At 46.9% G+C, this 217,908-nt stretch carries 167 protein-coding genes and 2 tRNA genes; 62 read left to right on the forward strand and 107 right to left on the reverse strand.

Annotation, left to right across the window (positions count from 1 at the left end; all coding sequences use genetic code 11):
- Nucleotides 1-114: 114 nt before the first annotated feature.
- Nucleotides 115-630 (forward strand): hypothetical protein, encoded by a 516-nt coding sequence (locus J7623_RS29035; RefSeq protein ID WP_291927939.1) that lies wholly within the window; start codon nt 115-117, stop codon nt 628-630.
- Nucleotides 631-733: 103 nt separating this feature from the next.
- Here the strand turns inward: J7623_RS29035 and J7623_RS29040 are convergent, their stop codons facing one another.
- Nucleotides 734-1,603 (reverse strand): aldose 1-epimerase family protein, encoded by an 870-nt coding sequence (locus J7623_RS29040; RefSeq protein WP_291927942.1) that lies wholly within the window; start codon nt 1,601-1,603, stop codon nt 734-736.
- Nucleotides 1,604-1,709: 106 nt separating this feature from the next.
- On the opposite strand from J7623_RS29040, the gene J7623_RS29045 reads away from it, so the two are divergent.
- Nucleotides 1,710-2,426 carry a 3-ketoacyl-ACP reductase gene (locus J7623_RS29045; RefSeq protein ID WP_291927944.1) on the forward strand — a complete coding sequence of 239 codons (717 nt, stop codon included), beginning with the start codon at nt 1,710-1,712 and terminating at the stop codon, nt 2,424-2,426.
- A gap of 125 nt (nt 2,427-2,551) precedes the next feature.
- Here the strand turns inward: J7623_RS29045 and J7623_RS29050 are convergent, their stop codons facing one another.
- The gene (locus J7623_RS29050) at nt 2,552-3,325 is read right to left on the reverse strand and encodes a porin family protein (protein WP_291927947.1); all 774 of its coding nucleotides are present in this window, start codon (nt 3,323-3,325) and stop codon (nt 2,552-2,554) included.
- Between the two features lie 28 nt (nt 3,326-3,353).
- Nucleotides 3,354-4,175 (reverse strand): alpha/beta hydrolase, encoded by an 822-nt coding sequence (locus tag J7623_RS29055; RefSeq protein WP_291927949.1) that lies wholly within the window; start codon nt 4,173-4,175, stop codon nt 3,354-3,356.
- An 85-nt stretch (nt 4,176-4,260) separates the two neighbouring features.
- Here J7623_RS29055 and J7623_RS29060 point away from each other — a divergent pair, with 85 nt between their 5' ends.
- Nucleotides 4,261-4,674 (forward strand): hypothetical protein, encoded by a 414-nt coding sequence (locus tag J7623_RS29060; protein ID WP_291927951.1) that lies wholly within the window; start codon nt 4,261-4,263, stop codon nt 4,672-4,674.
- On the opposite strand, the gene xrtN is transcribed toward J7623_RS29060, so the two are convergent.
- From xrtN to J7623_RS29105, 9 genes are all read right to left on the reverse strand, one after another.
- Nucleotides 4,664-6,004, reverse strand: coding sequence for an exosortase N (gene xrtN / locus J7623_RS29065; protein WP_291927954.1), 1,341 nt, complete (start codon nt 6,002-6,004; stop codon nt 4,664-4,666). The genes J7623_RS29060 and xrtN overlap by 11 nt on opposite strands.
- Nucleotides 5,998-8,514, reverse strand: coding sequence for an XrtN system VIT domain-containing protein (locus J7623_RS29070; RefSeq protein ID WP_291927957.1), 2,517 nt, complete (start codon nt 8,512-8,514; stop codon nt 5,998-6,000). Before J7623_RS29070 ends, xrtN begins: the two co-directional genes overlap by 7 nt.
- Before the next feature lie 178 nt (nt 8,515-8,692).
- Nucleotides 8,693-11,122: a beta-L-arabinofuranosidase domain-containing protein gene (locus J7623_RS29075; protein WP_291927960.1), complete on the reverse strand. Its 2,430-nt coding sequence runs from the start codon at nt 11,120-11,122 to the stop codon at nt 8,693-8,695.
- Nucleotides 11,123-11,285: 163 nt separating this feature from the next.
- On the reverse strand, nt 11,286-12,245 hold the full coding sequence (locus J7623_RS29080; protein WP_291927963.1) for a hypothetical protein: 960 nt from the start codon (nt 12,243-12,245) through the stop codon (nt 11,286-11,288).
- A gap of 11 nt (nt 12,246-12,256) precedes the next feature.
- Nucleotides 12,257-12,928, reverse strand: a complete 672-nt coding sequence (locus J7623_RS29085; protein ID WP_291927966.1) for a hypothetical protein — start codon at nt 12,926-12,928, stop codon at nt 12,257-12,259.
- Nucleotides 12,929-12,948: 20 nt separating this feature from the next.
- On the reverse strand, nt 12,949-14,517 hold the full coding sequence (locus tag J7623_RS29090; protein ID WP_291927968.1) for a RagB/SusD family nutrient uptake outer membrane protein: 1,569 nt from the start codon (nt 14,515-14,517) through the stop codon (nt 12,949-12,951).
- A 19-nt stretch (nt 14,518-14,536) separates the two neighbouring features.
- Nucleotides 14,537-17,725, reverse strand: coding sequence for a SusC/RagA family TonB-linked outer membrane protein (locus J7623_RS29095; protein ID WP_291927972.1), 3,189 nt, complete (start codon nt 17,723-17,725; stop codon nt 14,537-14,539).
- 253 nt (nt 17,726-17,978) lie between these two features.
- Complete coding sequence (locus J7623_RS29100; protein ID WP_291927975.1) at nt 17,979-19,700, reverse strand: DUF885 family protein; 1,722 nt, start codon at nt 19,698-19,700, stop codon at nt 17,979-17,981.
- An 11-nt stretch (nt 19,701-19,711) separates the two neighbouring features.
- Complete coding sequence (locus tag J7623_RS29105) at nt 19,712-21,850, reverse strand: S9 family peptidase (RefSeq protein ID WP_291927977.1); 2,139 nt, start codon at nt 21,848-21,850, stop codon at nt 19,712-19,714.
- Nucleotides 21,851-22,043: 193 nt separating this feature from the next.
- On the opposite strand from J7623_RS29105, the gene J7623_RS29110 reads away from it, so the two are divergent.
- From J7623_RS29110 to J7623_RS29125, 4 genes are all read left to right on the forward strand, one after another.
- The gene (locus J7623_RS29110) at nt 22,044-22,952 is read left to right on the forward strand and encodes an AraC family transcriptional regulator (protein ID WP_291927982.1); all 909 of its coding nucleotides are present in this window, start codon (nt 22,044-22,046) and stop codon (nt 22,950-22,952) included.
- 80 nt (nt 22,953-23,032) lie between these two features.
- Nucleotides 23,033-24,481 carry an amino acid permease gene (locus tag J7623_RS29115; RefSeq protein ID WP_291927985.1) on the forward strand — a complete coding sequence of 483 codons (1,449 nt, stop codon included), beginning with the start codon at nt 23,033-23,035 and terminating at the stop codon, nt 24,479-24,481.
- Between the two features lie 430 nt (nt 24,482-24,911).
- Complete coding sequence (locus J7623_RS29120) at nt 24,912-27,944, forward strand: TonB-dependent receptor (RefSeq protein WP_291927988.1); 3,033 nt, start codon at nt 24,912-24,914, stop codon at nt 27,942-27,944.
- Nucleotides 27,945-27,980: 36 nt separating this feature from the next.
- Complete coding sequence (locus tag J7623_RS29125; RefSeq protein ID WP_291927990.1) at nt 27,981-29,441, forward strand: RagB/SusD family nutrient uptake outer membrane protein; 1,461 nt, start codon at nt 27,981-27,983, stop codon at nt 29,439-29,441.
- A gap of 116 nt (nt 29,442-29,557) precedes the next feature.
- On the opposite strand, the gene J7623_RS29130 is transcribed toward J7623_RS29125, so the two are convergent.
- A complete protein-coding gene (locus J7623_RS29130; RefSeq protein WP_291927993.1) occupies nt 29,558-30,694 on the reverse strand; it encodes an aldose epimerase family protein in 1,137 nt (378 codons plus the stop codon).
- A gap of 218 nt (nt 30,695-30,912) precedes the next feature.
- On the opposite strand from J7623_RS29130, the gene J7623_RS29135 reads away from it, so the two are divergent.
- On the forward strand, nt 30,913-33,267 hold the full coding sequence (locus J7623_RS29135) for a glycoside hydrolase family 127 protein (protein WP_291927997.1): 2,355 nt from the start codon (nt 30,913-30,915) through the stop codon (nt 33,265-33,267).
- A 122-nt stretch (nt 33,268-33,389) separates the two neighbouring features.
- On the opposite strand, the gene J7623_RS29140 is transcribed toward J7623_RS29135, so the two are convergent.
- The 6 genes from J7623_RS29140 to J7623_RS29165 all read right to left on the reverse strand — a co-directional run bounded on the left by J7623_RS29140 (nt 33,390) and on the right by J7623_RS29165 (nt 42,763).
- Nucleotides 33,390-35,369 carry an alpha-L-arabinofuranosidase C-terminal domain-containing protein gene (locus tag J7623_RS29140; protein ID WP_291928000.1) on the reverse strand — a complete coding sequence of 660 codons (1,980 nt, stop codon included), beginning with the start codon at nt 35,367-35,369 and terminating at the stop codon, nt 33,390-33,392.
- Between the two features lie 77 nt (nt 35,370-35,446).
- Nucleotides 35,447-37,129 (reverse strand): sodium/solute symporter, encoded by a 1,683-nt coding sequence (locus J7623_RS29145; protein WP_291928003.1) that lies wholly within the window; start codon nt 37,127-37,129, stop codon nt 35,447-35,449.
- A gap of 88 nt (nt 37,130-37,217) precedes the next feature.
- Entirely contained in the window at nt 37,218-38,693 is a 1,476-nt protein-coding gene (gene araA, locus J7623_RS29150; protein WP_291928004.1) for an L-arabinose isomerase, read from the reverse strand.
- Between the two features lie 10 nt (nt 38,694-38,703).
- A complete protein-coding gene (locus J7623_RS29155) occupies nt 38,704-39,402 on the reverse strand; it encodes an L-ribulose-5-phosphate 4-epimerase (protein WP_291928006.1) in 699 nt (232 codons plus the stop codon).
- A 6-nt stretch (nt 39,403-39,408) separates the two neighbouring features.
- Nucleotides 39,409-41,082, reverse strand: a complete 1,674-nt coding sequence (locus J7623_RS29160; RefSeq protein WP_291928009.1) for a ribulokinase — start codon at nt 41,080-41,082, stop codon at nt 39,409-39,411.
- Between the two features lie 145 nt (nt 41,083-41,227).
- Complete coding sequence (locus tag J7623_RS29165; RefSeq protein ID WP_291928012.1) at nt 41,228-42,763, reverse strand: alpha-N-arabinofuranosidase; 1,536 nt, start codon at nt 42,761-42,763, stop codon at nt 41,228-41,230.
- 255 nt (nt 42,764-43,018) lie between these two features.
- Here J7623_RS29165 and pepE point away from each other — a divergent pair, with 255 nt between their 5' ends.
- The 6 genes from pepE to J7623_RS29195 all read left to right on the forward strand — a co-directional run bounded on the left by pepE (nt 43,019) and on the right by J7623_RS29195 (nt 47,414).
- Nucleotides 43,019-43,726, forward strand: a complete 708-nt coding sequence (gene pepE, locus J7623_RS29170) for a dipeptidase PepE (RefSeq protein ID WP_291928015.1) — start codon at nt 43,019-43,021, stop codon at nt 43,724-43,726.
- A gap of 50 nt (nt 43,727-43,776) precedes the next feature.
- Nucleotides 43,777-44,367: a TetR/AcrR family transcriptional regulator gene (locus J7623_RS29175; protein ID WP_291928018.1), complete on the forward strand. Its 591-nt coding sequence runs from the start codon at nt 43,777-43,779 to the stop codon at nt 44,365-44,367.
- 38 nt (nt 44,368-44,405) lie between these two features.
- Nucleotides 44,406-44,481, forward strand: a tRNA-Ala gene (locus J7623_RS29180).
- 62 nt (nt 44,482-44,543) lie between these two features.
- Nucleotides 44,544-44,618: transfer RNA gene (locus J7623_RS29185), tRNA-OTHER, on the forward strand.
- An 83-nt stretch (nt 44,619-44,701) separates the two neighbouring features.
- Nucleotides 44,702-45,907, forward strand: coding sequence for a cytochrome c peroxidase (locus J7623_RS29190; protein WP_291928020.1), 1,206 nt, complete (start codon nt 44,702-44,704; stop codon nt 45,905-45,907).
- A 160-nt stretch (nt 45,908-46,067) separates the two neighbouring features.
- Nucleotides 46,068-47,414 carry an SDR family oxidoreductase gene (locus tag J7623_RS29195; protein WP_291928021.1) on the forward strand — a complete coding sequence of 449 codons (1,347 nt, stop codon included), beginning with the start codon at nt 46,068-46,070 and terminating at the stop codon, nt 47,412-47,414.
- Nucleotides 47,415-47,416: 2 nt separating this feature from the next.
- On the opposite strand, the gene J7623_RS29200 is transcribed toward J7623_RS29195, so the two are convergent.
- The gene (locus tag J7623_RS29200) at nt 47,417-48,136 is read right to left on the reverse strand and encodes an SDR family oxidoreductase (RefSeq protein WP_291928024.1); all 720 of its coding nucleotides are present in this window, start codon (nt 48,134-48,136) and stop codon (nt 47,417-47,419) included.
- A gap of 80 nt (nt 48,137-48,216) precedes the next feature.
- Nucleotides 48,217-49,149, reverse strand: coding sequence for a helix-turn-helix domain-containing protein (locus J7623_RS29205; RefSeq protein ID WP_291928027.1), 933 nt, complete (start codon nt 49,147-49,149; stop codon nt 48,217-48,219).
- A 39-nt stretch (nt 49,150-49,188) separates the two neighbouring features.
- On the opposite strand from J7623_RS29205, the gene J7623_RS29210 reads away from it, so the two are divergent.
- Complete coding sequence (locus tag J7623_RS29210) at nt 49,189-49,545, forward strand: ADP-ribosylation/crystallin J1 (protein WP_291928030.1); 357 nt, start codon at nt 49,189-49,191, stop codon at nt 49,543-49,545.
- A 139-nt stretch (nt 49,546-49,684) separates the two neighbouring features.
- Here the strand turns inward: J7623_RS29210 and J7623_RS29215 are convergent, their stop codons facing one another.
- Nucleotides 49,685-51,016 carry a DEAD/DEAH box helicase gene (locus J7623_RS29215; RefSeq protein ID WP_291928033.1) on the reverse strand — a complete coding sequence of 444 codons (1,332 nt, stop codon included), beginning with the start codon at nt 51,014-51,016 and terminating at the stop codon, nt 49,685-49,687.
- 139 nt (nt 51,017-51,155) lie between these two features.
- On the reverse strand, nt 51,156-52,124 hold the full coding sequence (locus J7623_RS29220) for a DUF6528 family protein (protein WP_291928038.1): 969 nt from the start codon (nt 52,122-52,124) through the stop codon (nt 51,156-51,158).
- 121 nt (nt 52,125-52,245) lie between these two features.
- On the opposite strand from J7623_RS29220, the gene J7623_RS29225 reads away from it, so the two are divergent.
- Nucleotides 52,246-52,707, forward strand: coding sequence for a hypothetical protein (locus tag J7623_RS29225; protein ID WP_291928041.1), 462 nt, complete (start codon nt 52,246-52,248; stop codon nt 52,705-52,707).
- 150 nt (nt 52,708-52,857) lie between these two features.
- On the opposite strand, the gene J7623_RS29230 is transcribed toward J7623_RS29225, so the two are convergent.
- The 9 genes from J7623_RS29230 to J7623_RS29270 form a co-directional block, all read right to left on the reverse strand.
- On the reverse strand, nt 52,858-55,257 hold the full coding sequence (locus tag J7623_RS29230) for a TonB-dependent receptor (protein ID WP_291928044.1): 2,400 nt from the start codon (nt 55,255-55,257) through the stop codon (nt 52,858-52,860).
- A 231-nt stretch (nt 55,258-55,488) separates the two neighbouring features.
- Nucleotides 55,489-56,544 carry an SO2930 family diheme c-type cytochrome gene (locus J7623_RS29235; protein ID WP_291928047.1) on the reverse strand — a complete coding sequence of 352 codons (1,056 nt, stop codon included), beginning with the start codon at nt 56,542-56,544 and terminating at the stop codon, nt 55,489-55,491.
- 23 nt (nt 56,545-56,567) lie between these two features.
- Entirely contained in the window at nt 56,568-57,845 is a 1,278-nt protein-coding gene (locus J7623_RS29240; protein ID WP_291928050.1) for a parallel beta-helix domain-containing protein, read from the reverse strand.
- A 21-nt stretch (nt 57,846-57,866) separates the two neighbouring features.
- Entirely contained in the window at nt 57,867-60,617 is a 2,751-nt protein-coding gene (locus J7623_RS29245; protein ID WP_291928053.1) for a carboxypeptidase-like regulatory domain-containing protein, read from the reverse strand.
- A 142-nt stretch (nt 60,618-60,759) separates the two neighbouring features.
- Nucleotides 60,760-61,656 carry a LytTR family DNA-binding domain-containing protein gene (locus J7623_RS29250; protein WP_291928056.1) on the reverse strand — a complete coding sequence of 299 codons (897 nt, stop codon included), beginning with the start codon at nt 61,654-61,656 and terminating at the stop codon, nt 60,760-60,762.
- 56 nt (nt 61,657-61,712) lie between these two features.
- Nucleotides 61,713-62,099: a hypothetical protein gene (locus J7623_RS29255; protein WP_291928060.1), complete on the reverse strand. Its 387-nt coding sequence runs from the start codon at nt 62,097-62,099 to the stop codon at nt 61,713-61,715.
- A gap of 46 nt (nt 62,100-62,145) precedes the next feature.
- A complete protein-coding gene (locus J7623_RS29260; RefSeq protein ID WP_291928062.1) occupies nt 62,146-62,964 on the reverse strand; it encodes a hypothetical protein in 819 nt (272 codons plus the stop codon).
- A 7-nt stretch (nt 62,965-62,971) separates the two neighbouring features.
- Nucleotides 62,972-63,490 (reverse strand): hypothetical protein, encoded by a 519-nt coding sequence (locus tag J7623_RS29265; protein ID WP_291928064.1) that lies wholly within the window; start codon nt 63,488-63,490, stop codon nt 62,972-62,974.
- Nucleotides 63,491-63,517: 27 nt separating this feature from the next.
- Nucleotides 63,518-65,110, reverse strand: coding sequence for a Na+/H+ antiporter (locus tag J7623_RS29270; protein ID WP_291928067.1), 1,593 nt, complete (start codon nt 65,108-65,110; stop codon nt 63,518-63,520).
- Nucleotides 65,111-65,277: 167 nt separating this feature from the next.
- Between J7623_RS29270 and J7623_RS29275 the strand changes: the two genes are divergently transcribed.
- Nucleotides 65,278-66,549 (forward strand): thioredoxin family protein, encoded by a 1,272-nt coding sequence (locus J7623_RS29275; protein ID WP_291928070.1) that lies wholly within the window; start codon nt 65,278-65,280, stop codon nt 66,547-66,549.
- A 100-nt stretch (nt 66,550-66,649) separates the two neighbouring features.
- Here J7623_RS29275 and J7623_RS29280 read toward each other — a convergent pair whose 3' ends face one another.
- Nucleotides 66,650-67,489, reverse strand: coding sequence for an NAD(P)H-binding protein (locus tag J7623_RS29280; RefSeq protein WP_291928073.1), 840 nt, complete (start codon nt 67,487-67,489; stop codon nt 66,650-66,652).
- A 121-nt stretch (nt 67,490-67,610) separates the two neighbouring features.
- On the opposite strand from J7623_RS29280, the gene J7623_RS29285 reads away from it, so the two are divergent.
- The 3 genes from J7623_RS29285 (at nt 67,611) to J7623_RS29295 (ending at nt 69,473) form a co-directional block, all read left to right on the forward strand.
- The gene (locus J7623_RS29285) at nt 67,611-68,228 is read left to right on the forward strand and encodes a DNA-3-methyladenine glycosylase (RefSeq protein ID WP_291928075.1); all 618 of its coding nucleotides are present in this window, start codon (nt 67,611-67,613) and stop codon (nt 68,226-68,228) included.
- Nucleotides 68,229-68,316: 88 nt separating this feature from the next.
- A complete protein-coding gene (locus J7623_RS29290) occupies nt 68,317-68,826 on the forward strand; it encodes a sigma-70 family RNA polymerase sigma factor (protein ID WP_291928078.1) in 510 nt (169 codons plus the stop codon).
- 5 nt (nt 68,827-68,831) lie between these two features.
- Nucleotides 68,832-69,473, forward strand: coding sequence for a hypothetical protein (locus tag J7623_RS29295; RefSeq protein ID WP_291928080.1), 642 nt, complete (start codon nt 68,832-68,834; stop codon nt 69,471-69,473).
- A gap of 88 nt (nt 69,474-69,561) precedes the next feature.
- Here the strand turns inward: J7623_RS29295 and J7623_RS29300 are convergent, their stop codons facing one another.
- Complete coding sequence (locus tag J7623_RS29300; protein WP_291928084.1) at nt 69,562-70,251, reverse strand: hypothetical protein; 690 nt, start codon at nt 70,249-70,251, stop codon at nt 69,562-69,564.
- Nucleotides 70,252-70,494: 243 nt separating this feature from the next.
- Between J7623_RS29300 and J7623_RS29305 the strand changes: the two genes are divergently transcribed.
- Together J7623_RS29305 and J7623_RS29310 are read left to right on the forward strand one after the other, a co-directional pair.
- Nucleotides 70,495-71,151, forward strand: a complete 657-nt coding sequence (locus J7623_RS29305) for a GNAT family N-acetyltransferase (RefSeq protein ID WP_291928087.1) — start codon at nt 70,495-70,497, stop codon at nt 71,149-71,151.
- A gap of 88 nt (nt 71,152-71,239) precedes the next feature.
- A complete protein-coding gene (locus J7623_RS29310; RefSeq protein ID WP_291928089.1) occupies nt 71,240-72,283 on the forward strand; it encodes a bifunctional transcriptional activator/DNA repair enzyme AdaA in 1,044 nt (347 codons plus the stop codon).
- 1 nt (nt 72,284) lies between these two features.
- On the opposite strand, the gene J7623_RS29315 is transcribed toward J7623_RS29310, so the two are convergent.
- From J7623_RS29315 to J7623_RS29335, 5 genes are all read right to left on the reverse strand, one after another.
- Entirely contained in the window at nt 72,285-72,743 is a 459-nt protein-coding gene (locus tag J7623_RS29315) for a DUF2147 domain-containing protein (RefSeq protein ID WP_291928092.1), read from the reverse strand.
- A gap of 150 nt (nt 72,744-72,893) precedes the next feature.
- A complete protein-coding gene (locus tag J7623_RS29320) occupies nt 72,894-74,186 on the reverse strand; it encodes a sigma-70 family RNA polymerase sigma factor (protein ID WP_366840032.1) in 1,293 nt (430 codons plus the stop codon).
- Between the two features lie 7 nt (nt 74,187-74,193).
- Nucleotides 74,194-74,547, reverse strand: coding sequence for a YciI family protein (locus J7623_RS29325; protein ID WP_291928094.1), 354 nt, complete (start codon nt 74,545-74,547; stop codon nt 74,194-74,196).
- Between the two features lie 89 nt (nt 74,548-74,636).
- The gene (locus tag J7623_RS29330; RefSeq protein ID WP_291928096.1) at nt 74,637-75,092 is read right to left on the reverse strand and encodes an SRPBCC family protein; all 456 of its coding nucleotides are present in this window, start codon (nt 75,090-75,092) and stop codon (nt 74,637-74,639) included.
- 226 nt (nt 75,093-75,318) lie between these two features.
- Nucleotides 75,319-76,434, reverse strand: a complete 1,116-nt coding sequence (locus J7623_RS29335) for an epoxide hydrolase family protein (protein WP_291928099.1) — start codon at nt 76,432-76,434, stop codon at nt 75,319-75,321.
- A gap of 287 nt (nt 76,435-76,721) precedes the next feature.
- On the opposite strand from J7623_RS29335, the gene J7623_RS29340 reads away from it, so the two are divergent.
- The 8 genes from J7623_RS29340 (at nt 76,722) to fucP (ending at nt 86,710) form a co-directional block, all read left to right on the forward strand.
- A complete protein-coding gene (locus J7623_RS29340) occupies nt 76,722-77,741 on the forward strand; it encodes a substrate-binding domain-containing protein (protein ID WP_291928103.1) in 1,020 nt (339 codons plus the stop codon).
- Between the two features lie 92 nt (nt 77,742-77,833).
- Nucleotides 77,834-78,970 carry a glycoside hydrolase family 172 protein gene (locus J7623_RS29345; protein WP_291928105.1) on the forward strand — a complete coding sequence of 379 codons (1,137 nt, stop codon included), beginning with the start codon at nt 77,834-77,836 and terminating at the stop codon, nt 78,968-78,970.
- Between the two features lie 25 nt (nt 78,971-78,995).
- The gene (locus J7623_RS29350; RefSeq protein WP_291928108.1) at nt 78,996-80,558 is read left to right on the forward strand and encodes an aldehyde dehydrogenase (NADP(+)); all 1,563 of its coding nucleotides are present in this window, start codon (nt 78,996-78,998) and stop codon (nt 80,556-80,558) included.
- A 171-nt stretch (nt 80,559-80,729) separates the two neighbouring features.
- Entirely contained in the window at nt 80,730-81,503 is a 774-nt protein-coding gene (locus tag J7623_RS29355) for an SDR family oxidoreductase (protein WP_291928111.1), read from the forward strand.
- A 12-nt stretch (nt 81,504-81,515) separates the two neighbouring features.
- A complete protein-coding gene (locus J7623_RS29360; RefSeq protein ID WP_291928113.1) occupies nt 81,516-83,165 on the forward strand; it encodes a UxaA family hydrolase in 1,650 nt (549 codons plus the stop codon).
- Nucleotides 83,166-83,302: 137 nt separating this feature from the next.
- On the forward strand, nt 83,303-84,535 hold the full coding sequence (locus J7623_RS29365; protein ID WP_291928116.1) for a DUF6786 family protein: 1,233 nt from the start codon (nt 83,303-83,305) through the stop codon (nt 84,533-84,535).
- A 25-nt stretch (nt 84,536-84,560) separates the two neighbouring features.
- Nucleotides 84,561-85,421 (forward strand): fumarylacetoacetate hydrolase family protein, encoded by an 861-nt coding sequence (locus tag J7623_RS29370; RefSeq protein ID WP_291928120.1) that lies wholly within the window; start codon nt 84,561-84,563, stop codon nt 85,419-85,421.
- 20 nt (nt 85,422-85,441) lie between these two features.
- Nucleotides 85,442-86,710 carry an L-fucose:H+ symporter permease gene (gene fucP, locus J7623_RS29375; RefSeq protein WP_291928122.1) on the forward strand — a complete coding sequence of 423 codons (1,269 nt, stop codon included), beginning with the start codon at nt 85,442-85,444 and terminating at the stop codon, nt 86,708-86,710.
- Between the two features lie 130 nt (nt 86,711-86,840).
- Here fucP and J7623_RS29380 read toward each other — a convergent pair whose 3' ends face one another.
- The 6 genes from J7623_RS29380 to J7623_RS29405 all read right to left on the reverse strand — a co-directional run bounded on the left by J7623_RS29380 (nt 86,841) and on the right by J7623_RS29405 (nt 97,471).
- Entirely contained in the window at nt 86,841-87,983 is a 1,143-nt protein-coding gene (locus tag J7623_RS29380; RefSeq protein ID WP_291928124.1) for a hypothetical protein, read from the reverse strand.
- Between the two features lie 19 nt (nt 87,984-88,002).
- Nucleotides 88,003-89,802, reverse strand: coding sequence for a RagB/SusD family nutrient uptake outer membrane protein (locus J7623_RS29385; protein WP_291928127.1), 1,800 nt, complete (start codon nt 89,800-89,802; stop codon nt 88,003-88,005).
- 10 nt (nt 89,803-89,812) lie between these two features.
- Nucleotides 89,813-92,896 (reverse strand): TonB-dependent receptor, encoded by a 3,084-nt coding sequence (locus J7623_RS29390; RefSeq protein ID WP_291928130.1) that lies wholly within the window; start codon nt 92,894-92,896, stop codon nt 89,813-89,815.
- A gap of 108 nt (nt 92,897-93,004) precedes the next feature.
- On the reverse strand, nt 93,005-95,554 hold the full coding sequence (locus J7623_RS29395) for a GH116 family glycosyl hydrolase (RefSeq protein WP_291928133.1): 2,550 nt from the start codon (nt 95,552-95,554) through the stop codon (nt 93,005-93,007).
- Between the two features lie 221 nt (nt 95,555-95,775).
- Nucleotides 95,776-96,498, reverse strand: coding sequence for a metallophosphoesterase (locus J7623_RS29400; protein WP_291928137.1), 723 nt, complete (start codon nt 96,496-96,498; stop codon nt 95,776-95,778).
- A gap of 100 nt (nt 96,499-96,598) precedes the next feature.
- The gene (locus J7623_RS29405; protein WP_291928140.1) at nt 96,599-97,471 is read right to left on the reverse strand and encodes an NmrA family NAD(P)-binding protein; all 873 of its coding nucleotides are present in this window, start codon (nt 97,469-97,471) and stop codon (nt 96,599-96,601) included.
- 93 nt (nt 97,472-97,564) lie between these two features.
- Here J7623_RS29405 and J7623_RS29410 point away from each other — a divergent pair, with 93 nt between their 5' ends.
- Complete coding sequence (locus tag J7623_RS29410) at nt 97,565-98,488, forward strand: AraC family transcriptional regulator (protein WP_291928142.1); 924 nt, start codon at nt 97,565-97,567, stop codon at nt 98,486-98,488.
- Between the two features lie 47 nt (nt 98,489-98,535).
- Here the strand turns inward: J7623_RS29410 and J7623_RS29415 are convergent, their stop codons facing one another.
- The 8 genes from J7623_RS29415 to J7623_RS29450 all read right to left on the reverse strand — a co-directional run bounded on the left by J7623_RS29415 (nt 98,536) and on the right by J7623_RS29450 (nt 109,929).
- Nucleotides 98,536-99,162 (reverse strand): hypothetical protein, encoded by a 627-nt coding sequence (locus J7623_RS29415; protein ID WP_291928145.1) that lies wholly within the window; start codon nt 99,160-99,162, stop codon nt 98,536-98,538.
- Between the two features lie 214 nt (nt 99,163-99,376).
- Nucleotides 99,377-99,817 carry a hypothetical protein gene (locus J7623_RS29420; RefSeq protein ID WP_291928147.1) on the reverse strand — a complete coding sequence of 147 codons (441 nt, stop codon included), beginning with the start codon at nt 99,815-99,817 and terminating at the stop codon, nt 99,377-99,379.
- Nucleotides 99,818-100,233: 416 nt separating this feature from the next.
- Complete coding sequence (locus J7623_RS29425) at nt 100,234-100,617, reverse strand: DUF5071 domain-containing protein (RefSeq protein WP_291928151.1); 384 nt, start codon at nt 100,615-100,617, stop codon at nt 100,234-100,236.
- A gap of 198 nt (nt 100,618-100,815) precedes the next feature.
- A complete protein-coding gene (locus J7623_RS29430; protein ID WP_291928154.1) occupies nt 100,816-102,507 on the reverse strand; it encodes a RagB/SusD family nutrient uptake outer membrane protein in 1,692 nt (563 codons plus the stop codon).
- A gap of 10 nt (nt 102,508-102,517) precedes the next feature.
- Nucleotides 102,518-105,838, reverse strand: coding sequence for a TonB-dependent receptor (locus tag J7623_RS29435; protein WP_291928157.1), 3,321 nt, complete (start codon nt 105,836-105,838; stop codon nt 102,518-102,520).
- 70 nt (nt 105,839-105,908) lie between these two features.
- Nucleotides 105,909-107,129 (reverse strand): FecR family protein, encoded by a 1,221-nt coding sequence (locus tag J7623_RS29440; RefSeq protein WP_291928160.1) that lies wholly within the window; start codon nt 107,127-107,129, stop codon nt 105,909-105,911.
- A gap of 93 nt (nt 107,130-107,222) precedes the next feature.
- Nucleotides 107,223-107,819, reverse strand: a complete 597-nt coding sequence (locus J7623_RS29445) for a sigma-70 family RNA polymerase sigma factor (RefSeq protein ID WP_291928161.1) — start codon at nt 107,817-107,819, stop codon at nt 107,223-107,225.
- A 106-nt stretch (nt 107,820-107,925) separates the two neighbouring features.
- Nucleotides 107,926-109,929, reverse strand: a complete 2,004-nt coding sequence (locus tag J7623_RS29450; protein ID WP_291928164.1) for an FAD-dependent oxidoreductase — start codon at nt 109,927-109,929, stop codon at nt 107,926-107,928.
- 186 nt (nt 109,930-110,115) lie between these two features.
- Between J7623_RS29450 and folD the strand changes: the two genes are divergently transcribed.
- The gene (gene folD / locus J7623_RS29455) at nt 110,116-110,967 is read left to right on the forward strand and encodes a bifunctional methylenetetrahydrofolate dehydrogenase/methenyltetrahydrofolate cyclohydrolase FolD (protein WP_291928167.1); all 852 of its coding nucleotides are present in this window, start codon (nt 110,116-110,118) and stop codon (nt 110,965-110,967) included.
- A 227-nt stretch (nt 110,968-111,194) separates the two neighbouring features.
- Nucleotides 111,195-111,698, forward strand: coding sequence for a DinB family protein (locus J7623_RS29460; RefSeq protein ID WP_291928170.1), 504 nt, complete (start codon nt 111,195-111,197; stop codon nt 111,696-111,698).
- Here J7623_RS29460 and J7623_RS29465 read toward each other — a convergent pair.
- The 5 genes from J7623_RS29465 to J7623_RS29485 all read right to left on the reverse strand — a co-directional run bounded on the left by J7623_RS29465 (nt 111,687) and on the right by J7623_RS29485 (nt 115,286).
- Nucleotides 111,687-112,184 (reverse strand): DinB family protein, encoded by a 498-nt coding sequence (locus tag J7623_RS29465; protein WP_291928171.1) that lies wholly within the window; start codon nt 112,182-112,184, stop codon nt 111,687-111,689. The two genes, J7623_RS29460 and J7623_RS29465, sit on opposite strands and share 12 nt — an antisense overlap.
- A 37-nt stretch (nt 112,185-112,221) precedes the next feature.
- The gene (locus J7623_RS29470; protein WP_291928174.1) at nt 112,222-112,815 is read right to left on the reverse strand and encodes a porin family protein; all 594 of its coding nucleotides are present in this window, start codon (nt 112,813-112,815) and stop codon (nt 112,222-112,224) included.
- A gap of 125 nt (nt 112,816-112,940) precedes the next feature.
- The gene (locus J7623_RS29475; RefSeq protein ID WP_291928176.1) at nt 112,941-114,047 is read right to left on the reverse strand and encodes a Gfo/Idh/MocA family oxidoreductase; all 1,107 of its coding nucleotides are present in this window, start codon (nt 114,045-114,047) and stop codon (nt 112,941-112,943) included.
- A gap of 153 nt (nt 114,048-114,200) precedes the next feature.
- Complete coding sequence (locus J7623_RS29480) at nt 114,201-114,731, reverse strand: OmpA family protein (RefSeq protein WP_291928179.1); 531 nt, start codon at nt 114,729-114,731, stop codon at nt 114,201-114,203.
- A gap of 123 nt (nt 114,732-114,854) precedes the next feature.
- Complete coding sequence (locus J7623_RS29485) at nt 114,855-115,286, reverse strand: hypothetical protein (protein WP_291928182.1); 432 nt, start codon at nt 115,284-115,286, stop codon at nt 114,855-114,857.
- A gap of 194 nt (nt 115,287-115,480) precedes the next feature.
- Here J7623_RS29485 and J7623_RS29490 point away from each other — a divergent pair, with 194 nt between their 5' ends.
- The 3 genes from J7623_RS29490 to J7623_RS29500 all read left to right on the forward strand — a co-directional run bounded on the left by J7623_RS29490 (nt 115,481) and on the right by J7623_RS29500 (nt 120,601).
- Entirely contained in the window at nt 115,481-118,624 is a 3,144-nt protein-coding gene (locus J7623_RS29490) for a TIM-barrel domain-containing protein (RefSeq protein ID WP_291928185.1), read from the forward strand.
- A gap of 142 nt (nt 118,625-118,766) precedes the next feature.
- Nucleotides 118,767-119,249 carry a YdcF family protein gene (locus tag J7623_RS29495; RefSeq protein ID WP_291928188.1) on the forward strand — a complete coding sequence of 161 codons (483 nt, stop codon included), beginning with the start codon at nt 118,767-118,769 and terminating at the stop codon, nt 119,247-119,249.
- Nucleotides 119,250-119,281: 32 nt separating this feature from the next.
- A complete protein-coding gene (locus J7623_RS29500; RefSeq protein WP_291928190.1) occupies nt 119,282-120,601 on the forward strand; it encodes a GntP family permease in 1,320 nt (439 codons plus the stop codon).
- Here the strand turns inward: J7623_RS29500 and J7623_RS29505 are convergent.
- Complete coding sequence (locus J7623_RS29505) at nt 120,593-121,813, reverse strand: aminotransferase class I/II-fold pyridoxal phosphate-dependent enzyme (RefSeq protein ID WP_291928193.1); 1,221 nt, start codon at nt 121,811-121,813, stop codon at nt 120,593-120,595. The two genes, J7623_RS29500 and J7623_RS29505, sit on opposite strands and share 9 nt — an antisense overlap.
- Before the next feature lie 118 nt (nt 121,814-121,931).
- On the opposite strand from J7623_RS29505, the gene J7623_RS29510 reads away from it, so the two are divergent.
- The 7 genes from J7623_RS29510 to J7623_RS29540 all read left to right on the forward strand — a co-directional run bounded on the left by J7623_RS29510 (nt 121,932) and on the right by J7623_RS29540 (nt 133,450).
- A complete protein-coding gene (locus tag J7623_RS29510) occupies nt 121,932-122,519 on the forward strand; it encodes an RNA polymerase sigma-70 factor (protein WP_291928196.1) in 588 nt (195 codons plus the stop codon).
- A 44-nt stretch (nt 122,520-122,563) separates the two neighbouring features.
- Nucleotides 122,564-123,745 (forward strand): FecR family protein, encoded by a 1,182-nt coding sequence (locus J7623_RS29515; protein WP_291928198.1) that lies wholly within the window; start codon nt 122,564-122,566, stop codon nt 123,743-123,745.
- Nucleotides 123,746-123,936: 191 nt separating this feature from the next.
- On the forward strand, nt 123,937-127,287 hold the full coding sequence (locus J7623_RS29520) for a TonB-dependent receptor (protein ID WP_291928201.1): 3,351 nt from the start codon (nt 123,937-123,939) through the stop codon (nt 127,285-127,287).
- 17 nt (nt 127,288-127,304) lie between these two features.
- On the forward strand, nt 127,305-128,888 hold the full coding sequence (locus tag J7623_RS29525) for a RagB/SusD family nutrient uptake outer membrane protein (RefSeq protein WP_291928204.1): 1,584 nt from the start codon (nt 127,305-127,307) through the stop codon (nt 128,886-128,888).
- A gap of 13 nt (nt 128,889-128,901) precedes the next feature.
- On the forward strand, nt 128,902-130,950 hold the full coding sequence (locus J7623_RS29530) for a glycoside hydrolase family 2 TIM barrel-domain containing protein (protein WP_291928207.1): 2,049 nt from the start codon (nt 128,902-128,904) through the stop codon (nt 130,948-130,950).
- 9 nt (nt 130,951-130,959) lie between these two features.
- On the forward strand, nt 130,960-132,402 hold the full coding sequence (locus J7623_RS29535; protein WP_291928210.1) for an alpha-L-fucosidase: 1,443 nt from the start codon (nt 130,960-130,962) through the stop codon (nt 132,400-132,402).
- A 199-nt stretch (nt 132,403-132,601) separates the two neighbouring features.
- On the forward strand, nt 132,602-133,450 hold the full coding sequence (locus J7623_RS29540; RefSeq protein ID WP_291928213.1) for an NAD(P)-dependent oxidoreductase: 849 nt from the start codon (nt 132,602-132,604) through the stop codon (nt 133,448-133,450).
- A 79-nt stretch (nt 133,451-133,529) separates the two neighbouring features.
- On the opposite strand, the gene J7623_RS29545 is transcribed toward J7623_RS29540, so the two are convergent.
- The 6 genes from J7623_RS29545 to J7623_RS29570 all read right to left on the reverse strand — a co-directional run bounded on the left by J7623_RS29545 (nt 133,530) and on the right by J7623_RS29570 (nt 143,182).
- Nucleotides 133,530-135,038 carry a redoxin domain-containing protein gene (locus J7623_RS29545; RefSeq protein WP_291928217.1) on the reverse strand — a complete coding sequence of 503 codons (1,509 nt, stop codon included), beginning with the start codon at nt 135,036-135,038 and terminating at the stop codon, nt 133,530-133,532.
- 36 nt (nt 135,039-135,074) lie between these two features.
- Nucleotides 135,075-136,649: a RagB/SusD family nutrient uptake outer membrane protein gene (locus tag J7623_RS29550; protein ID WP_291928221.1), complete on the reverse strand. Its 1,575-nt coding sequence runs from the start codon at nt 136,647-136,649 to the stop codon at nt 135,075-135,077.
- An 11-nt stretch (nt 136,650-136,660) separates the two neighbouring features.
- Entirely contained in the window at nt 136,661-139,984 is a 3,324-nt protein-coding gene (locus J7623_RS29555) for a TonB-dependent receptor (RefSeq protein ID WP_291928224.1), read from the reverse strand.
- A gap of 310 nt (nt 139,985-140,294) precedes the next feature.
- Entirely contained in the window at nt 140,295-141,461 is a 1,167-nt protein-coding gene (locus tag J7623_RS29560; RefSeq protein ID WP_291928227.1) for a FecR family protein, read from the reverse strand.
- 173 nt (nt 141,462-141,634) lie between these two features.
- Complete coding sequence (locus J7623_RS29565) at nt 141,635-142,207, reverse strand: RNA polymerase sigma factor (RefSeq protein ID WP_291928230.1); 573 nt, start codon at nt 142,205-142,207, stop codon at nt 141,635-141,637.
- 126 nt (nt 142,208-142,333) lie between these two features.
- The gene (locus tag J7623_RS29570; RefSeq protein ID WP_291928233.1) at nt 142,334-143,182 is read right to left on the reverse strand and encodes a protease complex subunit PrcB family protein; all 849 of its coding nucleotides are present in this window, start codon (nt 143,180-143,182) and stop codon (nt 142,334-142,336) included.
- A 159-nt stretch (nt 143,183-143,341) separates the two neighbouring features.
- Here J7623_RS29570 and J7623_RS29575 point away from each other — a divergent pair, with 159 nt between their 5' ends.
- Nucleotides 143,342-143,803, forward strand: coding sequence for a carboxypeptidase-like regulatory domain-containing protein (locus tag J7623_RS29575; RefSeq protein WP_291928236.1), 462 nt, complete (start codon nt 143,342-143,344; stop codon nt 143,801-143,803).
- Between the two features lie 3 nt (nt 143,804-143,806).
- Here J7623_RS29575 and J7623_RS29580 read toward each other — a convergent pair whose 3' ends face one another.
- Nucleotides 143,807-144,592 carry an alpha/beta hydrolase-fold protein gene (locus J7623_RS29580; protein ID WP_291928239.1) on the reverse strand — a complete coding sequence of 262 codons (786 nt, stop codon included), beginning with the start codon at nt 144,590-144,592 and terminating at the stop codon, nt 143,807-143,809.
- A 217-nt stretch (nt 144,593-144,809) separates the two neighbouring features.
- Here J7623_RS29580 and J7623_RS29585 point away from each other — a divergent pair, with 217 nt between their 5' ends.
- Nucleotides 144,810-146,825 carry a beta-L-arabinofuranosidase domain-containing protein gene (locus tag J7623_RS29585; RefSeq protein ID WP_291928242.1) on the forward strand — a complete coding sequence of 672 codons (2,016 nt, stop codon included), beginning with the start codon at nt 144,810-144,812 and terminating at the stop codon, nt 146,823-146,825.
- Between the two features lie 49 nt (nt 146,826-146,874).
- Here the strand turns inward: J7623_RS29585 and J7623_RS29590 are convergent, their stop codons facing one another.
- Nucleotides 146,875-147,375, reverse strand: a complete 501-nt coding sequence (locus J7623_RS29590; RefSeq protein WP_291928245.1) for an Lrp/AsnC family transcriptional regulator — start codon at nt 147,373-147,375, stop codon at nt 146,875-146,877.
- 238 nt (nt 147,376-147,613) lie between these two features.
- Here J7623_RS29590 and ppsA point away from each other — a divergent pair, with 238 nt between their 5' ends.
- Complete coding sequence (gene ppsA, locus J7623_RS29595; RefSeq protein WP_291928249.1) at nt 147,614-150,025, forward strand: phosphoenolpyruvate synthase; 2,412 nt, start codon at nt 147,614-147,616, stop codon at nt 150,023-150,025.
- Nucleotides 150,026-150,091: 66 nt separating this feature from the next.
- Here the strand turns inward: ppsA and J7623_RS29600 are convergent, their stop codons facing one another.
- Nucleotides 150,092-150,718, reverse strand: a complete 627-nt coding sequence (locus tag J7623_RS29600) for a hypothetical protein (protein WP_291928254.1) — start codon at nt 150,716-150,718, stop codon at nt 150,092-150,094.
- Nucleotides 150,719-151,095: 377 nt separating this feature from the next.
- On the opposite strand from J7623_RS29600, the gene J7623_RS29605 reads away from it, so the two are divergent.
- Nucleotides 151,096-152,391, forward strand: coding sequence for a hypothetical protein (locus J7623_RS29605; RefSeq protein ID WP_291928258.1), 1,296 nt, complete (start codon nt 151,096-151,098; stop codon nt 152,389-152,391).
- A gap of 92 nt (nt 152,392-152,483) precedes the next feature.
- Here the strand turns inward: J7623_RS29605 and J7623_RS29610 are convergent, their stop codons facing one another.
- The 3 genes from J7623_RS29610 to J7623_RS29620 are packed head-to-tail and all read right to left on the reverse strand — an operon-like array spanning nt 152,484 to nt 155,236.
- Nucleotides 152,484-153,179 (reverse strand): LytTR family DNA-binding domain-containing protein, encoded by a 696-nt coding sequence (locus J7623_RS29610; protein WP_291928260.1) that lies wholly within the window; start codon nt 153,177-153,179, stop codon nt 152,484-152,486.
- Between the two features lie 4 nt (nt 153,180-153,183).
- On the reverse strand, nt 153,184-154,245 hold the full coding sequence (locus tag J7623_RS29615; protein WP_291928264.1) for a histidine kinase: 1,062 nt from the start codon (nt 154,243-154,245) through the stop codon (nt 153,184-153,186).
- Complete coding sequence (locus tag J7623_RS29620) at nt 154,238-155,236, reverse strand: hypothetical protein (RefSeq protein WP_291928267.1); 999 nt, start codon at nt 155,234-155,236, stop codon at nt 154,238-154,240. The genes J7623_RS29615 and J7623_RS29620 overlap by 8 nt, the downstream gene beginning before the upstream one ends.
- Before the next feature lie 308 nt (nt 155,237-155,544).
- Between J7623_RS29620 and J7623_RS29625 the strand changes: the two genes are divergently transcribed.
- The 4 genes from J7623_RS29625 to J7623_RS29640 are packed head-to-tail and all read left to right on the forward strand — an operon-like array spanning nt 155,545 to nt 162,401.
- On the forward strand, nt 155,545-158,601 hold the full coding sequence (locus tag J7623_RS29625; protein WP_291928271.1) for a SusC/RagA family TonB-linked outer membrane protein: 3,057 nt from the start codon (nt 155,545-155,547) through the stop codon (nt 158,599-158,601).
- Nucleotides 158,602-158,612: 11 nt separating this feature from the next.
- Nucleotides 158,613-159,947, forward strand: a complete 1,335-nt coding sequence (locus tag J7623_RS29630; protein ID WP_291928274.1) for a RagB/SusD family nutrient uptake outer membrane protein — start codon at nt 158,613-158,615, stop codon at nt 159,945-159,947.
- A gap of 33 nt (nt 159,948-159,980) precedes the next feature.
- A complete protein-coding gene (locus J7623_RS29635; RefSeq protein WP_291928277.1) occupies nt 159,981-161,213 on the forward strand; it encodes a TlpA disulfide reductase family protein in 1,233 nt (410 codons plus the stop codon).
- Between the two features lie 15 nt (nt 161,214-161,228).
- Nucleotides 161,229-162,401: an AhpC/TSA family protein gene (locus tag J7623_RS29640; RefSeq protein ID WP_291928280.1), complete on the forward strand. Its 1,173-nt coding sequence runs from the start codon at nt 161,229-161,231 to the stop codon at nt 162,399-162,401.
- Between the two features lie 69 nt (nt 162,402-162,470).
- Here J7623_RS29640 and J7623_RS29645 read toward each other — a convergent pair whose 3' ends face one another.
- A complete protein-coding gene (locus J7623_RS29645; RefSeq protein WP_291928282.1) occupies nt 162,471-164,489 on the reverse strand; it encodes a hypothetical protein in 2,019 nt (672 codons plus the stop codon).
- 166 nt (nt 164,490-164,655) lie between these two features.
- Between J7623_RS29645 and J7623_RS29650 the strand changes: the two genes are divergently transcribed.
- Entirely contained in the window at nt 164,656-165,063 is a 408-nt protein-coding gene (locus J7623_RS29650) for a hypothetical protein (RefSeq protein WP_291928285.1), read from the forward strand.
- 14 nt (nt 165,064-165,077) lie between these two features.
- Here the strand turns inward: J7623_RS29650 and J7623_RS29655 are convergent, their stop codons facing one another.
- The 11 genes from J7623_RS29655 to J7623_RS29705 form a co-directional block, all read right to left on the reverse strand.
- Entirely contained in the window at nt 165,078-166,325 is a 1,248-nt protein-coding gene (locus J7623_RS29655; RefSeq protein WP_291928287.1) for an amidohydrolase family protein, read from the reverse strand.
- Between the two features lie 9 nt (nt 166,326-166,334).
- Nucleotides 166,335-167,390 (reverse strand): TlpA disulfide reductase family protein, encoded by a 1,056-nt coding sequence (locus tag J7623_RS29660; RefSeq protein ID WP_291928290.1) that lies wholly within the window; start codon nt 167,388-167,390, stop codon nt 166,335-166,337.
- A 59-nt stretch (nt 167,391-167,449) separates the two neighbouring features.
- The gene (locus tag J7623_RS29665; protein ID WP_291928292.1) at nt 167,450-168,835 is read right to left on the reverse strand and encodes a RagB/SusD family nutrient uptake outer membrane protein; all 1,386 of its coding nucleotides are present in this window, start codon (nt 168,833-168,835) and stop codon (nt 167,450-167,452) included.
- An 11-nt stretch (nt 168,836-168,846) separates the two neighbouring features.
- Nucleotides 168,847-172,371, reverse strand: a complete 3,525-nt coding sequence (locus J7623_RS29670; protein ID WP_291928294.1) for a SusC/RagA family TonB-linked outer membrane protein — start codon at nt 172,369-172,371, stop codon at nt 168,847-168,849.
- A 24-nt stretch (nt 172,372-172,395) separates the two neighbouring features.
- A complete protein-coding gene (locus J7623_RS29675) occupies nt 172,396-173,409 on the reverse strand; it encodes a FecR domain-containing protein (RefSeq protein WP_291928296.1) in 1,014 nt (337 codons plus the stop codon).
- 42 nt (nt 173,410-173,451) lie between these two features.
- Complete coding sequence (locus J7623_RS29680; RefSeq protein WP_291928299.1) at nt 173,452-174,069, reverse strand: sigma-70 family RNA polymerase sigma factor; 618 nt, start codon at nt 174,067-174,069, stop codon at nt 173,452-173,454.
- 161 nt (nt 174,070-174,230) lie between these two features.
- The gene (locus J7623_RS29685) at nt 174,231-175,364 is read right to left on the reverse strand and encodes a family 20 glycosylhydrolase (RefSeq protein WP_291928302.1); all 1,134 of its coding nucleotides are present in this window, start codon (nt 175,362-175,364) and stop codon (nt 174,231-174,233) included.
- Between the two features lie 2 nt (nt 175,365-175,366).
- Nucleotides 175,367-176,647, reverse strand: coding sequence for an IPT/TIG domain-containing protein (locus tag J7623_RS29690; protein WP_291928307.1), 1,281 nt, complete (start codon nt 176,645-176,647; stop codon nt 175,367-175,369).
- Nucleotides 176,648-176,676: 29 nt separating this feature from the next.
- On the reverse strand, nt 176,677-178,326 hold the full coding sequence (locus tag J7623_RS29695; protein ID WP_291928310.1) for a RagB/SusD family nutrient uptake outer membrane protein: 1,650 nt from the start codon (nt 178,324-178,326) through the stop codon (nt 176,677-176,679).
- A 22-nt stretch (nt 178,327-178,348) separates the two neighbouring features.
- Nucleotides 178,349-181,606, reverse strand: coding sequence for a TonB-dependent receptor (locus J7623_RS29700; protein ID WP_291928314.1), 3,258 nt, complete (start codon nt 181,604-181,606; stop codon nt 178,349-178,351).
- 261 nt (nt 181,607-181,867) lie between these two features.
- Nucleotides 181,868-182,890, reverse strand: a complete 1,023-nt coding sequence (locus J7623_RS29705; protein ID WP_291928317.1) for a FecR domain-containing protein — start codon at nt 182,888-182,890, stop codon at nt 181,868-181,870.
- 161 nt (nt 182,891-183,051) lie between these two features.
- Here J7623_RS29705 and J7623_RS29710 point away from each other — a divergent pair, with 161 nt between their 5' ends.
- Nucleotides 183,052-183,633, forward strand: a complete 582-nt coding sequence (locus tag J7623_RS29710) for a sigma-70 family RNA polymerase sigma factor (RefSeq protein ID WP_291928321.1) — start codon at nt 183,052-183,054, stop codon at nt 183,631-183,633.
- Between the two features lie 45 nt (nt 183,634-183,678).
- Here the strand turns inward: J7623_RS29710 and J7623_RS29715 are convergent, their stop codons facing one another.
- The 3 genes from J7623_RS29715 to J7623_RS29725 form a co-directional block, all read right to left on the reverse strand.
- The gene (locus tag J7623_RS29715; RefSeq protein WP_291928323.1) at nt 183,679-184,551 is read right to left on the reverse strand and encodes a DMT family transporter; all 873 of its coding nucleotides are present in this window, start codon (nt 184,549-184,551) and stop codon (nt 183,679-183,681) included.
- Between the two features lie 298 nt (nt 184,552-184,849).
- Nucleotides 184,850-185,680 carry a hypothetical protein gene (locus J7623_RS29720; protein WP_291928324.1) on the reverse strand — a complete coding sequence of 277 codons (831 nt, stop codon included), beginning with the start codon at nt 185,678-185,680 and terminating at the stop codon, nt 184,850-184,852.
- Between the two features lie 128 nt (nt 185,681-185,808).
- The gene (locus J7623_RS29725) at nt 185,809-186,156 is read right to left on the reverse strand and encodes a nuclear transport factor 2 family protein (RefSeq protein ID WP_291928326.1); all 348 of its coding nucleotides are present in this window, start codon (nt 186,154-186,156) and stop codon (nt 185,809-185,811) included.
- Nucleotides 186,157-186,687: 531 nt separating this feature from the next.
- Between J7623_RS29725 and J7623_RS29730 the strand changes: the two genes are divergently transcribed.
- Nucleotides 186,688-188,406, forward strand: coding sequence for an ATP-binding protein (locus J7623_RS29730; protein ID WP_291928328.1), 1,719 nt, complete (start codon nt 186,688-186,690; stop codon nt 188,404-188,406).
- Nucleotides 188,407-188,409: 3 nt separating this feature from the next.
- Here the strand turns inward: J7623_RS29730 and J7623_RS29735 are convergent, their stop codons facing one another.
- Nucleotides 188,410-189,135, reverse strand: coding sequence for a metallophosphoesterase family protein (locus J7623_RS29735; protein WP_291928331.1), 726 nt, complete (start codon nt 189,133-189,135; stop codon nt 188,410-188,412).
- Between the two features lie 181 nt (nt 189,136-189,316).
- Between J7623_RS29735 and J7623_RS29740 the strand changes: the two genes are divergently transcribed.
- Complete coding sequence (locus tag J7623_RS29740) at nt 189,317-190,030, forward strand: 2OG-Fe(II) oxygenase (protein WP_291928333.1); 714 nt, start codon at nt 189,317-189,319, stop codon at nt 190,028-190,030.
- Nucleotides 190,031-190,043: 13 nt separating this feature from the next.
- Nucleotides 190,044-190,283 (forward strand): Ada metal-binding domain-containing protein, encoded by a 240-nt coding sequence (locus J7623_RS29745; protein WP_291928336.1) that lies wholly within the window; start codon nt 190,044-190,046, stop codon nt 190,281-190,283.
- 2 nt (nt 190,284-190,285) lie between these two features.
- On the opposite strand, the gene J7623_RS29750 is transcribed toward J7623_RS29745, so the two are convergent.
- A complete protein-coding gene (locus tag J7623_RS29750; RefSeq protein ID WP_291928339.1) occupies nt 190,286-190,708 on the reverse strand; it encodes a secondary thiamine-phosphate synthase enzyme YjbQ in 423 nt (140 codons plus the stop codon).
- A 186-nt stretch (nt 190,709-190,894) separates the two neighbouring features.
- On the opposite strand from J7623_RS29750, the gene J7623_RS29755 reads away from it, so the two are divergent.
- Entirely contained in the window at nt 190,895-191,332 is a 438-nt protein-coding gene (locus tag J7623_RS29755; protein WP_291928342.1) for a response regulator, read from the forward strand.
- Here the strand turns inward: J7623_RS29755 and J7623_RS29760 are convergent.
- Nucleotides 191,329-192,315, reverse strand: a complete 987-nt coding sequence (locus tag J7623_RS29760) for a helix-turn-helix domain-containing protein (protein ID WP_291928344.1) — start codon at nt 192,313-192,315, stop codon at nt 191,329-191,331. The two genes, J7623_RS29755 and J7623_RS29760, sit on opposite strands and share 4 nt — an antisense overlap.
- 127 nt (nt 192,316-192,442) lie before the next feature.
- On the opposite strand from J7623_RS29760, the gene J7623_RS29765 reads away from it, so the two are divergent.
- Together J7623_RS29765 and J7623_RS29770 are read left to right on the forward strand one after the other, a co-directional pair.
- A complete protein-coding gene (locus J7623_RS29765) occupies nt 192,443-192,850 on the forward strand; it encodes a DoxX family protein (protein ID WP_291928347.1) in 408 nt (135 codons plus the stop codon).
- A gap of 105 nt (nt 192,851-192,955) precedes the next feature.
- Complete coding sequence (locus J7623_RS29770) at nt 192,956-193,576, forward strand: dihydrofolate reductase family protein (RefSeq protein ID WP_291928350.1); 621 nt, start codon at nt 192,956-192,958, stop codon at nt 193,574-193,576.
- 73 nt (nt 193,577-193,649) lie between these two features.
- Here J7623_RS29770 and J7623_RS29775 read toward each other — a convergent pair whose 3' ends face one another.
- The 5 genes from J7623_RS29775 to J7623_RS29795 all read right to left on the reverse strand — a co-directional run bounded on the left by J7623_RS29775 (nt 193,650) and on the right by J7623_RS29795 (nt 197,359).
- Entirely contained in the window at nt 193,650-194,327 is a 678-nt protein-coding gene (locus tag J7623_RS29775; RefSeq protein WP_291928353.1) for a class I SAM-dependent methyltransferase, read from the reverse strand.
- 170 nt (nt 194,328-194,497) lie between these two features.
- Nucleotides 194,498-194,887: a hypothetical protein gene (locus J7623_RS29780; RefSeq protein ID WP_291928355.1), complete on the reverse strand. Its 390-nt coding sequence runs from the start codon at nt 194,885-194,887 to the stop codon at nt 194,498-194,500.
- Nucleotides 194,888-195,210: 323 nt separating this feature from the next.
- Complete coding sequence (locus J7623_RS29785; protein ID WP_291928359.1) at nt 195,211-196,479, reverse strand: MFS transporter; 1,269 nt, start codon at nt 196,477-196,479, stop codon at nt 195,211-195,213.
- Nucleotides 196,480-196,499: 20 nt separating this feature from the next.
- Complete coding sequence (locus J7623_RS29790; RefSeq protein ID WP_291928362.1) at nt 196,500-196,724, reverse strand: hypothetical protein; 225 nt, start codon at nt 196,722-196,724, stop codon at nt 196,500-196,502.
- A 44-nt stretch (nt 196,725-196,768) separates the two neighbouring features.
- Nucleotides 196,769-197,359: a TetR/AcrR family transcriptional regulator gene (locus J7623_RS29795; RefSeq protein WP_291928364.1), complete on the reverse strand. Its 591-nt coding sequence runs from the start codon at nt 197,357-197,359 to the stop codon at nt 196,769-196,771.
- 167 nt (nt 197,360-197,526) lie between these two features.
- On the opposite strand from J7623_RS29795, the gene J7623_RS29800 reads away from it, so the two are divergent.
- On the forward strand, nt 197,527-198,204 hold the full coding sequence (locus J7623_RS29800) for an SDR family NAD(P)-dependent oxidoreductase (protein ID WP_291928367.1): 678 nt from the start codon (nt 197,527-197,529) through the stop codon (nt 198,202-198,204).
- Nucleotides 198,205-198,313: 109 nt separating this feature from the next.
- Here J7623_RS29800 and J7623_RS29805 read toward each other — a convergent pair whose 3' ends face one another.
- The 3 genes from J7623_RS29805 to nudK all read right to left on the reverse strand — a co-directional run bounded on the left by J7623_RS29805 (nt 198,314) and on the right by nudK (nt 200,627).
- Nucleotides 198,314-199,090, reverse strand: coding sequence for an SDR family oxidoreductase (locus J7623_RS29805; RefSeq protein ID WP_291928370.1), 777 nt, complete (start codon nt 199,088-199,090; stop codon nt 198,314-198,316).
- 118 nt (nt 199,091-199,208) lie between these two features.
- The gene (locus J7623_RS29810; RefSeq protein ID WP_291928373.1) at nt 199,209-199,982 is read right to left on the reverse strand and encodes a helix-turn-helix transcriptional regulator; all 774 of its coding nucleotides are present in this window, start codon (nt 199,980-199,982) and stop codon (nt 199,209-199,211) included.
- A gap of 66 nt (nt 199,983-200,048) precedes the next feature.
- On the reverse strand, nt 200,049-200,627 hold the full coding sequence (gene nudK / locus J7623_RS29815; protein ID WP_291928376.1) for a GDP-mannose pyrophosphatase NudK: 579 nt from the start codon (nt 200,625-200,627) through the stop codon (nt 200,049-200,051).
- A gap of 58 nt (nt 200,628-200,685) precedes the next feature.
- On the opposite strand from nudK, the gene J7623_RS29820 reads away from it, so the two are divergent.
- Nucleotides 200,686-201,432, forward strand: a complete 747-nt coding sequence (locus J7623_RS29820) for a DeoR/GlpR family DNA-binding transcription regulator (protein ID WP_291928378.1) — start codon at nt 200,686-200,688, stop codon at nt 201,430-201,432.
- Between the two features lie 16 nt (nt 201,433-201,448).
- Here J7623_RS29820 and J7623_RS29825 read toward each other — a convergent pair whose 3' ends face one another.
- The 8 genes from J7623_RS29825 to J7623_RS29860 form a co-directional block, all read right to left on the reverse strand.
- The gene (locus tag J7623_RS29825) at nt 201,449-202,246 is read right to left on the reverse strand and encodes an alpha/beta fold hydrolase (RefSeq protein WP_291928381.1); all 798 of its coding nucleotides are present in this window, start codon (nt 202,244-202,246) and stop codon (nt 201,449-201,451) included.
- Between the two features lie 25 nt (nt 202,247-202,271).
- Entirely contained in the window at nt 202,272-204,224 is a 1,953-nt protein-coding gene (mrdA, locus tag J7623_RS29830) for a penicillin-binding protein 2 (protein ID WP_291928384.1), read from the reverse strand.
- A 170-nt stretch (nt 204,225-204,394) separates the two neighbouring features.
- Nucleotides 204,395-205,300, reverse strand: a complete 906-nt coding sequence (locus tag J7623_RS29835; RefSeq protein ID WP_291928388.1) for a hypothetical protein — start codon at nt 205,298-205,300, stop codon at nt 204,395-204,397.
- A gap of 60 nt (nt 205,301-205,360) precedes the next feature.
- Entirely contained in the window at nt 205,361-206,431 is a 1,071-nt protein-coding gene (locus J7623_RS29840; protein ID WP_291928393.1) for a glycoside hydrolase family 76 protein, read from the reverse strand.
- A gap of 129 nt (nt 206,432-206,560) precedes the next feature.
- A complete protein-coding gene (locus J7623_RS29845; protein WP_291928396.1) occupies nt 206,561-208,009 on the reverse strand; it encodes a SusD/RagB family nutrient-binding outer membrane lipoprotein in 1,449 nt (482 codons plus the stop codon).
- A gap of 17 nt (nt 208,010-208,026) precedes the next feature.
- Complete coding sequence (locus J7623_RS29850; protein ID WP_291928399.1) at nt 208,027-211,545, reverse strand: SusC/RagA family TonB-linked outer membrane protein; 3,519 nt, start codon at nt 211,543-211,545, stop codon at nt 208,027-208,029.
- A gap of 55 nt (nt 211,546-211,600) precedes the next feature.
- The gene (locus J7623_RS29855) at nt 211,601-212,515 is read right to left on the reverse strand and encodes a FecR family protein (protein ID WP_291928403.1); all 915 of its coding nucleotides are present in this window, start codon (nt 212,513-212,515) and stop codon (nt 211,601-211,603) included.
- Nucleotides 212,516-212,603: 88 nt separating this feature from the next.
- Nucleotides 212,604-213,134 carry a sigma-70 family RNA polymerase sigma factor gene (locus tag J7623_RS29860; protein WP_291928405.1) on the reverse strand — a complete coding sequence of 177 codons (531 nt, stop codon included), beginning with the start codon at nt 213,132-213,134 and terminating at the stop codon, nt 212,604-212,606.
- A gap of 328 nt (nt 213,135-213,462) precedes the next feature.
- Here J7623_RS29860 and J7623_RS29865 point away from each other — a divergent pair, with 328 nt between their 5' ends.
- Nucleotides 213,463-214,737, forward strand: a complete 1,275-nt coding sequence (locus J7623_RS29865; protein ID WP_291928409.1) for a HAMP domain-containing sensor histidine kinase — start codon at nt 213,463-213,465, stop codon at nt 214,735-214,737.
- Here J7623_RS29865 and J7623_RS29870 read toward each other — a convergent pair whose 3' ends face one another.
- Together J7623_RS29870 and J7623_RS29875 are read right to left on the reverse strand one after the other, a co-directional pair.
- On the reverse strand, nt 214,738-217,155 hold the full coding sequence (locus J7623_RS29870; RefSeq protein WP_291928412.1) for an ABC transporter permease: 2,418 nt from the start codon (nt 217,153-217,155) through the stop codon (nt 214,738-214,740).
- A 288-nt stretch (nt 217,156-217,443) separates the two neighbouring features.
- Nucleotides 217,444-217,833, reverse strand: a complete 390-nt coding sequence (locus tag J7623_RS29875) for a hypothetical protein (RefSeq protein ID WP_291928415.1) — start codon at nt 217,831-217,833, stop codon at nt 217,444-217,446.
- Between the last annotated feature and the right edge of the window lie 75 nt (nt 217,834-217,908).

The following is a 217,908-nucleotide window of genomic DNA, read 5'->3' on the forward strand; positions in this document are numbered from 1 at the left end:
GCTCTGGTCATCCGCTTTAATAGCTTTTTGCTTTCTGCTTTCAGCTTTCTGCTCCCCATTTGAGTTTAGTTTCTTACTTTTACAATCAACCATTCCTTTGAAAATTAGTTTCTTATGAAAAAAATCTTCCTGTCATTTGCAACCATGCTATTGGTGATCTGTATCAGCACGCAATCATCACAGGCACAATTGAAGCGTTTCAGCATCGGTCCTTTTGTAGAAGCAGGCTTCCCAACAGGCGACTTCAGCAACACTCATAACACCGGCTATGGTATTGGTTTGGGAGCTGACGTAAAACTGGTAGCAGGTTTAACTGCCGTAGGTTCCGTAAGCTACTTCCATTTTGGTGGTAAAAGCGGTACTACTAACGGTGTAGGCTATGACTACAAAGATTTAAATACCGTGCCTATTCGCCTGGGCTTACGTTATAAGCTGATTTCGCTGTTGTATGTAAAAGTAGAAGGTGGTACTGTACAGTATACCGGAAAGAATTACAATGGTGTAGGCGGACTGGTAGCACCAGGTTTGGGTATCCGTTTACTCGGTCTGGATGTGGAAGCCAAGTATGAAGCATGGTTCAAAGATGGTACCCGTGGCTTCTTTGGCCTGAAAGCCGGATATAACTTTTAGAGCATTTAGCTGTTAGCTGTTAGCTATTGGCTATTGGCTATTAGCAAATGCAGCGAAGATCAACATAACATCATCTTCACTGCATTTGCTAACAGCTAAAGGCTTAAAATATCGTCGCTGTCCAGGTTCTTTCAAAGCTGTTACCGGGCGCCAGCTGATTAATCCCCTCCTTCTCTTCCAAAGCGCCTGTAGCCGCCACATTATCGGCAATACCGCACCAGGGTTCAATACATACAAAGTCGCCGTCTTTTGCTGCCCAGATGCCCATGTACGGGAATCCTTCAAACTCCATGGTTAGGCCATGCGGTGTGGCTTTGCTTTTAATACTGATAGCCGTAGATGCCAGGTTTTTAAATACCAGTGCATCGTGGTAAAACAATGATTTCTTAAGGGCCAGTTCATGGGTATGTTCCAGCATGGGCACGGGGGCCATTTCTATTTGTCCGCCGGCAGACAGGGGCCATACACCAGTGGTTTCTTCTTTATTGAAATAGAGGTAGTAGTCGTTGTAGCCGGTACCTTCCACCAATGGGATTTTAAATGCCGGGTGGGCGCCTACAGAGAAAAGCAATGTTTTATTGTCTTTGTTAACTACGCGGTAGGTTACCTGTAGCTGATCGTCCTGCAGGAGGTATTCGATGATAAAATCGAAATGAAAAGGGTATACGGCAAGGGTAGCCGGATGATCTGTGAGATGGAGACTGACATGATCCGTTCCCTGCGTCATGATGCTGAACAGTTGTTCCCTGGCAAAGCCATGGCGACCGAGGGTATACGACTGACCATTATAGTGGTAGGTATTGTCTTTCAGTCCGCCTACAATAGGAAAAAGAACAGGACTTTTCTTGCCCCATACGGCAGGGTCTCCGCTCCATAAATATTCGAGTCCGTTGTCGTTGCGGATAATGCTTTGCAATTCTGCGCCCTGTGGATTTATTACCACAGTAAGTTTTTCATTGGAGATTGTGATCATTGTTGGGTACTGTTATATAGTGGATATAATGCGAAGATAATCTGTAAATGTAACAAAGGGTTGTACCTTTGCCAGGTATTTTTTGTCATTAAGAAATGAATGCATTATGGAATCTTTAAAAGGAAAGAAGGCCCTGATCACCGGTGGTGGTAAAGGCATTGGCCGTGCGCTGGCAGTGGCGCTGGCACAGGAAGGTGTAGATATCGCCCTGATGGGACGTAGTGCAGGTTCACTGGAAGAGGTGGCTGGAGAGCTCAAAGGCACGGGCGTAAAAGTGGCATATGCTACCGCAGACGTGAGCGATATGAACGCGGTAAATACCGCGGTTGCTCATCTCACAAAAGAAATAGGAGCAATAGATATCCTGATCAATAACGCCGGTATTGCAGCATTTGGCGGATTCCTGGAACTGGAGCCTGCCCAATGGGAACAAATCATCCAGGTAAACCTGATGGGCGTTTATTATGTTACCCGTGCAGTGTTGCCGGATATGATCAACAGGAAAACAGGTGATATCATCAATATTTCCTCTACTGCCGGACAACGGGGTGCACCATTAACCAGCGCCTATAGCGCTTCTAAGTTCGGACTGCTGGGGTTAACAGAGTCCCTGATGCTGGAAGTAAGGAAACACAATATCCGGGTAAGTGCGTTAACACCGAGTACTATTGCTACTGATATGGCGAAAGACCTGAAATTAACGGATGGCAACCCTGATAAGGTATTACAACCAGAAGACTTAGCTGAATTTGTAGTAGCGCAACTGAAGCTGAATAGAAGAGTGCTGGTGAAGTCAGCGGGGTTGTGGTCGACAAATCCGTAGAGCAGAAAGCTGAAAGCATAAAGCAAAAAGCTATTGTAGCGAATGATCAGAGCGAAGGATTAAATATCTATTCGCTCTGATCATTCGCTACAATAGCTTTTTGCTTTATGCTTTCAGCTTTCTGCTTACTTCTTAATGCGATAAGCATAACCGATAGATGCAGTAGCAGCACCGGTATTGTTTTTACCGTTAGCGGATCCTTTCTGGATGTTGAGGAAGCCATAGTTTCCACCGCCTTCAACAAATACCTGGTTACGTCCGAAGATATATGCCAGTCCAACGTTTCCACTTACACCAAAGTTGAAAGTATTCAGTTGATCTTTGATATCAACGGTTTGGTCGAAATTGCTGGAAGCACCCAACGGCGCTTTACCATTTTCATCCATGTAAAGTGGTTGATTACCGCCGCTCATCACTTGTTTGCCGCTTAACAAAAATCCGAAGAACGGACCTGCATCAACGTACAGGCGTAATGGAGATGTAGGCCCCAGGTTCCATCCAAATTTAGCGAGGATAGGCACCATCAGGTAGTTCAGTTTCGCCTGGCTTTTAAAATCAGCATATAGATATTTCGTTCCCGGAGGAAGTGATGTCGCATATGCCGCCGGAACAGGAAACGCTTGCATTCCGTCTTTTTTACCTCCCTGGGAAGAATAGCTGATCATCGCTTCCACAGAAAAGAGTTTGCTAAAATGGTATTCTCCGAAGATACCGAAATCGGGTCCCTGGCGTGATTTGTAACCTTTATTGAGGGGATTTTCTTCACTGCCGCCGCCAGTGAGATTTGGAATACTGATGCCTCCTCTGGCACCGAGATCAATTTGCTGCGCACTGGCTTTTGTTGCACAAAACAGGACAATAGCAGGCAACAGCCATTTCATAGAACGTTGGATTTTCATAATTGATAGAATTGTAACATCGAAATTACTAATTTCTAACATTACTCAGCCAACCAGCTATAAACAATAAAACATCACGGCTATCCGGTTCATTATGCATTTCGTGGTACATCCCATCCCATTCGCGGTAGGTAAGCAGTGTAGCAGGCGCTCTGCCGGCAAAAAGACGGGAACCTTCCACGGCAGTAAATTCATCGGCGTTGCCATGGATTAATAAGGCGGGCACTTTGAGTTCATCGGCGTGTAACAGGCACCAGGCCCCATTTTGAATCATATCATTCGCCAGGCGTAAGCTCAGTTTTTCGTGTCGCAATGGATCTGCCCTGAACTTTTCTACGGCCTGCTTATCATGTGAAATTTTATTGATGTCCAGTCCCTGGTTTATCCGAAGATCAGGTACTAATGTACTGGCTACCTTCAGTATACCTTTGAGGAATGCACCGGGGCGCATGCCTATAATCAATGCTGGTGCAGAAACTACGGCTGCCTGGATATCCGGATGCCGCTTCAGTAAGAAGCCGGTTAACACCCCTCCTCCCATACTATGGCCATACATTACAACCGGTTGTTGCCAGGTGTCTTTTACATATTGTAAAAACGCCTGCAGGTAGTCGAACATAAAGGCAAAGCCTTTGGAACCACCTTTAGGGCCATCGCTTTTACCGTGGCCGTAGTGATCGATGCCTACTACGGCAAAGCCTTCTTTCATAAAAAATCCGGCCACGTGGTCATAACGTCCCACATGCTCGCCAATTCCGTGTACGATGATCATGACACGGTGATGCTGTGGGGGGATCCACTCAATACCATGAAACCTGGTTTGCTGATAATTCCAGTAAAATTCATTCATCGCCGGAGTTTTGCTGGTACAAAACGAAGATAAAGAATATCTTTATCCCCTATTTCAACCAGGTAAAATTAACCGAACTACGCACATGAGCAAGCAAGCCACCACATCATCGGTATACAGTATTCCTTTGAGTTATCGTAAAATGGAAAACCTGCATATTGTTTTCTGGCTATTGAAAGATATCAGCTGGTGTATGATCTGGAAGCCTTTGGGCATTGCCATGATTTTTCCTACCCTCATTATTTCTATTGTGATTGCCTGGCGCACCCGCCAGTACATGTCGGAATTATGCCATAATGTGGCTATTACCGTCTGGATTACGGCCAATTCCTATTGGATGATCAGTGAGTTCTTTCACTTTGATACGCAGGTGATCATGGGTGAAATAACCTATAAGCACCTGGCCCTGATTCCTTTTGTAACGGGTATCTTAATACTGGCATTTTACTATTTGTATTATCAACCCCGTCATAAAGAAGAGTCAGAAATTACTGAATAAGCCGCGCCGCTAATAATTCGCGGACTTTTTGTTCCAGTAAAGCCGGTTTTTCTACGGTGATATTCACGAGGTAATAGTGGCTCCCGTTGCGGAGAGCATCCCATCGCCATGCCAGTTGGCTGCTGCTGCGACAGGTACTGCTTTCATACCACCAGGCCGTATACAGGCGATCATTGCCTTTTTGCAAAGTAGCGGTATACATTTTTACGCCCTGTATGGTCCGTTCCTGTGCATTGGAAAATTCGAAACCACTGCCCTTCCAGCAAATCATCGGCTGATGATCTGTAAAGTAAAAACCCCGGATAGGTTTTACGTATAACAATGCATCGGTAGTCGTTTGCTTAATGACGTGATCATCTTCATTGGTGCGCACATATCCGGGCAGGGTTTTCACCGACGAATCCATAGCATTGCCAGTCATCGCAGGATGCCATAGCCATACCTGGGCGGCAATAACGCCTACTAGTAACACACCCTGTAATACCGGCGCGTAGCGGCGGGGCGGCGGCGGAGAGGATACAACGACTGTTTTTCCATAACGTTGCAGTAACCACCTGGTACCTGGTATCATGGGTAGTACTACATACGCCAGCAACGACAAAATACCAACACCATCATGCGCCGGTGTACCCGGTGGCAGCGCAAATTGCACCAGCAAAATAATACGAAACAGGTTGGCGATGATGTTCAGTCCTGCAATCGTTAGCAGCACGCATATCCCCCATATCACGGGCAATGCTTTCTGGTAGCGGCGCTGATAAAAGGCGATCAGCATCACGCCACAAAGCAGCGATGTTAACATCATTTGCAACCCCATACAGGCCACATCTACTGTAAATGCCTGCTGCCCCAGTTGAATCATATTGCCGCTGGTGGTCACCGCCGGATTCACCGCTGCCAGTATATTCCCCGCAATACCGGTCAGCCACAGGCGTAGCGGAAAGCTAAATACATTCACTACATAGTCGATGACCGGGGTAATCAACAGGGCGGTGATAAAAGTGAGCCATTGTATACGGCCATAAAAATATTCTACCACAAAAAAAGCGGCGGACACTAATACCAGGTAACGTAATGTGAGCACCGGCATGCTATAGGAGAGCAACAAAAACAGCAACGCGGCCCAGCCACAGCGGGTACTTCCTTTTAATGCGGCATTTACCCGGAAGGTCATACCCATGGCCAATACCGACAATCCAAAAAAAGCGCTCCGCCACGCGAAATAAGTTTGTAATTCGTAGATGGCTACACAGCAATAGACTGCCAGCAACCAGGTTGCCGGCAGTTTTGCCCCTCTATTTGTACACCGTGTATACAATAACGTTAGCATGCCTTTCCTTTTTTGCGGAACAGCAGTTTTTCAAATCTGACATAGAAAAGTAAACTTACTGCCACTATAAACAAGGCCCATTCATGCGGTTCCGGCACGGCACCATGGCCATTCAGGGAAGCGTTCTTCAACGCATTGTTATCGTCTTTAATGCCAAACTGATCGTAGTCGGCCTGCGTTTCCAGTACAATCAAACTGGATAGCGGCGATACCACATAAGCTTCCTTTGCTACCTGCACCAGGAGACTATCTTTGCCGGCGTCCGCAGCAGCTACCCGCGGACCCAGCTCCTGTAAAATGTAGTTGTAGGCAAACAGGCGGGCCAGGTGATCCGGACCTTGTGTTGGGGTGCTGTCCGCGCTACGGGCAATGCGGATACCAGATGACGCCATGATCAACTGACTGCTGCTTTCTTCCGGTTTCAGGAAACTGTTTTTGCTGATTTGAGACAACAACTGCTCCAGGCTTCCCTTTTCGTAGATCAGTGACCGTGACTCCTTCAACGTGGCAAGGTAAGGTGATAAGGTTTGGCCTATATCGTATAGTCGTATCCGTTGTTTATTAAAACAGCTGCGCAGGCTATTCTGAAATGTAGTTTCTCCTAAATCGCTTAGCTGTGGCGAGGTTTGACCGGAAGCCGTGATTACCATGGCAGTAGCGGGCTGTGGAATCAGATGAAAAGGAAACAGGGAGAAGTTGAGTTCCAGCAGATCTTCGAATAAGTTTTTCTTATTCAGTGCGTTTACGGCTGTCCATCCTTTTTGGGGATGAAATACCCACACTGGTTTATCTTTCAGCTTTGAGATTATTTCCAGGTAGTCGTTGTAATGCCAGCTTTGATTAACATCGAGATAATAATTGGCAGGCGTAAAGAATTCATAGGCTGGTGTATACGGCAGCAGCGTATATCGTTGCCCGTTAAAATTAAAAGCGGCGTTGTCGATCGTTTCATTGGGAATTTTTAATTCCCAGTTGGGATGATAGTTACCCAGGTACGCCAGGCGGTTGTCATCGTGGAAGAACCCGGAAGGCGTGGCCATTTCTTTGGGCCATTGTTGCATGTTCAACGATACCTTATAGTCGGCATGCTCTGCGGACGGACCTTCAAACCAGGTGGGTTGGTAGAGCAACTGTCCATCCTGTACTTTCAAAGGCGCCGTGATACCAATTTTGAATTGCCGTTTACCATGCGGCGGCACAGGGAATACGCGCACCACTACCCGGTTACCTTCCTGCCAGTGAACAACAGAAGGATCCCGGTATTGGTGACCAACAATTTCCTTATAGGCGCTATCTGCTTTTTGTTTGGTGGTTAATATTCCTTTTTCTTCCCTGTTGTTGATCCAAAGCGATAATGAAGTCACGACGCCTCCTTCCGGCAGGTGGAAAGTATAAATGGCTTCTTCATTCCATAGCCGCCAGTCTTCCTCACCTTCATTGTTGACAACAATTGTATTCTCGGTATAAGCCAGGTGGTAATGTGGCCAGAGGTCCGCGCGGGTGTTCACATTAGTGGTCGCTAAATGTCGCCCGCCCCAAAGACGTTCTTCTGCAAAGTGGCGTTTATCATACGCCACGCTGAGGATTTTTACTCTATCTTCTTCCGGGATAGAGGTGCGACCAAAGATAAAAGCCGACAGGACGAACAATGGGTCGTGTTTTACTTCGCTGTCATACTCGCGCTGCGATGGCATATCGAAAAAACCAAATGCATCCATTTCCGGGGCCCTGTAAGTAATGCCGGTTCTTAAGATCATCTCTGTAACCGGTCCAAACATGGGCTCCTGTGCAACTCTTATCCAGCCGGGCATATCCGTTGTACCGGGTGTGGTTTGACCATAAATACGATCCATGGCATTTACTTTCGTCGCATACAAAAAAGCATAGGCAGCGATTATCATTACTGCCAACCCCATAGCACACAGGTAGATAAAGCGGTAACGATATATGGGCCATACCAGCTTGCGTACCATCCTGGTATGGAACCAGATCACGAATATGGGAGAAAAGGTAACCAGGGATATACCTATGGCGATCAATCCAATGATGCTGATGATATACATATTCAGCAGGTAACACGCCAAATACACCGGCGCCAGGAAAGTAAAACCCAGCAAAGCACACTGCAAACACTTCACCCATTCCGGGGACTCTTCAAACCAGGAGAATGCCAGGATGTTGGCGCCCATGAGCACCAAAATAATGGCAAACCAGGGAGTAGTAGCATCGAATACGGCCATGGAAGTGTTGACTGTATAAGCGTCTACCAGTAGTAATAATACAAATATGGCTACCAGCTTTCGCCGGTGTGGATTGCGTTTTAGGTGACCACTTAACCAGATGACAAAAAAATAAAGTAATAACATGAAATGTGTCAGCACAAAGCCGGTTTCTCTAATGCTGCGAGGCCCCATGTAAACGGCGAACGTTAGCACAATCAATGCAAGACATAGGCATGCCAGGCCGAATACAAAAATGCCCGGCAGGCGTTTGGAAATTCCAGTTTCCATAAATAGGTTTTGAATACAATGTAAAGTTATAAAATAAAAAGCACTTTGCAATACAAAGTATTATTTAAATATTCTTCACTTGTAAAGTTTGGCGGACACGGAAAAGCGCAAAGAAGGTCATTTTCTTTGCGCTTTTCCGTGTGCAGGCCGGCGATAGCTTATGATATGGACAACAGCATTACTCCACTATCCACTCATGTATGCCACTGGCATTTTCTACCGGTTGTTGCACTTCGAGTTTCAGTGCAGTGGTGGTGACTGGTTCAAAAGATACCAGGTTGTATTTATCTTTCTCCGTGGGATACGGGGTGGTATTCTTTACCGGCACCCAATTGTCGCCTTGCCGGTAATATATTTTCCAGGCGGCAGGAACGCGGCAACCACCAAAAGGACCATCATCATACCAGTATACTTTAGCGGCATGCACCGTGTAGCTGCTGTCAAAGTCATACTGCACCCATTCTTTACTGCCTTTTGCAGGCCACCAGTGCAGGTAAAGTGCACTGTTATCTTTGGAGTCTTTGGGTTCATATTGGTCATTCAGTGCCAGGTACATCCGTTTATTTTTGATAGAAGCGCTGACCTTACTTTTAGAAGCAATGGTGGGTGCCGGCTTAGGCTTGGCCACGGAGGCTTCAAACGGTATCCAGACGGTCATTTCAGATGGTCCGCGGTTAGCCCAGGCATAATACGGTATAGCCGTTACCGTTTGATGGCTGGTGAGCAGGGAATCTGAATGCAGTTGCCTGCTGGCGGCAGTACCTTGCATTTGCAGTGTCATTACGCCATTGAGCAGGTCAGGTTGGAAAACAGTACGCACGGCGGCCTGTTTATCCACTACAATATTTTGCACAGTGGCCTCTTTATTATCGGGACCTTCGAGGCAAAACATCATAGGGCCGCGTTCCAGGGCAAAGCGGTATTGATCATCTTTTACGGGAGCAGCGGCCATTACTTTTTTCACCGGCATAGGAAAGTCTACCGTGATTTTGTCGTTCGCCTTCCAGGTACGTGTTATCACGGCATATCCCTTATCCATGGTATATGTAACCGGCGCTCCATTCAACAGCACGGGAATATTCACAGTGGCGCTGTCGTCTTCAAAATACAGGTTGCCCGGTACAGGACGATTTTGCGCCCATCCGGGGATACGTATCCTGAGGCTGAAAGTCATTGGTTTAGCCGGACGGATGGTAATGTCATCCTTACCGTTCCAGGGATACATGGTTTGCTGTACAATATTCACTTTACCTGCTTTCAACTGTATAGTAGCTGAATCGCCTACAAACAGGTTTACGTATACATCATTGTCTTTTTGTGCATACACATATCCAGGCATTGAAGGCAGGAAGCGGGTCATGTTGGAGATACAACATGCACAACCAAACCAGGCACTCCGCTGATGTTGTCCCATAGAAGCCAGTGGGTTGGGATAGAAAAAACGGTCGCCGCTTAACGACACCCCGGATAGTAATCCGTTATACAGCGTACGTTCCAGTACATCTATATATTTGGCGTCGCCATGGAGCAAAAACATCCGGTTGTTCCAATACACATTGGCAATAGCAGCACAGGTTTCGGCGTAGGCCGACATATTAGGCAGTTCATACGCTGCTCCAAATGCTTCTCCTGCACCGGTAGCGCCAATACCTCCGGTAATATATAATTTACGGTTTACCACATCTTCCCAAATATCATCAATGGCTTTCAGGTATTGACGATCACCCGTCAATGCCGCCACATCTGCCATACCTGTATACATGTAGGTGGCACGCACGGCATGTCCTACTGCTTCGTGCTGATCAGTCACTTTCTTATAAGCCTGGTTATATTCGCTGCTATACTCCGATCCGGGCCCGCGTACATCCAGAAAAAATTTAGCCAGGTCCAGGTAAGCTTTGTTTCCGGTTACACGGTACAAGCGGGTCAGACCTGTTTCCACGATCTGGTGACCGGGATACTTTTCTTCCTTCCCCCAGCCAAACACACGTACCAGCAGGTCTGCATTTTTGATGGCAATATTGAGCAATGTTTTCTTACCTGTAGCCTGGTAATGCGCTACCGCAGCTTCAAAGAGATGACCGGCATTATATAGTTCATGGCTGAGATCTTCTTCTTTCTCCCAACGCCTGCTCCCCATCCATTCGTGAGGTTTGGCTGCTTTCACGGTACGGAAGGTATAGAGATAGCCATCCTGCTCCTGGGCATCCCCGATAATAGCAATGAGGGTGTCCAGGTATTTCTCCAAACCGGGATTGGGCTGCATTTGCAGCCCGTAGGAAGCACCCTCTATTATTTTATAGAGGTCGGTGTCATCAAAGGTATATTCCGTTAATTTATCTCCCGGCAGCTTACCAGCAGCCCGAAGGAAGTTATCTATTCTGCCCGTCTTCCTGCATTGATCCAATGTATATGGTATGGTTACGCTGGCATTGGTTTTAATTTTCGGCGCCCAGAAAAGATCGTTTACCCTGACCTGCGTAAATGCTACAGGCTTTATAGGATAATCCTGCTTTAATTGTGCTTTCAGGGTGCTATTGGTGAACAATAGTCCGGCAGCCGCCACTGTTATCTTTCCAAAAAATGAAGTCATACCTGTTGTATTCATACGCATCTAATATAATAACTTATAATTGTCTTTATTACAATTATCAAAACTGCCGTCATTCTGCACGAGCAACGGGTTTTCACTCATTTCACCTCCCGCAATATATAACATCATTTAAAGCTGCACTCCCGGCGCAGGCCGAACGCGGTATGCGTTCCGCCTGTTACAACTTAGTTACATTGGGCAACCTCACGGTTACTTCATAAGTACCTTCAAATAATATCTGGAATCCAAAGCGGGGATTGGCCGCCCAGCCTTTGATGGGTCCTCCGTCCATTTTTATAAACCGGGCAGGAATACGATAATAGATCAGGTAGTTCACATACCCGGGAATTAGCTTAGCCGGGTATGGCGCAATAGCGAAATCGGTGATCAGCGCAGTATCGGTTACCACCACGGGGTTAAACCTCGCATAAGAAGCAAAAGATGGGCGGTCGCCCCGCACAATCACCTCTCCATTCCGCGGGTTAAAAAGCTTTCCATTTTTATCCACGATCTTCAACGATACCTTGGTGCCCTGTGCAGAAATGCGCTTTAACTCCATAGTACCTTTAGCCTCGCCGGGAAAAGTATTCGTAACAGAGTCGTAACCAGGAATGACGGGGACCTCCGTCATGCGGATATATTCCGGATCCTGGATATGCAGACGTGCCAGATTTTTGTATATCCTGCTCCCATTTACGTTGGTCGCTTTCACATCAAACTCGTATACCCCATTCGGTAAATTGGTGGCAGGAGCCTTAAATAAAAATCCACCGTTCACCGGGTTAAACTCAAAAGGTAATTCCTGCGAGCTATCCTGTTTGGCACGCAACAACGCAATAGTAGTATCCTTATCGGGATCGAAAGACATTTTATCTTTAAATGTCCATACCGGGTATTTGGTACTGAAAGCGGCGGGTAGCTTACCACCCTCTACCGGGCGCATATCCAATAATTCAAAATGTACAGGCGGTGTGGAACCATCAAATAAAATACCCGGGTAGCGGGCTGTGATCCCTTTAGGAATATAAATTTCCGGGCTTTTATAACGCATGCCTTCACTCAAAAAACCATTCTCTACTTTGGTACAGGCTATGATGAGTACAGTAAAGGCGAGGGCGGTGAACAAAATATATTTCATAGCTGCTTATTTTAGTTTTCTCTATAAATATAAAATCCAAGATTAGCGTTGGCTTCCAACACATGCACCATACCGGTGGCCGTACGTACCTCCGATGTTTGCACATAGGCATAGAAGTCCGGCGCTTTATTCTGTACGCCATCGGGCACGTCTTCATCTGCCTGACCAAAAATGCGACGTAGCAATATCCGGTTAGTAGTAGACCGGATACCACTTACATCTATATAGTATTTTTCGAGATTCAGGTAATAGCTGCCTTCTCCGCTCTTATTCTGAAAAAGTTTCTTTGTATAACCCAGCGCCTTCTTGTCTATTACCCCGGCGAAGATGTGCCTGCGCAGGTAAAATTTAATGCTGTCGGTAACCAGGCTATCTAATGTAAACTTGATGTTTTCGTTATTATACTTTCTTTGCAGTGCTTTTGTTTGTTGCGCCAGGAAACTGTTAACACCGAAAGTGGTAGGAGAAAAAAAAGTGATATCGCCGTTTATCTCTTCTTTCATCCCGGCTTTGTCTATCAGGAGTACCACCGTGTCCAGGACCTTACTTTCCTTCAGGAAATCGTAGGTAGACATCTTCCTGATCCTTTCCAGGTTAGTACCTCCGTCATCTACCAGGTATTTATCTTTCTTACATCCGGTAATAAGAAGTATTAGCAGGATGCATGCTTGTAATATTTTCATGAAGATTATTTTTAGAGATCTTAAATTTTACCAGCCCAGTATTTGTTTTGCACCAGCATCCGGTTGTTATTGAACAGCGCAGGATCCAGCGGCATCAGGTATCCTTCCTGGTTATACCTGGCAGGTGTAAGCCAGGGAACAAACGTGCGTTTCATACGCACATCATCGAAATACAACTGTCCTTCCATAAACAATTCACACGCGCGTTCCGTCATAATTTCGTCCAGCATACGATTGTAGGAAAGCGGTGCATCGCTGACAAAAGCGGCGGAGTCTTGCTGCGGGCGGTTACGGGAACGGCGGAAGCTGCGCAGCTGTGAATAGGCATCGCCCAATTGTCCATTGTATACTGCTATCTCCATACGGGTTAACAGCAAATCTGCATAGCGGATTAACGGCACATTGTTGTCGAGATAAGGATCCGCCTGCTGATTAGGATTGTTGTAAACGACATTGCTGAATTTTACAAAGATGGGACTGGCACCATCTGCATCATATAAAAAAACTCTTCTTCGTATATCTGTATTCGTTACAGTATCTTCTTCCTCCGGCCCGGTTTGAATAACGCGTGGAAACAGGTTGTTCACATAACTGTTGCCTAACAATAAATTGCTGCGGGTTACTTTGGCCAGCACGGGTATGCGAAGAAATTTTTCAGGCATCAAATTACTGGACCCTTCGTTATTGATAAAGCGGGTATATAATTCAAAGAGGCTTTCACGGCTGTTGCCTGTAAATATCTTTGCATATTGCAGGCTGTCTACTTTTTCGCCGGCAGCAGCCACTCCATATAAACCACTGCTTACTACCTGTTCTACCAGTGCGGCAGCTTTATTAACATCTGCAAGGTCCGGTGTACCTTCAAAGGCCGGTTGTTTGATCACACAGGCACGCCACATATACACCTGTGCCTGTAGCGCCATGGCAGCTGCTTTGTTGGGTACTACGCCTCTATTGGATTCTACGTCATATGCCATATCGAGACAATTAATAGCGGAGTCCAGGTCATTTAATATTTGCTGCGCCACTACTTTTTTATCGGTACGGGCCAATGGTGTATTGGCAATAGGATTGGGATCCGGCGTAGTAATGAGGGGTACATCACCGAAGGTACGCAGCAGCTGAAAATATACATAGGAGCGGATAAACAGGGTTTGTCCTGCTATATTTTTTCGTCCTTTTTCCGGATCATCCAGGAAAGTATTATCAGGTACCAACGGTAGTTTTTCCAGTATCAGGTTAGTTTGCAGGATCGTGCTGTAAAACCTTGACCAGTTACGGAATACGCCCAGGTAATTCATCTCAAATTTCCCCACCTGTATGTTCCAGTCGGCTCCGTAAAAATAAGGGGCATCCTGGATAACAATATACTGATCTCCCAGGGTAAGATCGCCGAGGTTATGCAGGTAATCCTGATCCAGCAAATTGGCCCGCAGCGAAGCATAGGCGCCTGCCAGCGCTTTTCTCATATCGGTTTCTGACTTCCAGAATTTCTCTTCGTAGGTGGTATCTTTCGGCGCCTGGTTGAGCATCTTTTTGCATCCGGATAAACAGGTTCCTATGAAGAGAATAAAAAGCAATCGTTTCATAAAATGTGTTTAGCTGTTTTTAAAATCCTACGTCAATACCCAGGGTGTACTTATGCGGACTAGGGTATCCTACTCCATTATATTCTCCGTAGGGATTCACATTTTCCGCATCCGGCAATCTTTTCGATGCCTGGAAAATATAGACATTGTCCATTAGCCCGTAGAAGCGAAGCCTGCTCAAATGCAGTGGCTTCAGTGCTTTTTCTTTCAATGTATATCCGAAGGATACATTTTTAATGCGGAAGTAATCTCCCTTCTCCAGGAAAAAGGTTTGATCGGCCCGATAATAGTAGCGGTAAGTGCCGATATCCATGCGGGCATATTGTGCCTTGTCGCCGGGCTTTCTCCAGATATTCATCCCGGAAAGATCTGATACCGCATATTTCGAGAACTCATTACCTGACTGGTCCCAGCCGTAACGGCCGTAGGTATCAGATTCATAGAGGTTCAGCACATCTCTTTTAAAGGTGAAGGTGCAGAGGAAACCAAAAGTGAAATTCTTCCAGTAGAAATTTTGTGTAATACCACCGGTTAAAAAGGGATTAGGATTGCCATAAGGAATCTTGTCGCCGGTAATACCACCGTTGAAAGCATCTATGATGCCATCACCATCCAGGTCTGCGAAAATAAACTCGCCTGCGCGGAAGGGGTTATTGGCGGAGGGATCATTAACGGCGCCCACCTGGAATTTTTTGCCGGTATATCTATCGGTAGGAATATCTGCATCGGTAGCGTATACACCTAATGTTTTCAGCAAATAGAAGGTATTCACTGCCTGGCCACGGGAGAGGATATGGGTGGTATTGAACAGGTTGCCAAAAGTAATATCCCTGTTGTCGTTTGGCAGGCTTACCACCATATTTTTGTTCATGCTCACATTCCATAGTATTTCCCAGCGAAGCGCGCTTTTTGCCGGCAATACATTACGAACCTGGAAATTAATATCTACGCCTGCGTTACGCAGTTGTGCACCGTTTGTTTTAGCTGTAGCTATACCGGTGGTGCTTTGCAGGTCCATATTGATCAAACCGGCTTTGCTGTTTTTCACATATACATCAGCGCTGAAATAATACTTACCGTTCATCAATTCTGCTTCTATCCCACCATTCCAGCTGGTTGTTTTTTCCCAGCTGATATCCTTCTGCGCCACGCCACCGGAGCCGAATTGCGGAGTGATGGTTACCGTTCCATTGTAAGTAGTAGGATTCAGGTTACTACCATTATACCAGGCACCGCCCACGTTGTACAAACTATATTGCAGGTAGTAGTCGCCAGGTAAATTTCCCAGCACTCCATAGCTACCGCGGAGTTTAAGCATAGACAACCAGTTGGAGTAGCGCCGCATAAAGGGTTCATTGCTGATGATCCACCCTGCCGAGATAGCGGGGAAATATCCCCATTTATTATTGGGACCAAAACTGGAGGCGGCATCACCACGCAGGGATGCGGAAAGCAGGTAGGTGCTTTTATAATCGTAGTTAACGCGTGAAAACAGTGAAAGGATACCGAAGGCAGAATAGGAAGAGCTACCGGTCAGATATGGCCCCTGCGGGAAACCATTGACCACCTGTATCTGGTCGCTGGCGCCACGGTCACCACGTGCATAGGTATTCTGATAGGTACTGTATTGTACTTCCTGTCCTACAATGGCATTAATCGTATGTTCTTTCTGTTTGCCAAATACGGCGTTCCAGTTCAGGTCGTTGGAGGTGGTATAACTTTGTTGCAGGCCACTGTTGGATGCAGCACTGTTGCCCAGGTCTGCATTCAGTTCTCCGGGTACGGATATATCACGGCGGCTCATCACCATGGCTACAGAGTTACGGGAGCGGAACGACAGTTGCCTGGATAAACGCAATTGGAAGGAAATATCTCCATTTACCTGGTTATCGGTATTAATATCCATATTGCTGGAGTATCTGCCGAGTACTCTTTGCAGGCTATTCTCATCGGGTGCAAAGAGGGAGGATGGCATGCTCTGGCCAAGTGCACCGAACAGGTCGGTGCTGCTACCGGAGCCGCGCCCGCGCTCCATACGCGCCAGCCGGATATTGGGGATAACCTCCAGCGCACCATTTTTAGTACGTATAGAAGATGAATAATTGAGTGTATACCGTTTAAACCCGGAAGCTTTCACGATCCCGTCTTCCATATAAAAACCAGCGGATAAGCGGTAAGTATTATACTCCGATCCCCCGTATACGTTAAGATCAGCGTTGCGGATCATACCATTCCGGTAAAACAAACGTTGCCAGTCGGTGGCTTTGTTTAAGTCAGGATTCAGGCTATCGGTCATGATCAGGTTCTTGTGGACTAAGCGGTCCAGGTTACCTTCGAAGGCATCGTCATACAGGCGGATTTTTTCCCGGCGTTCAGCGGCGCCTACCAATACGGTACGGAGTTTAGGGATCTCCGTTAGTCCGGCGTAGGCGGAAAGGCTGAAGCGGGGAGCTCCTGTTTTGGCGCGTTTGGTTTTGATAATGATCACACCATTGGCGCCACGGGAGCCGTATACTGCTGCTGCGGCGGCGTCCTTCAATACGTCTACCGATTCTATTTCATTGGGATTCAGTCCTGCAATACTATTGGTACCGGTGCCGATGTTGGGCCCTATCATATCATCATTAAACTGTGGCACATCGTCAATAACATACAATGGCTTGTTTAATATCTTGTACTGATTATCCTGGTAGGAGGTACTGATGGCCGTATTTCCTCTTACAGAAATGGTGGGTGCAGCACCGGGTTCGCCTGTAAAGTTCTGCACATTTACGCCCGACATGCGGCCCTGCAGCAACTGTTCGAAACTGCCGGCAGGAATGTTTTCAATGTCTTTCCCCCGGATGCTGGAAACGGCGGCCGTGGCTTTTCTACGACTAACGGTCTGGTAACCGATAACCACCACATCTTCCAGTGCGCCATTTTTCTGTGTCAGCACGATGTTTAAATGTGTGCGGCCTTTCAGCTTTTGTTCCTGCTTGAGATAGCCAATAAAACTGATTTCCAGTGTGGCGTCAGGCAGGGCAGTAATCACGAATGTTCCTTTTTCATCTGTGACTACTCCCTGGGAATTTCCTTTGATTTTAACGGAGGCTCCGGGCAATGGCCCGTTTCTTTCATCTGTGATGGTGCCCGTCACTCTTACGTTTTGGGCAACAGATGGTAAGACCGCCCACAGGGCGATAAAAGCCATGACAATTACTCGCATGGGATAATGATTTAAGCGATGTTAAAAATTCTGGTTGATCTACATTGTTACAGGTTTACACAATACGTTAAACAACGCAATGGACGCGAATTGGCTGATTTTTAATTGTTAATTTGACAATTATTACAACAAAACTATTTGAAAAGAGTGGATATTACTTCCCGGAAATTAACTGATAGATTGCTGATTTTAACTGAATGGAAAGTCTGGGGCAATAAAAAGCCGGTGCTGGAAAGCACCGGCGTATTCTCCGTTATAGCTTGTAAAAACGCCAATTGGTGGCAAAATCTTTCGGTATCGGTTTATTAAGCAGAATGGCCCTGAGCATTTCAACAGGCATCATGTTCTCTCTTAATACGGCATCGTGGTATTGTTTGAATGTCATTTTCCCGCTGTCTACCAGCTCTTTTTTCAGCGCTTCGAACTGCAGGCCACCGATCATATAGGCGATCTGGTATAAGGGGCTATAACCGCCGGCAAAAGAGCGTCTTACTTCTCCTTCTGCATTGGCCCGTTCATGGCCAACCCGGTCTACCAGGAAGTCGATACATTGTTGCGGTGTCCATTTGCCGGTATGATAATTAATAGAGAAGATAATTCTTGCGCAGCGATGTTTACGCCAGAACAGCATACCTATTTTATCTTCCGGTGTTTTGGCAAAGCCCTGATCCCACAGCAGCCGTTCCCAATAGAGGGCCCAGCCCTCAATCCAGAAAGGCGTTTCAAAATGGCGGTATGTTTTGTAGCGGTTCTGCATAAATTCCTGTAAAGCATGACCGGCCAGGAGTTCATGGTGTACTGTGGCACGGGAGAAATGCGGGTTATTACCGCGCATACTCATCATTTTATCTTCCTGGCTCATACTGCTAACGGGGTAGGATACACTAAATTCTTCCCCGCCGGTAAAGAATGGGTTGACGAGTTGCCGTTCCGGCGTCATCATGATCATGCGCCAGGTTTCATCAGCAAGTGGTGGCAGCGTAATCAGGTTGTGCTCGCGGAGGAAGCCAACAGATTCCTCATACAACTTCATCATGGCGGCGGGCTGGTCTGCCGGCGGCACGTAGCTGTTTTTAACTTTTTCCAGTGCCGCCCGCCAATCGGTGCCCAATCCCATTTCGCGGGTGGCCTTCTCCATTTCCGCATCACACCAGGCAAATTCTTTGTTGGCGATCGCCAGTAATTCTTCCGGCGTATAAGGAATCATTTCTTCCTGCAGGCCCCGCACCAGTGCAGCGCGGCCAATAGGATGCCCTGCAATGCCGCTGCCATCGTCCGGTAGTTGTACCTTCTTCGTTTCCTGCCTGGCGAAAGCGGCACTGTAGTTTTTCAGGAGACTATCCAGTTGTTTATAAGGCGCGGGAATCCACCAGGAAAAAAGTGGGTCGTAGCCATTATAGAAAGTAAATACGCTGTTCAGCGCACTCCGCAGGTCTTTCACGGTAGCCATACCACAGCGCGTTTGTGCAAAAGAGAGGCTACTGTCCGTTGCCAGTTGCTGTTGTTGCCTGGCAACTTCTTTCGCTATTTCGCTGAGTTGTGCAGCCAGGGCGGGGGCATCCGGTTTGTCACCGCGACGGCGGTGCTGTTCGGCCTCATAAATTTTTTCGGCAAACGGAAACCAGCGCTTCACAGAGCTATACGTTTGCTGCGCCTCCTGCAGTTCTTCCGCAGCCGATTGCAGACGGCGTTTGAACAACGTATAGTCCACCTGCGCACCAACATTCAGGCGGTCATAATTCAACTGTTGTAACCGTTGCTGATAGCTCTTTATCAGCGTATTAAAGCGGGCAAAGTGCTCTGGTGAATTTTCTATAAAATAGAAGCGGTGAAGACTACCGGCATCTGCTTCATATTGCACCATAATATTATTGACCTCACTGGTTTGTGCATAGAGGTCATTGTCGGTTGATTGTGCGGATACGCTGGCATAGTGCAGTAGTATCCCGGTAAGCAGGGGGAATATTTTTTTCACGGGAACAGGTTTTATTCGTTAATATTTCTATCCGGTGGTGTTGCCTTCAGCAGGTGCTGCACAAAAAAATCGCGGCGCTTTATACGGCCATAAGGGCCGCCATCACTATGTCCCATCCCGGGTACCGGTAAAAACTCAAAGGTTTTTCCTTTTTTGATGAGTGCGTCAATCACCCGGTAAGTAGATTCCGGCGGCACATTGGTATCCGCTTCTCCTACTATGAGTAGCAGGTTTCCCTGTAGCTTACCGGCATTGGTGATGTTGGATTGTTCTTCATAATGTTTGTCTAACGGGTATCCCATCCATTGTTCATTCCACCATTGTTTATCTACCCGGTTATCATGACAGCCACAGGAGGCCACTGCAGCTTTATAAAACTCCGGATGAAAGAGGAGTCCGCCGAGGGCATTTTGTCCACCTGCAGAAGTGCCGTATAGCCCTACCCTGCTGGTATCCACGAAGGAGTACTGGCGGGCCAGGGCTTTGATCCATAGCATACGATCCGGGAAGCCGGCGTCCACCAGGTTTTTCCAGCATACATCATGAAATGCTTTAGAGCGGTTGGCAGTGCCCATACCATCTATTTGCACCACAATAAAGCCCAGATCCGCGAGCGCCTGCATATCAGAATAATAGCTCATAAAGCTTTTGGGTACATAGGCATCCTGCGGACCTGCATAAATATTTTCTACTACCGGGTATTGCTTGTTGGGATCCATGTTGGAAGGGCGGCACATGATGCCCCAGATATCTGTTTTGCCATCGCGCCCCTTTGCTGCAAATGGTACCGGGAAAGGTACGCCGGTGGCCTGCCACGCGCTGACATCTGCTTTTTCCAACGTGGTAATCAGTTTTCCGTCGCCGGTACGGCGCAACTCATTTACCGGAGGCACATTTACCTGCGAATATTTATCTATATAAAATTTTTTATCGGGAGAAAAGAAAACGAGGTGATTACCGGTGGCCGGAGTAAGATCCAGCAGCTTACTGCCATCGAAGCGGATACGATAATAGTGGATGAAATAAGGATCTTCTCCATTGTTTCTGCCACTGCCACGGAACCATATTTCTCTTTTCACAGCATCTACGCTATCGATGTCCCGCACAACCCAATCACCTTTGGTCACTTCATTTTTTATTTCGCCGGTGAGCGTATTTACCAAGTAGAGATGCTGCCAGCCGTCTTTTTCAGAGGTCCATAGCAGTTCGTTGGTTTCGGGAAGATAGTGTGTATATATCCGTGACTCATAAATAAAGGTGGTTGTTTTTTCCTCCAATACCGTACGGGTGTTACCGTTAGTAGCGTCCACTTCTATAATGCGGAAGCGCTGATGGCCGCGGTCTGGTTTCTCGTAAAGAAAATAACGGTTATCGGCATGGCGCCAGTGTAACACCGGGGTATCAAAGAAATCGATGATAGGCGTATTGACTTTGATGGTGGTTTTGGCGACCGGGTTAAACACGTACATTTCGTAGGTGGTAAACGGGTCTCCTGGCTGCTTGTACGGTTGTGAGCGGAGTTGTCCGCGGGAGGTACCCGGCACACTTGTTAACACATAATATACAGCGGAATCTTCTACGGGGTGAATACGATAGCCTACCAGGTGTTTGCTGTCGGGCGCCCAGGCGAGGGCGCCATAATAGTCTTTCGCTGTATCGCCATCATGTGTAAAAGGTGTCAGGCTGCCATCTTTCAGCGACCTTATATATACATTCCCCTGGATGCTGGTGGCAACCCACTGCTTGTCGGGCGAAATACTGTCGGTGGCGAAGCTTTCCCAGCGACTGGGTTCCCGGTGCTGGAAAGGTCGGGGGCCGGTTGTTTTTCCTGATAAATTTGCAATTTTTGCAGTATCCGTTATTACCTCTTTTTTCCCGGTCAGGGCATTCACAAGATAATAAGTTTTTGTGCTGTCTTTGTTATCGGCCCTATACCAAAATGCGTTACCATCCGGTAACCAGTTGGCATCTACGTTATGCCGGAACACCGTTCTACGGGTAATGGTATCCAGTCGCTGCATATTACGATAGCGCTGCAATATTTCCGCATGTGCAGGTAGGTAGGGAGTTGGCTGGCTTTGTTGCGCAGTAAGCATTACCGGTGCAAGACCTGGTAGTGCCAGAAAGAAAAGGAATTTCAGGTACCTCATATGTGATGCGGATCTGCTGTAAATAAATGTATTATAGACAATTATAAAAAACAGGTGCTGGTCTGTTTTTTTTTAAAAGTACTACGCACAAATCGGAGTTTTTAAACGATTTTTAATAACTTGTTCTCATATCTTCACCTAATTTCGGCGATAAATCCCTGAAAGGTGTTAAAAAAAGAATAATGTAAAGTACATGAAAGTATTACAGTTTACAATACCTGTAGCGCACGACAAAACCATTATCACACAAAAAGATTCGCTGCCGGCTTTCTATCCGCACCTGCACCGGCATGAAGAAATCCAGCTCACCTGGATACAGCATGGCCATGGAACGTTAATAGTAGAGAACAATATGCATGCATTCTGGTCAAATGAAATTTACTGGATAGGCAGTAATCAGCCCCATGTATTAAAGAGCGAGGAATTGCCGTTTGGAAGTAAGAACAAGAAGAATGTGCAGGCATTGACATTATTTTTTAACCCGGAGGGTAAACTGTCGCCGTTATTTGAATTACCGGAATTTAAGAAGATCAGGACGTTTGTAGAGCAGTCGCGCAACGGGTTTAAAGTTCCGGAAGCGCATATACTGGATATTTCCAGCCGTATGCTGAAGATTCACCAGTCGCAGGGCATTGCGCAGTTCCTGGCATTTGTGGAGCTGATGAATTTCTTTCTGACCATCAAAGGGCTGGAGCCATTGATTACGGGGTCCCGCTTATCGGCGGTGAATGAGCAGGAAGGTATCCGCATCGGGTATATCTATAATTATATTATGCAGCACTATGATACTGAAATAAAGCTGGAAGATATTGCCCGCGAGGCGCATATGACGCCACAGGCATTTTGCCGTTATTTCAAAAAACATACCCGCTTAACGTTCGTATCTTTCTTAAACGAGGTACGCATCAATGAAGCCTGCAAAAAGCTGGCGGGTGGCTCATTCGACAGCATCGCCACGGTTGCTTACAATTGTGGCTTCAATAGTATCGCCAACTTCAACCGGGTATTTAAAAGTATTACCGGGAAATCACCCCGTAGTTATTTGCGGGAATATGAACAATTGGATCATACTCCGGACGGAGCAACTACAAAATCTGCATAGTATTGGTCAATAAGCGAATAGAATTGCCAGCAAAGTAACAGTAGATTTAAGGTGATATCAACCAAACTACTATCGTTACTATGTCAGACATTCCTTCGTTCAAGCCGTCTATCAAGCTGCTGGATGCCACGATGATCGTGGCGGGCAGTATGATAGGCTCCGGAATTTTTATTGTTAGTGCCGACATTACCCGTCACACCGGCAGTGCCGGCTGGTTGCTGCTGGTATGGGCTATCACCGGCTTTATGACACTCACCGCAGCATTAAGCTATGGTGAACTGAGCAGCATGTTTCCCCGTGCCGGCGGACAATATGTATACCTGAAAGAGGCATATAACCCTATGACGGCATTCTTATATGGCTGGAGCTTTTTCACCGTTATACAAACGGCCACCATAGCCGCCGTAGGTGTAGCCTTTGCCAAATTCACCGCTTATCTGCTACCGGTATTCAGTGAAGAACATATATTAATGGACCTGGGATTTATCCAGGTAAGTGCTGCACAGTTACTTTCCATTATGGTGATTGTGCTGCTAACCTATATGAATACACGGGGTATTGAAGGAGGCAAAACGATTCAAACTACTTTTACGCTAACGAAGCTGGTAAGCCTGGCAGCATTAATCATTTGCGGATTGGTGGCATTAAAGCCGGCTGTATGGGCGGCCAACTGGGAGCATGCCTGGCACCTGCATCCGCTGATTGCCGGCGCCAGTGGTCCCTCCTATTCCCTTATGGCGGCATTGGGCGCTATCGCAGCAGCCATGGTAGGATCTGTATTCAGCAGTGACTCCTGGCATAATGTGGCTTTCGTAGCCGGTGAAATAAAAAATCCGCGACGTAACATCGGGTTGAGTCTTTTCCTGGGAACAGCCATTGTGACCTTGATTTACCTGCTCACCAATATCACCTATCTCGCGGTATTACCATTACCAGATATTGCCCAGGCGCCGAAAGACCGGGTAGCAGTGTCCGTATCACAGGCTGTACTCGGAAATGCCGGCACCGTTGTTATCGCTGCCATGATTATGATATCCACCTTTGGGTGCAACAACGGACTGATACTGGCGGGAGCGCGGGTGTATCATACGATGGCGAACGACGGTGTATTTTTCAAAAAAGCAGGCACGTTAAATAAGGCGGCCGTACCGGCATTTGCATTGTGGATTCAATGTGTGCTGGCCTGTGTGTGGTGTTTAAGCGGCAGGTATGGCGACTTACTCGATATGATTTCTTTTGTAGTAGTGGCATTCTACATGCTAACGATTGCCGGAATTTTTGTGCTTCGCCGGCAACGTCCGGACGCAGACCGACCGTATAAAGCGGTTGGATATCCTGTATTGCCTGTGTTGTATATTTTGATGGGGCTGGCTTTTTGTAGTTTATTATTTATTTATAAACCACGGTTTACCTGGCCGGGAATGATTATTACGCTGGCAGGTATCCCGGTGTATTACCTGGCTAACAGGCGGCAACAGCATCAGGGGACACGGGTCTCCCCTCCAAAAGAAAAAGTACCTTCCAACTAATCTACCTACGTTTTTCAAGGGGCTGATAAATCAGCCCCTTTTTTATTTTGCCCGCCATAAGCGTCTGCCATACGCCTTCTCAACTGTTAATACATAATTAATCCACTATCAGTACCAGTTAAAAAACTATACTGCTACATTTGTAAAATTCATTACCTTTCTGGCCAAGTACGGTGTATGTAGTCATGTGAGTGAGCCAACCATTTTTTCATCATCATTTTTGCAGCCCAGTGAAAAACTAAAAAACAAACCTACAACAGGCAATATTGAAAAAACGATTTAGCAAAAATTATTCATTCACAACCAAAACCAGTAATTCAGTAAACAATCAACAGACAGGCCGTAATCTGTACAAATTCACGTTTATCTAATTCACTTCTTTATTCATCAAATTATGAGGTATTCATTCACTGGAAAATTATGCTTTCTAATGGTCTTCCTATTGGCAGTCACCAGCGCTGCAATAGCCCAGAAGACCATTACCGGAAAAGTTACCGGAGCGGCAGACGGCGCAGGTCTGCCTGGTGTAAATGTATTAGTGCCGGGCACCAGCAATGGCACCAGTACAGATGCAAAAGGGAACTATAGCCTTTCTTTACCGTCAGGTGCTAAATCGGTTTTGTTCTCGTTTATCGGCTACGAGCCGCAAACAATCACGGTCGGCGACAAGAGCGTGATTAACGTATCTCTGAATGCTACCACAAAAGGATTGGGAGAAGTTGTAGTAGTAGGTTACGGTACCCAAACCCGTCGCGACGTTACCGGAACCATCGCTTCCGTTAAAGGTTCCGACATCAAAAACCTGCCGGTACCCGACGCTGCTTCTGCCATACAGGGCCGCGTAACCGGCGTAGACATCGTTCGCTCTGATGGAGCACCCGGCAGCACCCCGTCTATTCGTATACGCGGTACCGGTACCATCAACAACGCCGATCCACTCGTGATTATCGATGGTATCCCCGCCACCGGCCTGAATGATGTAAACCCTAACGACATCGCCTCCATGGAAATCCTGAAAGATGCCTCTTCCTCTGCGATATATGGTACCCGTGCCGCCAATGGCGTGGTGATCATCACCACTAAAAAAGGCAACTACGGCGAAAAATTAAAAGCATCTGTCAATGTATACCGCGGTATTTCCAATACCATCCGCTATATTCCATTGCTCACCGCTCCTGACCTGGCTATGCTGAAACAGGAACGCGCTACCAACGATGGCGGCGCTGTAGACCCGATCTGGAAAGATCCTTACTACGCTACCCAACGGACCGACTGGCAACGCGCCCTCCTCCGCTCCGGTAACGTTACAAATGCAGACGTTAGCTTACGCGGTGGTAACGCCAGCTCCAACTACATGCTGAGCGCAGGTTACTACGATGAAAACGGTCTCATTGTTAACTCCTATTTCAAACGCTACTCTGTACGCATCAACTCAGAACACAAGCTGGGCAAACGTTTCAAAGTAGGTGAAAATATGCAGTTGACCTATAAACAAAACTCCGGCCCGGATACTTATTCTTCCCAGACTGGTCTTATCTTCAGCGCACTCCGCTTCAACCCTGCTATCCCGGTACACAACCCTGATGGCAGCTACGGTAGCTCCAAAGCCAGCAATGAACTGGGTGATATCAACAACCCCGTATATACCGCTGAAACCACCGACCAGTGGGGTAAAACCTACCGCATGCTGGCCAGCGTATACGGAGAACTGGAAATTACCGATGGTCTTACCCTCCGCGCCAACTACGGCTTCGATGGTAATATCTACAACGAGTATAACTTCGCTCCTAAAGTACTGGATCAAACCCGTGCCCGTGACCATGCCGAATTATTCAACCGCAGCACTACGGAAAATAACCAGCTGAGCGAAATCTTCATGACGTATAACAAGTTCTTTAACCAGGTACACCACATCACGTTTACCGGTGGTTATTCCCAGCAAACCTACAATGGCTCTTTCTTCCGCGCTGACCGCTGGGGCTTCAACGACGAATCTCCTGATCAACGTGTACTGAGCAATGGTAACGATATCCACGATGCACAAGGTAACTTCAAACCTGCCAACGCTATCGCTTCCGGCTTTGTAAGAGGCTTCTATGGCTATAAAGAAAAATACCTGCTGACCGTTACCTTCCGCGCAGATGGTTCCTCCCGGTTTGCACCTGATCAACGCTGGGGTTACTTCCCAGCTTTCTCTGCAGGATGGCGCGTTTCAGACGAAACCTTCTTCAAGGAAAACGTGAAAGTGGTCAGCAACCTGAAAATCACCGGTGGCTGGGGACAACTGGGTAACCAAAACGTGGCCGACTTCCAATACCTCGCACCTGTTCTCAAAGACAGACGATATAACTTCGGCGATATGCCGTTCACCGGTATCTGGAATGCCAGTCTCGCTAACCCTAACATCACCTGGGAAAAAGCGGCTATGACCAACATCAGCCTGGAAGCCGGTTTCTTCGACAACAAACTGAATACCACCATTACCTGGTTTAACAAGAACACCCGCGACATGCTGGTACCCGCACCGGAAATGGATCTCCACGGTACTGCCACTATCCCCGATCGTAACATCGGTCAGTTGAACAACAAAGGCTGGGAAGTAGAAGTAGGCTACCAGGGCGGTAACCACGGTTTCCGCTACAATGTGAGCGCTAACGCTTCCTTCATCAAAAATGAAGTCACCAAATTATACGATCCTTCTTCTTACATCGGCTCTACACCGTATGGCAGACAAGGAGTAGAAATTTCCCGCACTTATGTAGGTCAGCCGCTGGCATCTTACTATGGCTGGAAAACTGATGGTATCTATCAAACTGCCGCCGACATCCAGAACGATGCTAACGTGGCACATGATCCTAATAAAGATAAAATCAAACCAGGTGATGTTCGTTTCCTCGACATCAACGGCGATGGTATTGTAGACGACAAAGACCGTGTAAACCTGGGCAGCCCGAATCCTAAAATGGTATACGGTATCCAGGCCAGCGGCAGCTACAAAGGCTTTGACCTGAGCCTCTCCTTTGCCGGTGTAAGCGGTGTTAAACTGTACAACGCAGACAAAATGCAAGGCATGGACCCTACCTATTCCTACAACATGTATGCAGAAGCGTTAAACCGCTGGCATGGTGCAGGTACCAGCAACAGCGTACCACGTATGTCTAAAAACGATGACAATCGCAACGCCCGCGTATCTGACCGCTTTGTAGAAAATGGTAGTTACTTCTCCCTGAAAAATGTTTCCCTGGGATATACTATTCCGTCTAAATTATGGGGTCGCAGCGGTATCTCCGATATCCATGTATACGTAGCCGCACAAAACCTGTTTATCCTGACGCCTTATACAGGTTTGACTCCGCAGCTGGGATACAATGGTACACCGGATGGTAACAGACAACGTGGTGTAGACGTAGCCGCGTATCCACAGGCACGGACTTATACTTTCGGTGCTACCCTTAACTTTTAATTCACGGGAACTTTAAATTAAATGACTATGCAACGGATGAAACATATATTTTTAGCAAGTGCCTTCCTGTTGGCAGGTTGTAAGAGTGTGCTGGATGTACAGCCCAAAGGTAACTACACCACCGGTAACTACTGGCGTAACCAGAGTGATGCCTTAGACGGCGTTACAGGTATGTATAATGTGCTGCTGGAAGAAGATTATACCGGCTTTAACGAGTTTGTATTCGATAACTGCTCCGATGACCAGGTACGCGGTGGTGACCACGGCTATGACGGTGCTATTGAAGATTTCTCCTACGATGCTACCACCTATAGTGTAAGAGTTGGCTGGAGATGGAAATATGAAACCATTAACCGCGCTAACAACGTATTGATCTACGTTCCCAAAATCACGGACATAGACCCGGCTATCAAAGCCCGTTGCCTCGGTGAAGCGCATTTCTTCCGAGCCTTTGCCTACTGGCGTTTGCTGCTCATCTATGGAGATGCCCCCATGGTAACCGAAGATGATGTACTGAAATCCAACTACAAAAAACCTAAAGTAAGCGCCGACGAACTGCGCAAACAAATTGAAACAGACCTGCTGGCTGCGGCTGATCAACTGCCTGAATCTTACGGCGATGCCGACAAAGGCCGTGTAAGCAAAGGTACTGCCTGGGGGCTGCTGTGCAAGCTGTACATGAACTGGGAAAAGCTGGACAAAGCGATTGAAGTGGGTAGCAAAGTAGTTAGCAATGCAAACTATGCGTTAGCACCTAACTATGCCGACAATTTCAGCGTAGCTACCGGTAATAATTCAGAAATGCTGATGGCAGTTCAAACCGTAGATGGTAACGGCTACTCCGATTTCATTACCTACCATGCTCCACGTAACTGGAATGGATGGAGCTTCTTCTATCCTACCAAAGGACTGGTAGATGAATTTGAAGCAGGTGACCCCCGCAAAAATATCTGCATCATGCAACCCGGCGATAAAGTAAACATCGGTACCGGTATTGCTACTTACAATGCAGATGCTTCCTGGAGCGGTTATCACTATAAAAAATTCTGTTCCTGGAAACCTTCCGGTGGCCTGGATTATTCCCTGAAAACGCCGTTAATGCGTTCTTCAGATATCTACCTGCTGGTGGCGGAAGCCAAGATCCGCCTGAATGGTGCGGGTGCCGGTGATGTTGAAATCAATAAAGTACGCAGACGCGCCTCTGCTGCATTAAAGCCAGTTATTGGCGGTGGCATGAAAGAACTGATGCATGAGCGCCGCGTAGAATTATGTGGCGAAAACGAGCGTCACCAGGATTTAATCCGTTGGGATAAAGCGAAACTGGTAGATATTGTATCGCTATACAAACAACCTAAGCTGGCATATGATAATACTCAAATTATCAATGGAGGTGCTCCAAGAACGTTTGCACGTCCTAAGAACTACTACTTCCCAATGCCACAGCAGGAAATAGACAGAAGCCAGGGCTTGCTGATACAGAATCCGAATTTCAAGTAAGCATAAAGCAGAAAGCTTAAAGCAAAAAGCTATTGAGGCGATTGACCATTGCGAATATTATATACGCTTTGATCAATCGCCTCAATAGCTTTTTGCTTTAAGCTTTCTGCTTTATGCTATTTAGTAGAGAATTTGTACACTGTAGTCTGCGAAAACGTTTCTCCCGGTTTCAGGATTACATTCGGGAAAGATGGCTGATTAGGTGAATCAGGGAAATGTTGTGTTTCGAGGCAGAGCGCTGCATGTTGCACATATTTCTGGCCATTGCGTGTATTTGTCAGTTTACCATCCAGGAAATTGCCGGTATAAAACTGCATACCTGGCTGGGTGGTAGCAACTTCCATATAACGGCCGCTGGCAGGGTCATACAGTGTAGCCACTGTTTCCAGCACACCTTCTTTCTTATCCAATACCCAGTTGTGGTCATAGCCACCTTTTACCTTGTCGATATCCGCACCAATTTTCTTTGGAGAAGTAAAATCCATCGGGGTTCCTTTCACTGCCTCCAGTTTACCGGTAGGAATCAGCTTATCAGTTACAGGGGTATACTGATTGGCTTTCAACGATAACTCATGTCCCAGGATGGTGCTGTCTTTACCGGCTGACAGGTTAAAGTAAGCGTGGTTGGTGAGGTTCACCGGGGTTGGTTTATCGGTGGTAGCTTTATAAGTAATCTGCAGTGCATTGTCTGGTGTGAGTGTATACACTACGGTTGCCTGTAAATTACCGGGATATCCTTCTTCCCCGTCTTTACTGTTATACACCAGTTGCAGGCTGCTATCACCGGCTTGTGTAGCGGCCCATACCACTTTATCAAATCCTTTCAATCCACCATGGAGACTATTACCATTGTTGTTAGGTGCCAGGGTATATTCCTTACCATCCAGTTTAAATTTGGCATTGGCAATCCTGTTGGCATAGCGGCCAATCAGTGCGCCGAAGTATGGTTGTCCTTTTTGCTGGTAGCCGGACAGGGAGTCGTAAGATAATACCACGTTTCCTTTTTGTCCCTGTTTATCAGCGGTAATGATATCTGTGATGGTACCACCATAGTTCAGAATTTTCACTTCCATGCCATTGGCATTCTTCAGGGTATATTGCAACACATCCTGACCATCCACCTGGCCGAAGTGAACAGCGCCTGATGCAGGCGTAGTAGTTACAGCAGTGGAGTCCTTACCTTCTTCATTCTTAGCAGCATTGTTGTTACAGGAAGCCAGCAGGGTTCCACCGGAAATTATTAGAGCAGTCATAGCCTTTAAATTCATGTCCATAACGTATTTTGATAGTTAAGTGAAAAGAGTTACTAAATATCGGGATAATCTTGTTAAAGTCAAATAATTTTATTTACTTTTTAGTGTCATTTAAACATTTAAAACAGCGATTGATTAAAATACGTTTACTATCTGTCAAAAAATAGAAAGTGACTATACCCGATGCCGGCTAGTTTTACCTCGTCAAATTTTTACAAATGAAAAAATTAATTATCGCTTGTCTCGCACTGGCAGGGCACAGTAGCATCTATGCCCAATCCTATGTTCCAGGTTGGAAAGAGCCAAAAATGAAAGTGCAGCCGGCAGTGGATATAAAAGCATATCCCTTTCCGCAGGGTGCAGTCACCCTGTTGGATGGTCCTTTCAAAACAGCCATGCTGGCGGATGCGCGCTATCTCTTAAAAATAGATCCTGACAGGTTGTTAGCTGCCTTTCGAAGCAATGCAGGATTAGTCCCTAAAGGCAAACAATATGGTGGCTGGGAAACCGGCGGTCTTGCCGGTCATACCATGGGCCATTATTTATCTGCCTGTGCGTTGCAATATGCCGCCACGAAGGACACCGCCTATCTCAACCGCGTAAATTATCTCGTAAGCGAACTGGCAGTTTGCCAGCAAAAACGCGGCAGTGGATATATTGGCGCCTTCCCCAACGATGATAAACTATGGACAGAAGTAGCTGCCGGTAATATCCGTTCCCGTGGCTTTGATCTCAACGGCGCCTGGTCTCCCTGGTACACTGTACACAAAATAATGGCCGGCCTGCTCGACGCCTGGTTGTACTGTAATAATGCACAGGCGCTGCAGGTCAATAAAGGCATCGCCGACTGGACCGGCAATGTGATTAAAAACCTGACGGAACAACAGATGCAGCAAATGTTGATTTGTGAGTACGGCGGCATGGCGGAAACACTCGTCAACACCTATGCGCTAAGCGGCAACAAAAAGTACCTGGACCTCTCCTATCGCTTCTATGATAAACGTATTCTCGATTCATTGGCAATCGGGAAAGATATACTTCCCGGTAAGCATTCCAATACGCAAATCCCAAAAGTCATTGCCAGCATACGGAGATATGAACTGAATAAAGACAGCAACGATGCTGCTATTGCAAAACACTTCTGGGAAATAGTTACCAGCGACCACTCCTATGCAAACGGCGGCAATAGCAACTACGAATATTTTGGTCCTGCCCGGCAACTCAACGATGCGCTGACAGATAATACCACTGAATCCTGCAATACCTATAATATGCTGAAGCTGACAAGGCACCTGTTTGCATTGTCTCCCCAGGCAAGATTGATGGACTATTACGAAAAAGCCCTGTACAACCATATCCTGGCTTCTCAAAATCATGAAACCGGTATGATGTGCTACTTCATTCCCCTTCGTATGGGTGGCCGTAAAGAATACAGCAATGAGTTTGAAACCTTCACCTGTTGCCTTGGTTCAGGTATGGAAAACCATGTGAAATATGGTGAAAGTATTTATTACAAAGGAGAAGACGGCAGCCTGTATGTCAACCTCTTCATTCCTTCTATACTCCAATGGCAGGAAAAAGGTACTATCATCAAACAGGAAAATAATTTGCCGGCCGACAATCGCACGACCCTCACCGTTAGTACCCGTCAACCCGTTTCCCTTACCATCCGCATCCGTAAGCCTGCCTGGGCAAGAGCAGGTATTACCTTACGGGTAAATGGTACCACACAACCGCTTACAACAGATGCCGGCGGCTATTTCGTTATCCGCCGCAACTGGAAAAATAACGACAAAATTGAGTTAACACTTCCGGCAGATGTTTACACAGAAGCCATACCCGATAATCAAAACCGGCAAGCGCTTTTTTACGGCCCGGTATTATTATCCGGTGTTCTGGGGGAGAAAGAACCCGATCCTGTTAGCGGTGTTCCCGTATTGGTAACAGCCAACCCTGCTCCGGATACCTGGATCAGGCGGACAGATGCCAGCACGCTCCAATTCCGCTCTGCCGGCACCGCGCAGCCACACGATGTTACACTGATACCTTTCTATCAAACTAAAAACGAATACTATACCGTTTACTGGGACGTATTTTCACCGGAAAGCTGGCAACAGCAACAGGTAGTATATGCAGCAGAAAAAAAGAAACAACAGGAACTGGATGCCCGCACTACCGACATCTTCCGCCCGGGTGAAATGCAACCGGAACGTGACCATGATTTCAGTGGTGAAAAAACCGGTACAGAAGAAGAACACGGCCGCAAATGGCGCATAGCATGGCCGGAAGGCTACTTTACTTTCCGGATGAAAGTAGCCCCTGATAGCAAACACTCCCTGCAATGTACCTACTGGGGCATGGATAACCGTGGCCGGGCCTTCGATATTGTGGTAGAGGGAACCACCATTGCTACAGAAGATCTCAACAAATTCAAAGAGAGCAGGTTCTATCACATCTCCTATGCTATACCGGAACATCTCACCAAAGGAAAAGAACACGTTAACATACGGTTTGTACCTAAAGCTAATAACAGCGCAGGTCCCCTGTATGGTTGCCGGATGATAAAAGAATAATACCGGCGTACTGCTGTATCATTGACCAGGTGCAGCAGCACGCTTCTGAACTAAAATAAAAAACCGTTGACAGCTACTATGCCGGCAACGGTTTTTATTTTATATAGAGACAGTTTGCTGATTTACTTATTTATCTTCGCCCGGATCACATAAAAAGACCAGGGCGCCATATTGGTTTGTATGGTTTTACCTTTTATATCGATATTTTGCGTTACCGGGGAAATATTGGTAGGCTGATCCAATGAATTAAGTCCCTGTAGCTGGTGATGCTGCAATGTTACCAACTGCCCTTTAGCTCCCGGTTTCACGCCCTGCACCGCTAATGTAACCGGCTTGGTAGCAGCAGATGTATTTACCAGTTTTACGACCAGTTCCCCCATCACCTGGTCAAGTACCGCAGACGCATATACGCTGTCCTGCCCACTGATGATACTATTGTCTTTCAGTATAGGTACTACCTCGCTTCCTTTGTTGTTGGCATACAGTTTTTGTACATAATAGTTAGGAGTGCCATAAGCGCGGAGATTATCGAACCAGATCAGGTCCGGCGCCCATTGCCATCCATCCACATGCGCCAGCAGCGGTGCGTACGAGGCCATGGCCACTACATCTGCATTGCGTTCCAGCCCGGTCATGAAAGCAGCTTCTGCGAGGGCGCATTGCCAGGTATTTTTATTAGCGCCTTCCACTGCTTCCCTGGTATGGGCGGCATATTCGCCGGCGAAAATTTTAGGACCGTGGCGATCGTAGGTATCATAACGGGCTGCATTTTTCAGGAACCATTCCGGCGAGCTGTAATAGTGCTCATCCAGGATATCTGCATGCAGTTTCCGCAGCGTATCGTTCAGGAAATTAAACTGATCTCCACTGGGGCCCGGCCCCAGGCTGTTCACCAGTTGTATGGCCGGATACCGCGACTTAATAGCTTTCGCAAAAATGGTGTAGCGTTCTACGTATTGCGGTCCCCACTGTTCATTGCCTACACCCAGCATTTGCAGGTTAAAAGGCGCCGGGTGACCCATTTTAGCACGAAGCGCGCCCCAGGTAGTGTGTACATCTCCGTTAGCAAATTCTATCAAATCCAATGCATCCTGGATGTAAGGATCCAGTTCATCCACGGCTACCACTTCGCCGCTGTTATACTGGCAGGCCATGCCGCAATTGAGAATTGGCAGCGGCGTGGCACCGATATCTTCTGCCAGCTGGAAGTATTCAAAGAAGCCAAGCCCGAACGACTGGAAGTAGTCCGGTGTGGCACGGTGGGCGAACTCATTATTCCAGCGGTTCATGATCAGCGTCCGTTCATTCACATCTCCAACCGTTTTCTTCCACTGGTAACGATTGCTTAGCTCTTTCCCTTCAACAATGCAGCCGCCGGGAAAGCGAAGGAACCCGGGATGCAGATCTGCCAGCAGTTGCACCAGGTCAGCGCGCAGGCCATTGGGGCGCTCTTTCCAGGTATGTTGTGGGAAAAGGGAGATCATGTCTGCGTCGATGATGCCAGGGCCGCTGTATTGTACCTGCAGCTTCGCTTTAGGAACGGTTGCAGTAGCAGTGAAACTGCCTTTGTATTGCTGCCAGCTACTGCCTTCCGGCGTAAGCGTGGTGCTGCCAATAGCATTTCCGTTTTCATCCAGCAGGGTGGCTGTTACTTTCACCGCGGTGCTTCCCTGCTGACGGGCATACAGGGAGAAGTTGTATTGCTCTCCTGCTTTGATGCCCATGCCCCGAAAGCCCTCATTGACCAGTGCAAAACTACGTGTACCCGGCACTGTTATCCTCGCGAAGCGCGGATTAGCCGGATGATCGGCCTGGCGATTGACGATCAGTACCCGCCCGTTGCCTGCCACATCTTTCGGAATACTCCAACCCATCAACGGGCTACTGAATTCAAAAGAACGGTTCTTCACCAGCTCCGCGTAAATACCACCATCTGCGCTGAGGTTGATATCTTCAAAAAAGATCCCCCACATATGAGGTGATACCCTCGCCTTTATTTCGTTGGCTTTAATGGTAAAATTCAATGGCTGTTGTGCTGCTAACGGCGAGGCATATACGCCGGTTAACAACAGGAAAGCTGTTACAATACGGTATGTTTTCATTTTGTTATTCGTCTTTTTACAACGGGTAACCGTTTCATAAATTGTGTTATTGCTGTGCTAAGATAACTTGCTATACGTTACCAAAAGCGTATATACAGCGCAGATAACAGCAACAGGGTAATAACGATTATCACCAGAGTAGCCGGGCTGATGCGGAACATACCTTTATCCAGGATGAATGCCTTTGGATTTACCTTAGGACCGGCCAGGCTAATGGCAATCATTACTATCATGGTAAACATAAACGCCAGTCCCATACAGATAAGGAAGGGAATTTCATAACCTCCTTTCCCATTGGGATAAGCGGTATAGAACAGCGTTTCATGACCTAATACCACCGGCGCAAACTGGTTAAAGAATACGCAGAGCGTGAAACCGGTAATGATACCGGCTATGGCAGCCGTGCCGGTAGTACGCTTCCAGAACATGCCCAGCAGGAACATCGCAAACACGCCCGGGCTGATGAAGCCTGTATACTTTTGAATAAAAGTAAAACCACCTTCTCCGCCGATGCCCAGCAAATCATTCCAGGTAAAAAGTATCGCCAATATCATCGCTACCACTACCGTGATACGACCTGTCCATACCAGTTTGGCTTCCTCCGCATCTTTGCGGATATACCTGCGGTATATGTCCAGTGTGAAAATGGTGGAAATACTATTGGCTTTGCCCGCAAGCGAAGCAACTATTGCCGCAGTTAAAGCTGCGATAGACAAGCCTTTCAGGCCTGCCGGAAGAAAACCAAGGATAGCCGCATAGGCGCCGTCTTTACTGGCCAGCCCCGGCAGATGCCCATTTTTTTGCAGCACATAGGCCGCAATACCAGGTAACATCACAATTACGGGCATCATTATTTTCAGCAAACCGGCGAACAGGATTCCGTGACGGGCTGTCTGCAGGTTAGCTCCCAGCGCACGTTGTGTAATATACTGGTTACATCCCCAGTAGTTAAGGTTCACAATCCACTGACCCGCAGCATACATCAGTATACCCGGCAGCACCAGGTATTTATTGATATACTCCTGCGAGGAGCTTGCGTCTGGCTTGGCAAGTATCATATGAAAATGATCCGGCGCATCTTTCATCAGCGCACCAAAACCCGCCAGCGCATTATGTCCCAGGCCAAACTTTTCACTTACCAGCGTTAATGCCATGTAAGTGGTGGCCAGCCCGCCAATGATCAATACACTCACCTGTATTACATCTGTATAACCAATTACTTTCATACCCCCTAACGTAATGATCACCGCAAAAATGGAAAGGGCAATCATTACCACATGCAGGTATTCACCTCCCAGCAACCCATTGATGGCCAATGCCCCGAGATATAAAATAGAAGTGAGGTTAACAAACACATAGAGAAACAGCCAGAAAATTGCCATGATCAGCGCCACTGTTTCATTGTAGCGCGTTTTCAGGAACTGCGGCATGGTATAAATTTTATTCTTCAGGTAGATGGGAATAAACCACACTGCAATAATGATAAGGGCGATCGCCGCTATCCACTCATAGGCCGCCACCGCTATCCCAACAAAATAACCATCTCCACTCATCCCGATAAACTGTTCAGCGGAAATATTGGAGGCAATCAGGGAAGCACCAATAGCCCACCAGGTAAGCGATCCTTCTGCAAGAAAGAAGTCTTTGGTATCCGTAGCGGCCTTTTTCTTCCGGCTGTATATCCAGTAACCATATGCAGATACGACAACGAAATAAATAATAAAGACGATAATATCGCCTGTGGAGAGTACATTTTTCATTTTGGCTGTTGGGTTTTTAGGGATCCCTTTTAGTACATGCAGTACGCGTTATGTCAATAACTTCCTGCATGTACTAATAAGATGACTGCTAGTAAGCTATATCATTCCAGCGTAATTCATTCTTAAACTCACGCAAATCGGTGTTCCTACCTATCAGCGCCAGTTCTATGCCTGCCATCTCAGCGAAATCCTGCATATGAGTGGAAGTCAGATTTTGGCTGTAGCAGGTATGATGCGCGCCCCCCGCCAATATCCAGGCAGTGCATGCTTTCTTCATATCGGGGTATGGCTTCCAAAGCACACGGGCCACCGGAAGTTTAGGCAAGTCTTGTGGCGGCGTTACGGCTTCTACTTCATTCACCAGCAGGCGGAAACGATTGCCCATATCTACAAGGGAAGCATTGATAGCCGGGCCTGCGGCGGTGTTGAATACCAGTCGCACCGGGTCGGCCTTGCCTCCTATTCCCAGCGGGTGCTTCTCACAGGAAGGCTTTCCTTCTGCAATAGACTCACATATTTCCAGCATATGTGAACCCAGTACCATCGGGTTGGCGGGGTCAAAATGGTAGGTGTAGTCTTCCATAAAGGAGTTGCCTCCCGGTAAGCCGCTACCCATTACTTTCATGGCTCTCACCAGCGCGGCGGTTTTCCAGTCGCCTTCACCGGCAAAGCCGTAGCCGGCTTTCATGAGGCGTTGCACCGCAATACCGGGGAGTTGTATCATCCCGTGCAAGTCTTCAAATGTATCGGAGAAACCTTTGTAGTTGCCGGCTTCCAGGAATGCCTTTAATCCCAGTTCTATCCTGGCAGCGTCTTTCAGGGCCACATCAGCTAACAGCGCAGCGGAGATGCTGTAGCTGTCGGTATATTCCTGTACCAGTGTGGTTACTTCTTTATCAGAGATGCCGTTGATCACACTAACGAGATCGCCTATACCGTGGGTGTTGCAGGAGAAGCCGAACTTACTTTCTGCTTCTACTTTATCGCCATCTGTAACGGCAACAAAGCGCATGTTATCACCGAAGCGTACAAAGCGCGCACCTTGCCAGTCGTGCCAGCCGGCGGCTACCCGGGCCCAGGCGGCTAGTTCTTCCACTACTTCCGGATCCTGCCAATGGCCGGTGATCACTTTCCGGTTAATGCGCATGCGGCTCATCATAAACCCGAATTCACGGTCGCCATGAGCGCTCTGGTTCAGGTTCATGAAGTCCATGTCTATTTCATTCCACGGAATATCACGGTTATATTGGGTATGCAGATGGCAGATCGGCTTGGATAACGCTTTCAGTCCGCGTATCCACATTTTTGCTGGTGAAAACGTATGCATCCACGTAACAACGCCAATACAGTTGGTAGCTGTGTTGGCTTCCATGCAAACCGCATAAATCTCTTCCGGTGATTTGACAGTAGGCTTATATACTACGGTAACGGGTATACGCGAATTATTGTTAAGTGCGGCCGCGATCTCCTGGCTATGCAGCGCTACCTGTTTCAGGGTTTCTTCGCCGTACAGGTGCTGACTACCGGTGATGAACCAGATTTCGAATGTTTTCAGTTGAAGCATATGATAGAATTTATTGGCCGTAGTATGAATTGGGGCCATGTTTGCGTTCAAAATGTTTTTTAATCAGGGCATCTTTCAGCCGGGGCGCATTGCCATTGATCGACTCGGTGAGGTAAGCCATTTGGGCTACCGACTCCAATACTGCGCTGTTGTAGACGGCCTTCTCCGGTGTTTTACCCCAGGTAAAAGGCGCATGATTACCTACCAGGATCATTTCTATTTCTGCGTAGGTAAGGCCTCTGTCGATTAATGCCCGCATGATCTGGAAACCGGTCTGGTATTCATAATCGCCGGCAATCATGTCGTCAGACATGGGTGGTGCACAGGGAATATCTACCGTGTTATGGTCTGCGTGTGTAGTGCCGTAAATGGGAATATCGCGCTGACTCTGTGCCCATGCGGTGGCGTAGGTGGAATGGGTGTGTACAATTCCTCCGATGTGTTCCCAATGTTGATAGAGTACAGCATGGGTGAGCGTATCAGAAGAAGGGCGCAAATTGCCTTCTACGGTTTTCCCTTCGAAGTCCACAATCACCATATTGCCTGGTGTGAGTTGGGTATATGGCACGCCGCTGGGCTTGATGGCAAATACGCCTTGGCTGCGGTCTACGGCGCTCACATTACCGAAGGTGAATATGACCAATCCCAGTGCGGGCAACTGCATATTGGCTTCGTAGGCGGCCTGCCGGATGTCCTGGTAGCGTTGCATACAAATTTAATCTATGGTGAGAGCGCTGGTGAAGGCGCCTAATGCTTTATACTTTTGATACCGGCTGGCGTATATGCCTGCCCGTTGGGGATCCGGTGTATATGTTTTTTCGAATCCCTGCCCCATGGCTTCCATGGCGTCTTCCACGCGGGTGAAGAGACCAGCCGCTGTGGCCGCAAACATGGCAGCACCGAGCGCGCAGGTTTGTTCGGAGCGGTGAATGCGGATCGGCATGTTCATCACATCAGCCATCATCTGCATAATAAAGGCAGATTTCTTGGCGACGCCGCCGATGCCTATCAATCCTTTAACCGGCACCCCTTCCCGCTCGAAGCGGTCTACAATGGCTTTGGCGCCAAAGCAGGTGGATTCTGCCACGCTGCGGAACAGGCGCGGAGCGTCTGTAGCCAGGTGAAGGCCTGTCAGCGTACCTTTGAGCGACTGATCCGCATCAGGGGTACGGCGACCATTCAGCCAATCGATTCCCAGCTCACTGTGCTCGTCCGGGGCGATCAGTGCGGCCTGCCGCGATAATTCGGCAATTAATTTACTGCTGGTTTCTGCGGCCAGCTTCGCAGCAGTGTCGGCATCGATCAGCGACGAAGCCGGCAGCAGTTGTTGTAACGGCCACGCCAGTACGTTGCTGAACCAGGCATAGGCATCACCGAAGGCAGATTGCCCCGCCTCCATGCCCATCATGCCGGGGATCACAGATCCGGGCACCTGACCGCAGATGCCTTTTACCAGCTTGTGTTGCATATCTTCCATAGGTGCTACCAGCATATCGCAGGTAGAGGTACCCATTACTTTGCTAAGGTGATAAGGCGCTATTTGTCCGCCTACTGCACCCATGTGTGCATCGAAGGCGCCGATGCCAACAACTACGCTGGTAGATAATCCCAGCCTTTCTGCCCACTCCGCACTGAGATGCCCTGCGGCTTCGCTGGCGGTATAAGTGCGGGTAAACAGTCGCTGTGTAAAACCCTGTAACAGTGGATCCACCGCGGTAAAAAATGCATCCGGCGGCAGCCCGCCAAATTCTTCTGCAAACAGTGCTTTGTGTCCTGCGCTGCAAACGCCTCTCTTCAGTTGACTGACATGCGTGCCACCTGACAACAGGAAAGGTATCCAGTCGCAATGCTCTACCCAGGAATAAGTGGCTTTTCTAACGGGCTCGTCTACACGAAGTATATGCAGCAACTTAGCCCAGAACCATTCAGAGGAATAGATACCGCCCACAAAGCGGAGATAGTTTTCTTCAAAAGTGGCGGCAGTGGCGTTAATAGCAGCAGCTTCCTTCAGCGCAGTATGATCTTTCCAGAGTACAAACATGGCGTTTGGATTGTCGCGGAAGGCGGGCGTCAATGCCAGTGGTGTACCGGTTTCATCTACCGCTACCGGGCTGGAGCCGGTGGTATCTACTGAAATGGCTTTAATGTGAGCGGCGATGTTACTGCCGGCTTGCTGCAGGCATTGTTTGATGGTGGTTTCCAACCCCTCGATATAGTCCAGTGGATGCTGGCGAAAGCGGCTTTCTGCGGCGTTGCAGTACAGTCCATCTTTCCAGCGGGGATAGTAAAATACCGCAGCAGTTACTTCCTGCCCGTTCCGTACATCTACAATAATGGAGCGTACTGAGTCGGTACCAAAATCTACACCTATTACATATGCTGAATTCATATTACTGTAAAATTGACACTTATAAAAATGTACAAAAAATTACGAATAACAGTGAGCGGAGAAAGTGTTTACTATAGCAGGTGGTACGCCTGTTATCGCATCATCATGTAAACAAGATCCTCCACTGCACCATTATTCGTATTGGCTATTTCAATTCCAGTACTACCACGGAGAAAGGCGGCAGCTTTACACTGATGGTATTCTTTTTCAGTGTAGCGCCTTTAAAGTCGACCGGCTTAATGTTATCCGGTTTGGTAAAGCTGTTATAATCCTGCAGTTTGGCGGATGTAAGCACACTGCCACTGATGGACTTATAACTTTCACTACGGGTATCCAGCGTAATTTCCTGGGCTTTATGAGCGTCTATGTTAACCAGTGAAATATGGGTAACGCCATTTTTATCTTTCGAAGCCGAAGCGGATACGGCGGAGAGCTTTTGGTTACCAAACGTATAGTCGTTGCTGTGAATATCTATAGGGATCAGGGTGGCGTCCTGGTGTACGCTGTACATCTCCATCACATAGTAAGTGGGTGTGAGCACCATGATATCTCCCTTAGTAAGGATCACAGATTGCAACACATTGATGGCCTGCGCCAGGTTAGCCATGCGTACGCGGTCTGAGTGGTTGTTAAAGATATTCAGCGTAGATCCGGCAACCATGGCATCCCGCATAGTATTTTGCTGGAAAAGGAAACCAGGATTCGTGCCTCCTTCTACGTTATACCATCCTCCCCATTCATCTACCACTAATGCTGTTTTCTTAGCCGGATCATATTTATCCATAATAGCAGCGTGCTTGCGGACAAGGGTATCCATAAACAGGGCCTGCTTCATAGTCGTGAAATATTGTTCTTCCGTGAAGTCAACTGCATCGCCTTTCCTGTTCCAGTCTATTACAGAATAGTGATGAAGGGCAATACCATCCAGGAGAGAACCAGGAATATTTTTCATCAGTACTTCCGTCCAGTTATAATCAGAACTATTGGCACCGGAAGCGATTCTGAAAATGTGTCCCTGCATGAAGGTGGTAAATTTACGATACAGGTCTACATAGTATTCGGGGCGCATATTGCCTCCGCAGCCCCAGGCTTCATTACCAATTCCCCAGAAGCGCACCTTCCAGGGTTCGTCGCGGCCGTTCTGCCGGCGCAGGTCTGACATCGGGCTTTTACCGCCGAAGTTGGTGTATTGTACCCAATCGGCCAGTTCCTGCACGGTACCGCTGCCCACGTTGCCGGAGAGGTAAGGTTCTGCACCGAGTTCCTCGCACATATTCAGGAAGTCGTGTGTACCGAAGCTATTGTTTTCCGTAACATTTCCCCACCAGGTGTTCACGATGGTAGGCCTCTTATCTTTCGGGCCTATGCCGTCTTTCCAGTGGTAAGTATCCGCAAAACAGCCACCAGGCCAGCGTAAATTAGGGATCTTCATTTTACGCAGGGCAGCAATAACATCCTTACGTACCCCGTTGGTATTGGGAATATGAGAGGTGTCGCCTACATAGAATCCACCATAGATACAGTTACCGAGGTGCTCTGCAAAATGTCCGTAGATATTTCTGTTAATGGTTTGTGTAGGTGCATCCGGCTTAAAAGTAACCGTGTTTTGTGCCTGTATGGCCTGCGTAGAAAGTAGTAACCCCAGGATACCCGTGCGGATATATTGATATTTTTTCTTCATAACGAGGATTTTAAAATACTGCCGGACAGCGATGATTTGCTGCGGACATTCAAAAAAACAAAATAATTGTCAATTTTACAATTAAAAAAGAAAATATTTTACAAAACACATTACCATGGCCAGATACAGATCGTCCCACCAGGAACCAATCGTTTTTTTTTCCAACCCATAAAACCACTATTCCGCAGTAGCTATCCCGCTGTACGGAATATATTTTAAGGAGATGACCTACATTTGCCGGGTAATTATTTGATCATGAAGCATTTTATACTGGCGAGTACCTCCACTTTATTTGGAGAAACCTACCTGGCTTACCTGCAGCCTTCCATGAAGGTATTGTTTGCGGGAGTGGAGGAAATCATCTTTATTCCTTTTGCACGGCCGGGTGGTATTTCGCACGATGATTATACCAGCAGGGCGGCGGAAGCCTTTGGTGCCATTGGCATCCAGGTACGCGGACTGCATACATTCGATGATCCGGCGGCGGCCATCAAAAACGCAAAAGGCTTTTTTACCGGGGGCGGGAATACCTTCCTGCTGGTGAAAACGCTGCATGAACTGGGCATTATGAACACCCTGCGGGATGCTGTTAACGGCGGAACGCCTTATATGGGATGCAGCGCCGGCAGCAATATAGGCGGCGTCACCATGCGCAATACCAACGATATGCCCATTGTATATCCTTCCAGTTTTGATACCATGGGGCTTATCCCTTTTAACCTGAATCCACATTACCAGGATCCCATTGAAGGTTCGCAGCATATGGGAGAAACCCGGGAAACCCGTATCAAAGAATACCTCACACAGAATACAGTGCCGGTATTGGGACTACGGGAAGGTAGCTGGGTGTATGCACACAACGGCACCTTAACCCTGCAAGGTAAGTTGACCGCCCGCGTTTTTGAAGCAGGCAAAGATCCCTACGAGCTTCCTGCGGGCAGTTCGCTGGATGGCCTGAAATAAAAAATCTCCCGGAACGCTTAAAAGAACAATCATTCTTTTATCTTTGCGCCATGCGCGCCAAAGATGAAAATAAAGCTATAGTAATCCGGGAGAAAGCCATGGAGATGATCGTTTCCCAGGGTTTTGACGGATTGAGTATGCATAAACTGGCCAAAGCGGCCGGGATATCTGTATCTACCATCTATATTTATTTTAAGAACCGGGAAGATCTGCTGAACCAGCTTTATGCCGAAGCAACCGGCATTTTTGTGCAAACAATGCTGGATGGTTTCAGCGCGGACATGACTTTCGAACAAGGCCTCTGGCAGCAATGGCGCAACCGTTATCACCATATCCTGCGCCATCCGTTGCATCATCGTTTCTGGGAACAGTTCCGGAACTCCCCGCTCATTGAAAAACAAAACGATCCCTGCGAACAGCGTTTCAAACAAACCATGCGCGATTTTGTGGCTAACGCGGAAGAAAAGAAAGAAATTGTAAAATTGCCGCCAGAAATTTTTTGGGCGATTGCCTATGGTACCTTCTATACACTCGTCAAATTCCACCTCGATAACTCTACCATGGCCGGCCTCCCCTTCACGCTCAGTGACGAATTACTGAAGCTCACCTTTGACCGGGTAATGCAGGCATTGCGTTTATAACGGTAACGTATATACTTTTTTAGTATCTTCACAGCGGTAGAAGTGTAGCTCAGTTGGAAGAGCATTTACCATGCCAGTAAAGGGTCACCGGTTCGAGCCCGGTTGCTTCTACCATTTTCTCCTCTCACTCCACTAACTACGGGAACGTATATATTTTTGATTACCTTTACGCCGGTAAAAGCGTAGTTCAGTTGGAAGAACACTTACCCCAAAGTTCGAGGTCACCGGTTCGACTCCGGTCGCTTTTACCATTTTTCTCTACCTGCTTCCCGGTATTTTTCACTGCTCCGTAAGGGTATTTTTCTGTTGAGGTGTGATAACAGAAAAACTGCATATGCCTATCATAAAACGACCAGCCAGTTCGATAATCCTCCTGTTTATTGCGACCGCCCTTCTGAATACAATATCCTGTAAAAAAGATCCCGTTGCCGCTCATCACGAAGAACCAGGTCCCAAACCGGGCCCCCATTCCAATGGGCCTCATCTGCCCGCTACATTATATGATTATGTAAGCACCATCAATAATATGCCTGCCTGGATGAAAGCACATATGAAAGCCCACCCGGAGCTGGATAATACACCCGCAGACAATCCCATCACCAATGCCGGTGCCACATTGGGAAGGGTACTATTTTATGATAAATCCCTGTCGGTGAATAATACTGTTGCCTGCGCTTCCTGTCATCATCAGGCCAATGCCTTTGCAGACATCACTGCATTATCGAAAGGATTTGATGGTGGTCACACACGGCGCAATGCCATGCCGGTAGTGAATATCCGCTTCTTCCCCGACCGCAAAATGTTCTGGGACTTCCGTGCAGGCGACATCGAAACACAAACGCTGATGCCTATCGTGGATCATGTGGAAATGGGCATGCCTGATCTGGCTACTTTGGAAAAGAAGTTAAGTACGATAGATTATTACCCGGCCCTGTTCAAAGCTGCGTTCGGCACCACGGATATCACTGCTGCCAAAATAGGCAAAGCATTGTCGCAATTCCTGCGCTCCATCGTTTCCTTCAATTCAAAATATGACCAGGGCGTTGAAAACAATTTCGCCAACTTTACGCCACAGGAATTAGAGGGCCTGCACATCATGCAGCGCGATTTCTGCACGGAATGCCATAGCGACCTGGGCACCAGTCAACTGGGCCAGAGATCCTCCTTTCTCACGCTGGAAAACACCGGTATCAACACCGGCGTTGGTTCCAACAACGGGCTGGAAACAGATTATACCGACAAAGGCTATGGAGAAATTACGCATCAGGCAAAAGATCAGGGCACCTTTAAAATACCCAGTCTCCGTAACGTGGCGCTAACAGCCCCCTATATGCACGATGGCCGCTTCGCCACACTGGACCAGGTATTGGATCATTATGCCGCTGGAATTAAAGGTAACCCCAACCTCGGCATTCAACTGAGACCCGGTGGTATTCCTTTGTCAGCCGATGAAAAAAAGAACCTGATCGCTTTCATGCATACCCTCACCGATGAATCGCTGCTAAAAGATGTAAAGTATGCGGATCCGTTTGTGAAATAACACGCACACAGCTGATAACTGTATCGTATACACGCTTAAATCATTACTTTTGCCGCGGCAGCAGCATGGACCAATGTTGGAAGGTCGCTTTCCTGCCAGGAAGGAAATACCAGTTCGAGCCTGGTTGTTGCTGCCACCATTATATTTAAGCACCATCACTATGCAGGAGTTCTCAACAGACGAATGGGATAAATTTTATACCATATTACAGTTTCTCAGCAAACATCCATTTGACTCCCCTGATACCGAACGTTTAAAAGGATTAGTTACCAAAATATATAAAACGGCCCGTAAAGAAATCCGGCACACGGAGCTATCGCGCCGCGGAGAAGCTGACCAGCGCAAGATCGCCAACACCGTCGTGTTTCAGCAAGGGCTGCAATCTTCCGTCAGCCAGGTGGTAGCAGATACCATCTACCTGCCCATCCAACAGGAACTGGAAAGTGCCAGCATCTGCTACTCCTGCCGGGAGCGCTATACCACTGTGCACTTTCATTATCACCGGCTTTGTCCCCGTTGTGCGCAAATTCATATGGATAAGAAAGCACAGCGTGTATCCCTGACCGGTAGAACCGCCATTGTTACCGGCGCCCGTATGAAAATCGGGTATGTCACAGCTTTGCGCCTGCTCCGTGATGGCGCCACCGTGATTGCCACCACCCGCTTTCCCGCCGATGCCCTGCTGCAATACACCCGGGAACCGGACTACGCCGAATGGAAAGACCGGCTCACCATATACGGTCTGGATCTGATCAGTATCCCGCAGGTAGAGCAATTCCTGCAATATTGTTATCAAACTTTACCAGCGCTGGATATCCTCATCAACAACGCCGCACAAACCATTCACTATCCACCGGAATATTACCAGCCTTTAGTGGATAAGGCCGCACAGCTGCCCTTACTCCCCGCGGCAGACCAGGCAAGGATTGCAGGCACAGCGCCTACCGGTAGCCTCCTGATTGGCAATCCTGACTTATTTCCGCCCGGGCAACTGGATTACTTCAATCAGCCGTTAGACCTGCGAAGCAGTAATAGCTGGGTGATGCGCCTGGATGAAGTAGACACCACAGAAGTATTGTCGGCCAACCTGGTAAATAATATATCTCCCTTTATGCTGAACAGCCGCCTCAAAGCGCTGATGCTGCAATCGCCGTTCCCCAACCGGTTCATCATCAATGTAACTTCTTCAGAAGGGCAATTCAGCTATGCACAGAAAACCATTTACCACCCCCATACCAACATGACCAAAGCCGCACTGAATATGATGACGCGCACCAGTGCCGCCGACTATGCAACCGCGCATATTTACATGAACAGCGTAGATGTGGGATGGGTATCTACGGGCAACCCGATAGAGAAGAAGTCGAGGCTGGAACAAGATGGTTTCCTACCCCCGCTCATGCTCGACGATGCCGCCGCACGCATCTATGACCCTATTGTACAGGCCATAAATGGTACGCCGGCATTTGGAAAGCTGTATAAAAATTATGAAGAGGTAGCCTGGTAAGATTACAGCGCTAAACCGCCGTCGCAACGTATTACCGTACCGGTTATATTGCCATTACGCATCAGGAAGCGGATCGTATCTGCTACATCATCAGGTTCTCCTACCCTGCCTACCGGCGTTTGGGCTGCATAGGCTTCAAAGGTAGCAGCCTTATCTGCTGCCGGCAGAAAATCCCACCAGCCGGTATTTACCACACCAGGAGAAACAGCGTTGATACGTAAAGGTTGTATTTCTTTAGCTATAGAAGGAATCATTAACTCCAATGCACCGTTGATAGCGGCTAACCCGGATACACCCGGCGCTTGTGAAATAGCAGAAATAGCTGTAATCAGGGTGATACTGCCGCCTTTATTGATGTAAGGCAGGGCTGCCTGTAAAGTATTCAGCTGGGGCCAGAATTTGCCTTCAAAGCCTGCTCTCAAATCATCCAGCGATAACTCGGCAAATTTACCGGCTCCTTTTGCACCGCTTAGCGCAATCACCAGGTGATCAATACCGCCTTGTGTACTAAAAAATGTATCCAGTTCCGCGCGGTTATTACTATCCAGTATAGCGGTTTGTATGCCGGGATTTGCCGCCGCCGCGCTTTCCAGGCTGGCAGCAGAACGGCCGGTAACAGTTACGGTTGCTTTTTCTTTGGCCAATGAAACAGCGGTTGCCAAACCAATACCTGTGGAACCGCCTGCAATAACTACTTTCTTACTTTCAAATGTGGTAGACATATCGTGATCTTTTATGTACACAAAGTTGGTCCATAAAAGCCGTTGTGTTGTTACCCGGATTATGCATTGTATTAACCCGATTATGCATTTTTTCGATACGACAAAGGTGTTTGCCCGGTCTGTTCCCTAAAGAAACGGTTGAAACCTGCAGGATCGCTGAAGTTGAGCTGGTAAGAGATTTCCGATATGGCAGTATCCGTGTACCGCAATACTGCTTTAGCTTCCTGCACCAGCATATCCGCAATGGCGGCTGATGCGGTATGACCAGTGACTTCCTTTACCGTGCGATTCAGGTGATTTGGCGTAACTCCCAGCAGCTCCGCATAGTCTGCCACTTTTTTCTTTGTGAGAAAATGCTGGCTCACCAGTTTCTTAAACCGGGGCACCAGGTAAGTATTTCGTGTATCTGTAGCTGTTAGATGCAACTCCTGCGCGATATAACTTCGCTTCACCTCCAATAATAGCAGGTAAAGATACATTTGCACGGCCCGGTCACATCCGGGTTGATGGCGCCTCAATTCCTCGTTCATCTTACCCACAAAATCCGCTACAGCAGTAATAGCGGCTTTATCCAGCTGTATAAAGGGTACACCGGAATAATCGAAGAAGGGAAACTCAACGGGTATTCTGCCCGCAGGCAGCAGGTCTTCCAGGAAATTGGCGTTGAATAAAATATAATACCCGAAAGTATCGGCAGCGATATTGTCTTTACTAAATACCTGCCCGGGAAAAGTAAAACTCAGGGTGCCCGCCTGATGCCGGAATTTTTCCAGCCCCAACTGCACATCCACACCGCCGCTTAAGGTAATGCTGATCCGGTAGAAATCAGATTTCAGTGGCCCTACTGCTGGGCGCAGGCCTTCACTGGAGTATACTTCAAATCCCGGGATGCGTTTCTCCGCTTCCAGGTTATTGTATCCAAAATCGGAAGTATCATTTTCCTGACGGTGCAGGTGGCGGAAGTCGCCCAACACATATTGCGGGATCTCCGGTTGTTTGTTTTTAGTACTCATTTGCCTAAATTCGTGATTAAAATTAGACAAAAATCAACAATGGAGTTAACCACCCTTTACCGCCCCGTAGGACCAGCAGAGCTGGAATTAATTAAACAATCCGGCTGGAAACGATTTCCACCCAGGCTCCCCGATCAGCCCATCTTCTATCCTGTAATGAATGAGGCATATGCCATACAAATCTCTGTGGAATGGAATGTGCCGGCGTATGGTGCCGGCTATGTGACCAAATTTGACGTAGATAGTAATTTTCTGAAACGATATAAAGTAGAAAATGTGGGTGGGGTGATACATAATGAATTATGGGTACCGGCGGAAGAACTGGCGGAATTCAATGATCATATTGTAGGGCTGATTGAAGTAACGCAGTCGTATTCTGCAAAGCAGAAAGCATAAAGCAAAAAGCAAAAAGCTATTAAAGCGAATGACCAGAGCGATTATTAATTTACTCATACGCTCTGGTCATTCGCTTTAATAGCTTTTTGCTTTTTGCTTTATGCTTTCTGCTTTCTGCTTTACGGAATACGACTGCGTTTTATCTTGCTATTTCAATCTTCACTTTCTTATTCTTAATCTTTTCATTTTTAATCTGCTCCAGCACGTGTCCTACTTTGGATTTCACCACTGCTACAAAGGAGAAGAAATCTTTTACTTCGATTAAGCCGATATCTTCCTTTTTCAGGTTCGCTTTTTTAGAGAGGAAGCCTACAATATCTACTTTATTCACTTTATCTTTTTTACCGGCAGCAATGAAAATGGTGGTCCATTTTGGTTTTTCCGGTATAGTAGCAGTAGCGGGCAGTTCAATGCTTTCGATGGTTTCATCTGCCAGGTAAGGCATCCGTTTTTCATCGGGCGCCAGTATCACGATAGCGGTGCCACTGGCTTCCATGCGGGCAGTACGGCCGTTGCGGTGTGTCCAGCTATCTTCTGTATGCGGCAGGTGGAAATGTATAATGTAGCGGATATTGGGAATATCCAGTCCACGTGCAGCCAGATCAGTGGTTACCAGTACGTTTACCGAGCCATTACGGAACTTACAGAGGGCCGCATCGCGTTCCTGTTGTTCCATAGCACCGTGATAGAAGGTATTGATGATACTTTTTTCTGACAGCATTTTGCTGGTGCGTTCTACGGCATCGCGGTGATTACAGAATACGATGGTGGAGCGGTTACCGAGGTAGCAAATGAGGCGGAACAGGGTGTCTACCTTATCATTTTCCGGCGACAATACTTCTTTGATAGTGAGTCGTGCAGCCGGTGTCCCTTCTTCCGGCAGGAAGTTCAGCTTCTGCGGCTCGTTGAGCGCCAGGAATTCCGGTATTTCCACGGCTTCAGTAGCCGAGGTCAGGATACGTTTCTTCACATTGGGCAATGATTCCACGATGAAAGACACTTCCTCCTGGAAGCCCAGTTCCAGTGTTTTATCGAATTCGTCCAGTACCAGCGTTTCGATGGCTGCTACAGTGATGTTTTCGCGGCGGATATGATCTCCCAGGCGGCCGGGTGTTCCCACAATCACTGCCGGCGGCTGAATCAGGTTGTTTTCTTCTGTTTCCCTCAGGTGGCCACCATAGCAGGCAGTAATTTTGTAGCCGGTTCCCATGAGTTTAAACACCTTCTCTATCTGAAGGGCCAGCTCGCGGGAAGGCACTACGATCAGGGCCTGTGTATTTTTATTGGCAGGGTCCAGTCGCTCCAGTATAGGCAGCAGGAATGCCAGCGTTTTACCGGAACCTGTGGCCGACAACAGGATTACATCAGCGTGTTGCTTGTTTGCGTCCACCGATGCCTGTTGCATGTCATTGAGTGAATCGATCTTGAGATTGGTAAGAATATTACCTAATGAGTACTTTTCTTTTTGCATTTGCTGGCAAAAGTACGAAGAATCAGCGAAGCGGGAGCAGAAAGCAGAAAGCATAAAGCAAAAAGCCATTGAAGCGAATGATTAACGCATATATAATATCCACTCTAATGGCTTTCTGCCTTATGCTTTATGCTTTCTGCTATTTACAAAGATGCACCTGGTCGTTGGCCGGATAGCTGAAGGTATTGGGCACTACCCATCTTGCTTTATAAATTTTCCAGCCTTTATGGGAGAAGACACTATTCCCGCTGGCATCCAGTACTTCGTCTGTCCACCAGGATACTTTAGGCCTGACCATTAGTACCGGCAGCCCGTTGCCGGCTGAGGATACACTCTTGATATTGGCCTGTAATACATTGGCCTGCGTGAGTTGCTTACTGATCACATTAAATGTGTATACGTTGGTGGTGTTGGTGAGCCATAGATTGCTTTCACCATATACCGGGAACAGGTCGTGGGCTTCCGTACCGGGGAGATGAATCACCGTATCAGGGATGAGGTCCGGTGCTGCACAGTTGAAATTGTACTTAAAGCTATGCATGGTAGCCATGGCAGCAGACCAAAGTCTTTGCTGCCCGGCATCCCAAACTACGTTGTGGCCGAAATCGATGGACACTTTTTTCGTATATACGCCATCAGGGAATTGAAGCGTATCTGTTTTAAATAGCATCAGGTAGTTGCCTGTGCTGGAAGCGCTGACAATATTACCATCTGGTAATAGTTCAACAGAGTGGGTATTTCCACCGGCATAGGCATAGAACACCGCTTTTTTATCTGCGATCCTGATCAGGGCCACGCCTCCACCGGAGGCGTTTGTCAGGATATATTGATTATTGTATACGGGTTTAGCGTCGCTGGGGTTGCTAAACCATTTAAAATGTTCCGGTTTTATGTTGGAATTTTCCGGTTTCCATTCCCAAATGAGCGCGCCGGTAGGCACATCTACAATTACAAGCCGGTGCTGCGACTGCTCCGCCAACACCATACATTTGCTGCAATCCGCTACGGTGGCAGGTGTATCAACTGCCACCTGTGCTACGGCACTTTTACTGAAACAAGCCATGGCGATGCCACTCACGATGGAAAGTATAAATCCTGTTTTTTTCATCATCAATAGTTATCATTATGTTCCGGACCAAACTACATGATCCCTTGCTGCATGCCTCAATAATACATCAGCAAACCGGATATCTATAACGTTTTTGCTACTTTTTGTTTAATTTAAGGTTATGAAAACACCTTATATCGTACTGGCGCTGGGAACCGGCATCCTCGCCTCCTGCCATCAACAAGGGCAGCAACAAACTACTGCAGTCACAGATTCCTTACCGGCAGAAACGGAAAAAAAGGTCAACTGCTATGAAAAGACCCTGGGTAAAGATACTGTTCTGCTTACCCTTACCTACCAGGATAGCGTAGCTACCGGCAAACTGGTGTATAACTTCTTTGAGAAAGATAAAAATACCGGTGACTTCAACGGCATCGTTCACCAGGGCATTATCCGTGGTAAATACACATTTTACAGCGAAGGCGTGGAAAGCAGCAGGCCAGTGATTTTTAAAGTAACGAAAGAACAGGCTTTTGAAGCGGTGCCTGAAAGCTTCGACAAGCAAGGTATCCCGGTGTTTCCGGCAGATGACAACCAGTTGAAGTTTGATAGTGTGCCGTTGGAAGCCGGCGCTTGTAAGTAAAGCCGAAAGCAAAAAGCTATCATAGCGAATGATCAACGCGAATTTTTATCTTGATTAAACTAATTTTTATTTTTTGATAGAAAGAATAAAATAGACGAGCCGCGCTCAAATGAGCGCGGCTCGTCTATTTTATTTATAACACGACAATTTTTAGAATTTGTAAGATACCGTTCCGGTAAATTGGGTAGGCGGTATTGGGTTAACGCTATAATTTTCGTGTACGTAGTAGTTGTAAGTATTGGTAACGTTAGACACTTTCGCCATTACACCAAAACGTTTGAAATTGTAACCCGCACTCAGGTCGAGGGTGGAGTAACCTGGCACAGAGATAAGGCGGTTATAGGTTTGCGTTTGTTGAACGGTGTTGTTCCAACCTGCAAAGCGTTGACCCAGGTAGTAAAAACCAGCACCCACTTTCAGCCCCTTCAATTTGGTTTGCTGCAGGGTATAGAATACGCTGGCATTTGCCGTGTGATTAGGGTTTCCTACTAAACGTTCTCCTGCTATAGAACTACCTTTCTCACCTGGTGTTTTTTCAATGGTCATACTATTGTAGCTGTAACCAGCAATCACATCCAGACCTGGCAAAGGATGACCAGCAATATCCACTTCCACGCCCTGGCTGAGGGTTTCACCTACCAGCGTTTTGATGTTGGTATTATTATTTTGTGTGGTACCATCTTTAAGGAAAGGCGCTGTTTGCGCATAGTTGTTATTGCGGATACGGTAAGCGGTTACGTTTACAGACAACAATCCTTTCAGGAAGTCGTTCTTCACACCTGCTTCATATTGGGAAATAATGGAAGGCTTCAGATTTTGGCCATAAATATCCTGGCCGCTGTTTGGCGTAAAGGAAGTAGAGTAGCTCGCAAATAAAGCAGTAGTGGCAACTGGCTTATATACTAATCCGAAACGGGGAGAAAATGCCTGATCGTACCTGGATTTTCCTACTGTTTTACCACCTTTAAAATCATATACTACCGGAGATTCCGTTTGCAGATATGAATAACGGATACCTGCCATCACTTTCACTTTTTCTGAGATGCTGATCAGGTCCTGCACATAAACACCAACTCTATTCACTGGTGCATTAGATACAGATTTCAGCGTATCTACCGGCTTGTCTGTACGACGTGGATACATGGTAGGATCAAATACGTTGATGCTATCATAAATACCGGTAGTTTTATTGATAGATGGTACTCCATAAGCATAGGTACCAGTAAGATATCTGTCCGCATCAACACCAGCCAGGATGGTGTGTTCCAGGACACCGGTTTTCAATGTACCTGTCAGATCTACCTGTCCTGAGAAGTAATCTTCATTGGTAGCATTTGCGCCCAGCGGACGTAAGAAGTTACCATTTCCTTTTGCCTGTATTCTTTCCAGTGAGTAATAATCACGTTGATATTTAGAATAAGAAACAATACCGTTCAGGGTCCAGTTATTGCTCAGTTTATGTCTGATATTGGCGGAGGTGGTGGTTTGCTGTGTATGAGCATAGTTCCATCCTTCCCCGTAGAAAGTGTTGCGGGAGGCTTTGTTGTTAATAGCGGTATCTCCTACTGATCCAATACCAAAATCAGGTGTAAAATCATGTTTCAGGTAATCTGCCTGTACCAGCAATTCCGTACGGTCGCTGAGTTTGAACAGGAAGGAAGGATTGATATAATAACGTTTGGAGTGTACCTGGTCGCGATAGCTGTCTGCTGTTTCGAAGGTACCGTTTACGCGGTAAGCGATTTTAGAAGACAATGGTCCATACACATCGAAGGTGGGTTTTAATAAACCGAAGCTACCTGCGCGAACGCTTACTTCTCCACCAAAATTAAATTTAGGTTGCTTAGTAACCATGTTCAGGATGGCACCGGGAGAAACGTTACCATACAGGATAGCAGCGCTGCCTTTCAGTACTTCTACCCTTTCCAGGGAGCTCATTTCTGGCATAGCGCCGGAGTTAACGCGGGCGCCATTTTTAAAGGTGTTGGTGCTGGAGAAACCATAACCACGGGCGTTGAAGGTTTCCTGGGTACCGGCTCTTGTAGAGGCCATATATACACCATTGATATTTTTCACCACATCGCTCATGCGTTGTGCCTGTTGATTCTCTATTACTTCATGACCAATCAGGGCTACTGCCTGCGGTAAGTCCATTGCCGGTACTGGTAATTTACCGATGGTTACCGGTCTTTTATTGATGGTTCTTGTTTTTGTACCATCTACCACCACTTCGTTCAACTGGCTGGAAGTAGCTTCCAGTGCAAAGTTCACTGCGGTAACCTGGTCTGCTGCCACCGTTACGGTGTTGTTGATGGTTTTGGTACCAGTGCAGGAAATCACTAATACATAATTACCCGGTTTCACATTTTTCAAAGCAAATTCCCCGTCTTCATTAGTGAGGGTACCTTTTTTGATGTCCTTCAGTCCAATGGTCACAAATGCTGCCGGCTGTCCGTCTGCTGAGCTAATCTTCCCCTTAATACTACCTGTTTGAGCAAGTACTGTGAGATTTACTAAAATGAGTCCGATGATTAAGTATAAATGTTTCAACTACTGATAATTTTGCGCAAATGTCAGGCAAAGCGAACCGATACGGAGATCGAATCGGGAAATTGATTTACGCAATCCGGAAAAAATGAAACGGGAATCGGAGTTCCTGACAGGATCATTTGAGCGCCATCTCCATTAATTACATAAAAAACAAACAGGTATATATTAAAAATATATACCTGTTTCATAATTTATCAAAAAGGGAAAAGATCCCTCCGGGAAATGCTCCCTTTATTTCTTCATTTCATTAATCCATTGTTTAATCAATGCCACCCCTTCCTTATGCACCACGGTACGCGCCAGTTCTGGCATCGCGGTACCCGGTTCCACGCTATTCATACGGTACGCCAGGATAGAGTGCAGGGCATCACCGGGAATCACGTCATAGTCGAGGCCACCGGCGCCGCCACCAGCGGAAACCGGCGACTTCCGGATGCCCAGGTTATCCGGGCCGGTTTGCTCATATTCCAGGAAAAGGCCCGTATTGTAGGCATCTCCTCCCTTGGTATGGCAATGTGCACAATTCACATCCAGGTAGGCCCTCGCCCTTTGATTAACGGTGAAGTGCACACTATCTTTCCAGTTAGGCAACTGCGCTACCTTATCCATGGCCGGTAACCCGCTGAGCTGACCACCGCTGGCCCACTGCTGCAGCTGATTTTCTGCCTGGCCGGCACGGGTATAGTTCAGGTTGCGCGCCTTGGGCCCAATGGGTGTAAGGACACTGTTATTGATATGACAACGCTTACAATCGTTGGTATTCGGCATCTGGTATACGGTCGACTGTTGCTGGCCGCTATCATCCAGGAAGGTAATGGGGATCTTTTTACCAAGGATCCACTTTTCCGCATCCTGCTGTTCCTTGTTCCAGAGATAATTCATCACCTTCCATTGCTTATCTGCCGGATCTTTGAAGAGGATCCGGGTTTCGATCATGATCTTTTCATGCGCCGGGTTGATATAGGCAAAATTCTTTACGATGAATGTCGAATCCGGAAAATCCAGCGGACCATGGTCCGTATACTGCATGGACTTCCCTTCCGGTAACACAATGAAACGGTCTTTAACGGAATAGTCCGTGAACAACGGCGTAGCCAGTTCATAGTTCAGGACACCTTTGCGGGGTATCAACGATTTCAGCGCACCGGTAAAGAATCCATAATCCGACAATTTCGCTTTAAACTGAAACGGGCCTGCCGCCGCAGCAGGCGCCGGTTTCTGCTGACAGCTCTGCGTGGCAGCGATCCAACATAAAAAACACACAATTATTAAGCAAGGCTTCCTCATCTCCCTATAAAAATTTTATAACACTATTTACAAACATATGGCGTCACATCAGTGCTGGGATGCCATTTCTTAGACGTCATATTCAGGGCGTCTACATTGACGAATAAATTGGAACCAGTTTGTTTAATACACAGCGAATCCGGGTTTACCGCTGTGCCTTTAGTCAGGATATTCGTGGTAATACCATCATAGGTAATGAAAGGCAGGCGCGCATTTTTGCGGGAAGGATCCATCGCGTTGAGCTGCTGCTCAATACCCACGAGGATTTTACCCGTATGATGTTCGTATACTGCCGGTGGAAACGCAGGCCCTACTTCCATCACGTTATCATGGATGTGTACATTTTTAGGAATCGGGAAATAGTGATCATTGATTTTTGACCCTGCGCTTTCATCGATAAAAAATCCGGATACCACAGAAATGGCGCTGGAGTTGTTATTGATGATGCGGTTGTTATACAGCTCAATATCTGAAGCCGCCAAAATCACTACCCCACTGCCTGGCGCTGCATTGCCCACACCCCAGGTAGAACCGAAGCTGCCGGATTTGGCAAAGTTCCTTTCGTTGTTATCGTGGAAATAGTTGTTGTACGCTTTTACGAAACCACCGCGTTTAGATAAGTCTGGCAGATCGAAAATGAGGAAGCCGGCGGTATTGCCCCAAAACTCATTATCATATACCTGTGCATGCGACGTATTTTCAATTTCGCAACCCGCCACATTCTTAAACGCTTTACACTTGCGCACAATAGCACTGTCGGTTTGCCCTACGTAAATGCCTGCATCGGAAGCTCCCTGTGCATAGCAGTTTTCCACCAATACATTTTTACACATCACCGGGTAAATGGCATAGCCTCCACTGGTAGAATCGGATACCGACCAGATGGCGTGCAGGTTGGTGATCACTACATTTTCACTTTTGTTGATCTTAATCAGGTCGCCTTTGGAGTCGCGCAGGGTCAATCCATCGATGGTGAAGCCTTTTACATCGGTAACGCGGATGCCTTCCCCACCCTGGCTTTGGGACGAAAAGTCGAGGATGGTTTTATCCGCCCCGGCACCCTGTATCAGGATATGCTTTAACTGCGCAATGCTCAGGTTATCGAACTTATAAAGTCCTTCTTTCAGCGTAATGGCGCTGCTATCGGTAAGCGACAATAGCGCTTCCGCAATTTTTGTTTCCTCGCCGGGGCCAAAATTCAGGCGGGTTTTATATCCCTGCGGGTCTCTGGCAGGTTCCGGGTTATTATGACAGGCCGCCAACAGGGCAATCATGAATAAGCAGATATGATATCGTTTCATATATGGGTTTGTTTTTTAACCTTAGAAAACATTGTATGCAAAAGTGACATAGTACATACCGCCAATAGCGGGGCTACCAAAACCGTTCCTGTAGTAGGTATTGGTTAAATTTACCCCGCCCAGTTTAATAGTAGAATGCGCCTGCAGCAAGCGATAGCTTACCTGCGCATCTATCACCGCCGATGCAGGTACGGTACCGCTGCCAAAGCCAATCTGGTAGAAGTAAGCCGGACGATAGCGGAAAGTGGTGTTAAAAGAAAACCGTTCTTTCTTACCAAATCCGGTGTTACCAAAATCTATGTTGAATTTATAATTCGGCGTATTAAAATTATTCACCTGGCTGTTGTTACGGTTCTTCAGGAAGTCGGAAGAGAAGTTCACCTTGGCCAGGAAATGATGCGACAGGTCCACGCTCACGCTGGCGGCATAGCCGTAAGTATTTACTTTCTCTGCCCCGTTGTAGGCAATATTGTATTGCACATATTTACTGTGGTCAAGGAAGTCGTTCGGATCCTTGCTACCTGGTGTATTCGCCACGTTCACATACCCGATAAAGTTTTTCCAGGTGGAATAATAGCCTAATACATCGATGAGCACACAACCGCCGATCAGGGAAGAATAACCTAACTCGAATGCATCTACGGATTGCGGCTTGATATCATTAAGCTGAAAGGTTTTCAGGTCTGCCGGATTTTTGGTGCGTTTGAAAGTATCCACGCTGGCCAGCGTATAAGCCGGGTATTGATCAAAATGATAAACGCCGTTGAGCAGCCGGTCGGAGCCGCCGGAAGCAAAACTGTTATAGTCCACCGGTGTGCTTTGCAGCGATTGAATATTAGACGGGAAGCTGTATGCGTTCTGGTAAGAGAAGCGGATAAAGCTTTCCTTATTTACTTCCAGTACGGCGGACGCCCGGGTAGTAATGCGTGGTTTGGCGAACAGGGTATTTTTATCATACCGGAAAGCGGTAGCCAGGCTCAGTTTCTCGTGTATTACTTTTTTAGTGAGATGAGCATAAGCGCTGTACTCTGCCACATCAATCGGTGCGTCATTGTCGGGGAAGAGCGTGCCTTTTGAATCGAGGCGGTAGAGGCGATAATTCAGCCCTGCAATCAATTCCGCAAATTTTATGAGGTGAGTAAAATTGTATTGGGTTTCTGCGTTAAACAAGCGGCTTTTGTCGGTGAACAGGGTACCACCTTTAGAGGTGGGGATACCGGAGATGCTGTCTTTCAGGTGCAGGAACAGTGCGCTGCCGGCATCGGGGCGGCCTTTATCCGCAAATGTTCTGGCCAGTGCGCTGGCATCGAGGTAGCTTTTTCCCTGCGACATTGCTTCCAGTAATGCGCTGGTATACTGCGGGTACCAGCCATCGCCGGTGTTGCCGTCGTAGCTGGGCTTCCAGGCTTCGTTGACCAGCTGGGCGGTGGGCATCGCAATAATAGTACGACCGGAATTTTCCCGGCTGGTATAAGCGCGCACAAACCAGTGTTCTGCTTTCAGTTCTGCGCGGTATTGCCCGAGGTGAAAACCTTTCAGTGCGTAACGGGTATCATTGCTGTATACCGCATCGCCTTGTCCGTAGGTGCCGGAGAGAATGGCTTCCAACTTGGGTTTTATCTTATAGCGCAGTTCTACGTTGGCTTTAAACATTTTGGCATCACTGCTGAGGTATCCATATTCAGGGTACCCGGTGCGTGCTACGTAGTGGTTGCCTTCTGCCAGCATGGGATTGATGATAGGCGCCAGTTCAGGCACCTGTTGCAGTGCGCCTTCCAGGAAAGGATTGATATCTACCGAGGTTTTGCTACCGTACATATTTACCCCGTTGTAATTAGGGTCCTGCAATGGGCCACCGGGACCGTTGGTGTTGGTGGTATCGTTGGCCATCCAGTCTTTGGCCTGGGTGTATTGCATATTTATTTTGAAGGCAAATTTGTCGCTTACTTTTTTGGCCCAGCGAACGGTCCAGTCGTAATACGGTGATGGTCCAAGCGGGTCATTTGACTTTCCTTTTTTCACGTGATTAACGCCCTGTGTGATCTGGGCGCTGAGGCCCTGGTATTTGAACGGATCTTTCCCGGTCATGACCATGGTACCATTGAGGCCGCGGGAGCCGTAGAGGGCCGACGAAGCACCGGAGAGTACTTCGAGGTTGTCCACGTCCAGCTCAGTGAGCCCGATGATGGCGCCGATGGGGAAGTTCAGGCCTGGGGCCTGGTTATCCATTCCATCTACGATCTGGGTGAAGTTGGTGTTGCCGCTGGTATTAAAACCGCGGGTGGTGATAGTGGTGAACAGCAAACTGGAGGTGGTTACATCTACGCCTTTGAGGCCCTGTATCATGTTATAATAGCTGGGCTGCGGGGAGTTGATGATGTCTTTGGTACCAATCCTTTCGATGGTTACCGGTGATTCAATTTTCTTTTGTACAAAGCGGCTGGCTGAAACCACCACTTCCTTACCGAGTACCGAAGCAGGTGCAAGCTCTATGCGTTGGAAACCGGGGCCGGAAATGATGATTTCTTTTGTTTCAAAGCCTACCGATGACAGTATAAGGGTAACAGGATAATTTTTGCGTGTAGAGAATTTAAAGTTGCCCTGATCATTGGTATAATCTCCATTGGGTGCTTCCTTCATGGTAACAGACACAACGGGGACTACTTCCTTGGTGGAACTGTTCCTGACATTTCCCGAAATGACAATTTGAGCCTTTGCGCTAAACTGTAACAGCAAGCAGCAAACCAATCCTATGAAAATGGATCTTAACATCGGCAGGGAGATTTAGATGGTTTGGTGGTGGATTTTTACTCGTAATAATGGCCATGTGATATAGCGATATTACCAAAATCCCCTGATCGAAAACGGCAGTGGTGGTGTATTTGGGGCGAAATAAACGCTATTGGGGGTAAAATCAGGCAACGGGGGCGAAACGATCCTGTAGTGTGGGCAAACAGGTAGCTGATACCGGTACCGTGATGTCGTCTATCCCTTCCAATTGCAGGTAGTAACCTTTTGCATTTTTCTTAAAAAGCACCACTTTGGTGAGGTTGATCATATAAGAACGGTGCGCGCGCACGAAGGTACCGGCAGGTAAACAGGCTTCCATTTTTTTCATGGAAGTTCTGATCAGTTCTTTGGCAATGGTATTACCGGATAGATAAAATACCTGCACATAATTATCTTCTGCCTTCATGAGCAACAATTTATTTGGATGCAGAGTCAGCACCGGCTTATCATGTTCATCGCGGAGTAGCAGGCAGGTGTCGTCTGTTTTCACGATGGGCTCCGGCTGTTGTTCCCGCGCCAGCTCCAGGCTTTTCAGCTGGGCTATTTTTTCCCGGGTAAAAAACCACAGCAGCGCAATGCAGTAGGGCAAAGGCAGGATCAGGGCGGTATAACGGAGGGTATTGATAAATTCGCTCCAGGTAAAGAAGAACGTATCGGTGATGGACACGTTCACAATAGTCACCATCAGTGCTACAAGGATAATTTCCCCGAGGAACCAGCAGCCGTAAGTGGCGTTGGTGAGTTTACGGCGCCATTTTAAATTGGCCAGCAAAAACTGGGTGATGCTTAATACCGCTACCCCACATAAAGTAAAAATAAGGAATAAAGGCATCAGGGCCAGGTGTTGCCCTTCATACCAGATATTGATATTAAAGGGCAGGAAAATATACATGAAAAGAAAGCTGAACACACTGCAAAAAGCGATCAGTGAAATTCTGTTAGCTACTGAGTCCAGTAAGGTAAAGCGGGGTTGCTCTGCGGCATATTTTGAGATAAGTGGCAAAGTGTGCATGCTTTTCATATCATGGATGATTTTCTATATTCAAGATATGTAAAAAAAGCCGGATTAACCATAGCTTACCATTCCCGCCACAGATCAGTGATTCCGTCGCCATCAGCATAATCTTCCGGTTCCAGTCCAGCGGCCACGGTGATCATATCGAAAAGATCACAGAGGTCCTCGCGTTCTGCTGTCTCTATAAAACCAGCTATTTCTTCATTCATTCCATTGTATGCTTTCACGGCCGTTTCAAACAGGGCCAGTTTGGTGGCTTCTTCCGCATTTTCACCGGCCCTTTGCAGGCCGTCAATCAGCTCATTAATAATATCGGTCGCGGCTTCACAATTTTCAGGACTGTATTGGTCTAATCCCCCAATGTCATTTTCATCAGGATAAAATTTTTCGCTCCACTCTTCAAACGGGTAATGTGATTTTACCGCTGCTAATCTGTCCGCGTAGGTCATTGTTCCTTTTTTTGAGGGGGCAAATATAGGGGATATTCTGTTGGTGTTACTGTTTATCGTTATAAAGTCTGGCTACGATCCCCATACTACATCCTGCGCAGGTAACCACTGGTGCATTTCTTTGCCGGATATACCTGTATAACTTATCATTGAAGCTGTCTATAGTCACTCCTTTTTCAATAAGCATATCAATAGCTGCGACGCCCAAAGCCTGCTCTTCACAGCATAGGCTTTGCAGCATTCCCCTAATTTCCGGTAGAGGGTCTGCTTTAGCTACCAGTTCCTCAATATTTTTTCTACCGTCTGTTTTGAGATCAAAAAAGCCACATCTCATCCCGTATACTCTATCAGCAGAGATCTCAACGGCAATATCGCTTATCGTCTTTCGCGAGCGGTAAAATTTATTTCGTATATCCAGGAAGTCTTGCACAGCAGCATCATTATAATGAATGGCCTTTACGGTGCTATCTGCCTCCAGAAATCCGGGGCCTTGCGCAAATGCACTTTCCGTAAAACAAACGGCACTGAACAGGATACTATCGTTCCGGGTTAATAAGTTAATAAAAAAGTTGTTGGGATACAATCGTAGCACAATCCGCTGATGATAAACATCTCCGTGAAGTTGCCGGTTTAATGGCGTTCCTACTCCACTGTTGGACATTAATATTCCATTGCGGCTATTGATATTGACTAACGGATCATTCTTCAACAATCCATTCAATAGTTGCATTAAACCAGTTTTAGTGTCCGCCTTCCACACCGCCATATTCACCACATCAAAATCTTTCTTAGCAAAGTGTTGGCTATAGGCAGACACACACAACGCCAGCATTAAGTTGGCCAGTATAAGGATACGGGATAACATATCAGTACTATTTAAAATCAGGTATTTCTCCCGGCTTCAATTCTCTTCCCCGCCGCTGCTCTGCTGCAGCCATCGCTTCTGCAGATAATGGCTTAAATCCTTTGGGTGCTTTATTTGCCGGGCCTTTATAAATGCCAATAAAGGATTTTGATATATTGCGTCGTGTAACGGGGTCGGTGGTACGAAAATATTGAGGATACCAACCCTGCACCTGCCTTGTATCCGGTAATGGCTTCTTTGCTGCCTTTTCCCGGTTGGCTAATATTTTTTCCAGGGAGATGTGACTGATATCAGTTGCTGAAAAGAAATATACTTTTCGCCCCCTGAGCGATTGGCCAGCACTACTCTTAAACACGCCGGCATGGTGCCATTCCCTTGCAAATATTTCCAGCTCTTTTGCCGTGATTTTTGTATTGAACTGCTTCGATAGCAAAGTTGCTACCTCACCGGCTTTCAGCAAACCCTTATCTTCTGCGTCCTGGTAATTTTCAGACTTCCCCTGCCGTAGGTAATCACTCATTTTCATGCCGGCAAGATACAATTTATTTGCCCACTACAACTGCTCCAGCTTCATGATCAAAATTTCTTCTTCTATGTCTATCAGCTCATGATACTTCCTGATCAGTTCATATTCGGTATGCGGATTTTTATTGAGCTCGTGTAATACTTTTCGTTGATGCGCTAACATCTTCAGGTATACTTTCTTATACACTTTATGATCTACCGGCTCCGTTTGATTGTGCATGGATACCGATTTACGATGTTCCAGGTCTTCCCGCAGTTGCCGCAATGCCGCATTGTCAGCCAGCTCCTTTGCATGATAAGTATCCAGGAAATGAATACTCTCCTGTATCAACGCCTCGCGGATGTTGCGTTCCTGTTCCGCCCGCGGCAAATGTTTATCCGGATCTTCCATCTTTACCCACCTGATGAGCAACGGCAGGGTAAGTCCCTGTACCACCAGGGTCATTAATATCACCGTGAAAGTGATAAACAACACCAGGTTACGCTGGGGGAATAAAGCACCATTATCCATGTATACCGGTATAGACAATGCTGCAGCCAGCGACACCACGCCTCTCATGCCCGCCCAGCCTATAATCAACGGGCCTTTCCAGCCAGGGCGATTATCTGCCGTGGTAATATAGCGACTGGCAAACACTGTAAAAGCAGAAGCCCCCAATGTAGATAACAAGCGGGTGATGATCAACGTAGCGGTAATGATCAACCCGTATTTAATCGCCGCTGCAACACTTACGGTACCCAGTTCTTTGATAATAACGGGCAACTCCAGTCCTATCAGCATAAATACCAGTCCATTCAATAAAAATCCCAATGTAGACCAAACATTGGCGCCCTGTAATCTGCTTCTGTAAGTAAGGAAACGCTGACTGCGGGCCGACAGGAAAAGTCCGCCACTCACCACCGCCAACACACCGGAACCGTGAAATGATTCCGCGGCGATATACATCACATAAGGCGCCGTAAGCGTGAGTACTACGTCCATTTCCGTACTGGTAGGCAGCCAGCGGTGCACCACGTAGTACACCAACCCTACCAGCAGCCCTATTCCCACGCCCATCACAATCACCACCACAAAGCTCACTGCTGCCTCATGGAATACAAATACGCCGGTCATTACCGCTACCTTGGCGAAACCGAATACAATCAAGCTGGATGCATCATTCATCAGGCTTTCTCCCTCCAGGATGGCCGACAGCCGCTTCGGCACCTTCACATACTTCAGGATAGTAGTAGCAGACACAGCATCCGGCGGCGATACAATACCGCCCAGCAGGCAACCCAATGCCAGTGAAAAACCCGGAATAAGTGCATACGATACCACCGCCACCACCGTTGAGGTGACAATCACAATCAGGAAAGCAAAACTGAATATCACCCGGCGCCATCGCCAGAACTCCTTCCAGGAAGTATACCACGCCGCTTCATACAACAACGGCGGCAAAATAATCAGCAAAATCAGTTCAGGGTTGATTTGTATAGATGGCAGAAAATTAAACCGGCTCAATATGAGGCCGCCGATCACTAACACAATAGGATAAGCGATCTTCAGTTTCTGCGCCAGCATCACCAGAGAGATAATAATCAGGATCAGGATAATATATTCGATGACGTTAGTAAGCATATGGTAGCGGTATACATACAAGATAAAAAAAACGTTCCTGTTAATCAACAGGCAGCATCATAAGATTGTTGGAAAAAGCCCATTGCAACTTATTATATTTGTTAGCACCGGCCATTATTTTCTGCCCGGAAAAAATGTCCCGGCATACATCTTATAAGTAAACACGTATGAAAACAAGCCTGGCCTTCCTGATTTTCTGCTGTATCACCGGATTTTCGTTTGCGCAACATTCTCCGGATACCGGTATTCACTTCTTCAAGGGTACTTACGCCGCCTTACTACAGGAAGCGCAACTACAGCATAAAATGATTTTTATTGACGTATACACCGACTGGTGCGGCCCTTGCAAAGGAATGGACAAATTTATTTTTCCCTTACAGGAAGTGGGCAATAAATATAATCCCCGTTTTCTGAATTATAAACTGAATGCAGAGAAAGGCGAAGGTATTCAGCTCGCTAAAAAATTCAATATCACGGCCTACCCTACTTTCCTGTATCTCAACAGCAACGGCTACCTGGTACATAAAGTAATCGGAGAAAGAGATGCACCGGTATTCATCAGCCAGGTGGATAAAGTGATGGAGCTGGCCAACGATAAAAACCAGCTGGGTAACCTGGAAGCTGCCTTTACGGCGGGCAACCGGGAACCTGCGTTTCTGCGCACGTACATCATGCAGCAATTCAGTTTGAATATAGATAACAGCCACACCTTTGATGCGTGGCTCAAAGTTGTACCGGCTGCCAAATTAAAAAAAGAGCCACAGTTACTGTTCATTGGCCGGTATCTGAAAGGAACTAACACCAATGCGCTGGCATGGATCATGCAACACTATGCGCAACTCAGCGATACTGCCAAAGCCATAGTGACACCCCGTCTTTTTTATGAAGTTGCTGAAAGAGCTATCCCGGTAGCACTCCGGGACAAAAATATAGCAACACTACAGCCTTTAATCAGCTATGTGCAGCAACTCGGCACCGCCAACCAGCAACAGGAATCGTATATGAATCGTATTTATTTAATGTACGCCGGCCTGACAAAAGACACGGCCCTGCTGAAGAAGAACGGTTATATCATGGTAGGGAACCTGATGGAATTAACAATAGACAGTATTCACGCGGAAGACGCCCGCCGCTATACACAAATAATGGCGCCGTTTCTGTCCGGTGCGCAGGACAGCACCAAAGTGCCTGATTTCCAGGAACAGAAAGCATTAGTGGTAAATACTTATTCGAGAGATATCTACATGCGGCTGTTTACAGCCGCATCGGCTTTTGGCAATACCCTCCACCGTGGAGATAAAGCGCTGGAAGATGCGCTCCAATGGGCTACCCGGGCTGATCAACTGATACCCAATATTAAAGAAAACACCACGTTAATCATGCAATTGAAAAGTGCCATGCAGTATAAAGCGTCTATTTCTTCATCGGGTGATCACTGATACGTATCATCCGTTCGTCTTTATCATACTTGCTGACGGGAATTTCTTTCCAAATAAAAAAGATCGTCTCACGCCCGTTGAGACGATCTTTTTTTAACAACTATGCGTTCCACACACCGGCGCCGGCAGCAGTTTCCGCATAGGTACTAAAATCTTTCGGTGCTCTGCCCAGTGCGCGTTGTACACCATCTGCGAGATAGGTATTACGACCGTCCAACACCTCGGTGAATAAGTAGCTGATCAGCCAGATCATATCTTCCGGCACCTGGTATTCCAGCATCATGCCTTTATATTCTTCCATTGTCAGCTGCTGATAGATCAATGGTTTGCCGGTAGCGCGGGCTACATCCGCTACTGCTTCTGCAAAAGTCATTAAACGGGGACCAGTGAGCTCATATAATTGCCCGGCGTGACCTTCTTCTGTGAATGCAGCAACTGCTACATCTGCAATATCATCCGCATCTACAAACGGCTCTACTACGTTACCTGCAGGCAGGGCCACATGGCCTGCCAGGATGGGGTCCAGCAAATAACCTTCACTAAAGTTCTGGCTAAACCAGGCAGCGCGTAAGATGGTCCAGTCGATACCGGCATTCATCACGACGTCTTCCGCCGCCTGTGCTTCTTTTTCTCCACGCCCCGACAGCAATACAATGTGACGGATGCCTTTTTCTACCGCGACTTTTGTAAATGCCTGCACGGTTTTCAAAGCACCAGGTACCGCTAGGTCGGGCTGATAGCTGAGATATACGGCATCCATCCCGGCTAATGCAGGTCCCCAGGTAGTAGCATCTTCCCAGTCGAAAGCAGGCGAACCACTGCGGGAGCCAATACGTACGGGCCATCCCGCTGCTTTTAATTTTGCTGCTACCCTGCTACCTGTTTTACCGGTGCCACCTAATACTAATACATTGGAAGGAATATTCTTTTTCGTTTTCATGCTTATTTTCTTTTTGACAAAACTAAGACGGCCTGCCCCCGGGAAATAGAACAAAACCGACAGGCACTTATTTTTTTTGTTACCAGAAAATCTATCGCCAAACGATTTGTACCTTCCTTACATGAAAAGGAAAAAGATACCGTTATCGTTTTACCGGCAACCGGATGTGGTCAACATTGCAAAGGAGCTATTGGGAAAAACGCTGGTCACCAATATAGACGGCATGCGTACATCAGGGGTTATCGTGGAAACGGAGGCCTATGCGGGCGTTACGGACCGGGCGTCCCATGCATGGAATGAGCGGCGTACAAGCCGTACCGCTGTGATGTATGAGCCGGGCGGCGTAGCCTACGTATACCTTTGTTACGGCATTCACTATCTCTTTAATGTAATTACCCATATGGCCGATATGCCGCATGCAGTACTGATCCGGGCACTGGAGCCTGCTGATGGCCTGGAGATAATGAAAGCCCGTTTTGGGAATCAGCCTACACATAATATCACAGCCGGCCCGGGTAACCTGAGCAAGGCACTGGGCATTGATAACAAGCTTACCGGTGAAAGCCTGAACGGGGCTACTGTTTGGATAGAAGATGCACCCACGCTGCCCGATGACCTGATCGTGGCATCTACCCGTGTAGGTGTTGCCTATGCCGGCGAAGATGCCTATCTCCCCTATCGCTTTAACATAAAGAATAATGCGTGGGTGAGCAAAGGAAAAGGGCTTACAAAAAAATAAATGGACAAAGTGTGATTTTTCAGACGCCCATGCGAATAATGAAGAAAGCAAACAATTTTCTCAACCTGGTTTCTGACAATTACAACTCATGAATTCCCCTGATAAATCGGATAATTTTCTGGCTGTTATTCAAGCACATAAGGGCATTTTGTATAAAATCGCCCATGCCTACTGTAAGGATACAGAAGACAGAAAAGATCTGGTCCAGGAGATTATTGTACAGTTGTGGAAATCGTTTGATAAATATTCTCCTACGTACAAATATTCCACCTGGATATATCGCATTGCGTTAAATGTCGCTATTTCATTTTATCGCAGGGAGAGCAGGCGAAAATCTGTTGACAGTCCGCTTTCTGATAGTGCCCTGAATATGACCGATCACTCCCTTCCGCACGACACTACAGAAAACATTGTTTTTTTGCAGCAGTTCATATCGGAATTGAAAGAATTAGACAAAGCACTGATGCTGCTTTATCTCGAAGAAAAAAGTTATCAGGAAATTGCCGATATCATTGGGATCTCTGTTAGTAATGTGTCAACAAAAATCAGCAGAATTAAAGCCGCTCTCAAACAAAAATTCACCCACCTCAAAACTTAATTACAATGGAAGACGCAGAAATGATTCATCTCTGGAAAGCCTATGATAAGCGGCTGGAAGAATACCTGTCATTCAACAGGCAAAACGCAGCAGACATTACACACATGAAAGTGCAGTCGGCCCTGGCTTCCATGACACCACTTAAAATATTCGCTGTAATGGCCGGTATAATATGGGTAATTTTGGTAGACAGTATACTCATCCACACATTCCGTAGCGCCAGTTTCTTTTTCCTGGCCTCAGCAGGCATACAGGTACTGCTAACCAAACTGGCCATCGGCATCTATCTCTATCAGTTAATATTAATCCAGCGGGTAAACATCAATGCGCCCATATTGGAAACACAGGAGAAGTTGTGCCAGTTAAGGTCTTCTACTCTCTGGTGCGCCCGGTTATTGTTCCTGCAGCTTCCTTTATGGACTACCTTTTACTGGAATCAAAGCATGTTGTATAATGGGAATGTATGGTTATACCTCCTGCAGGCAGTCGTAACAGGGGCTTTCACATGGGCGGCCATCTGGTTGTTTGTAAATATCAGGTATGAAAACCGGGACAAGAAATGGTTCCGCCTTATTTTCAGCGGCAAAGAATGGAATCCCGTGATCAGGGCGATGGAACTGTTACAACAGGTAACAGCATACCGATAGGGAATTATTATCTGGCGGCAGTCGTTAGAAACGCCTGGCTGGTTGCTTTCTTTAGCGTATTTACCAGCTGCCGCCAAACATTTTATGATTAGTGGCTGCTTCCTTCCAAAGTATTGTAATAGGCAATCAATTTTGCGAGGTCTGCATCGTTCTTTACGTTTAACCGCTCTTTACGAATGTACTCCTTTAGCGCAGGAATATTACTTCCCAGCGCTTCCAATACAGCGCTGTCGCTCTTTTTAATCAGCACCGGCGTATTGCCTTTGGCAATAAAATAACACTGGTAGCTGTCTATAGTGCGAACGGTAGTAGCAGAATTATATGCTTTGTCGTCACGGATTTTTTTCACAATTCTTGTTAACAGTTGTGTTTGGCCGTCCGCCAATACCTGGTAATAAGAGGCTTCTGTGGCATTTTTAAGTGGGGTGAAACCGTTGCGGTACAACAGTGTGCTGTTATCCTTTCTGTTATTAATGGTAAAGGACTTCACCGGCTGTGTAAACACATTCATTTCGTCTTTATCATTTTTAAACAGTACCTGGTCTTTCACCTGGTCATACTTGAGGGCTACGCCCTTATAAGCCTTACCATTCACCAGGTCTACATTGCCTATTGCCCAATCATCCTGTAAATAGGGAGATCCCTGCACATCTATATAACTCTTTTCAAAAACAGGATGGCCATCTCCGCCTTTCGATAACAAAGCAGCTCCATTTTGGGCATATACATGGGTGAAGGTCACCGTCAATAAGCAGGCAATTAAAAACCAGGATTTCATGGTAAGCGTTTTAACAATTTAGGAGGCTAAAATACAAAAGAGCTGCAGGTATTCCATATCCATTACCGTTATGGTGTCTTTTGGTAGATATACAACCGTGCCACTGCTATTATGCTGCAGCCGGCAAACCAGCGCCCGGTGAACATTCATGTTGCACCGGTTTTCATTTGCGTACAAGACCATAAATTGGTTCCTGATTTTCAACCACATACTTTATCTTTACAAGATATACACCAGCATACCATGCATGACCAACTTTATAAGGCCGACCCGCAAATTGTAGCCGTTTGGGCAAAAGGATGGGCACATGCCCGCGAAGTAACACCTCCGGTGCCAGACAGTGGCGCTTATCGCATTGAAGTAGGACTCCCCGATCATGTGAGACGCTATATTTTTGATGCTCCTTCTTCCGCTGTTCGTCAGCTGGCCGACAGGATTACGGAACCCTATGTGTTCATCAAAGTATGTGCACCGCCGGATGTAGTACGTACGCTGCTTCCATCCAACTGGGTGCTGCAATCGCCCGCTTATATGATGACAGCCCTCGAAGGTATGACGCCGGTTAACGTTCCTCTGCCCGAAGGATATACACTGCACACCACGGAAAATCCCGGTGTATCGATTGTGCGGATTTTAGCCGCCAACGGGGAAGAAGCCGCCATTGGACGCGTTGGCTTTGTAGAAGATTTCGCGATATATGACCGCATCGCCACCCATGAAAATCACCGTCGCCGTAAGCTGGGCACCATCATTATGAAAGAGCTGGAAGCGATCGGAAATGCCCGCGGCATTAAAAAAGGCTTACTGGTGGCTACCGACGATGGCAGAGCGTTATACGAAACTATCGGCTGGAAAATGCATTCATTGTATTGTACCGCTGAAATACCGGCATCGTCCTGATCATCTAACTCAATGACCCGAAAATACTTGTTCATTTTCCGGTTGTTGTCCGGTAGCAACATGCGTACTTTTGAAAAAAAGAATATACATGCTGACACACGAGATCATGTACCAGGCACTTGTTGATAAAGATGTGTCTTACGAAGGAACGTTCATTGCCGGGGTAAAAACTACGGGTATATTTTGCCGCCCTACCTGCACTGCCCGTAAGCCCAAACCGGAAAATGTAGAATTTTTTCAAACCGCCAAAGAAGCCATCCTGAAAGGATACCGCCCATGCAAAGTGTGTAATCCGCTGGAGAAACTGAACGAAACACCACCGCAAATAAAGGAAATACTGGATGCCTTGAATGCAGATCCCTCCAGGAAATTTAAAGACGCCGACCTGGCGCAAAAAGGAATAGAGCCCATTACCATCCGCAGATGGTTCTTGAAAAATCACGGTGTCACTTTTCAGGCTTACCAAAGAATGTTCCGTATCAATGCGGCCTTCAAAAAAATACAACAGGGCGAACCAGTTACCGCCGTGGCATTTGATGCGGGTTATGAATCACTGAGCGGGTTTGCAGATTCCTTCAAATCAGTATTTGGCGTATCTCCTGTGAATAGTAGAAATAAACAGGTGATTAATATCACGCGACTGGAAACGCCGCTGGGGACAATGTTTGCCTGTGCTGTAGCACAAGGCATTTGTTTACTGGAATTTACAGACCGTAAGATGCTGGAAACTGAGCTCAAGTCCTTGGCTAAACTATTAAATGCTAACATCATCCAGGGCGCCAATCCGCATTTTGACATCTTACAGCAACAACTGGAGGAATACTTTGCGGGTAGCCGGAAAACATTTACGGTGCCTTTGTATTCGCCGGGCACACCTTTCCAGCAAAGCATCTGGGAGGTATTACAAACCGTTGCTTACGGCACTACCAGTTCCTATAAACAGCAAGCGATAGCGGTGAACCGCCCGGAAGCCGTGCGGGCGGTGGCAAATGCCAATGGTATGAACCGTATCTCTATCCTGGTTCCCTGTCACCGGGTGATTGCAGAAGATGGACAGCTTGCCGGCTATGGCGGCGGTATCTGGAGAAAGAAATGGTTGCTGGATCATGAAAGAGCACATGCACACTCCTGATTTATTTCACGCGGTCCCAGTAAATAGTTTTGCCAAACAGCGAAATCCCCACATAGCCCCTGATTTCCAGCCGGCCATTCCTGACTTTCATGGTAGCACGGTAAGATTTACCACTGGTAGCGTCGTAAATTTCACCGCCTTCCCATTGCCCGTCGCGATACCGGAAGCCGGTGAGCATCACCATATTCGGCCACTCCCGGTTGCGTAAAGCTGGATTGGGGTTCTTCGTATCTTTACGGGGATTTCCCTTTTCATCCAACATATAAATACCCCATAGAAGTTTTCCCAGGTAAATATTTCCTGACTGATAAATTTCAATTTTGCCGGTTTTCTCTTCATTCATCCAGGTACCTAATATGCTGTTGGCCGGATTATTTTGCGCATTTATTGTTAGTGAGCAGAAAAAAAGACAACAGAAAAACAGGGTCACTTTTTTCGTCAGCGGGTAATATTTTTTCATTAGTACCTGGTTAAAAAGTATAGGTATTACACTGTTAAGTTAAGCCATCAGCAGCTAATATGCTACAGGCCTGCTTTTTTTATAACAATTTGTGGTACTACAGTACGCAAAGACGCTAAACAGCAAAGGCGCAAAGGAGTGAAGAGGACCTTATGTTCCTTTCCGTCTTTGCGTGATTATCTTCTGTTGTATCGTTCGTTTATCCGTTTCCGTTTTCGCCAGTTGCAGCGCCTGTTGCAGATGCTGCAGGGATTTGGCATTATCTATCTCACTATATAATTCTCCCAGTAGTACATAATAATAATGGTTGCCGGGCAATTCCAGTTTCTCTGCTTCTGCAATAGCCGCTGCTTTTCCCTTTACTTTCGACAACGCATATGTTCTGTTCAATGCGGCTATTGGCGAATACACGAGCCGCAGCAGGCGGTTGTATAATTGCAGGATATTTTCCCACTTTTCGGGGGTATCGGTCTTCTGCGTATTCCAATAAGCGATGGTTGCTTCGATGTGGTATCGCGACATCTCCTTTCCTTGTGAAGCAATATGTAAAAACCAGGCGCCTTTGCTGATCAGTTCTTCATTCCAACGGCTTTCATCCTGGTCCTGGTATAATACAATTTCTCCGTTTTCGTTTCTGCGTGCTTCAAAGCGGGAAGCATGAAAACACATAAGCGACAGTAGGGCATTTACGCGGGGCTGATTGGTTGGCTCATATTCTACCAGGAGATAAGTGAGGCGCATGGCTTCCAGGCAAAGATCTTCCCTTAATACTGCATCCTGGCTTTCCGAATAATAGCCTTCATTGAATAACAGGTACAGGGTGGTTAATACCGTATCTAACCGGTCCTGGATTTCGTTGTTGCCGGGAAATACGATCGCGATATTTTCTGTTCTCAGTTTTTCTTTGGCACGGAACAATCGTTTATTGATCACCTCTTTGCTGGTTAAAAACGCGTTGGCAATTTCTTCGATGCCGAAACCACAAAGGATGCGGAGTGCCAGTCCAATTTGCGCTTCCATGGGGATGGCCGGGTGACAAATGGCAAACAGCATCTGTAACTGGCTGTCGGCGATGTTCTCTTCAGAAAGATTGATCTCTATCTCCGTGGCTTCCGGGGATTCAGTTTTTATTTTGGCCGCTATTTTTTCGGCGAACAACTGGTTGCGCTGATAATAATTTTTGGCTTTATTTTTAGCCACGAGGTAAAGCCAGGCAGTGGGGTTCTCCGGGATGCCTTTGTAGGGCCATGTTTCGAGGGCAGACAAAAACGTTTCGCTGGCCAGGTCTTCTGCTACTTCTATATGTTCCATACCAAACACTTTACAGAGCACGGCCGTAATTTTCCGGAACTCTGTCCGGAACAGGTGTGGTATCAAACCGGGTTGCATCATACGAACATAAGTTCCGCCCCTCGCGGGTGGCAGGGGGCGGAACGAATTCATTCACTTTTTAATGGATGCCATCGGCTTTGGCAATTCTGCGAACTTCTACGGTGTTGCCTTCTCCCTGTAGAATAGGACAGCCTTTGGCAAACTCCACGGCTTCTTCAATAGTATTGCCTTTCACCATAATGTAACCGCCAATGGTTTCTTTTATTTCCCCGAAAGGGCCATTGGTAACCATACGGTTGGCATGTACTATTTTGGCGTCGTCAAAAAACAGCCCATTACCACTGATGAATTTGTTTTGGGCGGCGATACCGCCGATCCAGTCCATGGTTTGTTTCATCCAGATCTGCATCTGTTCCGGTGAAGCTATTTTGTTACCGTCCTGATGTCTGAAAATTAGCATAAACTCGTCCATCTTGTAAGTTTTTAGTGTGTTTTATAATTTGTATTACACCCTTATAACAAATGGAATTCCGGCAATGAGACATCGGATTCATTTTTTTTTCAGATAGCGGGCTGATACTCTATATGATATTTCAGATCTGCCAGCCGTTGTTTTACATTTTTTTCAAGATGGCGCTTAATAAATTTATCCAATAGCGTAAAGGGAAAACGGACTGCAAAAGAATACAGGAATATCACTTCGGTGGTGTGCTGATCGATGGGTTTGAAGGTCCACGACCCCAGGAATGATTTGAACATATAAGGACCTTTGGTCATCCTGACGGCGGTTACTTTAGGCGGGTTAAAGGTAACGTATTCAGTTACCATGCCGATACCATTTTGTGCTACGCAATGGGCTTTCACGCCTTTGCCGGCGGTGCTGGCACCATCCATCAGGTCTGCTTTTTTCAGGAAGCTGTCCCACTGGAGGCGCTTACCATAGTCCTGTGTATAGTCGAAAACATTCGCAGCAGTTGCGTTAATCCGGATAGCCGAAGTAAACTTGATTACTTGCATAACGGGCAATATATTTTTGGTGCTCAGGGCGATTATGTTGGATAGCCTGCGCTAATGATGCGCTGATACAAACGGCCTTGTTCTTTTAATGACTTTGGTTGAGCATCGAAAATACTAAACAATTACGAATTACGAATTACGGATTTGTAGGGAGATAGTAAACGCGAATGATATCACCCGCTTACATCTCCCTACAAATCCGTAATTCGTAATTCGTAATTGTTCTTTATCCCAGCAATGCGCCGAATGCCCGTATTTCCTGTGCATACAACTTAGGCACTTCCAATGCTGCGAAGCGTCCTCCTTTCGGCAGTTTATTAAAGCTTTTCAGGTTTACGCGGCGGGCAGCCCATTCTTCCGGTGTGTTGCTATCGGCCGGGAACACAGATACTGCCGTAGGTACTTCTGTTTTAGGCACAGGTTTGGGGCCTTGTGGACCAAAATTAGCGCGGGCATCTTCTGCGTATCTTCTGATGGAGGTATTGATGGTATTGGTTACCCAATAGATCATGATGTTGGTGAGTATCTCATCTTTCGTAAAGCTGTTAGCGATATCTCCCTTTGTATCGCTCCACGAATAGAATTTTTCCAGGATCCAGGAAGCGAGACCTACGGGTGAATCGTTTAGTCCATAGCCCAGTGTTTGCGGTTTAGTAGACTGGATCATATTAAATGCGCCTTCCATAAACCACCAGCCCTGGATAAACTGACCAAATTGTTGCTCTGCAGGCGACATGGTGGACCAGTCTTCTGTTCCATTCGGATAGCCGGTATCCGTTAGGTGGATCGCTTTTACCAGGGCTGGATAATTTTGCGCCAGTGCAGTGGTTACCGCAAAATCACCTGCAGCCAGGAAGGTACCATAGTTCAGGACTTCCGTCATCAGTTTTGCCCAGAGGTGTGCAGTTCTTTCAGAAGTAACGGCGGTACGGCCGGAAAAACCATGACCGGGCATAGAGGGAATGATAAGGTCAAATGCCTGGCCATCTTTGTCCGGCATGGTAAGCTCCGGAATAACTTTATAAAAACGGAAAAAAGAGTCGGGCCATTCATGGGTGAGCAGTAAAGGTTTGTTGTTGCTGCCTTTTCCTTTTATATAAACAAAGTGGATATCGATGCCATCAATAGTAGTAGTAAACTGGGAGAAGCTGTTGAGCAGGGCTTCCTGTTTGCGCCAGTCGAACTGGTGCTGCCAGTAATGGGTCAGTTCACGTAAGTATTGTGGGTTGGTGCCATAGCTCCAGCCGGCGTTTTCGGGTTCATCGGTCCAGCGGGTTTGTTGGAGTCTTGCGGATAAGTCGTTTAAGGTTTCCTGGGCTACATTGATCGTAAATGGTTTCATATTGATTTGTTTTAAGTATTTGCTTTTGATGATGATACAAAGCTAGTAACGCGATGTGACAACAGTGTGTCAGTTGAATACAGGAAGGTAAAAATATTTTTTTCGCGAAAGGAACAAAGGAGCAAACACGCAAAGAGATAATATAATGTAACCTGATTTTTGCATCTTTGCTCCCCCTGCTCCTTTGCGTGCCCGTGAAACCCTGACCAGGTATACATCTCCCGGAAACTTAAAAAAAATTCCGGTAAAAACTTGCTTCCTTAAACGTTTAAGCATATTTTTAAATCATGAAGAAGGTTTCACTGAAAGATATTGCCACCGCAGCAGGTGTGTCTACCGCGTTGGTATCTTATGTGCTGACCAACAAAGAAAAAGAGGCCCGTATTGGAGAAGAGATCGCGAAAAAGATCCGTGAAATAGCGCGTAAGCTGAACTATCAGCCCAACCATATTGCGCGTAGTTTAAAAAGTGGGCGATCGTTTACCATTGGGTTGATTGTGGCAGATATATCCAACCCTTTCTTTGCCAATATTGCGCGTACCATAGAAGATGAAGCCAAGCGGAATAATTATACCGTAATTTTCGGTAGTTCTGATGAAAACGTAGATAAGTCGGGCGACCTGATTAATGTGCTGATCAACCGGCAGGTAGATGGGTTAATTATTACGCCTGCCGAAGGCTCGGAAGAACAGATCCGGCAACTGCAGGCGCAGAAAGTGCCTTTTGTGCTGATCGACCGTTTCTTCCCGGATATTGAAGCCAGTCATATTGCGGTGAATAATTTTGAATCGGCCTACCAGGCGGTATCGCATCTCATTAAAACAGGGCGGAAGCGTATTGGTATGATAGGATATAAAACTACGCTGCATCATATCAGCGAGCGGAAACGCGGCTATAAAGAGGCGCTGCAGGACCATCAATTGCCCGGGGGGACTACCTTGCTGAAATCGGCCCGTTATTCCCATTTAAAAGAAGATATTAAAGTGTCCATCGATCAGCTGCTGAGTGGACGGCAACCGGCAGATGCCGTGTTTTTTGCCACCAACAGCATTGCCATGGAGGGATTGAAATATATTAACTCATTAGGTATACGTATTCCGGACCAACTGGCCGTGATCACCTTCGATGAAGGCGAAGCACTGGACCTGTTTTACTCGCCCGTTACCTTTGTTCGTCAACCTATTCTCGAAATAGGCAGGGAAGCCGTGCGCGTGCTGCTGGAAGAAATCAAAGACAGTAAAAAAGAGATAGAACATATTTGCATCGATACCACGCTGGTGGTGAGAAAGTCCTGCGGACAACGCTAACCTTTTCACATTACCATGCATGCCGGTGCAACGTATTTTACCACTATGCTTAAACGTTAAAGCAAGTCAATGAATTGCTAAATCCACCGATCATGAAAAAACTGCTGCTACTATCATTATCTGCCTGTTTGACCTGGGCTGCCAACGCACAACAATCCTTCAACGGATTAGACATGAACATGGGAAATTTATTCCGCCTCTCCAATGCCAAAACCCGCTCTATCAGCCCGGAAAACCTTACCGGCGAACCCGGCAAAGGAGGCATGGCTACCCTGGAACAGGGCAATGCCCGCGGCGCCGCCAGGGAACTGGGACAGGGCTGGAAAGTAAATCCTTACATTTTTATTGAACCTGGCAAAACCGTTACCCTCGCCGAAATGAGCGGCCCCGGCGCCATTCAGCATATCTGGATGACTCCCACCGGCAACTGGCGCTATTCGATACTCCGCTTCTATTGGGATGATGAAACAACGCCCTCTGTAGAAGTGCCCGTGGGCGACTTCTTCGGCATGGGCTGGGGAGAATATGCACCGCTGAATTCCCTCGCGGTATGCGTCAACCCCGGCAGCGCCTTCAACTGCTACTGGGCCATGCCCTTCCGCAAGAAGTGTAAAATCACCATGGAAAATATCAATACCGAACGTATGACACTGTACTACCAGGTGGACTATACGCTGACCAATGTGCCAGAGGATGCCGGTTATTTCCATGCACAATTCCGTCGCAATAATCCCGTGAAAGACGCTTCCTTCACCATGCTGGACGGTGTAAAAGGACAGGGCCAGTATGTAGGCACCTATCTCGCCTGGGGCGTGAATAATAACGGCTGGTGGGGCGAAGGGGAAATTAAGTTCTTCATGGATGGCGACAACAAATACCCGACTATCTGCGGTACGGGCACAGAAGACTATTTCTGCGGTTCTTACAACTTCGACTTCAAAGGCAAATACAATGAGTTCAGCACCCCTTATACCGGCTTGCACCAGGTGATCCGCCCGGATGGTTTATATAAATCGCAACAACGTTTTGGTCTGTATCGCTGGCATATCATGGACCCTGTCCGTTTTGAAAAAGAGCTGAAAGTAACGATACAGGACCTGGGCTGGCGCAGTGGTGGCCGTTATCTGCCACAACAATCGGATATCAGCAGTACGGTGTTCTGGTACCAGCGTGAACCACATGCACCCTTCCCTAAACTGCCCGCCATGAATGATCTCGAAGTAAACTAACTATTCAAATAAAAAATTCAGGAAGATGAGTCGAGCATTGTCAACAGGATTACAACTGATCGGAAATAATTTTTCGGGAGAAGGCGATCTGCTGTTCCGGGCGTTTGACCCGGTGCAGCAACAATGGCTGCCCACCGAATTCCGCGAAGCCACTACCGGCGAAATAGATGCCGCCCTCACGCTGGCAGCGAAAGCATTTACTACTTACAAAAAAACAACACCGGCGCAGCGGGCTGAATTTCTGCATGCCATCGCTGATGATATTGTTTCTTTGGGAGATGAATTAATCCAGGTAGCATCCGCAGAAAGCGGGCTGCCCGTGCCAAGGCTACAGGGCGAAAGAGACCGTACTACAGGGCAACTGCGGCTGTTTGCCAACACCATTGCAGAAGGATCCTGGGTAAATGCGCGTATCAATACCGGCACACCGGATGTACGCCAAATGCAGATCCCCCTGGGTGTGATCGGCATCTTCGGCGCCAGCAATTTCCCGCTGGCCTTTTCTGTAGCCGGTGGCGACACTGCCACCGCACTGGCCGCCGGTTGCCCGGTGGTGTTCAAAGCACATCCTGCACATCCACATACTTCTTACCTGGTAGCTACTGCTATCCGTAAAGCCGTGCTACGTACGCAAATGCCGGAAGGCGTGTTCTCCATGGTACACGGTACTTCCTACGAAACAGGCCAGTACCTGGCTGCCCATCCGTTGGTATCCGCCATTGCTTTTACCGGTTCTTTCAAAGGCGGCAAGGCACTATACGATACGGCTACACGCCGCGCCGTACCCATCCCGGTATTTGCAGAAATGGGCAGCGTAAACCCGGTGTTTTTTCTGCCGGGCATATTACGGGAGAAGGGCCCCGCGCTGGCCATGCAGCTGCTGCAGTCGGTGACCCTGGGCACCGGGCAGTTTTGTACCAACCCCGGACTATTTATCACACCCGGTGATGATGCCACCACCACTTTTCTGCAGGCACTGCAACAAGGTATTGGCAGCTTACCGGCCGCACCTATGCTTACACCGGGTATCTTAGAAGCCTATCAGCAACGTATAAACGCTTTGCAGCAAGAAGGTGTTGTAGTGCTGGGCGCCGCCAGTCCTGCACCGGCAAAAGCTACTCCTCACCTGCTGCAGATCACTGCCGAAAAAGCGCTGGAAACACCGCATGTACTGGAAGAAGTATTCGGACCATCGTCCTTACATATTCACGCCAACAGCATCACACAACTATATACCCTGGCACGTCAACTGGAAGGTCAGCTCACAGCTACCATCCACGGCACTCCGGAAGACCTGCACGAACATGCCGGTTTGATTGACATTCTCCGCGAGAAAGCCGGCAGGATTATCATCAACGGTTTTCCTACAGGCGTAGCCGTTAATCATGCCATGGTGCACGGCGGTCCCTGGCCAGCCACCACTCCTGCTGCCGGTACATCTGTAGGTACCGCTGCCATTTATCGCTTCTGCCGCCCGGTATGCTACCAGGACTTCCCAGCCTACCTGCTGCCGCCGGAACTACAGGATCATAATCCCATGCACATATGGCGATTAGTGAATGGTGATTGGGTGAGAACCACGGGGTAAGAATTACGAATTACGAATTATGAATTACGGATTTGTGGGGAGATACAAGCGAATCACTTTCGTGCTTACACACTCCTCTCCCATCTGTAATCTCTAACTCGTAACTCAGGATTCGCTTGTATCTCCCCACAAATCCGTAATTCATAATTCGTAATTCGTAATTGAAAAAAAATGGATTTAGCCTTAAAAGATAAAGTCATCATCGTTACCGGTGGCGCCAAAGGAATTGGCGCTGCCATCACTTCCGTACTCGCACAGGAAGGTGCTTTCCCTGTTATTGTTGGCAGAAGTAAAGAAGATAACCTGCAACACCTTGCCTACATCGGTGGGAAAGGCGCACAGGTAGTAGCTGAACTCACCGACCCTGCCGCCTGCAAACAGGCCGTAGACGCTGTAGCAGCACAATACGGCCGTATAGACGGTCTTATTAACAACGCCGGCATCAACGATGGCATAGGATTAGAGCACGGCTCCTACGATGGGTTTATGCAATCGCTCCACCGCAACCTGGTACACTATTACCTCATGGCACATCACGCACTGCCTTTCCTGAAAACCAGCAAAGGCGCTATCGTGAACATCACTTCCAAAACCGCGGAAACCGGTCAGGGCAATACTTCCGCTTATGCCGCCGCCAATGGTGGCCGCAATGCACTGACCCGCGAATGGGCGGTAGAACTACTGCCTTACAGCATCCGTGTGAACGCCATTGTGGTGGCCGAATCCTGGACACCCCTCTATGAAAGCTGGATCAATACCTTTGAAGATAAAGCCGCCAAACTGGCCAGCATCGTGGAACGCATCCCACTGGAAAAACGCATGACCACACCGGAAGAAATTGCACAGATGGCCGTATTCCTGCTGTCTGAAAAATCCAGCCATACTACCGGGCAGCTCATTCATGTAGACGGCGGATACGTACACCTCGACAGATCGTTGCTATAAATTATTATCATCATGAAACAAACCACGTTAAAAATACATCCTGACGACAACGTATGGGTAGCCCTGCAAGATATTCCTGCTGGCACATCTGTTACCTGCGGCCAGGAAACTGTGACGGCTATACGTAATGTGGCCGCCAAACATAAGATAGCCGCCCAACCCATTGCCAAAGACGCTGCCATCAACATGTACGGCGTACTGGTAGGCATCGCCAACGAAGACATTCCCGCGGGAGAACTCATCACCACCCAAAATATACGCCACGCCTCTGGAAGTTTTTCTGTAAGCGGGGAACGCCACCAACACTGGGCTGCCCCCGATGTAACCCGGTGGCAACACCGCACGTTCAACGGCTACCACCGCAGCGATGGCCGCGTAGGCACCGGCAACTACTGGATCATCATCCCGCTGGTATTCTGTGAAAACAGGAATGTACAACTGCTACATGAAGTGCTGGTGAAAGAACTAGGCTATCGGAAGCAACCTACCTACGAAGCCATGTTGCAACAATTGCTACAGGACTTCCGCCAGGGTAAACCCACCGGTCCCGTAACAGCTACGGATTACACAACAGATGACATAGCGCCATTACGTACCTTCCCCAACATAGATGGTATTAAACTGCTCACTCATACCATGGGCTGCGGTGGTACTAAACAAGACGCACGTACGCTTTGTGGTATTCTCGCCGGTTATGTAACACATCCTAATGTGGCCGGTGCAACAGTGCTCAGTCTCGGTTGCCAGAATGCACAAATAGATATGCTGAAAGAAGAAATCGAAAAACGGGTGCCGGGATTTGACCGCACCGTGATTTACCTGGAACAACAACAAACCGGTTCCGAAAAAGTACTGATGACGCAAGCCATCCGGCAAACTTTCGAAGGGCTGGCCCAGGCCAATAGTTACCAACGTCAGCCTGCGCCACTCAGCAAATTGTGTATCGGCATGGAATGCGGCGGTTCCGACGGATTCTCCGGCATTTCCGCCAACCCGGCTGTTGGGCGTGTAGCCGACACCGTAGTGGCGTTAGGTGGCTCCGTCATCCTCTCGGAATTTCCGGAACTATGTGGTGTGGAACAGGAACTGAGCGATCGCTGTGTGAACACCGACCTGGCCACCCGCTATGTGCAACTGATGCGCGACTACGCCCGCAGCGCAGAAGCGGTAGGATCCGGCTTCGACTCCAACCCATCCGCCGGCAATATCCGCGACGGACTTATCACCGACGCCATCAAATCTGCCGGCGCTGCAAAGAAAGGCGGCTCCTCTCCTGTTACTGACGTCATCGACTATCCCGGATGGATACAGCGTCCTGGCCTGGCTTTATTATGCACGCCCGGCAGCGACGTGGAATCCACCACCGCAGAAGTAGGCGCAGGCGCCAACGTGGTATTATTCACCACAGGCCTCGGCACTCCTACCGGTAACCCGGTAACCCCTGTCATTAAACTATCTACCAACAGCAAACTCGCCGCTAAAATGCCGGACATCATCGACCTGGATACCGGTGCTATCATCAGCGGAGATGCTTCGCTGGATGATGTGGCAGCGGATATACTGGAACTCGTGATTGCCACCGCCAGCGGGGAATACCAGACAAAGGCACAACAGCTTGGACAGGATGATTTTATTCCGTGGAAACGGGGAATCTCGCTCTAGCTGTTAGCTATTAGCTAAGGTGGAGGAATGTAGCGGATAGATGATATGAAGAGAGAAGATGGGGTTATGCTTTTTGCTTTCGGCTTTATGCTTTATGCTTAACTTTTATAAGAATTATCCATTTTAATTCCATTGATATGAAATCCATTTTTATCTCCGGTTGCCTGGCTGTTACGCTGGCAGCCTGTAACGGGCCGGGCGCCTCGCATGAACAAAATAATATGAAACCGGTCAACTTTGGTGAAGACGTTAGCTTCCTGCAAAAGCATCTCAACAATGTAGTGGTACTCAAACATGCCGACGATAGCGGCAGTGTGGTAGTTACCGGCGATTACCAGGCAAGGGTAATGACCAGCACCACGGGCGGCAGCGCCGGCAGAAGCTTTGGCTGGATCAACTACCACCTGGTTGCTGCACAAAAATTTGCACCGCATATCAACGCCTTCGGCGGAGAAGAACGTTTCTGGCTGGGACCGGAAGGCGGTCAGTATGCGCTGTTCTTTCCTCCGGGGAAATCATTTGATTTCGCCAACTGGCAAACGCCAGGGCTGATCGATACGGCACATTATGCCCTCACAGCACAATCTGATACCGCAGTAAGCTACCAGCAGGATGGCATCTTACAAAATTATTCCGGCAGTACGTTCAAAATACATATCAACAGGAGTATACACCTCCTGGGAAGCCCTGATATACAAAGCAGGCTGGGATTTGCACCTCCTGCAGGTATTAAAAGCGTGGCCTATGAAACGGATAATACCGTGACTAACAGCGGCGACAGCGCCTGGCAGGAACAAAAAGGATTGCTCAGTATCTGGCTGCTGGGTATGTTCAAACCTTCAGATCAAACGGCTATTGTAGCACCTTTCCAGGCTATTCCCAATGCAGCCTCACATATCACTGATGATTACTTCGGAAAAATTCCGCCGCAAAATCTCCTCGTAAAAGACAGCCTGTTGCTGTTCCGCGCCGATGGCAAAGCCCGCGGCAAACTGGGCTTGTCGCCACTGATCGCGAAAAGAGGCGCCGGTAGCATAGACCTTGAAAATAACACGCTGACCGTATTATTCTACGAAGTAGTACCGCAGGGCCGCTACGTAAATTCAAAATGGGAGCAGCAAAAAGAACCGTTTAAAGGCGATGCCGTTAACTGTTACAACGATGGCCCTTTAGCCGACGGATCGCAAATGGGGCCGTTTTATGAAGTAGAATCTTCTTCAGATGCACGCGCCCTGAAACCAGGTGAATCCCTGCGTTATCAACAGGTGACCATGCACTTTGAAGGCGACCGCAAAGCCCTGGAAGCTATGGTAGCGCAGCTTTGGCAACTATCATTACAAGACGTGCAGAATTTCCTGCATCATAAATAATATTCTCCACCGCAAATACTATCACATGGACATCATCCGCATCTATAAGACCTCTGCTGCCTTGCTGGTTGCGCACCAGGACCAGTACTATACGGTAGCTGCCAACTGGAATACGTATGTCAACAGAACCGGCCTGTTTGATTATGTACTGGCCGACATTAAAGGCAAAACACCGGTACCCGCCGCCATCGCAGAACAGTTGCTGGCCGCCGACCTGCTGCCACCTATTGGAGCACAGGAGGTGTGGGCAGCCGGTGTTACCTACTATCGTAGCCGTACTGCGCGCATGGAAGAATCAGAGATATCCGGCGGCGCTACCTTTTATGATAAAGTGTATGTAGCTGAAAGACCGGAACTATTCTTCAAAGCCACGCCGCACCGTGTTTCTGGTCATGGACAAACGGTGTACATCCGCGAAGATTCTTCCTGGGATGTACCGGAACCGGAGCTCACGCTGTTCATCAGCAGTCAGGGTACCATTGAAGGCTATACGATTGGTAACGATATGAGCTCCCGCAGTATTGAAGGAGAAAATCCGCTGTACCTGCCGCAGGCAAAAGTATATGAAAAGTGCGCCGGCCTTGGGCCCTGCCTGATGGTGCCCAGCGTACCTATTCCGCCGGACACCGTCATCAACATGTCTATTTACCGCAACGATGAAGTACAATATACGGACAGTGTGCCTATCAGCCAGATGAAACGCAGCCACCAAGAGTTAGTGAATTTCCTGTACAAAGGATGTGCATTCCCGGAAGGTTGCTACCTGATGACAGGCACCTGCCTCGTACCGGATAACAGCTTCACCTTACAGGATAACGATCGCGTAGAAATCAGTATAGATCATATTGGCAGGTTGGTGAATGAAGTACAAACCTTCCGGCTATAACCCACTATCAAACCCACTTTATGGATTCCACTATGATTGATGTAAAGACAGGGGCCACTGCGGCTCCTTCGGGCAACCATTCCCTGAAAGTTGCTTCTGTACTTATTATCAGCCTTTTCTTCCTGTGGGCACTTACCGGTAATCTCATTCCTGTGCTCATTCCTCACCTGAGAAAGGCCTGCCAGCTGAATGATTTTCAATCGGCCTTCATTGATGCTGCCTACTGGATCAGTTACTTTTTCTTTGCGCTACCTGCCGCGTGGCTCATGCGTAAGTGGAGTTACAAAACAGGCATCATCACCGGGCTGTTAATTGCCGCCACCGGCGCGGTATTATTTTTCCCGGCGGCAGAATGGCGCTCGTTTGGAATGTTCCTGTTTGCATTATTCCTGGTGGCTGCCGGCATGACGTTCCTCGAAACGGCTGCCAACCCGTATATCACGATAATGGGATCGCCGGAAACGGCAGTGCAGCGACTCAACTTCGCACAGGCTTTTAATGGGCTGGGGGCTTTTGTAGCAGCCTTTTTTCTCAGTAAAGTAATCCTCTCCGGTAAAGAGTTTACACATGAACAGTTGAACAGTATGCAGCCGGAGGTGCTCAATGCCTACCTGTTGTCCGAAGCCCGTTCCGTGCAGGTGCCTTACCTGGTGATTGCGGGAGTGTTGGTGCTCACCGCCATCCTGTTTATGGTAGTACGTTTTCCGCCTATACAAGAAGAACATAGCGATGGCCTGCAAATCAACTTTCGTGTATTCAGGCACGCGCATTTTCGCTGGGGCGTGCTGGCACAATTTGCGTATGTAGGCGCACAGGTATGTATTTCCAGCTTCTTTATCCGTTATGCCGGTTATAGCGGGCATATGCCGGAAAAGGAAGCCACCACCCTCCTCGGTATCCTGCTGTTGTGTTTTATGTTGGGAAGATATGCGGGTACTTTCTTCATGCGGAAAATTGCGCCCCGTCGTTTATTGTTGTGGTATAGCATCGCTTGTGTATTACTACTGTGTTATAGTGTAGGCGTTGGCGGTAGAACAGGCGTATACCTGCTGCCGGCGGTTGAGTTTTTTATGTCGATCATGTTCCCTACTATTTTTTCATTGGCGATTCATGATTTAGGCAATGAAACCAAATCGGCATCTGCCTTCCTCGTGATGTCTATTGTTGGCGGCGCCTTAATACCGCTGGGTTTGGGAGCAGTGAGTTACTACAGCAATGTGCAGTTGGGATATATCGTGCCGCTGATTTGCTTTGTGGTAGTGGGATATTATGCGTGGCAGAAAGCATAAAGCAGAAAGCAGAAAGCAGAAAGCTATTATAGCGAGTGATTAAAGCGGATTATTATTCGCAAACTTCACTCGCTATAATAGCTTTATGCTTTCTGCTTTTAGCTTTCTGCTCCTTTGAACAATGCGACGGCTATTCCAATAACAACTGTGCAATCGTTTTACGTGTGAGGCCAAAATAAAATTGCTGGCCGCTGCGATATGGTTGTCTTAATTCAAAGTTTTCGAAAGAAGGGCCACCGGGAATATTGATATATGCGGATGGATCTCCATTGCCTCCGCCCCAGTATTTGGCCCGTCCGTTCACTCTTGCCTGCAACGAATGATCTACGTGTGTAGCTGCTACCCGCCAGTATTGTACCAGTTTATAGAAAGGGCGATAACGCCAGCCCCACCTGGCTGTATAGGCCGGCGTTTCCGGCCAGGCAGATAATTCATTGAGTGTTTCATCCGGCGCCGCCATTACGATGACATCACCGCTGTGATTGTGTAATAATTGTGGTAACGGGTAGGCAGCCTTCTCTATAAAATTAATATCCTGGTAACCTGCATATAATTTCCGTGCGTTCACAACGGTATCTTCCAGGTACAAATTCCTTAAACGGGAATAGTTCCCCATGGTAGCAGAAACGCCGCAACGTTCCATGGTAGCGCTACCCGGCTGATGAAACACTTCTATACACAGCTCTTCCGGCCGGTTGCTATGGATGCTGAGTCGCAGATACGGATGCGCCCCGTTGATGAATTTCTCCATAAAAACATACAGGTACAAGATGGTATTTCCCGGATGTTGGGTATCGGTAATAACCTGGCTCAGTGTATCCGTAACAACAATGCCCCGCGTACCTGCGGCGGCTGAAAACTTTGCCGGATCGGCTGTTTCACCGGCCCACATCAGTTTGCCCCATTTGCCATCAACCTGCGAAGGTGATATTTCGCTGAACTCCATGTTGCCATTTACCACCGGCTCAATGGCGATGTAGTTGATATGGTAAACAATATTTTTCCATTCATAACCGATTCGCAGCAATCCCCGCGGACCGCCATCATTGCCGGGCCGGGGATTTTCTATAGCGGCAGGCCAGAGCGCTACTACTATACCGTTGCGGATGCCCCATACCGGCGGACTTTCGGCATGGTCGGGTCGTATCCATTCGGTAGTGCCTTGTTGTGCAAAGAGCATTGCCGGTAGTAATAAAATACTAACGGCAATGCACCAACTGAAAACCCGTCTGTATAGCCCGCTGATACAGCGGGGGTAAATGGCGTTTATCATCTTACAAAAACTAAATAGTTTACCAGCCCGGGTTCTGCACCAGGTTGGGATTTTTATTGATCTCCGTTTGTTGTAACGGCCATAAATAATGCTTAGGCGATACAAACACCCGTTTTTCTATGACGGTTCTTTTATAAAAATTATCGTCGTTGAGTGCCGCGCCGGCGCCAATGTTCATGCCGTGAATGGCTTTATTGTCTATGTCACCGGCGGTTTTCCAGCGATGGGTATCAAAGTAGCGGTGCGTTTCAAAAGCCAGTTCAATGCGACGCTCATGATGAATACGTTCCCGCATTTCATGCTGCGATAAGCCGGCAGGCAGTGCAGGCAAACCGGACCGGTCACGGATCGCGTTTACATATTGGTACACATCTGCTACCGGGCCATCTGCTTCATTGAGCGCTTCTGCATAGTTTAAATATACTTCGCCCAAACGATAATAAATCCAGGTATTTAATGAAAACCTGTTTTGAAAAATATCGGAGGTAGGGTTCACCATTTTCTTCATCAGGTAGCCGGAGATGCAGTAATCGGAACCGGCTCTCCTTCTGCCGTCCAGCCCTTCGTTCCAAAATTGTATGCCACGCCCCTTCCAGGTGGCGCCGTTAAAATTAATACTGGCATAAAAGCGTGGTTCCCGTTTCACGTACATGTTCCGTACTCCCGCGGGGTAATAATCTTTTGGATGCTTATCAGCTACATAGCCCGTTTCCACGTATCCTGACGCCGCATTGATAACCGGTGAACCATCCGGCTGGTAACCGGTAATAGGGCGCAGGCCGTTCTCCATTTCATAGTCATCTACCAGTTCCTGGGTAGGGCAAAAAATGGAGTAACCACCGTAGCTGATAGGGTTGCTGCAACGTTCAAAATGTGAGTGTTCGCCGGCGTTGCGGGCAAACAATACTTCTGCATTATTCCGTTCAATAAATATTTCCTGGTAATTGCGCACCGGGTCGTTGGAAGCGGAGCGATACAATTTATAGCCATTGGCTTCTGTTCCGTCTATACAAGCTTTGGCGGCTACTGCGGCGGCTCTCCATCTTTCTTTATCAAAAGATGGAAAAAGCGAAGTACCGTCTTTGTCTTTGATCCCCATGTAATCAGGGTTGCCATTCCATAAAGGACTGGCCATGTACAGTAACGCCTGTGCCTTTAACGCCATAGCGGCGGCTTTGGTAACGCGGCCATATTTATCAGGCGTCACGGTCCAGTCGAGCAGCCCGGCAGATTTATCGCATTCTGATGTGATAAATCCTATCACTTTATCGATTGGTGCACGACGGATTTTCGTATAGTCTTCATTGAGCGTATAGGCATGATCCGCGATGGGTATAGGTCCATACACACGGGCCAGCATAAAATGAAAGAAGGCTCTTAAAAAGGTAGCTTCCCCGATCCATTTTTTGCGGTCTTCTTCCGGCATAGGCACCTGTGCTACATTTTCCAAAAAGATATTGGTTTTGCGAATGCCTTCGTACATATATCCCCAGATATCGGGGAAGTAGTCGTTGGAACTCCAGGCGCCTGAATTCAGCATATGTGAATAGGCGCCGAGGAAAGTAATCTCCATTTCGTCGCAGGCGCCGGTAAAGGGATTGCGCTGGTCCCAGTCGGCAGCACCCAACATTACCGGGATATTGCTGTAAGCGGAAGTGAGAAATGATTCGGCAAACTTCCTTTCTGAAAAAACCTTTTTAATATCCAGGTCTTCGTCCGGTGCTTTTTTCAGGTAAGTCTTTGTACAGGATGGCAACAGCAGCATGCCCAGTAAAAGCACACAAAGCTGTTTTGATAAGCGGGCAAATATATTTTTCATCATGAATGAATTAAAAGGTGAGCTGAGTACCGAAATTCACACTGCGCTGCAACGGATATCCACCGGTACCATATTCTGATTCCGGATCTATGGCTTTTATTTTATCCCAGGTCATGAGATTAAACCCGTTGACGAATATTCGTATTCCTTCCGGACCCGCCCTGCGTCCTTGTTTCAGGTGAATGTTGTAAGCCACTTCGGCACTTTTCAGGCGCAGGTAAGCTGCATTTTGCAGGAACATGGTGGAGGTACGGTTGTTGTTCGGATTTTGCAACGGGGATACCCGTGGATATTTAGCGTTCGGATTGCCTGGTGTCCAGCGGTTATCGTAGTATTCATGCAGGATATTAAATGTGCCGAGTCCCATGGCGAAAGCGTACATAGAGGGGCCGTCCACAAAGAGACTGGCCTGCGCAGCGCCTGTGAAAAAGAAGCTGAGTTCAAATCCTTTGTAGCCAAAGCTGGCGCCGGCCCCGTATACTATTTGCGGCGTGCGTGGATAGCCAATAGGTACGCGGTCATAATCATCAATGATGTTATCACCGTTCTTATCTTCATATTTAATATCACCCGGGCGTACCTGCTCCATGAAAGTTTGTTTAGGGCTTTTGTCGATGTCCGCCTGATCTTTGAAAAAGCCCAGCGCCACCAGCCCCATTGGCTGATCGATGGGTTGTCCTACAAACGACTGGTAAGCATATTTTGGGATGGGATCGTCGTTCTGCGTACAGATACTACGGGCATAGGTAAACGTTCCGCGGATGTTGTAGAAGAAGCCGCTGCGGGTAGTCCGTTTTACTTCCAGTAACGCATCTACCCCGCTGTTTCTTGCTTTACCGAGATTGGCATAAGGAAGAATACCGGGGAAGTAACCGGTTACCCGTGGAATGACCCCTCGTTGAATTAAAATGCCGGTCCTGTTTTCTTTGAAGCCATCTACCTGCAGTGTGATGGCGCCGTTGAATAATTCAAGATCGAGCCCGAGGTTCGCTTTGTTGGCTACTTCCCAGGTGACGTCATTATTGCCCAGTTGCGCTTCATCAAATCCATCGTACACCCGTTGGTTATCGCCAAATAGATAGTCCTGCCCGTTGCGGTTAATAGTGGTGAGGAACAGGAAGCGCCGGGTGTCTGTACCGATGCTGATTTGATCGTTACCCACCTGGCCATACGAACCCCTGATTTTGAGGTTGGAGATGGCTTTGATGGACCAGAAATTTTCATTGCTGATCACCCAACCAGCGGATACTGACGGGAAGAAACCATATTGTTTTCCTTCGGGGAAATTTTCAGAGCCGTTGTAGCCCGCATTCACTTCCGCGAGGTAACGGTTTTTAAAATTATAGGTCAGCCGGCCGGCGAGGCCCTGGCGGCGGTAAGGCAGGTTATTGATGGTACTGTTGGCGGTCAGGTCAATATATTCCCGGCGGTTGCCGAGGAGCATACCTGTTACGTTGTGGGCGCCAAAGCTGCGGTTATAGTTAACGGCTAACTCCGTATATACGGCACGGTTAGCCCGGTTGATGACCCGGTATCCCATGGGTTGTTCCTCCCGGATAATGGCGTATTGGTCGTTGCCGTTATTGTCTTTGCCGCGGTATTGCTGAATGGCGTACTGCTTATTTCTTTCTGTGGAAGCGAAGTAAGTATGATCATAGGAGAACATGCCCCGCACGGATAGTCCTTCTGTCACAAGCGACGACAAATCCCATTTACCACTGAAAGTACCTTGCAGCGTATTCATATCCTGCCGGGTGTAGCCGGCGCGGGTAACGAGTCCCCAGGGATTATTCTGCAGGTAGGAAGTAGAGGCGCCGGCAATGGAGTTATCCGGGTTTACTTTTGGATAGTTAATGGGAGATGTGATTTTCAGTGCGTCAAAAATATCAGGGGCGCGGGTGCCCGGGTAGTTGCCTTGCTGGATAACCCCGCCAACGCCCAATTCCAGGCTAATGGTTTTGGATACGTTGATATCTACATTGGACCTGAAGTTATAGCGCTTCATCTGCGCATTGGTTTTATAGGCATTGGCCGGGTCCTGTTTATAAATGCCATTTAAAATCGTATAGCCGACATTGGTATAGTATTTTATGATTTCGTTACCGCCGGTTACACTGAGGTTGTTGATACTTTGAAAAGTATTTTTTTTCAGCACGGCGTCCGTCCAGTTCACATCCGGGTAGAGATAGGGATCGGAATGATCTTTAAATTTCTGTAGTTCTTCCGATGTGTATTTTAAGGGAAGATTATCATTACTCAGCGCTTCATTCACTAAGCCTGCATATTCAGCGCCGTTGATATAATTGGGCAGGCGTAGTGCCGTGAGCGTAGCATTTTCCGTACGAAATACCACTGCCGGCTTTCCGACCTTTCCTCTTTTGGTGGTGATGAGGATAACGCCGTTGGCGCCTCTTACGCCGTAGACCGCGGTAGCAGAAGCATCTTTGAGGATAGAGAAGCTTTCGATTTCCTGGGTGTTGAGGTTATTGATATCCCGCTCTACGCCATCAACGAGGATCAGCGGGCTTCTGTTGGCCCAGGTGCCGAAGCCCCGGATAAATACGGCGGCGCCGTCGTAGCCGGGTTCACCAGAACTCTGGCGGGTGATGATGCCAGGCATGCTGCCGGCTAAGGCATTCGACAAGGAAGGTGTGGCAATGCGTTGCAGGTTATTCACCGGCACGCTGGAGATGGCGCCGGTAACGGAAATTTTCTTTTGTTTACCAAATCCCACCACTACTACATCTCCTAAAGTGCTGGACTGTTGCTTCAGGGCAACGTTGATTTCTGTTTGATTGCCGACGGGTATCAACTGTGTTTCATAGCCTACATAGGTAAATACCAGTGTTACATTTTGTTCTACTTTAATGGCATAGGTACCATCGGGATAGGTAGTAGTGCCTACAGGTGTACCTTTCACCACTACATTCACTTCTGCCAGGGGCTTGCCAGTGGCAAATGCGGTGACTTTTCCCGTGATCACTTTTTGTGCAGATAAGGTGTAAATGCTGCTGAAAAAAAAGAACAGGAAGCTCCACCCTGATTTTGTGACAGATCGTGGCATGGGTGGTCTTCCTTGCAGGGAAGCTTTCATAAACGTGTGGATTTTGGTGATTTCGTTTACTTAATCGTTTAAGCAACCATTGATTAAAGCCTGTTTAACATAAAAGCCTGCCTGATGAACCGGTGAAAAGGGTGTGTATTATGCGGATAACAGTATTTTCTTTCCATTCACGATCGCGTGGGTAGCGGGAATAGTGCCATACGCTACTTGTAGCGACGGAACACCTTTTTTCCAACTCACAGTACCAAAGCCTTTTTCCGTGGCCAGGAAACTGCTAAAATCGCCGATGCGGGAGTCGATGTGCAACACATTGTCTACCGCATCGTAGCGCAGGCCGGTGAGTCCCTGCAGCAATCCGTAGCTGGACAGGGCCCGCGCATACCAGTGACCACATTCGTATTCATTGAAGGGATTGCGCACGGTGCCATCGTAGCGTTGGCGACAGGCTCTTACAATCTCCAGTCCCTTTGCTACTTCTCCATGAAACATCAGGTGGGAAGCTACCTGGTATTCGATACCGGTCCATACTTCATTGCTGTATACAAACGGCAGCGAGAGCATACCTCCTTTGGGCCAGGAGCATAGCAATAGTCCGCCTTCATTGCCGAGGGCATAAGTAGAGCGTTGCGGGTTCACATGCTGGCTTAAATCTTTCTTCAGGTTGTAGCGATGTACGGCGAGTAAATGACTTTTCGTTTTTGCCGGATCTGCGGGTTCGTTCATGCCGCATACGCGTGCCATCCAGCCGCCGAGGATACCATCTGACAGGCAGCCTTCACCGTATTGATATTTAGGTCCTTCTTTTTTCAGCAGTGCAATGGCTTCATCCGCATATTGCGTACTGAAAGATTGTGCCTTCACCGGGTCTGGTGCATTGAGTCCCGTCCACTGAATTTTTTGTATGAAGTATTCACCGTTGTAGAGCGAAGTTTCCAGTTGTTGTTTACCTTTCTCATAGAGGGCCATGTAAGAGGATACATCTTTGCTCAATGCAGTACCCATCAATGCAAATGCCTGCAAAGCGCCCAGGTAGAAACTGGTGCACATACCGGTGGCGCCCCAGAATTCAATATCATAAGTATTATGATGTGGCTCTTCTACCACTCCTTTGCCACGGGGATCCCAGGTGCGGATGCAATAATCCATGCTCACTTTCACCAAGGGATACATTTCCTGCAGCCAGGCGGTATCGCCGCTGATGCGCCATTCGCGGTATACTTTCATGATACCGCCGAGTTGTCCATCTGCGGCAGCGTGGAAGTTATGCACCAGCGGAGAAATGGGCATGTTGGCGCGGAAGCCCTGGTGTCCTTCGTTATTTTGATTTTCATGGAATTCAGTGTAGCGTAAACTTCTTTCCAGGCGTGGGAATAAATGCGGTACTGCCTGCGCATAATTCCATACATGCGTGCACGTACCATGACAACTCCCCCAGTTATCGCCGGAGCCTTCCCAGCACCAGAAGCGGCCATCGTATTGGCGCATGACGGTAGCTGATTTCAGAATGGTGAGGTTAGCGGCTACTGCTTCCACTACTTCAGGAGGTAAGCTGCTTTTATAAAAAGTATTGGTAAACAAAGCGGTTTTCGTATAGAGGTCGGCGTAGTTCTTCTTCCAGTAATCTGTTACTTCACCTATATTTTTAAACCGGTTGCTGTACCAGGGTTTGTAATAGTTGCCGAAGGTGCTGGTAGCGTTATCGCCTATACGTAGTTTGGAGTCTGGTACGTACCAGGCCATCATCAGGCGGATGACTTTCTTTTCGCCGGGCTTCAGTTGAAACGGTACGAAGAGAGAGGCACCTGGCGCATCTTTGTCGACCGGAGGCGTACTGCGCGTGTTGCCATCTTTCAAAGTATTCCATACCATGGTCAATGGATCAAACCAGCCACCACGGAACCAGCAGTGATCAACCACGGTCCCGGGTTCCGTGGTAAAAATGGCGAAGTGGCCTTGTTTCTCCGCCGCATGCTCCGTTGCTTCCTGCGACAATATAAACCCATTGGGCATGGCTTTCACCGTATGCAGGGTATCGGCCTGCCGCATAAAATTGCGGGCATTATAAGAGAAGATGCAGCTTTCTGTTTTGCTGCTGGTATTGGTGAAATGATATTCCAGTGCGCCTACCGGCATGCTGGCATGATCTTCATCGCCAGGAATGAAAGGACTCCAACCTTTAATGGCCACTTGCACGGGCATCGTAGCATCTTTCAACTGGATATCCGCAAATGGGAAGCGTGCTTTCATGGTGGCTTCCTTAAAGCGTGGTAGTCCCCAGGTAGCGCCACCAGTGCCTCCCAGGCCGGCATCGCGTTGGCCGAATTTTTTCCAGTCGGGCACCGCACCTTCCAACACACGTGCTGTACCGCCTTTGATGCTGATGGCAGCAAACATGGCGGGTTCGTAAAACATTTCCGGGTTGTGCCGGATAGACATATGAGAGATGGCGCCTGTGCCTTCCAGGCAAAACATGCCGGCGCCAATACCGCCGATGGGAAAGGCGATGCGATTATTGTATTTTCCTGTATAGGTATCGTTAAAGCGGTGGCCGCTCTCCGGTGTGGGTTTACCTGATGCTGCTTCTTCTTCGGAAGACTTTCCCAAAGCTATTACCGGCAGTGCAGAAATACCGAAGCATGCTACGCCCATATTTCTCAGAAAAGAACGTCGGTTGTTACTTTTTTTCATGTACATGTTATTTTATAAAAGCTGCCGGCAGATATGTAATGCCGGGCTGTTGAATTCGATACATAGGTTGCCCCAAAGCTGGCGTGCACGCTACTTCATTCCTGTTTTTCATATCCGTGGCCGTCATTTGCTTAAACGTTTAAGCAAATGAACAATAAAAAAAATTACTTTATGCAATGAAACTAAAATAATTTATTTGAGCATCCAAATTTTTTTTGTGATCAGGATCGTTGTTTGAGCATTACTTCGGTATCAATACCATCATCATTGATTTCAATAATCCGGTAACCGAAAAATTTGTGGTCCATTTCGAGTGTGGCGGCGTCTTTTACAAACTGCACAGAAACAGCGGGAGTCACATACTGTTGAATATGGCCCTGGGTTTGTTCATCGTCGAGGTGCAGATGTCCGCAGAAGATGTATACGTTGTTCGGGTGCTGCTGCAATACGGCGGCAATATCATCGCGGCCTTTGAGTGGGAAAGCACGGTCTACTTCCGCATTCACACCAAGTATAGGATGATGTACAAACAGGATTACTTTTTTATTGGTTTGCATTTCCTGTTTGAACCATTCCAGTTGTGCCGCGCTGATTTCTTCAGCGGAGGAGTCCAGGAAAATATGTTTGTAGCCGTTGTGTTCCTCGGAGTAATACATCTCCTCCCTGCCTGATGGCAAAGGATTGTAGTAAGTGATGACTTCTTTGAATTTGTCGTGGTTACCCAGCGTGAGCTTCACACTACCGGCGTATTGGCGCAGCAGGTCGAAGGTAAAAGTATGCGACGCTTTATCGCCTATATCGCCACCAATCACTACGTTTTTGATACCGGCGGCATGTACTTCCTGCAACATATTTTTCATGTCTTCCCTGACGTTTACAGGGAAATTAGCGAGCCCGGCTTCATCCAGATGGGGGTCAGTAATGTAGGCGATCACATTTTTCATATGAGTGGATTATGATTAAATATAAGGATTCCTTTGCGAAAAAAAACAGACAGCCGACCCACATTATTGTGGATTGGCTGTCTATTTAAATTTTCTGGTTTTACTTAAACCAGGCGGCATAGTCCTGCACAAAAGCTTCCGCGGTACGTGCCGGTTTCTGAAGAATATCTGACACCGCACTACTTACCAATGCGGCGTCTCCATTACGCTGCACTTCCGCGTATGCCATAAACGTTTGCACTCCCCAGGGAGGTAATCCTTTCTGCTCCAGCCGTTGCCGGCCTTCTTCCAACGTGAGCGGAATATAAGTCACGGGGCCCGCTGCCACTGCACTCAGCATGGTTGCCAATTGGGCATAATTGATGGCCTCTCCACCTGTAAGCATATACGTATTACCTGCATGATCCGCCGGTGCTTTCAAAATCGTACCCGCCACTTCTGCAATGTCTCTCAGATCAATATATGCCCGCTTCCCATCGCCGGTAGCTTCCTCGATAGTACGCTGCGATTTCACCCGCTGAGAAAATTCTCCTAACCAGTTTTGCATAAAACCGGTAGGCCGCAATATTGTCCACAGAATACCGGCCGCTTTCAGGTAGTCTTCTACAGCGCCATGTGACGCCGCAATAGCAGAACTGCCTATGCTGCTACCCACCGCGGCCGAAGAGAGTTTCACGATGTGTGCAACTCCGGTTTCCACCGCCACCTGGATAACCTGTTGCTGTTCTGTCACGAAATGATTGCCCATGGCCGATGACAGGAACACCGCATTACTATGATCCATCGTTTTATATAAACTGTCTTTATCAAACATATCTGCAACTACCCATTCCACAAAAGGCAGTGCTACTGCCTTACTTTTATCACGCGTCACGGCAATAGCCGGGATACCTTCTGCCGACAGAAAATTGAGCAATGCACTACCTATCTTTCCGGTAGCACCAAATACAGTGACATACTGATTGTTTTCCATTTTATTGATTTAATTTAGTAAGCCAAAGTTAGCCGCCTGTTGCCCCCACCGGTTAACGCAAAAGGAAGTTTCATCAACGCAAAAAGAAGTTTTATGCTCAGCAGTTGCCAAACAGGTAGTACCGACTCTGCACCCGTACAGGAAAAGCAGGTGCACCTTCATGACAGTACCGGGTTTCAGATCCAACTGGAAGAATTATCCCTCCGGGAAATTGACTTTCGCTGGGGGAACTATCATAACCCTACCCCAAAAGTGATGACCTTCCAACCTGCTAAAAAAGCTATTGTATCCCATTTCCGTTTACAGGATGATACGCCCGCAGCTACCGCCATAGCTGAAAAACAGTTTGTGATATACCGGGAATCACCGACACCTTATGATTTGACAGTAGCAGCTACTCCGCACAAAAACCGTTTGTTTTTTGAGCTGATGTTGTCAGAAAATTTCTATCAGCAACTATTCACGGAAGAAAGCCCTTTTATGCGGCGATTCGTTCAAGATGGTACCTTTAATCAGCCCTCCCCTGCCTTCACTGCCCGGATGTTACCTGCCATGCAAGGCATCATTAACAACCTGCAACAGGCACCTTACCAGGGTCATCTGAAAGCAGTATATCTCGAAGCTAAAGCCATCGAGCTTTTTCTGATGCAAGTGAAACAACTGGACGATATACATCTCCCAAAAAAAATCACCATACCCGGAAAAGATATAGCCAGCCTACACGAAATCAAAGACTATATCACCCAACATTTTGATCGGCCATTATCCCTGATGGAACTGGCGCGCAAAGCAGGTATTAACCAAATGAAACTTAAAACCGGTTTTAAGGAATTATTCAACACCACCGTATTTGGATACCTCAGCGATATCCGTATGCAGGAAGCAAAACGACTGCTACAAGAGGAGAAACTATATGTGAGCGAGGTGGCAGACAGGATTGGATATAAACATCCACATCATTTTACAGCCGCATTCAGGAAGAAGTTTGGACAGTTGCCGCGGGATATACGGAAATAAAAATAGTGGCTCACCGAAGGCAAACCACTATTCTCCTTACCGGTAATTTATTTTGTAATCACGCCTTTCTTCAGCATATCTGCAATCACCGTTTTACTAAAACTAGTGGCTAGTGCCGATGCATTGGAAGGATCAAATGTTTTTGCCTGGGCAGAATAGTCAAGGGTTTCGCCCTTTGAAGAATAGAGGTTAGCCTCCAGTGTATAATCCACCGAAGTATTGTAATAACCCGGTGTATACGTACGGTTATAAATTACCCGGTAATAAGGATACCAGTGGCTACGCACCATCGCAAACGGCGTATAAGACATCCGTCCTGGCGAATAATATCTTTCCTTATTCTTATCCAATAAAGAAAGAATCATGACCCCGTCAAAACCTTTATCACTGATCTGGTTCACTGCCTCAGCTTCAGAAAGATTCTCAAATGTTTTAGGTCCGAAAATACTGGTAGCTGTTGCCGCCGACATGCCATTAGCAGTCAGTTGCTGCGACATCGCATTTTCAAGATTCTCCCGGATGTCGCGGTCCTTTGAGCCGGCCATGCCGATGACCAGGATCTTGCTGAACTTTTGCGGTTGTAAGGCGGGATCTTTCCAGGATGAGATCAGATTGGTAGAGGTACATCCGGCAAATACAATGGCAATTAGAAACAATAGTTGCGTGTTTTTCATAAGAGATACTTGTGAAGTGGTTAATGGCGCTTTCGGAGTGCATGACAAAGCTATATATTCACGATTTGTTCTGGTGCTCAGGTGGACAACAAGCGGAGAAGGGATTTTGTTTACGTCAGGATTATTCTGCTCTTAAACGGCGCGGTTTTGTTGAAATTGTTGTGTCAGGTGATTTTGCAGGAAGGAACATTTAATAAAACAACCCATACCTTTTTCAAAAAAAATATTCTATTGGGTCTGATTCATTGGTCGCTATTTCACCCTTTACAAGTCCCTTCAAATATTCTAACACTTTTATAAGCCTTACAGCTTCAATATTAATCCCATCAAGTACAAAGGCGTTTTTTACGCTATCGTAGAGTTTAGTATTGCGCAGGTCTGACTCAACTTTACTTAATATTTCTATAGTTTGATCCAGCAATTTTATAAATAACAGCGTCCTTTCATCATTCGTTAAAAACAAATCCAGTTCTAAATCCACAAAGCCATAAAACTCTCCGGCTGCATTTTTCTTTATTAAATTCTCAAACTCTATTGCCCATGAAGGCAGCTCAGGTTCCGACATTTTAGCATATAGAAAAATAAGGGTTAAGTTTAAAATATTATCCTTTATCCAAAATCCGTTGCCCTTAAAATTGATAAAACTACTCGCCATATTTAATTATCTCTTATTGTCATCCATCTATTTGTAAGAAATCTTATAAACCCTAATAATCAATTTGAAGTCCCACCTAATTACTTCACACCTTTCTCCAATTAGCTACGATAGCTACGATAACCATAACTATCACCGTTACAACCACCCCAACTCCAGCATTCCCCCCATCTTCATCAAGGAGTATTTGCTTATATGAGCGTTTTCTTCGCATAAATATCCACCTCATAAATGCACCAGGGATGGAGAAAAGAATGAGAACAATACCTTCAACTATTATTTCCAGGATGAACTGCATTGGTAAAATATTAGTTCATTTAAAAATCCTTCATTATCAAAATATACTTATAACATGCTACTACCTGGCCAGCAACAAAAAAATTCAATAACACCGGGAGTCAAAATCTAAACCCATTTTAGTTAATTTCCTTTTCTAATATTTCCCTTGCAACGAGATGAAGTTCTTCATTCACTTCTCGTTCTGTAGGACAATCCCTAATCCTCTCCAGTGAAAAAAGTAGCTCCTCATCTAATTTTACAGGGGCAATTGCTATCAGACTCTTCATAATGCCAAACTTCCATTCTTCATCATTAGATAAAAGAATATCCAACAAATTGTCTTTAATTTCATTAACGTGGGGAGCCAAATAAGCACCAACTTCACTTGCAACATCCCAGTGCAGATCTTGCAGGCATCCCAGTAAATATGAAACCTCTGCCTTCACATCCTCAAATGATTTATGCTTCAGTATTTCAACTGCACTTAGATCATCCTTTGTCTTTGGAATATAATCCTTCATATTCAATGGTATAAAGATTTAAACAATGAACCCTGCAAACGGACATTGGGTATCAAGATGAAGGTATTAAAATATTCATACCAAAAACATTCTTTAATCTTATCTACATAAAAAGAAATACGAATTTGAGAGAAGATAAAAGCAAATACTTTTTCGCTCCAATCTTTCCACAAATCCGTATTTCCGCTGTTCGCAATATCAATACCCCGGATTCTGCACTATCTTCGGATTCGTTTGCGTTTCTATATACGGAATCGGCCATAAATAATCCCTTCCCGGATTAAATGTCCGCACCTCCACCACCCGCATATCCGCTTTATTCGCCACCTGGCTGTAATCCGCGATACCATTGGCGTCTATCGCCGGCGCACCGGCCAGCAACCCTCTCGGCACGCGTCCATACAACGGCCCCTTCATCACTTTCTCCGCAATCTTCCAGCGACGGATATCAAACAAGCGGAAACCTTCGTAGGCTAATTCATACATGCGCTCTTTGCGCACGGCTGAACGTAACTCCGCCAGCGTAGCCGTGACAGGTATTGGCGGCATATTCACACCGGGACGTTGCCTTACGGCATTAATCGCCTGGAACGCGGAGGCATCTAACTCGCCCGCTTCCAGCTTTGCCTCGGTATAGGTGAGTAATACTTCTGCATAGCGGATCAGCGTGATGCTCATGGTCGACTGCCGCATGTTGTCTTTATCTTTTAAATCAATATACTTACGCCAGCAATAGCCGGTGAAAGATGCATACGCATTCACCGCGTCCTGGTTCACGATGCGCGTAGCCGGTGTGGTGTTATAATTCCAGCACATGAGGCTGTCTTTATGCGTTTCAAACTGGTAGTTAAAAAATATAGACCCCGGTAAGGCAATGGTGTAGCCTAACCGTGGATCCCGGTTTTCGAAAGGATGCGCAGGATCATAGCGGGGCGATTTATCGATAGTCAATCCATCAGTACATTCGTAACTATCTACTAAAGATTGGGAAGGCACTTTGTTGGAAGCGCCGCCGGCATTGCGGCAAAGGATAGGATAAGGTCCGCCCCAGTTGATCACAGGTAACTGGTATTGCAGCGCGAGAATTACTTCGGCAGAATTTTTATTATCATAGGAAAACAGGCGAGGGAAATTATCTTCCAGTTTATACACATTCAGATCTATTACAGCTTTGGCTGCATCGGCGGCTACTTTCCATTTTTCATTATACAATGCTACCCGCGCTTTAATGGCCAGTGCAGCGCCTTTCGTAGCACGACCCGCATCTATAGCAGTATAGGTAGCCGGTAAGGATGCAGCAGCGCTGTCTAATTCCTGGAAGATAAAATCGAGCACTACCTGTTTATCACTACGTGGAATCTGAGCGGTTTCCAGTGTAAGCGTATGCGTTACCAATGGTACGCCGCCGAATAAAGAAATGAGTTGTTCGTACATATAGGCGCGGACAAACTTTGCTTCGCCGATGCTGCGCTTAAACAAAGCGGCATCTGTAACCGACTTCACTTTATCTGCATTGTCGAGGATATAGTTACAGCGGCCAATCACTTTATAAAAATCCGTCCACAATCCCTGTGTATAGGTGTTGTTGGCGTCATGGTTACCGGTACCAATTTTTTGCAAGTCGCTGGCGTTGCGTTCATAGCCAATGTCGGTGGCAGCATCCAGCATCAGGCTGATATTGGGACCTTCCAGTTGCCCGGGATCGTATTCGTCCATCGGCTTGTTCATGGCGCGGTACAGGCCATTGACGGCCAGCAGCAATTCATCCTGGTTCTTGAAATAAGCCGCATCAGAAGGACCGTTCAACGGACTTTTATCGAGGTAATCTTTGTTGCAGGCCTGTACTGCCGGCAGTGTAATCAGGAGTATATAGAGGGCATACTTTTTCATAACGATGGTTTTAGAAATTTACGTTAACACCAAAACTGTACATTTTCATTACAGGGTAGTTGTCTGCCACACCTACCGCAGTTTCCACATCATATCCCTTCCAGAATTTATTGGCGGTAAACAGGTTGGAGCCGTTTACAAAAACACGAAGACTATTCAGCTTCATCGATTGGGCCAGGTGACGAGGGAGTGTATATCCGATTTGTAAATTCTTCAAACGTAGATATGCAGCGCTTTTCATCCAGAAGCTGGAAATCTGTTGATTGTTGGTACCGCCAAATACCAGTCGCGGAAAAGCAGCGTCTTTATGTTCCGGTGTCCAGTAATCTTTGAATCTTTCCTGAGCGGTGCCACCTACAGAGCTTACATAAAACGGCATGATGCCGGCGCCATAAATTAAACCATCTACTTTACCAACACCTTGTAAAAACACACCAAGATCAAAGCCTTTCCACCTGGCATTCAGGCTTATCCCATAAGTATATCGTGGAATGGTGTTACCCAGGATCACCTTATCGCTTTCATTGATGATGCCGTCGCCATTCTGATCTTTGTATCTGATATCTCCGGGCGCAATGGTACCAAATTGCGTAGCATGTTTGGATACTTCATCGGCATCCTGGAAGAACCCTTCCGCCTGCAATCCGAAGATGGCATTCACCGGATATCCTTCCCGGCTTACCGTTACCGCTGATTGATTGATCCCATGCATGTCTACCACTTTATTTTTCACATCTGATACGTTCACACCAATGTTGTATTTGAAATCTTTGATGGCGCCATCATAGTTGAGTCCCAGCTCCCAACCTTTATTGCTCACTTTACCGGCGTTCTGGTAAGGCGCCTTTAAACCCGTGATCAGCGGGATGTTGAGCAGTAAGAGAATATCTTTTGTTTTGCTGCTATAATAATCTGCTGTTATAGAGAGATGGGAAAACAAGGTGATGTCCAATCCCACGTCCGTCATCTCGGTGGTTTCCCAGGTGATATTTCTATTCGCTAATGCGTCCATAGCGGCGGCATTCACAATTTGTCCGCCAATGGTGTAAGAGCTGAGATTCACCACTGTAGCCGATGGATAAGTACCGATGTTTTGATTTCCTAACTTTCCCCAGGAACCACGGAGCTTTAATTCATTCAGTGCAGGCTTCAGCGCCGCCATGAAATCCTCTTCTGAAATACGCCAGCCGGCAGACGCAGAAGGGAACACGCCCCACTTCCGTCCTTCTGCAAAACGGGAGGAACCATCGTTACGGATATTCATTTCCAGCAGGTATTTTTCTTTATAGTTATAATTCACCCTGCCGAAAAAGGAACGCAGCGACCATTCCGCACCGCCGCCACTATTCTTCATATTGCCGGCACCGCCGGCATCCAATACCGGGTAATCAGGTAATACGTAGTTATCGCGGGAGGCAGATATTACATCCTGCCGATAATTATTTTGCTCTGCACCCGCCAGCACTTTTACGTCATGCTTACCCCAGGCTTTGTGAAAGGTGAGCGTACCGCGCATGTTGTTATAAAACTCCCGCTGACTCGTCACCTCCAATGCGCTGATCTGCGGATTCCTGTTTGCCGGCGTACCATCGGGATGATAGGTTTGCAGTGCTTTTGAAAACCTGTTTGTATAGGTTTGTATGTATTTGGGAGCGATATTAAATGAGGCTGTCAGCCATTCTACAGGCTGATAGTTAATCGTGGTGTTGATACTTCCCCAGGGGGCACTTAATTTTTTCAATCCGCCTTCTTTAGCAGAAGCAGCGGGGTTGTTGCCCACCCATCCATCACCACGGGTACCGTTGGAGTTCACCGCCAGCTGGTTGGGCGAAATGTTGTTCATATATGCGAAAATGGCGTCTACGCCAGCGGAGGGCTCCGTGGTAACAGGACTGATATATTGCAGGTCAAACTGCATATTCAGTTTTTTGGAAAAGATGATATCGTTGTTGGCGCGAACGGTGAGGCGCTTAAACTCTGATTGTTTAATCAACCCCTTTTGATCAAAGTATCCTACCGACAATAACATTTTCACTTTATCAGTACCGCCGTTCACTGTTAAGAAATGACTTTGCTGAAAGCCGGAACCGGTGAGCACAGCCTTTTGCCAGTCGGTATTGGGTAGTGAATCGGAGCTGCCGTTGCCCTGGCGCCGGTATTTCTCCAGCAATGACGCTGCATAGAGAGGTGTACGGCCGGAGTTCTTATAGGCTTCATTGGCCAATAACATATAGTCGAGCGCGTTAGTCAGGTCGGGCAGGTTGGTGGCCTGTTGCCAGCCCACGTAGTTGTTGTAGTTGATGGACAGTTTGCTGCTCTTCCCTCTTTTGGTTGTCACCAATATAACGCCATTGGCGGCACGGGAGCCGTAAATAGAAGCAGAGGCGGCGTCTTTCAATACGGTAACTGAGGCGATCACATTTGGATCGATGTTGTTGATTGATCCTTCTACCCCATCTATCAGTATCAGTGGATCGGGGTTTTTCAGGGTACCCCAGCCGCGGATGCGAATGGAACCGCCATCACCGCCGGGTTTACCATTGCCCTGGGTGATGGTTACACCGGGCATGGTGCCTTGTAAGCCGGCGGAAGTTTGTCCTACCGGCCTGGCCGCCAGCGTTTCACCGGATACCGTAGCTACGGCTCCGGTAAGGTCTACCTTCTTTTGCGTGCTATAGCCTACTACCACTACTTCTACGAGCGATTTAGGTGTAGGGGATAAACGGATATGAAAAGTGGATTGATCTTTTACCGGCTCCTGTATGGTCTGGTAGCCGATGCTGCTAATAGTGAGTACATCCTGGTCGGTGATATTGTGGATGGTAAAATGTCCGTTGACATCCGTTTGTACGCCTTTCGGGGTAGACTTCACGCCAACGGATACACCGGGTAAGCCCATGCCGGTGCTGTCGGTGATAGTACCGGTGATGGTTTTACCGGGTGTATCTTTTCCGTTGCCGGGTATGACTTTGGCGCCGGCTGAACTTTTTTTTATGACTACCGTATTATATTTAATCACGTAAGTTAGTGGCAGATCCTTGAGGCATATTTTTAATGCATCTTCCAGTGTTTTATTCTTAATGTCTACGCTCAGCGGCGGTGTGTTTTCCAGCAGTTTTTCATCGCAGATAAACTGGTAACCGGTTTGTTTGCTGAGCAGGTCAAACACCTTATCCAGGGGCATTTTATTGACCGATAGTTTTACAGTGGGCGTTTGTGCGCTGACGGAGAAAGCGCCTGCCAGCAATAAAAAGCTAAGCAGCCATGTTTTGAGTGTTGCCGGCATGCGACTCCTCCTTCCCTGGAAGCAGGAAATAGTAAGCAGTTCCATATTTATCTTTTGGTTGAGATTTATAGATATTCAGGCAGGTGTTGAACGTGGAAACACCGCTGACAAATCATTACTTTATATCGGCTGGCATCACGGTGATACGATTCCCGCTGGTACTGAAATGCACCATGCCGGTTTGTTCCAGTAATTCCAGCAACTGTGCAACATTTTCTTTACGGGTCATGCTGCCATACAATTTAATATCGGATAAGTCCCCTTTGTACGTGATCTCTACATCATACCAGCGGGCAATTTGCCGCATGATCATCGGCACATCAGTTTTGCGGAATCTGAATTCACCATTTTTCCAGGCCATTACATCAGATATGTCAGGGCGGCTGATACTAAACGCCGTGCCTGCATCATCCATACGGGCCTGTTGCCCCGGCTGCATCTGGGTGGTGGCGCCGCCTTGCGATACGCTCACCGCACCTTCCAGCAGCGTGGTTCTCACGTGGCCTTCGTCGGGGTAAGCCATTACATTGAAGTGCGTACCCAGTACTTTTACGTCCATGCCACTGGTGTGTACCATGAAAGGCTGACGGGCATTTTGTGCTACTTCAAAATATGCTTCGCCGGTGAGGCTCACTGTTCTGTTGTTACCGGTAAAGGTTACCGGGAATCTCAGTGAGGAAGCGGCATTCAGCCATACCTGGCTGCCGTCAGGTAATACTACCTGGTATTGGCCGCCTTTAGGTGTGCTGATGGTATTGTATTGCGGCGCAGTACTGGCATCACTGCTGCCGGCAGCATAGGCCAAACGGCCGTGATTCACTTTAATGATACGAGTACTCCCCTGCTGTCCTAAAGCCCCGTTTTGGGCGCTATCCAGCTCAATGATGCTGCCATCTGCCAGGGTGAGTGTCGCTTTGTTGCCCGCCGGATGTATGGCCGGCAACGCATGTTCTGCGATGGCTGTTTTAACGACAGTACCCTTGTACCACCAGAAACCGGCGCCGAGTATTAACAGGAATATAGCCGCAGCCGCCAGTTTATACAGGACAGGTATTACGGGAGATGTGGAAGCAGTGGCTGATATTTCTGCCCCCGGTTCTTTCCCCATCGCCTCACGTATAGCCGCTACCGTTATTACCTCGTTGAAGGCCTGTTGCAGATCCTTCCGGGGGGTGGCAGTATAGCGGTCTTCCGCGAGAATAGCAGCAATCATATCACTCAGGGCGGTTTCCTGGTCAGCATTCTTCACCTCTTCCTGCAAACATTGCAATTCTTCCGGGGTGATGTGATCTCCCAGGTACTTTTCCAACAATGTTTTTAATTCCTCATTTGACATAAAACCGGATGACAGATCAGCACACTCTCATGAAGGGCTGTTATAATAAAGACGAATAAAAAATGTTCCCGAATCCTTACCTTCTTCAACTTTTTATTTTCCTAACCACAGTAATAACAGGAGCCCGGTAAGATGACCGGCTTTGGCCGACAAATGTTTCCGGATCGCTGCAATAGAGCGGGCAATATAATTCTTGGAAGTGACGCGGGATATATTCATCTCCCGCGCAATTTCATCATGTGACATTCCCTGGAAGCGACTCAACCGGAACGCCAGCTGCATCTGCGTCGGCAACCGGTCGATCGCTGCATTCAACTGTATTTCTACATCCTTGAATTCCAGTTTATCCTGCGCGGAAGGGAGATCGGATGGCAGATATATGTCCTGGCCGTTTTCCTGTACGATAGGTAATACACGCTTCCGGAATTCATCCAGGATCATATTTTTGGACATGGTATATAAAAAGGCATCAAAGCGATTGACAGCAGTTAAGCGTTCCCGGCTCATCCACACCTTGATAAATATTTCCTGTGTAAGGTCCTCCGCTTTGGCCGCCGACTTCACAAACTGCAGGGTGTTGGCATACATCTTCTCCCAATAGCGGTCAAACAATAGCCGGAAGGCCTGTTGGTCTCCCGCAGCCACGCGCTGCAACAGCTCTCTTTCATTATGTAAGCTATCTTTCAGCAAGGAAGGTCATGGAATTTATTACAAAATAATCATTTTGTGGAATTACATCAGTTATGTTAAAGACGGGAAACAACAGCTCCCGAATCCTTCCGGCCGGATATTTTTTTTAACGGGGGATAAATAACACCGCATCAGCCACCACTATGCCCCCGGTTTGATGATTATCTATTTCCACATACGCACTGCTGCCCGCCGGTAAATCATAACTGCCCAGGTTCACCCACTCCCCGGACGTTTGCCCCAGTACCTTTACTGCCGCCGCTGTCACCTTTTTCTCCGTTACCTGCCTGCCATCGTTCACTTTCACCTGCATGTTACCATCCAGGCCCGGCAAACGCGGGACATACGTGTATACGTCATATTTACCTGCTTTCTTCACTTCCGGTGTAAACCGCACCGATTTGGCTACCGCCCCCTTGCTTTCATCTGTCAGGAAAGTGGCGCCATATCCCCCATGGGTCAGCGTCTTCCAGTCGCCCGTAATAGTCACATGGGCAGCGTCATTATCATCTACCAAAATCTCCGGGGTACTGTTATTCACCAGCGGATCCATGGTGAGCAAGTGCTGTATCTTCTTTACGTCTGCCTCCTGTACGGAACGGTTTTCATCAATCGCTACTGCCGCCGCCGTAGCCGCTGATTGTCCCAGTACCATAAACACAGGCTCCATCCGGATAGAGCCATAAGCAATATGCGAGGCCGATAAACACACGGGCACCAACACATTCTTTGCATCGCCGGATTTAGGGATGATGGCACGATAAGCAATGGGATAAGGACTCAGGTTACCAATTTCCACGTCGCCTTCATTTTTCACCATACCGTTTATGACTATACGCTGGCAGTTATGTGAATCCATACCATAAGCTGCCATGCCCACGCCATCGGCTACTTTCTCGCGGCCTTCGCAGTTGGCCTGCGTCATGATGTAGTCGCCGATCATGCGCCTTACTTCCCGTACGTACATCTGGGGCGACCAATGTCCGTTGTCCTTGTATTCGTCTTTCGGATAGCCCCAGGTGAGCATTTCCTCCCGCAGGTGCGCAGGCACGCGCTGATCATGACCAATAAAATACAACAGCCCTTTCGTATATACTTCGTGGTCGTGGATGATTTTTCGCCGGGTGGCATAGTCGGCCTCCGGATAGTTGTAATTCATCCCGATCATATCGGTAGAAAAAGCGCCCTTGTTGTTGATATCCGTTTTGCCGTTGGGCATGAGGTCCAGCTTCAGCATGGGCGACAGGTTTTTAGGCTTCGTATGCTCCAGCAGGCGGATTAATAATTCATATTTAGCAGGATCGTATCCTTCGGGGGCGGTAATGGGGATACGGTTGTTGGGCTGATTGCTCAGGCAGATCCTGAAGTTATAAGCCTGTACAAATTTATCACCGGAGCCCTGTGCTGCCAGGGTGCCGCTGCTGATGCCCCAGAGCAGGCCACTTTCCGGCTTGCCGGGAATTTTATAGGGATCAATGCCATCGGGGAACTGGTGCATATCCCGGACCTGCACCCCGTTATAGGTTTCGTTGTACTGGCTGTTGGCTTCCCGCCCTACCGTGTAAGGAATGCCGGCTTTGGCCATCAGGTCTCCTTCATAGGAGCAGTCGATGAACATTTTGGCTTTCACCACACGCGTATCAGCGCCTTTGATTTCTATTTGCCGGATATACCCGTTTTCCTTTTGTGCGCTGCTAATATTATACTCATACAGCACAGGCACTTTGGCGCTACGGATGTATTGCTGGAAAATGTTTTCTGCCACGCCGGGCTCAAATATCCATTGCTCCAGCTGGCCGTAATGCTTCCCGATGCGGCGGTAGAAATCCCGCGATAACCCGGTAATTGCATATTTATTACCGATATCCGTATATCCCAGTCCCCCGGTAGTGAGGCCACCGAGGTGCTTATCAGGCGAAACCAGTATCACGGATTTATGTAATTGTTTGGCCGTATAGGCGGCAATCACGCCGGCGGAGGTACCTCCATATACACAGATATCCACTTCTACAGGCGGGGCGGCATATACCATTGGCCCTGCTGTTAACAGGCCACAAATGCCCAGCAGTCCCCATTTCAGGGAGGAAAAGATCTTGGTGCTTGTTTTCATACGCAGAACGACCATTTGGAAGGTCTTATGTAGTAAAGACGAAAAAAATAACGGGAGGAATTCGTGTGCGCAAAAATAAATTTCGTCAGTAGGAGTTATCAGGCGCGGCAAATTATTCGGTGTTAAGTATCTTTGTGCCCTTCAATGATTCGGCGTCACTGTAACAAATAACTAAAAGATTTTAATATGACAGCAACATCAGTATTGCTAGACGGGAAAGGTTTATCCAAAGAAATGGAAGCTGCTTTAAGTGTCAGGGTAGCGAAAGTGATTGACCAAACAGGCGTAGTACCGGTACTGGCAACCATCCTGGTAGGTAATGATCCTTCCTCCGAGGTATATGTAAAAATGAAAGGCAATGCCTGTGAGCGCGTAGGCATGAAATCCCTGCGGGTACATTTACCGGAAGAAACCACTACCGAGCAGTTGCTGGCTGAAATTGAGAAATTAAATAACGACGACCAGATTTGTGGTATCCTGTTACAGCACCCGGTTCCTCACCAGATCGATGAAAGGGCCTGTTTTGATAAAATCGCTATCCATAAGGATGTAGACGGCGTTACCTGCCTGGGATTTGGCCGTATGTCGATGAATGAACCTGCCTATGGCAGCGCTACCCCGGCTGGTATCATGGAGCTGTTGAAACATTATAAACTGCCTATCGCCGGCAAACATGCGGTGGTGGTAGGTCGTAGTCCTATTCTCGGTAAGCCCGTAGCAATGATGCTGCTGAACGAAAATGCTACCGTTACCATCTGCCATTCCAAAACCAACAACTTACCGGAACTGATTAAACAGGCCGATATCGTAGTAGGTGCTGTAGGCAGACCAGAATTTATCAAAGCAGAATGGATTAAAGATGGCGCTATTGTAGTAGATGCCGGTTATCATAAAGGTGGACTGGGCGATATCGAAATCAATAAAGTAAAAGATCGTGCCGCTGCTTATACCCCGGTACCTGGTGGCGTTGGCCCAATGACCATTGCTACCTTGATTGCGCAGACAGTGGCATCGGCTGAGAAGAGAATTATTGCTTAATAATATTAGAAGCTGAAAGCGTAAAGCAGAAATCAAAAAGCTATTGTAGCGAGTGATCATTGAGGATAATTAAATACCCGCTGATCACTCGCTACAATAGCTTTTTGATTTCTGCTTTACGCTTTCAGCCTTAATTCTTGTCGCTTATAGCCCGCTATATTGGCGTATTAACCCCCGTTCAAAATCAGGATATCCTTTTAAGTTTGCAGCAGATAAAACATGCTGCTATGAAAACAGCCCTCCTCCATGATATTGACCACACCGGCAACACCTTACTCCGTCTGCTGTCGTCTTTAAGTACCGAACAATTAAATACACTACCTTTTGAAGGCAGCTGGACAGCCGCACAGGTAGCAGAACATATCTGGAAAGCAGGCGACTGCAGCCTGCTCTATGGCCCTGCCCAACCTACTGATCGCATGCCGGATGAAAAGGTAGATGCCATCAAAGCCATGTTCCTGAACTTTGGCATTAAGATGCAATCACCTGAAATGATACGGCCGGGTAATGATCCTCTTACAAAAGATGAAGTACTCCAAAATATTCACCAGGCATGGGAAAAGCTGACGAATGCAGCAAATACACTCGACTTAAAAGACGAGTGCATGGCCTTTGAAGTGCCCGGATTTGGCCCGTTTACGCGGTATGAGTGGATTCAGTTTATTAATATTCATACACAGCGACATATACACCAGCTACAAAATATACAGTCGTACTTATTACGCGCCTGAAGAGCTGTTTAAACGGTTCTTCATTCTTTCTATTTGTCGCCGGTGACGCAGTATATGAACAATGGCATGTTCCATCAATTGCTCTATGTCGTACCATTGTCCCCAGTTCGTTAGTATTTTTTCCGACGAGTCCATGCGTTCCAGCTCATCGTCTTTTATGTCCTGAAAAACGACCGTCGTAAAACGAAAGGCATCTTGTATCGCGGCGAGGAACAACGTGATGGTGGTATGCAGTATTTTGTCCGGTTTCGTATAGTCGTGTCCTTTATGCCGGTGCACATAGCCAGCATAGGAATACATAGAGTTGGTGACATGTGCCAAAACGGTTTGAATAGAGCGGCAGTCCGGGTTCTGCGTAGCCGGATCTGCAATAGCTACCAATGTTGCATCTGGAATATCCGCTATGCAAACGATCAGCTCCCCTATCGCTCTTTCATATTCATCCAGTAAAGCGCCCACAGCGCCTTGTCTATATATTCTATACATGTTGTACGGTTTCTTTATCAGAACGGTACAAAACTAATTATTTAAAGTTAATCCCCAGTCCCACCTGCGCCTGCTGCGTTTTCCACTGGTAACGGTCGTCGATGTTATTTACATTCGACAGTCCATACACATACCGCGCATACACGTGTAAAATATCAAACGTAAAAGTGGCGCCGGCAGCCACTCCCAGGTCATTGCGTTTGAAGGCCGACTGGTTATAGGTGAGCAGGTTTTCATTCGCATAAAACAGGTAACTGTATTCCGGACCAGCATTAATGGTGATTTTCTTATTGATGTTATACCGCAACAGCACCGGCAATGTGATATAACTCAGTTTAATATTTTTATTGGCCTGGTCATTACTGTTGTGGATATAGCGGGAGCTGAAATCATCATCCCGTTTGGGTCCGGCCTGTGAAAACAGTAATTCCGGCTGTATTCCCCACTTCGTTGTAAAATCATAGGTTGCAAAAAAACCGATGTTGCCACCTGGTGTATAATTCGGTTTAATACCTTGCCCATCCAGCTTAAACATGTTCAGATCAGCTTTAAGGCCATAATGCCATTGCTGTGCGTTGGCCACCGCAACCATCGCGCATAGCATAGTAACAGCGAATAATCGTTTTTTCATAGTGATCAATTTGACGGTAAAGAAACGAATTGATCACATGGGTATTGCAGCCCTGTAGCGACTAATAGATGATCCTGCTGTTTTTCACTATCATGTACGGAAATTCCTCGGCCAATCAAACAGGATTAAAGGTGCAGATTTACTTTTTGCCCCGTTTTTGCCGCCTGGTAAATGCCATCGATGATCTTTAAATCCTTTAGCGCCTCTTCTCCGTTGACGGCTACAGTGGGTTGCTTACCTTCGAGCAGGATGCCTGCCATTTCTTCCATCTGCACCGTTTGGTGCGTTACATGTGGTTGTGTTAACTCGCCTTTATTAGTACGGCCTTTAATAGGTCCGTAACCGGTAGATGGCCATAACTCAGCGAAACCTTTCTCTCCGTTCAGGAAGAAGCGGTCCAGGTTATTCATATTGTAGGTGGACAAGCAGGAAGCCACCGCTCCGCCTGGAAAGCCCAGCTGGAACTGGATGGTTTCATCTACGCCAGGTTTAAATTTCACCGGGTCTGTTTTGGTTTCCTGAGCGGTTACCCATACCGGCTCTTCTCCTACCATATAACGGGCACCGTTCACCGCATAAATGCCGATGTCCATCATAGCGCCACCACAGGCCAATTGCTTATTCAGCCGCCACTGGGTTGGGTCGCCGATGCGGAACCCGCATTGTCCCTGGAAAAACATAATTTTCCCGAACTCCCCGTTATTTCTCATGCGTATAATCTCTAACGTTTTGGGTTCAAAATGCATCCGGTAGCCAACCAACAACTGTACCCCGGCTTTTTTGCAGGCGTCGATCATTTCCTGTGCTTCCTTGGCATTCACTGCCATGGGCTTCTCACAAATCACCTGCTTACCGGCAGCGGCTATACGTATTACCTGGTCGTGGTGCAGCGCATTAGGCGTAGTAATATATACCGCATCAATGTCGGGGTTGTTTTTAACCTGGTCGAAGTTGTCGTAGTTATAACAGTTCTTTTCAGGGATACCGAAGCGGCCCTGCCAGTCTTTTATTTTAGCTGGCGTACCGCTGATCACCCCGGTGAGTTTGGCTTTTACACAAGCTTTCATGGCTTCAGCCACCCGGTTGCCATAGCTACCCAATCCCATAATGGCTACTTTTAACACGGGGCCATCATAGTGGTTTACACGGGCAGCCCAACCGGCCAGCGGCATCAACGGCATTACCAAAGCCGAAGCGGCAATTTTTTGCAGGAAATCGCGACGTGAATTCATAACGGGAATATTTTTGGGTTTCAGATAGGGAATAATAATACAAAAAAAACGCAATTTATTCATGCGCGGAGACAGCTATAACGGCAGGGGTATACGAAAAAAAGACGCCACACCGCAATGCGCAGTGTGGCGTCTTCAAAAAAGTTTTTATCGTTATTCCTTTACATCATACAGGATCACAAATTCTACTCTCCTGTTCTTTGCCTTACCGGCTTCTGTATCATTAGGAGCAATAGGATCGCGGTCAGACAGGCCCCACGTAAACATCCGTTCGTTGCTCACATTAAAACTGTTCAACAATTGTTTAGCGCCTGCGGCACGTCTTTCTGATAAATCACGATTATAACTGGCGGCGCCGGTATTATCCGTATGACCAGTGATCAGGATCTTTGTTTTATTATACTTGTTCAGCACTTCTGCAAAATGACTAAAAGTAGGCTTTACACTTTCATTCACCTGGTCAGAGGCCGTAGCAAAAAGTACGTTATTAGGAAAAATCACTTTAAGGCTGTCTTTGATAATGCTTACTTCCGCTTCATTCAACACATTCTTCAGCTCTTTATACTGCTTGTTCATATATACCTGCGGGCTGCTGCTTTTCTTTGAAGTGGCGCAGGAAGCCATTAAAACAACGGCCATCAGGGCCAGCAAACAATAGCGTGAGGTCAATAACATTCTTTTCATGATCAGACGTATTAGGGCACAAAGGTATGTAAAATAGCCATTATCAAGCTGTTGCGGGGAAAATCTAATGATATTAATAAAACAAAATATGTATTAATACTATCAGAAGAAGAGTTGTCATGTCTACTCTTCTTCTATTTCTACGTCCTGCTCATCCAAATAATTAGATCTGATAGTTTTCCGAAACAGCAGTATAAATACAACTATGCTGACAATAAAATTATATACGCCATTCAGTTGATTTGAGGTAATAGACACGTACGCACAAAACTCAGCTATGGCAACCGCCATATTTAAAGCAACAAATACCCCGATATCCTCTGCTGTAAAGGAAAAATAAACAATGACAGAAAATAACAGCGTATATACGATCGGTAAAAAAGCAAGAAGCAATACAGTAAGTGCCAAATCGTTAATGCTGATCCTGGAAAAATCAAGCGGGAAATAGTTTTCCATATTCAGTAACATCACAAGGATATAAAATGCCAGGTACTTGACGCCGATAAACCGCAATACTTCTGCGAAGCTGATATCGGGGATACTACTATCTTTCATATAACAAAGGGATAATAATGATGGTTAACATGTCGGGGGTAATTTATCTACCCAAAGGTACCTGTTATTCATACATCTTTATTTTTTATTACCTAAAAAAACCGGAAAATATCCTTTCTTTGAGCCTTATCTTTGTAAACAGCAACAGCAGGTAACTTACCTTTATCACTGCTGAATTTAATGGTGAACAATACATGAAAAAACTACTGCTATTTGTTTTTTTAGCATTTTCCGGTGCCATCACGTTTGCACAAACAGCGTCAGAAAAATCCAAAGTTTTCTGGCGGGAAAGCTTTACTTCCAGTACACTTCCAGAGGGATGGAAAAATGTGGATTCCAGCAAACGGGATCTGAACTGGATCGTTACAGATCAGCCCTATCCCGGCTCCTATCAATACCAGCAACAGGCGCCGCCTATTGCTTCCCGCAGCCGGGGCTATCACCTGCAGTTTCAGGCGGGCTACCTGGTGGATGAAGACCAGCCCTCCTGGGTGAAAAAGAAAGTGTATCCAGATACATGGATACAAACCGGCGCTATCGATTGCGCCAACAAATCGTCTGTGATATTGCGTTTTCAGCATACCTTCCGGTACAACAGCGAATTTGCTGCCCCCGGAGCCGCGCTGTTGGTGGGCGTTAGCACCGATGGCATCAAATGGACCGACTATAACGTCATGAACAATATGCCCGCGGCCAATGATATGTTTATTCCAATCAACCAGGAACTCAATATCACGGCAGTAGCGGCGCATCAGCCACATATTTATATCCGCTTTTACTGGAAAGGATTTTATAGCTGGTATTGGATGATAGATGATATTGAACTGGCAGAAGCTTATAGGAAAGACCTGGCAGTTACCCGCCTGACTTCCCACCAGGAACAAAAGAATACTTTCACCAACGCCGATGTACTGGCGGTTACCGTCAAAAATACCGGTATAGAAACTTTGAAAGCCGGCTTTACGGTAAATTGTAAAATAGATCAGCATAGAGAGATCAGTACCGCCGTACCTGCCAGCAAAAAAGGACTGGCGCCAGGACAGGAATTAACCGTGAAATTTCCTGCCACTGATTTAACAGATCGCACCATGCATGCCCTCAGCTTTGTGCTCCAATACCCCGGCGATGAAAACACCGCTAATGATAGCCTGCGTGCACGCGTGAATGCCAAAGAATCACATATCGGCAACCTCACGGAGTTTAAAGGCGCGGGACATGAATTTGACATCAAAGCCGGCCTGTCTGCCTTTAAACTGATTTTTTACAGCGATGATATCTTCCGTATCTGGATGGCGCCGGATGGTGATTTCACCAATCCTGCCGGCAATGACATCGTGGTAGATGATACACCGGGTAAATCGACTGTAACGGCAACGGATAAAGGAAATTACTACCAGGTAAAAAGTAAATCCTGCGTAGTACGTGTATACAAACAACCGCTGCGCTTTGCCATGTACGACGAAAGCGATACCCGCGTGATCTGGGAAGAAGCGGCACCATTATCGTTCGGCGCCAGCACTACCCAAACCATGCATCGCCAGCCCAACGAATACTTCTATGGCGGCGGTATGCAGAATGGCTATTTCTCTCACCGTGGCCAGGAAATATTAATCGAAAAAGGCAATGGCTGGGATAATGGCGGACGACCCAACCCGGCACCGTTTTATATGTCAACCGCCGGTTATGGCGCCTTCAGAAATACGTTCGATGTGGGCCGCTACTCTTTCAAAGAAGAGCTGGAATTTGCACATAATGAAAATCGTTTCGACTGCTTCTACTTCTACGGTCCTTCTTTAAAACAAATCCTCAACGGCTATACGCAGATCACCGGCCGTCCTTTCTTAATGCCGCGCTGGGCGCTGAGCTTAGGCGATGCCAACTGCTACAATCGCGGTGGCACCGGTACGGATTCCAAAGCCTATAAAGGTACCGGCACCACCGGTACTACACCGGACGTGATTCAACTGGTGGCAGACAAATACGTTGAAAACGATATGCCCCGCGGATGGATATTGCCCAACGATGGTTACGGTTGCGGCTACACGAAATTGGATTCCACCATCATGGAATTACACAAACGTGGCTTCTACACCGGGTTATGGACAGAAAACGGCGTCGATAAAATTGCCAGAGAAGTAGGCACTTATGGCTCCCGCCTGGCTAAACTGGATGTTGCCTGGGTAGGCCCGGGATATAAGTTTGCACTGGATGGCTGTAAAGCTGCCTATGAAGGCATTGAAAACAACAGCAATGCCCGTGGCTACATCTGGAGCGTAATGGGTTGGGCCGGTACACAACGGTATTCCACAGTTTGGTCAGGTGATCAGTCCGGCAACTGGGAGTACATCCGCTTCCACATCCCTACCATTATTGGCGCAGGCCTTTCCGCGCAAAATGCCGCCACCGGCGACGTGGATGGCATCTTCCGCGGAAGTGATTCTACCTATGTGCGCGACCTGCAATGGAAATGTTTCACACCGGTATTTATGGTCATGAGTGGCTGGGCGAAGAAAAATAAACAGCCTTATTTACAGGGACCGGAAAATACAGCTACCAACCGCAAATACCTGCAACTGAAAATGCGGATGACGCCTTACATGTATACCCTCTGTGCAGAAGCACATGCTACCGGCGTACCTGCTTCCAGGGCCATGGTATTAGAATTTCCGGAAGATGCGGTATGCAAGGGTACCCAAACGGAATACCAGTTCATGAACGGGCCTTCCCTGCTGGTGGCACCCGTCTACAAAAGCGAAGGAAAAAGAGACAGCATCTATCTGCCAGCCGGCACCTGGTACGACTACTGGGATGGCACCGCCTACAGCGGTCCTACTGTGATCAATAACTACAACGCCCCGCTGGATAAACTGCCGCTGCTGGTAAAACAGGGTGCCATCATCCCCATGTATCCACTCATGAACTTCGACGGTGAAAAGAAAACAGATACGCTGACACTGGATATTTATCCTGCAGGCAAATCTTCTTTTGATCTATATGAAGATGATGGACTGACACGGGCTTACAAAACCGGCGCTTTTGCCCGCACCCTGCTGGAAGTAGATGCTACCAAAGGTGTACAGGTAAAAATCAACGCAGCCAGAGGCTCATTTGATGGCATGCATGCAAAAAGAATTTACCTGCTGGATATTCATCAACCGGCAAAACCTAAAAAAGTAACCGTGAATGGACAATCCCTAAAAATATTTACCGATCAGCAGTCGTTCAACAAAGCCCCCACCGGCTGCTATTACAACGCTACTGAGAAAAAAGGTATCCTGCATATCAAAACCAGTTGGCTTAGCACGACTGCTGCGCAGGAATTACGAATTACGAATTAGGAATTACGGATTTGTGGGTAGATAGTAGCGAAATAATTTCGCTCTATCTACCCACAAATCATAATTCTCAATTATATTTATCCCCGTCAATCTACCCTAAAATCGTAATTCGTAATTCGTAATTCGTAATTCGTAATTCTTTATGAAAGGTCTTATCCTGTCGTTGGGCGCGCCTAATGACGCGGCCGGCAATCTCAGCATCATTGCACAAAACAGGCTCGATGCAGTGCTGCAAATTCACCATTACAACCCCGCATTCCTGGTTGCCTGCACCGGTGGCAAAGGGGCACATTTCAATGAAACAGATCATCCCCACTATTATTATTCTCATCGTTACCTACTGGCACATGGTATTCCGGAAGCGGCGCTTACCACCCCTGTTGATTCTGTTAATACCGTGGATGACTTTGTACAGGCCAAAGCGCTGATCTATAACCTGGCGCCGGATGTCCTCTGGGTGGTGACCTCTGATTTTCATGTAGCAAGGGCTACACTCATCCAGGCACAACAAATAAACTATCCGCATACTATTTTTTGGGGAGCGCCTACTACCCTTCCTGTAGAAGAACTGCGGGCATTACAGGCTCATGAACAAAAAGCAATTGCCCGATTACAGGCGGGGTAACCCGAAAGAATAAATGACTATCTTGTAATCCTATGAATACCATTCCACTGACACAAAGCATACTTGGCTTACTGGCAGGCATTGGCCTCATTGTATTGCTCACCGCTCGCTTCAGGATACATGCTTTCTTCGCGTTGCTATTGGCCAGCATTCTCACCGGTTGCATATTGGCGTTGCCCGTCACGGAAATTATTGATAGCATTAAAACAGGCATTGGTAAAATCCTTGGTTCATTAGGATTACTGATTATACTTGGCACTACGCTGGGATTAATACTGGAGCATAGCGGCAGTACTACGGTGCTGGCCAAGGCTGTATTACGTATCACCGGTACCCAGCGCGCAGCCATGGCCATGAATATCATCGGCTACCTGGTAGGCATGCCCATCTTCTGTGATTCGGGATTTATTGTATTAAGTGGATTAAATAAAGCGCTGGCAAAACGTTCCGGTATTCCCATGATAGTAATGGCCTCTTCCCTGGCAACCGGGCTGTACGCCGTACACTGCCTCATGCCGCCACATCCGGGCATTACCGCCGCTACAGGCACGCTACAGGCGGAAACAGGGAAAGTGATGCTATATGGATTATTGATTGCTATTCCCGCATCTATCAGTGGTTACCTCTGGTCAGGATTTGCCGGTCGCCGGATAGGCGTTGGCGTTAGCCCGGAAGATACGGCGATAGCTGATACCCGGGAAGGCCCGTCGATATGGATGTCAGTGCTGCCGGTAGTATTACCTGTTTTACTCATTGCCATCCGTTCACTCAGCGGCCTTGAAGTGAGTCACCCGTCCCGCTTCCTGCAACTCATGGCTATTTTAGGCATCCCGGAAGTAGCATTGAGCACCGGCATCCTGCTGGCGCTCACCCAACTAAAAAGTAATATGGGAAAAATATTGGCGGAAGGAGTCGAAAAAGCTGCGGGCATCCTGGTTATTATCGGTGGTGGTGGGGCCTTTGGAGCCATCCTCGCCAAAGCAGATATTGGTAGTCATATTGCACAAAACCAATCCATTGCCGCCCTGGGGTTGTTGTTGCCTTTCCTCGTCACTGCTTTATTGAAAACGGCCCAGGGTTCTTCTACCGTAGCGGTGATTGCTGCTGCGGCCATTATGCAACCGCTGTTGCCGCTCATGGGGCTGGATACCGCCAATGGACGCATTCTTTGCGTATTGGCTATGGGCGCCGGTTCTATGATGATATCACATACCAATGATGCCTATTTTTGGGTGATATCGAAATTCTCCGGGCTGGAGATCAAGGACATGCTGCGGGTATATAGTACCGGAACGATTGTAATGGCGGTGGTAGCTATTGCCGGCGTGTATACATTGTCGTTATTACTTTAACGCCTGATCCAAATCATTCAATATATCCACAACATCCTCCAGTCCTACGCTCATCCGGATCAATCCATCTGAAATGCCTGCTTTTTCCCGGTCTTCTTTCTTCATGCCGGAATGCGTCATAGACGCCGGATGAGAGATCAGCGTATCTGTCGCACCAACAGACACTGCGCGTAAACACATTTGCAGGCGGTCAATAAATCGTACGGCTGCCTCGAAACCATTTTTCAGTTCAAAGCTCATCACGGCACCGGGATGGCGCATCTGCCGGGCAGATAGTTCATAGTCCGGATGTGAAGGCAGACCGTTGAAATTCACGATGGCCACAGCGGGGTGTGCCTCCAGGAATTCCGCTACTGCCATGGCATTGCTGCAATGTTGCTTCATGCGCAACTCCAGCGTTTTGATACCCTGGATCAGCAGGAAGGTATCAAACGGATTGGCAGTGCCTCCTAACAGCTTTGCCGTTTTATTGATTTTCTGCATCGCGGCCAGGTCCTTACCTAGCAGCACACCGCCGATGGCGCTGCCGTGTCCGTTCAGGAATTTGGTGGTGGAGTGGAAAACAAAATCAGCGCCATAACGGAAAGGCTGTTGCAGGTAAGGTGTGGCAAATGTGTTGTCTACACTTACTTTTACACCATGCGTGTGAGCAATCCCGCAGATGCCGGCAATATCCACACAACGCATAGAAGGATTGGCAGGCGATTCAATATGAATCATCCGGATATCGGGGCGGGTTTGCAGGAGCTGTTCTACCTGTGACAAATCATGCAAATCAGCGATCAACGCTTTTACGCCGAATTTCGGGAGGAAGTCAAATAAAAATTCATGGGTACCGCCGTAAAGCGAGTAATGCGTAAGCACTGTATCTCCGGAGGCAATATTAGCGAGGAACATGGTAGCCATGGCTCCCTGGCCACTGGCATGGAGGATAGCTTTTAACGTCAAAGGACTTCCATCTTCCCGTACAATACCAAAAGATTCCAGGGCCGCAATCAGCTGCTCTGCCACTGTTACCGTGGGATTACCAAAACGGGAATAAATATATCCAGGTGCTGCACCGGAAAAGCGGTCCATGCCCTGTTGGGCATTATCGAATGTAAATGTTGAAGTAGCGTATATGGGCGCCAGGTGAGCATTCTCGCCCATCCCGGCCTGCGCAGCATGAATGGCTGCTGATGCCATTGTGCTAAATGGTGTATGATTTTCCATGTTGTAAATTAATCGCTTCCCCTCTTCATATCCAATAAAAAATGATCAATGGAAAGAAAGCGCTTGCTGGAAAAGAGGAAATGATATAATATTGATGAGATAAAATACAGCACAGACATTGAGTTTAACAGGCGACAGGCTTCTTTTTTTTCAAATTGCAGATGGAGATGAAACAGCCTTCCGTTCCTTGTATCATCGCTACAATGCCGTATTACTCGGATCTGTAAAAAAGCTCCTGAAATCAGATACCGCCGCGGAAGAAGTGCTCCAGGAAGTATTCCTGAAGGTTTGGCTGGTGCGGCATACCCTGCGGGAAATTGAAAATCCCGGTGGCTGGCTGTATACACTGGCCTCCAACTATTCCCTCTCCGCCCTTCGCAAACATGCCAGGGAAAAAAGCCGGCAGGATAATATCGAAGAAGTAGCGGATCATGAAGATGCTTCCGCCGGCATCTATGCCAGAGAACTACAGGCCCTGATCAAAGATGCCGTAGAAAAATTACCCGCTTCCCGCCGGGAAGTTTTTATGATGAATACCCAGGAAGGCAAATCCCGCAAGGAAATAGCCGATGCCCTGGCCATATCTGAAAATACTGTAAAAAACCAGCTGGTCACCGCCCGCAAATTTATCCGCGAATACCTGGAAAAACAAACAGGAACGCGACTTCCTATCCTGCTGATTATACTCCTATCCAGATTTTTTTAATTTTTTTTTAAGACGCATAGTACACTTGTTGTTTCGGGGCGTCTATGAGCAAAGAAAGGGACTGTATCGTGGAAGCAAAAGAGTATTACCGGTTTTTATTGCATCGTTATTATAACGGTACCGCCACCGCTGCGGAAGAAGAAGAATTGTTTGCTGCACTGCGCACAAACGGTGATGAAGACGCATGGACCACTCTCATCGGTGAACTTCATGCCTCCGCATTACCTGATCCGGCCTACAATCCGGCGCAGTATGAAGATGCCATCCAGGCCATTCTTCAACCTGCCGCACCCGTGCGGAAAATCAGGTCGTACCGCTGGTACTATGCTGCTGCCGCCGTATTACTGCTAATCGCCGTAGGCGGTTACTGGCTGCAACGCCCTGCTACCAAAGCTCCCGCGACTGCCATGGCCACTAATGCCCACGACATAAAACCCGGTAAAAACGGCGCTGTACTCACGCTCGGCGATGGCAGCCAGGTAGTGCTGGACAGTTTAAATAATGGCGTGATCAGCACACAGCAAGGCACCAGGTTAGTGCTGCAGAACGGGCAGCTAAGCTATGATGCCACCAGCGCAGGCACCGTCAACTATAATACAATGACCACACCACGTGGCCGCAAGTTCCAACTGCTGCTGCCCGATGGGACCCATGTATGGATGAATGCTGCCAGCTCCCTCACCTTCCCTACTGCCTTCACCGGCCCAACCAGGAGCGTAACGCTTTCGGGAGAAGCCTACTTCGAAGTAGCCGCTCAACCCAATGCACCGTTCATCGTAAAAATGAATAATGAAACAAGCGTAGAAGTACTCGGCACACATTTTAATATCAGCGCTTACCCTGATGAGGCCCACCTCAGCACTACCCTGCTGGAAGGCGCCGTACAGGTAAAAGCACAGCAACAAACCAGGCGGCTGCAACCCGGGCAGCAACTGGATATCAACGCAACCACCGGCATAGCTACCCTCAACAAACAGGTAGATACCCTCGCCGTCATCGCCTGGAAAAATGGGATCCTGAATTTCCAGGATAAAAAACTGACCACCGTCATCAGCATCATTGCCAGGTGGTATGATATTGAAGTAGTATATGAAACAACACCTCCGGATATCACCTTTGTGGGAGAAATCAACAGCGATGTAACACTCGCCACCGTACTCAATTTCCTGCGGGAATCAGGCATGCACTTCCGGCTGGAGGGTAGAAAATTAATTATCAAAGATTAAAATAAATCTAACAACCAAACAACAACATGTTATAGGAAAACAGTGAACTAATGTTCCACCAGCAACGCCAGTATACCTGTAATAAAAAAGCCGAAGGTGTTTCGACCACCTCCGGCTAAAAGATTCCAGCTATGCAAAGCAGTTGAATATTCCGGACAACTATTATTTACAAGCCAAATCAATGCAAAGCTATGCAAAAAATTGCTCTTTGTAACCAGGCCCGCTATGTACCTACACGAACAAAAGTACTGGCCAGGCACTGGTTTTCAACCAAAACGCTGTTAGTCATGAAACTGACGTTTCTATTACTTACTACCGCACTGTTACAAGTACATGCCGCCGGGTACGGACAACTCCTTACCTGGTCCGGCAAAAATGTACCGGTAGAAAAAATCTTCCCCGTTATCCGGGTACAATCCGGCTACACCGTAGTAGCCAGCAGAGAAGTATTGGAAAAAGCCAATCCTGTTACCATGAAAGTGGAAAACGCTCCTATACAGGCTTTCCTCGACCTCATGCTGAAAGGGCAACCACTGAAATATGAAATCGTGAACAAATCGATTTTCATTTCTCCCAAAACTGCAGGTAACAACAACGACAACATGGTGGCCGCACCACCCATAGATGTGAGAGGAAAAGTCTTGGATGAAGCCGGCGCTCCACTGCCGGGCGTATCGGTAAGAGTAAAAGGTACCTCCCAGGGCGCCAGCACCAGCACTGATGGTACTTACTCCCTGCACATCACCGGCGAAGGCCCGCAGGTACTGGTATTCTCCTACCTCGGCATGACAACGCAGGAAGTCACCGTTACCGGCAGCGCTACTTTCAACGTCGTGATGAAAGCCTCCGTGGAACAACAAACAGAAGTAGTGGTAGTGGGTTATGGTACGCAGAAAAGAAGTGACGTTACCGGCGCTATCGCCTCCGTACCTAAAGAACGCCTGCAGAACCTTCCTGTTACCAACGTTTTGCAATCGATTCAAGGAACTACTCCGGGCGTTAATATTGTAAGTAACAGTAGTAAGCCAGGCAGCTCTCCCGCCTTTTATTTACGCGGTCTTAAATCCATCAATGCCAGCAATGCACCATTAATTGTATTGGATGGTATCCCTTTCGCCGGTTCGTACAATGATATCAATCCAAATGATATCGCCTCCATCGACCTGCTGAAAGATGTATCTGCTTCCGCCATCTATGGCGCCAGGGGCGCGAATGGCGTGATCATGATCACCACTAAAAAAGGAAAAACAGGTAAACCCGTTATCTCCTACAATGGCTACGCCGGACCGGAATACCAGAGCAATACCGTAAAGCAAATGAACGGGGAACAATACCGCACCAAAAATCACTGGTACAATATCCAGGCCGGACGCCCCGATGCACCCGATTTACCTTACCTGACTGAACAACAAAATTTTGCCGCCGGAAAACCAGAAGTAGACTGGCTCAAAGAAATCGCACAACAGGGATACATTCATAGCCATGAACTCAGCATCTCCGGTGGCACCGACAATGTGAAATACTATCTCTCCGGTACTTATCTGAAAGAAGAAGGTACTATCAAAGGGTTTCAGTATAACCGCGCCAGCATCCGCGCCAACATTGATGCAAATGTGACACCGTGGATGAAAACAGGCGTGAACATGTTCTTCGTAAACAACAACCAGGACGGTGGTAAAGCCACCCTGTTTGATGCCAACGCACTAAGTCCTTATGGCAGCCTTTACAATGCGGCGGGCGACTATGAAGTATATCCCATTGCACCACAAACACTGTATCAGAGTCCACTCATCAACCTGTATAATCCCGGGCTGGATCGTGGTAAAAATATGACCAGCAGCGGTTATGCAGAAATAGCGCCGCCCTTCCTGAAAGGACTGAAATACCGGGTGAATGCTTCTTACTCTTTCCGTCCTAACCGCACCAGCGACTACTCCGGTCGTAAAATGGGCGATATGCAGGGAACAGCGAAAGTGTATAACGAAGAAAATAAACAGTGGATTGTAGAAAATCTCCTGACCTATAACCTGCGCGTAAAAAAACACCAGGTAGATTTCACCGCATTATACAGCGCACAACAAGACGAACAATTCACCTCACAACTGGATGCCAATACTTTTGTGAATGATAACCTCGACTTCAACAACCTGAAAGCTGCACAGGTGCAGAAAACCACTACGTCTTATACCGGCAGCGCCCTGGTATCACAGATGTTCCGCGCCAATTATAACTACGACAGCCGCTACCTCTTCACCGCTACCATCCGCCGCGATGGCTACTCCGGGTTTGGCGCCAACAACAAATATGGCGTGTTCCCTTCTGTTGCTGCCGGCTGGAATATCCAACAGGAAAAATTTATGGCAGCCATACCTACCATCTCTCAACTGAAACTGAGAGCGTCTTATGGTAAATCCGGCAACCAGGCAGTAGGAGCGTATCGTACGTTAACAAGGCTCAACACTGCTAATTACGTATATGATGGCGTAACCTCCATAGGCCTTGTTCCCAACACATTAGGCAATCCTAACCTGAAGTGGGAAACTACCGCCGGGTTAAACGTGGGTATCGACTTCGCCATTCTGCATGATCGTCTCAGTGGTAGTATTGAAGGCTATAGCACCCGCACCAGCGACCTGCTCCTCAGCAGAAAAATTCCTGCTATCAATGGCTATTCTTCTGTGTATGATAACATCGGGGAAACCGCGAACAAAGGACTGGAAATATTACTGAACAGCCGCAATATCCAGTCAGATAATTTCTCCTGGCAAACCTCCTTCAACATCTCCTTTAATAAAAATAAAGTAGTGGCCCTGTATGGTGATAATAAAGACGATATCGGCAACAACCTGTTTATTGGTAAACCAATGCTCGGTATCTACGATTATACCATGGCCGGTATCTGGCAGGTAGGCGAAGATTCAAAAATAGATCCGGGCGCAAAACCGGGTTACATCAAGTTTAAAGACCTGGATAACAACGGGAAAATAGATGCGGCCGACCGTTCTTATCTCGGTACACAATTACCAAAATATGTGGCCGGTTTAACGAATACTTTCCGCTATCAAAACTTTACGTTGAACATCTTTATACAGGATGTACATGGTGCTTTACGTCCAAACAACATCCTCGACAACAGAGACCAGGCCGGCATTATTAACCTGCCTGCAGAAATTCCTTACTGGACTTCCGACAACAAAATCAACACCAACCCGGCGTTGTTCTATACCAATCCTAAAGGATACAAATATGCACAGGATGCATCTTTCGCACGCCTGAAAGATGTGACACTCAGTTATAATTTTGATAAACACACTTTACAGCGGTATAAAATTTCGAACCTGCAGGTATATATCAGCGGCCGTAACCTCGCCACCTTTACCAAGTGGCAGGGCTATGATCCGGAAACGGCTCCTTCTACACTGGCGACTTCCGGTACTACCAAAGACCTGCGCCTGGCGAACGGGCAAGGACCTGACCAGCAGAGTTCCAATTTTTATCCGCTTAACACCACCATTATCCTGGGGGTAAATATCAGTTTATAACCTAAAAAGATATGACGATGAAAAAGAGTCTATATATATGCGGAATGCTGGCGGCAGGTGTGTTCATCACTTCGCTGTCATCCTGCAGCAAAAGCTTTCTCAACGAACAACTGAAGTCGGACTATGCACCGGCCAACACCCTGGTAGATCCACTCGGCTTCGAGGCCGCCAGCACTGGTCTTTTAAGCAATGTACGCAACGACTACGGAGATGTACAGGGACTACTGGCTACCTTTTACGTTGGCACCGATATGGCCATTACCGGGCAACCCAACACCGTGCAGGCGCCTTACGAAAACTACCAGAACCTCAATTCACAAACCGGCTCCTTAGTAAGCATCTGGAACTATGGATATAAGGTGATCAATACCGCCAATGTGATCATCGATGCGGCAAAAAATCCTGCCGCCACGCTCACACAGGCGCAGCGGGATTTTTATACGGCAGAAGCCTGCTTCTTCCGTGCCTATGCCTATAATCACCTCTCCATCCTGTTTGGTGGCGTACCGTTGATTACAGCGCCGGTATCCGTACCACGCACGGATTACACGCGGGCTACAGAAGAAGCAGTAGTCCAGCAGATCATCACTGACCTGACCTTTGCTGAAGCCCATCTCCCCGATCCGGCAGGCGTGACCAAACAAGGCCGTATCAATAAATTTGCCGCCACGCAACTGTTGGCCGAAGCTTATCTCCGCGCCAACAAACCAGCGGATGCAGAAGCTGCTGCCAAACGGGTGATCGACAGTAAATTCTTCACCCTGATCACCAACCGCTATGGCGTAAAGGCCTCCCAGCCCGGCGATCCGTTTGCCGACATGTTTACCTACGGCAATATGCGCCGCAGCCAGGGTAATACGGAAGCGATCTGGGTGCTGGAACAAAACTACAATGTCACCGGTGGCGGCTCTACCTTTGATCAGCGTCGCCGCGAATGGGGACCATTCTATGTAAACGTTTCCGGCATGAAGGTGTGCGACTCCCTCGGCGGCCGTGGCATCGGCAGAATCCGCCCCACCAACTGGTGGACATATCAACTGTACGAACAAAATGATATGCGTAACTCTTCGTACAATATCCGTCGCAATTACTACTATAATGACCCGGCTTCTCCTAAATACGGTCAACCGGTAGTGGTAAGCGGCTTTGATACTATACAGAATATTTACGCACACACCACCAAATGGTACGAATTTCAGCCACAGGATATCCAGGGTGCACAATCGTACAAAGACCGTATACAAATGCGCCTCGGTGAAACCTATCTCCTGATGGCAGAAGCACAGCTTATGCAGGGCCGTCCCGGCGATGCAGCCACCAGTATCAATGTGATCCGTAGCCGCGCCAAAGCTACTCCTGTACTGGCCGCCGACGTGACCATGGATTATATTCTCGATGAAAGAGCCAGGGAACTCACCGCGGAAGAACTGCGCCGCCTCACGTTGATCCGTACACGAAAACTGGTAGAACGCGTGAAAAAATACAACCCGAAAGTAGCGCCTACCATTAGCGACTTCAACATACATTTGCCTATTCCTCAATCGGAAATAGATGTGAACAAAGACGCCGTACTGCAACAGAACGACGGATACGGTAAATAATCAGCGCTGAACAATGAATAAATATATCACTCTCACATTCCTTTCTGTACTCCTGTTTTTACAGGGGTACGGACAGGAAGGAAGACAAGTCATCGCCTTCAACGATGGATGGACGTTCAGAAAAGGTACGCTCACCGCACCTGCTAATGCCACAGATACGGCCTGGACAAATGTGACAATACCGCATACCTGGAACAACAAAGACATGCAGGAAGGAAAAAATTTCTATGCCGGCGATGGCTGTTACAAAAAAGTATTTACCGTAGCCACTGCACTGAAAGGAAAGAGATTATTTCTTCGCTTCGATGGCGTAGGCTCCGTAGCGACCCTCTATGTGAACAATCGCTTAATCGGCGAGCACAAAGGCTCTTATGCCGCCTTCTGCTTTGAAATTACACACTCTGTGAAGTATGGGGAAGCCAACACAATTGTGCTCAAAGCCAACAACCAGGCAAGAGAAGATGTGCTGCCCGTCAACAATTTTCTCTTCGGCATTTTCGGCGGTATTTATCGGCCGGTAAACCTGCTGGTTACAAATGATATCAATATCACCACTACCGACTACGCCTCCCCCGGGCTGGCCATCACCCAGGATAATGTCAGCGACAAAAGTGCCGATATTCACGTAGTGGCCAAAATTGAAAACAAGCAACCACATCATACTAACGTACAGGTACAAACGGAAATTAAAGACCGGCAAGGAAAGCGTGTAGCTGTTACCGTTAAAGACGTAACGCTCAGTCCACAAGGTATCAACATCATCCGGCAGGACTTACCGGTAGCCCGCCCACACCGCTGGAACGGCGTAAAGGATCCGTATTTGTATTCCCTCACCACAACCGTGATATCCAAAGGACAAACACTGGATGCGGTAACGCAGCCACTGGGCATTCGCCGGTTTGAAGTGATCCCTGGCAAAGGTTTCTTCCTGAACGGACAACCTTATGCCATGCACGGCGTTACCCGTCACCAGGAATGGCAGGACTGCGGCAATGCGCTCACAAATGAACAACACAAAACAGACCTGGACCTGATCCGCGAAATAGGTGCCACCACCATCCGGTTTGCCCACTACCAGCAATCAGCATACCTCTATTCCCAATGTGATACCATGGGTTTTGTGATCTGGGCAGAGATACCTTTTGTGAACAACTTCTCCGGAAAAGAAAGTGAAAATGCCCGGCAGCAACTCACAGAGCTGATCCGGCAAAACCGCAACCACCCTGCTATTTACGTATGGGGCATGCACAATGAAGTTTATTCCAAAACACCAGACGAACATGTAGCCGTATTAACCCGGCAACTGAATGACCTGGCGAAAACAGAAGACCCCGACCGTTATACCGTGGCTGTTAGTGGTTATGGAGAGATGAACCGCCCGGCAAACCTGGCGGCCGATATACAAGGCATGAACCGCTACTTCGGCTGGTATGAAGGTAAAATAGATGATATCGAACCCTGGGTAAACGCACTGGAGAGGAACTATCCCGACTATAAACTGATGCTGACCGAATACGGTGCAGATGGCAATATCAATCAACATACCGATAGCCTCAGCACCAACTTCGATCCCGTAAGTGGGCAGTTCTTCCCGGAAACCTATCAAACCGCCACACACGTGAAACAGTGGTCGGTAATAGAAAAACACCCTTATATTGCCGCTTCCTATTTATGGAATATGTTTGAATTTGCCGTGCCCATGTGGAACCGTGGTGGCGTTAATGCCCGGAACCTGAAAGGGTTGATCACCTACGACCGCCAGCAAAAAAAGGACGCTTTCTACTGGTATAAAGCCAACTGGAACCCGGCACCCATGATCTACATTGCGGAACGCCGCAATAATACCCACCGCCCGGCAACTGTAAACGTGGAAGTATTCAGCAACCTGGAGAACATCACGCTGACGGTTAACGGCAACAAGCCTGTAACCGGCCACCATGGCGCCAATAAACGGGACTTTATTTTTGACAACATCTCCCTGCAAACAGGTGTTAATACCCTGCAGGCATCGGGCATTCATAACGGTAAAGCATATACCGACACCATTACCTGGACGCATTAACTGATCAACATGAAGAAACTTTGTATGGCTGCTGCCAGCGCATTGCTGTTGTTACAATTACAGGGACAGGCACAAACCACTGCTCCCGCAAAAGACACCATTCCATTGGTGCATGGCGCGCATCGCACCGGTAACAGAACAGATCCTGATATGGCGCGCTGGCGGTCGCTCCGCCTCGGGCAGTTTATTCACTGGGGCCTCTACGCTATCCCCGGCGGCGAATGGAATGGAAAAACCTATAACGGCGCAGCAGAATGGATCCGCTCCTGGAAAGAAATGCCACAAGCGGATTATGATAACCTGTATAAACAGTTTAACCCGGTCAACTACCATCCCGAACAATGGGCGCAGCAAGCGAAAGACATGGGGGCCGGTTACATGATCATCACCACCAAACATCATGATGGCTTCTGCTTATGGCCCAGTAAGTATACCCGCTACACGGTAGCCGCATCGCCCTGGAAAAAAGATATCATTGGCCCCATGGTGGATGCGTATAATAAACAGGGCATCGATGTATATCTTTACTTTTCTATCATCGACTGGAATCATCCGGACTGGCGTACTTCGCTGAAAACGCCGGCAGACAGCGCAGCTTACAATCGCTTTAAGGTTTTTGTAAAGCACCAGTTACAGGAGTTATTAGTAAGATATCCAACAATTAAAGGCTTCTGGTTCGACGGTACCTGGGACAATTCCTGGAAGAACGACGGCGCTTTCTCTGATGAGCTGGAACAATACCTGCAAAAAATTCATCCCGGGTTGATTATCGGCAGCCGCTTACGCGCCGATGAAAAAGGTGCACGACACTTTGATAGCAACGGCCGCCTGATGGGTGATTACGAACAGGGCTGGGAACGCAAACTCCCCACACAGTTCGCAGACATACACGGCAACGATTGGGAAGGCGTAATGACCATCCCCGAAAATCAATGGGGCTATTGCGCCAAATGGGCCGGGCATATCAAAACATCGAACGAGTTAATTGAGATGCTGGTGAAGTCCACTTCCCTGGGCGGGAACTTCGTGATCAACTTCGGTCCTAAAAGCGACGGCACTTTCCGCACAGAAGAAGTACAACGCATGCAGGAAATTGGTCAGTGGATGAAAGTAAATGGAACGGCTATACGCGGCGGCACTTATGCCGGATTCGACAAACAGGATTGGGGATACTATATCCGCAAAGCCAATACCGACAGTATTTTCATGGTAGTATGCAATGTACCGGTATCCGGTAGCTTACGGGTAAAACTACCTGCCAGCACTACACTCACGCAAGCCAGTTATCTTGAAAATCCGGGTATAACACTTACCCCGGAAATGATCGGCGCACATGAATACTTCCTGCACCTGGATCCTCAAAAAAATTATCAGACACCGGTAGTCATCCTGCTAAATACCAGCAATAGTACCGCAGTGGATAATGGTCGTTTCGAAAAAGCGAAAACCTAGCGATTTGTTGTCTTGTCCGAAATTATACTGATTAACCTGATTCCCTGATCATCTTTTTAATCAAAAAATAACCATCAGTTTAATCAGTATAAAACAAAAAACCAACAATACACACCGGCAGCCCATGAGGCTGCCGGTGTCATTTTCATCCAATTCCGTTGCTCAACTTTTCCCTACCTTCGAAAAAAAATTCAAGGTTATGATAGCATTCTTAGGCATGGGCCTTCTGGGATCAAATTTCGTGAGGGCGCTTATCAGCAATGGAGAAACGGTACAAGTATGGAACCGCACCACTTCAAAAGCCACCGCGCTGGAACAATATGGCGCTAAAGCTTTTAGCGATGTGGCAGCCGCCGTAAAGGGAGCCGATCGCATACACATCACACTCAAAGATGATCAATCCGTAGATGAAGTACTGGCCGCCGCTGCTGCCGGTCTCACTCCCGGTGCCATCATCATTGATCATACCACTACCTCTGTGGATGGCGCCATTCAACGTACAAAAGACTGGGGCACCCGCGGATTTACTTATGTACACGCCCCTGTATTCATGGGTCCGCCCAATGCACTGGAAAGTACCGGATACATGCTGGTTTCAGGCGATCAGGCAGTCATCAGCAGCATCTCACCGGCGCTTGGTAAAATGACCGGTAGACTGATTAACCTGGGTGAGGTAACCGGCAAAGCCGCTGGTATCAAGTTGGTTGGTAACAGCTTCCTGGTAGGATTAACGGCCAGTTTGTCTGATACCTTGTCACTCGCCAAAGCATTGAATATTCACAACAATGAAGTAGCAGGCTTACTGGAAATCTGGAACCCCGGTGCGGGCATCAACAACAGGCTGAAGCGCATGACCAGCGGCGATTACAGCAACCCTTCCTGGGAACTGAACATGGCACGGAAAGATACCCAGCTGTTTATAGATGCGGTAGACAAAAAAAATGGTCACCTGGCCGTATTACCAGCTATTGCGGAAGAAATGGATCGGTGGATTGCGAAAGGACATGGTAATGAAGACTGGGTAGTGATTGGGAAAGATGCCATTTGAGGAAAATAATGACATAAAAAGTAAAGGCTGTCTCCATAGTTTGGGACAGCCTTTGTAATGATTATTTATTCATCGGTACTTACGTGTTCTTATCCAGCAAGAGGTTAATCATGTCCTGCAACATCAGTTGTGCTTCCGGCGTTTGAATCATAAAATTGGAGAAGATAATTCTTCCCTCCTGGTCTATCAGGAAATTGCTTGGCGCTCCTCTTACCGGCAGGTTTGTGCGGGCGGTTTCTTTGTCCCGCAACGGGGTAAAGGTATACTTGCTGGATTTTAGAAATGGAATAACATATTCATCCTGCTCTGCCAGGATATTCACTCCTATATAATTGACGTTATCCCGGTTGAAGTGTTTCAACACTTCTTCGAAGTGTGGGAATTCGCCCCTGCAGGGGCCGCAGCCAGGAAACCAGAAAGTAAGCAGCACTACTTTTCCGCTGTAGTCCTTCATGGTTTTCTTACCGGGCTCCATATAGGCGTCGAAAGAGAAGATGGCAGGTTTGGAAGTATTAAGTAACCTGGATTTAATATCTTTTTCAATGGCTTCGTTTGTTTTACCGGCTTGCCGACCGTAGCTGTATAGCGGTTCTTTCATCACACGGGCCGGCTCTTTAAGGTAATACTTCATCAGCGTATCATATCCCTGCTGCGGGCTTACAGCTGCTGCAGCTCTGGCTTTCGCCAATGCTACAATACCAATGGTGGGCCCCCAGCGCTTGGCTTTCAGGCTGCCAAGCAATGTGATAGCGGCTGCGGTGTTACCCGCCTTTAGCAATTCATCTGCTTTTATCAACTGTTCCGCCATTAATTTACTTTTAGTAAACTCATCTTTTGTGGAAGCTTCAATGCCAGGTGTAGCTGCCAGTTCTCCCGCCAATGCCGCTGCTTTTCCGGGGTTATCGCCTAGCAGTGCATCAAAGTAATCACTCATCCCTGACGTGCCCCAATTTGATTTATTGATGGGATAATGCTGCTTCATATCTTCATAAATGGCTACTTTCTCCTTAAAGTCTATAGTGCGCAAAGCTTTCCAGTAAAGCGCCTGGGCGCCACGGTCACTTTCCGGGAATTTGGTTCTCAACTCCTTCAACAATGCAGCATATTTAACCGGATCTTTGGTTTCAAAATGATACATGTAACTAAACAGGTAGTCCGGGTTATCAGGGCTTGCCTCATAAGCCTTCCGCTGAAATTCAGACGCCTGATCAAACTCACCCCATCTTTCCGCATCAATAGACAGTTCTGCATAAGCGGCTGATAGTTTAGGATTGAGGGCTACCGCCTTCAACAGGTAGGGACGGGCAGCCGGGCTTTCCTGGTTAGTATATAAAGTTCCTATTCCGTAGTAGATACCAGCGGACCTGGGATACTTTTTCATCCAGGTTTTATAATGATGCAGCCGGAGTGTGGTGTCGCGGTACAGTGATTGATTAAATTCATCAATAGCAGCAATATTATCAGGTTGCCTGTTAATCACTGCCACCAGGCTATCCACTTTCTTTTGATTGACCTGCTGCGCCGCAGTTATACATGGAATAGCCAGCAATGTCATTGCAATCGCCGTATTTCTGGAATAAAGTTTCATGACTGATTATTTAGGATGAATATTTTTTAAGACCAATCACCAGCCCTGGTTTTGTTCAGGCACTTTACCAGCCGGGTATTTTTGCAGCTGGGATTGGGGAATCGGGAAATAATACATTTTGTCGCTCCAATAACGCTGTTCCAGCGGAACCGTTTTGTAACTGCGTATACCATTGGTTTCGCTGATCTGCACGGCCTTAATAGCTGCGCCTATCATAGTGGCGCCGGTACCCCAGCGACGGATATCATTGAACCGTTGTCCTTCAAAAGCCAGTTCTACGGTGCGTTCACGCACGTAACTATCCCAGGTGAGTTGCCCGGATGGTATCACGGGCATGCCTGCACGCTGACGCAACAGGTTGATATACGTACGGGCTTCTTCCGGGTTGCCAAGCTTCAATTGGCATTCGGCGTAGTTGAGATATATTTCCCCTAAACGCAGCATGATACAGTTTTGATAATTACTGTTAGTTCCATTGAAGATGTATTTCGGATTAAGGAACTTCCGCAACATGTAACCTGTAATGGCGGTGCTGTAAGTAGCCGGATTATACTTTGATCCGAGTTTCAGGTCCATGGTTTCATTAATCCAGTTGGTGCCGTCATAAATTATACTGGCATGAAAACGCGGGTCTCTATTGGCATATGGGTGCGCCGGGTCAAATTTAGGCGATTGATTCCAGGACAGCCCATCTATCATCAGGTACTGATCTACCATATTCTGGGTCGGACAATCTACCAGGCTACTGAATCCTGTAAAAAAAGCAGCGTTATCGTATGCATCCAGCGAATGTACCTGGCCACTCAAATCGCCTGCAAACTCTTTATTGAAGATCACTTCCTGGTTGTCGTCGTTTTCAGGATAGAACATGGATTCGTAGTCCGGGAACAGGCTATAACCTCCTTTATCTATCACTTCCTTTGCAACAGTTGCAGCTCCCTGGTAGTCCTTCTGGTTCAGTAGCAGCCTGCATTTCATGCCTAATGCAGCATACCTGGTAGCACGGCCCGCTTCCGTTTTGGGATAAGCAGCAGGTAATAAGGCTGCCGCCTGGTTAAGATCATCCAGCATCAGCTTTACGCAATCTTCCGAAGTACCTCTCGGCACAGTAAGGTCATCTGTGAGTGACAATACTTTTGTTATAATTGGGAAGCGACCAAAAATGGAGTAGAGATCCATATAATGCAAGGCGCGCAGGAAAAGCATTTCACCTTTTATCTGTTGTTTCCCGGCGTCACTGAGTGGCATATCCGGCAGGTGTTCCAGCACATTATTACAGTTCCTGACCATGGTATAAGTATTAGTCCATACATCATCATAAATACCGGTAGATGCCGTGTATTGCCCGGTATTGATAAGGTTGGATGCAAGAAAAGATCTTGCTGACTTACCTTCGTCGGTAATATCCATGGGCATCCAATTGCCGGCATCATCATAAATACTATGAATACCGTCATATGATTCCAGCACCACACGGCTGATAAGTGCGCTGTCTTTCCAGATGTTACTATCGCTATAAAGATTCAGTGGACCTTTGTTCAAGGCCTCCTTGTTGCAGGCAACCACCCCCATTATAAGTGTTCCCGTTATATAGGCAATCATTTTTTTCATGTCAGTTCAGATTAGAATTGCAAAGAAATACCGGCTGTATACGACTTCATCAACGGGTCACGTACCTCTCCTGCACTTTCCGGGTCAAACAGTTTGAAGTGAGTAAACGTGTATACATTGTTGGCGGTCAGGAAAATTCGCAGGGAATTGGCGTGAATAGGCTTTAAGATGCTTTGTGGCAAGGCATACACCAACTCAATATTTTTTACACGCAGGTAGGCAGTGTTGCGCAGCCAATAATCGGAATCTTCCTGGTTGTTCTGGTTATTGTACCACAAGCGAGGCCAGGACGCACCTGGATTTTCAGGGGTCCATCTGTCAAGCTTGGCGGTTGTTGCCGGTAAACTGTTGTAAGCATAGCCTTTAACATTTCCTGCGCCCTGGAGGAGTATATTTAGTTCCAGCCCATTATATTTTGCGCCGAAACGAACACCATACTGAATTTTTGGAAAAAGTTCAGCCCCGATCAATACACGGTCTGCCGCCGTAATCTTGCCATCGCCATCTATGTCTTTATAGCGTATGTCGCCTGCCTTTGTATCCGGGTACAGCGGTGTGGGTCCTTTTGCAACTTCATCGTCCGACTGGTAAAGCCCATCAGAAGCATATCCCAGCCCATGCTGGCCCACAGTGTTATAGAAATAACCGATAGATTTTCCACTTACTTTTTGCCAGCCAGGAATGCTTTGGGATTCGGGATAATGTATCACTTTGTTTTTTGCAAATGTGATATTCGGTGATACATAGTAACTGAATTTGCCAAAACGCATGGTATGTGTCAGGTTGAGTTCTATTCCTCTTGTGTCTACAATACCATCGTTGGTAGGCGGCAGCCCGATACCGATGACGGAAGGTACCTGTGCTGCAGGCGGAGCCAGGATATCCTGGGTACGTTTATAGAAATAATCCGCTTCTATGGTCAGCAGGTCGCCCTTAACATGCATTTCCAGGCCTGCATTGGAAATATTGGCACGTTCCCAGGTAAACACCGGGTTGGGTAATACGCTGGGGCTAAGTGTCTGGTAATAGGTGGGCGATGCGCCTCCCAGCGAATAACCTGGCGTGCTGCCAAGATTATAGGTAGTCAGGAATTGATAAGGATCCACCCGGTCATTACCCAACTGTCCCCAGGAAGCACGTAGTTTAAGGAAATCGATCTTATCTGCCACTCCCCGCATGAAAGGTTCATCTGATATTACCCAACCTGCAGAGAAAGAAGGAAAGAATCCAAAGCGATGATCTGGTGGAAAGATATCAGATCCATCGTAACGGAAGTTGAACTGGAACAGGTAGCGGGTATCGAAATTATAATTCAGTCGTCCTACCAGGCCTCTCCTGGCGTTCTGCTTAGCGGAGCCGGTATTAGTAACCCTTGTTGGGTCGCCAAGACTCAGTTCTGACAAACTTGAAGAGACAAATCCATTCCGCTGGGTATTGAAATTATCAGATTTCCCATTTGTTTGCGTGTACAACAAGGTACCGGATACCCGGTGTTTACCGAAGTCGTTATCGTACTGCAAACCGCCTTCCAGCGTAACGCTCTGCGTTTGTGTAAAGTATTCCCTCAGGAAGGGTTCCGTTGGATAAGCTGCCACTTTTGTATAACTGCCGGCGGAACTGATGGAGTACATATCGAACGGCGTGGCAAAGCGTTTACCAAAAGTATAGAGTTTATCGTAGGCTGCATTCCCTTTCAGAGACAGGCCTTTAATAAAAGGCAGATCATACTGCAAGGTAGCTACAGAGTTAAAGATATTGGTATTGGTAAACCAATAACCGGATTTCCCGATAGACTGCTGGTAAGCATTGCCACGTTGTTCCGGTACATAGGCGTATAACCCGTTGGAGAACCTGTTTACACGGGTAGGTGGTGTGCCATAGAGATTCTCGATTACATATTCTGTACTGTAAACTGCTTCCCCGTCTGTATTAGCGAATGAACCGTTGACATTCAGGGATACTTTCAGATCACGCGTGATGCTTGCATCCAGGTTGCTACGCAGATTGTATCGTTTGTAGCCTTCAACGTTTACCAGGCCGTTGTTTTTCGTATAGCCACCGGAAAGGTAATAGCGTACCTTTTCTGCGCCACCGGAAATAGCCAGGTTGTAGTTCTGCTGCCAGAGAGATTTTGCAAGAATTTCATCCACCCAGTTTGTATTAGGGTAGTGATCAGGATCAGTACCATCTTTATATTTTTGCAGCATCTCATCAGAGAAGCCCATTCCCTGGCCTGGATTAAAAACATCTTCATTCTTCAGCGCCTCATTGTACAGCCTGGCGTAGTCATATGAATTCATTTGTTTGTAATACTGGGTGGGGCGCTGGTTAATGGCATTCGCGGTAAATGTAATAGTGGATTTGCCCAGGCTTCCTTTTTTAGTAGTAATCAATATTACCCCATTTGCCGCACGCGCTCCATATACTGATATGGCAGATGCATCTTTCAACACGGAGATGGTGGCTATGTCGTTCGCATTCAGGTCATCCAATCTTCTGTCTGGTATACCATCGATCACCACCAGCGGAGTAGAGTTGTTAAAGGTGCTGAGACCGCGTACAAACAGGGTGCTGCCGGCACCGGGTGCGCCACCGGATTTCAGTGTATACAGCCCGGGCAACTGGCCTGAGAGCATGTCTGACACCGCAGCACTGGCGTGATTCTGCATCAGCTCTTCTGATTTCAGCGTAGCCATGGATTCTGTTTTAACCCGCTGCGTAGTAGTACCATAACCAACAACAACCGAAGCATTCAGCTCCTGGAGTTCAGGTTTCAGGGCTATCCGCAGTGTTACTACACCTCTGTCCACACGCAGGTTTTGCCGGTAACTGCCATATCCAATAAAGCTGACGGTAAGCTGGTATTCGCCGGGGGGGAGGTTTTTAAAACTGAATGAACCATCTTCCACGGTAACGGTACCTTTATTGAAAGGCCGGATAGCAACAGTGGCACCAAGAATTGGTTTTCCATGTTCATCCACCACCACCCCATTAATGCCGCCATTTACGATTGGTACAACAAAAACAGTATTGGCAGGCGATTGCCCGATGGTGACCAATTTGTGTTCCTCATCAATGTACCAGGTAAGTGGTTGTCCTTCCATTATAACCGCCATCGCTTTTTTGAGCGATATTTTCTGCAGACTGGAAGTTACCGGCAGTGCAGCTTTTAGCTGCTGTGCATCATAAAAGAAATGGTAATTGCTTTGCTTTTTAATGTTGGCGAGCACCTGTTCCAGGGGTGCCTCTTTAACGGATATGGAAATATCCTGTGACAGACTCTTAGCGCTCACATGCAAACACATTACCAGGATCAGGAAGAAATTGATCTTCATAATGAGCATTGTTTTTTTTAGTAGGGAACGGGCAAAAAAATGCCGGCAGCAATTTGTTAATTGCATAAATTTGTGTTGTTTGGGTGAAGAGATAAGCGTTCTTGGTCGGATGACTATCGATGAACCCGAATAAATGGACAGAAGCGTTGCAACCGCTTCTGTTTTTGTTTTTTAAGCGTTGCCTGGTTGTTTAGGTGCTGTTTTTTTTCATAATAGCAAATGGTTGATTTTTGATTGATGTTATTTTGGTTGGTATACGATTTAGCATTGGTTGGCTGTAACAGTATCGCTGTGCGTTGGCAGTGATTTCCTAGTCAGTGATAGTTACTGTTCTCCCTTTGATAGCATAATTAATTCCACTATGTTTTAAAATACTCATGGCTTCTTCCAGTGTTACATTCATGGGTATTTCTCCGACGAATTGATGTGATTTGGTTTTAGTTTCAATAACAATATTTATATCATACCATCGTTCGAGCTGCCTCATGACGGCGTCAATATTTGCTTTATTAAAAGAAAAGTACCCGTTTTTCCAGGCTATAGCCGCATCAGTGTCCGCACTTTGCAATACCTGCCAACTGTTGCTGTTATGCTGCAATTGTTGACCTGGGAGCAGTACGGCTGATTTACCACCGGCACTTACTTTTACTTTTCCTGTAATCAACGTGGTACTGATCATTGCTTCATCTTCATAACCGCTGACGTTGAAGCTGGTGCCCAATACCTGCACCCGTTGGTTCCTGGTGTTTACAACAAATGGATGATCGGCCGCAGCTGCTATTTCAAAGTAAGCTTCTCCTGAGAGTGTTACGGTTCTCTCCCTGCTGTTGAAAGCAGAAGGGAATGTAAGTTCACTCATAGCATTCATCCACACTTTCGTACCATCCGGAAGTATAATACTATATTGTCTGCCCTTAGGTGTGATCAACGTATTGAGCATTTGCTCACTACTATTGGCGACTCCTTTGAAGGCCAGCAGTTCACTATCCAGTTTCACAATCGTCATACTGCCTTGTTGAGACACTATGCCATTGCTGGCATCGGACAGCACAATTGTTTTGCCGTTGCTCATCCGCAGAATAGGTTTATTGGCAGCCGGCATAATCGCTGCCACCGGTTCCTTCACCGTTGATACGGGCTGATGTCTGCTCAGCCAAAAACCTCCCGCCGCCACCATTACAGCAACAGCCGCCGCATATTTCCACCAGTTACCGAAGCCTCTTTCCGCGGCCTGTTCTATTGGTATTACCCTACCGGTGGCGGATCCATCAGCACTTAATACCCGCTGCAGTACCGGTTCCCACTGTTGCGGATCAACGCCTTCCCCGATGAGAGCATCCGTATTTTTTTGCATTTCCAGGTTAAACACTTCACGGTTAGCTTCATTTAAAAAGAACGCATGCAGTTCTTTTTCTTCTTCCTCCGTGAGCACTGTTTCCTGACTCTTTTTTATCAAAAAGAATATTCGCTCTTGCATATATGGTTTTCAAAACTAATAGATAGAATTACAGGTACGCTTTACTGCGTTGTATAGGTAAGAATGTAAAAAAGGGAAATGGTACCTATGGGATAAAAAAAAATTTTGAAGAAAATGGAAAAGGAGTTGCTAAAAACAGGGAAACCAATGAAAGGTTTATGGGGTGAGATCGTTTACAGGAAAGGAATTGACTTCCCCGCTGCCTGCAGGAACTGCCTGATATTATTGAGTGCGGCGCTTAAAGTATTTTTCACGTAACTCTGCGACAACTGTAGTTTATCTGCTATTTCCTGTGTTTTGAGGCCTTGCTCCCTGCTCATCAGGTATATTTTCCGGCGTTGGGGAGGAAGCAGTGCTATTGCTTCTTTGATGAGATGAAGGGTTTCTCTGCTGGCAACCAGTTCTTCCACCTGGTTAGTTGTTGCTTCCGGCAAAGTATCAGGAAGGGCCGTCGTCATACGGGCGGCTGCCTGCTTATGAAACCAGGTAAAGCATTCATTGCTGGCCACGCGCATGATCCATGCCTGGAGATTTTCAATGCCGGGTAATTTATCCCGGCTGATCCAGATACGGATAAACGTTTCCTGGACTACCTCTTCCACGCTATCGGGGTCCCTTATAACTTTCTTCACATAGGGAGTCAGCCATGGAAGCACCGCAAAAAACAATTGCCTGAATGCGTCCCCATCACCTTCCGCTATATTAACAAGTGTTGTTTTATCAATATAAAACCTGGTACTATCCAATATTCCTCCTTTAGTCTGGTGCTAATTTAATAAAAGAGGGTCGATTTTTCCTTTTATGTCTAATAATAAATAGGGCATCTCAAATACTTTTGAGACGCCCTATTGATGTTATACTAACCAAAAAAATTAATCTGCTTTCAGGGTTACCTGGTAATCACTGCCCACAAACGTTTCCGCTTTAGGTTCGGTAATCACCTGGATATTCATGCTACCCGGAGCCGGTGAAGTGAGCTTATAATGAATAATCGCCTGGTGATCTGAAGTAAAATCAATACGGGTTACCTGTAACACGTAACCGCCGGTAGGCTTTTGGCCTGCAGACAATACCACACTGTTTACGTGATCGTTCACAGGGGTAGTGGTAAAGCTCACAGTACCTTCCGGTGCCGGTGTATTGCCGGCATTTCCTTTAATGGACTGCACAAAAGCGGCTGCTTTTTTTACCATAGCAGTTGCTTCTGATTTAGTGATATATGCTTTAGGGCGGAAATTACCATTTTCCAGCGCCACTACCTTAGATTTAATGAGAGATTGAACCGCATTCAGGCTGTTGCCGGAGAAAGATTTTTCATCTTTCACATTAATCCACATCATGTTTTCCGCGTATGGACCGGTATGTTGAATAGCCTCATACAGTGCCAGCGCAAATTGTTCCCGGGTGGCCGGTGCTTCCGGGTTCAGATCACGGCCGGATTCAATCCCGTTATTACCGGCAATAATGAGCGACTCCGCATAAGGTGCTTTGTCGTTGGCCTTCTTAAAATAATCGCTGGCCTTAGGCGCTTTGATAAAGCGGATATTGTCGATGTTCAGGCCCAGGCCTTTTACAATCAGGTCAATACCACTACCAAAAGAAATACGTGTTTGAGGTTTTGGGGCAACAAATTCCGTTACAGGCTTGTCTTTGCTGTAAAGGTCCTGGGATGACAGGGTCAGGAGGAATACCGGTAATGCTACGGCCGTGTATAGTTTCATAATAAGCAGGTTTTAATCAATGCACCGAAATTAGGCATTTATGAGAGGTTTTTAAAAAACCTCTGATTAATAAGACAACGTTCATGCCATCATATCCCTCCATTGTTATTAAAAAAACTTATATTTAATAATATCCCGTTATCTACTATGACGACTGCCATGAAGAAAAGAACATTATCCACTCCTGCCCCCTTATACGGAGTTGTTATTGCCCTGGCCATATGGGGATTGAGTTTTACCCCGGCACATGGCTATTCGATAATGCCCACCATAAAGCCGGATACTTTGGTGATAAAAGGCATCGTTCAATACGTAAACGACCGTACGAAAACAATGGATGCCCTCCCTGGCACCGCCATCATGATAAAAGGTACGCGCATTGGTGTGGCATCGAATGAAAATGGGAATTTTCAACTTCGTGATGCCTCTGACCGGGATAGCCTTACATTAGTACTGTCTCATGTCGGATTTTTTATCAAAGAGATTTCCGTCATTAACCGGCACAGCGGAAATGAAGAGAACCTCGGAAGTATTGTGATGAAAATACAGCCATTGAAGAATGACTGCACTTTACTCATTCATCTCCCCAAAGGAAAAAAAACGGATAAAAAACAACACTAACCCTTACTTCTTCTCCGCATTCAACACCTGTAATGCTTTATACGCCGCATTATGCAAAATAGTGAGGTGGTTTTCTGCGGGCATAGGCAAAAACGTCACCGCCGCCTTTGCCGCCTGCAACTTTGTTGCCAGTGCTTTTGCATCGTCCTCCATTTTTTTGCCTTCTGTGCCCACAGCAATAAAAACCTGGGCATTGCCAAAAGGAGGTTTTACTTTGGTCAGCAACGATTCGTTGTCCCACCATAAACTTGGGCTGATAATCACATACCGGCTGAATAACTGCGGACGTTCAGCCAACACCGTAGTCGCCAGCAAACCGCCTAAGGATTGCCCGATCAGCGTAGTGGTATCATTGGTCCGGAAATGTTGCTTTACATAAGGCTGCAGCTCTTTCTCCAGGAAACGGATAAATGGCGCAGAATGCCCGGTAGTAGGATAGGCTTTCCTATCTGCTTCAATGGTAGTAGGAAAGGTGAAATCACGCTTACGGTCTACGTTCGCGATCCCCACCACCACGGTAGGCGGCATTTGTTCGATCATGGTTAAAAACTGTACCAGTCCTACCATGTGTAGAAAATCTTCATTGGCCGATCCATCCAGCAGGTAAATCACCGGGTACTTCTGTTGGGTATTTTGTTGATATCCCTCCGGGAGATAGATATTCAGTGTGCGTGTTTCGTTGAGTTCATTGGACCGGAGCTGCTGTACCTCTCCAATAGTGAATGGTGTGGTTTGTGCATGTGCGGTGCTGACGAGTAAGATGCCAAACAAGAAGAATAACAGGCGCATTTTTTTCTTTCAAACTTACACATAAAAAAAGATAGTCACCATGGCTGACTTAACAATGTCATAATATGTACCTCCTAACCCCAACACCTATACGCGTATTTAACATATTTCACCGGCTTTCTCATTTTGATACGTTTTAAAGAAATAATGAGTCATTTGTGATAACAGCCAGTCCGTATTCCGGCTAAATTAGCCGGATAAATTGTGTTGACTGTTCATGAAATTCGTTGCTATTATTTCCACGCTATGGCTGGGTCTTTCCTTAGCCACCCTGGCACAGGGGAAAAAAAACACCATCCCTGTGCCTTCTTATCATCCTAACCGCGCACCGCTTGCTCCTAAACCTTACCTGGCGCTTCCGCTGGGCGCTATCACGCCCAAAGGCTGGTTACACCATTTGTTGGTGCAACAAAAAAACGGGGCAACCGGTCAACTGGATCAACTGTATCCACAGGTCATGGGACAGCGCAATGGCTGGCTGGGCGGCGACGGCGATCAATGGGAACGTGGCCCCTACTGGATAGATGGTTTGCTTCCGCTTGCCTATATCCTCAAAGACACTGCACTCATTGCCAAAGTAAAGCCCTGGGTAGAATGGTCGATCAGCAGCCAGCAGCCGGACGGCTATTTCGGGCCTGCCAAAGACTACCCCGCGGAACCAGGCATTCAACGCGACAATAGCCGCGACTGGTGGCCTAAAATGGTAATGCTGAAGGTGCTCAAACAATACTATGATGCCACCGCTGATCCCCGTATTATTCACCTGATGACGAACTATTTCCGTTACCAGCTAAAAGAACTGCCACAGCATCCGCTGGATCACTGGACCTTCTGGGCACGCTACCGGGCCGGCGATAACCTGATGGTGGTTTACTGGTTATACAATATCACCGGGGATGCCTTCCTGCTGGATCTTGCCAAACTATTACACCATCAAACGTTTGACTATACAAACGCTTTCCTGCATACTTCCCTTTTATCTACCACCGGTAGTATCCACGGCGTAAACCTTGCCCAGGGCATGAAAGAGCCTATGATCTACTACCAGCAACAACCGGATGCCCAATACAAAGCGGCTACCCTCAAAGGCCTGGAAGACCTGCGCCGGTTCAATGGTACGCCACAGGGACTCTTTGGCGGTGATGAAGCCCTGCATGGCAACAACCCTACCCAGGGCGCAGAGCTCTGTACCGCAGTAGAAATGATGTTTACATTGGAAAGTATCCTGGAAATAAGCGGGGAAGTAAGCTACGCGGATCAACTGGAAAAAATTGCTTTCAACGCTCTCCCTACGCAGATGTCGGCCGACTTCATGACACATCAATACTTCCAGCAGGCCAACCAGGTGATGGCCACCCGTCATATCCGCAACTTTGATGTGAATCATAGCGGCACAGACCTCTGCTACGGACTACTGACCGGCTACCCCTGCTGTACTTCCAACATGCACCAGGGCTGGCCCAAATTCACGCAAAACTTATGGTATGCTACCACCGACAGCGGCGTAGCTGCACTCCTCTATGCACCCAGTGAAGTGAAAGTATACGTAGGGGCGCAAATACCGGTTACTATCAAAGAAGAAACCAACTACCCTTTCGAAGAAAGTATCCGGTTCACCCTGAACAGCCCGAAAAAAATATATTTCCCTTTTCACCTGCGCATACCCGCCTGGTGTAAAAACGGCATCATTAAAATAAATGGCCGCGTATGGCAGGAGGCCAATGGCAACCAGGTAGTGAAGATAGCCCGCGAATGGGCTCCTGGCGATGTGCTCACACTGGAGCTTCCTATGCATCTCTATCAGCAAACCTGGAACGAAAATTCTTTGTCGGTGGAACGCGGTCCGCTCACCTACGCCTTACAAATCGGCGAAACGGAACAACTCATCCACAATACAAAAGATCCGGGCGACTACGGTCAAACCTATACGGAAATACGCCCTGCCACCCCGTGGAACTATGGCCTCACAAATGGTCCGGAACATGGGCAATATAAAGTGGTGAAGGCCCCCGTGATTCCCCTTGATCCATGGCACGCCAAACAGGTACCCATCTCCATAAAAACTACTGCCCGAAGAATCCCTTCCTGGCAATTGTATAACGAAATGAGCGGACCCATTCCTAATATCAGTTATGGTATGGAAAGCGATGATAAAGAAGAAGAAATAACACTCATCCCCTATGGCTGCACCAGGTTGCGGATTTCAGAATTTCCGGTGTTGGGAAACCGGTAGACATAAAAGAGGGGACGCCTGACCAGCGCCCCCTACTTTTTAAATTTATTTATTTTTTATGCTGCAATTTCGTTTGCATGCCAGTTGTCAAATTCAGATCTACTTCAAACTTCGACTCCGCTAAAACAAACAGGCTACGGATCTTATAGATGTTCTCCAGCTTCGATAACTTACTGAGATTAAACTGCTCATAGGCTTCCATATCTGCTACCAGTACTTTTAACAGGTAGTCAAACTGTCCGTTCATTTTATAACATTCCATCACTTCCGGAAAAGTATTGATCTTCTGTTCAAAAGCCAGTAGCCGGTCGTGCCCGTGCTCCTTCAGCGTTACGCTGGTATATGCCACCAGGTTTTTACCCAGTTTATTTCTGTTGAGTACTGCTATATAACGTAATATATACCCTTCTGCCTCCAGCCGTTTTACCCTTTCAAATATAGAAGTAACTGACTTACCTAACCTGGAAGCAATCTCTTTATTTGTTGTTCTGGCGTCTTCCTGCAATATGTCCATTATACACATATCAATCTGGTCAGGTATGAAACTCATGCTCGTATTTTTATCAAAAATAGGGATACTGTTACTGATTTAGGAAAAAAAGTCGGCGGCAGGCATTTTTTTTAGTTTTGTTTTCGCTTTTACCCGACTTGTTGTTATTACACCTCCACTTACTATAATTTGCTCTTAGTAAAACACAAACCATCAGTTTGCTGTTATAATATATAAACCACGTTTGGAAGACGTACATCATCCTTCCATATTTTTTATTCACTAAACTCATTTTTATATGAGAGAAAGTATTGTACTGCCGCTAAAAGCGGTGGGCATGGATGCTATTGCCCTGGTAGGCGGAAAATCAGCCTCGCTGGGAGAAATGATTGCCAACCTCGACAAAATGGGCGTAGCCGTGCCCGACGGATTTGCTATCACCACTACCGCTTATTACCAATTTATGAAGCATAGCGGGTTGGAGACATTTATCGCAGAACAGGTAGCTACGGTCGACTTTAACGATATCCTTACCCTGCGCAGAGCCGGGCAAAAAATAAGACAAGCCATCAGCAACACCCGGTTTCCACATGAACTGAGTGAGCAAATCATCGCCGCCTATCATGAGCTGTCACAGGAATACGGACAGGAACAAACAGACGTAGCTGTAAGATCTTCCGCTACCGCAGAAGACCTCCCCGATGCCTCTTTCGCAGGCCAACAGGAAACCTTCCTCAACGTAAGAGGTCCTGCTGCATTGATAGACGCGGTAAGAAACTGCTTCGCTTCCCTTTTCACCGACCGCGCCATCAGCTATCGCGCTAACTTCGGCTACGACCATTTTAGTATAGGCTTGTCCGTATGCGTACAAAAAATGGTACGCTCCGATCTCGGCGCTTCCGGTGTGGCCTTTTCCCTTGATACCGAATCCGGGTTCAAAGATGTAGTAGTGATCAATGGCTCCTTCGGCTTAGGAGAAATGGTGGTACAGGGTGCGGTATCGCCCGATGAATTCATCGTATTCAAACCCTGCATGCAAGCGGGTTTCACACCTATCATCGAAAAGAAGCTGGGCGTGAAAGATAAGAAAATGGTGTATGGAGAAAGCAGCGATGAAAGAACGAAAATTATCCCGGTAGAAAAAAAGCAACAGCAACATTTCTGTTTGAGTGATGTACAAATCATGCAACTGGCTACCTGGGTGCGCGCCATTGAATCTTACTACTCTGATAAAAAAGGCCGCTGGTGCCCGATGGACATAGAATGGGCGGTAGATGGGCTCACCAATGAATTATACATTGTACAGGCACGCCCGGAAACCATTCACTCCAGGAAAGATCATAACCTGATCACCTCCTATTCCATTGATCATACCGACACGGCCAAAAAATTATTAAAAGGCATTGCCGTAGGTGATAAAATTGCTGCCGGCAAAGTGAATATCCTCTTTTCCCTCGATAACCGCTTAATCACCGGCAGTGAATTCAAACCCGGCGATGTATTGGTAACCGATATGACGGACCCCGATTGGGAACCCATCATGAAAATGGCCTCCGCTATTGTCACCAATAAAGGCGGACGTACCTGTCATGCGGCCATTGTAGCACGTGAAATGGGCATTCCTGCCATCGTTGGTTGCGGCGATGCCACGGAGAAATTAAATGATGGCCAGGAAATCACCGTCTGCTGCGCACAAGGCAGCGAAGGCATTGTATACGAAGGTTTATTGCCTTTCCGCGAAGAGCAACTGGACCTCACCAAACTGCCTGCTATACGCACTCCGTTGATGCTGAATGTAGGCTCCCCTTCCATGGCATTCCAGTTCGCACATCTGCCAAACAAAGGAGTGGGACTCGCCAGGGAAGAATTCATCATCAACAACTATATCAAAGTACACCCGTTGGCGTTATTAAAGCACAAAGAGCTGCAGGATGCTGAGCTCTCCGCTAATATAACACAACTGATACAAGGCCATGATAACGAAACCGATTACTTCGTGAACAAACTGGCTTACGGCGTAGGAAAAATTGCCTCCGCATTTTACCCGGAAAAAGTAATTGTGCGCTTCTCTGATTTCAAAAGCAACGAATACTTCAACCTCTTAGGTGGTAAATACTTTGAGCCAACAGAAGAAAATCCCATGATCGGCTGGAGAGGGGCATCGCGCTACTATTCTCCGCAATACAAAGCCGCCTTTGAACTGGAGTGTAAAGCCCTGCTCAAAGTACGTCAAACCATGGGACTAAAAAATGTAGTGGTAATGATTCCTTTCTGCCGCACCGTAGAAGAACTTCAACTGGTACTGGCTACTATGGAAGAATTTGGACTACGCCGTGGCGACAACGGACTCGAAGTATACCTGATGGCAGAAATCCCCTCCAATATTATGATGGCGGAAGAATTTTCCGCTTTCATTGATGGTTTCTCGATAGGATCAAATGATCTGACGCAGCTCACACTTGGTCTCGACAGGGATTCTTCCCTGGTGGCCAATCTTTACAATGAACTGAACCCGGCAGTACAGCGGATGATTTCGCACCTGATTAAAGTAGCGAAACAACAAAAAGTGAAAGTAGGTATATGCGGACAAGGACCATCCGACTTTCCGGAGTTCACAAAGTTCCTGGTACAACAGGGCATTGACAGTATTTCAGTTACACCAGATGCAATCATAAAAACGGTGAGAGCGATACATGAGGCGGAGAAGTAAGAAAAGTAGGAAAAGTTAGATGCTGATAAAACCCTGTGTTAACACAGGGTTTTATCATTTTAAAAACTATTCTTCCAACTGTATAGAGTGGATGATATCCATTACCTTTTTAACAAACAACGACTCTCCACTTTGTCCTTTCTTCGACAAAAATTTAAATTCAAACAACACACCATCGCGTTTTAAAATGGCCAATGCGTCGATATCGTAATACTGTAAACTTCCATCATGGCTTTTTTGAGCAACTCCGACTACAGCAATTAAATGCCTCCCCACCTGTTGAATGGTATCTAGTACAAATTGCGCGTGAGCATTTTCTATCAAAAAAGATTTCTTCACATTGCTGCGAAATGACCTGAGCGCCACCAACGTATCAGTAGTGGTTTGCTTCAACGCTTCTTGTATAACAGTTAACTGCTCCACTGAATCTTTTTGGAAATCTTCATAAAACCATCCGTTTTCCAAGGCAACAGGAAAGGCTTTGGACTGAAAACGATATTTAATTTTATTGCAAGGTAAGCCACAATCGCCGTAATGTATCCACTGGAATGACGTATCCCAGGCAGTTGGCAGGTTCATTCTAATAGTGCCCCTGTTATCTTTCAATTTCAAGGTGGTATTACGTGAAGGCCCCTTTGAAGATTGACAGGCTGTAATTAACAGTACAATAATCAGGTTCAGGATAATACGCATAGATTAAATGTAAGGGTTTTAAAGTTGAAAACTATTATCCTGTGAACGGCACACTATTAACATCATCCCAAACAATGAAGACTATTAACATTATCAATGCACCTTTTAAACAGCATAGCATCAGGAGAAAAAAGTTATCTTGTATCTGATTTTAATGTATCTTAGTAATAGCCGACGATTCGTATCGTTACGGACCTAAATCGAGCAATGAGAGAGAACATATAGACCCAAATTGAGCAATGAGAGCGCGTATTTAACCCAACGCATTATGACGCTTTAACTATGTTAGCCCATTATTAAAGCGCATCCTGCACTATATCAGACCATGATCCCATCATTGGCTAAAGGCATCATTTTTCACCATAAAATTCATCCACATGAAACAAAAGTGTTTATTATTCCCGTTATTCTCTGCATTGTTCATTATTTTATTAGGTACTGCTTGTACCAAAAATCTACGATCCGATCAATTATCCGTCAACAGTAACGCTTCTTTGGCGGCAGGCGCCAATGCAACAGCACTTAATGGTTCCCTGGATAGTCTGCTGGCATACAAAAGCCGTCCCCATGAAATTTATGCCGCCTTCTATCGCTTAGAAGGGCCCTGTTACGGACCGGCTCCATTCGGTACCAATTTTTCCCAGGTACCAGACAGCCTGGATGTACTGATTTTGTTTTGTTTTTCTCCTACATCCCCGGTAGCAAGCCAGGTTCCCGGATGGATCAGCACACTGCATACAAAAGGCACCAAAGTAATCCTGACAGGTGGATTAGACCTCGTTGCAGGCGCCACTCACGATTCTGCCGGCTATGCACTCACGGCGAAACAAATTATGGATAGTACCATCAATAAATATGGATTCGATGGTTATGATATTGACATAGAAAGTAATCCCTCCGGCCAAACCCTGACCGATATGGCCGGTGTATACAAAGCACTTTCCGGTTACCTCGGACCAAAATCCGGTACCGGAAAGCTGCTCACCTTTGATACCAACCAGGATGGCAACAACAATCTTTTCAAAAAAGTATATACGATGGTAAACTATGTATGGTTACAGGCTTATGGTCGTGGCGCCAGTACATTACAATCCACCTGGAATACCTTCTCTCCTTACATCCAATCAACACAATTTGTACCTGGCTTTTCATTCTATGAAGAAAGAGGATATCCTTCCAACGTTTGGTATGATATTACTTATCCGGTAAACGGTACCGGCCGTGCATATGACTATGCCCGCTGGGAACCTTCTACTGGCAAGAAAGGGGGAGTATTTGGCTATGCAGTGGATCGGGATGCACCATTGACTTCTTCAACAGATAACACCGCCTACGCCCCTACTTATATTGTCAGTAAACAACTGATCGCAATAATGAACCCTGCTGGCGGCAATAACGGCACAACCGGTGTAGTGTTTTATCAGGATGCCAGTTATGGAGGCGCCGCCTCACAAGCCATCCCAAAAGGAAATTATACCTTATCTCAATTACAGGCGAAGGGAGTGGTAAATGATTGGGCCTCTTCTGTAAAAATACCTTCCGGCTGGACCGTTATTATTTATGCAGATGATAATTTCTCCGGCACTTCATGGACACTTACCAGCAACAATAGCTGGCTGGGTGGCCTGAGTCCGAGTGCAAACGATAAAATGAGTTCCGCAAAAATCCAATAATACATAAATCAGAAAACCCACGTATTGATAACGTGGGTTTTCTGATTACAAGTAATTTTACCATGGGAAGATAGCTCACGATCAAAAACAAGTCATCTCGGCATATTAATTACCTCCATAAACTGTTTCATATAGGCATCCCCGATAGGCACGTTATAAGCACCTGTAAAAATGCGTTGTCGTTCTATGCTATCTATTTTATCCAGTGAGATGATATAGGATTTATGTACCCGGAAGAAACGAAATGGTGCCAGGATCTCTTCAAAGCTACGGAGATTTTGCAGGGTAAGAATTTTTTGTTGGGTAGTTTGAATCGCTACATAATTCCGCAGTGCTTCCACAAAAAGAATGTCTTTTACATCCACACGGACAATACGTTTATCCGTGCGCACAAAAATATAGTCGGTGCCGGCAGGTTGCGAAATGGCAGGCGTAATTTTAGCCTGCACCCGTTGTACGGCTCTTGCGAAACGTTCAAAGGACACGGGTTTCAACAGGTAGTCTACTGCCTCGCGGTCAAAGCTTTCTACGGCATATTCATCGTAAGCAGATACAATAACGATTTGTATACCAGGAGGCGCCAGCTGCATAAACTCGATGCCACTGAGCTCCTGCATTTGTATATCCAAAAATACGAGATCAATTTTTTCCTGCTTCAGAAAAAGCAATGCCTCCTGTGGATGGAGAAATGTTTTCACCAGCTGCAGGTCGGGTGTTTTATTGATAAAGGATACCAATACCTGTGCCGCTAACGGCTCATCATCTACTACTATACACTTTACTGCCATATCATTACCAGTTAATCACTAAGTTACTATAATATTCATCCTTTTGATCCATTACTTCCAATGTATGTTTGCCGGGATAAATCAGCTGTAAACGCTTACGTACATTATCTAATCCGATACCTCCTGTTTTATCGCGCTGTTGGCCGGATATATAATTATGTACACGGAATATCAATTGTTGTGCATCTCCTATCAGCGTGATGGTAACAGGTTTGTCCGGTCGATTACTCACGCCATGCTTGAAGGCATTCTCTACAAAAGGTACGAGTAGTAAAGGCGATACAGTTTTATCCGGTAACACTTCCGGAGCATCAAATATGACTCCTTCATTACAACCAGTACGTATACGTTGCAACGCAACAAAGTCCTGCAGATAACGTACCTCTTCTTCGATGGGAGCGCGGTAAGCAATATCAGAAGGCTGGTTCACCATATAAGCCAGGAGATCTGTGAGGGTTTTGTGTGCTGTTACTACTTCCGGTGAATTCACCAGCGCCAGCGAATAAATGCTGTTAAGACTATTAATCAGAAAATGTGAATTTAACTGCATCTTCAGAAAACCAGATTCTGCTTGTTGTTGTTGCTGTTGTAAAAGGGCTCTTCGCTTATCTTCCTGTAACCATGAAATAAAAAAGCAATAGGCAAATGCGGCAATCAGGATGATCACTCCGCTCCACAATCCATTGATAAAATAAGTTACGAAAGGTTGATATAGCTGCACCTTCTCCCGGTTAACATAACGGTAGCCGGTATATAAAATCGTGTCGCGGAAAAAAGTATCTGCTATCAGATACTTCAGCACAATGCTGCCCACCATTATGGGCAATACGGTGACCAGCAACCGGCCCCAGTTATTACTGTGGAGGAATGGTGGCACTACCCAACGCAGATAAACATAACATAACAGGAAGTTTAATATCCCAAAAAGCCCATAGTTAATATGAAAACTATGCATCACCTGCGGGGTGCGCTTCACAAGGGTAATAGCATTTAGTCCGTATACCAGTATCATCCATACCAGCATCAGTGCAAAAAATTCAACGATATGTTTACGGGCATTATTCATTCTCTGACCATATATTTATTTTATCCGGAGTCACCAAACCGGCAGTACTTTCAGCAGTCACTGACAACCATGCTGCTTCACGCCTGATATCCAGCGTCATCATCCACCTGCCGGAAACGCCCTCCAGCTCCCGCATTCTTTTATCAGCCAATTGCTGCAGGCGCGATACTTCCACCAGCCCTGCCGGTTCATCGCCGGTTATTTCCAATGTAATGACGGATGTTGTATTGCAAAGATTACGCAACGCTATATAACGTTCAAAGTTCAGTAACTCCTTTTTTAAGCTTACTTTATCCTGCTCCATCGCTTTATCATACAACATATATCTGAGTAGGTCTGATAGCAGCAACATCGCTTTTGTGCCTTCCTTTTCCCGTTTCTCCGGATTCTCTAATAGTGGCGCCAGTTGTTGTAGATTATATAACAACTGCCGGGATCCCTCCTGCATGCGTTCATATCGCTGCCTTGCCTGCGCCGCCGTGGTAGCCAGCAATCGGTCGCCCGGAGCAGCATTCCGCCATTCCAGGAAAAGCCGGTAACTGTACGCCAGTAACGCTACTCCGGTACCTACCTGTATCGTCAGTGGTAAATACTGCATAAAGGTCATAGGCTTGGGTACTGATATCGCCATAGATGCTATGCCTTTTGCCTGCATCATCTTTAATGGAATAGCCCTGAATAATACTTCATCCGGAAAAAGAAAATAACCTATCAGGTATTTAATCACAGAAAATCCCAAAACCGCCACCACAGTATACAGTACCATCCGGCCGTATTGCCGCTTCTTTACTACATCCGGCAGGAATACAAATACCAGCAGGTAAAATAACTGGAAGTTAATAGCTCCATACACCACGTATTTTACAGCGGTCCATTTCAACAGATGCGCATTCGCTAACGCTCCCCTTATCTGCGGATATATATACAGGAGTATGAAGGCCATCCAAACAGCCAGGTGCGCAAAATACCTATATAGTTTATGGTGTTTCATATACACTTACAACCCTGAAGATAGTACTTACCTCCACCGTTCCGGCATAAATCTATGCTTATTTTTTTCGTACCTGTCAAAGCACTGTTCGTCCTCATTAAACCGTTGAAAGTACCTGCTAATGGCTATTTCGTGCTTATACATGTAATTCGGCCTCAAAATTATTTCATCCTTGCCAACACCCGGAATGTACATTCTCCCGGCGGGTATGTCCATTATCCGGAAAAAGAAATAACAGGATAAGTACTTTGGATTTTCATTCTTGTTCGGGACCGTTCACATATCGTAAAAAATCAACCAACTATTGTATGAGAAAGTCATTTTTATTTATCCTCCTATGCATGTCCGGTATCTCCGCCTATGCACAGCAGATCTTAAAGGGAACCGTGAAGGATGCGGTATCTCACCAACCAGTTCCGGGAGCAACTGTAAAAGTAATTGGCGCCACTAAGGGAGCCACCACCAACGACAAAGGGGAATTTGAACTGAATGTGCCGGCGAATGCACAATTGCAAATCATCTCTATTGGTTTCGAAAATGTAGTAATAGCCGCCAGCCTGATTAAGGCGGGGCCTATCATGATGCAGATGAAAGCCATTCATCTTACAGACGCCGTCGTAATAGGGTATGGCGTTCAACAAAAATCAAACCTGACAACCGCCATTTCCACCGTAAAAGCCGACGCCTTGTCTTCCGAAAAAAACATTGCCAGTGATTTCGGTAAAGCACTCACAGGCCGGGTAGCCGGCGTATTTGTGGCATCGAAAGACGGCGCGCCGGGTGGCACGCCTAATATCCTCATCCGCGGCTCACAATCTATCAACGCCACCTACGCCAATCCACTGATCGTAGTGGATGGACTCATCCTCGAAGGCAACACTGTTTCTATTAATAATATCAATCCACAGGATATTGAGTCAATAGAAGTGCTGAAAGATGCCGCATCAGCAGCAATATACGGAGCCAGAGGTTCCACCGGTGTGATTATTGTCACTACTAAAAAAGGAAAGCTCAATAGCAAACCTTCGCTGAATATCAATATGTACACGGGCGTTAATAATGTGCCTACTTCCCGGCATATGCTCAATACCACTGAATATACTTCGGCTTTTAACGATTCCCGCAACAACCGGATCAGTGATATTGATGCACTGCTGGCTAACCCGGATGGCCTCCTTCCTGCCAGGATCAGTCAACTGAAAAACGAAAAAAACACACTGCAAAGCCAGCTGAATGGCCTCCATATGGCCAACCGCAGCATCGATTGGCTCGATCGTATTAAAAATAAAAATGCGCCTGTCAATAACCTGCAAGCCAGTATGAGCGGTGGCGGTGAAAAGAATAATTATTACATGTCGCTGGGCCGGTATGCAGAAGCAGCCACTATGGGCACCGGCAATTTCGAAAGATATACCGGCCGCCTGGATCTCACCCAACAGGTGAACAACTGGCTGAAAGTAAACGGTAATATCAACATTACACAGTCTGTCAGAAAAAATGTCAGTAACCCGGTTGTTACTGCATTCAATGCCCGGCCAGATACCCCGGAAGATCCGGTACTTAACCCCGATGGATCACTGGGCTATTATGTGGGCCAGCAACAACATCCACTGGGCGCTATGATGGATAACAATAATAAAGATAAAAACAATGTATACTTTGGTAGCCTGTCGGCAGATGTAAAACTGATGAGTGGCCTTTCTTTCCGATCGGCTTTCAATGCTACCAAATTTAATGATCTCAATATTGCCTTCTCCCCGGCAACTGGCTACCTGGGCTCATTCAACAAGGGTATATTCAAAAATCAGAGCGTAGACAATTTCTCTTATAACTTCGATAACTACTTCACCTATACGAAAAGGATCAGGCGCCTGGGAATCAATTCCACACTCGGGTATACGTTCTACAACAACGAACTGAATTACTACGCTTATGATATTTATAGTTTTCCGAAGGTAGATGGTATTACCGGCGCAGGGTCCGGCGCTTCTTATGGCAGCCCTTTTAATATTGGCAGTTATAATAACAACTACAAAGAAGTATCTGATGCCTACTTTCTCCGCACCGGCTTCGACTGGGACGGTAAATACCTGCTCAACGCCTCTCTCCGCCGCGATGGTTCTTCCAAGCTAAGCGCCCATTCCCGCTATGCCTGGTTTCCTTCTGTTTCGGGCGGATGGGATATGGCCCGTGAAAATTTCCTCGCCGGCAGTCGCATCATCAACCAACTAAAGATTCGCAGCAGCTATGGCATGAGTGGTAATATCCGCCCACTGAACTATTTTGATGCGCAAAACCTGCTCAATGCTACCTCCTATATGGGCAATTCTGCCCTCATGCTCGGCACTACCATTGGTAACCCGGGTATACGATGGGAAAGAACCAGGCAGGTAGATGCAGGCGTAGATGTAACCTTACTTAATAACCGGGTTACTTTTACTGCAGACTACTATAACAAAACCACCGACGGCTTATTAAGCGCTAATAACATCTCTTATATCTATGGTGCCGCCTCTATCCCAGACAACATCGGCGTTATCCGCAACTATGGTGTAGACCTGGAACTGGCTGTCAGCAGCCGCGCCGGCGCAGCCTTCTCCTGGAAAGTGGAAAGTAATATGAACATCAACAGGAATTTACTGGTGTCATTAAAAGATTCCCTTATCAGCTACGGCGCCTTTACTTTCGGTGGCCCATACAGCAGAGCTAAAGTTGGACAATCGTTAGGGTCCGTACAGGTATATGAATCCATGGGCGTAGATCCGCAAACCGGTGATATGCTATATAAAGACCAGAATAAAGACGGTAAATGGGATAGCAATGATATGATTACTGTTCCCGTGGCCCTGCCCAAATTTACCGGAGGTACCAATATTACCTTGTCTTACAAAAAAATCACTGTATCAGCTTTATTCAACTATGTAGCAGGTAACAAAATATACGACTTCTACGAACAAACACTTCGTAACTATGATCTTGACTACTACGGCGTAATGCCCAATAAATTTGACATCATCAACAAACGCTGGAAACAAAAAGGAGATATCACCGATGTACCGAGAGCGGTTACAGGTGTGCACGGCGCCGGACAAACCACCGACTGGAACTCCCGGCCCTCTACCCAGTTCATATATGATGCCTCTTATGTGCGCCTGCGCAATCTTACAGTAGCCTATGAGCTGCCGGCAGATTTACTGGCGAAAGCAAAAATTACACGGGCACGCCTATACGCATCTGCGCAGAATGTATTCACCATCACAAAATACATAGGATTTGACCCGGAAGCCGCTGCCAATACAGGTATTGTAACATCTAACCTGCCAAATCCCCGCTCGGCTGTTATTGGTATAGATCTTTCATTTTAATCCGTCACTACATGAAACAACATACGCTATTACACATCGCAGCTATCGTTACCATCGGCTTATCTGCCTGCAGCAAGCAGTTGGATGACGTAGCCCCTAATACCAAAATTGCTTTTTCACAGCTCACCAAAAACAACCTGCCACTGGTGATCAACGGCGCTAAACTGGCGCTCACCAACAATAATGCATTCTATACCTACTATGCACTACAGGATGTTATGAGCGATGACTTTCAGTCGCTGGGTTTCACAGCCTACGAAAACAACAACATTCCGTCGAATGACAACACCCTGGTACCGGCTTACCGACAACCATATCAATGCATCGCCAATGCCAATATGGTCATTCAATATGCCACGCAATTTTCCGGCGACAGCACGGTGAACACTGCCCTTGGTGAAGCCTTCCTGCTGCGTGGTTTTTCGTATATGTTACTCTCAGAATGTTTCGGTGACGTAGTGATCATTAAAGGGGATGAAAACCCTAAAAGTCGCCCTCCGCGCAACCCGGCAACAGAAGTAAACCAGTTTATTGAATCGGACCTTAAAAACGCGATCGATCACTTGCCTGCATATACAAATGCTGTCAGCGGCTCCAAACAAAGCGCGCAACTATTACTGGCTCGTTTCTACCTGAACCACGGCAGATACGATGAAGCCTTATCAATGGCAAACGCCGTGATCAGCTCTGGTAAATTCAGCCTGCAATCCAACTTTGGAGATATTTTCAAGTCTTCCGTAAATAGCCCCGAAGCGATATACAAAATCAACGAAACCAGCACCAGTACCTTTTATGGTCTTCCCAATATATATGGCCAGGGAGGAGGTACCAACTCCGGGCAGGCGGGGTCAGGTAATACCTGGGCCGACAGCAACCTCGTAAAATCATATGAGCCTGCAGATATCCGCCGCAGCTACTTTGCCCGTACCAAAGGTGGTGCTATCGTTGACACGGTATACTTCATCACTAAATTCCCGCAGGAATTAACGCCTTCGTATGTAGTATGCCGTTATAGCGAGGCTTTCCTGATTGTTGCCGAAGCCAATGCCCGCAAAGGCACCGTAGATGTGACTACCTACAACCAGTTACGCAGCGCCCGCAATGCCAGCACTGTTAACAACACCGACTTTGCCACACCCGCCGCCTTCCTCAGCGTCATTGAACAGGAAAGAAGAAGGGAATTTATAGGAGAAAGACTCAGATGGAGCGATATGCAACGCTTTGGTAAAATGAATACCTGGCTGCAATCGTTCGGACAACCAGTTACCCATGTGCTGATGCCCATTCCATCCAGGGAGTTTTTCATTAACGACAACCTGGTACAAAACGCCGACTACAGCAGGTAAAAACGGAAATCAATTATATTTAAACTAATAGAGATGAAAAAAACAATGCTGAAATTTTGCGCACCGCTGCTCCTGCTTGCCGCTCCTGCAGCCGTGATCGCACAACAAAACAAAATCGTAAAAGCCATCACTGTAAATGGTAGCGTGGAATTTACCGATCCTAGACAGGAGGTTAACAAAGTATATCTGTCCAAAGACAATTTGAAAGGAAAACCTGTGGTGGTAGACTCCTGCGTAGTAAGCAAAGACAATACCTTCTCCTTTAAAATCAAACAAGATCACCAGGGCATTTATATCATCAACGCCATGAACTGGGACCGTGCTACCTTCTGGAGCGACGCCGATGTAAAAGTAGCGATGAGAGGTTATGATACAGCCCGGTACAAAGTAAAAATACCTCACTACAATTACGTGGAAGGATCTTACGATAATAACTTCATCAACCTGTCTACACTAAACAACGAATTGGGCTATCGCAGATTGATTGATGAATATAACATGGAGTACTATGCAAAGAAAGCAACAGATACTACCTGGTACGACTATATGAAAAATCATAAGAAGTACAACCCAATGCGTGAAGATAATAACATCCGCGAGGAAATACTGGTAAAATGCTACGCAGACCGCCCGGTAATGGTGTATGCCATACGTGGCATGGCAGGGACAGAAGCTGGCGAAAAATATGATAACGCCATGAAGATGCTCGATAAGCTGATGGCCCGTTACCCGTGGTTAACAGAAGCAAAGGATTTAAAACAAACCATCATTACCAACAAAGCACAAGCTATGCGCCTGAAATCAGGCCAGCCTATGCCTGCTGTACAATATCCTGACGCCGACGGGAAACTGGCCGGACTGGAAAAATACAAAGGCAAATACCTGCTGGTTGACTTCTGGGCAAGCTGGTGCGGACCATGCAGACAAGCGATTCCAAAAGTAAAGGAACTGTATAGCAACTACAAAGACAAAGGCTTCGAAGTAGTGAGCATTTCTATTGACACCGATAAAAATGCGTGGAAAAAAGCCATGAAGGAAGAAGCGATGCCATGGGACCAAATGCTGAGTGACAACAAAGATAAAACCATGGAGCAATTCCAGTTTTCCGGCATTCCTACCATGTACCTGGTAGACCGCGAAGGAAAAATCATAGAACGCATTACAGGCTATACCGAGGAAGCAGATGCTAAAATAAAGGAAACCTTGAATAAAGGCGCTAAAGCAGCACCAGCTCAAGGCGGTGCTGTAAAAATGATGGGATTCTAAAATCATACACCAACCATGAAAAAAAACACCCTCCTAATGGCCGGCAGCTTGCTGCTGGCCTCTTTTCTCCCCGCAGCGGCGCAGAAAAGCTACAAAGTAACCGCCCGCATTAAAGGACAGGGCGACTATAAACTGAGTTTGTCTTATGTTACCGCAGATGGTCACAAAATAGATACGCCGATCTCTCACAACGGCGACGAGTTTGTATTTTCCGGCAATGTAAACGAACCTGTAATAGCCACTTTCTCCAGCCGCCATCCGGCCAGCAAATTTGAATTTGTGAAAGGCGGTATGTTTATGCCTGCACCTAACCTGGAAATTATCCTGTCGGATAAAACCAATGTGCAGATCACTGGTGATGCGGAAGAGTTGTACAAGGCTACTGTAAAAGGCGATAAGGCCAATACAGAAATGAATGCTTTCCGGCAAAAAGAAATGCCACTCACATCGAAAGTCTGGGAACTGCGCAAAAAAGGAGCTGGCCTGCGTAAACCGGAAGATAGCGTGGCTAGAAAAGCGGTTAACGCTGAAATGCTTGCTGCCAATGAAGAACTCATTGCTATGAACAAACAGTTTGTGGCCAGTCATCCTAATTCATTTCTCAGCGTGAGCTTACTCACCAGGCTGCAAAGCGATTTTGATCCTGCGGCGTATGAACAGGCTTTCAATAAACTGAGCAACACGTATAAAAATACTTATCTCGGTAAATACCTGTCGTCACGCATCACCGGTGCCAAAGCTACCAGCGAAGGCGCCGTGATCAACTTCAACAAAAAAGATAACCAGGGAAATATCTTTTCACTGTCTTCCCTCCGGGGGAAATACGTATTGCTCGACTTCTGGGGCAGTTGGTGCGGCCCCTGCAGAGCCAGTCATCCTCACCTGAAAGAAATATACGCAAAGTATAAAGACAAAGGACTCGAAATCGTTGGCATTGCAGATGAAAAATCCGACGACATTAACGACGCAAAAGCGCTATGGTTAAAAGCGATTAAAGATGATGGTATCAACTGGATACAGGTACTAAATAACTACGACAAAGCCACCAACAACCTGGCCATGTCCTATGGTATTACCGGGTTTCCCACCAAAATATTGCTGGATAAAAATGGTAAAGTACTATTCAAACTCGTTGGCAACGGCGGTGATGAACTGGATCAAAAACTAAAAGCCGCTCTCGGCATTTAATAATAAAGGTGTACCGGCATTACCCGGTACACCCTTTTATCGTAAGCCCCCTCAGGCATTACCTGCTGATTATTTCACCGGCGTTAGTTCCAACACTTTCACTTCAAATGGCGCCAGCTCCATTGTAATTTTCTCCTCACTATCCATGTTACCCACACCTGTATTATTGACCACATTAAAGGCCGAAAAACGCGTTCGATAGCTCTCCGGCAATTCTAATACTTCCTTTAACCGAAAAGTAATTTTTGTGGTTTGGGCAGATGGATTCCGCCATGTTAACGTTCCCTCCTTTGGGTTCCATGCCGCAAAGCCATAAGCTTCTCCCTTACCGGGGTCGCCGCCTACCCAGTGTACATCGGATAATACGTCCCGGTGTTGTGCAGACCACTTCATTCCTTTCGCCAATACATCCCAGCCACTTTTAGTCATCAGGTGCGGATTAATATACAACTCCTGCATACCGGTACCATTACCGAAAAAAGCCCATACATCTTCCGTCAGCCCCGCATCATCATTCGTAAACGAAGCTCCCAGGCCATTTTCATTATTCACTACAATGCCATGATACATCAACGCATTGAGTGGATATAGCCGTGACCGTTGTACTACGTTTTTATATACTTCCGCATCGCGGTAGTTCACCCATTGTTGTCTTTTGGTCCCTGCGCCCAGTAAGCCCATATCCTCTCCTGCCCTCCAGATGGCATCGCCATAGCTAAGCCAATAGGGAGAAGGCCAGGTACCTACTGTGAGATTAAAATACAGGTCCGGCTTTATTTTGCGCAAACCGGTTATCACCCGCAGAAAAGATTCCACATCTTTGGCGTACTTCTCTCCTGCTCCTCCTACTCCGTTACCGGCGCCTACTCCATCAAATTTAAAACTCACTACACCCTGGTGTTGCACAAAGCCCCTGGTGAGTTGCATGAAATAATCAAAGTAATGCGGGTCCGCTAAACTTAAGCCATTATCGTTTGGTGTAAATGGCAAATGCAGCTTTTCAATACTCGCCAGGCGACTGATCTTTTCCTGGTCGTAACCTCCCCAGGGAGATACCCACACGCCCATAGCTGCATGATACTGCCGGGCTAACGCTTCCATCTTCTTAAAACCATTTGGTAACTTGCTACTGAAGTACCAGAGCCGGTTATAATCATCCCAGCCACTATCCCACAAAAAAGCGCTCATCTTCGCTTTACGCTTTACCACCAGGCTATCACCAAACAGCCGGATGCGATCCAACGCATTTGCTTCCGTAATTTCGCGGCCATCATATCCTACGTCATACCAGGAGTTATAATGTGGAAATACGCGATAAGGTACCGCCCTTATTTTCTCGAGGTAAGTTAGAAAACCCCGGCGAAGTTGCTCCGCAGGCGTTACACCCCAGGCGACACTAATGTCGAAACCGTCGCCAGAGCGCAGTGTAGCCGACGCGGCAATGCCAGATTGCGTCATCGCCGCACTCTCCTCCTGGTGTGCCATCGGATGTTCGATTGCAAAAAACAGGTTGCCTACCAACACCGGCGAACCATCTACCACACCGGAAAGCACCGGCTTTGCCGTTGCAGGAATATTTACCAGCGATAAATCTTTAAGGCTATGCTGTGGGTCTGTAAAGTGAAAATGTTGCTGAATAAAATTGCAATGGTCATGTAACACAATGCGCCACACTATACTGATGCGATGCGTTTTGTTAAACAACCCGAACACCAACTCTTTCCCCGGTAAGCGATCTACCCCGCGGATCGCCGCCGGCGCTGCTGTTACGGCTTGTTCCCTGCGACTGACCACCGCAAAATCCGATGGGTACAAAGTGCTGCCATCATTTAACTTTAAGGCGAACAACTGGTTAGCTGCCAGTTGCACCTGCGTGGATAGTAGCTTATCGCGGAATGTTACCGGGCCCAATTGCGTTTTTACCTCTCCCAGGTTTACTTCCAGGATATCATTTCCCAACACGTTCCTGCCGGGTACAATTACGGCCTTCGCCGGCGCTTTGCCGGCATAAAATACCTGCGCCGATACGGGCTGTTGCGTGGCCAGCAGGAACACCAGCGCCAGGCTGCCCATCAAATTATTTTTCATACAGCATCTGTTGAACAGGATAATGTTAACAGATTTTACCCAAAAATACCGGAACAAACGATTGCGTGAATTCATTGGCCTGATACGCCATTAAAGTTGTCTTGTTCACCCCGTATATGAACCAACAATACCAGCTACCTTTAGGGAACTACTAAACCATCACATCATGGAAACCATTACCCTGGAACACGACATAGAAGTATTTTATGTGCAGGCAGATTCCTTTCCAATGGGCATCCAGGCAGCTTTCGAAAAACTAACGGCATTGCCTGGAAATATGACCGGTAGACATTTATATGGGATCTCCCGTCCTGAAGGCGGGCATGGCATCATTTACAGGGCCGCTGCAGCGGCGAAAACACCCGGGGAAGGCGCCCAGTATGGGCTGCAGAGTTTTACGATCCGGAAAGGGACTTATATCAGCGAAATACTGCCGCAGTATCAGCAGCACCTGATGGAGGTAACTCCTACTTTTGAACGGTTGTTGGGCACACCTGGTATTGATCCACAGGGTTATTGCCTGGAAGACTATTTCAACGATACGGATATACGCTGTATGGTACCGCTGAAATAGTGACTCTATAACAGTTACCAACGCAACACTTTTCCATCTTTTATCACTACCGCGGGCGTAAACAGTGCAGATATATTCGTATAAGGGTCTACGTTAGTGATCAGCAAATCAGCGCGTTTACCGGCACGTACCACACCGCGATCCTGTAACCCTACAACGCCAGCGCTGTTAAGGGTTGCGCACTGAATTACTTCAGCTGTAGTTAATCCACACTTATTCACCAGCAATGCCATTTCCTGTTCCAAAGGTACTTCTTCATTCTTCTCAGGATATATCCAATCAGTACCGGTAACAATTTTTACGCCCAGTTGATGTGCCATACGCGTAATCGTCAGCGCATTCCACATTTTATTGTTGGTGGCGTGAAAGATAGTAGGGTCCAGGAAAATATGCCGCTGCTGCATGCCCTGTAACAGTTTACGTTGTACCAACGTATCCAGTACAAAGTGCTTGTAGATCTGTTCCCATGATTTACTGACGTTCAAGGTATCTCCTTTAAGCTGCTGAAAACAAAGATCAGCGGCATGGGATAAGCTATTCACACCTGCCGCCACACCATCAGCAGGTTTGGCAGGGAACACCGCACCATGACTCCATACCTGTATCCCTTGCGCATGCGCTGCTTCGGTAATAGCCGCTATTTGTTTCCTGGTAAGATCTGCATATACTTTAATCCCTGTAACGCCCGCACCTTTGGCTTCAGCAACAGCTAACCGCAAATCCGTTCCCGGTGTAACAGCGCGATACCAGGGAGTAGTACCGAGGTCTTTATCTCCACGGGAGCCTCCTTTGACCATCTCAAAATAACCAGGCCCGGCAAACTGCGCCGCATAAAAGATATCGGGTCCTGCCAGTTGCCCCGTGACCGTTTTTCTTTTGTACTCAGCCAGGAAAATAGCATCACCGGCCATATCCCGCACCGTGGTAATACCATGGCGGATCATGTTTTCCAGGATACTGTCTGTTTTTAGATGCATACCCTTCTGATCATTCATATCTACGGTAGCCAGGTGTACGTGGGCATCCATCAGGCCCGGTGTAATAAACTGACCTGTACAATCTATCACCGTTAATTGCTCATCAGGTACAGCACCATCTTCAATAATTTTTTCGATCATTCCATGGCGCACAAGGATAGACCCTTTACGGGGCTTTACCGCTGCATCCCCATCAATGATGGTGGCATTTTTCAGTAACAACTGCGCACGGGTGTATGGCGCGAAGCCCAACACCGCGAGCAATAACAATACACATGTTTTCATAAAAAGTATTTATAATTTTTCCAGGTCAGCCACTTCAATATGTTGCTGAATAATGGTGCCGTTTTTATCAACCAGGAAAGTAGCGGGCAACGATTGTACTTTGTATTGTTTCACAAAATCGCTGTTCATACCATGAGGACTTAACAACTGTGTCCATGGAATATTATCTGCTGCCACCGCTTTCTCCCACAGCTCTTTTTTCTCATCTACAGAAACAGATACGAAGCCAATTCCTTTTTTATGAAACTTGTCGTACAAGGGAGCCAGTTTGCGGTTGGTAGCACGGCAAGGCGTACACCACGAGGCCCATACATCCAGTAATACATATTGATGCTGTTTAAACAAGCTATCTAACGACACATGGCTACCATTCATAGCCGGCAGCGAAAATACAGGCGCTTTTTTTCCGGTCATATTAAAGGCAGCAGCGGCCTTTTGTTTCTCTGCCAACAACTGGTAAGTGCTTTGAGCAGCGGCTTGCCGCTGAAATGCCGGCACCAGCTTTTCGAGGTTATCCGGCGACCACGCAAAGGCATAGTAATAGCCCATCCAGGCACCGGCTAAATTACCGGCATTGCTCAACACAAAAGCCAGTCTCTTTTGGTTTACTTTTTCTGCATACCGGTTACTTGCTGCATTGGCTTTTAACTTTTCATCGAGATTAGATGCGGTTTCGTGTTTATGTCCCCATTCATTCCAGGCTTTCTCATCCGGTTTAATGGACTTTTCAAAATCACTCCATTTCTTTTGCAGCGCACCACCGTTAACTAACACCGCAGTATCTTTGGTTACGTTAATAGTTACCTTCTCTCCTTCTTCCAACCAAACAGCATCCACAAAAGGCTTACGCAAACGAACGGAGTATACACCTGCACCGGTGGGTAGTGTATAAGTAACAGTACCACCGGAAAGCCGCAGCGTGTCTATCAACTGCCGCGTGGGCCACTCCCGGTAAATGGTTACTTTTTCATTTTCTGCATGCAGGGCAGTGGTAAAAGTCAACTGCTGTGCGTGGGCGGTAGCGCTGAGCAACAACCCCACGGAAAGAACGCTTAATAATTTCATATCCGGTTTTTAAAAAAGGCTGACTAAAAAAGGTTTTAGTCAGCCTTGTGATCAGGTGATTACCTGGGATTTTGTATAATGGCTGGATTTATGGTAATAATTTTCGGTGCAATCTGCAGCAGGTAGCAGGAACTATTCGCCGCAAGGGTATAAGTCGTTCCTTTATAACTGCGGGTCAGGTCCTTTTTGAAGCGGGAATCCCGGTTTAATCTCTTCAGGTCAAACCAACGCACGCCGTGATACATCAGTTCTCTTCTTCTTTCCTGCAGCACCTGCACCAGGGCTTCGTCCGCTGTAGCAGCCGTCAGCGCAGTATACTCAGCAGGCTTAAATCTTTTTTGACGAAGGGTATTCAGCAGATCGATCGCTTCGTCTTTACTATTGTTACGCGCCAGGCATTCTGCCTTTATCAGCATCATTTCCGGTACGCCTATGCTGTAATTGATATAGTTACCAAAATAATCAGGATAAGGGTTAACAGGAGAAGAGGCACTTCTCAGAATTCTGGTAAAGGAATATACGTAACGCAGGTCCTTCTCTCCCAAAATCCCCAGTAAATCCGGGCTGATCATAAAGCGGGTGATAATGCCACTCAGACTGGTGGTCCTGGACAAAATATTCTCCGGATTAGCGTCTACTGTAGGAAGTCCCTTTAAACCGCTATAGGGTTTTGCCGGGTTGATAAAGCTGATAGTATTGTAATCCAGCAGGGTATTTTTCAATGCCAGCGCGGCTGAAGAAGCCTTTAATGCCTGCTCATAGTTACCCATGAACAGGTATACTCTCGCCTGCAGGGCATAGGCCCCTGCCTTACCCGGGTGCACATAATTCCTACCCATATCAGGTAACCCACTTTCAGCCAGTGCTTCAGATAAATCTTTGACCACCTGGTTGAGCACTTCCTGCACGGTAGCCCGTTGGGTTTTAGCTTCCAGATCGGGTTTCAGCAACAGCGGCACTGCCAGGTCAGTATTGGCCGTGGCAGCCTGGTAATCGTTGCCGAATAAGTTGGCCAGGTGGAAATAACAAAAAGCACGGTGAATTTTCGCCTCTGCGGTAATGCGGCTTACACTTTCCGGAGTACCATCCTTTGCTGTTCCTATTTCCTGTAACACCAGGTTACAGTTATAGATATTACGATACAAGCCGTTCCACTCCCCATCATCTTCTGTTGCCCGGAACAGGTCCTTCGCCCAAAGATAGCTCCTGGAGCTACGTCCGTCTCCCAGCAAACCCATTCCCTCATCGGTATAGGCTACATCATCCGTCATCATTTCTTCATATCCATAACAGGCATCCGCTATCAGCGGATCATTCATAAACAGTTCATATTCTGCTACTGTTTTAGGTAAGAACTTTCCTTTAGGGGTAACGTCCAGGAATTTTTTACAGCCGCTGGAAAACAGCACCAGCATCGTTATCGAATATATTGCTAACTTTTTCATGATCTCTTTTTTTACAGTTCAACACGAATTGTAATCGTTGTTACCTTAGGTTCAGGTAAGTAATATCCGCCATTCATCGGATCGATGGCTTCCGGATCTATACCGTATTTATTCTTCTTCCATAAGGCCACATTATTCATCTGCGCAATCAGGTGTACGCCCCTCAGCACAGTACCTTTCAGCAAAGAAGCCGGTAAATTATAGCCTAACTGTATTTCACGTAAACGAATATAATCACCCGGAATCACGCTGTTGGAAGAATACTGCATGACACGTTCTCTTCCATCATAGAAATCAGCCGGATCGAATGACGGGGTGATAGCAGCAATATCTGTTTTGGCTTCATCACCTGGTTTACGCCAGCGGTCTTTGACCTGGTAATTCAGGGAATTGGAGAAAGCATAACCATACATATCAGGCATTTCACGGCGAAGCACATTACCAAAATTGAACGTAGTAAGCGCGCTCGCAAAAAATCCGCGATAAGTAAATACGTTGGTAAAACCTCCTGAGAAAGGTGCACGATAAGTACCACTATGCACCAGCGAAGAAAACTGGGCTACTTTTACCTTCTCCCCTTTATCGCCATATACCTGCGGGTTACCATGATCGTCCAGTCCGGCCCATTGGTAACTCCACAGCGATTCCCGTGCATATCCTTCTACATACTGTGAGGTGCCGGACACCCGGTTCAATTCAGGATTACCATCCGGTATTTTGTTATCGAGGATCACATTCCTGTTATAGGCAGCATTCAAACGGCTGTTCCATTTAAACTGCCTGGTTTCAATGATATTGCCCTGTACAGCCAGTTCAATACCTTTATTCCTCATTTTGGCTGCATTAATTCTCATATTGGTAAAGCCCACGGTTGGATCCAGGGTATACGTTCCCAACAAGTCATAGCCATACTTATTATACAGGTCAACGCTTACCTGTAAACGACCATCATACATTGCAAGATCTGCTCCCAGGTTGACAGTACGGGTTCTTTCCCAACGCAGCTTGGGATTGTAACTGTTTACCCTCGCATAAAATTCATTGAGTTTGGCAGAAAAAAAGCGGTTAGCTACCAGCAAAGGAGTGGTGGTACGGTCAAAGTTCCCGGTTAGACCAACAGAACCACGCAACTTCAACATGCTGACATTAGGTACATGGAAAAAGGATGCTCTTGCCATATCCCAGGCGCCACCTAATGACCATAACGGCGTACGGCGATATTTAGGGTCCGCACCAAACAGGTTGGACTGGTCTACCCGATAACTACCGGTAATGGTATAACGATCATTGTAAGTATAGGCACCGGTTCCATAGTAAGATCTTTGTCTTTCGTCATTATAGGAAAACAGGTCATTCCTCGTGGCATCATATACCGGGATAGAACGGCCGTTCCACCATTTCAGCGTATTACTCAGCAACATTTTCTGGTCAACCGGCTGCCAGCTCTGTAAGTCATCATTATAGCCAAATTTAGTGGCAGTAAATCCTTCGTTGATGTAACGTTTCACCTCTGTACCCACCACAAAATTCACAAAATGCTTACCCCGGAACAGGTTGGTGTATTGCAGCTGGGAACGGAAAGCCCAGTTGTTATTGGTATATTCCGACTGGTTCAAACGATCTCCCTGTGGCAGGTTGTAAACTGCTTTGTTATTGGCATCCAGGGTGGTAAATTGGTTGATATAGTTGCGGTTATCATAGGAGTCCTTCGACACCAGGTCCCTACCACTCTGCTTCATCCGGTCGTACAGGAATCCGGCATTCAGTGTCAGCCCTTTGATAATTTTCCATTCACCGCCGATATTAGTTCTTAACCCGAAGTTCTTACTCCGGTTATTGGATAACCTCGCGTCCTGCAATAAATTCCGGCCATTTTCCAAATATCCCAGTGGTTTCAGCTCATCGTTCGCTGCTTTATTAAAAGACGTATAGTCGTACAGGTAATTACCGCTGGCATCCACCAGCAATTGATAAGGCGCCAGCTGTTGTATATTTCCACTGATATTCGGCGCTGTTCGCAGATCCTGGAATACGCCATTGATATCTACATTGAAACGCAGGTTGGGATTCAGTTCAAAATCGCCACGGGTATTCAGCTGCATAGACTCGGTTTTATCTGTGATATACACAGACTTTCCTTTATCATAAGAACCGGATACCATAAAGCGATATCCTTTACCACCGCCGGAAAGAGACAGGTAATGATTTTGACGAACGCCGGTACGAAGTAACAAATCACTCACCTGTGAGCGGTTAGAGATGCTACCCAGTGAATCCCTTTTACGATTGTATTCTGCGTCGGTAATCAGGCCTTTATCCAATTGGAAAAGGAGATCAAAAGAAGGAGAATACCCGGTAGATGATCCTTCGAAGATCTCCGGCATAATAAATCCTTTGTCGTACAATTCTTTATCATAATCCACGAGGTCTGCACTGTTAGCACGCTTCAACGTGGAATAATCCGGGCGTTGCGTGAAGTACATATTGGTAGCGTAGTTCACTTTCAGCTTTCCTTCCTTACCTCTTTTTGTGGTTACCACAATTACGCCATTGGATGCCTGCGCCCCCCAGATAGCCGCTGCAGCAGCATCTTTCAGCACATCCACTTTTTCCACATCATTCATATTATCGGGTAACTGGTTCACCGGGAAACCGTCTACGATAATCAACGGTGCGCTACGTTCTGTTTGAATAGCACTACCACCACGCACCTGGATGTTAATACCATTCTGGTGACGGTCTTTACTACTGCCGGTATAACCCGTGGCCAGTGTTAATCCTGAAATGCTTCCTTCCAGTAAACTGGTGAGCGACTGGCTGCCCCGGCGTTGTATTTCTGCGCTGCCAATCTGGGAATAGGCGCCGGTAGTGTTTTTCCGTGCCAGCGATTGATACCCCGTAGAGATCACTACTTCCGGGATATTGCGTAAAGATTGACGCAACGTAACATTGATCATGCTTCTGTCGCCTGCTTCCAGTTCACTGGTTTCATAGCCTACACAACTGATGCTCAGTTGTGCCTCGTTTGTTTTGAGCTTCATGGAAAAATATCCTTTCCCATCCGTGATAGCAGCGTTGGTGCTGCCGGCTTCCCGGATGGTCACCCCTGCATTATACACAATGGCATCTCCTTCATAAAGGCCGATACGGCCACGGATAATACGTTCGGTCAATGCGGGTGTGGCAGTAGTCACGCGGCTCACACTGATCATATTATCATTCCGGCGAAACGCATAACGATAATTAATGGTCAGGTACTGTAATACTTCTTCCAGCGATTTTTCACCGGCAGGAATGCTAATGGTTTCATTGGCATGAATAGCAGAACCGGCGTAAAAAAAACGGACTTTATACAAGGCCGACAGGCTGCGAAACGCCTTCTCAGCAGGAACCTTTTCCAAAGCCACCTGCTTTTTTTCCTGCGCCTGCGCGGGCAACAACGCCAGCGTAAATGCTAACACCATCATCATCGCAAACAAGGCATGGGAATGTCTACTCGTTATCCTCGCGGATAACCGGCAAAAACGTAAATACATAATACTACGAATGGTTTTGGTTGATTATTGAATTATTACATTGGTCGAATCAATGAATTGATATTGCTTGTTTAAAGTAAAACACAGTACATCCAATACTGCTGATAATGCGTCATTCTTAAACCGTCCTGAAAAAACTTCTTTTTGCAGCGTGCTATCTTTTATTTGAATCTGAATATTATAACTGGCTTCTAGTTGCAGTAACACCTCGCTTACGGGGGTGTGGTCAAATACCATTTCCTGTGCCTTCCAGGCATTCAGGGTGGCTGCTGTAAAGGTGTGTTGCTGTTGTTTGTTTTGGTGAGACGGATCTATCAGCAGGCTTTCCGTGGGTTGCAAATAAGCCACCAGCCTGCGTATCCCGTTTTGACTGTTTTCTACCATCACCTTTCCTGTTTCCAGCAATACTTGTAATTTCCCCTGGGTGGCCGTCATGCGAAAAGCGGTGCCCAACGCAGTTACCATGTAACTACCTCCGGTTACCTGGAAGCGATGCAACGGATCAGGGGATACTTTGAAATAGGCCGTTCCGTTCAGGGCCATACTGCGGGTGCTTCTGCCGAAGGCGCTATCCAGTTGTAAACTTGTGCCATTTTCCAGCAGTACATAACTGCTATCCGGTAACACAAATCCCTGCATAGCACCACTGGTGTTGTGGTAATATAATTTGGCCGGAGCCGCTACAACAGGCAGGTTCGGCTGCTTCTGAACCGGCGAGGGGCGGAAATACCAGACCGCCGCCAGCAATAGCACCGCGGCAGCCGCCGCCGGATAATACCAGCGCATACGACGTACCGGCGCCGACGTTTCCAACAACCAGGCATCCATTTTTGCCATGGCTGCAGGCTTTTCCTTTTCTGCCACCAGCAGCCAGCCGGCAGCTTTCACCATGTCAGTGGCCTCTTCAACAATAGCAGCATACTCCGGATGCGCCGCCACCCAGTTAGTCCAATAGTTCACATCATCTTCATTCGCATGAAAACAATAATTAATAAATGACGGCTGTCCTATTAACTGGTCTACTGAAATATTGGCCATTCCCGGGTGCTTTTTCTATACAGAGGGAAAAGCGGGATGGATTTACCACAGAAAAAAAATATTTTTTTTACCCACTTCCTGACGAAGCTGTATAATGGCCCTGTGGGTAAGGTTATAGACCGTACGGAGACTGGTATTTTTGGCATCTGCAATTTGCTGGAGCGACATATTTTGGAGAAACCGGAGCTCAATCACTTCTCTTTGGGCCGGGGTTAATGTTTGTAAAGCCTGTTGTATACGGTTAAACTGTGCAGTAAAAATATCCGCGTCTTCCCGGGTGTCCGCGGAAAGGTTAATGAGGCTGCTCACATCGGTGAGCTTCTTTTCCCGCCCCCATTGTTCAATTAAACGCCGTTTAAAGGCGGTAAGCAGGTAAGCTGATACGTTGATATCGGACGACAAATTGGCCCGCTTCTCCCAGATATAAATAAAAAAATCATGTAAATGATCCTTTACAAAAGCCGTGTCGCCATCCAGCCACTTACAGCCCCAAACAAACATGCGTGAATAATATGTATCATATAATTCACGGAATGCAGCTTGTTCACCAGCACAAAATTTCATCCAGATATCGCGTTCATCAGGCATACCACATCGCCAGGCAGGCGTTTCTCTCGTATTTTGGTTGAGGCCAAAGATATATAAAAGAGCAGAAAGCATAAAGCAGAAAGCAAAAAGCTATTTTAGCGGATGATCAGAATAATCCTGCCCACAGACAAAATCCGCTCTGATCATCCGCTAAAATAGCTTTTTGCTTTCTGCTTTATGCTTTTTGCTTTCTCTTTATGCTTTTTGCTTTCCGCTTTATACTTTCTGCTCTCCTACAATTTTTCTTTCTTTCTTATTTCTGCAAACAAAGCCTTAAAAGTGTTTACGTTGGCCATAGTGCCGGGGCGTACGCCTTTCCGGCCATAATATCCATCAATAAACTCTTTCGTATTTACCCACATGGTTTCAAATATGCCCGGCATACGTTCCGCCAGTGTGCGGGAGAAGTCGGCCTGCAACGCATTTTTGCGGGCTGCATATACCTGCTCCAGTTGCGCCATCGCCGAAGATTCCTTTCCACACGAAGACGGCAATACCTGGAATCCTTTCACCGCAAAGTAGGCAGGCGTTGGAGGCGCATCTTCATACTTCCAGTCGCAGATCATAATATCCTTAGGTATCATATCTATTGCACGCGCCGTATTGTTCATACTGGCCTGCCAGGCCAGCAGGTTGGTTTCCTTACCATCTATCAGGCGATCACTCCACATCCACATCTGGCATTTTTTTTCTTTGAGATGCTGATGCAGGGCGGTCACATAAGCCCCGAACAGTTCCGCCGGATCTTTACCACCACATCGCGGACATTTATTATACCCAATGATCCAGGCCTCATCCAGGCCCACGTGAAAAGCATCTGCGCCGGTTACTTCAATCAGCTCATCTACCAACGGGAAAATGATTTTGAACAAATCAGGATGCTGCGTACACAAGCACTTGCTGTAGAAGTCGAACATGCCACCATCCTTCCAGGGCACCGGTGGATTGTAATCAGGCGACTCATCCAACTGCGGATACTTCTTCAGCAGCGGCCCTATCTCCGTTTGCTCCGACTGATGTGCCAGCAGGTTCACTGTCGGGATAAAGCGGATCTTCGCTTCTTTACAGGCCTGTACAATCTGTTTCAAATCTTCTTCCGTGATACCATTCCATTCCGCTACTTCCGGGTCAGATTTAAACTTGTAGGCCAGCTCAATTCTTAGTGCCAGCGTATTCACACCTTCCGCTACCAATGCTTTCTTTATAAAATCACAGAGCAGCGGCACATCCTGCCGTTGCGGCACACTCAACAACAATCCTTTTACGGGCAGCACGTTCCATTTAAAAGGAGCTGGCTGTTGTGCGCGCACCTGGATAAACAATAACATCAAACATCCTGCTAATACAATTTGCTTTAACCTGGTCATATTTATTCCGCTATTACTTTTCTTATCCTGTTATTATTTCTATCCAGCACATACACTACGCCGTTTTTACCTACCGCTACACCGGTAGGTGCATTAAACAGGGCCGCAGAGCCGGCGCCATCTGCAAATCCAGCGGTGCTGCCACCGATGTACGTAGTTACATCCCAGGTGTTGGCTGTGATTTTACGAATACATTGGTTGGTGTTGTTAGAAGAACCATCGCCGGTACCATTACCTGCCACAAACAAGTTGTTGTTCGCATCCAGTGCAACAGCCCACGGATAGTCGAAACGGGCATCAGCGCCTTTTCCATTTACCAACCCGGTTTGGTATGCAGCACCTGCTATCACGGTTTGTTCCCAGGTATCTGCCGCAAACTTTTTAATCATAGAGGTACCGTTTTCAGACACATACAGGTTGCCTTTATCATCTACGGCTACATCTACCGGGTAAACGAGATTTTTGATGATCTCTGTGGCGGTACCGGAAGGTGTTACCTGGAAAATACTGCCGGAGCCACGGGCGTTGGCATAATAGATATTACCATTGCGCTTGTCGATGCCTATTCCCCATGCTTCTCCCCAGGCGATGAGGGAAGTAGTGCCGTCGGCAGTAACCCTGCGGATAGTCCAATCCGCCGGATCTGCGACGATTACCGTTCCATCTTTATCAACCGCTACATCCAGCGGCAGTGAGAACTGCGCTGTTTCACCTTTTCCCTCCATATAGCCCCAGTTGCCGTTACCAGCCAGGCTGGTCACCGTACCATCCGGCGCAATTTTACGCACACGAAAGTTACCGGCGTCTGCTACATAAACATTACCTGCATCGTCCACATCCAGTCCGCATCTTCTGTTAAAATTGAAGGAGGAGAAAATACCTTTTCCATCTGAAAAGCCTGCGGCGCCATTGCCAGCCAGCGTACTTACTTTATAGGAAGTGATATACCCGAAGTCTTTTGCAGTGGTAGTTGTTTTTCCGTTAATAGTAACGGTGATTTTGCCGCTACCTGCTTTTTCCGGTATCACTACCAGGATATGATCGCCGATAACACCTTCTACCAGGGCTTTTACACCATTTACGGTTACGCTTACAGCGGCAGTATCTGTGGTGAAGTTGCTGCCATAAATAAGCACTTCTGTGCCTGCAGGTCCCGATTCAGGCGTAAATTTATCCACGATAACCGGGGCATTGTTGTCGTGCTCAAAGCCCTTGTCTTTTTTACAGGCAGCTGCCACTACTATCAGCAACAGTATCTGCAAACGATATAATATAGTTTTCATTCGTTCTTGTTTAAGTGAAACAGTGACAATTACCAACCCGGATTTTGTGTGAAGCCTGTATTGTGGCCACTCACCTTGTCTATCTCGCTTTGCGGAACAGGCAACCAGTAATTTTTATTGGCATCAAATACTCTCTTCTCTATCACAGGATAGGTGTAGGTAACATTTCCATTACCGGAAACAGCTACGCCATGTACATCTTTATTATCCACCTGCGCTGCAATCATCCAGCGACGTACATCCCAGAAGCGATGATCTTCCAGGGCCAGCTCTATCCTTCTTTCATGGCGGATTTTAGCACGTAAGGATGCTTTGTCGCCGCCGCTGTAAGCAGGCATTCCCGACCGGGCACGCACCGCATTCAGTGCATTGTATACATCTGCCTCCGGACCCGTAGCTTCATTCTGCGCCTCTGCATAGTTGAGATACAATTCTGCCGTTCTGATAAGTACCCATTTACGATCGCTTCCGCCGGTACCGGAAAACAGGTCTACGGAAGGCAACAGGTATTTACGCTGCCAGTAGTTGGTAGAAATTTGTCCGGAACGGGGTGCATCAGCACCATTGGGATCCAGTACCTTTCCTTTCCAGGTAGCTCCTGGATACAGGATGGTAGCATAAAAGCGGGGATCTCTTCCATCGTAAGGCCTTTGTGCCACATAACCGGAATTCGGCTCGGTAATAGGTAAACCGGTAGCTTTCATTTCATAATCATCTACCAGCTCCTGTAAAGGTGTAACGTTACCATAACCGTTGGCACTGCGGGGATTCATTTCGCGGTCAATACCACCATCACCGAAAGCACCGGGCGCAGGGCGGCTCCAGATCACTTCCCGGTTGAAATACTGCGTAAAAATATCACTATAGTTATCGTTCAGCGTATAGCCGTTGGTGATAGCCGTGTCTAATGCAGCACGACAAGCTACTGCGGCTTGCTGCCAGCGGGCTGCATCATTGCCGGGGTTATACAGCGGGCTCGCATAAAACAGGCGTACCCGTCCCTCCAGCGCCATGGCAATCATTTTGCTGGCACGTCCCCAGTTAGATGGACGGTCGGCATAAGTAACCGGTAACAAGGTGCCGGCTTCCTGCAGGTCTTTTATAATGCTGGCTGTGACTTCATCAATACTGTTACGTTTGTAGTAAAGACTGGCCGGGTCATCGAACGGGCTCTTTTCTGTTAACAGCAAAGGCAGTCCGCCCCAGGTGCGCATCAGCTCAAAGTAATAATAGCCACGCAACAAAAGCACTTCGCCCTTCAGCCGTCCGCGACGTTCCGGATAGTTGGGATCTGTAGGCACCAGGTCGTAGTTAGCCAGGAACTTGTTACAGGCGCGGATTTTTCCATAATAGCTGCTCCACAGATCAGACATCGGGAAATTCGACGGACTCATTGACCCGGTATTAAAGTTACCTGCATCCGGATAGGAAGCAGAGTTATCAATACTCTGGTTGGTTTCATCCGTAGCACTGTTTAAACCCCAGGCGGATCCTGGTTTAAACATATTCGGTAAGCTCTGGTAAATAGTGTTGACAAAGCCTTCTGTATTTTCAATATTGGAAAATACTTCCTTTTCTGTGATCAGGTCACTGGGTTTTCTGTCGAGATAATTTTTACTGCAGGCAGTTGCACACAGCAGCACGGCAGCAATCCCTGTTTTTATGAATACCTTTTTCATCATTATAATTTATCTACCGTGATTAAAGATTGATGGTAATACCTGCGTTATATATGCGCATAATCGGGTAAGGTTGCCAGCCCCAGCGTCCGCCGGTGTTGGATTCCGGATCTATGCCCAGGTCTTTTACATTATCCCAGCTAATCAGGTTCATGCCATTCACATAAATGCGCGCGCTCTTTATTTTCACTCTCTTCAGCAAATGAGCGGGTAAGCGATAGCCGATTTCTGCATTCTTTAACTTCACATAATCTGTTTTCCTGATCCAGTAGGTAGAGCTCACGAAGTTGTTCGCCATATTGCTCTCTGAAAGGTGCAGCGCCGGAAACGTAGCGTTGGCAGCATTTTCCGGAGTCCATCTGCCTTCATGAATTGGGCGGTAGCTTTCGCGATAGTTGGCGGTAAGCTGCGAAGAATAGATCTGGCGGCCGCCGGTAGCTCCCTGGAACAATACACTTACATCTATTCCTTTATAATCGATGCCGAACGTGGCGCCGAAATAGCCGGTTGGCACATTCAACATGGGCAACATCGTTCTGTCTGCCTCGTCAATTTTACCATCACCATTAATATCCTTGTATTTGATATCACCGGGAATCAGTGGAGCAAAAGTTTGTTTCGGGCTTTTATTGATTTCATCCTGGCTCTGGAAAAGTCCTTCTGCAATGTATCCCAGATCGTAACCAATAGGTAATCCTACCTGGCTTTGGTAGGGATAGGCCAGCTTAGGTTCATCCAGTTCCAGGATTTTATTTTTCACAAACTGGTAATTCAATTTTGTAAACACGCCTACCTTTCCTACGTTGGTGTTGAGATTCAATTCTGCTTCTATCCCCCTGTTCTGTATACGTCCCATATTTCTGTTCAGATCCGCCGTGATACCCATATAGCCGGGAATAGTACGAGCCGCTACGAGGATATCTTTACGCAGTTCACTGAAGAAGTCCACAGAAAATTTCAGCTGATCTTTTAGGAAACCGGTCTCTATACCAAGGTCTGTTTTGGCCGCTTTCTCCCAGGTAATAGCCGTATTCCCGATCCTGTTTTCATAATAGCCGCCTACGCCGGAAGCTACGCTACCAAAGGTGAATCCGCCGCCACGGGAGTAGTCAGACAAGTACAACCAACGGCCGCCGTTCACCTGGTCGTTACCCACGTATCCATGAGAGAAGCGCATTTTCAGGAAACTGAATGCATGCTGATCTTTCATAAAGTTCTCCTGGCTCACTATCCACGCAGCAGAAATAGCGGGGAAAAATCCATACCGTTTGCCGGGAGGGAAGTTTTCCGATCCATTATAACCGGCGTTGAATTCCAGGTAATATTTAGTTGCATAGTTATAGGCAATTCTTCCAACATATCCTTCGTATACCCGTGGCAGGTTGCCCGACTGGGAACGGTAGTTACGGTTGAAGAGGAACAAACCACTCACGGCATGTTTGCCGAAATCGCGGTCGTACATGAGCTTCAGATCATAGTAGTAATATCTTTCTCCGCTGGAGTAGCCGGAGCGTTGCAGGCTGGTAGCTTTGCGATGTTGGGTATAGGTACCTTCTCTGCCGGGATTGGATTTATAGCGATAGGAATCAAATTCCTGGTCCAGTGCAAAGTTAATATCACCGTAGTTTTCAAATGTAAAGAGTCCTTTTACTTTCAGGCCGGGCGTAATAAAATCCAGCTTGCGGGTGAGTGCCACGCTACCATTGGTGCTATGCCAATAGGCATCGAGGTAGCCATTGCGGGTGATCAGTCCATAAGGATTATAAAAATCCTCCCGCATGGTACCGGAGGCAATACTCCCGTTGGGATTGAGCCGGGGCGTAAGGCGATTGGTCATCTGTGATAATACCACCCAAAAAAATTCGTTGTTGCCACGGTCGGCGGAAGGGCTGGTCCTGTTTTCCAATCGCGATGCCAGGTCCACCTGCAGGTCCGTATTTTTATCCAGCGTAATATCTACGTTAGAGCGGAAGTTGAAACGATCGTATTTATACTTGACGCCATAGATATTCTCATTGGCGCGGTTGTAGATTGGCTCCTGGCGCAGGTATGATCCGGAAACAAAATACTTTACATACTTCGATCCACCACCGATATTAATATTCAATGTTTTCTGCGGTGAATTTTTCCGGATCATTTCGCTGTACCAGTCGGTATTGGGGTAATCATATGGTTTCAGACCGGTTTTATAATATTCCAGTTCCTGGTCAGTAAATACAGCAGGCATGCCATCATTTTTAGCGGCTTCATTTTCCAGTACACCAGACTCGTAAGAGCTGAGGAAGCGGGGGAAATTAGTGGGCTGCTGTAATGCATATTGCATGTTTACCTGGATATTGGGAGGTCCATCCTTTCCGCGTTTGGTAGTCACGAGTACGATCCCGTTCGCACCTTGTATCCCATACAATGCAGTAGAGGAGGCATCTTTCAGGATAGAAACGGATTCTATTTCGTTGGGATCCAACTGGCCAATGTTGGCATCCCCCCTGGGTAAGCCATCTATAACCACCAGTGGGTTGGTAGCGCCGGTAGTACTGATACCACGGATAAACAGTTGTGCATCATCATTACCCGGGCGACCCGAATGCTGTGCGGTGATCAACCCCGGGAGCCTCCCTGCCAGGGCATTGGATAAGTTAGCCACAGGACTTTGTTTCAGCTCTTTGGTTTGTATACTGGATACAGCGCCGGTAATACTTTGTTTGGTTTGTTTTTGGCCGTAACCCAGTACCACAACCTCGTTGAGACCTGATTCCGCTGCTTTCAGTTTAATCACTAACTGGGTATTACCTCTTACAGGTACTTCTTTGGTTTCATACCCGAGATAGGAAATCACCAGGATACCATTTTCCGGTACCGTCATTTTAAAATTACCATCTACATCGGTAGCAGTTCCTTTACTGGTACCTTTCAACTGCACACTTACGCCGGGCAACTCCTGGCCACTTTCCGCCGTTACCTTACCCGATACCGTTATGTCTACTGTACTTTCAGAAATAGCTACCAGTCCACCTTCCAGCATTTTGTAGCGGAAGTTTTTAGCCAGTACCTGGTCGAGGATTTCAGGCAATGTAGCTTCCTTCACATTCACATCTACCTTTTCATCTTTCGGAAAAGTTTTGTAGTTGTACAGGAAACGGTAATCGCTCCTGGTTTCCACCCACTCCAGCAGCTTATGCAACGCCATTTGCTTGCTGTTAAGCGTAAACCGGCTCTGCGAGTGCACATCGGCACGCGCCTGCAGGATGAAAGCCGTAATGAGGATGAGGCAAAGCTTCATACACAAGAATGTTTTTCTCACTAAATAGTTGGAAAGGGCTGTTTTTAAACACAGCGTTTTTTTCATACATTTGAATTGAATGTTAGACATTTGAAACAATAAAAATCCCGCACGGACTACTTGTTTCGTTCCATGTTTAGCTTTTAAAAGGGAGGTGTGGCGACACTTCCCTCTTTTTTTGGCGGAAAGAGTGTGTTATACAGGTTCTGGTGGAATCAGTGTACTGTTTTTCATCGTGTTACTGTTTTGTGATCTGGTTGATTAATGATGTATGTAAATAGTATCTCCTTTTATGGTGTAATTAAAATCGGCTGTTATCTGTAATGCTTTCAGCACGTCGGTGACAGTTTCTTGTTTAAAAGTGCCCTTGAATTTATAATCTGCCGGGAATGTATCTGTTAAGATGATTTTACGGTTATACCAGCGGCTCATCAGCCGGGCCAGTTCCGGGAATGTTTTATCCTTAAACTCAAGACGGTTATCCATCCATACCAATTCGCTCACCTGTTGATTATTTGCTTCCGGCGTTACTTTTTCCACGATGAGTAATACATCGCCCCAATCAACGATACGGCTGTTTGCTCCCTTCTCATTGTTCCCCGGAGTTTTCTTTTTCAGGATGGCTTTTTCGCCGGGTTCCAGCACCAGGCTGTTGCCATTGCGGCTCACCGCCACACGGCCCTCTACCAGTGTGGTTTCAATGCTGCCCTCTCCATCATATGCTTTTACATTAAAACGGGTACCCAGTACCTGCACATTCAGGTTGGCAGTGTGAATGATAAAAGGATGCGCCGCCTGTTGGGCTACCTCGAAAAAAGCTTCTCCCCGAAGGTATACTTCCCGGTTGCTGCTGCTGATATTGGCGGGATAAGTAAGATGACTGCCCACATTGAGCCATACCTGGGTACCGTCTTCCAGCGAAACCTTTTTCCGGACGCCTTCGGCCGTATCCAATGCCAGCTGGCGGTTGGCCCGGGGCGACCATATCCATACGGCAGCACCTGCCACCAACAGCAATACCGCCGCGGCAGCAGCCATTTTTCTCCATTTGAACGAAACACTACGCACAACCGCTACCGGGACTTCCTGCCATTCCCCTTCCTGCTTTAAACGATCCGTCATATCGGTATACATGCGCAGCAAATCCGGCTGCGCATCTTCCCTGTCGGGCATTTGAGCAGTTCTGTAGTTTTCATACCAGGATTCCAGCGCCGCCTGTTCATCTGCTGTACACTGGCCCTGCAGGTATTTTTCCAATAATCCAATCAGTTGTTGATCACTCATTATTTTGGTTGTCTGTTGGTATAGACACGGCACTTATTACCTACCCTACCCCCTTCTCCAAATTAATTTTGGGCTTTTATTACCGGTAACCATCCATTTTTTATATCTTTTGCCCTTTATGGCGGCCGGATACCAAAACTATACCGGCATAAGTGGTACGCATGAGGGAGTATATTGCATTACAGGATGACGAATTATTAACTTTACTGGCAAATAACGATAACAAGGCCTTCGAAACCTTGTACCAGCGTTATGCAGCTATGCTATACAATCACGCCTACAAAAAATTTCCCGTACCACACCTGCTGGAAGACATGCTGCAGGATATTTTTACCACCCTCTATAAAAAACGCGCGACGCTAACTGGCATACAAAATCTCAGTGCCTATCTTCACAGCGCCCTGCGCAACCGTATCTTCAATGAATTACGTAATTCACTCCTGCATCAGCAACATCATCAACATCTTCCTGTTATCAAAACAGCAGAAAATGAGCATGCCTATGACTACAAGCTGCTGGAAAAAAGATTTGCACAAGCACTGGATCAATTAACAGAACGCAGCCGTGAAGTATTCCTTCTCAGTCGCCGCGACCACCTCTCTAACAAAGAAATTGCACAGCGTTTAGGCATTTCCGTGAAAGCCGTGGAAAAGCATATGGGGAAATCACTGCAGGTGATGCGGGAGGAATTCAGGGATTACGGATTATTGCTGGTGGCAATCTCCACAGTGTTTTATCGCTAAAAAGCAGTCTGAAAACAATATTGTTTTCAGACTGCCAGCCATTTACTATCGCCTGAAATAAGGCATATTTAATAATACCATAGACAACAGCATCAACGCCACCCCGGCCCATTGCCAGCCATTTACCGGCTCATGCAATATCAGGTGTGAACATACAATTGCCACCGGCAGCTCTGCCGTCATAATCACGGCGCTGATACCCGCACCTATTTTAGGAATGCCTTTCGCAAACAACAACGGCGGAATGATGGTGCCAAACAACGCCAGGAATAAGGCCCATTTCAATAGTCCCGCGTCAAAATGTGTGCTGGCCAATAATGGCGTCGCATTCACCAACAAAACACCGATACTGGAACCAGTCATGATCACCGCGCTTTTCTGCAGCGGCTCCAACTGTTTTCCTACCCGGCTGTTGGCAATGATATACACTGCATACAAAAATGCCGACGCCCCGGCATAGAGTAATCCTTTAACAGACAACGACAGCGACCCACCGGTGGCTAATCCGCTGCCCAGCCAGGTACCAATAAGAATTAACGCAGTAGTAATTAACTGCAGCCGGGATGGCCGCTTTCTGAATAACAACCATTCGAGCAGTAATCCTATCCAGGTAAACTGCATCAGTATCACAATGGCCACAGAAGCGGGGATATAAGCCACAGAAACATAGTACACGAAGCTGGTGAATCCAATACTGGCACCGGTTAGCAGTAAGCCGCTCCATTCCCGCGCAGTCATGGAGGTTTTACTTTTTCGGTATAGCCGCCATAGTATCCATAATACGATCATGCCTGTAAAGGCTTGTGTAGCCGATATTTCAGCGGGCGTATACCCTTCGCGGTAAGCTAATTTTACAAATGTAGAGAGTATGCCAAAGCTGCACGCCCCGGCGAAAACCATTAATATATACCTGGTCATTATTTTCGATTAAAAAGAAAAAAGGAGGATAAAGGGCACGAAAAAATAACCAGGTCCAAAAGACTTAGACAGATATAACAAACCTACTGCTTCCGTTATGCGGAACAGTGGCTAAGTAGAAGAGATGCTGGTTATTTTCCTAGAAAACAACAACAGCAGGAGGAGGTGTGCTGGAATAAATACGTTGCATTGAATTAGTATTATTATCAGGGCAAGATAGAAAAAAAATTTATTTTCTCCTATGCTGTAATAAAAACGCCACCGTTGTGACAACGGCGGCGCCACTCTTATCTTAAAATTACTGCACCCGTGGCAGTTTTGCATTCATCAAAATACCTTCCCGGATCACCAGCGTATCTGGTTCTTTCCTGGACCATACCTTACCGGAAAAGATGGCATCAAAACTTTTATCGCCTACACGCGTAATGGTAAATACTACGGTAGAACCGGAACCTTCTGCAATCTGCTCCATGTTATTCAGTTCAGTGCCATGATCTCCCTTGTAATAATATCTGCAATAAGGCATCTTTATTTGCAGCCCTACATATAAAGCGGGTTGCCCGGTTTCAGAAATTACCCGCAACTCTTTATTCGTCGAAAAGGCGTAGGACTTATTTGACTGAAGATAATCCATACCGGTAAAATCGCTGAAACCCTGGTAATGTATGGTATCACCATTCGATTTAAAATCGGTGACGGTAATAAAATCCAGGTGATTCACCGGATCAGGATCCGTGGAAAAAGAAAATTGTTTGTCTTCACACTCAATCGACAATATTTTTAATCCCTCTTTATATCCTTCTCCAATATATTTTTCAAACAAATTCATAATACCTTGTTCGGAAGGGTCGCTATGTACCAGGTTTTTATGACCTGCCGGAATGGTAGCAGTAATCACGGTATCCGGCTTTCCATCTGTACGGGAAAGCTGCACTTTAAAAGTAACCGGCGCCGCAATAACACGGTTGTACAAAGCACCCAGGTAAACGCCTTTGTCACCATAGTTTCTATAGTTATGATTAATATGTATTTCTACCTGTATTTTTTTTTCTGGAGCTGTATTGTCCTTTTTATTGCCGCATCCGGCGCTTAATAACAACAGGAAAAACAAAGCAAAAAGAATCCGCATGGCAGTATCGATATAGGTAAACAACAGTATGCATATAAGCGGAAGGAAGTTAATATTTTATCGGGATGTTTTCTTTTAAAAAAACACCCCGATAATCTTAAAAGCACAACAAATCGCTATTTAGCGGATTACAGGAAAGGCCGGGGATCAAAAATCACTTTCAGTGAACTTACCTTGCCACCATCCAGGTGGTACCAGGCGCAGCCAAAAACGTTTTTACCAGACATGGTAAGATCATAAAACAGGCATACGTCTTCCTGGTCTGCAAATACTTTCTGCACATCATATTTCAGTTTCATTTTTCGCATATCATCAAAATAAGCGGCAGCGCCTTCCCGCTTACCCAGCACGCCTTCAAAGGTCATGTTGTCGTTGGCCAAACGTTGGGCGGCATCAAAATCTTCCTCGTTAATGGCTTGTATCAGGGAAAGCACTACTTTCGCATTATCTGATACCGGGTTGATCTTTTCCATCATACACTCATTTTATTTATGAATTGCCGCGAAAAAATCGTACCATTTATTGTGAAGCTGAAAGCAAAAAGCCGAAAGCAAAAAGCTATTGAAGCGAAGGATCAGAGCGATTTTTTGTCTTTTCCAGGATTAAACTGATTATACTGATTTTATTTTTTTGATTTAGAAAAAAATAGAGAGAAGAAAGTTAGCATATCTACCTTTTTCTTCCTATATCTTTTAAATCTTACAAAATCATCAAAACAAATCTGTATAATCAGTTTAATCCTGGAAAAGACAAAAAATCGCTCTGATCCTTCGCTTCAATAGCTTTTTGCTTTCGGCTTTTTGCTTTCTGCTTTTTCCAAATGTTCATAACCCAATCAAAAATGTGCGTTTCTTGTGAAAATCTTCCGTGGATAACTTTAAACTTCTCGTAAAACATCTATGTTGTTAACAAAGAATTTACACTTGATAATCTGCATTCTTCTACCTTGAATGCAAACAGCAAATATGATCGGCAACCCCTTTTCTATTCGAAAAACCTGGAAAACTATGAAAATGACGACTACATTACCCAGGACCACCAGTCAAAGTGCTGAAGCAGCGGAAACAACGGAAAGGATTATAAAGATTGTCAATTCATTAGCCATTGGCGCCAGCATGCTCGCGCTGGTATTAGGCTGCTTATTATATTATATGACCGGGTATAAGAGCATTCTGTACCCGGCCCTTGTGGAAAGCGCCTGCTTTCTATCTATCCTGCTGGTCACGCGGTACAGCCGGCCGGAATACGGGCAGCAAATCATGTTCCTGCTACATAGCGTGTCTATCTGGTATTTCGGTACCCTACTGGGGCCTGCTTCGCAGATCTACCTGTTTGCCCCCTTCCTGGCATTTTGTGTATTCCTTGTATTTCACCGGCCACTGGCCCAGGCCATCGTTTTAACGACCAGCGCAGGCATGATGCTGCTCATTGAATTAAATTACCGCCGCGGTATTATCCCCTCCCTGACATTAACAAAAGATACCGAGGCAGCGCTGCACTGGCTCGTAATAACAGCGGCCACCTTCCTGAATGGAACTGCCTTATATTACTTCACCCGCGAAAGCCGCTTCCAGAACAGGCAGCTGCAATTGCTGGTGAACCAGTTGGATAAAACCAACCAGGCCATGCGTATCTACGTACGGGAAACCACCCATGAAATCAGGTCCCCGCTGAACGTAGTGAACAGTATCCTGCAGAACTATATTGAAACAGCCGACAGGGGTAAACGGACCGTCCAGGTAGGCATCGCCCACCTGGAAGCCGTTCATTTCGCCTGCCAGGATATGCAGCTCGTGATGAGCAACGCCCTTGGCTGGTCCAAGATTGAAGCAGGGAAAGATGAAATCAATAAAAGCCCCTTCCTGTTCACCGATTGGATACAACAACTCTGTGATACCTATGAGTACCTCGCCAAAAGAAGATCGGTACATATTAATATTGCCTTCAGCGATCACCTGCCGGAATATATCCTGGCAGATAAATCAAAACTTCGCACCATCATCGTAAACCTGCTCAGTAATGCGATTAAGTTTACCACCTTCCGCTCTATTATTACGGTAAAAGCCACCACAAAAAATAACCTACTCCTACTCTCGGTAACCGACCAGGGTGCAGGTATTTCGGCAGATAAAAAGGAACACATTTTTGATCCGTATGTGAGCGAACAGGGGCAACAAACAGAATCCAGCGGACTGGGACTCCCCATCGCACGCCATATGGCCCGCATGATGGGCGGCGACTTAACCGTGACCGATAACCCTGATGGCGGCGGCAGCGTATTTACCCTGCAACTGCCCGTAGAAAGCATTGCTCCGCCGCCCAGCGCACGTACCGTTATCGACTACTCCCTCCTCAACGGCCTCAAAGTGTTGGTAGTAGACGATGATCACCTCAACCACCTCGCCTTTTCACTGGCACTCAAACGCATGGGCATAGAGGTTATCCTCGCCGACTCAGGCCCGCAAGGCTTTAGCAAAGCCATCATGCACCAGCCAGATGTGATCCTGATGGACATGATCATGCCACACATCAGCGGCATAGAAATGCTCGCAAAATTTAAAGCCGACAGAACACTCCGGCAAATCCCATTTATCCTGGTATCCGGCAACTGCTACAGCGAAGTAAGGGAAGAAGTGATCGCTTCCGGCGCAGATGGATTTTTAAGCAAGCCGGTTAATATGGAACAATTATATAACACCCTGAAAGAACTTGTTGTGATGGCATAACCGCTACTCTTTTCCTGCCAAAGCATGGGCATAAAAATCCGGTACCGGGCTATTACGGATCCCGGCGATAGTATCCGCTACCGGGTAATCTACCTTACGGATCTCCGGCGTTATTACACCATCGCTGATCGTCAGTTGCAGATAGGTAGCCAGCCGGTCCGGTTCTTTGGATCTTCCCACAGACCCGGTGTTCATCACCATCTTGCCAGCCGGCGGCAACGACCTGACATACGACAAATGCGTATGCCCCGTAATTAATACATCTGCCTGAAAATCATTTAACATACCCAGGATATCATCAGCATCATGTTGCTCATAAATATACTCATCATTACTCCGGGTACTACCATGTACCAACAGCAAGGTGATGCCATGAAAATATAATTTTATAAAATGTGGCAGGTTGGCCAGATAAACTTTGTTGGCAGGCGTGATACTGTCTTTCGTATATTGAATAGCGATATTCCTGGCAGCCTGCTCTTCTTTACTATGCTTGCTAAGCGGCACTATCGGCAAATCAAAAGCAATACGCTCATCATGATTTCCCATAATCACCGGCATCTGCCGGCTTCGGATCAGCGCAATCACTTCATTGTGCCAGGGCGCCGCGTCCGTTAAATCACCCAAACAATATACCTGGTCTGCACCTGATAACCTGATATCTTCCAATACCGCCGTCAGCGCAGGCAAGTTGGCGTGGATGTCACTGATGATCGCAATTTTCAACATACTAATGATTCATTGATCGGTTACAAGATTACATCTTTATACCATCCTACGGATAACCCACTGTAAAAAATACAACGTTTACCCCGAAAAATACCAACACGGCTTTTTACAACACCGCAAGATCCGGGTTTTCTATCGCGCAATGGGACGGTAATTTTACCCTTCATATAAATGATGACAGATGAACAATATACATCAACGACTACTGTCGCACAACTGGACCGATACTACGGAACAATTACTGGAACAAGGCTATGCCCTGGTGAAAGGCCTCCTCTCCAAAGCGGAATGTGAAGCCCTGATCAACGATTACAACGCAGATAATACTTACCGGAAAACCATTGTAATGGAACGCTACCGCTTCGGCAAAGGAGAATACAAATACTTCCAATATCCGCTACCACCAATGATTACAAACATACGGGAAACCGTATACCCCTTTATTGCACCGGTGGCGAATAAATGGATGGAGGTATTACAGATCGATAAAAAGTTTCCGGCTACGCATGCGGAATTGAAAAATTACTGCCATGAAAACGGGCAAACCAAACCTACTATCCTGATCCTGAAGTATGGCCCTGGCGGATTCAACACCCTGCACCAGGACCTGTATGGGGATATTTATTTCCCGATGCAGGTAGTGTTGTTTTTGAATGAACCGGGAGAAGATTACACCGGAGGAGAATTCGTACTCACCGAACAAATTCCCAGGGCACAGTCTAAAGCCAATGTACTCCAGCCCCGGCGGGGCGATCTGCTGATATTCACCACCAACTTCCGGCCGGTGAAAGGCAGCAAAGGTTATTACCGCGTAAATATGAAACATGGTGTAAGCCCTGTGCATAGCGGCAACCGCCATACCTTAGGCATCATCTTCCACGACGCGCAAAGCTGATAAAAGCAACATCATGGTGTATCATGAAAAAATATCGCGGATCCAACTGGGTAAACTGATTCACCAGGGAGCTATCAAACTGGGTGGTAACCAGTCGCTCAAAATATACGGTACCCTCTCCTGCGCCTCTGGCAAGCGTATGAAAACATCCAACCGTGTTTTCTTTGCCGATGAAGCAGAGGCGCAACAAAATGGGTACCGTCCCTGTGGACATTGTATGCGAACTGCCTACAAAAAATGGCTTGAAAAATAGGTTTATTCTCCCCAGGCGGTCAGCATCAATCTACGCGGGCCGCCATCATTGCGATGCTCACATAAATATACGCCCTGCCAGGTACCCAGCGCCAGGCGGCCATTCCGGATCGGGATCATCACGGAACTGCCCAGCAAACTTGCTTTCAGGTGAGCCGGCATATCATCTGGTCCCTCATCGTCATGCAAATAAGCAGGATCATTTTCCGGCACCGTTTTGCTGAAATACATTTCGAAATCCAATCGTACCGTAGGATCTGCATTTTCATTAATGGTCAATGCCGCCGATGTATGCTGGATAAATACCTGCAGCATCCCCGTTTTTATTTCCGCGAGCTGTGGAAAGGCCTGTACGAGTTCGGCCGTGATCAGGTGAAATCCTCTCTTTCGTTGATGCAGTTGTACCGGCTGCTGGTATATTTTCATACTGGATGATTTAATCGTTGTAAAACAAAGGCTTATGGCTGATATATAATACGTCAGCCCTCCTAACAAAGTCCACCGTACGCATTAGTAAATATTTAATTTGAATACTCTCACATTTTTGTTTATCTTCATATTTCCCACCGAGTGACCAATTGAATGGAAATCCATCATCTTTAAATTTTAACCATGAGAAAACCACAACAAATAATGATTATTGATGACGATGCGGATGACAGGAGTTTCTTCCAGGAAGCCATCCAGAACATTTCTCCCGTAATAGAAACACATATCTGCGATAGCGGTATCCAGGCCTTGGCTATGCTGGAGGAAAAGAGGATCCAGGCGCCGGATTTTATATTCCTCGACTTTAACATGCCACTAATGAATGGGAGGGAATGTTTGATTGAGCTGAAGAAGTTACTGCGGCACCAACTTACCAATATCGTCATCCTCAGCACTTCTGATATGAAGGAAGATATGGAAGATGCCTTGCGTTTAGGTGCAAAATTGTTCCTGACCAAGCCTAATACGTTCCAGGAATTATGCAATATGTTGAAAGGTGTATTGGAAGGCAGCTGGCAGAAGTTATTCTCCCATCCTGCAAACCCGGATACACAGGCTTAATTTGCTTTCATCGCACTTTTATTATACTTATTCCTGTACTCCAGTGGTGATAACCCGGTAGTCTTTTTAAAAATAGTTCTAAAAGCTTTGGTATCTGAATAACCCACTTCCCACATCACTTCATTAATATTTTTGCGACTGCTTTCAAAACCTTTTTTCGCCACTTCTACCTTCACCCGTTGAATATATTCTGATACTGTGTTGCTGGTTGCTTTTTTAAATCTTCTTTCCAGGCTGCGGCGCCCTACGGCAAACATCGTCGACAACTGCTCAACGGTGATCTTTTCCATGAAATTTTGTTCGATGAATTCCTGGGCCTGTTTCACGGATTCATCCTGGTGTTCCCGTTGTCCTTTGAAGATAGTAAAAGCTGCCTGGCTATCGCGGTCTATTTCTATTTCAAAATATTTAGACGCCAGGATGGCCATATCGCGATCCGTATATTTTTCTATCAGGTAGATCAGCAGGTTCCAGAAGGAATTGGCGCCACCGCTGGTATAAATACCATGTTCATCGGTGATAATCTTTTCAGATACCAACTCCACATCCGGGAACATCTCCCTGAAGTCTGCCGCCGCCAGCCAGTGTGTAGAACAACGCCGGCCTTGCAATAAGCCGGTAGCCGCCAGTAAAAAGGCGCCTACACATAAGCTGGCCACTTCGGCACCCGCTTTATGCTGCTGCACAATCCATGGATAAAAGTCCTGGTTGTCGCTGATAGCTACCTCCCGCTCCCCATTCACCGCAGGGATAATGATCAGGTCTGCTTTATGCGGTTCCGTGATCAGCACATCCGGTGTTACCCGAAAAAGCCGGTCATATACCTGCGCTTCTTTGGTTGCTCCCACTAGCTTCACATTAAACAGGGCCGGCCTTCCCAGGCTTTCCAGGAAATCATTCGCCTTATTAAAGGCAACAAAAGACCCTTCAATACAACTGAGCGCCACAGCGCCTTTTGGAACGAGAATAGATATCTGCTTCATACGTCAAATCTAAGATAAAAGAATGTCGGAATCAACCCTTTTTAAGTCGTGCCAACACCCATCATGATTTTAACCGTCGACTTACTTTTGACACGCAGCCTTAATCACCTTAAACTGTTATAAAAATATGAAAAAGACAAAAATCATTTACTGGACTGTTACCGGTATTTTATCTGCCCTGATCCTGCTGGGCGCCATCCCTGATCTGCTCAGCGTACCAGAAGCACAAACCATGTTTAAACACCTGGGATATCCTATGTACCTGCTGCCTTTCCTGGGGCTGGCTAAAATACTGGGGATCATTGCTATCCTGGTACCTCGTTTTCCACGACTCAAGGAATGGGCTTATGCGGGTCTTTTCTTTGACCTCGCCGGTGCCATGTATTCCGGCTATGCCGCAGGTGATCCTGCTTCCCAGTGGGCTCCCATCCTGGTAGGATTCGTCCTGATTTTCATTTCTTATAGCTACTATCACAAGTTAGCAGCCGCGAAAGAAAAAAGCAATGGTCAATTTTCAACAGCAGTTAGCCGTTAGCTTTTAGCTTTTAGCTAACGGCTACTAAACTAAAGCGGATATTTGAACTATAGATATTTAGCTACTAACAGCTAACGGCTAATTCATCACCACAACCCTGCAATTATGAGCAAAATTTTCTTTGACAGCGGCATATCCCTGGATGGCTTTTTTGCCGGCGATCACAGAAGTCCGGCCAACCCTATCGGCGACAATGGTCCTATCATTCACAACTGGATGTATAAACAAAAAGCTTTCTGGAAAAATATCAACATGGAAGGCGGTGAAGAATATGGCAACGACAGCCAATTAATAGACGACGTATTTGCCAGAACCGGTGCCTACATCATGGGCAAACGAATGTTTGACGAAGGGGAAGTTCACTGGAAAGAAGATCTATACAAAGCGGACGTGTATGTGCTCACCCACGAAAAGCGGGAGCCCTGGGTGCAAAAAGGCACTACCACTTTCTATTTCATTAACGACGGCATACACAGCGCATTGGAAAAAGCCCGGCAATCTGCCAAAGGAAAAGATATCCGGATACAAGGCGGTGCGAATATTATTCAACAGTTTCTCAAAGCCGGGCTGATAGACGAATGTTTCATTCATATTGCCCCGCTTTTCCTGGGAAGTGGTATCCGCCTGTTTGAAGGCATGGACAACAAACAATATGATATCCGGATTGCAGAAGTAATACCCTCAGAACTGACCACACATATCAGGTATACATTCACAAAGAAATAACTATTGTGTTGGGGAACGTGTGAACTTTAGCGGTGCCAAACACCGGCAGGTTTTCACCTTCCCCACCGTGTTATTACCTATTATCGTAGTGGGAATTAACAGCCCCCTGCCCGGTATAGTTGGGCCCTGCCTGATCATCAGCGCCAAGATAAGTAAGCCCTGCTTTGAAGTTCCGCGGCCCCTTACAGGTAAGAAGATGGGTGCGGGCATTATAAGCTAATCCCTGCGTAGTAAATAGTTGTTTCAATGATACCGGAGCAGGTATGGATATATTTTTTATATCGAGATGTGCAATGAAATATCCATTCGGTGTAAGCGCTTTACAAGCCATGGCAATTACCTGCAGCTTATCTCCCAGGTAATGTAAACCATGAGAACAGGTAATCAGATCATAAGATCGGTCTGGTTGCCAGCCAACTACAGAAGTCACCTCAAAGCTAATGCCCGGGGTGTTTTCCATCATCGGCGGAAAAGTATCCAGTAAGTCAATCCCTTTTAAATATACTTGTTGCTGCAGTCCTTTTTGCGCCAACACATCATAGGTTTGCGCTAATGCAAGCCCGCTCCCACAGCATAAATCCAGCCAGCTGGCGAAGCCGTTTTCCTGCACTATCTCTTCCAGGAAGCGTGCTGGTACTAATTTAAATTCTCTTTCATAGCTGTTAATACCGCTGGCGTTGCGGTCGCGGTTCATGCTGCAGTTAGCCACCACGGCTGACCATACGAGGTCTTTTTCTGAGAGTAATAACATACGATAACAAGATACATATTAGCCGTGTAAACGATTTTTGTTCTTCTCCCGAAAAAAACAATCCATAAAAACAGGCTAACCGGCATATCAACCGGTTAGCCTGCACTTTTTTTGCCTTACAGAAATTTACGTCTCCGTATAGCCTTCACTGTTACTATTCCAAAATTACATCAATCATGGCCGGTAATTGTACATTGACTGCTACTTCCATCCCAGCGGAAATAGTAGTTAACGCCTGCAATTGTCATCGTGTAATTAGTGTTGGCGGCAATAGTGACGCCCGGCATTAACAGGTAGGCCACTGAACTCGGGTTCACCATATACGTGGTGCCCTGGAATACTACCGGAATCGGGCCAATTCCCGGATAACTGGTGCCTGGCCAGTTAAGCGATAACATGGGCATGCTGGGAAAATAGCCAATGATCCAGTTAACGTCTCTCGGAAAAGACAACGGCTTCACTGCTTTGCTGATAGCTTTTTCTTTCACTGGGGGCTTTACATTCACCGGGGCTTTTACGTTCAAACTAAACAAGGTGGCAGCTGTGATAAGTAGTTTCATAGTGTGACAATTTTTGTTTGGTTATTAATCGTTGTGAATAATTATTGAGACGAGTTATCGGACAAGGTCCGCTAAATATATTGGGAGGAATTACTTCATAAAATAGGATTTGGGTTACTTAAACTTATAGAAATAAGTTCAACAATAAAAGGCTGCGGTAAATCTTGCGCAAACGTTTGTGTGATGGTAAAACGTTTGCAATCCTTATTTAGTATCAGTTTCAGGTAAGATAGTATCAATTTTCGTATATACGCTTTGCGTGGTTTACAAACAAGGAATGAAGTGAGGCTGTCAGCAGCAGGAAGCGACAACCTCACCTGTTCTTAAGCTTTCGTAGCTACAGGCATGGTTGTAACGCCTGTCCCACGTGCCATCTTGTTTTTCACCAGTACGCTTACACGATATACCAGGAAAATACAAGGAATTGTAAGCGCAATCACTACCCATCCCAACATATCATAATTGACCAGCGGGCTAAACTTATCTTTCTGCGATACAATCATACCGGCAATGACTGCTGCAATGCCACCTGCAATTTGCTGCAGGGAGGAATTCACGCTCATGAAAGCACCCCGGTCTGCCAGCTCAGGAATACCAGTGGTGAGGGCCGTAAACGGAATCATTCGTCCCATGATACCCACCATCATCAATACGTTGAAGCTGATAATGATCCACAGCGGCTGCGGCGATAAATGCGTATAAACAGCCACAATCACCATCATGTATACTGCCGCCGCTGTAAACAACTTAAACTTATCTATCTTATCACTGGCCCTGCCCAATAATGGCATAAGAACCAGGCTGCCAATGCCGGCTACCATAAATAACAGCGGTAGTTGTTCAGGCGTAACATGCAGATTATTGATGGCAAAAGCGCTGCCGAAAGGCATCATCATAAAGCCGCCGATCGACATCAGTGCAGTAGCGGTAAAGCCTATACGATATTGTTTGTTCTTTACGGTGTGCAACAGATGTTTGAAAGCGCTCTTATCCCGCTGTACCGCCAGGTGTGCCACAATAGGTTCCAGGCGGGCGCTGATCACCAGCATCACCAATACCGCGATGCCTGCAATCATAAAGAAAGGTGCCTCCCAGCCCCAGGTGTTGGCCAGCAATAAGCCAATAGGAATCCCCAGTACCTGGCTGGCGCCAAAAGCCATTTGTACAAAGCCCATTACCCGGCCGCGTTGCGACAAAGGAAACAGGTCTGTAATAATAGCCATGGAAATAGAACCCATAACGCCACCAAATAAGCCGGTGATGATACGCGCCGCCATCATGGTATAATAAGTGTTGGCTAAACCACAGCAAAATGTACCCAGGATAAAGCCGCCATAAAAAAATAACAGCAATTTTTTTCGGTCGAACCGATCCGCAAAACCTGCCGTGAGCAAGCCGGATATACCAGCGCTGAAGGCATAAGCAGATACAATTAAACCAAATTGATTAGGCTTGATATTCATCGATTTCATAAGCATATCACCAAGTGGCGACATCACCATAAAATCCAATACAACCGTAAACTGTGTGAAGGCCAATAGGGCAATCACCAGTTTCTGGTGAGTAGAAAAGGCAGGTGCTTGTTGTTTCATATAAAGGATATTAATAGATATTAGTCTTCCAATTCCACGCAGTCATAAGCGCAGGCATTTACCAGGGCAATGATACGGTCCGTTACCGGGGCTATAGCCACTACCCGCAATACACGATCCACGTCTTCCAGGTCTATAGTCCATTTTCCAATAGTGGGTTCCAAATCCAGTACCTGCGCCACTTTACGGCGATCTTCCGGGTTATTGATATTTGTTTTAAAAATGAGAATGTAAGCGGTAGACATATTTATAAGCAAGCGTTCATTTATGAATTGAAGCAAAAAAAAAGCTATTTCGTCAGTCCCTTCAATACGCAGTCGAATGTTTCTTTCATTATTTTCTCGGAGAACTTAAACTTGCGGCCACCCAAACTTTTGCCTTCGTTATGAAACCGGATCAGGGAATACAACGGAGCAAACGCTACGGACCAATATACTTCCAGGGGCATCCTCTCTATTTCACCGCGTTCAATGGCATTTTCCACAAAATTGCCCATATTCTTCCTGAACTCGTCGTTGATGGTTTCCAGCATTTTGTCCTTATACGTAGAGTTGCGAAGCTGTTCAAAAAATTCAGCCGACTTATGATTATCCAATGAAAATGCAGCGCGGTTTTGCCACTGCACCCACAACCCTTCTTTAAACGACATATTAGGATCAAATCCTTTCAAGGTAGCACGGGTCATCTTCACACCTTCTTCTATACTGATGCTGGTGAGCAGGTCTTCCTTATCCTTATAATAGATATAGATGGTAGCCGGAGACACCCCCGCCGCTTTTGCGAGGCGGTTGATCCCGAAGTTTTCCAGCCCGTCGCTGGCTACCATATCAATGGCAGCTTCCCGAATAGCTAATACTTTATTTTCATCTCTATATCTCATGCGCCACAAAGATAACTGAGCATTTGCTCATTTAAAAATATTTTGCGCCTTTTTTTTAAAAAATTCTGTTGGGTAAGTACAACATCGTATACCATAATATCCGTATAACTACCGACAAACCACCCGCCTCCATGCCCTAGTTTTGGGGCACTTCCAACACATTATTTATGATGTCATCACCACCACTAACCGCCGTTGTAACCGGCGGCAGCAGCGGAATCGGATTTGCACTCACGCAAAAATTACTCAGCGAAGGGTATCATGTATTTGCCACCTCCAGATCAGGAGATATCCCAGGCATTGCGCATCCTGCTTTAACCGTTATTCCGCTGGACATTACCGATTCATCGATGGTACAGGCTGCCGTTGCTGCCATCGCCGCCTCCGGCAGAGGAATAGACCTGCTGGTGAATAACGCCGGCGCCGCACCGGATGTATACGACCTGGAACCAAAGCCGGACACCTTTACGCAAACCTTTGCCACCAACGTAACAGGGCTGGTGTTCTTTACTGAAACATTACTGCCGCATCTCCACCAGGGAGCGCAGATAGTGATGATGTCATCCGCCATGGGCCTGATTAAAAACGCGGGTATCAATGGTCCCGCCTACCGGATGTCGAAAGCAGCAGTGAATATGTACGCCGTGATGTTGGCGAAACGTTTGTCAGAAAAGCAGATCCGGGTAACACCGATGCACCCCGGCTGGGTGAAAACAAAACTGGGAGGTATGAATGCCTCCCTTACTCCCCGCGAATCTGCGGAAGTTATTTACGCCGGGATCCGCAACAATAGTGCTACCGGTCAGTTCTGGAATACGGATATCAACGGCGTAGAAATGTTTTAACTAACGGAGCAGGCTACACGTACAGGAGTGCAGTCTGCCGTTATTTTTTTAGGGAGATGGATACCGCAGCAGTATCCCTTCTCCCTAAATTATTTCCCTACCTCATTAATTAATGTAATGCTTCAGGCGACGTGAGTTGCTGCGATAACCCACCATCTACTGTCATTTCTTCGCCGGTAGTAAAAGTGGCGTCAAACGCCAGGAATAACACGGCTTTTGCCACCTCTTCCGGTTTTCCATTTCGCTTCAGCGGCGTGATCTGCTCCCCTGTTTTTTCAAACTCCAGCAAGGTTTCTTTTGATACGCCTGTTACGCCCATCGTTGGCGTTTGTATGAACCCCGGACTCACCGCATTTACGCGGATACCACGTGGCAACAATTCCGCGGCAAATCCTTTTACAAAGGCAGCCAGGGCCGCCTTGGCGCCGGCATATACGGTCATGCCCGGATAGCCAGTTTGATTCGCAATAGACGTAGTAAACACAATAGCGCCATGATCTTTTATCAACGGCGCCAACTGCTGCACAGTAAAGAATGCACCTTTGGTGTTGATGTCGAACGTTTTATTGTAAGACGCCTCCGTAACCTGGCTATAGGGCTCCAGCACGGAGTACCCCGCGTTAACAAAAAGAAAGTCAATTTGCCCAAACGCTGCTGTTACAATACCAACCAACGAGTGAATATCTTCCAGGCTGGCAGTGTCAGATTGTACTACCTGCACGTTAGGGCCCAATGCAAGGCGCGCGGCTGCTATATTTCCGGGATTGTTACCGGTGAGCAATACTTCTGCACCACCCGCTATCAACATCTTTACAGTGGCCAAACCCATGCCATGGGTGCCACCTGTTACTACTGCTTTTTTTCCTGTATACGGTGTTGTTGACATATTTTTTGTTTTGATGAACAATACCGCAAAGGGACGTAGATTCAGGGAGGAGAACAATAACGGCAAGAATGTTCCGGTAGGGAAAATTTTATCCGGATAGCGGAGTTCAACACGATAACTACCACCAGTTAGTGTGCTGGAAAAAGACCTGTGGAGTTTGCCCGGTAAATGCTTTAAAATCTTTGATGAAATGCGCCTGATCAAAATAACCGGCTTTATGCGCCGCATCTGTGAGGCTTTCCGTGCCGTCGAAATGATCAATCAACTGCCTTAAGCGCACGATCGCGGCAAACTGCTTAGGAGTGCATCCAATGTGGCGACGGAAACGTTTTTCAAAAGCATCCTGGCTGATGAATAATTCGGCGGCCAGTTGCTTCATTTTTATATTGCCCTGGTTGTTTTTAATTTGTGCAACGGCATGACGCACCAGCATATCCGGTGTTTGCATACTCAATACAGATAACAGGAATGTTTCTACCACTGCAATCCTTTGCGCGTGACTCCCCGCTTCCGCCAACTGTTCCTCTACTTCCCTGATCTGTTGTAAACGGATTAAGTCCTCCAGCGGTTGCTGGGCTTCAAACAATTCATGCAGGGGCGTTTTAAAAAAAGCAGCAGCCCCACCTTCTTCAAACAACACCAGCAGGTTACCGGTGTCCCGTGCATATTTCCATTGCCGCACCGATTTACGCATTCCCGATAAACCAGCACCCGGTAAGGTATCGGTAAGAGTTGGCGTAACGCGTGCCACACTTCCGCTGAACCGGAAACTCATCACAACAGACGTATCCGGCAAAGTGCTGTTCTCCACTCCGTCGCTACTTTCTATAATCAGGAAAGCTTTCACGAAAGGCTTCAATGCAGCAATGGGAAGATGACGTTCCATTTTCATATAGCACACGTTTGCATGTATGAAGGTACGCAATTATTGCTGCACAACCTTTGCCGCCGGCTTCGTTTAGCCGCAAAGGTTATTTAGCGCCGCATATTGTAACAGCATGATCGTTTTCCCGTCTTTGATCTCCCCGGTACGGATCATGTCCATCGCCGCAGTAAAGGGTATCTCCAGCACCTCAATATTTTCCTGCTCTTCTTCCAGCCCGCCGCCAGCATGCACCTGCTGCTCTTTGGAATACGCGGCCACAAAGAAATGCAGGATCTCCGTTACAGAGCCGGGCGACATATACGATTCAAATACTTTACGCACATCGGTGATGTTATACCCTGTTTCTTCCATTGTTTCGCGGCGTATGCAGGCTTCGGGATTGTCTTCATCCAGCAGGCCGGCGCAACATTCTATGAGCATGCCGGTAGGGTTGCCATTGATATAAGTGGGCATACGAAACTGCCGGGTGAGTATCACCGTCTTATTTTCTTTATGATAAAGCAGGATGGTAGCCCCGTTGCCTCTATCGTATGCTTCGCGCTCCTGCCGTACCACTGCCCCATCCGGTCCTTTCATTTCATAAATCACCTTCTTGAGGGTATACCAGTTATCTGACAAAATCACCGTGTCGAGGATATTTATCTCTTTCATATTAATTTGATCGTTTATGATCGTTTTTGATTATTTTTGATCAAGTTAAAGTATTCCAATGAATTTCCAATTACGTAAGCAAAAAATTCTGGCGCAGCTGGCAGAAAAAGGAGAAGTAGATACCAAAGCGCTCGCGCTGGCGCTGGACACCTCGGAAATCACCATCCGCCGCGATCTGAACCTCCTCTCTGATCAGGGGCTGGTGTATCGTACACACGGCGGCGCCATCCCGGCGGAAGCACCGGAAATGCCGCATCGCTTCATTCACAAAGCCGCCTCCAACCTCGCCGCTAAAGATAAAATAGCCGCCAAAGCCGCCAGCTATATCGAGGATGGAGATATCATTTTCATGGACTGCGGCAGCACCGTTTTCCGCTTATGCCAGTTCATTAAAAACAAACGCATTAAAGTCATCACCAACTCCATGCCCGTGATCAGCGAACTGCAAAACAGCCAGGTGTCGCTCAACATCGTTGGTGGCGAATATGATGCAGCCCGGCAAGCCATCCACGGCACCCTGGCCATAGAACATATCCGCAGATACCATGCTGGCAAGGCATTTATCGGGGTAGACGGACTATCCGCACAGGGCCTGTTTGCACATAGTGAAATGGAAGCCGCCATCGCACTGGCACTCGCCGCACAAAGCACACAAACTTATCTGCTATGTGATGCCGCCAAAATAGATAAACCGTCTTACCTGCAATTTGCGCCAATAGACATGGTACAGGCTATTGTTACTAATGCGGATCCGGCACAGTTGAAGTATGCAAAGAAAAAAGGGGTGAAAATAATTGGGGTTTGATTGGTAGTAAAATCAACTACTTCAATACTCCCGGCAAAGCCGCCTGGTAATCCGGGTTATCCGTCATGCCGTTATGTGTACCTCCATGTAAAGTAATCAGCGTATCTCCCGGTTTCAGGAATGGTTTCAGCTTTACAGCAGAAGACTCATAATAAATCACCTCGTCCTGATCACCGTGGAAGATAGTAATAGGCGCTGTAATGGTCTGTATGTATAGATAAGTAGGCAATTTATAACGCAATAAAAAAGAGGGCAGAAAAGCATATTGATGTGCTGCCATATCCGTCATGCTATAATAAGGCGCCTGCAAAATAAGCTGCCGCGGGTGATTCACAGCCGCCAGTTGCGCTGCTATACCCGTGCCAATAGAATAACCAAGTATGGTGATGCGGTTTTCCGGATACCGGCGCTTCAGTTGGTCATATACCGCCTGTACATCTGCATATAACTGCCTTTCACTGGTTATATGTCCTTCGCTTTTGCCATAGCCGCGATAGTCCAACATAAATACATCATATCCCAAACGGGTATACGTAGCAGCTACCTCTCCCCAGGTGTTGAGTGCGCCGGCATTACCATGAAGATAAAAAACCAGTCCTTTAGCACTATCTCCCGTAAACAATAACCCATTCAACCGGGTACCATCTTTCATAAGAACGGGTAGCTCCTCAAAAGGAACCTGGAAATGAAAGGAATGATCAGCAGGTAACTTTTCCGGGAAGAACAGTAAGCGCTCCTGGATAAAGTATACCAGGATACATACACCGATGTATAATAGCAATAATATGCCCGCTATCCTCCAGAGAATCTTCATCTTAGTAATATACAAACAAAATGGCTCAATGAAAATAGTGCTTCAGCACCTGGTCGGCGGTTAACGCACCGGTAGTCATATTCAGGGAATCTATTTTCGATAGCTGCTGTTTCGCCAGCGAGATAGTACTGCTTTCCAGCATACGTTTCATGATAGGCTGCTTTGAGGCAGGCAATGTATCACGCAGGTATTTTTCCATCATCAGGTTGGCAATAGGTACTGCAAAAGCAGCTCCCATACCGGCATTCTCTACAATTACGGCAATGGCTATACGCGGATGTTCACGCGGCGCAAACGCCACAAACACAGAATGGTCTTTGAGATCCACTACTTTACCATCTACGATGCCCCGGTTTTGTGCAGTACCTGTTTTACCACATACGTCAATACCTTCCATATGTGCACCACGGCCCGTACCATGTTCTATCACGTCTTCCATGCCATAAATCACGGCGCTGTAAGCGGTATCAGATACATTGCCTACGGCATGCTTTTCTTTGAATTTCTTTAGCAGGTCGGAATTATCCTGGTCTATCGACTGCACCAGGTGCGGCAGATAATAAAAGCCACGGTTGGCGATCAAACACATGGCGTTAGCCATTTGCAGCGGGGTGACCGCTACCTGCCCCTGTCCCATCCCGACGTATAATTCAGAACAGGAACTCCAGTTGCCATGATACAACCGGTTCAGCACTGCCGTATCTGCTACAATACCGGGGTTCTCTCCGGGGATATCGATACCCAGTTTATGCCCCAGTCCAAACTTCGACATATACTCTTTCCATTTGGTATGCCCGTTTTTTACGCCGCCCCATTTACCGGCATCTACTTCCAGCCGGTACAGGTGCATAAAATAAGAGTTGCAGGAATGCGCCATGGCAATACGCAGGTTGGCCGCGTGACCGCCTTCTGCGTGCATACAACCCACTCTGTGGCCGCAGGCGTAATAGCCGCCGGTGCAGGGATATCCAAATGCCGGTGTAATCAATCCTTCATCCAGTGCTACAATGGCCGTTAATGGTTTCATGGAAGATCCCGGCTGATAAGTGGCTTGTATGCCCCGGTTCAGGAACGGTTCTGTAGGATCGGAAAATAACTTACTTACATTGCGGGTGCGCGAACTTCCGGTCAACAGGTTAGGATCAAAAACAGGGCCGCTTACCATCGCCAGAATACCACCAGTTTGCGGATCTATGGCTACAATGCTGCCTATCTTATTGCGCATCAGTTGCTCACCTAATACCTGCAGTTCAATGTCGAGCGACAAACGCAGGTTTTTCCCGGCAATAGCAGCCGTATCATACGCCCCATTCTCCAGGGAGCCTTGAGGACGGTTCAGGTTATCTTTGACGATGTATTGCGTACCCCGCTGCCCCATTAACACCGATTCGTAAGTTTTCTCCAACCCGGTAAGGCCAATATAATCACCCGACTGGTAATCACTGTAATGCGACAGCTTCAGCATCGCTGGTGAGATTTCACCGATATAACCTAATATATTGGCAGCTGCTTTATAGGGATAGGAACGTATAGGCCGTTGTACCAGCTCAAAGCCGGACTGAAACAGGTACATACTTTCCTGTAAACGGCTGTAAGTGGCAGCTGATAACAACCCCGCGAAAACAGAGGGACGCACCCGTCCATTCTTCTTAACGGCATCGGCTATACGCGATTTAAATTCATCGATATCTATTTGCAGAATATTACAGAGATAAGCGGTATCTATCTTCTTAACAGCTGCCGGCGTTACTACCAGGTCATACAAAATATCATTACTCAGGATACTCCGGTTTTGCCGGTCGAAAATAATCCCCCTGCTGGGATATACAATTTTTCGGGTCACCGCGTTGGCATCTGCCAGGCGCACATATTTTTTTTCTACGACCTGTAAATAAAGTAAACGGGTAATCAATATCAGCGCTAATCCTGTGATAATGAATATCAGAACGCGTTTCCTGGGTTGATTGTAAGCGGACATGGTAAATAGTGACGGGCGTCTTTTAACATCACAAAGCTATTTTATATAAACAGCATTGTATGAAAAAATAGATGAACGGCCATTGCTAGTGATAAAGAGCAGAAAGCGGAAAGCAGAAAGCAAAAAGCTATTGACGCGAATGATTAAAGCGTATTAATATTTGATTCGCTTCAATAGCTTTTTGCTTTCTGCTTTCCGCTTTCTGCTCTTTTAAACGTTCCATTCACACCATCCCAGCTATAGTTAAAAGTGCTTTTCGTTTCTTTAAAAACAGGTTCTCCATTCTTATCCATCTTCTCTGTAGCCTCACCTTCCACCAGGTCCCAGCGGATGATATCCGGCTGCCCGTTTTTCTCTGCGGGGAACGTAAACGATTCATCGTGATAGTAAGCGCCTGCATCCCCTACACTCATCCGCGCAGGCAAGGGCACCAGGCGGCTATCATTCAGCCAGGCAAAGTAAAAGTAGTTACTCTCAATACCACACGCTTCTCCGCCAAAAGTGAGCACCACAATGTTTTGTACATTGGATAAACCCAGGCCACTCATGATTTTCGCATCACCGAAATTTGCGCTTTCTCCATCAAATATTTTAAAGGAATTAACAGCTTTCAACTGGCCGGCCTGTACCACTTTCAGCTTTACCAAAAAGTACTTCATCACCATTTTCACACCATCATCTGCTACTACGGTGCTGTCCATACGACGATCAATGGCATAGATGAACTTCGTATCTCCCCGGCGCACCTGCCTAAAGGAAATAAGTCCCTGCCACAGGTAACCTTCTTTATCTACCCCGTCTTTTTTATACTTGACCTGTATCCAGGGGGCCGTAAGCCCTTTCAGGTTTAATAACTTATCCGTAATTTTTACTACCGTAATTTCCTCGCCGGTTAACAAGGTATCTATAGGCGCCTGCTTCGTATCAGTACTGATACGCACAAATGCGGTATCTGCAAAAATATAACGGGTATCATTTTCCGCCAGGCTCCAGGTACGTACATCGTCCTGGGCAAATGAGGTCACGGTGATGCAGGACAGGCAACAAACAAACAATACAGAAAAAAGCTTTCTCATGAGGTATCTCCAAATTTAGGCCGCAAAAATAAGGGTTTGCCGGCTGAAAAGGAAGATCCGTTATTTTTCAGGCGGACAAATCTGCATCAGGTAAACTGCGCTGCTGGCCTCGTACGACTGCAATACACCGGTTACACAAGGGATCGCATAATTGCGGAAGGTGAGATTCCGCTGTGGATCACGGTTATTCCAGGCCGTATTGATGTTTTGCCGTATCCAGGACAGGAACTGCGTTTGCTTCGCATCTGTAATCAACATCATCAGGTATTGCCCGAAAATCGCTTTTAATACCCCCTGTTCATTCCAGTCGCCCTCCGCTGGTAAGATCCCTTTGTAAGCACCCATATTTTGTTGTGTATAATTTGCGGCCAGGTTGGCCTGTTGCAGGTAGCTGGCTACACCAGTGACTTTATACAGCATTACTGCCGCCCCAATAAAAGTGCCCTGGTTATAAGTATAATCCGACCACCCTTTGCGGCCATTTACATAATTGTCTGCCACACGGCCGGTAGCGGTATCAAACAGGTGTTGCACGCCCCAGTGATACACCGCTTTTGCGCGCTGTAAATAACTGGTATCACGGGTGACCTGGTATAAATTCATGGCGGCGATCACGGTAGGGAAATTGATACAGGCGTTTTTACCACTGTGCCTGAAATCCCAGAACATCCCTCCTTCTACCGGATCATAAGCACCTTCCCATACCCGCTTAAATCCTGCTATTGCCAAAGGCAGGTACTCCTTATCGCCCATCAGCTGATGCGCCCGTGCCAATGATATCACCCACCACATGATATCATCATAAATAAACCATTCTTTGGTATTATTCCAGTTGTATTGATCGTAACGCCGGTAGCCACCTTCAAATATATCCCGGACTCTTTTCCGGTCGGCCGCGGCATGGGTACGTTGATATACATTCATCGCCATATCCCAGTAAATGGCCTGGGTCCAGATGGCCCCGATATTTTTCCGTTCCGTATTTGCGTAATAGAGTTGATCCGTTTCACTATAGAAATATTGGTTAAAGGCGGCATAAGCCTTAGCAGCGTCTTTCCGGGTAAAAGAAGATGGCGCGTTAAATGCGCACAACAAGAAGGCAGTAAGAAAAATACAGGTTATCTTTTTCATATGATCGGGTTAAAATAGCTTTTAGCTTTTAGCTTTTAGCCATTAGCTTTTAGTAAATGCAGCGAAGACCAATATATGGCAATTTTCGCTGCATTTACTAAAAGCTAAAAGCTAATGGCTAAAACCTATTTACTGCTTATCCCACCATACGCGGCTGCTCAGGTCATCCGGGCTGGCCATGCGCTGTACTGCTTCGTTATAATGTTGTTTATTCAGCAATGCTTCCCGGGAAGGATATCCATGACGACGGGGTATTTGTCCGTCGCGGGTTTGTGCATTGGCTGGTGGCAGCAATTTCGGGAAACCGGTTCTTCTCCATTCATGCCAGGCTTCCCAGCCATTGAGGAACAGGGCTACCCATTTCTGTGTACCAATTTGTTCCAGCGCCTTAGCCGGATTATATATTACATTGGGTGATGCAATGCAGGCGGCATAAGCAGCATCCGTGTATACACCAAACTGTTGCATGGAAGCTTTGATACCCGCCAGGTAATAACCTTCTACCTCTGCATCTCCACCGGCGATCCAGCCGAGTTTCACCGCTTCTGCAAGTGCAAACTGCACTTCCGCAGCGGTATAAAAGTACACCGGTGTTTCCGGCTTACGCATAGCAGCTCCCAGCAAGGACATAGAAGAGAAATTGGTGTTGATCACACCATAGGTTTGCCCGTGATACAGGCCATCACCGGCTTTGTCGGCAAACTTCGGTAAACGGGGATCATTGTTGGCCTGCAAATTATCAACCAGGGTACTGGATAACGCGTAAGGATTGTTATCTACCCGCCAACTGAATGACCAGTAGTTTTCATTGTTCTGATCTCCTGAGAGATAGTTGTACACTACGTTATCTTTATTATCCATGATCACCCCGTCGGTGAGTGCGGCATTAAACTCAGCTTTCCCTTTTACGGCATCTACCCTGGATAGACGTAAAGCCATCACCAAACGCATGGTGGCAGCAAATTTTTTCCATCTGTTTGGATCACCGCCAAACATAATATCGCCTTTTACATTTACGCCGCCATCAAACTGGGCAGCAGCTTCTTTTAGTTCTTTAAACAGGTCGTTGTAGATATCCTGCTGCTTATCATAAGCAGGGGTAAGATTATCGCTGCCCTTCAACGCATCTTTATAAGGCACATCGCCCCAGCGATCTGTCATATGCAGGAAGAAATAAGCCCTGATAATACGGGCTACGGCCAACTGGTTGGCATTGGAGCCAAAGGAAATGGCCTGCAGCTTCGTAGCGGGATCCTGGTTGGTTTTGATAACCACCTGCACATCGTTCAGCGGTCCCTGGTAGTAACCGAAGTCCCAGTTACCTTTTACGTATACGCCTTCCCGTTGGTAAGTCATTTCCGCCAGGTGTTGCGAGTACAATGGTGCCTCCCGGATAGGCGAGCCGCTGCTGCCTCCAATGGTAGCAGCCATATCGCGGATAATATTGGTAATCATATAACCGGTATAAGGCCGCTTCGGCATATTGGGATTGGTGTTAATATCCCCGAAGTCGCCCGGCTTACAGCCATATACGGCCAGTAGCAGTAAAAGTATATATGTAATAGATGAATGCTTCATAAGTCAATGTTTGATGGTTATAATACCAGTTTCAGGTTAAAACCAATGGTGCGGGTAGCAGGCACCTGTCCTCTTTCCTCCCAGAAGCTTTCCAGCTCGGAAGTATCAATGCCTTTCAGGGCAGTATAAATCAACCATGGATTTTGTGCATATAAAGCTATATTCAAACTGTTTACTCCCAGGCGTTTTGTCCAGGGTCTGGCAGCGAAGGTATAGCCGAGGCGCAGCTCCCGCAGCTTTACATAACTGGCATCATAAATAAATGGTGGCGCTACTTTGTTAAACAGGTATGTCCAGTAATACGTACGTGCTTCCACGTAGCCGTTGAAAGGCGTACCATCGGCCAGTACACCATCCGGCTTAATACCGCCGCCCTGTGCTACCGGCAGGCGCCAGTCGTTGCCCTTATCATTGGTACCTACCGTAGATGGATCCAGGCCGGTTCCCAGCAGGAACATCTTGGTGAGCGACAAAAACTTACCGCCTACCTGGTAATCGATAGAAAATGTGAAGTCAAAGTTTTTATAGATAAATGTACTTCCTAAACCACCGGTAAACTTGGGCAGGATAGATCCCAGCGGCTGGTTTTCGTTAGTCAGGTAAGCCCCGTTGGCGTTTACAATAGGTTTGCCGTTAGAAGGACTTTCAATATTCTTACCATTGGCATCCTTTGCCTGGTAGTACTGGAAAGTAGGTCCTACCAGTAATCCCCACTCTGCCCCCTTACGGTGATCGAGTTCCAGGCGCAGCCCATTTTCTCTTGACGCCGCCAGGTAGTTATCCATATTGGCAGCCAGGTCTATTACTTTAGATTTGTTGGTAGCCGCATTTACGTACAGGTCCCAGGAGAAATCCCGTTTACGTATAGGCATGGCAGTAATCGCAATGTCCATACCCTTGCTCTGAATTTCCCCGAGGTTGGTCAGGTAGCTATTGTAACCATTTGTTTCGCTGATTTGCAGGTTGGCGATCTGCTTGGTGTTCTTATTCTTGTAGAAGCTTACGTCTACCCCTAAACGATTATTCAGGAGTTTCAGCGCCAAACCGGCTTCAATACTGGTGCTCAGTGAAGGCGACAAGTGCGGATCCACCAATTGGTCCGGTGTATTCAACGCCGGCGAGCCATTGTAAGAGCTCTGCAGGTTATAGCCGGTATTGATGGCGAAGATACCCGCATCAGAACCCGCCTGTGCTACACCTAACCGTACTTTACCAAAGTTCAGCCAGCTGCTTTTAGGCAACAGCTCCGTGAAAATAAAGCTACCGGATACGGATGGGTAGAAATAATAATTCTTTGCGGCAGGCAAGGTAGACGACCAATCATTACGACCGGTAATATCTACATACAGTAAACGCTTATAGCCTACTGATACTTTACCATATACACTTCTAACTTCCTGTTCGAAATAATCGTTGAAGGCGTTGGGGCGTTGAATAGAGGCAGTGATGGCATATAGGTTAGGAACACTCAGTCCACCTACGGTATTGGCTTCATTGCGGGTCAGTTTATAATGACGGATATTGCCTCCTACCAATCCGTCAATCGAAAAATCACGCAACTGCTTGTTGTAGTTCAGCGTCATTTCGTAGTTGAACTCGCGGGGCAGCGATTGACCGGATTTATACATATCCTGTTTTACAGTACCGGAGGCGATGCGGTCATCGTAATCATCGACCATGATATCCGCGCGTATCAGCGACTGCAACTTCAGGTTAGGTAGTATTTTGTAATTGAAACCGGCGTTACCAAATACCCGGAAGTTGGAATAGCGACGAAAGCTTTCATAGTACACACTGTATGGGTTATCGCGTTTGCGAGGCCTCAGTGTGGTAGCGGAGTCGTTACCATTAGGGCCTACGATATTCCAGGTGCGGTAGGTACCGTCGGGCGTTTTATAATCGCGCAGCCGTTTCATATCCACGGAGCGTTGAAACTCCTGGTTAAACTGCGCCATGATGCTACGCTGATTGGAGTTACCACCGTCGTAAGGTTCTGCGATTTGTTTGGTACTTACGACATTGATATCTGCAAAAACAGAAAACTTGTCGGTCACATCAAAGGTACCGGCAAAGTCAATGAAGTTACGTTTGCGGTTGGCATTGGGATAAATAAGATCGCGGTATTGATTGGCATACGACAAGCGATAGGATGCTCTTTCAGAACCGCCTGAAAAAGCCACGCTGTTATTGAGGTTGATGCCGGTTCTAAAAAAATCACGTACGTTGTTGGGATGTGATTCGAACGGCGTCAGTTTTCCAAAGTCGTCGCCGGGATACCAGCTAAACCATTCCCGCACCATGGTGCCGTCCATTTTTGGGCCCCAGCTTTGGTCCATATAATACTGCACCATTTTCTGGCCATCAAACTGTTTCCAGGTAGCGGGGTGCTTGTTGGCATCATAGTGGAAAACGTCGAAGTTCATATTATCACCGGCGCCGTAAATATTTTGGTATTGCGGAATCACGGATAATTTTTCAAAGGCGGTACCGGAGTTTACTTCTACCCGCATGGGCTGATTGCGTTTACCTGTTTTGGAAGTCAGCAATACTGCTCCTGCCGCCGCGCGGATACCGTATAGGGCGGTAGCTGCAGCGCCTTTCAGCACAGAAATAGATTCTATATTATCCAGGTTGATATCTGTATGTGAAATGATGGTACCATCCAGTACAAAAATGGGAGAGCCACCGCTTAGGCTGTTGGCGCCGCGCAAACGTACCCCCGCATCCCGGAAGGTGGAGCTGGGAGCGCCTACCAGTTGGGCGCCGGCAATCTTGCCTGCCAGGGCCGTTTTCAGGTCAGTGAATTTGGCATTATCTACCTGTTCTCCGCCAATTTTCTGGATGGCGTATCCGAGGGAACGTTCTTCTCTTTTGATGCCAAGGGCGGTCACCACTACTTCGCCCAGTTTCTGGAAGTCGCCTTCCATGCTAACATTCAGCGTTCCTTCTTCTGTAACAATTTGCGTTTGTTTTTTCAAACCGGTGATGCTGAACTGCAAAGTAGCGGGTAGATTTTTCAGCTTAATGGAATAGCGCCCGTTTTCATCGGTAATGGTACCATTGCCAGTGCCTTCTTCTAATACGGTGACGCCAGGCAAAGGACCGGTTTTATCGCTGACGATACCGCTGGTTTTCTTTACCGGCTTTGCAGCGGGTGCAGGTGTTTCGCCGGGCAGAATCACGATCACACCGGATTGCTCATTGACTACTGTTTTGGTATTTTTCAGGATGCCGGCTAATATTTCCCGTAAACTCTTGTTGTCATAGGTTTGGTGACTAACGGTGAAAGTCTTGAGCTGGTTGGCATTGTAGGCGAAATTAAGCCCGGTAATTTTTTCAATTTCTTTCAGGGCGTCCAGGGCGTTGCCTGCCGGGATGGCCACATGTGGAATTTTCTTATCAAGTGCGGGGCTGGTTTGCCCGAAAACGTTGCTGCCAAAGGCTAATGGTAGTAGCCATAGCAGCAGCCGGAGTACTTTTGCCTTAAATAATTGGCAAATAGGTATCCTTTTTCTAATTTTAGAAATGAGAATCATGAGCTTACATTTTATGTGAGAGTTTTCAGCAGCATTCGTTAGGGCGAATGCTGTTTCATTTTACATACAAGTGGATTTTGTTTTGTTGGTCTTTACTGCTAAACCGTACATTACTTATTTTCTCTACAATTGACAACACGCTCTGCAAAGGCATGCCGGCATTAAAGGTGATTGTCCGGAGTGAATCATCGGATAGGGTATGCTTGTCAAACTCCACCCCATAGATCATCTCCAGTCGCTCCAATATATTAGACAATGGTTCTTCCCGCATTACAATGCGGCCGCTGGTCCACTCATCGCCGGCGAGCCCTTCTTCATGACTGCTGGTAAAGCGATAGTCTTTGCTGCTGATCAGGACCTGGTCTGCCGGCAATAGCTGACAAAATGTTTGTTGTGCTTTTCCCACGCCTACCTTTCCTGTTTTCACGGTGATTTTCACAGCGGCACTGTGTTGATATTTGATCACATTGAAAGAGGTACCCAATACAGTGGTCACAATACTATCAGTGAATACTTTAAATGGGCGGGCAGGCTGTGGTTGCACATCAAAAAAGGCTTCGCCTTTGTGAAGGGTAACGATACGGTCTTCTTTATTGAAATGGTTGCTAAAACTGATTTGTGAATTGGCGTTGAGGGTAACCACAGAACTATCTGGTAACAACACCCGTTTATGTTCTTTGACACCGGTGCTGATCCAGGTAAGGGATACTTTTTCTTCCTGTACCCGGCTATGTAAAACATAGCGGATGCCCAGGAAAAGGAAAACCGCAGCAGCCACGCTGCCGGCAATGCGATACACCCGGGTAAGCAGACGAATTTTTGGTTTTGCCGGTGCGGCATTTGCCAGGATCGACTGTAGTAAGCGTTGTTTTGCCTGCTCTTTCTCTGCGTCAGAAGTAAAGGGTACTTCCTTGTTTTGCTGACTCAACTTATCCAGCCAGTCCGATATTTTCTTATCATGTTCCCCCATAGTAACCCGTATGTGTATACGAAGACAACTATGCCATCCTTTTTTGATCAGAAGAAAATAGCAATTAACATTTCATTAACAAACAGGCTTATTTGCGAAGCAGGCGTCGTTTTACGTTGTTGAGCTGATTACGCACGGTATGTTCGGAAAGAGAAAGCTGATCGGAGATTTCTTTGACATTAAGGCCATCCATGAGATAGAGGCGCGCTATTTCCCGCATCTTATCAGGAAGCACTTCCAGGTGGTACAGGAGCCGCCGCACGTATTCTTTTCGTTCCATCACGCCATCTTCTTCCGCAACATTCCCCATGTTGTTGAGCAGCGCCTGATAATGTGCATTTTTTACCGCATTGGCTTTTAAAAAATTGCAGATCCGGTTTTTTAGACTCCGGAATAAATATCCTTTTACATTGGTATCTATTTCAATGGTTTCCCGCTTATCCCATATATGCAGGAAAAGCTCCTGCAGTACGTCTTCCACATGATCTTTATTACCCAGGATTTTCCAGGCATACTCATATAACTCTTCCCAGTGGCGTAAATATAACTCGGTAAAGCCTTCTATGCTGCCAGTTTTAACCAGGTGAAACAGTGCTATGTCTGTTAAATAGGTAGTCATATTAATTGAATGATCGCACCTGACGAAATTACTTTTATCCGCTTAGCCGGTAAACGGTAAGCGTATTATCAAAACATTAATTCAGTTGGAATAATTAATTTACAGGACGCGGAATGGCGCGGATATTGCTTTTCATAACGTCAGAAATTCATTTTGGTTGCACACTTATCTTTTTGAAAATTAATCAAATTGTAAGAAGAATACCAAAAAAATTATGAGCAACGGAGAATATGATTTGCCCTGATACACCACTTTCATATAGATAGCAACGCTTTTTGCTTAAATTCGTTATATGTCAACAACCGGTACCCGAAATCTATTAGAGCGAGTGAAAACATTTTCACTGTATATTATAGGAGATCCCCTGCATTTCACCCTCGAAAACCGCATCTTTAATGCTATTTGTATCATCTCACTGGTCATCATCGGGTTCAATGTACCTTACAACTACTTTACAGGACTCACTGCTACCTCGCTGATCTTTTTGGCGCTGGTCCTCATTTTTGCCGGTATATATTATTTATCAAGAGTCAGGAAGAAAGTAAACCTGTGTATTGCCATTGCGGTAGTCATGATCAACGTGGGCTTTGCAGTGAATTATTTCTATAGTGGTGGTATCAGAGGCGCCTCCCTCCTGTCATTTACCCTGGCCTTTTTCCTCACCATGCTCATCTCTTCGCCCAAACAATACTACTGGTGGATTGTGCTGAACCTCTTTACCGTCCTGGGTCTTATCATTTATGAGTATTACCATCCCAACCTCATCGCGGATGTTTATCCTGAACGGGGCGACATCTTCGCTGACATGACACCCACCTACATCATTAATGTAATCGTTATTTTTGTAGGCACCATCTATCTGAAAACAGCCTACAACAAAGAGAAGAAAAGAGGAGAAGAAAAAACCCGTTCGCTGGAAATCCTGAATACAGAGAAAAGTAAACTGTTCTCTCTTATTTCCCATGACCTCCGCAATCCGCTGGCCTCTATACAGTCTTACCTCCAACTGTTACGGGAAATAGAAATAGATCCGCAAAACAAAGTACAGATAGAAACAGAACTGTTGTATGTAGTCAACAGTACACAGGAAATGCTCTATAACATATTGGTATGGTCTAAAACCCAGCTGGATGGCCTCAACGTAAACCTGGTTCCCATTGATGTTGCTGCCGCCATACTGCCCATTCTCAAAATCAATAAGATGGCTGTCGCCAAAAAAAATATCAGCCTGGATACCAATATAGATGCCTCCATAAAAATAATGGCCGACCTCAATATGCTGCAATTAATTGTACGTAACCTGGTAGGGAATGCCGCTAAGTTCACACCTTTCGGCGGCGCTATCTACATCCGCACCAGCAGAAACGGTGATAAATGCCGTATTGAAGTAAAAGACAGCGGCGCTGGTATAGACCCTTCCCGTCAACTGGATATGTTTTCGCTGAAAGTACGATCCACCTTTGGCACCGACAACGAAAAGGGAATCGGATTGGGACTTTTCCTCTGTAAAGAATATACCATGGCCCAGCACGGGCAGATCTGGTTCGAAAATAATAAAGAAGGTGGCAGCTCGTTTTACCTGGAGCTACCACTGGCTAATTAATTACTCCGCCTTCAGGCTATGTACCGGGTTCGCCAGCGCAGCCCGGATAGCCCGGTAACTCACGGTGAGCATCGTGATCAATATAGCGATACAACCTGCGGTCACAAATACTGTCCAGCTAATCTTTACACTATAAGCGAAATCCTGTAACCACCGGTTCATCATAAACCACGCAAGTGGCGAAGCTATCAGGATAGCCAGGAATACCAGCTTCAGGAAATCTTTTGATAACATCGCTACAATACCTAATACAGAAGCACCCAGTACTTTACGGATACCTATTTCACGGGTGCGCTGCTCTGCTGCATAGGTGATCAGTCCCAGCACCCCCAACGATGCAATCAGCACCGCCAGCACCGCAAAGGATATAAAGATCCGGCCGGTACGCTGTTCCGCCCGATACAACCGGTTAAAGTCATCGTCCATGAAAGAATATACAAAAGGCTGTCCGGTCATACCGTCCTGCGCTTCATAGCGACGCCTGATCTGCGCAATGGTTCCCTGCAAGTCACCCGTGCGCACCTTAAACACCATATTGCGATGATATTCGCCCAAACGGAAAATAATAGGTGGTATCTTCTTTCTTAAAGAGCCGGTATTGAAATCTTTTACCACGCCAATTACCTTCAATCGCAGCATCCCTTCATTGTTTGCATAGAGATATTTATCTTCCAGGGTAGTCACGCCCAACAAACGCGCGGCAGTTTCATTCATCAGCAACCCATTGGTATCGGAAGGCATTTGCGGCGAAAAGTTTCTGCCACTGGCCATTTGCATTCCCATCGTTGGAATGTAATCTGCATCAATATAATAGTCATTTAAACCCGTTACCTGTCCATTGCTTCTCGCGGCATCTTTGGAATAAATACTGGTATTCATAGCGATTTCCGTAGGTAAAGAGGCGGTCATAGTGCCCGCTTCCACCCCGGGAACAGACAATACTTCATCCCGGAAGCTCTTCGCATGACGACCTAAAGAAGCGGTATTCCCTAACACCAGCATCTGGTCCTTATTATATCCCAGTTTCTTATGACGGATATAATTCAACTGGCTGTTGATCACCAATGTACCTACTATCAGTAATATCGCCGCTGAAAACTGGAATACGACCAAACTATTTCTTAGCCAGCTACCCTTAAAACCTGCTGTCAGCTTCCCTTTTAATACTTTCATAGGATCAAAGGCAGATAGGAAAAAGGCGGGATAACTCCCTGCCAGCAAACCTATCACGGTGGCCGTTACCACCAGGAAAGGCAACAGCCAAAACAGGTAAGCCATCTTCAACGCAATATGTTTATCCGATAACTCGTTCAGGAAAGGCAATAACAACACAGCGATCGCCAATGCCAGTATCAACGCAAAAAAGCTGGTGAGCACAGATTCTGTCAAAAATTGAAAAACAAGCGATGAACGTTGGGAACCCAACACTTTCCTCACTCCTACTTCTTTGGAACGTCCTGCTGAACGGGCCGTAGAAAGATTCATAAAATTCACGCAGGCAATAAGCAGGATAATGATCGCTACCGCAATGAAAATATATACATATTGTATGTTGCCTGAAGGCTCTACTTCATTGGCCTGGGGAGATTTTAAATGAATATCAGGTAAGGCAATCGGCGTATACCTGAAATGTCCGCCGGCTTTCTCCGCTTCCGCAATAGTACTTCCTATCATTTTCTGTAAAGAAGTTTCCATATACTTCAAGGTAGCCGCCCGGAGATACTGACTCAACTGCGCCGCAGTAACGCCGGGACGCAGCAATACATACGTGGTATAATTATCGGCCATCCATTGCGTACTGCGGCTATCTTCCAGCTCCGACATGGCGCGCACAAAATCGAAATGCAGGTGCGACTGATCCGGCACATCTTTCATCACACCACTGATCTGGTAAGTATTGGTATTATCGGTGAACAATGTTTTTCCCAGCACATCGGTACTTCCGAAATACTTGCGCGCCATCCGCTCAGAAATCACCATGGTATGTGGTTGTGTCAGGGCCGTTTTAGGATCACCGGCAATCAATGGAAGCGTAAATACATCGAACAGGGAAGAATCAGCAAAACTGGCGTTCTGCTCTACCAGGGTAGATGTCCCTTTTCTCACGAGGATATTTCCCTGCTGGTAAAAACGTACATAGTTTTCTACCTGCGGAAAATCCTGCACCAGTACGGGTCCCAGCTGGCTCGGGGAATATCTTTCATGAAAGGCATTGCCGTTTACCAGGAAATCTGCATCCAGCCGGAAAATGCGATCCGCTTTTTCATTAAACCGGTCGTAACTCAATTCATCTGTTACAAACAATGTGATCAGCAAACAGGTAGCCATGCCGATGGCCAGCCCGAAGATGGTAATCGCAGAGAAACCTTTGCTCCTCCATATATTCCGTAATGCAACCCTGAAGTAATTTTTAAACATAGTGTAATGTTATAGCCGTTCACCGTATAGACACGTGACCTGGCGGATAGTTGCTCCAATAAAATGCCGAAACAAAAATACCATGGTTATCAATCCATTACAATCAGTAACGCTATCGCAGATGCCCGCTAATAACACAAGGCCTGTCCGATTCCGGACAATGTTAATGAGCAGAAAGCTGAAAGCAGAAAGCAAAAAGCTATTTTAGCGAATGATTAATGCGAAGAAATAATATCCACATTAATCATTCGCTAAAATAGCTTTTTGCTTTATGCCTTCTGCTTTCTGCTATCTATCGACTGGCCTTGCTCTTAATGCCGTCCATGTATCATCAATAGATACGCTGGTTACCTCCTCCAGTCCTGCCGCCTGAAAGGCTATCCATACCGTTTCCCGTTTGATATCACTCTTAATACTACCCGTTCCTTTGGGATAACAGGCCCAGAAAATACAATCCGGCTTACCGGAAGCTACGTGTTGCTTCACCAGTTTTTCGAGCACCGATTGTTGTGTAGCGAATACCTGCACAAATTCATAAGCACCCTTCTTTTTAGCAGCGGGCTTAGTGTCGTAAGATACATCACCAATCAGGGCAATATATTCATCGGGGGCATCCACAATCAACGCTGTAGCCGCTTTGTGGAAGTATAGTTTTTTTAATACAGGAGTTCCGGACATGTTCAGCAGATTTATTTTTAGAGCAGAAAGCTGAAAGCAGAAAGCAAAAAGCTATTTTAGCGAATGATTAATGCG

The organism is Chitinophaga sp., assembly GCF_017745275.1.
Taxonomy (GTDB): domain Bacteria; phylum Bacteroidota; class Bacteroidia; order Chitinophagales; family Chitinophagaceae; genus Chitinophaga.

Excerpts from the sequence above, each read along its gene's own strand:
- J7623_RS29035 (WP_291927939.1), top strand. The coding sequence starts at position 115 with ATGAAAAAAATCTTCCTGTCATTTGCAACCATGCTATTGGTGATCTGT.
- J7623_RS29040 (WP_291927942.1), bottom strand. The coding sequence starts at position 1,603 with ATGATCACAATCTCCAATGAAAAACTTACTGTGGTAATAAATCCACAG.
- J7623_RS29045 (WP_291927944.1), top strand. The coding sequence starts at position 1,710 with ATGGAATCTTTAAAAGGAAAGAAGGCCCTGATCACCGGTGGTGGTAAA.
- J7623_RS29050 (WP_291927947.1), bottom strand. The coding sequence starts at position 3,325 with ATGAAAATCCAACGTTCTATGAAATGGCTGTTGCCTGCTATTGTCCTG.
- J7623_RS29055 (WP_291927949.1), bottom strand. The coding sequence starts at position 4,175 with ATGAATGAATTTTACTGGAATTATCAGCAAACCAGGTTTCATGGTATT.
- J7623_RS29060 (WP_291927951.1), top strand. The coding sequence starts at position 4,261 with ATGAGCAAGCAAGCCACCACATCATCGGTATACAGTATTCCTTTGAGT.
- xrtN (WP_291927954.1), bottom strand. The coding sequence starts at position 6,004 with ATGCTAACGTTATTGTATACACGGTGTACAAATAGAGGGGCAAAACTG.
- J7623_RS29070 (WP_291927957.1), bottom strand. The coding sequence starts at position 8,514 with ATGGAAACTGGAATTTCCAAACGCCTGCCGGGCATTTTTGTATTCGGC.
- J7623_RS29075 (WP_291927960.1), bottom strand. The coding sequence starts at position 11,122 with ATGAATACAACAGGTATGACTTCATTTTTTGGAAAGATAACAGTGGCG.
- J7623_RS29080 (WP_291927963.1), bottom strand. The coding sequence starts at position 12,245 with ATGAAATATATTTTGTTCACCGCCCTCGCCTTTACTGTACTCATCATA.
- J7623_RS29085 (WP_291927966.1), bottom strand. The coding sequence starts at position 12,928 with ATGAAAATATTACAAGCATGCATCCTGCTAATACTTCTTATTACCGGA.
- J7623_RS29090 (WP_291927968.1), bottom strand. The coding sequence starts at position 14,517 with ATGAAACGATTGCTTTTTATTCTCTTCATAGGAACCTGTTTATCCGGA.
- J7623_RS29095 (WP_291927972.1), bottom strand. The coding sequence starts at position 17,725 with ATGCGAGTAATTGTCATGGCTTTTATCGCCCTGTGGGCGGTCTTACCA.
- J7623_RS29105 (WP_291927977.1), bottom strand. The coding sequence starts at position 21,850 with ATGAGGTACCTGAAATTCCTTTTCTTTCTGGCACTACCAGGTCTTGCA.
- J7623_RS29110 (WP_291927982.1), top strand. The coding sequence starts at position 22,044 with ATGAAAGTATTACAGTTTACAATACCTGTAGCGCACGACAAAACCATT.
- J7623_RS29115 (WP_291927985.1), top strand. The coding sequence starts at position 23,033 with ATGTCAGACATTCCTTCGTTCAAGCCGTCTATCAAGCTGCTGGATGCC.
- J7623_RS29120 (WP_291927988.1), top strand. The coding sequence starts at position 24,912 with ATGGTCTTCCTATTGGCAGTCACCAGCGCTGCAATAGCCCAGAAGACC.
- J7623_RS29125 (WP_291927990.1), top strand. The coding sequence starts at position 27,981 with ATGAAACATATATTTTTAGCAAGTGCCTTCCTGTTGGCAGGTTGTAAG.
- J7623_RS29130 (WP_291927993.1), bottom strand. The coding sequence starts at position 30,694 with ATGACTGCTCTAATAATTTCCGGTGGAACCCTGCTGGCTTCCTGTAAC.
- J7623_RS29135 (WP_291927997.1), top strand. The coding sequence starts at position 30,913 with ATGAAAAAATTAATTATCGCTTGTCTCGCACTGGCAGGGCACAGTAGC.
- J7623_RS29140 (WP_291928000.1), bottom strand. The coding sequence starts at position 35,369 with ATGAAAACATACCGTATTGTAACAGCTTTCCTGTTGTTAACCGGCGTA.
- J7623_RS29145 (WP_291928003.1), bottom strand. The coding sequence starts at position 37,129 with ATGAAAAATGTACTCTCCACAGGCGATATTATCGTCTTTATTATTTAT.
- araA (WP_291928004.1), bottom strand. The coding sequence starts at position 38,693 with ATGCTTCAACTGAAAACATTCGAAATCTGGTTCATCACCGGTAGTCAG.
- J7623_RS29155 (WP_291928006.1), bottom strand. The coding sequence starts at position 39,402 with ATGCAACGCTACCAGGACATCCGGCAGGCCGCCTACGAAGCCAATATG.
- J7623_RS29160 (WP_291928009.1), bottom strand. The coding sequence starts at position 41,082 with ATGAATTCAGCATATGTAATAGGTGTAGATTTTGGTACCGACTCAGTA.
- J7623_RS29165 (WP_291928012.1), bottom strand. The coding sequence starts at position 42,763 with ATGAAGAAAAAATATCAATATATCCGCACGGGTATCCTGGGGTTACTA.
- pepE (WP_291928015.1), top strand. The coding sequence starts at position 43,019 with ATGAAGCATTTTATACTGGCGAGTACCTCCACTTTATTTGGAGAAACC.
- J7623_RS29175 (WP_291928018.1), top strand. The coding sequence starts at position 43,777 with ATGCGCGCCAAAGATGAAAATAAAGCTATAGTAATCCGGGAGAAAGCC.
- J7623_RS29190 (WP_291928020.1), top strand. The coding sequence starts at position 44,702 with ATGCCTATCATAAAACGACCAGCCAGTTCGATAATCCTCCTGTTTATT.
- J7623_RS29195 (WP_291928021.1), top strand. The coding sequence starts at position 46,068 with ATGCAGGAGTTCTCAACAGACGAATGGGATAAATTTTATACCATATTA.
- J7623_RS29200 (WP_291928024.1), bottom strand. The coding sequence starts at position 48,136 with ATGTCTACCACATTTGAAAGTAAGAAAGTAGTTATTGCAGGCGGTTCC.
- J7623_RS29205 (WP_291928027.1), bottom strand. The coding sequence starts at position 49,149 with ATGAGTACTAAAAACAAACAACCGGAGATCCCGCAATATGTGTTGGGC.
- J7623_RS29210 (WP_291928030.1), top strand. The coding sequence starts at position 49,189 with ATGGAGTTAACCACCCTTTACCGCCCCGTAGGACCAGCAGAGCTGGAA.
- J7623_RS29215 (WP_291928033.1), bottom strand. The coding sequence starts at position 51,016 with ATGCAAAAAGAAAAGTACTCATTAGGTAATATTCTTACCAATCTCAAG.
- J7623_RS29220 (WP_291928038.1), bottom strand. The coding sequence starts at position 52,124 with ATGAAAAAAACAGGATTTATACTTTCCATCGTGAGTGGCATCGCCATG.
- J7623_RS29225 (WP_291928041.1), top strand. The coding sequence starts at position 52,246 with ATGAAAACACCTTATATCGTACTGGCGCTGGGAACCGGCATCCTCGCC.
- J7623_RS29235 (WP_291928047.1), bottom strand. The coding sequence starts at position 56,544 with ATGAGGAAGCCTTGCTTAATAATTGTGTGTTTTTTATGTTGGATCGCT.
- J7623_RS29240 (WP_291928050.1), bottom strand. The coding sequence starts at position 57,845 with ATGAAACGATATCATATCTGCTTATTCATGATTGCCCTGTTGGCGGCC.
- J7623_RS29245 (WP_291928053.1), bottom strand. The coding sequence starts at position 60,617 with ATGTTAAGATCCATTTTCATAGGATTGGTTTGCTGCTTGCTGTTACAG.
- J7623_RS29250 (WP_291928056.1), bottom strand. The coding sequence starts at position 61,656 with ATGAAAAGCATGCACACTTTGCCACTTATCTCAAAATATGCCGCAGAG.
- J7623_RS29255 (WP_291928060.1), bottom strand. The coding sequence starts at position 62,099 with ATGACCTACGCGGACAGATTAGCAGCGGTAAAATCACATTACCCGTTT.
- J7623_RS29260 (WP_291928062.1), bottom strand. The coding sequence starts at position 62,964 with ATGTTATCCCGTATCCTTATACTGGCCAACTTAATGCTGGCGTTGTGT.
- J7623_RS29265 (WP_291928064.1), bottom strand. The coding sequence starts at position 63,490 with ATGAAAATGAGTGATTACCTACGGCAGGGGAAGTCTGAAAATTACCAG.
- J7623_RS29270 (WP_291928067.1), bottom strand. The coding sequence starts at position 65,110 with ATGCTTACTAACGTCATCGAATATATTATCCTGATCCTGATTATTATC.
- J7623_RS29275 (WP_291928070.1), top strand. The coding sequence starts at position 65,278 with ATGAAAACAAGCCTGGCCTTCCTGATTTTCTGCTGTATCACCGGATTT.
- J7623_RS29280 (WP_291928073.1), bottom strand. The coding sequence starts at position 67,489 with ATGAAAACGAAAAAGAATATTCCTTCCAATGTATTAGTATTAGGTGGC.
- J7623_RS29285 (WP_291928075.1), top strand. The coding sequence starts at position 67,611 with ATGAAAAGGAAAAAGATACCGTTATCGTTTTACCGGCAACCGGATGTG.
- J7623_RS29290 (WP_291928078.1), top strand. The coding sequence starts at position 68,317 with ATGAATTCCCCTGATAAATCGGATAATTTTCTGGCTGTTATTCAAGCA.
- J7623_RS29295 (WP_291928080.1), top strand. The coding sequence starts at position 68,832 with ATGGAAGACGCAGAAATGATTCATCTCTGGAAAGCCTATGATAAGCGG.
- J7623_RS29300 (WP_291928084.1), bottom strand. The coding sequence starts at position 70,251 with ATGAAATCCTGGTTTTTAATTGCCTGCTTATTGACGGTGACCTTCACC.
- J7623_RS29305 (WP_291928087.1), top strand. The coding sequence starts at position 70,495 with ATGCATGACCAACTTTATAAGGCCGACCCGCAAATTGTAGCCGTTTGG.
- J7623_RS29310 (WP_291928089.1), top strand. The coding sequence starts at position 71,240 with ATGCTGACACACGAGATCATGTACCAGGCACTTGTTGATAAAGATGTG.
- J7623_RS29315 (WP_291928092.1), bottom strand. The coding sequence starts at position 72,743 with ATGAAAAAATATTACCCGCTGACGAAAAAAGTGACCCTGTTTTTCTGT.
- J7623_RS29320 (WP_366840032.1), bottom strand. The coding sequence starts at position 74,186 with ATGAATTCGTTCCGCCCCCTGCCACCCGCGAGGGGCGGAACTTATGTT.
- J7623_RS29325 (WP_291928094.1), bottom strand. The coding sequence starts at position 74,547 with ATGGACGAGTTTATGCTAATTTTCAGACATCAGGACGGTAACAAAATA.
- J7623_RS29330 (WP_291928096.1), bottom strand. The coding sequence starts at position 75,092 with ATGCAAGTAATCAAGTTTACTTCGGCTATCCGGATTAACGCAACTGCT.
- J7623_RS29335 (WP_291928099.1), bottom strand. The coding sequence starts at position 76,434 with ATGAAACCATTTACGATCAATGTAGCCCAGGAAACCTTAAACGACTTA.
- J7623_RS29340 (WP_291928103.1), top strand. The coding sequence starts at position 76,722 with ATGAAGAAGGTTTCACTGAAAGATATTGCCACCGCAGCAGGTGTGTCT.
- J7623_RS29345 (WP_291928105.1), top strand. The coding sequence starts at position 77,834 with ATGAAAAAACTGCTGCTACTATCATTATCTGCCTGTTTGACCTGGGCT.
- J7623_RS29350 (WP_291928108.1), top strand. The coding sequence starts at position 78,996 with ATGAGTCGAGCATTGTCAACAGGATTACAACTGATCGGAAATAATTTT.
- J7623_RS29355 (WP_291928111.1), top strand. The coding sequence starts at position 80,730 with ATGGATTTAGCCTTAAAAGATAAAGTCATCATCGTTACCGGTGGCGCC.
- J7623_RS29360 (WP_291928113.1), top strand. The coding sequence starts at position 81,516 with ATGAAACAAACCACGTTAAAAATACATCCTGACGACAACGTATGGGTA.
- J7623_RS29365 (WP_291928116.1), top strand. The coding sequence starts at position 83,303 with ATGAAATCCATTTTTATCTCCGGTTGCCTGGCTGTTACGCTGGCAGCC.
- J7623_RS29370 (WP_291928120.1), top strand. The coding sequence starts at position 84,561 with ATGGACATCATCCGCATCTATAAGACCTCTGCTGCCTTGCTGGTTGCG.
- fucP (WP_291928122.1), top strand. The coding sequence starts at position 85,442 with ATGGATTCCACTATGATTGATGTAAAGACAGGGGCCACTGCGGCTCCT.
- J7623_RS29380 (WP_291928124.1), bottom strand. The coding sequence starts at position 87,983 with ATGATAAACGCCATTTACCCCCGCTGTATCAGCGGGCTATACAGACGG.
- J7623_RS29385 (WP_291928127.1), bottom strand. The coding sequence starts at position 89,802 with ATGAAAAATATATTTGCCCGCTTATCAAAACAGCTTTGTGTGCTTTTA.
- J7623_RS29390 (WP_291928130.1), bottom strand. The coding sequence starts at position 92,896 with ATGAAAGCTTCCCTGCAAGGAAGACCACCCATGCCACGATCTGTCACA.
- J7623_RS29395 (WP_291928133.1), bottom strand. The coding sequence starts at position 95,554 with ATGAAAAAAAGTAACAACCGACGTTCTTTTCTGAGAAATATGGGCGTA.
- J7623_RS29400 (WP_291928137.1), bottom strand. The coding sequence starts at position 96,498 with ATGAAAAATGTGATCGCCTACATTACTGACCCCCATCTGGATGAAGCC.
- J7623_RS29405 (WP_291928140.1), bottom strand. The coding sequence starts at position 97,471 with ATGGAAAACAATCAGTATGTCACTGTATTTGGTGCTACCGGAAAGATA.
- J7623_RS29410 (WP_291928142.1), top strand. The coding sequence starts at position 97,565 with ATGCTCAGCAGTTGCCAAACAGGTAGTACCGACTCTGCACCCGTACAG.
- J7623_RS29415 (WP_291928145.1), bottom strand. The coding sequence starts at position 99,162 with ATGAAAAACACGCAACTATTGTTTCTAATTGCCATTGTATTTGCCGGA.
- J7623_RS29420 (WP_291928147.1), bottom strand. The coding sequence starts at position 99,817 with ATGGCGAGTAGTTTTATCAATTTTAAGGGCAACGGATTTTGGATAAAG.
- J7623_RS29425 (WP_291928151.1), bottom strand. The coding sequence starts at position 100,617 with ATGAAGGATTATATTCCAAAGACAAAGGATGATCTAAGTGCAGTTGAA.
- J7623_RS29430 (WP_291928154.1), bottom strand. The coding sequence starts at position 102,507 with ATGAAAAAGTATGCCCTCTATATACTCCTGATTACACTGCCGGCAGTA.
- J7623_RS29435 (WP_291928157.1), bottom strand. The coding sequence starts at position 105,838 with ATGGAACTGCTTACTATTTCCTGCTTCCAGGGAAGGAGGAGTCGCATG.
- J7623_RS29440 (WP_291928160.1), bottom strand. The coding sequence starts at position 107,129 with ATGTCAAATGAGGAATTAAAAACATTGTTGGAAAAGTACCTGGGAGAT.
- J7623_RS29450 (WP_291928164.1), bottom strand. The coding sequence starts at position 109,929 with ATGAAAACAAGCACCAAGATCTTTTCCTCCCTGAAATGGGGACTGCTG.
- folD (WP_291928167.1), top strand. The coding sequence starts at position 110,116 with ATGACAGCAACATCAGTATTGCTAGACGGGAAAGGTTTATCCAAAGAA.
- J7623_RS29460 (WP_291928170.1), top strand. The coding sequence starts at position 111,195 with ATGAAAACAGCCCTCCTCCATGATATTGACCACACCGGCAACACCTTA.
- J7623_RS29465 (WP_291928171.1), bottom strand. The coding sequence starts at position 112,184 with ATGTATAGAATATATAGACAAGGCGCTGTGGGCGCTTTACTGGATGAA.
- J7623_RS29470 (WP_291928174.1), bottom strand. The coding sequence starts at position 112,815 with ATGAAAAAACGATTATTCGCTGTTACTATGCTATGCGCGATGGTTGCG.
- J7623_RS29475 (WP_291928176.1), bottom strand. The coding sequence starts at position 114,047 with ATGAATTCACGTCGCGATTTCCTGCAAAAAATTGCCGCTTCGGCTTTG.
- J7623_RS29480 (WP_291928179.1), bottom strand. The coding sequence starts at position 114,731 with ATGAAAAGAATGTTATTGACCTCACGCTATTGTTTGCTGGCCCTGATG.
- J7623_RS29485 (WP_291928182.1), bottom strand. The coding sequence starts at position 115,286 with ATGAAAGATAGTAGTATCCCCGATATCAGCTTCGCAGAAGTATTGCGG.
- J7623_RS29490 (WP_291928185.1), top strand. The coding sequence starts at position 115,481 with ATGAAAAAACTACTGCTATTTGTTTTTTTAGCATTTTCCGGTGCCATC.
- J7623_RS29495 (WP_291928188.1), top strand. The coding sequence starts at position 118,767 with ATGAAAGGTCTTATCCTGTCGTTGGGCGCGCCTAATGACGCGGCCGGC.
- J7623_RS29500 (WP_291928190.1), top strand. The coding sequence starts at position 119,282 with ATGAATACCATTCCACTGACACAAAGCATACTTGGCTTACTGGCAGGC.
- J7623_RS29505 (WP_291928193.1), bottom strand. The coding sequence starts at position 121,813 with ATGGAAAATCATACACCATTTAGCACAATGGCATCAGCAGCCATTCAT.
- J7623_RS29515 (WP_291928198.1), top strand. The coding sequence starts at position 122,564 with ATGAGCAAAGAAAGGGACTGTATCGTGGAAGCAAAAGAGTATTACCGG.
- J7623_RS29520 (WP_291928201.1), top strand. The coding sequence starts at position 123,937 with ATGCAAAAAATTGCTCTTTGTAACCAGGCCCGCTATGTACCTACACGA.
- J7623_RS29525 (WP_291928204.1), top strand. The coding sequence starts at position 127,305 with ATGAAAAAGAGTCTATATATATGCGGAATGCTGGCGGCAGGTGTGTTC.
- J7623_RS29530 (WP_291928207.1), top strand. The coding sequence starts at position 128,902 with ATGAATAAATATATCACTCTCACATTCCTTTCTGTACTCCTGTTTTTA.
- J7623_RS29535 (WP_291928210.1), top strand. The coding sequence starts at position 130,960 with ATGAAGAAACTTTGTATGGCTGCTGCCAGCGCATTGCTGTTGTTACAA.
- J7623_RS29540 (WP_291928213.1), top strand. The coding sequence starts at position 132,602 with ATGATAGCATTCTTAGGCATGGGCCTTCTGGGATCAAATTTCGTGAGG.
- J7623_RS29545 (WP_291928217.1), bottom strand. The coding sequence starts at position 135,038 with ATGAAACTTTATTCCAGAAATACGGCGATTGCAATGACATTGCTGGCT.
- J7623_RS29550 (WP_291928221.1), bottom strand. The coding sequence starts at position 136,649 with ATGAAAAAAATGATTGCCTATATAACGGGAACACTTATAATGGGGGTG.
- J7623_RS29555 (WP_291928224.1), bottom strand. The coding sequence starts at position 139,984 with ATGAAGATCAATTTCTTCCTGATCCTGGTAATGTGTTTGCATGTGAGC.
- J7623_RS29560 (WP_291928227.1), bottom strand. The coding sequence starts at position 141,461 with ATGCAAGAGCGAATATTCTTTTTGATAAAAAAGAGTCAGGAAACAGTG.
- J7623_RS29570 (WP_291928233.1), bottom strand. The coding sequence starts at position 143,182 with ATGAAACTATACACGGCCGTAGCATTACCGGTATTCCTCCTGACCCTG.
- J7623_RS29575 (WP_291928236.1), top strand. The coding sequence starts at position 143,342 with ATGAAGAAAAGAACATTATCCACTCCTGCCCCCTTATACGGAGTTGTT.
- J7623_RS29580 (WP_291928239.1), bottom strand. The coding sequence starts at position 144,592 with ATGCGCCTGTTATTCTTCTTGTTTGGCATCTTACTCGTCAGCACCGCA.
- J7623_RS29585 (WP_291928242.1), top strand. The coding sequence starts at position 144,810 with ATGAAATTCGTTGCTATTATTTCCACGCTATGGCTGGGTCTTTCCTTA.
- J7623_RS29590 (WP_291928245.1), bottom strand. The coding sequence starts at position 147,375 with ATGAGTTTCATACCTGACCAGATTGATATGTGTATAATGGACATATTG.
- ppsA (WP_291928249.1), top strand. The coding sequence starts at position 147,614 with ATGAGAGAAAGTATTGTACTGCCGCTAAAAGCGGTGGGCATGGATGCT.
- J7623_RS29600 (WP_291928254.1), bottom strand. The coding sequence starts at position 150,718 with ATGCGTATTATCCTGAACCTGATTATTGTACTGTTAATTACAGCCTGT.
- J7623_RS29605 (WP_291928258.1), top strand. The coding sequence starts at position 151,096 with ATGAAACAAAAGTGTTTATTATTCCCGTTATTCTCTGCATTGTTCATT.
- J7623_RS29610 (WP_291928260.1), bottom strand. The coding sequence starts at position 153,179 with ATGGCAGTAAAGTGTATAGTAGTAGATGATGAGCCGTTAGCGGCACAG.
- J7623_RS29615 (WP_291928264.1), bottom strand. The coding sequence starts at position 154,245 with ATGAATAATGCCCGTAAACATATCGTTGAATTTTTTGCACTGATGCTG.
- J7623_RS29620 (WP_291928267.1), bottom strand. The coding sequence starts at position 155,236 with ATGAAACACCATAAACTATATAGGTATTTTGCGCACCTGGCTGTTTGG.
- J7623_RS29625 (WP_291928271.1), top strand. The coding sequence starts at position 155,545 with ATGAGAAAGTCATTTTTATTTATCCTCCTATGCATGTCCGGTATCTCC.
- J7623_RS29630 (WP_291928274.1), top strand. The coding sequence starts at position 158,613 with ATGAAACAACATACGCTATTACACATCGCAGCTATCGTTACCATCGGC.
- J7623_RS29635 (WP_291928277.1), top strand. The coding sequence starts at position 159,981 with ATGAAAAAAACAATGCTGAAATTTTGCGCACCGCTGCTCCTGCTTGCC.
- J7623_RS29640 (WP_291928280.1), top strand. The coding sequence starts at position 161,229 with ATGAAAAAAAACACCCTCCTAATGGCCGGCAGCTTGCTGCTGGCCTCT.
- J7623_RS29645 (WP_291928282.1), bottom strand. The coding sequence starts at position 164,489 with ATGAAAAATAATTTGATGGGCAGCCTGGCGCTGGTGTTCCTGCTGGCC.
- J7623_RS29650 (WP_291928285.1), top strand. The coding sequence starts at position 164,656 with ATGGAAACCATTACCCTGGAACACGACATAGAAGTATTTTATGTGCAG.
- J7623_RS29655 (WP_291928287.1), bottom strand. The coding sequence starts at position 166,325 with ATGAAAACATGTGTATTGTTATTGCTCGCGGTGTTGGGCTTCGCGCCA.
- J7623_RS29660 (WP_291928290.1), bottom strand. The coding sequence starts at position 167,390 with ATGAAATTATTAAGCGTTCTTTCCGTGGGGTTGTTGCTCAGCGCTACC.
- J7623_RS29665 (WP_291928292.1), bottom strand. The coding sequence starts at position 168,835 with ATGAAAAAGTTAGCAATATATTCGATAACGATGCTGGTGCTGTTTTCC.
- J7623_RS29670 (WP_291928294.1), bottom strand. The coding sequence starts at position 172,371 with ATGTATTTACGTTTTTGCCGGTTATCCGCGAGGATAACGAGTAGACAT.
- J7623_RS29675 (WP_291928296.1), bottom strand. The coding sequence starts at position 173,409 with ATGGCCAATATTTCAGTAGACCAGTTAATAGGACAGCCGTCATTTATT.
- J7623_RS29680 (WP_291928299.1), bottom strand. The coding sequence starts at position 174,069 with ATGCTTTCTGCTCTTTTATATATCTTTGGCCTCAACCAAAATACGAGA.
- J7623_RS29685 (WP_291928302.1), bottom strand. The coding sequence starts at position 175,364 with ATGACCAGGTTAAAGCAAATTGTATTAGCAGGATGTTTGATGTTATTG.
- J7623_RS29690 (WP_291928307.1), bottom strand. The coding sequence starts at position 176,647 with ATGAAAACTATATTATATCGTTTGCAGATACTGTTGCTGATAGTAGTG.
- J7623_RS29695 (WP_291928310.1), bottom strand. The coding sequence starts at position 178,326 with ATGAAAAAGGTATTCATAAAAACAGGGATTGCTGCCGTGCTGCTGTGT.
- J7623_RS29700 (WP_291928314.1), bottom strand. The coding sequence starts at position 181,606 with ATGAAGCTTTGCCTCATCCTCATTACGGCTTTCATCCTGCAGGCGCGT.
- J7623_RS29705 (WP_291928317.1), bottom strand. The coding sequence starts at position 182,890 with ATGAGTGATCAACAACTGATTGGATTATTGGAAAAATACCTGCAGGGC.
- J7623_RS29710 (WP_291928321.1), top strand. The coding sequence starts at position 183,052 with ATGAGGGAGTATATTGCATTACAGGATGACGAATTATTAACTTTACTG.
- J7623_RS29715 (WP_291928323.1), bottom strand. The coding sequence starts at position 184,551 with ATGACCAGGTATATATTAATGGTTTTCGCCGGGGCGTGCAGCTTTGGC.
- J7623_RS29720 (WP_291928324.1), bottom strand. The coding sequence starts at position 185,680 with ATGCGGATTCTTTTTGCTTTGTTTTTCCTGTTGTTATTAAGCGCCGGA.
- J7623_RS29725 (WP_291928326.1), bottom strand. The coding sequence starts at position 186,156 with ATGATGGAAAAGATCAACCCGGTATCAGATAATGCGAAAGTAGTGCTT.
- J7623_RS29730 (WP_291928328.1), top strand. The coding sequence starts at position 186,688 with ATGAAAATGACGACTACATTACCCAGGACCACCAGTCAAAGTGCTGAA.
- J7623_RS29735 (WP_291928331.1), bottom strand. The coding sequence starts at position 189,135 with ATGTTGAAAATTGCGATCATCAGTGACATCCACGCCAACTTGCCTGCG.
- J7623_RS29740 (WP_291928333.1), top strand. The coding sequence starts at position 189,317 with ATGAACAATATACATCAACGACTACTGTCGCACAACTGGACCGATACT.
- J7623_RS29745 (WP_291928336.1), top strand. The coding sequence starts at position 190,044 with ATGGTGTATCATGAAAAAATATCGCGGATCCAACTGGGTAAACTGATT.
- J7623_RS29750 (WP_291928339.1), bottom strand. The coding sequence starts at position 190,708 with ATGAAAATATACCAGCAGCCGGTACAACTGCATCAACGAAAGAGAGGA.
- J7623_RS29755 (WP_291928342.1), top strand. The coding sequence starts at position 190,895 with ATGAGAAAACCACAACAAATAATGATTATTGATGACGATGCGGATGAC.
- J7623_RS29760 (WP_291928344.1), bottom strand. The coding sequence starts at position 192,315 with ATGAAGCAGATATCTATTCTCGTTCCAAAAGGCGCTGTGGCGCTCAGT.
- J7623_RS29765 (WP_291928347.1), top strand. The coding sequence starts at position 192,443 with ATGAAAAAGACAAAAATCATTTACTGGACTGTTACCGGTATTTTATCT.
- J7623_RS29770 (WP_291928350.1), top strand. The coding sequence starts at position 192,956 with ATGAGCAAAATTTTCTTTGACAGCGGCATATCCCTGGATGGCTTTTTT.
- J7623_RS29775 (WP_291928353.1), bottom strand. The coding sequence starts at position 194,327 with ATGTTATTACTCTCAGAAAAAGACCTCGTATGGTCAGCCGTGGTGGCT.
- J7623_RS29780 (WP_291928355.1), bottom strand. The coding sequence starts at position 194,887 with ATGAAACTACTTATCACAGCTGCCACCTTGTTTAGTTTGAACGTAAAA.
- J7623_RS29785 (WP_291928359.1), bottom strand. The coding sequence starts at position 196,479 with ATGAAACAACAAGCACCTGCCTTTTCTACTCACCAGAAACTGGTGATT.
- J7623_RS29790 (WP_291928362.1), bottom strand. The coding sequence starts at position 196,724 with ATGTCTACCGCTTACATTCTCATTTTTAAAACAAATATCAATAACCCG.
- J7623_RS29795 (WP_291928364.1), bottom strand. The coding sequence starts at position 197,359 with ATGAGATATAGAGATGAAAATAAAGTATTAGCTATTCGGGAAGCTGCC.
- J7623_RS29800 (WP_291928367.1), top strand. The coding sequence starts at position 197,527 with ATGATGTCATCACCACCACTAACCGCCGTTGTAACCGGCGGCAGCAGC.
- J7623_RS29805 (WP_291928370.1), bottom strand. The coding sequence starts at position 199,090 with ATGTCAACAACACCGTATACAGGAAAAAAAGCAGTAGTAACAGGTGGC.
- J7623_RS29810 (WP_291928373.1), bottom strand. The coding sequence starts at position 199,982 with ATGAAAATGGAACGTCATCTTCCCATTGCTGCATTGAAGCCTTTCGTG.
- nudK (WP_291928376.1), bottom strand. The coding sequence starts at position 200,627 with ATGAAAGAGATAAATATCCTCGACACGGTGATTTTGTCAGATAACTGG.
- J7623_RS29820 (WP_291928378.1), top strand. The coding sequence starts at position 200,686 with ATGAATTTCCAATTACGTAAGCAAAAAATTCTGGCGCAGCTGGCAGAA.
- J7623_RS29825 (WP_291928381.1), bottom strand. The coding sequence starts at position 202,246 with ATGAAGATTCTCTGGAGGATAGCGGGCATATTATTGCTATTATACATC.
- mrdA (WP_291928384.1), bottom strand. The coding sequence starts at position 204,224 with ATGTCCGCTTACAATCAACCCAGGAAACGCGTTCTGATATTCATTATC.
- J7623_RS29835 (WP_291928388.1), bottom strand. The coding sequence starts at position 205,300 with ATGAGAAAGCTTTTTTCTGTATTGTTTGTTTGTTGCCTGTCCTGCATC.
- J7623_RS29840 (WP_291928393.1), bottom strand. The coding sequence starts at position 206,431 with ATGAAAAAGATAACCTGTATTTTTCTTACTGCCTTCTTGTTGTGCGCA.
- J7623_RS29845 (WP_291928396.1), bottom strand. The coding sequence starts at position 208,009 with ATGAAGCATTCATCTATTACATATATACTTTTACTGCTACTGGCCGTA.
- J7623_RS29850 (WP_291928399.1), bottom strand. The coding sequence starts at position 211,545 with ATGATTCTCATTTCTAAAATTAGAAAAAGGATACCTATTTGCCAATTA.
- J7623_RS29855 (WP_291928403.1), bottom strand. The coding sequence starts at position 212,515 with ATGGGGGAACATGATAAGAAAATATCGGACTGGCTGGATAAGTTGAGT.
- J7623_RS29860 (WP_291928405.1), bottom strand. The coding sequence starts at position 213,134 with ATGACTACCTATTTAACAGACATAGCACTGTTTCACCTGGTTAAAACT.
- J7623_RS29870 (WP_291928412.1), bottom strand. The coding sequence starts at position 217,155 with ATGTTTAAAAATTACTTCAGGGTTGCATTACGGAATATATGGAGGAGC.
- J7623_RS29875 (WP_291928415.1), bottom strand. The coding sequence starts at position 217,833 with ATGTCCGGAACTCCTGTATTAAAAAAACTATACTTCCACAAAGCGGCT.